At 68.2% G+C, this 227850-nt stretch carries 203 protein-coding genes, 4 pseudogenes and 1 riboswitch (1 of these 208 only partly in view); of the genes and pseudogenes, 123 read left to right on the top strand and 84 right to left on the bottom strand.

Annotation, left to right across the window (positions count from 1 at the left end; translation table 11 throughout):
* Positions 1-1466: the final stretch of a bifunctional nitrate reductase/sulfite reductase flavoprotein subunit alpha gene (locus tag ABIC51_RS22290; protein WP_226128421.1), read on the top strand. Its footprint begins 2722 nt before the window's first position; the window shows 1466 of its 4188 coding nt (coding positions 2723-4188); its start codon lies beyond the left edge, outside the window; the stop codon is at positions 1464-1466.
* 185 nt (positions 1467-1651) lie between these two features.
* Here the strand turns inward: ABIC51_RS22290 and ABIC51_RS22285 are convergent, their stop codons facing one another.
* Positions 1652-2428 carry an SDR family oxidoreductase gene (locus tag ABIC51_RS22285; RefSeq protein WP_060206691.1) on the bottom strand — a complete coding sequence of 259 codons (777 nt, stop codon included), beginning with the start codon at positions 2426-2428 and terminating at the stop codon, positions 1652-1654.
* A gap of 4 nt (positions 2429-2432) precedes the next feature.
* The gene (locus ABIC51_RS22280) at positions 2433-2870 is read right to left on the bottom strand and encodes a GlcG/HbpS family heme-binding protein (RefSeq protein ID WP_226128419.1); all 438 of its coding nucleotides are present in this window, start codon (positions 2868-2870) and stop codon (positions 2433-2435) included.
* 96 nt (positions 2871-2966) lie between these two features.
* Here ABIC51_RS22280 and ABIC51_RS22275 point away from each other — a divergent pair, with 96 nt between their 5' ends.
* The 4 genes from ABIC51_RS22275 (at position 2967) to ABIC51_RS22260 (ending at position 8695) form a co-directional block, all read left to right on the top strand.
* Entirely contained in the window at positions 2967-3881 is a 915-nt protein-coding gene (locus tag ABIC51_RS22275; RefSeq protein WP_081085508.1) for a LysR family transcriptional regulator, read from the top strand.
* A 79-nt stretch (positions 3882-3960) separates the two neighbouring features.
* Positions 3961-4395 (top strand): hypothetical protein, encoded by a 435-nt coding sequence (locus ABIC51_RS22270; protein ID WP_021162920.1) that lies wholly within the window; start codon positions 3961-3963, stop codon positions 4393-4395.
* 428 nt (positions 4396-4823) lie between these two features.
* The gene (mprF, locus tag ABIC51_RS22265; RefSeq protein WP_136469581.1) at positions 4824-7418 is read left to right on the top strand and encodes a bifunctional lysylphosphatidylglycerol flippase/synthetase MprF; all 2595 of its coding nucleotides are present in this window, start codon (positions 4824-4826) and stop codon (positions 7416-7418) included.
* A complete protein-coding gene (locus tag ABIC51_RS22260) occupies positions 7415-8695 on the top strand; it encodes a virulence factor family protein (protein ID WP_175897510.1) in 1281 nt (426 codons plus the stop codon). Before mprF ends, ABIC51_RS22260 begins: the two co-directional genes overlap by 4 nt.
* Before the next feature lie 78 nt (positions 8696-8773).
* On the opposite strand, the gene ABIC51_RS22255 is transcribed toward ABIC51_RS22260, so the two are convergent.
* From ABIC51_RS22255 to uxuA, 6 genes are all read right to left on the bottom strand, one after another.
* Positions 8774-9205 (bottom strand): DUF934 domain-containing protein, encoded by a 432-nt coding sequence (locus ABIC51_RS22255; protein WP_060085405.1) that lies wholly within the window; start codon positions 9203-9205, stop codon positions 8774-8776.
* Positions 9202-10986, bottom strand: coding sequence for a nitrite/sulfite reductase (locus ABIC51_RS22250; RefSeq protein ID WP_175897509.1), 1785 nt, complete (start codon positions 10984-10986; stop codon positions 9202-9204). Before ABIC51_RS22250 ends, ABIC51_RS22255 begins: the two co-directional genes overlap by 4 nt.
* A gap of 206 nt (positions 10987-11192) precedes the next feature.
* Positions 11193-11588 (bottom strand): hypothetical protein, encoded by a 396-nt coding sequence (locus ABIC51_RS22245; RefSeq protein ID WP_060319655.1) that lies wholly within the window; start codon positions 11586-11588, stop codon positions 11193-11195.
* 91 nt (positions 11589-11679) lie between these two features.
* On the bottom strand, positions 11680-13113 hold the full coding sequence (locus ABIC51_RS22240) for an aminotransferase-like domain-containing protein (RefSeq protein WP_354006639.1): 1434 nt from the start codon (positions 13111-13113) through the stop codon (positions 11680-11682).
* Between the two features lie 129 nt (positions 13114-13242).
* Complete coding sequence (locus ABIC51_RS22235) at positions 13243-14553, bottom strand: MFS transporter (RefSeq protein WP_027791793.1); 1311 nt, start codon at positions 14551-14553, stop codon at positions 13243-13245.
* 71 nt (positions 14554-14624) lie between these two features.
* Positions 14625-15689: a mannonate dehydratase gene (gene uxuA / locus ABIC51_RS22230; protein ID WP_027791792.1), complete on the bottom strand. Its 1065-nt coding sequence runs from the start codon at positions 15687-15689 to the stop codon at positions 14625-14627.
* Between the two features lie 267 nt (positions 15690-15956).
* Between uxuA and ABIC51_RS22225 the strand changes: the two genes are divergently transcribed.
* The 3 genes from ABIC51_RS22225 to ABIC51_RS22215 all read left to right on the top strand — a co-directional run bounded on the left by ABIC51_RS22225 (position 15957) and on the right by ABIC51_RS22215 (position 19762).
* Positions 15957-16679: a FadR/GntR family transcriptional regulator gene (locus tag ABIC51_RS22225; RefSeq protein ID WP_175862517.1), complete on the top strand. Its 723-nt coding sequence runs from the start codon at positions 15957-15959 to the stop codon at positions 16677-16679.
* A 159-nt stretch (positions 16680-16838) separates the two neighbouring features.
* Positions 16839-17969 (top strand): extracellular solute-binding protein, encoded by a 1131-nt coding sequence (locus ABIC51_RS22220; protein ID WP_027791790.1) that lies wholly within the window; start codon positions 16839-16841, stop codon positions 17967-17969.
* Entirely contained in the window at positions 17966-19762 is a 1797-nt protein-coding gene (locus tag ABIC51_RS22215) for a GGDEF domain-containing protein (protein WP_226128417.1), read from the top strand. The genes ABIC51_RS22220 and ABIC51_RS22215 overlap by 4 nt, the downstream gene beginning before the upstream one ends.
* 100 nt (positions 19763-19862) lie before the next feature.
* Here the strand turns inward: ABIC51_RS22215 and ABIC51_RS22210 are convergent, their stop codons facing one another.
* From ABIC51_RS22210 to dsdA, 3 genes are all read right to left on the bottom strand, one after another.
* Positions 19863-20162, bottom strand: coding sequence for a DUF4148 domain-containing protein (locus ABIC51_RS22210; RefSeq protein ID WP_027791788.1), 300 nt, complete (start codon positions 20160-20162; stop codon positions 19863-19865).
* 282 nt (positions 20163-20444) lie between these two features.
* Positions 20445-20699, bottom strand: coding sequence for a hypothetical protein (locus tag ABIC51_RS22205; protein ID WP_027791787.1), 255 nt, complete (start codon positions 20697-20699; stop codon positions 20445-20447).
* Positions 20700-20754: 55 nt separating this feature from the next.
* The gene (gene dsdA, locus ABIC51_RS22200; RefSeq protein ID WP_175897507.1) at positions 20755-22080 is read right to left on the bottom strand and encodes a D-serine ammonia-lyase; all 1326 of its coding nucleotides are present in this window, start codon (positions 22078-22080) and stop codon (positions 20755-20757) included.
* 109 nt (positions 22081-22189) lie between these two features.
* On the opposite strand from dsdA, the gene ABIC51_RS22195 reads away from it, so the two are divergent.
* Positions 22190-23140 (top strand): LysR substrate-binding domain-containing protein, encoded by a 951-nt coding sequence (locus ABIC51_RS22195; RefSeq protein ID WP_034196064.1) that lies wholly within the window; start codon positions 22190-22192, stop codon positions 23138-23140.
* 369 nt (positions 23141-23509) lie between these two features.
* Here ABIC51_RS22195 and ABIC51_RS22190 read toward each other — a convergent pair whose 3' ends face one another.
* A complete protein-coding gene (locus ABIC51_RS22190; protein WP_060207147.1) occupies positions 23510-24358 on the bottom strand; it encodes a sulfite exporter TauE/SafE family protein in 849 nt (282 codons plus the stop codon).
* Between ABIC51_RS22190 and ABIC51_RS22185 the strand changes: the two genes are divergently transcribed.
* The 3 genes from ABIC51_RS22185 to ABIC51_RS22175 all read left to right on the top strand — a co-directional run bounded on the left by ABIC51_RS22185 (position 24357) and on the right by ABIC51_RS22175 (position 26328).
* Positions 24357-24626, top strand: coding sequence for a hypothetical protein (locus tag ABIC51_RS22185; RefSeq protein WP_146254371.1), 270 nt, complete (start codon positions 24357-24359; stop codon positions 24624-24626). The genes ABIC51_RS22190 and ABIC51_RS22185 overlap by 2 nt on opposite strands.
* A 50-nt stretch (positions 24627-24676) precedes the next feature.
* The gene (locus ABIC51_RS22180) at positions 24677-25573 is read left to right on the top strand and encodes a LysR family transcriptional regulator (RefSeq protein WP_175897506.1); all 897 of its coding nucleotides are present in this window, start codon (positions 24677-24679) and stop codon (positions 25571-25573) included.
* A 122-nt stretch (positions 25574-25695) separates the two neighbouring features.
* Complete coding sequence (locus ABIC51_RS22175) at positions 25696-26328, top strand: LysE family translocator (RefSeq protein ID WP_059697771.1); 633 nt, start codon at positions 25696-25698, stop codon at positions 26326-26328.
* Positions 26329-26404: 76 nt separating this feature from the next.
* On the opposite strand, the gene yddG is transcribed toward ABIC51_RS22175, so the two are convergent.
* Complete coding sequence (gene yddG / locus ABIC51_RS22170; RefSeq protein ID WP_146254374.1) at positions 26405-27349, bottom strand: aromatic amino acid DMT transporter YddG; 945 nt, start codon at positions 27347-27349, stop codon at positions 26405-26407.
* On the bottom strand, positions 27333-27572 hold the full coding sequence (locus tag ABIC51_RS22165) for a hypothetical protein (RefSeq protein ID WP_146254375.1): 240 nt from the start codon (positions 27570-27572) through the stop codon (positions 27333-27335). Before ABIC51_RS22165 ends, yddG begins: the two co-directional genes overlap by 17 nt.
* A gap of 175 nt (positions 27573-27747) precedes the next feature.
* On the opposite strand from ABIC51_RS22165, the gene ABIC51_RS22160 reads away from it, so the two are divergent.
* Positions 27748-28359, top strand: a complete 612-nt coding sequence (locus tag ABIC51_RS22160; RefSeq protein WP_027791781.1) for a cysteine peptidase family C39 domain-containing protein — start codon at positions 27748-27750, stop codon at positions 28357-28359.
* 66 nt (positions 28360-28425) lie between these two features.
* Here the strand turns inward: ABIC51_RS22160 and ABIC51_RS22155 are convergent, their stop codons facing one another.
* On the bottom strand, positions 28426-30111 hold the full coding sequence (locus ABIC51_RS22155; RefSeq protein ID WP_146254376.1) for a purple acid phosphatase family protein: 1686 nt from the start codon (positions 30109-30111) through the stop codon (positions 28426-28428).
* Between the two features lie 321 nt (positions 30112-30432).
* Between ABIC51_RS22155 and ABIC51_RS22150 the strand changes: the two genes are divergently transcribed.
* From ABIC51_RS22150 to ABIC51_RS22135, 4 genes are all read left to right on the top strand, one after another.
* Positions 30433-30732: a YXWGXW repeat-containing protein gene (locus ABIC51_RS22150; RefSeq protein WP_027791779.1), complete on the top strand. Its 300-nt coding sequence runs from the start codon at positions 30433-30435 to the stop codon at positions 30730-30732.
* A 250-nt stretch (positions 30733-30982) separates the two neighbouring features.
* Positions 30983-31747 (top strand): RNA polymerase sigma factor, encoded by a 765-nt coding sequence (locus ABIC51_RS22145; RefSeq protein ID WP_080981954.1) that lies wholly within the window; start codon positions 30983-30985, stop codon positions 31745-31747.
* Complete coding sequence (locus ABIC51_RS22140) at positions 31744-32160, top strand: hypothetical protein (protein WP_027791777.1); 417 nt, start codon at positions 31744-31746, stop codon at positions 32158-32160. Before ABIC51_RS22145 ends, ABIC51_RS22140 begins: the two co-directional genes overlap by 4 nt.
* Complete coding sequence (locus ABIC51_RS22135) at positions 32157-32660, top strand: periplasmic heavy metal sensor (RefSeq protein WP_060371900.1); 504 nt, start codon at positions 32157-32159, stop codon at positions 32658-32660. The genes ABIC51_RS22140 and ABIC51_RS22135 overlap by 4 nt, the downstream gene beginning before the upstream one ends.
* 144 nt (positions 32661-32804) lie before the next feature.
* Here ABIC51_RS22135 and ABIC51_RS22130 read toward each other — a convergent pair whose 3' ends face one another.
* Complete coding sequence (locus tag ABIC51_RS22130) at positions 32805-33662, bottom strand: alpha/beta hydrolase (RefSeq protein ID WP_319000664.1); 858 nt, start codon at positions 33660-33662, stop codon at positions 32805-32807.
* A gap of 711 nt (positions 33663-34373) precedes the next feature.
* Here ABIC51_RS22130 and ABIC51_RS22125 point away from each other — a divergent pair.
* From ABIC51_RS22125 to ABIC51_RS22110, 4 genes are all read left to right on the top strand, one after another.
* Positions 34374-35768 carry a DUF1800 domain-containing protein gene (locus ABIC51_RS22125; RefSeq protein ID WP_027791774.1) on the top strand — a complete coding sequence of 465 codons (1395 nt, stop codon included), beginning with the start codon at positions 34374-34376 and terminating at the stop codon, positions 35766-35768.
* Between the two features lie 2 nt (positions 35769-35770).
* A complete protein-coding gene (locus tag ABIC51_RS22120) occupies positions 35771-36928 on the top strand; it encodes a DUF1501 domain-containing protein (RefSeq protein WP_059487968.1) in 1158 nt (385 codons plus the stop codon).
* Positions 36929-36989: 61 nt separating this feature from the next.
* Positions 36990-37208, top strand: coding sequence for a YXWGXW repeat-containing protein (locus ABIC51_RS22115; protein ID WP_059697769.1), 219 nt, complete (start codon positions 36990-36992; stop codon positions 37206-37208).
* Positions 37209-37392: 184 nt separating this feature from the next.
* Positions 37393-37791 (top strand): lysozyme inhibitor LprI family protein, encoded by a 399-nt coding sequence (locus ABIC51_RS22110; RefSeq protein WP_060207162.1) that lies wholly within the window; start codon positions 37393-37395, stop codon positions 37789-37791.
* Positions 37792-37837: 46 nt separating this feature from the next.
* Here ABIC51_RS22110 and ABIC51_RS22105 read toward each other — a convergent pair whose 3' ends face one another.
* Complete coding sequence (locus ABIC51_RS22105) at positions 37838-39031, bottom strand: tyrosine-type recombinase/integrase (RefSeq protein ID WP_175852908.1); 1194 nt, start codon at positions 39029-39031, stop codon at positions 37838-37840.
* A 61-nt stretch (positions 39032-39092) separates the two neighbouring features.
* Positions 39093-39443, bottom strand: a complete 351-nt coding sequence (locus ABIC51_RS22100; RefSeq protein WP_226159782.1) for an SDR family oxidoreductase — start codon at positions 39441-39443, stop codon at positions 39093-39095.
* A gap of 214 nt (positions 39444-39657) precedes the next feature.
* Here ABIC51_RS22100 and ABIC51_RS22095 point away from each other — a divergent pair, with 214 nt between their 5' ends.
* Positions 39658-40038: a DUF4377 domain-containing protein gene (locus ABIC51_RS22095; protein ID WP_060195556.1), complete on the top strand. Its 381-nt coding sequence runs from the start codon at positions 39658-39660 to the stop codon at positions 40036-40038.
* Positions 40039-40047: 9 nt separating this feature from the next.
* On the opposite strand, the gene ABIC51_RS22090 is transcribed toward ABIC51_RS22095, so the two are convergent.
* Positions 40048-41436 carry a DHA2 family efflux MFS transporter permease subunit gene (locus ABIC51_RS22090; RefSeq protein ID WP_226159686.1) on the bottom strand — a complete coding sequence of 463 codons (1389 nt, stop codon included), beginning with the start codon at positions 41434-41436 and terminating at the stop codon, positions 40048-40050.
* Positions 41437-41577: 141 nt separating this feature from the next.
* On the opposite strand from ABIC51_RS22090, the gene ABIC51_RS22085 reads away from it, so the two are divergent.
* The gene (locus ABIC51_RS22085; protein ID WP_027791767.1) at positions 41578-42438 is read left to right on the top strand and encodes a LysR family transcriptional regulator; all 861 of its coding nucleotides are present in this window, start codon (positions 41578-41580) and stop codon (positions 42436-42438) included.
* An 85-nt stretch (positions 42439-42523) separates the two neighbouring features.
* Here ABIC51_RS22085 and ABIC51_RS22080 read toward each other — a convergent pair whose 3' ends face one another.
* Positions 42524-42874, bottom strand: coding sequence for a VOC family protein (locus tag ABIC51_RS22080; RefSeq protein WP_011355015.1), 351 nt, complete (start codon positions 42872-42874; stop codon positions 42524-42526).
* 260 nt (positions 42875-43134) lie between these two features.
* On the opposite strand from ABIC51_RS22080, the gene ABIC51_RS22075 reads away from it, so the two are divergent.
* From ABIC51_RS22075 to infA, 30 genes are all read left to right on the top strand, one after another.
* Positions 43135-44274: an LLM class flavin-dependent oxidoreductase gene (locus tag ABIC51_RS22075; RefSeq protein ID WP_011355016.1), complete on the top strand. Its 1140-nt coding sequence runs from the start codon at positions 43135-43137 to the stop codon at positions 44272-44274.
* 170 nt (positions 44275-44444) lie between these two features.
* The gene (locus ABIC51_RS22070) at positions 44445-45638 is read left to right on the top strand and encodes an acyl-CoA dehydrogenase family protein (RefSeq protein WP_175897503.1); all 1194 of its coding nucleotides are present in this window, start codon (positions 44445-44447) and stop codon (positions 45636-45638) included.
* A 10-nt stretch (positions 45639-45648) separates the two neighbouring features.
* Positions 45649-47406: an FAD-dependent oxidoreductase gene (locus ABIC51_RS22065; protein ID WP_354006638.1), complete on the top strand. Its 1758-nt coding sequence runs from the start codon at positions 45649-45651 to the stop codon at positions 47404-47406.
* Positions 47406-47924, top strand: a complete 519-nt coding sequence (locus ABIC51_RS22060) for a flavin reductase family protein (RefSeq protein WP_021159417.1) — start codon at positions 47406-47408, stop codon at positions 47922-47924. Before ABIC51_RS22065 ends, ABIC51_RS22060 begins: the two co-directional genes overlap by 1 nt.
* A gap of 15 nt (positions 47925-47939) precedes the next feature.
* The gene (locus ABIC51_RS22055) at positions 47940-49001 is read left to right on the top strand and encodes a 2Fe-2S iron-sulfur cluster-binding protein (protein WP_354006637.1); all 1062 of its coding nucleotides are present in this window, start codon (positions 47940-47942) and stop codon (positions 48999-49001) included.
* Positions 49002-49040: 39 nt separating this feature from the next.
* Entirely contained in the window at positions 49041-50627 is a 1587-nt protein-coding gene (locus ABIC51_RS22050) for a FadD3 family acyl-CoA ligase (RefSeq protein WP_354006636.1), read from the top strand.
* Between the two features lie 32 nt (positions 50628-50659).
* On the top strand, positions 50660-51433 hold the full coding sequence (locus ABIC51_RS22045; RefSeq protein ID WP_060085383.1) for an SDR family NAD(P)-dependent oxidoreductase: 774 nt from the start codon (positions 50660-50662) through the stop codon (positions 51431-51433).
* A 772-nt stretch (positions 51434-52205) separates the two neighbouring features.
* Positions 52206-52883, top strand: a complete 678-nt coding sequence (locus tag ABIC51_RS22040) for a hypothetical protein (RefSeq protein ID WP_027791761.1) — start codon at positions 52206-52208, stop codon at positions 52881-52883.
* Between the two features lie 396 nt (positions 52884-53279).
* Complete coding sequence (locus ABIC51_RS22035; RefSeq protein ID WP_021159426.1) at positions 53280-53516, top strand: FitA-like ribbon-helix-helix domain-containing protein; 237 nt, start codon at positions 53280-53282, stop codon at positions 53514-53516.
* Positions 53449-53919, top strand: coding sequence for a type II toxin-antitoxin system VapC family toxin (locus tag ABIC51_RS22030; protein ID WP_175755016.1), 471 nt, complete (start codon positions 53449-53451; stop codon positions 53917-53919). Before ABIC51_RS22035 ends, ABIC51_RS22030 begins: the two co-directional genes overlap by 68 nt.
* A gap of 199 nt (positions 53920-54118) precedes the next feature.
* Positions 54119-55015: a VOC family protein gene (locus tag ABIC51_RS22025; RefSeq protein ID WP_146254386.1), complete on the top strand. Its 897-nt coding sequence runs from the start codon at positions 54119-54121 to the stop codon at positions 55013-55015.
* Between the two features lie 9 nt (positions 55016-55024).
* Positions 55025-55918 (top strand): CoA transferase subunit A, encoded by an 894-nt coding sequence (locus ABIC51_RS22020; protein WP_124917626.1) that lies wholly within the window; start codon positions 55025-55027, stop codon positions 55916-55918.
* A 10-nt stretch (positions 55919-55928) separates the two neighbouring features.
* Positions 55929-56726 (top strand): CoA-transferase subunit beta, encoded by a 798-nt coding sequence (locus ABIC51_RS22015; protein WP_354006635.1) that lies wholly within the window; start codon positions 55929-55931, stop codon positions 56724-56726.
* An 8-nt stretch (positions 56727-56734) separates the two neighbouring features.
* On the top strand, positions 56735-57655 hold the full coding sequence (locus ABIC51_RS22010; RefSeq protein ID WP_354006634.1) for an enoyl-CoA hydratase: 921 nt from the start codon (positions 56735-56737) through the stop codon (positions 57653-57655).
* Positions 57652-58761 carry an NAD(P)H-dependent flavin oxidoreductase gene (locus ABIC51_RS22005; RefSeq protein ID WP_354006633.1) on the top strand — a complete coding sequence of 370 codons (1110 nt, stop codon included), beginning with the start codon at positions 57652-57654 and terminating at the stop codon, positions 58759-58761. The genes ABIC51_RS22010 and ABIC51_RS22005 overlap by 4 nt, the downstream gene beginning before the upstream one ends.
* Before the next feature lie 19 nt (positions 58762-58780).
* Positions 58781-59596 carry an enoyl-CoA hydratase family protein gene (locus tag ABIC51_RS22000; RefSeq protein WP_034196055.1) on the top strand — a complete coding sequence of 272 codons (816 nt, stop codon included), beginning with the start codon at positions 58781-58783 and terminating at the stop codon, positions 59594-59596.
* Positions 59593-60762 (top strand): acyl-CoA dehydrogenase family protein, encoded by a 1170-nt coding sequence (locus ABIC51_RS21995; protein WP_354006632.1) that lies wholly within the window; start codon positions 59593-59595, stop codon positions 60760-60762. The genes ABIC51_RS22000 and ABIC51_RS21995 overlap by 4 nt, the downstream gene beginning before the upstream one ends.
* A 35-nt stretch (positions 60763-60797) precedes the next feature.
* Positions 60798-61868, top strand: a complete 1071-nt coding sequence (locus ABIC51_RS21990) for an acyl-CoA dehydrogenase family protein (protein ID WP_060319680.1) — start codon at positions 60798-60800, stop codon at positions 61866-61868.
* Positions 61865-63016 (top strand): acetyl-CoA C-acetyltransferase, encoded by a 1152-nt coding sequence (locus tag ABIC51_RS21985; protein WP_175897498.1) that lies wholly within the window; start codon positions 61865-61867, stop codon positions 63014-63016. Before ABIC51_RS21990 ends, ABIC51_RS21985 begins: the two co-directional genes overlap by 4 nt.
* 41 nt (positions 63017-63057) lie before the next feature.
* Complete coding sequence (locus ABIC51_RS21980) at positions 63058-63936, top strand: SDR family oxidoreductase (protein ID WP_175852884.1); 879 nt, start codon at positions 63058-63060, stop codon at positions 63934-63936.
* A 2-nt stretch (positions 63937-63938) separates the two neighbouring features.
* A complete protein-coding gene (locus ABIC51_RS21975; RefSeq protein ID WP_175897497.1) occupies positions 63939-65273 on the top strand; it encodes an acyl-CoA dehydrogenase family protein in 1335 nt (444 codons plus the stop codon).
* On the top strand, positions 65270-66472 hold the full coding sequence (locus ABIC51_RS21970; protein WP_059650534.1) for an acyl-CoA dehydrogenase family protein: 1203 nt from the start codon (positions 65270-65272) through the stop codon (positions 66470-66472). Before ABIC51_RS21975 ends, ABIC51_RS21970 begins: the two co-directional genes overlap by 4 nt.
* Positions 66469-67269, top strand: coding sequence for an SDR family oxidoreductase (locus ABIC51_RS21965; protein ID WP_059697333.1), 801 nt, complete (start codon positions 66469-66471; stop codon positions 67267-67269). Before ABIC51_RS21970 ends, ABIC51_RS21965 begins: the two co-directional genes overlap by 4 nt.
* On the top strand, positions 67269-67754 hold the full coding sequence (locus ABIC51_RS21960; RefSeq protein WP_146254448.1) for a MaoC family dehydratase: 486 nt from the start codon (positions 67269-67271) through the stop codon (positions 67752-67754). The genes ABIC51_RS21965 and ABIC51_RS21960 overlap by 1 nt, the downstream gene beginning before the upstream one ends.
* Before the next feature lie 17 nt (positions 67755-67771).
* Positions 67772-68977, top strand: a complete 1206-nt coding sequence (locus ABIC51_RS21955) for an acetyl-CoA C-acyltransferase (RefSeq protein ID WP_146254394.1) — start codon at positions 67772-67774, stop codon at positions 68975-68977.
* 191 nt (positions 68978-69168) lie between these two features.
* Complete coding sequence (locus ABIC51_RS21950; RefSeq protein ID WP_060195606.1) at positions 69169-70146, top strand: WD40/YVTN/BNR-like repeat-containing protein; 978 nt, start codon at positions 69169-69171, stop codon at positions 70144-70146.
* Positions 70147-70210: 64 nt separating this feature from the next.
* On the top strand, positions 70211-72676 hold the full coding sequence (locus ABIC51_RS21945) for an efflux RND transporter permease subunit (protein ID WP_146254395.1): 2466 nt from the start codon (positions 70211-70213) through the stop codon (positions 72674-72676).
* A gap of 67 nt (positions 72677-72743) precedes the next feature.
* Positions 72744-73823: a 3-ketosteroid-9-alpha-monooxygenase, oxygenase component gene (locus ABIC51_RS21940; protein ID WP_027791718.1), complete on the top strand. Its 1080-nt coding sequence runs from the start codon at positions 72744-72746 to the stop codon at positions 73821-73823.
* A 290-nt stretch (positions 73824-74113) separates the two neighbouring features.
* Positions 74114-74317 carry a cold-shock protein gene (locus tag ABIC51_RS21935; RefSeq protein ID WP_006483056.1) on the top strand — a complete coding sequence of 68 codons (204 nt, stop codon included), beginning with the start codon at positions 74114-74116 and terminating at the stop codon, positions 74315-74317.
* Positions 74318-74785: 468 nt separating this feature from the next.
* Positions 74786-75049: a translation initiation factor IF-1 gene (gene infA, locus ABIC51_RS21930; RefSeq protein ID WP_027791717.1), complete on the top strand. Its 264-nt coding sequence runs from the start codon at positions 74786-74788 to the stop codon at positions 75047-75049.
* Positions 75050-75216: 167 nt separating this feature from the next.
* Here the strand turns inward: infA and ABIC51_RS21925 are convergent, their stop codons facing one another.
* Positions 75217-76023, bottom strand: coding sequence for an alpha/beta fold hydrolase (locus ABIC51_RS21925; RefSeq protein WP_175862540.1), 807 nt, complete (start codon positions 76021-76023; stop codon positions 75217-75219).
* Between the two features lie 424 nt (positions 76024-76447).
* On the opposite strand from ABIC51_RS21925, the gene ABIC51_RS21920 reads away from it, so the two are divergent.
* Together ABIC51_RS21920 and ABIC51_RS21915 are read left to right on the top strand one after the other, a co-directional pair.
* The gene (locus tag ABIC51_RS21920; protein ID WP_354006631.1) at positions 76448-77695 is read left to right on the top strand and encodes an alkaline phosphatase family protein; all 1248 of its coding nucleotides are present in this window, start codon (positions 76448-76450) and stop codon (positions 77693-77695) included.
* Positions 77692-77934, top strand: coding sequence for a hypothetical protein (locus ABIC51_RS21915; protein ID WP_146254399.1), 243 nt, complete (start codon positions 77692-77694; stop codon positions 77932-77934). Before ABIC51_RS21920 ends, ABIC51_RS21915 begins: the two co-directional genes overlap by 4 nt.
* On the opposite strand, the pseudogene ABIC51_RS40855 reads toward ABIC51_RS21915, so the two are convergent.
* The 7 genes and pseudogenes from ABIC51_RS40855 to ABIC51_RS21885 form a co-directional block, all read right to left on the bottom strand.
* Positions 77905-78120: pseudogene (locus tag ABIC51_RS40855) on the bottom strand (MFS transporter); the annotation flags it as partial. The gene ABIC51_RS21915 and the pseudogene ABIC51_RS40855 sit on opposite strands and share 30 nt — an antisense overlap.
* 3 nt (positions 78121-78123) lie before the next feature.
* Positions 78124-79155 carry a 4-hydroxy-2-oxovalerate aldolase gene (gene dmpG / locus ABIC51_RS21910; RefSeq protein ID WP_175897495.1) on the bottom strand — a complete coding sequence of 344 codons (1032 nt, stop codon included), beginning with the start codon at positions 79153-79155 and terminating at the stop codon, positions 78124-78126.
* Between the two features lie 16 nt (positions 79156-79171).
* On the bottom strand, positions 79172-80071 hold the full coding sequence (locus ABIC51_RS21905) for an acetaldehyde dehydrogenase (acetylating) (protein ID WP_175897494.1): 900 nt from the start codon (positions 80069-80071) through the stop codon (positions 79172-79174).
* A 13-nt stretch (positions 80072-80084) separates the two neighbouring features.
* On the bottom strand, positions 80085-80867 hold the full coding sequence (gene dmpE / locus ABIC51_RS21900; protein ID WP_021159451.1) for a 2-oxopent-4-enoate hydratase: 783 nt from the start codon (positions 80865-80867) through the stop codon (positions 80085-80087).
* Between the two features lie 102 nt (positions 80868-80969).
* Positions 80970-82352: a DUF1329 domain-containing protein gene (locus ABIC51_RS21895; protein ID WP_027791710.1), complete on the bottom strand. Its 1383-nt coding sequence runs from the start codon at positions 82350-82352 to the stop codon at positions 80970-80972.
* 38 nt (positions 82353-82390) lie between these two features.
* Entirely contained in the window at positions 82391-83956 is a 1566-nt protein-coding gene (locus ABIC51_RS21890) for a DUF1302 domain-containing protein (protein WP_175897493.1), read from the bottom strand.
* 153 nt (positions 83957-84109) lie between these two features.
* The gene (locus tag ABIC51_RS21885; protein WP_175897492.1) at positions 84110-84889 is read right to left on the bottom strand and encodes an SDR family oxidoreductase; all 780 of its coding nucleotides are present in this window, start codon (positions 84887-84889) and stop codon (positions 84110-84112) included.
* A gap of 139 nt (positions 84890-85028) precedes the next feature.
* On the opposite strand from ABIC51_RS21885, the gene ABIC51_RS21880 reads away from it, so the two are divergent.
* The 12 genes from ABIC51_RS21880 to ABIC51_RS21825 all read left to right on the top strand — a co-directional run bounded on the left by ABIC51_RS21880 (position 85029) and on the right by ABIC51_RS21825 (position 93854).
* Positions 85029-85865 carry an alpha/beta fold hydrolase gene (locus ABIC51_RS21880; protein ID WP_059683683.1) on the top strand — a complete coding sequence of 279 codons (837 nt, stop codon included), beginning with the start codon at positions 85029-85031 and terminating at the stop codon, positions 85863-85865.
* A gap of 66 nt (positions 85866-85931) precedes the next feature.
* Complete coding sequence (locus tag ABIC51_RS21875) at positions 85932-86720, top strand: SDR family NAD(P)-dependent oxidoreductase (RefSeq protein ID WP_027791706.1); 789 nt, start codon at positions 85932-85934, stop codon at positions 86718-86720.
* Between the two features lie 32 nt (positions 86721-86752).
* Positions 86753-87502, top strand: a complete 750-nt coding sequence (locus ABIC51_RS21870) for an electron transfer flavoprotein subunit beta/FixA family protein (protein WP_175897491.1) — start codon at positions 86753-86755, stop codon at positions 87500-87502.
* Positions 87503-87518: 16 nt separating this feature from the next.
* A complete protein-coding gene (locus ABIC51_RS21865) occupies positions 87519-88463 on the top strand; it encodes an electron transfer flavoprotein subunit alpha/FixB family protein (protein ID WP_175897490.1) in 945 nt (314 codons plus the stop codon).
* Between the two features lie 2 nt (positions 88464-88465).
* Entirely contained in the window at positions 88466-88993 is a 528-nt protein-coding gene (locus ABIC51_RS21860) for an acyltransferase (RefSeq protein ID WP_146254404.1), read from the top strand.
* 94 nt (positions 88994-89087) lie between these two features.
* Complete coding sequence (locus ABIC51_RS21855) at positions 89088-89336, top strand: hypothetical protein (RefSeq protein WP_027791702.1); 249 nt, start codon at positions 89088-89090, stop codon at positions 89334-89336.
* 42 nt (positions 89337-89378) lie between these two features.
* Positions 89379-89588: a LysR family transcriptional regulator gene (locus ABIC51_RS21850; RefSeq protein ID WP_354006630.1), complete on the top strand. Its 210-nt coding sequence runs from the start codon at positions 89379-89381 to the stop codon at positions 89586-89588.
* Positions 89589-89823: 235 nt separating this feature from the next.
* A complete protein-coding gene (locus tag ABIC51_RS21845; protein ID WP_021164379.1) occupies positions 89824-90123 on the top strand; it encodes a hypothetical protein in 300 nt (99 codons plus the stop codon).
* Between the two features lie 180 nt (positions 90124-90303).
* Complete coding sequence (locus ABIC51_RS21840; RefSeq protein WP_027791701.1) at positions 90304-90948, top strand: DUF1326 domain-containing protein; 645 nt, start codon at positions 90304-90306, stop codon at positions 90946-90948.
* Positions 90945-91736: a DUF2182 domain-containing protein gene (locus ABIC51_RS21835; RefSeq protein WP_060195631.1), complete on the top strand. Its 792-nt coding sequence runs from the start codon at positions 90945-90947 to the stop codon at positions 91734-91736. Before ABIC51_RS21840 ends, ABIC51_RS21835 begins: the two co-directional genes overlap by 4 nt.
* A 65-nt stretch (positions 91737-91801) precedes the next feature.
* The gene (locus ABIC51_RS21830; protein ID WP_060371928.1) at positions 91802-92149 is read left to right on the top strand and encodes a copper-binding protein; all 348 of its coding nucleotides are present in this window, start codon (positions 91802-91804) and stop codon (positions 92147-92149) included.
* Positions 92150-92432: 283 nt separating this feature from the next.
* Positions 92433-93854 (top strand): collagen-like triple helix repeat-containing protein, encoded by a 1422-nt coding sequence (locus tag ABIC51_RS21825; RefSeq protein ID WP_354006629.1) that lies wholly within the window; start codon positions 92433-92435, stop codon positions 93852-93854.
* A gap of 121 nt (positions 93855-93975) precedes the next feature.
* Here ABIC51_RS21825 and ABIC51_RS21820 read toward each other — a convergent pair whose 3' ends face one another.
* Positions 93976-94437 carry an Lrp/AsnC family transcriptional regulator gene (locus tag ABIC51_RS21820; protein WP_027791696.1) on the bottom strand — a complete coding sequence of 154 codons (462 nt, stop codon included), beginning with the start codon at positions 94435-94437 and terminating at the stop codon, positions 93976-93978.
* A gap of 116 nt (positions 94438-94553) precedes the next feature.
* Here ABIC51_RS21820 and ABIC51_RS21815 point away from each other — a divergent pair, with 116 nt between their 5' ends.
* Positions 94554-95186, top strand: coding sequence for a LysE family translocator (locus ABIC51_RS21815; protein ID WP_146254406.1), 633 nt, complete (start codon positions 94554-94556; stop codon positions 95184-95186).
* Here ABIC51_RS21815 and ABIC51_RS21810 read toward each other — a convergent pair.
* The 7 genes from ABIC51_RS21810 to ABIC51_RS21780 all read right to left on the bottom strand — a co-directional run bounded on the left by ABIC51_RS21810 (position 95183) and on the right by ABIC51_RS21780 (position 103087).
* Entirely contained in the window at positions 95183-95608 is a 426-nt protein-coding gene (locus ABIC51_RS21810; RefSeq protein ID WP_146254407.1) for a DUF6331 family protein, read from the bottom strand. The genes ABIC51_RS21815 and ABIC51_RS21810 overlap by 4 nt on opposite strands.
* Before the next feature lie 19 nt (positions 95609-95627).
* Positions 95628-96623 (bottom strand): alpha/beta hydrolase, encoded by a 996-nt coding sequence (locus tag ABIC51_RS21805; protein WP_027791693.1) that lies wholly within the window; start codon positions 96621-96623, stop codon positions 95628-95630.
* A 22-nt stretch (positions 96624-96645) separates the two neighbouring features.
* Positions 96646-97218 (bottom strand): TetR/AcrR family transcriptional regulator, encoded by a 573-nt coding sequence (locus ABIC51_RS21800; RefSeq protein WP_027791692.1) that lies wholly within the window; start codon positions 97216-97218, stop codon positions 96646-96648.
* Between the two features lie 402 nt (positions 97219-97620).
* On the bottom strand, positions 97621-98466 hold the full coding sequence (locus ABIC51_RS21795) for a GNAT family N-acetyltransferase (protein WP_146254408.1): 846 nt from the start codon (positions 98464-98466) through the stop codon (positions 97621-97623).
* Positions 98467-98670: 204 nt separating this feature from the next.
* A complete protein-coding gene (locus ABIC51_RS21790) occupies positions 98671-99240 on the bottom strand; it encodes a YdeI/OmpD-associated family protein (protein ID WP_027791690.1) in 570 nt (189 codons plus the stop codon).
* Between the two features lie 235 nt (positions 99241-99475).
* Positions 99476-101404 carry a TonB-dependent receptor domain-containing protein gene (locus tag ABIC51_RS21785; RefSeq protein ID WP_146254409.1) on the bottom strand — a complete coding sequence of 643 codons (1929 nt, stop codon included), beginning with the start codon at positions 101402-101404 and terminating at the stop codon, positions 99476-99478.
* Positions 101405-101746: 342 nt separating this feature from the next.
* Positions 101747-101939: riboswitch (cobalamin riboswitch) on the bottom strand.
* An 89-nt stretch (positions 101940-102028) separates the two neighbouring features.
* Entirely contained in the window at positions 102029-103087 is a 1059-nt protein-coding gene (locus tag ABIC51_RS21780) for a helix-turn-helix transcriptional regulator (RefSeq protein WP_175897488.1), read from the bottom strand.
* 167 nt (positions 103088-103254) lie between these two features.
* On the opposite strand from ABIC51_RS21780, the gene ABIC51_RS21775 reads away from it, so the two are divergent.
* Genes ABIC51_RS21775 through ABIC51_RS21755 form a run of 5 tightly spaced genes read left to right on the top strand, consistent with a single transcriptional unit; the run spans position 103255 to position 107019 of the window.
* Entirely contained in the window at positions 103255-103599 is a 345-nt protein-coding gene (locus tag ABIC51_RS21775; protein ID WP_175897487.1) for a hypothetical protein, read from the top strand.
* Positions 103589-104245 (top strand): Dabb family protein, encoded by a 657-nt coding sequence (locus ABIC51_RS21770; RefSeq protein ID WP_175897486.1) that lies wholly within the window; start codon positions 103589-103591, stop codon positions 104243-104245. The genes ABIC51_RS21775 and ABIC51_RS21770 overlap by 11 nt, the downstream gene beginning before the upstream one ends.
* Before the next feature lie 44 nt (positions 104246-104289).
* Positions 104290-105282 carry an NADP-dependent oxidoreductase gene (locus ABIC51_RS21765; protein ID WP_175897485.1) on the top strand — a complete coding sequence of 331 codons (993 nt, stop codon included), beginning with the start codon at positions 104290-104292 and terminating at the stop codon, positions 105280-105282.
* Positions 105283-105313: 31 nt separating this feature from the next.
* Positions 105314-106189 carry an SDR family NAD(P)-dependent oxidoreductase gene (locus tag ABIC51_RS21760; RefSeq protein ID WP_175862556.1) on the top strand — a complete coding sequence of 292 codons (876 nt, stop codon included), beginning with the start codon at positions 105314-105316 and terminating at the stop codon, positions 106187-106189.
* Between the two features lie 5 nt (positions 106190-106194).
* Positions 106195-107019, top strand: a complete 825-nt coding sequence (locus tag ABIC51_RS21755; protein WP_175897484.1) for an SDR family NAD(P)-dependent oxidoreductase — start codon at positions 106195-106197, stop codon at positions 107017-107019.
* Positions 107020-107052: 33 nt separating this feature from the next.
* Here ABIC51_RS21755 and ABIC51_RS21750 read toward each other — a convergent pair whose 3' ends face one another.
* The 5 genes from ABIC51_RS21750 to ABIC51_RS21730 all read right to left on the bottom strand — a co-directional run bounded on the left by ABIC51_RS21750 (position 107053) and on the right by ABIC51_RS21730 (position 110196).
* Positions 107053-107301 (bottom strand): hypothetical protein, encoded by a 249-nt coding sequence (locus tag ABIC51_RS21750; RefSeq protein ID WP_175897483.1) that lies wholly within the window; start codon positions 107299-107301, stop codon positions 107053-107055.
* Between the two features lie 169 nt (positions 107302-107470).
* A complete protein-coding gene (locus ABIC51_RS21745) occupies positions 107471-108445 on the bottom strand; it encodes a threo-3-hydroxy-L-aspartate ammonia-lyase (RefSeq protein WP_124814674.1) in 975 nt (324 codons plus the stop codon).
* Between the two features lie 66 nt (positions 108446-108511).
* Positions 108512-109150: a helix-turn-helix transcriptional regulator gene (locus tag ABIC51_RS21740; protein WP_021162168.1), complete on the bottom strand. Its 639-nt coding sequence runs from the start codon at positions 109148-109150 to the stop codon at positions 108512-108514.
* 69 nt (positions 109151-109219) lie between these two features.
* Positions 109220-109723: a YbaK/prolyl-tRNA synthetase associated domain-containing protein gene (locus tag ABIC51_RS21735; RefSeq protein WP_175897482.1), complete on the bottom strand. Its 504-nt coding sequence runs from the start codon at positions 109721-109723 to the stop codon at positions 109220-109222.
* A gap of 338 nt (positions 109724-110061) precedes the next feature.
* The gene (locus tag ABIC51_RS21730) at positions 110062-110196 is read right to left on the bottom strand and encodes a hypothetical protein (protein WP_264165505.1); all 135 of its coding nucleotides are present in this window, start codon (positions 110194-110196) and stop codon (positions 110062-110064) included.
* Between the two features lie 187 nt (positions 110197-110383).
* Here ABIC51_RS21730 and ABIC51_RS21725 point away from each other — a divergent pair, with 187 nt between their 5' ends.
* The 3 genes from ABIC51_RS21725 (at position 110384) to ABIC51_RS21715 (ending at position 112853) form a co-directional block, all read left to right on the top strand.
* Positions 110384-110701, top strand: coding sequence for a TetR family transcriptional regulator C-terminal domain-containing protein (locus ABIC51_RS21725; protein ID WP_175897481.1), 318 nt, complete (start codon positions 110384-110386; stop codon positions 110699-110701).
* A 141-nt stretch (positions 110702-110842) separates the two neighbouring features.
* Positions 110843-111712: a hypothetical protein gene (locus ABIC51_RS21720; RefSeq protein ID WP_175897480.1), complete on the top strand. Its 870-nt coding sequence runs from the start codon at positions 110843-110845 to the stop codon at positions 111710-111712.
* Positions 111713-111887: 175 nt separating this feature from the next.
* Positions 111888-112853 carry an alpha/beta hydrolase gene (locus tag ABIC51_RS21715; RefSeq protein WP_226128413.1) on the top strand — a complete coding sequence of 322 codons (966 nt, stop codon included), beginning with the start codon at positions 111888-111890 and terminating at the stop codon, positions 112851-112853.
* Positions 112854-113201: 348 nt separating this feature from the next.
* On the opposite strand, the gene ABIC51_RS21710 is transcribed toward ABIC51_RS21715, so the two are convergent.
* Positions 113202-113465 carry an NUDIX domain-containing protein gene (locus ABIC51_RS21710; RefSeq protein ID WP_208451235.1) on the bottom strand — a complete coding sequence of 88 codons (264 nt, stop codon included), beginning with the start codon at positions 113463-113465 and terminating at the stop codon, positions 113202-113204.
* Positions 113466-113621: 156 nt separating this feature from the next.
* Here ABIC51_RS21710 and ABIC51_RS21705 point away from each other — a divergent pair, with 156 nt between their 5' ends.
* Complete coding sequence (locus tag ABIC51_RS21705) at positions 113622-114386, top strand: alpha/beta fold hydrolase (RefSeq protein ID WP_175852814.1); 765 nt, start codon at positions 113622-113624, stop codon at positions 114384-114386.
* A 124-nt stretch (positions 114387-114510) separates the two neighbouring features.
* On the top strand, positions 114511-114876 hold the full coding sequence (locus tag ABIC51_RS21700; RefSeq protein ID WP_124917661.1) for a hypothetical protein: 366 nt from the start codon (positions 114511-114513) through the stop codon (positions 114874-114876).
* 86 nt (positions 114877-114962) lie between these two features.
* Here the strand turns inward: ABIC51_RS21700 and ABIC51_RS21695 are convergent, their stop codons facing one another.
* Together ABIC51_RS21695 and ABIC51_RS21690 are read right to left on the bottom strand one after the other, a co-directional pair.
* Positions 114963-115679, bottom strand: coding sequence for an EthD domain-containing protein (locus ABIC51_RS21695; RefSeq protein WP_027791672.1), 717 nt, complete (start codon positions 115677-115679; stop codon positions 114963-114965).
* 51 nt (positions 115680-115730) lie between these two features.
* Positions 115731-116243 (bottom strand): nuclear transport factor 2 family protein, encoded by a 513-nt coding sequence (locus ABIC51_RS21690; RefSeq protein ID WP_146254422.1) that lies wholly within the window; start codon positions 116241-116243, stop codon positions 115731-115733.
* Between the two features lie 212 nt (positions 116244-116455).
* Here ABIC51_RS21690 and ABIC51_RS21685 point away from each other — a divergent pair, with 212 nt between their 5' ends.
* The 5 genes from ABIC51_RS21685 (at position 116456) to ABIC51_RS21665 (ending at position 121935) form a co-directional block, all read left to right on the top strand.
* Positions 116456-116956: a nuclear transport factor 2 family protein gene (locus ABIC51_RS21685; protein ID WP_175852809.1), complete on the top strand. Its 501-nt coding sequence runs from the start codon at positions 116456-116458 to the stop codon at positions 116954-116956.
* 50 nt (positions 116957-117006) lie between these two features.
* Complete coding sequence (locus ABIC51_RS21680; RefSeq protein ID WP_175852806.1) at positions 117007-117873, top strand: SDR family NAD(P)-dependent oxidoreductase; 867 nt, start codon at positions 117007-117009, stop codon at positions 117871-117873.
* Between the two features lie 9 nt (positions 117874-117882).
* Positions 117883-118638 carry an SDR family NAD(P)-dependent oxidoreductase gene (locus tag ABIC51_RS21675; protein ID WP_146254424.1) on the top strand — a complete coding sequence of 252 codons (756 nt, stop codon included), beginning with the start codon at positions 117883-117885 and terminating at the stop codon, positions 118636-118638.
* A gap of 128 nt (positions 118639-118766) precedes the next feature.
* On the top strand, positions 118767-119543 hold the full coding sequence (locus tag ABIC51_RS21670) for a glucose 1-dehydrogenase (protein WP_175897479.1): 777 nt from the start codon (positions 118767-118769) through the stop codon (positions 119541-119543).
* 526 nt (positions 119544-120069) lie between these two features.
* Positions 120070-121935: a phosphoenolpyruvate carboxykinase (GTP) gene (locus ABIC51_RS21665; RefSeq protein ID WP_175897478.1), complete on the top strand. Its 1866-nt coding sequence runs from the start codon at positions 120070-120072 to the stop codon at positions 121933-121935.
* A 97-nt stretch (positions 121936-122032) separates the two neighbouring features.
* Here ABIC51_RS21665 and ABIC51_RS21660 read toward each other — a convergent pair whose 3' ends face one another.
* From ABIC51_RS21660 to ABIC51_RS21640, 5 genes are read right to left on the bottom strand one after another with little or no spacing between them, the layout of a single operon-like run.
* Entirely contained in the window at positions 122033-122941 is a 909-nt protein-coding gene (locus tag ABIC51_RS21660; protein ID WP_226128411.1) for an NAD-dependent epimerase/dehydratase family protein, read from the bottom strand.
* A 58-nt stretch (positions 122942-122999) separates the two neighbouring features.
* Positions 123000-123836 carry an SDR family NAD(P)-dependent oxidoreductase gene (locus ABIC51_RS21655; protein ID WP_175897476.1) on the bottom strand — a complete coding sequence of 279 codons (837 nt, stop codon included), beginning with the start codon at positions 123834-123836 and terminating at the stop codon, positions 123000-123002.
* A 37-nt stretch (positions 123837-123873) separates the two neighbouring features.
* Positions 123874-124632 carry an SDR family oxidoreductase gene (locus ABIC51_RS21650; RefSeq protein WP_027791663.1) on the bottom strand — a complete coding sequence of 253 codons (759 nt, stop codon included), beginning with the start codon at positions 124630-124632 and terminating at the stop codon, positions 123874-123876.
* Between the two features lie 40 nt (positions 124633-124672).
* Positions 124673-125530: an SDR family NAD(P)-dependent oxidoreductase gene (locus tag ABIC51_RS21645; protein ID WP_175897475.1), complete on the bottom strand. Its 858-nt coding sequence runs from the start codon at positions 125528-125530 to the stop codon at positions 124673-124675.
* Between the two features lie 3 nt (positions 125531-125533).
* Positions 125534-125950 carry a nuclear transport factor 2 family protein gene (locus tag ABIC51_RS21640; RefSeq protein ID WP_059552194.1) on the bottom strand — a complete coding sequence of 139 codons (417 nt, stop codon included), beginning with the start codon at positions 125948-125950 and terminating at the stop codon, positions 125534-125536.
* A gap of 460 nt (positions 125951-126410) precedes the next feature.
* Here ABIC51_RS21640 and ABIC51_RS21635 point away from each other — a divergent pair, with 460 nt between their 5' ends.
* Together ABIC51_RS21635 and ABIC51_RS21630 are read left to right on the top strand one after the other, a co-directional pair.
* Positions 126411-126620, top strand: coding sequence for a hypothetical protein (locus tag ABIC51_RS21635; protein ID WP_027791660.1), 210 nt, complete (start codon positions 126411-126413; stop codon positions 126618-126620).
* A 281-nt stretch (positions 126621-126901) separates the two neighbouring features.
* The gene (locus ABIC51_RS21630) at positions 126902-128398 is read left to right on the top strand and encodes an FAD-dependent oxidoreductase (RefSeq protein ID WP_175897474.1); all 1497 of its coding nucleotides are present in this window, start codon (positions 126902-126904) and stop codon (positions 128396-128398) included.
* Between the two features lie 146 nt (positions 128399-128544).
* Here the strand turns inward: ABIC51_RS21630 and ABIC51_RS21625 are convergent, their stop codons facing one another.
* Positions 128545-130203, bottom strand: coding sequence for an acid phosphatase (locus ABIC51_RS21625; protein WP_027791658.1), 1659 nt, complete (start codon positions 130201-130203; stop codon positions 128545-128547).
* Between the two features lie 472 nt (positions 130204-130675).
* Between ABIC51_RS21625 and ftsH the strand changes: the two genes are divergently transcribed.
* On the top strand, positions 130676-132658 hold the full coding sequence (gene ftsH / locus ABIC51_RS21620) for an ATP-dependent zinc metalloprotease FtsH (protein ID WP_175863237.1): 1983 nt from the start codon (positions 130676-130678) through the stop codon (positions 132656-132658).
* Positions 132659-132741: 83 nt separating this feature from the next.
* Positions 132742-133209: an OsmC family protein gene (locus ABIC51_RS21615; protein ID WP_060319416.1), complete on the top strand. Its 468-nt coding sequence runs from the start codon at positions 132742-132744 to the stop codon at positions 133207-133209.
* 7 nt (positions 133210-133216) lie between these two features.
* On the opposite strand, the gene otsA is transcribed toward ABIC51_RS21615, so the two are convergent.
* The 3 genes from otsA to ABIC51_RS21600 all read right to left on the bottom strand — a co-directional run bounded on the left by otsA (position 133217) and on the right by ABIC51_RS21600 (position 139389).
* Positions 133217-134623, bottom strand: coding sequence for an alpha,alpha-trehalose-phosphate synthase (UDP-forming) (gene otsA / locus ABIC51_RS21610; RefSeq protein WP_146254432.1), 1407 nt, complete (start codon positions 134621-134623; stop codon positions 133217-133219).
* Between the two features lie 598 nt (positions 134624-135221).
* Positions 135222-136841, bottom strand: coding sequence for a methyl-accepting chemotaxis protein (locus ABIC51_RS21605; RefSeq protein ID WP_081066214.1), 1620 nt, complete (start codon positions 136839-136841; stop codon positions 135222-135224).
* A gap of 469 nt (positions 136842-137310) precedes the next feature.
* The gene (locus tag ABIC51_RS21600; protein ID WP_226128410.1) at positions 137311-139389 is read right to left on the bottom strand and encodes a TonB-dependent receptor; all 2079 of its coding nucleotides are present in this window, start codon (positions 139387-139389) and stop codon (positions 137311-137313) included.
* A gap of 431 nt (positions 139390-139820) precedes the next feature.
* Between ABIC51_RS21600 and adhP the strand changes: the two genes are divergently transcribed.
* Positions 139821-140849: an alcohol dehydrogenase AdhP gene (gene adhP / locus ABIC51_RS21595; RefSeq protein ID WP_175897472.1), complete on the top strand. Its 1029-nt coding sequence runs from the start codon at positions 139821-139823 to the stop codon at positions 140847-140849.
* A 64-nt stretch (positions 140850-140913) separates the two neighbouring features.
* On the opposite strand, the gene ABIC51_RS21590 is transcribed toward adhP, so the two are convergent.
* The 3 genes from ABIC51_RS21590 to ABIC51_RS21580 all read right to left on the bottom strand — a co-directional run bounded on the left by ABIC51_RS21590 (position 140914) and on the right by ABIC51_RS21580 (position 144185).
* Complete coding sequence (locus ABIC51_RS21590) at positions 140914-142383, bottom strand: sialidase family protein (protein WP_226128408.1); 1470 nt, start codon at positions 142381-142383, stop codon at positions 140914-140916.
* A 456-nt stretch (positions 142384-142839) separates the two neighbouring features.
* Positions 142840-143271: a MarR family winged helix-turn-helix transcriptional regulator gene (locus tag ABIC51_RS21585; RefSeq protein ID WP_027791650.1), complete on the bottom strand. Its 432-nt coding sequence runs from the start codon at positions 143269-143271 to the stop codon at positions 142840-142842.
* The gene (locus ABIC51_RS21580; protein WP_175897470.1) at positions 143268-144185 is read right to left on the bottom strand and encodes an alpha/beta hydrolase family protein; all 918 of its coding nucleotides are present in this window, start codon (positions 144183-144185) and stop codon (positions 143268-143270) included. The genes ABIC51_RS21585 and ABIC51_RS21580 overlap by 4 nt, the downstream gene beginning before the upstream one ends.
* A 355-nt stretch (positions 144186-144540) precedes the next feature.
* On the opposite strand from ABIC51_RS21580, the gene ABIC51_RS21575 reads away from it, so the two are divergent.
* Together ABIC51_RS21575 and ABIC51_RS21570 are read left to right on the top strand one after the other, a co-directional pair.
* Positions 144541-145452, top strand: coding sequence for an ABC transporter substrate-binding protein (locus ABIC51_RS21575; protein ID WP_226128406.1), 912 nt, complete (start codon positions 144541-144543; stop codon positions 145450-145452).
* Positions 145453-145504: 52 nt separating this feature from the next.
* Entirely contained in the window at positions 145505-146599 is a 1095-nt protein-coding gene (locus ABIC51_RS21570; protein WP_226128404.1) for an LLM class flavin-dependent oxidoreductase, read from the top strand.
* A gap of 104 nt (positions 146600-146703) precedes the next feature.
* On the opposite strand, the gene ABIC51_RS21565 is transcribed toward ABIC51_RS21570, so the two are convergent.
* The 11 genes from ABIC51_RS21565 to ABIC51_RS21515 all read right to left on the bottom strand — a co-directional run bounded on the left by ABIC51_RS21565 (position 146704) and on the right by ABIC51_RS21515 (position 158052).
* A complete protein-coding gene (locus ABIC51_RS21565) occupies positions 146704-147636 on the bottom strand; it encodes an ABC transporter substrate-binding protein (RefSeq protein ID WP_175897467.1) in 933 nt (310 codons plus the stop codon).
* 34 nt (positions 147637-147670) lie between these two features.
* Entirely contained in the window at positions 147671-149458 is a 1788-nt protein-coding gene (locus ABIC51_RS21560) for an amino acid ABC transporter permease/ATP-binding protein (protein WP_081040837.1), read from the bottom strand.
* 64 nt (positions 149459-149522) lie between these two features.
* Positions 149523-150875: an LLM class flavin-dependent oxidoreductase gene (locus ABIC51_RS21555; RefSeq protein ID WP_059697275.1), complete on the bottom strand. Its 1353-nt coding sequence runs from the start codon at positions 150873-150875 to the stop codon at positions 149523-149525.
* Between the two features lie 7 nt (positions 150876-150882).
* Complete coding sequence (locus ABIC51_RS21550) at positions 150883-151932, bottom strand: LLM class flavin-dependent oxidoreductase (protein WP_175897466.1); 1050 nt, start codon at positions 151930-151932, stop codon at positions 150883-150885.
* A 63-nt stretch (positions 151933-151995) separates the two neighbouring features.
* Positions 151996-152949 (bottom strand): ABC transporter substrate-binding protein, encoded by a 954-nt coding sequence (locus ABIC51_RS21545; RefSeq protein ID WP_060359088.1) that lies wholly within the window; start codon positions 152947-152949, stop codon positions 151996-151998.
* Between the two features lie 56 nt (positions 152950-153005).
* On the bottom strand, positions 153006-153566 hold the full coding sequence (locus tag ABIC51_RS21540; RefSeq protein ID WP_027791642.1) for a GNAT family N-acetyltransferase: 561 nt from the start codon (positions 153564-153566) through the stop codon (positions 153006-153008).
* 317 nt (positions 153567-153883) lie between these two features.
* Positions 153884-154285: a type II toxin-antitoxin system MqsA family antitoxin gene (locus tag ABIC51_RS21535; RefSeq protein ID WP_027791641.1), complete on the bottom strand. Its 402-nt coding sequence runs from the start codon at positions 154283-154285 to the stop codon at positions 153884-153886.
* A 2-nt stretch (positions 154286-154287) separates the two neighbouring features.
* Positions 154288-154584 carry a type II toxin-antitoxin system MqsR family toxin gene (locus ABIC51_RS21530; protein ID WP_027791640.1) on the bottom strand — a complete coding sequence of 99 codons (297 nt, stop codon included), beginning with the start codon at positions 154582-154584 and terminating at the stop codon, positions 154288-154290.
* A gap of 103 nt (positions 154585-154687) precedes the next feature.
* The gene (locus tag ABIC51_RS21525) at positions 154688-155728 is read right to left on the bottom strand and encodes a succinylglutamate desuccinylase/aspartoacylase family protein (RefSeq protein ID WP_226128402.1); all 1041 of its coding nucleotides are present in this window, start codon (positions 155726-155728) and stop codon (positions 154688-154690) included.
* Between the two features lie 254 nt (positions 155729-155982).
* The gene (locus ABIC51_RS21520) at positions 155983-156258 is read right to left on the bottom strand and encodes a hypothetical protein (RefSeq protein WP_060207255.1); all 276 of its coding nucleotides are present in this window, start codon (positions 156256-156258) and stop codon (positions 155983-155985) included.
* A 243-nt stretch (positions 156259-156501) separates the two neighbouring features.
* Positions 156502-158052, bottom strand: coding sequence for a sensor domain-containing diguanylate cyclase (locus ABIC51_RS21515; RefSeq protein WP_027791637.1), 1551 nt, complete (start codon positions 158050-158052; stop codon positions 156502-156504).
* A gap of 504 nt (positions 158053-158556) precedes the next feature.
* On the opposite strand from ABIC51_RS21515, the gene ABIC51_RS21510 reads away from it, so the two are divergent.
* The 3 genes from ABIC51_RS21510 to ABIC51_RS21500 are packed head-to-tail and all read left to right on the top strand — an operon-like array spanning position 158557 to position 163399.
* Entirely contained in the window at positions 158557-161433 is a 2877-nt protein-coding gene (locus ABIC51_RS21510; RefSeq protein WP_124838492.1) for a xanthine dehydrogenase family protein molybdopterin-binding subunit, read from the top strand.
* Positions 161430-162143 (top strand): (2Fe-2S)-binding protein, encoded by a 714-nt coding sequence (locus tag ABIC51_RS21505; RefSeq protein WP_175852768.1) that lies wholly within the window; start codon positions 161430-161432, stop codon positions 162141-162143. The genes ABIC51_RS21510 and ABIC51_RS21505 overlap by 4 nt, the downstream gene beginning before the upstream one ends.
* Entirely contained in the window at positions 162140-163399 is a 1260-nt protein-coding gene (locus ABIC51_RS21500; RefSeq protein WP_060170818.1) for a cytochrome c, read from the top strand. Before ABIC51_RS21505 ends, ABIC51_RS21500 begins: the two co-directional genes overlap by 4 nt.
* 89 nt (positions 163400-163488) lie before the next feature.
* On the opposite strand, the gene ABIC51_RS21495 is transcribed toward ABIC51_RS21500, so the two are convergent.
* Positions 163489-163653, bottom strand: a complete 165-nt coding sequence (locus ABIC51_RS21495) for a hypothetical protein (RefSeq protein WP_166741936.1) — start codon at positions 163651-163653, stop codon at positions 163489-163491.
* Positions 163654-163856: 203 nt separating this feature from the next.
* Here ABIC51_RS21495 and ABIC51_RS21490 point away from each other — a divergent pair, with 203 nt between their 5' ends.
* Positions 163857-164321: a hypothetical protein gene (locus tag ABIC51_RS21490; RefSeq protein WP_060170820.1), complete on the top strand. Its 465-nt coding sequence runs from the start codon at positions 163857-163859 to the stop codon at positions 164319-164321.
* Between the two features lie 142 nt (positions 164322-164463).
* Here ABIC51_RS21490 and pal read toward each other — a convergent pair whose 3' ends face one another.
* The 4 genes from pal to ABIC51_RS21465 form a co-directional block, all read right to left on the bottom strand.
* Entirely contained in the window at positions 164464-164955 is a 492-nt protein-coding gene (pal, locus tag ABIC51_RS21485; RefSeq protein ID WP_027791632.1) for a peptidoglycan-associated lipoprotein Pal, read from the bottom strand.
* Between the two features lie 390 nt (positions 164956-165345).
* On the bottom strand, positions 165346-166542 hold the full coding sequence (locus ABIC51_RS21480) for a porin (protein WP_027791631.1): 1197 nt from the start codon (positions 166540-166542) through the stop codon (positions 165346-165348).
* A gap of 279 nt (positions 166543-166821) precedes the next feature.
* Positions 166822-167400: a hypothetical protein gene (locus tag ABIC51_RS21475; protein ID WP_354006628.1), complete on the bottom strand. Its 579-nt coding sequence runs from the start codon at positions 167398-167400 to the stop codon at positions 166822-166824.
* A 186-nt stretch (positions 167401-167586) separates the two neighbouring features.
* Positions 167587-168579: a GlxA family transcriptional regulator gene (locus tag ABIC51_RS21465; protein ID WP_027791629.1), complete on the bottom strand. Its 993-nt coding sequence runs from the start codon at positions 168577-168579 to the stop codon at positions 167587-167589.
* Between the two features lie 336 nt (positions 168580-168915).
* Between ABIC51_RS21465 and ABIC51_RS21460 the strand changes: the two genes are divergently transcribed.
* The 6 genes from ABIC51_RS21460 to ABIC51_RS21435 all read left to right on the top strand — a co-directional run bounded on the left by ABIC51_RS21460 (position 168916) and on the right by ABIC51_RS21435 (position 182084).
* Complete coding sequence (locus tag ABIC51_RS21460; protein WP_027791628.1) at positions 168916-169890, top strand: NAD(P)H-dependent flavin oxidoreductase; 975 nt, start codon at positions 168916-168918, stop codon at positions 169888-169890.
* Positions 169891-170429: 539 nt separating this feature from the next.
* Positions 170430-171536 carry an ATP-binding protein gene (locus ABIC51_RS21455; RefSeq protein ID WP_021158777.1) on the top strand — a complete coding sequence of 369 codons (1107 nt, stop codon included), beginning with the start codon at positions 170430-170432 and terminating at the stop codon, positions 171534-171536.
* 159 nt (positions 171537-171695) lie between these two features.
* Complete coding sequence (locus ABIC51_RS21450) at positions 171696-174182, top strand: DUF5682 family protein (RefSeq protein WP_175897461.1); 2487 nt, start codon at positions 171696-171698, stop codon at positions 174180-174182.
* Positions 174183-174282: 100 nt separating this feature from the next.
* The gene (locus ABIC51_RS21445; RefSeq protein ID WP_060170830.1) at positions 174283-175407 is read left to right on the top strand and encodes a vWA domain-containing protein; all 1125 of its coding nucleotides are present in this window, start codon (positions 174283-174285) and stop codon (positions 175405-175407) included.
* Complete coding sequence (locus ABIC51_RS21440; RefSeq protein WP_354006627.1) at positions 175404-177641, top strand: YehQ family protein; 2238 nt, start codon at positions 175404-175406, stop codon at positions 177639-177641. Before ABIC51_RS21445 ends, ABIC51_RS21440 begins: the two co-directional genes overlap by 4 nt.
* A gap of 168 nt (positions 177642-177809) precedes the next feature.
* The gene (locus tag ABIC51_RS21435; protein WP_354006626.1) at positions 177810-182084 is read left to right on the top strand and encodes a WGR and DUF4132 domain-containing protein; all 4275 of its coding nucleotides are present in this window, start codon (positions 177810-177812) and stop codon (positions 182082-182084) included.
* 149 nt (positions 182085-182233) lie between these two features.
* Here the strand turns inward: ABIC51_RS21435 and ABIC51_RS21430 are convergent, their stop codons facing one another.
* Positions 182234-182449: a hypothetical protein gene (locus ABIC51_RS21430; RefSeq protein WP_175897458.1), complete on the bottom strand. Its 216-nt coding sequence runs from the start codon at positions 182447-182449 to the stop codon at positions 182234-182236.
* Positions 182450-182565: 116 nt separating this feature from the next.
* Between ABIC51_RS21430 and ABIC51_RS21425 the strand changes: the two genes are divergently transcribed.
* The 21 genes from ABIC51_RS21425 to arsN2 all read left to right on the top strand — a co-directional run bounded on the left by ABIC51_RS21425 (position 182566) and on the right by arsN2 (position 215945).
* Positions 182566-183615: a hypothetical protein gene (locus tag ABIC51_RS21425; protein ID WP_226128398.1), complete on the top strand. Its 1050-nt coding sequence runs from the start codon at positions 182566-182568 to the stop codon at positions 183613-183615.
* Positions 183616-184506: 891 nt separating this feature from the next.
* Positions 184507-184749, top strand: coding sequence for a hypothetical protein (locus ABIC51_RS21420; RefSeq protein WP_059522764.1), 243 nt, complete (start codon positions 184507-184509; stop codon positions 184747-184749).
* Between the two features lie 179 nt (positions 184750-184928).
* Complete coding sequence (locus ABIC51_RS21415) at positions 184929-186200, top strand: HlyD family secretion protein (protein ID WP_354006625.1); 1272 nt, start codon at positions 184929-184931, stop codon at positions 186198-186200.
* 11 nt (positions 186201-186211) lie between these two features.
* The gene (locus tag ABIC51_RS21410) at positions 186212-188434 is read left to right on the top strand and encodes a peptidase domain-containing ABC transporter (RefSeq protein ID WP_060207265.1); all 2223 of its coding nucleotides are present in this window, start codon (positions 186212-186214) and stop codon (positions 188432-188434) included.
* A 3-nt stretch (positions 188435-188437) separates the two neighbouring features.
* Positions 188438-189862: a TolC family protein gene (locus ABIC51_RS21405; RefSeq protein ID WP_124544014.1), complete on the top strand. Its 1425-nt coding sequence runs from the start codon at positions 188438-188440 to the stop codon at positions 189860-189862.
* A complete protein-coding gene (locus ABIC51_RS21400; protein WP_354006624.1) occupies positions 189844-191445 on the top strand; it encodes an acyltransferase domain-containing protein in 1602 nt (533 codons plus the stop codon). The genes ABIC51_RS21405 and ABIC51_RS21400 overlap by 19 nt, the downstream gene beginning before the upstream one ends.
* Positions 191446-191520: 75 nt before the next feature.
* A complete protein-coding gene (locus ABIC51_RS21395) occupies positions 191521-197502 on the top strand; it encodes an SDR family oxidoreductase (protein WP_354006623.1) in 5982 nt (1993 codons plus the stop codon).
* A complete protein-coding gene (locus ABIC51_RS21390; RefSeq protein WP_175897453.1) occupies positions 197499-201524 on the top strand; it encodes a cytochrome P450 in 4026 nt (1341 codons plus the stop codon). Before ABIC51_RS21395 ends, ABIC51_RS21390 begins: the two co-directional genes overlap by 4 nt.
* A 20-nt stretch (positions 201525-201544) precedes the next feature.
* The gene (locus ABIC51_RS21385) at positions 201545-202936 is read left to right on the top strand and encodes a flavin-containing monooxygenase (protein WP_226128394.1); all 1392 of its coding nucleotides are present in this window, start codon (positions 201545-201547) and stop codon (positions 202934-202936) included.
* Entirely contained in the window at positions 202933-203649 is a 717-nt protein-coding gene (locus ABIC51_RS21380; protein WP_124544009.1) for an ABC transporter ATP-binding protein, read from the top strand. Before ABIC51_RS21385 ends, ABIC51_RS21380 begins: the two co-directional genes overlap by 4 nt.
* Positions 203649-205055, top strand: coding sequence for an ABC transporter permease (locus tag ABIC51_RS21375; protein ID WP_226128445.1), 1407 nt, complete (start codon positions 203649-203651; stop codon positions 205053-205055). Before ABIC51_RS21380 ends, ABIC51_RS21375 begins: the two co-directional genes overlap by 1 nt.
* Positions 205056-205107: 52 nt before the next feature.
* Positions 205108-205887: an outer membrane lipoprotein-sorting protein gene (locus tag ABIC51_RS21370; protein ID WP_226128392.1), complete on the top strand. Its 780-nt coding sequence runs from the start codon at positions 205108-205110 to the stop codon at positions 205885-205887.
* Positions 205884-207209, top strand: a complete 1326-nt coding sequence (locus tag ABIC51_RS21365; RefSeq protein WP_175897451.1) for a hypothetical protein — start codon at positions 205884-205886, stop codon at positions 207207-207209. The genes ABIC51_RS21370 and ABIC51_RS21365 overlap by 4 nt, the downstream gene beginning before the upstream one ends.
* 16 nt (positions 207210-207225) lie before the next feature.
* Positions 207226-207642, top strand: coding sequence for a DUF4345 domain-containing protein (locus tag ABIC51_RS21360; protein ID WP_354006622.1), 417 nt, complete (start codon positions 207226-207228; stop codon positions 207640-207642).
* The gene (locus ABIC51_RS21355) at positions 207635-208747 is read left to right on the top strand and encodes an esterase/lipase family protein (protein WP_354006621.1); all 1113 of its coding nucleotides are present in this window, start codon (positions 207635-207637) and stop codon (positions 208745-208747) included. Before ABIC51_RS21360 ends, ABIC51_RS21355 begins: the two co-directional genes overlap by 8 nt.
* A 3-nt stretch (positions 208748-208750) precedes the next feature.
* Positions 208751-209776 (top strand): lipase secretion chaperone, encoded by a 1026-nt coding sequence (locus tag ABIC51_RS21350; protein WP_354006620.1) that lies wholly within the window; start codon positions 208751-208753, stop codon positions 209774-209776.
* A 431-nt stretch (positions 209777-210207) separates the two neighbouring features.
* Positions 210208-210984, top strand: a complete 777-nt coding sequence (locus ABIC51_RS21345) for a Crp/Fnr family transcriptional regulator (protein WP_175897447.1) — start codon at positions 210208-210210, stop codon at positions 210982-210984.
* A gap of 162 nt (positions 210985-211146) precedes the next feature.
* Positions 211147-213546 (top strand): putative bifunctional diguanylate cyclase/phosphodiesterase, encoded by a 2400-nt coding sequence (locus ABIC51_RS21340; protein WP_175897446.1) that lies wholly within the window; start codon positions 211147-211149, stop codon positions 213544-213546.
* Positions 213547-213566: 20 nt separating this feature from the next.
* A complete protein-coding gene (locus tag ABIC51_RS21335; RefSeq protein ID WP_175897445.1) occupies positions 213567-214304 on the top strand; it encodes an iron-containing redox enzyme family protein in 738 nt (245 codons plus the stop codon).
* A gap of 117 nt (positions 214305-214421) precedes the next feature.
* Entirely contained in the window at positions 214422-215168 is a 747-nt protein-coding gene (locus ABIC51_RS21330) for a winged helix-turn-helix domain-containing protein (RefSeq protein ID WP_059694783.1), read from the top strand.
* Positions 215169-215510: 342 nt separating this feature from the next.
* Positions 215511-215945 carry an arsenic resistance N-acetyltransferase ArsN2 gene (arsN2, locus tag ABIC51_RS21325; RefSeq protein WP_226128388.1) on the top strand — a complete coding sequence of 145 codons (435 nt, stop codon included), beginning with the start codon at positions 215511-215513 and terminating at the stop codon, positions 215943-215945.
* A gap of 30 nt (positions 215946-215975) precedes the next feature.
* Here arsN2 and ABIC51_RS21320 read toward each other — a convergent pair.
* Positions 215976-216164 (bottom strand): annotated as a pseudogene (locus tag ABIC51_RS21320) (IS5/IS1182 family transposase); the annotation flags it as partial.
* Between the two features lie 127 nt (positions 216165-216291).
* Here ABIC51_RS21320 and ABIC51_RS21315 point away from each other — a divergent pair.
* Both ABIC51_RS21315 and ABIC51_RS21310 read left to right on the top strand, forming a co-directional pair.
* Positions 216292-217233 (top strand): hypothetical protein, encoded by a 942-nt coding sequence (locus tag ABIC51_RS21315; RefSeq protein WP_124532092.1) that lies wholly within the window; start codon positions 216292-216294, stop codon positions 217231-217233.
* Positions 217230-217919 carry a hypothetical protein gene (locus ABIC51_RS21310; RefSeq protein WP_175897444.1) on the top strand — a complete coding sequence of 230 codons (690 nt, stop codon included), beginning with the start codon at positions 217230-217232 and terminating at the stop codon, positions 217917-217919. The genes ABIC51_RS21315 and ABIC51_RS21310 overlap by 4 nt, the downstream gene beginning before the upstream one ends.
* A gap of 488 nt (positions 217920-218407) precedes the next feature.
* Here the strand turns inward: ABIC51_RS21310 and ABIC51_RS21305 are convergent.
* From ABIC51_RS21305 to ABIC51_RS21260, 10 genes and pseudogenes are all read right to left on the bottom strand, one after another.
* Positions 218408-218613 (bottom strand): annotated as a pseudogene (locus tag ABIC51_RS21305) (conjugal transfer protein TraG N-terminal domain-containing protein); the annotation flags it as partial.
* A 102-nt stretch (positions 218614-218715) separates the two neighbouring features.
* Positions 218716-220383 carry an alkaline phosphatase D family protein gene (locus ABIC51_RS21300; RefSeq protein ID WP_319001476.1) on the bottom strand — a complete coding sequence of 556 codons (1668 nt, stop codon included), beginning with the start codon at positions 220381-220383 and terminating at the stop codon, positions 218716-218718.
* 312 nt (positions 220384-220695) lie between these two features.
* Positions 220696-221961 (bottom strand): dienelactone hydrolase family protein, encoded by a 1266-nt coding sequence (locus ABIC51_RS21295; RefSeq protein WP_175897443.1) that lies wholly within the window; start codon positions 221959-221961, stop codon positions 220696-220698.
* A gap of 49 nt (positions 221962-222010) precedes the next feature.
* Entirely contained in the window at positions 222011-222859 is an 849-nt protein-coding gene (locus ABIC51_RS21290; RefSeq protein ID WP_354006619.1) for an SDR family oxidoreductase, read from the bottom strand.
* A complete protein-coding gene (locus tag ABIC51_RS21285) occupies positions 222856-223494 on the bottom strand; it encodes a cysteine hydrolase family protein (protein ID WP_175897441.1) in 639 nt (212 codons plus the stop codon). Before ABIC51_RS21285 ends, ABIC51_RS21290 begins: the two co-directional genes overlap by 4 nt.
* A complete protein-coding gene (locus tag ABIC51_RS21280) occupies positions 223491-224027 on the bottom strand; it encodes an aromatic-ring-hydroxylating dioxygenase subunit beta (RefSeq protein ID WP_059694795.1) in 537 nt (178 codons plus the stop codon). Before ABIC51_RS21280 ends, ABIC51_RS21285 begins: the two co-directional genes overlap by 4 nt.
* Positions 224027-225364: an aromatic ring-hydroxylating dioxygenase subunit alpha gene (locus ABIC51_RS21275; RefSeq protein WP_175897440.1), complete on the bottom strand. Its 1338-nt coding sequence runs from the start codon at positions 225362-225364 to the stop codon at positions 224027-224029. Before ABIC51_RS21275 ends, ABIC51_RS21280 begins: the two co-directional genes overlap by 1 nt.
* Before the next feature lie 22 nt (positions 225365-225386).
* The gene (locus ABIC51_RS21270) at positions 225387-226346 is read right to left on the bottom strand and encodes a PDR/VanB family oxidoreductase (protein ID WP_175897439.1); all 960 of its coding nucleotides are present in this window, start codon (positions 226344-226346) and stop codon (positions 225387-225389) included.
* A 102-nt stretch (positions 226347-226448) separates the two neighbouring features.
* Complete coding sequence (gene andR / locus ABIC51_RS21265; RefSeq protein WP_226128386.1) at positions 226449-227432, bottom strand: anthranilate 1,2-dioxygenase regulatory protein AndR; 984 nt, start codon at positions 227430-227432, stop codon at positions 226449-226451.
* 258 nt (positions 227433-227690) lie between these two features.
* Positions 227691-227850: pseudogene (locus ABIC51_RS21260) on the bottom strand (ISNCY family transposase); the annotation flags it as partial.

The raw sequence follows: 227850 nt of genomic DNA, 5'->3' as shown, positions 1-227850 counted from the left end.
AATACGTGCTGTTGATGACGAGCACGTTCGGCGACGGCGACGCGCCCGACAACGGCAGCGAGTTCTGGGAAGCGCTGCAGGCCGGCGGCGCTGCGCGCCTCGACGGCGTGCACTTCGCGGTGCTCGCGTTCGGCGACCGCAACTACGACCAGTTCTGCGGCCATGGCCGCCGGCTCGACGCGCGGCTCGCGGAACTCGGCGCGGCACGCCTGTGCGCGCGCGTCGATTGCGACGTCGAATTCCAGCGCGACGCCGACCAGTGGCTCGAACGCGTCGTCGCGCGGATCAAGGAGGCCGATGCCGCGCTGCACGCGGTGCCGTCCGGCGGCCTGGGCCCGTCGGGGCTGCTGCCGACGAAGGCGCATCCGGCGCCGTCGAAGCTCGTCGCGAACCTGCGGCTCAACCGTCCGGGCGCGGCGAAGGACACGCGCTACGTGTCGCTGTCGACCGAAGGCGCGAACCTCGAATACGAAACCGGCGACGCGCTCGGCGTGTGGCCGACCAACTGCCCGGAACTGGTCGACGAGCTGCTGTCCGTCACCGCGCTGAAGGCCGATGCACCCGTGTCGGTGGCGGGTGTCGGCGACGTGCGCCTCGGCGACGCACTCGCGCGTCATTTCGACATCACGCGCCCGCATCCGGACACGCTCGCGTTCATCGCGTCGCGCAGCGCGAACGGCGCGCTGAAGTCGCTGCTCGGCGACGACCGCAAGGGCGACCTGAAGCAATGGTTGTGGGGGCAACAACTCGCGGACGTGCTGCACGAGTTTCCGGTCGAGCTGTCGGGCAACGAACTCGTCGGGATGCTGAAGCGCATGCAGCCGCGTCTTTATTCGATCGCGTCGAGCCCGAGCGCGCACCCGGGCGAGATCCACCTGACCGTGTCGGCCGTGCGCTATCACAACGGCCGGCGCGCGCGCAAAGGTGTCGCGTCGACGTTCCTCGCCGATCGCGCGGACGACGGCCGCGTGCCCGTGTTCGTGCAGAAATCCGCGCATTTCCGGCCGCCGGTGAACGGCGACGTGCCGATCGTGATGGTCGGCCCGGGCACCGGCGTCGCGCCGTTCCGCGGTTTCCTGCACGAACGGCAGGCGCGCGGCGCGCGCGGGCGCAACTGGCTGTTCTTCGGCGAACAGCATGCGCGGACGGACTTCTACTACGGCGACGAGCTGGGCGCGATGCGCGACAGCGGTTTTCTGACGCGGCTCGATCTCGCGTTCTCGCGCGACCAGGCCGACAAGATCTACGTGCAGGACCGGATGCGCGAGCAGGGCGCCGAGCTGTTCGCGTGGCTGGAGGAGGGCGCGCACTTCTACGTGTGCGGCGACGCCGCGCGGATGGCGAAGGACGTCGATGCCGCGCTGAGGGCCGTCGTCGCCGAGCACGGCGGCATGTCGGACGAAGCCGCGAACGACTACGTCGCGCGGCTCGCGAAGGCGCGCCGCTACATGCGGGACGTGTACTGACCGCGAGCGGTGTGGCGCGACGCGGCCCGCCGGTTTGCGGGCCCGGCGCCGGGCGACGCGTCGGCCTGCGACGAGCCGCGCCGGGCCGTCCGTCGGGAAGGCCGTCGACGGCGAACGTCGCACGCGACAGGCCGGGCGGCGGGCACGGCGTTCCTGCATGAACCGCCGGCCGCCGCCGGTTTGCGTTACTGCTGACGCTCCCACGCGCGCGCCTGTTCGGCACGGACGAACGTTTCCGACGACCGCGGCAGCAGGTTGCGGAACGCGCCGCCGTCGCCGTCGATCACGTCGACCATCTTCGCGATCATCTCTTCCGGATCGTGCTGTTCGAGCGGGAACGTCAGCCGCTCGGGCGTCACCGTGTGGACGGCCGGATCGTGCCAGCGCCGCGTCGTTTCCATCATCCGGTCGTTGAAACCCGTGCTGTACGGGCCGGGGTTCACGACCGCGACACGGATTCCGTGCGGCGCCAGCTCCGCGTGCATCGCCTCCGCGATCGATTCGACCGCGTGCTTCGACGCGCAATAGGCGCCCGTGAACGGCCCGGTGATCAGGCCCGCGATCGACGACACGAACACGATCTTGCCGTGCCGGCGCGCGAGCATCCCGCGCGCGATGTGCTGCGTGAGTTCGAGCGGCCCGAACACGTTGACGTCGAACAGGTCGCGGACGATCCCGACCGGCAGGTCGACGAGCGCGCCGGCTTCGCCGACGCCCGCGTTGTTCACGAGCACGTCGACGTCCAGCTCGGCCGCGCGGGCGCGATCGTCGGCCGACGTGACATCGAGCTTGATGGCGCGCAGCGTGGTGCCGCGTTGCGCGGCGGCGTCCGTCAGTGCGTCGATCTCGACGGTGACGCGCACGCCGGCCGTCACGTCGTGGCCGCGTTCGGCGAGCCGCAGCGCCACTTCCCGGCCGAAGCCGGTGCCTGCGCCGGTAATGAGGATGCGTTTCCGTGCCATGTGCTTACCTTGTGGTGGGAAGGGTTGCCTGAAAGCGGTCGCGGCCGTGCCGGGCGATCGCGGTGTCTTCGTCGACGCTGCCGCCCGAAACGCCGATGGCGCCGACGCAGCGTCCGCTGTCGTCGACGAGCGGTTCGCCGCCGCCGAACGTGACGAGCCCGCCGTGGCTGTGCTCGATCCCGCGCAGCGGCCCGTCGCCCGACATCGCACCGAGCGCGCCGGTCGATATGCGGAAACGGACCGCCGTCAGCGCCTTGCGCTGCGCGAGATCGATCGCGCCGAGGAAACAGTCGTCGGTGCGCTCGAACGCGAGCAGGTTCGCGCCGGCATCGACGATTGCGATGGCGACGCCGGCGACCTGCAGCGACGCGGCATGCGCGAGTGCTGCGTCGATCGTACGGCGGGCGGCTGCGAGCGGCAGCGCGGCGGTGAGCGGGTCCATGCGAGGTTCCGGTGGGACGACAGGCCCCAGTGTAGGCAGGTGCGGTATATGGGAGAATCCGCATTCCGCTCGAAAGAGTTTCAAGTTTTTCTAATGATGAGCCGACGCGATCCGATGGCCGGGCTGCACGTGTTCATGACGGTCGCGACGGCCGGCAACTTCACGCGGGCGGCTGCCGCGCTCGGCCTGACGCCGGCTGCCGTCAGCCTCGCGATCGGGCAACTCGAGGGCGAGCTGAACGTGAAGCTGTTCAATCGCAGCACGCGCGGCGTGAGCCTGACGGAGGCCGGGCAGCACTACTGGCGGCAGACCGAGCCCGCGTACCGGCAGGTCGTGCACGCGCGCGACGCGCTGAGGGACGCGCGCAGCGAGCCGAGCGGCGTGTTGCGCGTCACCGCGCTGCCGCTGGCGCGCACGCTCGTGATCGCGCCGGTGCTGGCTGCATTCCGCGAGCGTTATCCGAAAGTGCGGCTCGAGATCCGCTACGAGAACGAACTCGTCGACATCGCGAAGGACGGGTTCGATGCGGGGATTCGCCTCGCCGACCGGCTGCAGCCGGGGACGATCGGCGTGCGGATCGCGCCGGCGCTTTCGTGCGCGCTGGTCGCGTCGCCCGGTTATCTGGCGCGGTACGGCACGCCGGCGTCGATCGCGGCGCTCGAACGTCATGCATGTATCCGCTTCCGGTTTTCGGAGAGCGGGCGGCTGCACAAATGGCTGCTGCACGACGGGCGCCGCGATGTCGATCTCGATCCGGAAGGCGTATTCGTGACGAACGATGCCGATGCGGTGATCGACGCGGCGCGTGCCGGTGTCGGGATCGCGTTTGCGTTCATGCGCGAGCGCATCGAACAGGACTTGCGCGACGGCACGCTCGTCGAGGTGTTGCCGGGCGCGTGCCGGACGCTGCCGCCGATGTGGCTGTATTACGTGAATCGCAAGCACGTGCCGGCGAAGCTGCGCGCATTCATCGACGTGCTGCGGGAGCGCGACGGCGCAAGCGCGGCGTAAGCGTTGCGCCGGCTGCCTGCGGCGATTTGCCCGGCAGCGCATGATGGCGGCTCCAGCCACGAAACGATGGAGTCGCGTCATGACGGTATCTCTTCATTTTCCGGTTCGTACTTTGGCCATTGCCGCGGCGCTGGTGGCGGCCGTGACCTGCAGCGCGCCGGCCATCGGCCAGACATCGACCGTACCCGCTGGTTCGGCTGCGGCGACGCCCGACAATGCGGTGCTGCTCACCGTCTTCCTGAAACACGATCAGTCGCGCCCGCTCGCCGAGCTGAACGCGCAATTGGCGAAGCAGGGGTTCTACAAGGCGTTTCCGCCGCCGGGCGTCGAAGTGGTGAGCTGGACCGTGACGATGGGGATCGGGCAGATCGTCGTGCTGCGGTTGCCGGCATCGCGGGTGCGCGAGGTCAATCGGGTGCTCGAAGATACGGCGTGGGGCGCGTATCGGACGGAGTTCTACCCGACTTACGACTACAAGGCGATCGGGTTGGGTGAGCATGAGCGGGCGAAGTGACCGTACGCCGTACGATTCCGTAACGGCGCAAAGCGGGTGCGAGCGCACCGAATCAACCTGTCCCCATTCCTGAAACGCCCCGCGCCATCATGTTTTCGTCCTCGCCTTTTGCGCTCCGCCCGGCAGATTTCTCCCAAATGCATCACAAGTCATTCATCCGATGAAAAATCCCCGCCGGTTCCCGGTATGATGCGCACCTTGCGTTTGTCGGACGCACTATTTTTGATGCAATTTTGATGGGCGAGGCCCCACAAAACCGCACAATCCGAAGCTGAAAGATTCTGTAATATAAATTCCGTATACTCGTAAGTTCTGATCCAGGCGCCGCCTGCCATTTCCTTCGGCCGACCGCCCACGCAGAACAACCAGATACGTCGCCGCCTGGCCGTCTTGCGCCGCGACACGCTATGCACCACCACTGAACATCTATGTCTTCCCGCCACTCTGGTTCGCCCGGCCGCGCCGCGGCGGTGATCGCCCGTGTCCGGGCGCTGATCCGCAACGAGCGTGTGCTGTCGCCGCTGCTCGCGCTCGGCATCGGCCTGCTGCTGATCGTGGTTTTCCAGCACCTGTCGGAATCCGTCGACTACCGGTCGGTGATCCGCGAGTTGCGTCACATGTCCGTCGGCGAGTGGGGCGCATCGCTGGCCGCGACGGCCCTCAGTTATCTCGCGCTCGTCGCCCGCGATGCGGTCGGCCTGCGTTATGTCGCCGCGAAGGTGCCGCGCGTCGCGTTGTGGATCGGCGCGATCGCCGGGTCCGCGCTCGGTAACGCGACCGGCTTCGGCGCACTGACGGGCGGCGCGGTCCGCGCACGCGTGTACGGCGTGTCGGGCGTCACGCCCGCGCAGATCGGCCGGATGACGGTGTTCACGAGCGGCACGCTGGCGCTCGCCATGGTGTTGATGACGGCGGTCGGCATGGTCTGCGTGCCGGAGGCGCTCGCCGCGATGCTGCACGTCGCGCCCGGCGTGCTGACGTGGACCGGCGCCGCGCTGCTCGTGGTGCTGGCCGCGATGGTCGCGATGTGCGGCAGCACGGCGCGCCCGGTCGTCACGCGCTTCAAGTGGCTGTCGTTCGACGTGCCGGCGCGGCGCGATCTCGTCGCGCAGGTCGTCTATGCGATCCTCGACGTCGCCGCCGCGGGCCTGACGCTGTGGGTGCTGCTGCCGGCCGCGCCGGTCGGTTTCCCGACCTTCATCACGGTGTATGCGGCCGCGCTGCTGCTCGGGATGATCGGCCATACGCCGGGCGGGATCGGCGTGTTCGAAGCCGCGATGGTCTTCACGCTCGGTCGCGAAGTGCCCCCGCACGCGATGGTCGCCGCGCTCATCGCGTATCGCGCAATCTATTTCGGCGTGCCGCTCGTGCTGTCGGCCGGCCTGCTGGCCGGTTTCGAGGGCCGCGCGCTGCGCCGCCGGCTCGTCACGCGGCAGGCCGTGCGCGTGTCGCAGCTCGCGCCGGTGTTCCTGAGCCTCGTGACGTTCGCGGTCGGTAGCATGCTGGTGATCTCGAGCGCAACGCCCGCGTTCTGGCACCGGATCGCGATCCTGCGCCACCTCGTGCCGCTGTGGGTGCTCGAAGGCTCGCAGGTGATCTGCAGCGTGCTCGGCGTCGCGCTGCTGTTCGTCGCGCGCGGGCTGCTGCGCCGCCTCGACGGTGCTTGGTGGATGACCTTCGCGCTGACGCTCGCAAGCCTCGCGCTGTCGCTCGCGAAAGGCCTCGCGTTCGTCGAGGCCGGCGTGCTCGGCACGCTGCTGGTGCTGCTGCTCGTCAGCCGCCGCCGCTTCAACCGCCATTCGTCGCTGCTCGCGGAGCGCTTCACGGTGAGCTGGTTCGTGTCGGTGGCGATGGTGCTGATGCTGGCCGTGTGGGTGCTGTTCTTCGCGTTCCGCGACGTGCCGTACACGCGCGAGCTGTGGTCGCACTTCTCGTTCGACGCGCGTGCGCCGCGTGCGCTGCGCGCGACGCTCGCAGCCGGCGTGTTCGTCGCGCTGTTCGCGCTGTGGCAACTGCTGCGCCCGGCGCCCGGCCGTTTCGTGAAGCCCGCGGCGCAGGACCTGTCGGATGCCGAACGGATCATCCGCGCGCAGGAATGCAGCGATGCGGGCCTCGCGCTGATGGGCGACAAGTCGTTCCTGTTCTCCGAATCGCGCCAGGCGTTCCTGATGTACGCGAAGTACGGCCGCACGTGGGCCGCGCTGCACGACCCGGTCGGGCCGCGCGAGGAATGGCCTGCGCTGATCGGCAAGTTCATCGCGCTCGCGCACGCGCACAGCGGTCGTGCGGCGTTCTACCAGGTGCGCGCCAACGCGCTGCCGCTGTATCTCGACGCGGGGCTCACGCTGATGAAGCTCGGCGAGGAAGCGCATATCGCGCTCGACCAGTTCGACCTGAAGGGTTCGAACCGGTCGCACCTGCGCTACGCGCTGCGCCGCGGCGACAAGGATGCGCTGACGGTCGAGGTGATCGCACCGCCGGACGTGCCGGCCACGCTGCCGGCCTTGCGCGACATCTCCGACGGCTGGCTCGACAGCCGCGACGCGCGTGAGAAGAGCTTCTCGGTGGCGGCGTTCCACGACGGCTATCTGGCGACGCAGTCGGTGATGCTCGTGCGGCAGGCCGACAAGCCGATCGCATTCGTCACGTTCATGACGACCGACCTCAACACCGAGGCGACGGTCGGCGTGATGCGGCACCTGCCGGACGCATCGCCGTACGCGATGGAATATCTGTTTACGCAGCTCGCGCTGCATCTGAAGGAAGCGGGCTTCCGCAAGCTGAGCCTGGGCATCGCGCCGTTCTCGGGGATGGGGGCGGCGAAGATGCCGTCGCCGTGGCACCGGGTCGGCCTGATGGTCTGGCGCTTCGGCGGCCGCTTCTACAACTTCCGCGGCTTGCGCGCATTCAAGAGCAAGTTCGAACCGCACTGGGAGCCGCGTTATCTCGCGGCCTCGGGCTCGGTCGGCGTGTTCGTCACGCTCGCGGACCTGTCATTGCTGGCTGGAGGTCGGCGTTCATGATGTTGAAGAAGGGAATCGCGCGGGCGGCAGCCGCCTGCGCGGGAATGATGCTGGCCGGCGCCGCGTGCGCCACGCAGCCGGCCGCGGTGAAAGCCGAAACCGTATCGGGCGGCCGCTACGGGCCCGTGACCGTGACCAAGCCCGGCGGGCCGCTGCGCGGCTTCGTCGTGCTGTTCTCGCGCGAGGCCGGCTGGAGTGCGGCCGACCAGCAGGCCGCCGATGCGCTCGCGAAAGCCGGTGCGATGACGGTCGGCGTCGATTCGGAGCGTTACGCGACGAATCTCGCCGCGAAGCAGGAGACCTGCCACCACCTCGACGGCGACGCCGAAGCGGTCAGTCACCAGCTCGAACGCCTCGCGCAATCGTCGCGCTATTTCACGCCGATCGTCGCGGGCGTGGGCCAGGGCGGTGCGATCGCGAAGCAGATCCTGTCGATGGCGCCGGAGAACACGATCGCCGGCGTCGTATCGGTCGGTCCGGCGGCCAGGCTCGATCCGCGCTTCAAGCCGTGCCCGCCCGATCCGACGATCGTGCGCCGCGCGATGCCGGGTTTCGTCGAAACGGCGGCCGCGGGCGATTCCGCGAAGCTCGTGTCGCTCGTCACGTCGCACCTGCGGGACACCGCCAGCAGCGACGAACTCGACGTGTCGGATCTGCCGCTCGTCGAGCTGCCGGCCAAGGGCGGCAACGGCCAGCTCGCGATCGTGATCTCGGGCGACGGCGGCTGGCGGGATCTCGACAAGACGATCGCCGAGGCGCTGCAGCGCGACGGCGTGTCGGTGGTCGGCATCGACAGCCTGCGCTATTTCTGGAGCGAGAAGCCGCCGGCGCAGGTGAGCCGCGATCTCGCGCGCGTGATGCGCACCTACATGGCGCGCTGGCATGCGAATCGCGTGGCGCTGGTCGGCTACTCGTTCGGTGCCGACGTGATGCCGTTCGCGTACAACCGGCTGCCTGCCGACCTGCGCGACAAGGTCGCCGTGATGTCGCTGCTCGGCTTCGCGCCGGCCGCCGATTTCCAGATCCGCGTGACGGGCTGGCTCGGCATGCCCGCGAGCGACAAGGCGCTGAAGGTCGCGCCGGAAATCGCGAAGGTGCCGCCGCAGCTCGTGCAGTGCTTCTATGGCGCGGAGGAGAAGGACACGATGTGTCCGGCGCTCGTGAACACGGGCGCTGACGTGATCAAGACGCAGGGCGATCACCACTTCGGCCGCGACTACATCGCGCTCGAGAAGAAGATTCTCGGCGCGTTCGGCAAGCCGGTGGCGGCGCGCTGAACGCCGGCGCCCGCTTCGCGGCGGGCGCCGGCCGGACCTTTCCGGTTCTTCGTACGGGCGGCCAGCGTGCCGCCCGTTTCATTTTGCGGCGGGCGTTGCCGCGTTCTGCTGCGGCGCGACCGTTCTCGCATCGCGCTGATAGAAGCCCGGGAACCGGTCGAGCTGCCGCCGCGCGGCCGTGATGTCCGTGCCGTCGCCGAGCACCGCGCTCGAAAACCCGGTGCGCTCCATCAGCAGCAACTGGTCGACCAGCACGTCGCCGGTCGCGCGCAGGTCGCCGGCGAAGCCGTAGCGCTTGCGCAGCAGGTACGCCTGGCTGTATGCGCGGCCGTCGGTGAACGACGGGAACTGCAGGTCGATGCGCGCGGCCTGCGCGATTTGCGCGGCAAGCGGCGGCAGTTCCTCGTCGTTGCCGATCGTCAGCGTCGCGGCGTCGTGCCGCTGCGTATCGGCGGCATGTTCGACCGGCGTCAGCAGCCGGATGCGTTCGGTCGGGTGTTCTGGCTTCATGCGGGCTCCACCTGATGGCGCGCGTTGTTCGCCGCGGCCTTGAAGGGTTCCGTGCCGATGCGGCGTACGGTGTCGATGAACCGTTCGCTGCGGCCGTCGCTGTCGATCCGCGCGTCGAGGTACGCGTTGACGATCGCTTCGACGACATCGACGATCTCGTCCGCCGAAAACGACGGGCCGATCACCTTGCCCGGCCGCGCCGGGCCGCTCGCGGTCGAGCCGTCCGAGCCGCCGAGCGTGACCTGGTACCACTCGGCGCCGTCCTTGTCGACGCCGAGGATGCCGAGGTGGCCGCTGTGATGATGGCCGCACGAGTTGATGCAGCCGCTGATGTGCAGGTCGATGTCGCCGACGTCGTGCAGCATGTCGAGATCCTGGAAGCGCTCGGCGATCGCGTCGGCGATCGGGATCGAGCGTGCATTCGCCAGCGCGCAGAAGTCACCGCCGGGGCACGCGATCATGTCCGTCAGGAGTCCGACGTTCGCGCTGGCAAGCCCGATCGCGCGGGCGTTTTCCCACAGCGGGAACAGGTCGTCGACATGCACCCATGGCAGCACGACGTTCTGCGTGTGCGTGACGCGCGCCTCGCCGGCCGAGAAGCGGTCGGCGAGATCGGCGAGCGCATCGAGCTGGTCCGGCGATGCGTCGCCCGGTGCCTGCAGGCGGCGCTTGAACGACAGCGTGACGATGCGCAGCGCCGGGTCGCGGTGATCGGCGACATTGCGTGCGAGCCAGCGCGCGAAGGCCGGATGGTGTGCCGCCTGGGCCGACACGCGCAGGTTCGCGTCGCGCAGGCTGACCGTGCGCGGCTTGAGGCGCGGCGCGACGAACGACGCGGCGACGCGGTCGAACTCGACCTGGGCGATCGTGTGCAGCCCGCCGTCGTGTTCGACGATCTGACGGAACTCTTCCTCGACGTCGTCGATGTAGCGTTGCCCCTCGGTCTTGACGAGGATCTTGATGCGCGCCTTGTACTTGTTGTCGCGCCGTCCGTAGCGGTTGTACACGCGGACGATCGCCTCGATGTAGTTCATCACGTGCTGCCACGGCAGGAACGCGCGCAGCAGCGTCGCGATCGTCGGCGTACGGCCCATCCCGCCGCCCACGTTCACGCGAAAGCCGAGTGCGCCCGTATCGTCGCGCACGAGCTTGAGGCCGACGTCGTGCCAGTCGGTCGCGGCACGATCCTCGGCCGCCCCGGTGATCGCGATCTTGAACTTGCGCGGCAGGAACGCGAATTCGGGGTGCAGCGTCGTCCACTGGCGCATCACCTCGGCGAACGGGCGCGGATCTGCGATCTCGTCCGGCGCGACGCCGGCGCGCTCGTCGCACGAAATATTGCGGATGCAGTTGCCACTCGTCTGGATGCCGTGCATGTCGACGGTCGCGAGCAGGTCTATTACGTCGGCGGCCCTGGCGAGCGGAATCCAGTTGAACTGCACGTTGGTGCGTGTCGTGAAATGCGCGCTGCGGGTCGGCAGGCGCAGCGTGCCGAGCAGGGCCTGCGCGTCGCATGCGGCGCGGTAGGTGGCGTCGTCGGGCACATCGTAGTCGCGCGCGATCCGCGCGAGCACGCGCAGCTGCGCGCTGGACAGTTCGCCATAGGGCACGGCCACGCGCAGCATCGGCGCGTGGCGCTGCACGTACCAGCCGTTCTGCAGGCGCAGCGGCCGGAACGCGTCTTCGCTCAGCGTGCCGAGCTGCCAGCGCTCGAGCTGGTCGCGAAACTGGGCGGCGCGGCTGTGCACGAGCGCCCGGTCGAAAACGGTATATCGATACATGACGTGATACGCGAGAGGAGCCACGGCACGATGCGCACGGCTCGGGAGGGCGTTGCGACGGGTGTCAGGCAACCGGAGACAGCGTAGGGAACGCGGGGCGGCGGGACAAGCAGCAGATCGGGACGAAAAGGGCGCAGCAGATGGCCGGCGAAAGGCCGGTGCGGGCCGGCGCGGGCCGGGCATGCGTGCATGCCCGTGACAGGGGCTTACGCGTCGGCGTCGACGACGAGCGCCGGATCGAGCGCGCGGATGCGCTGGTCGATGAAGTAGCCGCCGCCTTCCTGGTAGCGCAGGAACAGCCGGCCGCACGTGCGGCAGCGGCTCACGGTGCAGCGGTTGTACGGGAAATGGCGCAGTGCGATCGGTGCGTCGTCCGACGCGTAGCGCGTGCCGGCCGGATGATATTCGGCGTAGGTCGGCTCAGCCTCGCCGGGCGGCGTGAGCGTGGCGACTTCGGTCAGTTGCGCGTCCTGCAGCGATAGCGGCAAGGTCGTCCATCCGGCGAGCGGCGTTTTCGTGCAGGTGCACGGCTGCGTGACGTGCGCTGCTTCGGTGGCCAGTTTCAACAGCGCGTCGTGATCGAGGTAGGGCAGTTGACTCATGGGAAGTCATGAAGGGGCGGCGGGATCAGCACTGTAACCCGCGCACGGGTTGCGTGCAGGGTCGTGACGCAGGCGGCGCACCGTGCGCGCTTCAATCGCCCTTGCGGACCGACGGCTGCGCGACCAGTTCGCCGAGCACGCGGATCGCGCGTTCGATGTCGCGGCTCCACGGATGACCGAAGTTCACGCGCACGCAACGTTCGAAGCCGTGCGCGGCCGAAAACAGCGGCCCCGGCGCGAAACTGATCCCGCGTGCGATCGCCTGGCGATGCAGCTCCATCGCGTCGATCGCGTCGGGAAACGCGAGCCACAGAAAATAGCCGCCTTCGGGCCGCACCCACTCGACGCCGGCCGGCAGCCAGCGGCGCAGCGCGTCGTCCATCCGGTCGAGCTGCGTGTGCAGCGCGCCGCGCAGCTTGCGCAAGTGCCGGTCGTAGCCGCCGTGCTCGAGATAGTTCGCGATGCCGGCCTGCGCGGGAATGCTGGCCGACAGCGTCGTCATCAGCTTGAGCCGCTGCACCTTCTCCGCGAACCGGCCGGCGGCGGCCCAGCCGATCCGGTAGCCGGGCGCGAGCGTCTTCGAGAACGAGCTGCAGTGCATCACGAGTCCGTGCCGATCGAACGCGCGCGCGGGCAGCGGGTAGTCGGGGCCGAAATGCAGCTCGCCGTATACGTCGTCCTCGATCAGCGGCACGTCGCGCGCGGCGAGCAATTCGACGAGCGCACGCTTTTTTTCGGTGGACAGCGTGACCCCGGTCGGATTCTGGAAATTGGTCATGAACCAGCACGCGCGAATGTCGTGCCGGTCGAGCGCGTTCGCGAGCGCATCGAGATCGAGGCCCGTGCGCGGATCGACGGGAATCTCGACCGCGCGCAGGTCGAGCCGTTCGATCGCCTGCAGCGCCGCATAGAAGCCGGGCGCTTCGACGGCCACGACGTCGCCGGGCCGCGTGACGGCCATCAGGCACAGGTTCAGCGCTTCGAGCGCGCCGTTCGTGACGACGATCTCGTCGATGGGCTGCGAGATGCCCGTCGCGAGATAGCGCCGGGCGATCTGCTGGCGCAGCGCCTCGTTGCCGGGCGGCAGGTCGACGACCGTGCTCCACGGGCTGACGAGCCGCGTGGCCTGCGCGAGCGATTTCGCGAGGCGCGGCAACGGAAACAGTTGCGGCGACGGGAATGCGGAGCCGAGCGGCATGATGCCGGGCTGCGTGGCCGCGTCGAGGACGGAGAATACGAGGCTGCTGATGTCGACCTTGCGCGTGGCGCCGGCCCGTTTCGCGCGGCGTGTGGGCGCCGGGCCCGCCTCCGGCGTTGCGCCCGGCGCGACGTAGTAGCCCGAGCGTTCGCGCGCACGGATCAGCCCCCACTGTTCGAGCAGGTAGTACGCGCGAAACACCGTCGACTGGCTCACGCCGTGCTGCGCGATGATCTGCCGCAGCGACGGCAGGCGCGTGCCGACGGCGAGGTTGCCGTTGCGGATGTCGTCGGCGATCGTATGGGCGAGGGTTTCGTAGCGTTTCATCGGCGAGGGTGGTGCGCGCCGTAGCCACGCGCGGGCCGGACTGGCGCCGCGCCGGCGGGCGCGGCTCATTGTCCGATGCGCGGCCCGAAAAGGAAAGTGCACGCGTGTCGGCCGCACGTTCCTGCCGCGTCAGGCCGCGTTCGGCTCCACGTTCCGCCGGTTCGCACCGCCGCGCAGCGGCGGCAGCGGCTCGACCTTGCCGACGATGAACAGGTACGACAGCGCGCCGACCACGCACAACGCACCGGCCACCGCGAGCGGCACGACAAACGAGCCCTTCGTGATCGACAGCATCACGCCCGTGAACGTCGTGATGAAGATCCCCGCGAGATTGCCCGCGAAATTCTGGATGCCGCCGAGCGACGCGACATGCGCCGGCGTCGGCGCGACTTCGCCGACGAGCGTCCACACGTTGGCGCCCGCGAACGACAGGCTGGCATACGCGAGCGCGAACAGCGCAAGGCACGCCCAGACGTTCTCGACAAAGGCCGACAGCGCGATCGACGAAGACAGCAGCATCCCGAGCACGAGGCAGGTCTTGCGCGCGGCGGTCGCGCTCCAGCCGCGGCGGAACAGGCTGTCCGACACGTAGCCGCCGAGCCAGCCGCCTGGAATCGCGAGCAGCGCGGGCAGCATGCCCCACGTGCCGAGCGACGCGAGCGAGAAGCCGCGCGACTGCAGCAGGTAGCTCGGGAACCACGTGATGAAGAAGTAGATCGCGAAGTTCAGGCAGAACAGGCCGATCATCATGCCCCACACGGTGCGATAGCGGAACAGGTCGAGCCACGACACCTTCGGGCCGTCGGTTGCGGCCGCAACGGCCGGTGCGCCGCGCTGCGCGAGCAGTGCATCGACGGCATCGGGGGCGATCGCGCGATAGCGTTCCGGGTCGCGATAGACGAACCACCATGCCAGCGCCCACACGATGCCGATGCCGCCCGTGATCACGAACGACCCGCGCCAGCCGACGATCGAGATCAGCCACGCGACGAGCGGCAGCGACAGCGCGGAGCCGACGCGCGAGCCGCTGTCGAAGATGCTGCTCGCGAGCCCGCGTTCGCTGCGCGGGAACCAGTTGAACGCGACCTTCGCGAACGACGGGATCGCGGCCGCTTCGCCGACGCCGAGCATCAGCCGCACGCCGACAAGCTGCGCGAGGCCGCGCGCGGCGCCCGTCGCGACGGTGAACACCGACCACCAGCCGACCGCGAGCGCGAGGCTCACGCGCACGCCGACCTTGTCGATGAACCAGCCGGCCGGCAACTGCAGGAACGCGTAGGTCCAGAAGAACGCGCTCAGCACGAGCCCCATGCCGACCGCGTCGAGGCCGAGGTCGGCGCGGATGCTGGGCGCCGCGATCGCGAGGTTCGCGCGATCGATGAAGTTGATGACGTTGGCCAGGAAGCACATCAGGATCATGGCCCATCGGATGCGTGGCATGGGGTGTCTCCGTGCGGAATGTCGTGACGGGCGGCCGGCGATCCGCTGCGCCGGCCACCGCGATGGGCGGGTTATCGGGTGACTGGCGACGGCGTGCGGTCGAACTTCGCGAGCGCTTCCCACAGGCCGTTCAGGTAGACCGCGCCGAGCGCGCGGTCGTAGAGGCCGTAGCCGGGCTTGCCCGTCTCGCCCCAGATCATGCGGCCGTGGTCGGGGCGCACGTAGCCGGTGAAGCCGGTGTCGTGGTACGCCTTCACGATCGCGGCGATGTCGAGCGAGCCGCAGCTCGACAGGTGCGCCGTTTCCTCGAAATCGCCGTTCGCGTCGACCTTCACGTTGCGGATATGCGCGAAGTGGATGCGGCCCATCGCGCCGAATTCACGCACGAGCGCCTCGACGTCGTTCTGCGGGCCCGCGCCGAGCGAGCCCGAGCACAGCGTCAGCCCGTTCGCGGGCGTGTCGACGATGCGCACGATCCGTGCGAGATCGTCGCGGTTCTTCACGATGCGCGGCAGCCCGAAGATCGGGCGCGGCGGATCGTCGGGGTGGATCGCCATCTTCACGCCGGCTTCCTCGGCGACCGGGACGATCGCCTTCAGGAAGTATTCGAGGTTCGCCCACAGCGCCGCCTCGTCGACATCGCGATACTCGGCGAGCAGCGCCCGCAACTGTTCGGGCTGGTAGCTCGAATCCCAGCCCGGCAGCGCGATGCCGTCGTCCGGATCGATCCGGTCGACCGCGTCGGTGCTGAACGCGAGGCAGGTCGAGCCGTCGTCGAGCGTCTTCGACAGCTCGGTGCGCGTCCAGTCGAAGACGGGCATGAAGTTGTAGCAGATGACGCGGACACCGGCCGCGCCGAGATGGCGAATCGTCTGACGGTAGTTGTCGATCAGGCGGTCGCGGCCCGGCTTGCCGAGCTTGATGTCCTCGTGCACCGGCACCGATTCGACGACTTCGAACTGCAGGCCGGCGCGTTCGATCGTCGCCTTCAGCGCGTCGATCTTGTGCGCGGGCCAGACTTCGCCCACCGGTTCGTCGTAGATCGCCGACACGATGTGCGTGACGCCCGGGATCTGGCGGATGTATTGCAGCGAGACCGGATCGGACTCGCCGTACCAACGGAAAGACATCTTCACTGGAGCGGCTCCTGGCTGGCGGTTGATGCATCGGGCGGACGGGCGGCGGCGTGCCGGCCCGTCTCCGGTGTGCGGATTATGATTGGTATGCCAGTTGTGAGGGATAGTGGTTTACCAGTTGTCGGAATCGCAACCGGCGGCATGACGCTTCGGCGCGAACCCCGGCGCGTTGGCCAATACGTCGAACCGGACGCGGGCCGAAATTGGTGTACCATTTTGCCGATCCGGCGCCGCGACGGTGCCGGCCAGCCTGTTGCGAGCCTTTCGATGACCGATCTTTCCAGCCAGCCAGCCAGCCGCGATGCCGATGCCGCGGACCGCTCCTATATCGGCCTCGCGCGGCAGATTCACGCGATGGTGGCTGCCGGTGCGTTCGAGGCCGGCGCGCGGCTGCCGTCCGAGCGCAGCCTGGCCGACCAGTTCGGCGTGAGCCGCACGCAGGTGCGCGAGGCGATCATCGCGCTCGAGGTGCAGGGGATCGTCGAGGTGCGGATCGGTTCGGGCATCTACGTATCGGCGGCCGATGCGGCGCGGCCGGTGACGTTCGAGGTGCCGCGCGGCCCCGGGCCGATCGAGACGCTGCGCGCACGCGGGTTGATCGAGGCGGAAGTCGCCGCGCTCGCGGCGACCGAACGCAAGGATGCGGATCTCGACCGGCTGTTCTTCTCGCTGACGACGATGCGCGAACAGATGGACGACAAGGCCGCGTACGACGCGGCCGATCGCCAGTTCCACCTGCGCATCGCGGAGTCGACCGGCAACACGGTACTGCTGCACATGGTCACCGCGATGTGGGACTGCGCGCGCAGCGATCCGCTGTGGGACAAGATCGAGGAGCACTTTCACTCGACCGCACTGCGCGAGGCATCGCAGGAGGATCACCAGCGGATCTTCGCGGCGATCATGGCGCGCGACGCGGCGGCTGCACGCGAGGCGATGAGCGCGCACCTGTCGCGCGTGATCGCGGAATTCACGCAGGCGTGGCGCTGACGTTCGTTCCGGTCGACGGAAGCGGGCCGCCGTAACGGCACCGGCATGCGGCGTCGCTGATGGCGCGCGTGCGCCGTATACGGCTTCTTCCGATTGCGCGACCGTGGGTTTTATGGTCTTGTTGCGTGATATCGCATCGACTCGAAAAAGGACAGTCGAATGCAGCGGGGCGATTCACGCGGGGTCCGATTGATCAGGGGAATCGGCGCACGTACGCGCGTACGTATCGCCGTGCGCAGGCTGCTCATTATTTTGACGGCAGGCTTACTTGCCGCTGCGCTGCCGGTGCCCGCCGCCTCTCCCGAAGCCGTCAACGACAACGTGCTGCGCGTGCTCGCATGGCCCGGTTATGCGGACAGCGATGTCGTCAGCGCATTCGAGGCGCAATTTCACGTACGCGTCGAAGTGACGTTCGTCGACTCCGACGAAGCGTTGTGGACGCGGATGCACAGCGCGGCGCCGCCGCCGTACGACGTGCTGGCCGCAAACACGGCCGAGATCCAGCGCTACGCGCACGAACGTCTGCTCGCGCCGATCGACCTGTCGCGCATCCCGAACCGGCGGCGGCAGTTGCCGAACTTCCAGCAGCTCGCGACGATCGACGGGCTCGTGGAAGAGGGGGCTGCCCATGCGATCCCGTTTACGTATTCGTCGATGGGGCTGATCTACGACCGCAGGCAGGTTTCCGCCGCACCGCGCTCGATGCGGGAGCTGTGGAATCCGCGCTACCGCGGCAAGGTGCTCGACTTCAACAGCGCGCAGCACAATTTTTCGTTCACGGCGCTGGCGCTCGGCTATCCCGATCCGTTCCGCCTGTCGCCCGCGCAGACGCTCGCCGTCGCGCACAAGCTGATCGACCTGCGCCGCAACCTGCTGACGTACTACACGCTTCCTGAAGAGGCGACCGCGCTGTTCGTCGAGCATCGCGCGGCGCTGATGTTCGGCAATTACGGCACGCAGCAGGTGGAACTGCTGCGGCGCGCCGGCGCGGACGTCGGCTACGTGATCCCGGACGAAGGCGCGCTCGCGTGGCTCGACTGCTGGGCCGTCACGCGCGGCGCGCAGCATCCCGAGCTCGCGTTCGCATGGATCAACTACATGCTGGAACCGGCGATCGGCGCGCTGCTGACCGAACGCCAGGGCCTCGCGAACACGCTCGCGCCGCCGCCGGGCCTCGACACCGGGCACCAGCATCTCGTCTGGCTCCAGCCCGTCGAGGACATCGCGCGACGCGAATCGCTGTGGAGCCGCATCGTGTCGGGCGACCGTCCGGAGCGGTTCGGAAAATGATCCGGCTCGGGCTCACATCGAAACTGTCGGTGCTGTTCGCATGCATCGGCGTGATCGCGTCCGGCACGACCGGCTATTACGCATATCGCGCGAACCGCGCGATGCTCGTGCAGGAGGCACAGCACAGTCTGCTGATGTCGACGCAACTGCTCGGGCAACGCTTCACCACCGCGCTGTCCGACGTCGCGGACGATGCGCTCGTGCTCGCGCAGATGCCGTCGTGCGCGCTGGTCTCGGGCGGCGACAACCGGGAAGGCGCGTCACGCGCGCGGCTCGAGCTCGAGCAGGTGTTCTACAGCTTCATGAGAAATCACCCGGAATACCTGCAGGTTCGCCTGATCGCGCGCGGGGATTTCGGGATCGAACGCATTCGCGTCGATCGCGATGCGCACGGCATCGTCGTGCTGCCGGACAGCGCGTTCCAGGAGAAAGGACAGTTTTCCTACGTATTCGATACGCTCGCGACGGCACCGGGTCATATCTACCTGTCGCCGATCGTGATCAACCACGAGACGGGAACGCACGCGGCCGAGGGGCTGCCGATCCTGCGCGTGGGCACGCCGGTCGTCGATGCGTCGGGCCAGACGGTCGGCGCACTCGTCGTCGATGTCGAACTGTCGCGCGTGTTCGACCGGCTCGAGCGCGATCTGCCGGAAGACTACGCGGTGTATCTCGCGAACGAGTGGGGCGATTTCCTCGTGCACCCCGATCCGTCGCAGACGTTCGGCTTCGATCGCGGGCGGCGCGTGCTGATGCAGGACCGCTTCGCCGTCACGCGCGCGCTGTTCGACAGCGCCCGCACGAACGTTACCCTCAATGGCCTGACCGATCCCGCCGATGCGCCGGGGCAGATGTTCGCGTTCGCGCGCACGCCGTTCGGGCACGACGAGGGCAACCGCTTCGTCGTGCTCGGGATGGGACGCCCGCTGGCCGACGTGCTGGCGCCGGCCGGCGTGCTCGGCGAACGGATCATCCGGATGGTGCTCGTGTCGAGCCTGATGGCGGTCATCCTCGCGATCCTGTTCGCGCGTGCGATCACGCGGCCGCTGCAGACGCTCGCGCGCGCGGCGACGCACGTGTTCGACGATCCGGCCGCCGAGCAGCTGCCGGTCGGGCGCGCCGACGAGATCGGCGTGCTCGCGCGCTGTTTCGACAGCATGCGCGTCGAGATCCGCACGCAGGTCGCGATGCTGCGCGCGAAGCAGCTGGAGCTCACGCACCTCGCCGGCCACGATGCGCTGACCGCGCTGCCGAACCGCCTGCTGTTCATGGAGCAGCTCGATGCCGCGATCCGGCGTGCGGCCGCGATGCATGAGGGGCTGGCCGTGATGTTCGTCGATCTCGACCGCTTCAAGCAGATCAACGACCAGCACGGGCACTCGGCCGGCGACCGCGCGCTCGTCGCGGTCGCCAAGCGGTTGAGCCTCGTGCTGCGCGGCGGCGACATGGTCGCGCGGCTCGGCGGCGACGAATTCATCGTGCTGATTGCGGATGTGCGCTCACCGGCGGTGATCGGCGACGTCGCGTCGCGCATCCAGCTCGTGATGGCTGAAGAACTGGAGTTCGGCGACCGGCGCATGGCCGTCGGCGCGAGCATCGGCGTCAGCGAGTTTCCGGCCGACGGCGCGTCCGCCGAGGAACTGCTCGTCAAGGCCGACGCGGCGATGTACGCGGCGAAGGCGTCTGCGCAATGCGCATACGTGCGCTACCAGGAACTGGTCGGCAGCGGGAATGCCGCCGGCGGCGGCGCGGACGAAGCGGCCGGCCGCGTCGCGTCGGGCGAAAGCCGGTGACGGCCGGCCGCACGATACGTGCGATGCAAACGCAACGAGCCCGTCGCGGGACGGGCTCGTTGATGGTGCAGGCTGCGCGCGAAGGCGCGCGGCGGCAGGCTTAGTGGCCGAAGTAGACCGAGTCGCGGGGGTTCTGCACCTTGACGACCGGTGCGCCACCCTGGACGGTCGCGGCCGGTTGCGCACCGTAGCCGCTGTTGTCGGCGCCGCGCACGCGGGCTTGCGCGGCTTCGATGTCGGCCGGGTAATGCGGGCTCGCCTGGCTCGGCTTGTAGCCGGCTTGTTCGAGCTGAACCAGTTCGTTCTTCACTTGCGCGCGGGTCACGGTGCTTTGGGCGAATGCGCCGAACGAAGCGGACAGGGCGACAGCGGCAACGACTGCGGAAACGAGCGATTTCATGATGACCTCCGATGTTTATTGGCTTTCCGCGTTCGACACCATGTCGTAAGCGGTTGATTACATCGTAGGCGCCGGTCGACCTAGGGTAAACGTGAGTTTTGGTGAAAGATCGTTGTCGCAGGAGTAATAATTCCGGGATATGCGCGTTCCGTCCCTATTCGATGTTGCCGGATTTGCAAGGGAGCGGAGCGAATGCGCGCGACGCGGATGGCGTACACGGACGGGTGCCCGACGGCGAATGCGCGGGTGGAGAGGCGGCCGACGGGTGGTGTTGCCGACGGGTCAGACGTCGTCGTCGATTTCCTTGCGTTCCCGGCGTTCCTCGTTGCCGCGCCGCGCGCGCAGGCGCTGGCGCGACAGCACGGCGATCACCTGCTGGGTCGGCGCGCCGGACGGCAGTTCGTTGCGGATGCGATCGGGCACCATGGGCAGGCCCGCGCGCTGCCGGCGCAGCGCCTTGGCGATTGCCCGGCGGCATTCGTCACCGTGGCAATCCCATTCATCGCGGATTCTCTGGCAATAACGGCATTGTTCCATCCGGACAGTCTAACGCGTCTTCGGGAACGGGGCTGGACGCACCGGCCTGAGTGGATCACGCGCCGGGCGCGGCATCGGCGAGCGCGTTTGCATGCGACTGGAAGCGGCGATGTTCTTCCGGCGGCACGAGCGAGCCACCTGTCGCCCAGATGACGTGCGTCGCCCGGCGCAGGTCGATCGCGTGGCGATGCACGTAGTCCTTTCCGGCCGGGGAGTGCGTCAGCCAGCCGGGGCCGCCGACGGCAGCGGCGGCCGACGGCTCGAGTTCCACGCCCGTCGCGCGCCGGACCGCGAGCAACTGCGCGTAAAGCTGCGCGTCGCTGACGGTGAAGACGCCCGACAGCTGGGACGCCATCAGCGGGCTGACGAGGTGCGACGCCTGCGCGACTGCCAGGCCATCGGCCTCGGTCCGGTTGTCGAGCCCCGCGTCATAGACGGATACGGGCTTCCCGGGGCCGGCGGCCAGCTGGACCAGCATGCATGGCGAAGCGACGGGTTCCGCGAAAAAGCAATGCACGTGCTCGCCGAACAGCGCCTTGAGACCATAGGCGATGCCGCCCGGTGCGCCGCCGACGCCGCACGGGATATGGACGAAGAGCGGATGCGCCGCATCCACGCCGCGGCCCGCCCCAGCGAGCTGTGCGGCGAGATGCCGGGCACCGGCCGCGTAGCCGAGGAACAGCATCAGCGAGCCTTCGTCGTCGACGAAGTGGCTGCGCGGCTGATGGCGTGCCTGCGAGCGTCCCGCCGCGACGGCTTGCGCGTAGTCGCCGTCATGTTCGATCACGCGAACGCCGCGTGCTCTCAGGCGCGCCTTCTTCCACGGCTTCGCGTCGGTCGACATGTGAACGACCGACTCGAACCCCAGCGCGGCGGCCATCACGCCGATGCTCAGGCCGAGATTGCCGGTGCTGCCCACGATGACGGTGTGCGCGGCAAACAGTTCGCGTGCGGCGGTCGAGGCGAGGAGCCGACGGTCGCCCGCGGGTTCGAGCAGGCCGTGTTCGAGCGCGATCGACTCCGCGAGCGCGAGCACTTCGTGAAAGCCGCCGCGCGCCTTGATCGAGCCGGCGACCGGCAGTGCGTCGTCGCGCTTGATGAACCACGCGCCGTGTTCGACTGCCGGGAGCGACAAGCTGCGCTGCAGGCTGTCTGCCGGCATCAGCGGCGATTCGATTTTTCCCGCGCTCGCCGCGAGTTCGGGAAACAGCTCGGCCATCAGCGGTTCGCAGCGCGCCAGCCGCGCTTCGGCCATCGCAATGGCGTCGATCGTCGGTGCGTCGTGCGGCAGCGGGCTGCCGGCGTGGGGGTTCAGCCACAGCAGCGGGTGGCGGGATTGCAGCTTGGCTAATAGATCGGAAGGCTGGAGCGTGAAGGTCATGGATCGGTCTTGCGTCGGATGAACGGCGAATCAGGCTTGAATGCTACGATTCGAACCGGTTGCGCGAAAGCGCCGATTTCTAATGAATGCATTAGCCCGACTTATAACGATGCGACTCGATGGTTCGATCCTTGGTGCGTTGCTGTGCTTTGAAACGGCCGGCCGGTTGCTGAGCTTCACGAAGACGGCGCAGGCGTTCAACCTGACGCAAAGCGCCGTGAGCCAGCAGATCCGGAACCTGGAGGACCGGCTGGGTTACCCGCTGTTCGTGCGTCAGGCGCGCGGGCTGAAGTTGACCGAGAAGGGCGCGACCCTGCTCGGAACGATGTCGAGCGCGTTCGGCGACATCCATCGCACGCTTCAGGCACTCGGCATGCCGGACGCGCCACTGCAGGTGAGTTGTCTGCCGTCGCTCGCGCTGCAATGGCTGATGCCGCGCCTGTCCGAATTTCATCGGCTGCAACCGGACGTGCCGGTTCGCGTGAGGGCCGAGTTTCAGGTGCTGGATCGTCAGGCCATGGAGACCGACGACATCGACGTGGCGGTGCGCTACGACCCGGTGCAATACGGGCGGCTGCATGCCGAGGCCATCCTCGACGAAATCCTGTTTCCGGTCGCCACGCCCGCGTATCTGGCGCAGCATCCGTCCTTTGCCGGCGGGGAGTCGCTGGATGGCGTCGTCCTGCTGCACGACGCGGCTCCGTGGGGCGGCGCACCCGAGTTCGTGGAGTGGCGCACGTGGCTGGAGGCAGTTCGTCCCGCGTGGACGGCGCATCTTGACGGCCCGCAGTTCAATTTCTCCAGCCTGGCAATCACGGCCGCGCTGAACCATCAGGGCGTCGCGATGGGGCGCGCCGCGCTGGTACATGACGAGATTGCGAGCGGACGGCTCGTGGATGTTTTCGGCAGGCATGTGCGTGCGCCGGCGCGCTACATGCTGTTGTCACGCAATCCCGACGATCCGCGCACCACGGTTTTTTCGGACTGGCTCAAGGCCGAGTGCGCACGCTTCGATGCGGCTCGGTCACGCTTGCTTTCGAACGGAAGCCGGCACGGGTAGCCGAAGCTGCCGGATGGCCGGGTCGGAGTGCGAAGTAGTTGAGAAACGAGTGCCGCCGCACACTACGATTTCCCGTCCGTCTCCATACGGAATGCTTGCGCACGGACGCGGCTGGCGAGCGTTACTTGAGTTGCCAGATACCCCAGACGGCGATCAACAGGCCAAGGCCGAATCCGCAGCCGAGCAACACGTAGGTTTCCATTGCAGGTCTCTGAAAGCGTGGCAGCGCCGATGCGGACATCGGCGTGCGAGCAGGACAGTCGGTGACGTATCGTTCGCATCGTCGGGCGCGGCGATACGCCGGGTCCGCGAATACTACGCTCGGCAGCTTTCAGAACGCATGCGGGATCGATGGCAATCCGCCGCCCGTCAGTGCGTGCCCGCGTGCGTGTTGTCCACCTGGGTAACGTGCGATCCGCCGTGCCGGAACACGCCCGATTTCCAGATCATCTGCGATGCCGCGACGAGCACGAAGAGCAGCACGACCATCCTGAAGCTGCGGGGCGACATCTTGTCCCGTAGCGGGCGAACGAGCCACATGCCGGCAATGGCCGGCAGGCTGGCCGCCGCCGAGATCGCGAGGTCGGCGGCGCTCGCGTGCGCGGCGCCGCTGAACGTCGTGAGCAGCGTGACGATCGACACCACGAGGATGATCGCGATCTGCTTCGTGAAGGCGCGCCCGGTCGCGCCGGACGAAATCAGGTACGTGGCGAGCAGCGGGCCGGGAACCGACGCGATGCTTTCCATCAGCGCGGCGCCGAAGCCGAGTGCGAAGCCGACGGGTTTCTGCCACGCGGGAGGCAGGTTGAGCTTCGGCGCGGCGAGCATCAGCGTCGCGGCGACGATCAGCAGCGCGCCGGACGCCGCCTGCGCATGACCCGGATTGAGCGAGAGCAGGATCGCGACACCGACGATGTTGCCGATCACGGTGCCCGCGATCGGTGCGGCGATCTTGCGTGCCGTCGCCAGCACCTGGCCGCCTTCCAGCGCCTGCGGAATGTTGCCGAGGATGATCGGCATCGACAGCAGCAGCACCGCATGCCGGATCGGCAAGAACTGGCTGAGTATCGGCATCGCGATCAGCGGCACGCCTATGCCGGTGATCCCCTTGGCCATGCCGCCCAGCAGCAGCGCGACGGCGATGCCGGCCAGATCGAACGCGCCGAGCCCCTGCAGGCTGGAAACCAGCACACCTTCAGTCAGATTGAAATGCATCATGGAATGGCTTGTCGCGGCGTATCCGGCAGCGAGCGCTGTCGAAGGAGCCCGTTGCGGCGCGTGCGTGTTGCACGCATGTGTTCTGGATCGGCTTGGCCGGGCGTCGATCGCATGGCGCCGCATCGTTGCGCGGCCGGGTCCGCAGGCAATCGACGCGCGGTTCGAGGATGCATCTTACCCGAGCGTTGCGGAGGGCATTCGGCGCGGGGCGCGGCGTGCCGCCGGTATCGTCGGCGCGATCATGTACGCGGTTCAATATAATTCATGACCATGCATCGCCTCATGCGCGATATGCATCTACTGGAACAAGGAGACCCGATGACCCTTGCGCAGTTGCAGGCCCTGGCGGCCGTGGTCGAACTCGGCTCGCTCACGGCCGCGGCCGACCGGTTGAGCCGCAGTCAATCCGCGATCAGTCATGCGCTGACCGAGCTGGAAGACATCACGGAGGTCAAGCTGCTCTGGCGCGACCGGCAGCCGGTCGTCCTGACGGCGGCGGGCGAACGCCTGTGGCCGTACATCCAGAACGTGGTGCGCGAAGCGCAGTTGCTGCGCCAGCAGTTCAGCCTGTCGCGCGGCAAGCTCGAAGGGAAGCTGGTGGTCGCGTCGCTGCCAAGCGTGTCGCTGGCATTCGTCGTGCCGGCACTCGAGGCGCTGAAGGAGATGCACCAGGGCGTGTCGGCGGTGCTGCTCGAAGGCACGGACAGCGAAGTCGAAGGGTGGATCGAGGACGGTACCGCCGACGTCGGCGTGGTGGCCGGCACGAAGACCTTCGCGCACACGCTGCCGCTGCTCGACGAGGACTTCGTCGCGGTGGCGGCGGATGGCATGTTCACGGCCCGCAAGAGCGTGTCGGCGAAGCAGTTGTCCGCGGCCCCGTTCATTTTCTCGAAGGCAGGATGCGGGCCCGTGATCGCGGATTACTTCGCGCGCAGCGGCACGCCGCTGCACGCTGCGTTCAACGTGGTCGAGATGCGCACCATCCTGTCGATGGCGGAGGCCGGCATGGGCGTGTCGATCGTTCCGCGCATCACGCTCACGTACACCCCGTTCGGCGGCCGCGTGCTGGCGCTTTCGCCACGGCTGCATCGTTCCGTCCGGCTGTCGTGGAACACGTCCGGCAATGCGATCGCCGATGCGTTCGTGCGGCTCGTCGACGCGCAACGCGCGAAGGCGGCGAAGGCGATTCACGCGCGCGCGAAAAGGAGCCGGTAACGAACGGCCGGTGCGATGAAAAGCGCTCATGGGCGGCTTGCAGTTTATTCATGCCGGTGTGATCGAGATGCAATACATTGATCAAACTCGCCCCTGACCGCTTTGCCCCGAAGGAGATTGCCGTGCCGGCCTTGCCTACCTTGCTTGCATTCGGACTCGTGTCGCTCGGCATGGTGCTGACACCCGGGCCGAACATGATCTACCTGGTGTCGCGCTCGATCTGCCAGGGCCGCCGTGCCGGGCTGGTGTCGCTCGGCGGCGTTGCGCTGGGGTTCGTCTTCTACATGGTGTGCGCGGCGCTGGGCATCACAGCGCTGGTGTTGGCCGTGCCGTATGCGTACGACGTGCTGCGCTTTGCCGGTGCGCTTTATCTGGCGTACCTGGCGTGGCAGGCGCTGAAGCCGGGCGGCCGCTCGGCGTTCCAGGTCAGGCAGCTGCCGCACGATAGCCGCGCCAGGCTCTTCACGATGGGCTTCGTCACGAACCTCGCGAATCCGAAGATCGCGGTGATGTATCTGTCGCTGCTGCCGCAGTTCATTTCGCCGGGGCACGGCAGCGTGCTCGCGCAATCGCTGGCGCTCGGCAGCGTGCAGATCGCGGTGAGCGTCAGCGTGAATGCGCTGATTGCCTGCATGGCCGGCGCCATCGCGGGTTTCCTGGCGGGGCGGCCGGTCTGGGCGTCGGTTCAGCGCTGGTTGATGGGCACCGTGCTGGCGGGACTCGCCGTGCGTATCGCACTGGAGTCGCGCAGCTGACGCGAGTGAGTGGCCGACGGGTTGCGGGATCGCGGGGGGCTTCCGAGTTGCATCGTGACGAACGCGCCCGGTTTCGTCAGCCCTGTCTGTTGCCCTGCGCTTCGTTGCCGACCCGCACGGGCGCGGCTTTTGCGTTGCGCCGGCCGCGCGTCGCGAGCCAGCACAGGATCGACCCGCCGCATACCATCGACGCGCCTTGCCAGAATTCGATCGACAGCGGCGCATGCAGCAGCGTCGCGGCGAGCATGGCGGCGAGTACCGGGGTGAAATACGATGCGCCGACGATGATCGTCACGTTGCCGTGCATGATGCCGGTGTTCCAGGCCGCATAGCCGAACCCCAGCGCCGATGCCGCCAGCACGATGTAGATGGCCGCTTGCAGGCTGAACGTCATGCCCCCGCCGCCTTCGACCGCGAACTTGATCCAGAGCGCCAGCGCAACCAGCATGAAGAACGGCGTGACGCCGTTCTTGCCGTCCGCGATGCGCGCCGTCACCGTGCAATAGCCGGCCCAGATCAGCGCACCGAAGAACGCGAGGCCGTAGCTCAGCGGATTGTCCGTGACGTTGCGCAGCATGCCGGCCGGATCGAGCCCCTGGTCGCCGCCGAGGACCCGGCAGATCCCGAGCATCGACAGCAGGACGCCGGGCACGACCAGCAGGTTGGCGCGCTGCTTGTTGAACACGATTGCCGCGACCAGCGTGAAGCTCGGCCACAGATAGTTGACCATCGCGACTTCGATCGCCTGCCGGCCGTTGCTGGCATAGCCGATCGACAGCGACAGGCACACCTCGTACGAGACGAACAGCAGCCCGCCCCAGAGCAGATAGTTTTTCGGGAACCGGCTCAGGTCGGGGAAACCGACCGAGAACAGCAGAAGCACGGACGCCACCGTATAGATCATCGCGGCGCCACCGGTCGCGCCGAGGCTTTCGCTGACTCCACGAACGAGGGCGACCACGGAGGCCCACAACAACACCGCGCCGAGCCCGGCGAGCGTTGCCTTATTCTTGTGCTTCATGCGTCCTGCCTGTTTCAACATTCAAATTCGCTATCGGATGATTCGGTTCCGCCTGCACGGGATCCACGGGTACGTCGATCCGGATGGTCTCGATCTCGGTGTGCTGGTCGCGCACCGGGATCGACATGTCACGGCCGCCGACCCCGGATGCGTCGTCGTCGCCGAACGGCGTCGTCCCGTCGTCTTCGCTGAAGCAGTTGACGGTCGCGAACGTCCCGCTCATGGCGGAGTACGAGGCGCGCAGTCTACCGCGTGTCGTCGCGCAATGGCTTGTGATGGGCGTACAACAAGTCCCCGTGCGCCATCGCGGTATAGTCGCGTGGCAGATTCGCATCGAGCAGTTGGTCCGGTTTTCGTTGAAGCCCGTCGCCCGTATCGCGCTTTCAGGGAGGGAAGCCATGAAAGAAGTGCCGTATTTCTCGCAGTGGGAATCGATGCACCTGGTTTCGCGGTTCGTGTCCCGCGAATTGCGCGCGGAGGACGACCCGTTGTGGCATCGCTCCGGCGCAAGCACGCCGGAAGAATACGCTCAGTGGAGCCCGAACATCTGCGGTATCGCGTGCCTGAAGATGCTGCTCGCATACCGCTCGAACACGATCGTGCCGCTGCTCGAACTGGTACGCGAGGCCGTCGGGTTCGGCGTCTACCGGCCCGAACTCGGCGACACGGGCAAGCGTCTGCATTACCGGCCCTTCGTGCACTGGGTGCGCGAGCGCTACGGGATCGACGGCGATGTGGTGGAAGGGATCGATTCGGCCGCGCTCGAACCGAAGCTGCATGACGGGCACATGCTGATGGCGTCGGTGCATCCCGGCATCCGGCACGACGGCTTCGAGCCGCCGTCGCGGGGCGGGCATCTGGTGCTCGTGTTCGGCGCGAACCGCGACACCGGCGACTGGCTGTTCCACAACCCGTCCGGGTTCGACGTGCGCACGCAGCGCAATGTGGCGATGCCGCGCGCCACGTTCGACCGCTACTTCGCGAACCGCGGCATCCTGATTGCCCCATGACGTTGCGCATGCAACGAATCCCGCGCGCACGGCGTCAGGCGCCCGTCGCAACGGGCGCCTGACCGATCACCGGTCGTTGCGCTTCTTGCTCAGCTCGATCGTCTCGAACAGCGTGTAGTCAGCGGTCGGGTGCTGGTCGGCGCCCGGTGCGTGGTAGTAGCGCATCGTGATCGTCGTATGCCCGCCCGGCTTGCCCGGGTCGTGGTCGAACACGGCAATCCCGTAGCCGGTGCCGGTATCGCGACGCGCGGACCAGATCGCATCCTCGAGCGCATCGGCCGGCTGGCGCACGAACGTATTCGGCGCCGTGCCCGGCACCGGCCGGTTGGGCTTCGTGAACACCTTTGCCCGCGCAAAGCCGGTCGCCGGGTTCTCGCCGTATACGTCCAGCGGCGCGCTGGTGCCGCCGCCGCCCAGGATCAGGTGGATCGTGCCGTGGCTCGTGTCGAACGTCGTGCGGTCCGGGTCGTTCGATCCGACCGGGCGCGGCTGCAGCGTCTCGACCACTTCGCCGGTCGTCGCATCGACGCCCGCGCGGTGATTGCAGCCGCGTACCGGGTAGCTGCGCTCGTAGTCGTGATCGTGGCCGCACAGCACGAGGTCGACGCCGTAACGGTCGAACAGCGGCAGCCACGCTTCGCGAATGCCCTTGTCGGAACCGTTGCCCGTCTTCGACGAACTGAGCGCGTCCTGGTGCATCTGCACGACGATCCAGTCGATGTCGTCGTCGTGCGCGGCATGACGCAGCGTGTGTTCGAGCCAGCGCGTCTGCTCGCCGTTGCTGTAGCCGCGCACGTAGAACGACGTGCCGGGCTCGATCGGCGGGCGGCCCGTGCTCGCGGCCGGCACGAGCGGCGCGGGGCCGCCGACGAACGCGGCGGCATCCTGGTACACGACGTCGTCGGCGTCGAGCGACACGAACAGCACCGAGCTCACGCGGAAGCTGTACCAGCGGCCCGGGAAGCGCGTGCCGTTTTCCGGCAGCGTATAGCGCGCGAGATACGAGTCGAGCCCCTGCGGACCATTGTTGAACTCGATCTCATGGTTGCCGGGGCAGGGCATCCACGGACGATTCGCGGCCGACGTCTGGTTGTTGTTGCCGAAATCGCGCCACACCTCGGGCTGGTGCGCGGGGTTCAGGTTCGCGTAGCAAAGGTCGCCGTTCAGCAGGTGGAACAGCGGCTGGAACTGCTCGACGGCCTGCACCGCGAAGCGGCTCTGCGGCGACGACAGCACCCAGGCACCGTTCGGCGTCGCAAGGTCGCCGTAGCTCGTGAAGCGGAACGGCGCGCGGCCGCGCGGTGCGGTCGAAAAATTCGCGGAGAACGGCTGCGCGGCATTGCTGTCGTTGTCGGCCGTGATCTCGTAGCGGTAACGCGTATTCGGCTTCAGCCCGTGCACGCGCGCGTGGTACGTGAATACGGTCTCGCCGTTCAGGCCGTCGGTGTACAGGCGCTGGACGCCATGCACGGTGCGCGGCGGCTCGCCGTCGGCGACGATGCGCGCGCGCGGATTGACGGCCGACGCGAGCGACGCCCACGAGATCACGACTTCCGACGTCGGGTCGTTGCCCCACGTCAGGTGGACCTGTTCGGGCGTGCCGTCCGGGGTCGACGCGGCGGCCCGGGCTGCCGCGAGGCCACCGGCGGCGGTGGCGAGGCCGGATACGCCGGCGAGTTTCAGGAAGCCGCGGCGCGAGACGGACGCGGCGGGCTCGTTCGGCTGGATCGGGGAGTTGTCCTGGTTCGACATGGTCGGTGTTTTCGTGGATGGAGACGCGAGATGCGGAACCGCCCGGCCGTGCGTAAGCGTGGCCGGGGCGTGGGCCGGAAACGAGCGGGATCCCGGTGCCGGACATTGTCGAAGCGCAGTTTTGCCGGGTTGTGACAGCACGGCAACCCGCGGGAGCGCCGGCGCCTGCCGAGCTTGCGGATCGGGGCATCCGGCCCGCGGCGACGCGCGTCCGCTTCGGCCGATATTTATTTGCCGACATCGCGACGGATTCTGACCACCTGCACCGTTTAACGCATGAACGGCCGCTTCCGGTCGATATCTGCTACGTCGGAGTCTTTCATGAAGCTTTCCATTCCGTTGCGGTTTGCCACGGCATGCGTGGCCGCGCTGGCTGCGTCCGCTGCGTTCGCGCAGGCCGTCATCGTCGCGCCTTACGCGCCGCCGCCGCCTCGCGTCGAAGTGATGCCGGCGCCGCGCGCGGGCTACGTGTGGGACCAGGGCCACTGGCACTGGCGCCAGGGCCGCTATGTCTGGATTCCAGGCCACTGGCAAGTGGTTCGCGTCGGTTATCACTGGGTGCCGGGCCACTGGGCCGCGCGCGGTCCGGCGTGGCGCTGGGTTCCGGGTCACTGGGCCTGATGCGCATGCCGCCGCACGGCACGCGGTGCCGGCGCGGCGGCGCCTTCCCGCAACGTCATGAGTCGCAGCCATGCCCTTTCGAACCGTGGTGATACTGGCAGCCGCAGCCATCGTGCTGGCCGGCTGTGTCGTGGTGCCGGCGCGTCCGGTCTATTACCGGCCCGCGCCGGTCGTCGTATATTGAGCGCGCCGGCCGCCGCTCGCGCGACCGGGCGGCCGGCATCCGATCGAACCGATCGACACGATCGCCATGCGGCCTGAAACCGATGCCGATGAAACGGACCTTGCCGATGCCGTACGCGATGCGTGCGGCGATCCCGAACCGCCGGTGTGGCGGGGCCGGGTAATGGCGCGGCGCATGCAAGGAGAGCACGACGATGAGCTTCGGTCTGCCGACAGGCGCATTCACGAGCGCGCCGCGGCACAGACGCGCGATGCGCTGGAGCGCCCCGCGTTGAGCGACGGCGATCCGGACGCCGCGCTGGTGGCACGGGTCGGCGCGCGCGACGCGTCGGCCGTGCGCGTGCTCGTCGCGCGCAAGCTGCCGCGGCTGCTCGCACTCGCGACGCGCATGCTCGGCGACCGCACGGAAGCCGAGGACGTCGCACAGGAGACGTTCTTGCGGATCTGGAAACAGGCGCCGGGCTGGCGCGAGGGCGAGGCACGGTTCGACACGTGGCTGCATCGTGTGGTGCTGAACCTGTGCTACGACCGCTTGCGCGGCCGCCGCGAGGAACCGGTCGACGTGTTGCCCGACGTGCCCGATCCGCAACCGGAGCCGGCCACCCGCGCGGAGACCCGCTCGCGCGACGCGCGCGTGCGGCAGGCGCTCGCGGCGTTGCCGGCGCGGCAGCGCGAAGCGCTCGTGCTCCAGTACTATCAGGACATGTCGAACATGGAGGCGGCCGACCTGATGGGCATTACCGTCGACGCGCTGGAAAGCCTGCTCGCGCGCGCGCGGCGAAACTTGCGCGCGCAACTGGCCGGCGATTCACCTAGCGAGGACATCCGATGACACCCGAACGATTTCGTACCATCGTCGCCGCGTACGGCTCGGATGCGCGGCGCTGGCCGGACGGCGAGCGCGCGGCCGCCGAGGCATGGGCGCGCGCGCATCCGGGCGACGCGTTGGCGGCGCTGGACGATGCCGCCGAACTCGACGCGTGGCTCGCCAGCGATACGGTCGCACCGCCCGCGCCGGCGCTCGTCGAGCGCATCGTCGCGACGGCGCCCGCTCCGCGGCGCACGCGGCGGCGGGGCACCGTGTGGTGGTCGGGCGCGGCATTCGCGGGCGTGGGCCTGGCCGGCGCGCTCGCGGGCGCGGTGGCCGTGTCGATGCTGATGCTCGGGAGCGTGCCGCCTGCGCACGAGCAGGGCTATCTGACAACGACGTTCGGCGGACCGAGCGTGGACTGGAGTGATGAATGAGTGAGCGTGGCTGGAAATTCGTCCTCGTCGGTTCGGTCGTGCTGAACGTATTCATGCTCGGCGCGATCGGCGGCGGCGCGTATCAGTGGTTCTCGACGCATCGCGACCTGCGGGCCGCGGGCGCGCCTGCGTCGCGCACCGCATTGCGTTTCGCCGCGGACGAGTTGCCGGACACGCGCCGGCAGGAATTCGCCGCCGCGCTGAAGGCGGCACGCAAGGACGGTCGCGATTTCGCGCGGGAAGGGCGCGACGACCGGATCACCGTGCTGGATCTGCTCGCCGCGCCGCAACTCGATCGCACGGCGATTGACGCCGCGCTCGACCGCACGCGTGCGGCCGATACCGCGCTGCGTGCGCAGGTGGAGCGCAGCGTCGTCGATTTCGCGGCGACGCTGACGCCGGACGAGCGCGCGAAGTTCGTCGACGGGTTGCGGCGTAGCGGCAACTGGCGGTTGCCGCCGAAGTTGCAGAAGAAGCAGGGCGAGGCGGGGAGTCAGTAAGGAAACGCGGCGCGGGAGACGTGCGGCGGCGCGCCTTTCCTGCGCTGTGCAACGCGTACGCGGAACACCGGTCGGCAATGCTTTCAGGCACGCTTTCGCGAACGATCGCAACGCGACCACGGCCACGTAACGCGACGGATACGTTCAACGTGCCAGCATCCACGCGGAGATCGCGTCGACCACGCTGCTCTCCAGGCCGTTGAAGCCGTGATAGGCGAACGCTTCGCACGGATCGCCCCGGGACGTGCCGCCCGACACGATCATCCGTTCGGCCTTCGGCGATGCATCCAGTTTCTTCAACAGCGTATCCGTTTCGGACACGGGGCAATGCTTGCAGCCGTCGTTCTGGTGATGAACGACGAGCACCGGAATCCTGAGGCTGGCCAGGTTCATGTCGGTGACCGCGGTACCGCCTCGATCTTCACGGAGGATCGTGGACGTCAGCACGATACCGTCCGGCCCGCCGCCACCGGCCAGCGCGATCGCAACGGCAGCGGCGGACTGGGTGCCGCGGCTCGTCCCGACCAGCCAGACCGGCACGTGCAGTTGCTCCCTCAACCACGCGATCACGGCACGCGCGTCGTCGGCGTGTTCCTTCGAGAGTCGAAAGCCGTTGAGGTAGGGCGCGGATTGCCGGTCGCTCGGTGCATCGATGACCGCGACAGCGATACCGTCATTCACGAACAGCTGCCTGGAGCGCACGAGAAAGTTGCCTGCGCCCCATCCGAACCGGCCGGACGGGTCCAGTTGCAGCCCGCCGTGTCCGCCGGCGTAAAGGATGGCCGCGGCTTTCGGCGCATCCGGCGCGATGAAGAGAAACCGCTGGGTGACTCCGGGACGGGTCGGGACGTCAACGACCCTCGGCTGACCCTGCGCGTGAGCGGGATAACCGTGCAGCGCCAACGCTATGGCGAGCAGCCACGCGCGTGCCCGGCGCATGGCCGGACGCTTCGCACCGAAGCAACGAAACCGCGCGTGCAAGCTGACGGGAAGTGGGTTCATCGTAGCGGTGGCCGGCGCATTCCGCCGTGGCCGGCCGGAGTGCGGCAGCTTCTCCTGTTCAATGTAGCGGCGCCACGTCGACGCGAGTGTGCCGGGCCGTGGCTGCCCGAACCGTCGTGTTCCACCGGACGCGCGGCGTTCAAGGCGATTCGGCAACCTGAACGATTTCGCCGATGTAGCGCCTGAGGTCGCGCGCGTCGTCCTTCATGCGAATCGATTGGCAAAGGCGACAACGGGAGCCGGCAGCAGGATGGCGAGCAGCGTGGTCACGGCCGATCTCCGGTTGCGTCGAATTCTTGCTCCGGGGCGGGACGACGATACCTCCGTGACCCGGAGCGATACATTCCATTGAGTCTAGGCTGGTTTCCGGGAACGGCAAGCGCCGGGCGGATATCCGCGACAAGGCGGCATTCGACCCGTCCAGGGTTTCGGCCGACGCACCATCCGGCCGGGTTCATGCCGGTCAGCGGGCGAAAGCCTGTCGGCCGAATGTCGAAGCGTGCCCGTCCCTCGGCGGGGCACGGGGTCGCGTTGCGGCGGCTGAGCGATCCGTCGATGCGCGGCCACCGTCGGTCGAATCCGCGCTGGAAACTCGAACGGCGACACACACGCTTTCAAGTCCGCGCGACAAACCCGAAATATTCGTCTACCCGGCGACGGATTTCCCGCCGGCCGACGTTTAACACGGGTACGCATCGCAAGAGCCCCGCCATGGACCACCCGAACGACATCACCCCGGCTGCCATCGCGCTGAACCGCTTCGGTCTCGGCGCGCGGGCCGACGAAGCGCCGCCGGCCGACCCGAAGGCGGCGCTCGTCGCGCAATTCGACCGTTACGAAGCGCGGCCGGCCGCGTGGGCCGGCGAGCCCGACGCGGTGGCGCTCGCCACGCGCTTCGCGAACGCGCGCAATGCGATGACCGGCGACGATCCCGCAACGAAGCGCGCGACCGAGCAGTCGATCCGGCGTGACGGCAACGACACGTATCGCAGCGCCGTCGTCGCGCGGGTCAACAGCGCGTTGAACACGCCCGCGCCGTTCGTCGAGCGTCTCGTGCATTTCTGGGCGAACCATTTCGCGGTGTCGGTCGACAAGGGGCCGGTGGCGGCCTACGCGGGCGCGTTCGAACGCGACGCGATCCGCCCGCACGTGCTCGGCCGTTTCGAGGACATGCTGGTTGCCGTCGAGCAGCATCCCGCGATGCAGCTGTTCCTCGACCAGGCGCGCTCGGTCGGCCCCGACAGCCCGGCCGCGCTGCGTGCCGAAGCGCGCAATCCGTCGGGCAGGCGCGGGCTCAACGAGAATCTCGCGCGCGAAATCATGGAACTGCACACGCTTGGCGTACGCACGGGTTATACGCAAGCCGACGTGACGGAATTCGCGCGCGCGTTGACCGGCTGGAGCATCGCCGGCGGGCGCGGCCCGCAGCCCGGCGATGCGGCGCCCGGCGCGTTCGTGTTTCGCCCGAAACTGCACGAGCCCGGCGTGCGGACCGTGATGGGGCGCAGCTACGACCAGCCCGGCGAATCGCAGGCCCGCGCGATCCTGCACGACCTCGCGCATTCGGAGGCGACCGGTCGGCATATCGCGTTCCAGCTCGCCCGTCATTTCGTCGCCGACAATCCGCCGCCCGCGCTGACCGACCGGCTGGCCCGCGCGTTCGACGCGAGCGGCGGCGATTTGCCGACCGTCTATCGCGCGCTCGTCGACGCGCCCGATGCGTGGTCGCCGGTCAACCGCAAGTTCAAGACGCCGTGGGAGTGGGCCGTATCGTCGCTGCGCGGGCTCGGCTGGCACGACACGGGCGACCTGAAGGCCGCGCCGCTGCTCGCGCAGCTCGGCCAGCCGGTGTGGCGGCCGGGCTCGCCGGCCGGCTACGACGACGTGGCCGCGAGCTGGGCCGCGCCCGACGCGCTCGTGCGCCGCGTCGAGCTGGCGCAGCGGCTGGCCGCGCGCACGGGCGACCGGCTCGATCCGCGCACGCTCGGCAACACGCTGCTCGCTGGTTCGTTGAGCGCACCGACGGCGACCGCGTTGTCGCGTGCCGAAAGCGCGACCACGTCGCTCGCCTTGCTGCTCGTATCGCCCGATTTCCAACGGAGATGACCATGGCACTGTCCCGCCGACAATTCCTGCGCGTGGCGGCCGCCGGCGCCGGCGCGATGCTCGTCGCGCCGCGAATCGTGTTCGCGAACGTCGAGACCGACCGGCGCTTCGTGTTCGTGATCCAGCGCGGCGCGGCCGACGGCCTGAACACGCTGGTGCCATATGCCGAACCCGCGTATGCGTCGCTGCGCGGCCCGCTGGCGATCGACACGGCGGCCGCGACGCGGCTCGACGGCACGTTCGCGTTGCATCCGTCGCTCGTGCAGACCGCGCAGTTGTACCGCGACGGGCAGGCGCTGTTCGTTCATGCGATCGCGTCGCCGTATCGCGACCGCTCGCATTTCGACGGCCAGAACGTGCTCGAGACGGGCGGCCGCGCGCCGTACCAGGTGAAGGACGGGTGGCTGAACCGGCTCGCCGCGCTGCTGCCGGCGACACGCGAAAGCGCGATCGCGTTCGCACCGACCGTGCCGCTCGCGCTGCGCGGCACCGTGCAGGCGGCGTCGTACGCGCCGTCCGGTTTGCCGGCCGCGCCGGACGACCTGCTCGCGCGCGTGTCGGCGCTCTATGAGGCCGACGCGCAGCTCGGCCCGTTGTGGCAATCGGCGATGGATGCGCGCGGCCTCGCCGGCGATGCGCATGCGCGCCAGGATCCGGCGGGTGTCGGCAAGCTCGCCGCGACGTTTCTCGCGCGCGACGACGGCCCGCGCATCGCGATGATCGAAACGGGCGGCTGGGACACGCACAGTGCGCAGAACGCGCGGCTCGCGAATCAGCTGAAAGCGCTCGACACGATGCTCGCCGCGCTGCGCGACGGCCTCGGGCCCGCATGGCAGCAGACCACGGTGCTGGTGGCGACCGAGTTCGGCCGCACGGCCGCCGCGAACGGCACGGGCGGCACCGATCACGGGCAGGCGTCGGTCGCGATGCTCGCGGGCGGCGCGGTCGCGGGCGGCCGCGTGATCGCCGACTGGCCGGGGTTGCGGCCGGGCGACCTGTACGAAGGGCGCGACCTGAAGCCGACCGCGTCGCTCGACGCGCTGATCTCGGGCGCCGCCGCCGAAAGCCTGCGGCTCGATCCGCACCGCACCGCGTCCGCGCTGTTCGCCGAAAGCGGCGCGATGCGGCCGATGAGCGGGCTGATTCGCGGCACGGCGTGATGCGCGATGTTGCCGCTTCCGCGCCGATTCATTCACGACACAAAAGGGAGAATGCAAGATGATGAAGATCCGCTCCGTTTCGCTCACCGTGCTGGTAGCGGCCAGTGCGACGCTGATGTCCGCCTGCGTGGTCGAGCCCGTACGGCCGCCGCAGCCGGCGCCGATCGTCGAGACGCCGCCGCCGATGCCCGCGCCGGGCTATCGCTGGGCGAAGGGGCATTACCGGTGGGCCGGCAATCACTGGGCGTGGGTGCCCGGGCACTGGGTGGGCGTGTACTGATCGGGCGTGACGTGCCGCGCGGCGTGCGGCGAGGGTGTGGGGAAGCGGCATCGTGTATTGAACTGCGATGCACGTTGCCCTAAGCTGCCGGATCCCGGCGACGGGCATCCGGCGACGGGCATTCCCGTTCGTCCGCCACGGCGAGCCGATCCGCGGCCGCCGATTTCTTCGTTACGGCACCCACATGAAAGCATGGCTCGTTGCGCTGGCCGTCGTCGCCGGCATGACCGGCGCGCACGCCGCGTCGTTCAACTGCACGAAGGCGTCCACGTTCGTGGAGCGTGAAATCTGCGCCAATCCGACGTTGTCGCGTCTCGACGATGCGCTCAACGCGGATTTCCAGCACATGCTCTACGACTTCAGCAACTATCCGGTCGAGGATCCGCCCGAGTACGAGCAGTTCATGGCGACGCAGAGGGCGTGGCTGAAGACGCGTAACCGCTGCACGACGACGCAGTGCCTGATCGACAGCTACCGCAAGCGCATCGACGTGCTGTGCGGCCAGATCGACGTGCCGGCGAAAAGCGACCGCGCGAAATGCCGCAGCAACGGCGGCCTGGGCGGGCTCGAACTCGATCACTGAGCGCCGACGCGGCGTGCGAGCCGGGAGCCGTCAGGCCGGTGCGCGCCTACCACCCGATCCGGTGCTTCTCCTCCGTCTCGCGATGCCGCCAGTCGTCGTCCGCATGCAGGTACTGGCTCGTCGTCGTGAGCGACACGTGGCCGAGGTTGTCGCGCACGAGCCGCAGGTCGACGCGGCCGTCGGCCATGTGCGAGCCCGCGCTGTGGCGCAGCCAGTGCGCGGATGCCTGTTCGAGCACGCGTGCCTGCTGCTCGCCGGCTTCGCCGTTCGCGCGCAGCCGTTCGGCCGCGTGCCGGAACACCTGCTTCACGATCCGGTGCAGCGCCGCGCGCGTGAGCGGCTTGCGTGCTTGGCCGACCGGCAGCACGAGCGGCGTGGACTCGCCGTCGGACGGCAACGCGGGCAGGCCGTGCGCGCGCCGGTAGCGCGACAGCTCGGCCATCATTTCGTCGGTGGCCGGCACGAGCCGTTGCCGGCCGCCTTTGCCCGTCACGTCGAGCCACCAGCGGTCGCGTCCGTCCGCGTCGCGCCGGCAGAAGAACTGGCCCATCGTCGTGTCGGCCGCTTCGGTGATGCGCAGCCCGCCGAGATACAGCAGCGTGAAGAGCCACCGCGCGCGGTCCGCATGGAAGCCCGCCCGCGCGTCGTCGCGCGGCATCGCGGCGATCGCCTCCTTGACCGACTGCCACAGCGGTTGCCCGAGATGGCGCGTGACACGCGGTGCGGGCCGGCGCTGCCGCTGGCGCGACAACGCGAGCGGATTGCCGGCCAGGTAACCGGCCTGCACGAGCCACGAGAACATCACGTTCAGGATCACCAGCGCCTGCCGCTGGCTGGCCGCCGACAGCGGCCCGTAGAACGGCCGCCAGCGCGGATCGTCGCGCGGATGCTTGCGTCCGCCGTTCGCGCACCACAGCTCGGCCGGCGCGGGCGCGAGCAGGAACTGCCGGTAGACGATCAGATCTTCGTGCGTGAGCGACGACAGCGGCTTGCCGCACGCGATCACGGCCCACAGCAGCAGGCGCTCGGCTTCCTTGCGGTAATTCTGGAACGTGGTCGGTGTGTCGACGAAGCGCGCGAGCCAGGCGCGCACCGCGTCGAGGTCGTTGGTCGCGGCAATCTGCGGATGCGTGCCGGTCGAGCGGTTGGTGCCCGTGCGTCCGTCGAGCGCGGCCGGCACGGTCAGCGCATCGATCGGCAGCGGGCGCAGCGCGGCGTCGGACGGAACGGGTGAGGTCATGCGAAGCGGGGTGTGCTGAGCGGATCGTACGCGTGGAGGCGGGCGGACGAACGCGGCGCGATCAAGCCAGTCGGGAAGCGTCGATGGTACACGATCGTCTCACGATGAACCCGCCGTCGACGGCGATCGCCTGACCGGTAATGAAGCGCGCGGCGGGCGAGCACAGCCGCGTCATCGTTTTCGCGATGTGGCGGTGACTCGCCGCGCCGCGCCATCCGCGTGGTCTAGGTGCGTTGCGCCTTGTCGTCGCGGTTTTCCGGGCGGCCGGTGCTCGTCGAACCGGCGCTGCCGCCGGGGCACACGCGGAAACGGCACTCGATTCCGTCGGGCGTGCGCAGGTCCGCGCTGGGAGAGATACGGCGGCAGGGCCGCGGGCGCCGTGGTCATTCGGGTTGTCTCCTGTTGCGGGCACCGGGTCGGCAGGGCTGAACAAGCCCCGCCGCCCGGCGTGCACGTGCGAGCCGCCGGCGGCGATGCGCGCAGCTGAACCGGATCACGGTAACGGACCGGCGCGCGCGCGACATCCCACGAATGAAGGTGGCGGCCCTGTTTCTGTAAGGTGTTTGTGAACTTTCCCGCGGCGAGGATTTCTAATCGGCCCTCCAACGCTTCCTGAGGAACATCAGATGATTCGCCAATCCAGAACGCTGCTCGGCGCGGCCGTCATTGCCGGCAGCACGCTCCTCGCCGGATGTCAGACCGATGCGGTCGCCACGGCGCCGAACGCGGCGCGCCCGGCCGACGGCAAGCCGGTGACCAGGACCGTCCAGGTCGCGCCGCAATCCGCGCGATGCACGGGCGTCGCGCCGATGGAGTGCCTGCAGGTGCGAAACAGCCCGAACGAGCCGTGGAGCCTGTGGTACGCGGGCATCGAAGGCTTCGCTTACCAGCCCGGATACCAGTACACGCTTGAAATCGACGAATACCGCGTGGCTCGGCCGCCGGCCGACGGCTCGTCGATTCGCTGGGTGCTCAAGCGCGTTGTCGAGCGCCGTCAGGTGAACTGACGGCCGCGCTCACGCGGACGGGCGCGCCGCGGCACCGGCCGGCGGCGCGGCCGTATCGATCCGCCGGAACACGACGGACGACAGCAGCGTCACCCCACCCATGCACGCGAACGACAGCATGAATCCGTGCGCCATCGAGCCCCGATAGGCGGCAAACAGGTTGACGAGGCCGCCGCCGATCGACACGCCGAGCCCCATCGCCAGCATCTGCATCATCGTGAACAGGCTGTTGCCGCTGCCGGCGTCGGCATGCGACAGCCCCTTGAGCGTCACGCCGTTCATCGCCGCGAACTGCATCGAGTTCGCGGTGCCGAACACGATCAGCAGCACGCTTTCCAGTACCGGCGCGGGCCGCACCGACACCAGCGCGAACCCCGCGATCGCGCACCCGACGATCCCCGTATTCACGACCAGGAACGCCGCATAGCCGAAGCGCTTCACGAGCGGCGCGATCCAGCGTTTCGCGATGACCCCCGCGATCGCGGCCGGGAGCATCATCAGCCCCGATTGCAGCGGCGTATAGCCGAGCTGCACCTGCATCAGCAGCGGCAGCATGAACGGCACCGAGCTCGTGCCGATCCGGCACAGCAGGTTGCCGAGCAGCCCCGAACCGAAATTCGGCTCGCGGAACAGCCCGAGCCGAAACAGCGGCTGCGCGCGGCGCCGCGCGTACGGCAGGTACGCGAGCGCGCTCGCCAGCCCGAGCGCCGCGAGCCCGGCCGCCCATGCGGCGCGATGCGCGGGCATCGGCGGGTCGATCGCGAGCGACAGCGCGATCATCGCGACCGACAGCAGCGCACAGCCGACGAAATCGAAGGGCGGCGGTTGTGTCGCCTGGTCGTGCGGCAGGTAGCGCTGCACGGCGAGGAAGCCGACCACGCCGACCGGCACGTTGACGATGAACACCCAGTGCCACGAAATCGCCTGCGTGAGCCAGCCGCCGAGCGTCGGCCCGACGATCGGGCCGAGCTGGCCGGCGGTCGACACGAACGCGATCGCCGCGACGTACTGTTCGCCCGGCACGCGGCGCAGCACGGCGAGCCGCCCGATCGGCAGCAGCATCGAGCCGCCGATGCCCTGCAGCGCGCGCGCGGCGACGAGCTGGCCGAGCGTATGCGACGCCGCGCAGCCGATCGATGCGAGCACGAACACGAGAATCGCAATCGAGAACACGCGGCGCGTGCCGAACCGGTCGGCCAGCCAGCCGGACGCCGGCGTGAGCATCGCCATCGTCAGCGTATAGACGACCACGACGGGCTGCATCGCGAGCGGCGACGCGTTTAGGCTTTGCGCGATCGAAGGCAGGGCGGTGTTGACGATCGTCGTGTCGAGCGACTGCATGAAGAACGCAGCGGCGACGATCCAGAGCAGCGCGGAGTGTGCGGGTTCCCGGGACATGGCGGATTCGATGGTGCGAAGGCCGGCGCGTCGGCACGGCGCCAGCCGGTCTTCAAGCGCACGATGGTACCGATTCCGATGGTCATCGGGAAGCTGCCTGATGACGTTGACTGTCATCGGAAACAACGATGACAATGCGGGATGCTCAATCCCGTCTGGCTCAAGACGTTCGCGACTGTCACGAACTGCCGCAGCTTCACCGAAGCGGGCCGGCAGCTCGGGCTCAACCAGTCGAGCGTCAGCGAACACATCCGTCGTCTCGAAGAAAGCGTCGGGCGGCGGCTGTTCGTGCGCGACACCCATTCGATCGCGATGACGGCCGACGGCGAGGCGCTGCTCGTGCATGCGAACGTGATCCTGCAGGCGCTGAACCGCGCGGAATCGCAATTCCGCAAGCCGAGGCTGCAGGGCCTGGTGCGGCTCGGCGCGCCGGACGATCTCGCGCTCGTCGCGTTGCCGGACGTGCTGGCCGGGTTTCGCGCCGCGCACCCGGACGTCGCGCTGGAGATCACCACCGGCATGACGAGCCGGCTCTACGAAGGGCTGGACGCGGGGGCGCTCGACCTGATGATCGGCAAGCGGCGGCTCGGCGAGCGGCGCGGCACGCCGCTCCTGCGCACGCGGCTCGAGTGGGTCGCGCGGCCCGGCACCGTCGTCGATCCGGAGCGGCCGCTGCCGCTCGTGCTGGTCGCCGAGCCGAGCGTGACGCGCGCGATCGTCCTGAACGCGCTCGCCGAGAAGGGCATCGGCTGGGAAGTCGTGTGTTCGAGCAGCAGCCAGCCGGGCTGCATCGCGGCCGCGCGCGCGGGGCTCGGCTTGACCGCGACGTCGCACTATTTGTCGACGGGCGGGCTGGCGCCGCTGGTCAACGGCGGCGCGCTGCCCGAGCTGCCCGACATCGAATTCATCGCACTGGCCGCGAAGCGGCTCAGCCAGCCGGCGCGCACGCTGCTCGAATTGCTGGAAGCGAGCGACCTGAGCACACCGGGCGCGAACGCGTAACGGGCTCGCCACGCGCGACGCGCCCGGCTCCGGCGCCCGCGCAACGCGATGTGACGCGCTCCGTCATGCGACCGTCATGCGGCCGTCACGCAGCCCGCTTCTGCGAAATCACCAGCAGCGCGCCGTTCTTGTCCTCCAGCACCGCGCGGTATTCGTGCGGCCCGGCCTGCACGGGCACGCGCACCGACGCGCCGGCCTTCACGACCCGCGCCATCGCCGCATACAGGTCGTCGTCCTCGTCGACGCGCAGCGTGAGCGCCGCGCGCTCGACGATCTGCTCGTCGCCAGCGACCAGCGCGATCGTCAGCGGGCCGCCGTCGAGCGCGCAATAACGATCGCCGTCGCGGAACTTCACGTTCAGGCCCAGCCCGTCGACGAACAGCGGCAGCGCCGTGTCGATGTCGTCGACGGGATACAGCAGCATCGATACCTTCATCCCGGATCTCCCTTGTCTTGATGTGGACGGCGTGCAACGTGCCGCCGTTCGATGCTAGCGCGCCGTTCGCGCGCTCACGCAGTCCGATCGGATGACCGTGAAACCCCTCTGTCCCCGCATGCGTGCCGATACTCCGAACAGACGATGCCCGCGCCCGGCCGCGCGCCGACACTCCCATCCGTGGACCGTCGCTATTCGTCCGTATCGTGCGGGCGGGCTGCGCGACCCCGACTCGTCCAACATACATGGAGACGCACGCAATGAAGTTTTCCCTCATCTACGAAGCCCAGACCACCGACGCATCGCGCGAGGGCGACCACCGGGTGTTCAAGGAGACGGTCGAACAGGCGCTGCTCGCCGAGCAGGTCGGCTTCGACACGATCTGGTGCGTCGAGCACACGTCGCTGACCAACTATGCGCACATGAGCGCGCCGGAAACCTTCCTTGCGTACCTGGCCGGCCGCACGACGCGCATCGGCCTCGGCCACGGCGTCGTGTGCCTGCCGCCCGCGATGAACCACCCGATCAAGGTCGCCGAGCGCGTCGCGCTGCTCGACATCCTGTCGGGCGGCCGCGTGCACTTCGGCGTCGGCAAGGGCGGGAGCCAGCAGGAAGCCGGCGCGTTCGGCTACGACCTCAACGAGCTGCAGCCGATGATCGACGAATCGATGTACCTCGTGCCGAAGATGTTCGTGCAGGACGAGATCGAGCATGACGGCAAGTACATCAAGATCCCGAAGCGTCCGATCCACCCGAAGCCGTTCCAGGACCCGCACCCGCCGATGTACCTCGCGTGCACCAACACCGACGCGCTGCTGCGCGCCGGCCAGCGCGGGATGGGCGCGCTGGTGCTCGGTTTCGGCGGCCCCGATGAAGTCGCGAAGAAGAACGCCGTGTATCGCGAAGCGTGGGCGAACCGCAAGCCGGAAGACCAGGTCGGCTTCCGCCCGACCCAGCACCTTGCGGCGCTGTGCCCGACGGTCGTGATGGCCGACGGCCAGGCCGCCCGCAAGATCGGCATCCGCGGCCAGCGCTACTTCATGGAATCGCTCGCGTACTGGTACACGGGCGGCGAGCGTCCGGACCCGGCGAAGTGGGGCGACGACCTCGTGCAGGCCGACACCGGCGAGATGGTGATCCGCTCGCGCTTCGCGTCGGAGGAAGTCGTCGTGAACTTCGCCGATCCGGCGCTCGCGATGATGAACCCGAACCACGCGTACGGCACGGTGGACGACTGCATCGGTTATGTCGGCCGCCTGCAGGAAGCCGGCGTCGACGAAGTGCTGTTCCTGTGCCAGATGGGGACGGTGCCGCACGAAGCGCAGATGGAGACGATCCGTAATATCGGCGAGCACGTGATCCCGTTCTTCAACAAGGAGAAGGAGCGTGCCTGCGCGTAAGGCGGGTCGGGCCGCGCCCGTCGTCCCGTCCGGTCGGACGATGCGGCGCGGTCGCGCGAAGCCGACCATCGGTGGTGGCGAGCATCGCCCGCGGCCAGGCCGCGCCGGACAACTTTGAACGAGAGCGGGGCGGGCGCCGCGGCGCAGCGCCCGTTCCACAGGAGACATTCGTGCATCGCGACAACGATTCGAACGCATTGGCCGCCACGCTGATCGCCCGGGCCGAGGCGCTGGCGCCGACGCTGGCCGGCCGCGCCGCGCAGGCGGAAGCGCAGGGCCGCATCCCGGCCGAGACGATCGCCGACATGCAGGCCGCCGGTTTCTTCAAGGTGCTGCAGCCGAAGCGCTACGGCGGCTACGAGCTCGATCCGCAGGCGTTCTTCGACATCCAGATGGCACTCGCGCGCGGCTGCATGTCGACCGCGTGGGTGTACGGCGTCGTCGGCGTGCACAACTGGCAGCTCGCGCTGTTCGACGAGCGCGCGCAGCAGGACGTGTGGGGCAACGACCCGGCGACGCTGATCGCGTCGACCTACATGCCGGTCGGCCGCGTCACGCCGGTCGACGGCGGCTTCCGCCTGTCGGGCCACTGGAAGTTCTCGAGCGGCAGCGAACTGTGCGAATGGGTGTTCCTCGGCGCGCTGGTGCCGCCGGCCGAGGCCGGCCAGCCGCCCGAATACCGCACCTTCCTGCTGCCGAAATCCGATTACCGGATCCAGCAGGACTGGGACGTGCTCGGCCTGCGCGCGACGGGCAGCCACGACATCGTCGTCGACGACGTGTTCGTGCCCGCGTACCGCACGCACAAGGCCATCGACGGAATGATGGGCACGAGCCCGGGCCTCGCCGTCAACGACGCGCCGCTGTTCAGGCTGCCGTTCGCGCAGATCTTCGTGCGCGCCGTGTGCACGTCGTGCATCGGCGCGCTGCAGGGCGCGCTCGACGATTTCACCGGTTATGCGGCCACGCGCGTGTCGGCCAACAGCGGCGCGAAGACGACCGACGATCCGGGTGCGCAGAACGCGTGCGCGAACGCGGCCGTCGCGATCGACGAGATGAAGGTGCTGCTCAAGCGCAATTTCGCGGAACTGATGGCGTCGGTGACGGGCGGGCCGGCCGTGTCGATCGAGCGCCGCGTGCATTTCCGCTACCAGTCCGCGCAGGTCGCCGAGCGCTGCGCGCAGGCGGCGAACGCGCTGCTGCGCTACGCGGGCGGCAACGGCATCTATCACCGCAATCCGCTGGTGCGCCGCTTCCTCGACCTGCATGCGGCCCGCGCGCATTACGCGAACAACGTCGACCGTTTCGGCCAGAACCTCGGCGCCGTGATGCTCGGCCGCGAGAACACCGACTTCTTCATCTGACGGAGACGCGATGAACGACCCGCAAGCACAGCAATACGTGTTCGACGTGGTGGTCGTCGGTTCGGGCGCGGGCGCGCTGCTCGCCGCGTGCCGCGCGGCCGACCGCGGCCTGTCCGTCGTCGTGATCGAGAAGACGGCGCTGTACGGCGGCACGTCGGCCGTGTCGGGCGGCGGGATCTGGGTGCCGTGCAACCACCATATCGCCGAGCTGGGCGCGACCGATTCGCGCGAGGCCGCGCGCGGCTATATCGAAGCCTGCGTGGCCGGCGCGTCGACGCCCGAGAAGCTCGACGCGTATCTCGACCGCGCGCCGGAGATGCTGCGCTACCTGGAATCGAAGACCCCGGTGCGCTACCAGTCGCTGCCGAAGTACGCGGACTATTTCCAGAAGGTGCCGGGCGCGATGCCGGGTTATCGCGCGCTCGATCCGCTGCCGTTCGACGGCGGCCTGCTCGGCGACGAGCTCGACCGGCTGCGTCCGCCGTCGCCCGGCACGCTGATCGGCGGGCGCGTGGCGGTGACGTCGAAGGAAGCGCACACGCTGTTCTCGCGCGGGCCCGGCTTCATGACGCTCGCGATCGCACAGTTCGGCCGCTATTGGCTCGATATCGGGATGCGCCGCCGCACGCGGCGCGACCGGCGCCTGACGCTCGGCAATGCGCTGATCGGCGGGCTGCGCCGCGCGCTGCTCGAGCGCAACGTGCCCGTGTGGCTCGACACGCCGATGCGCGACCTGCTCGACGTGGACGGCCGCGTGACGGGCGTGCGCGCGCAGCGCTTCGGGCAGCCCGTGACAATCGCCGCGCGACGCGGCGTGATCCTCGGCGCGGGCGGTTTCGAGCGTAACCAGCCGATGCGCGAACGCTACCTGCCGCAGCCGACGCAGGCGCAGTGGAGCGCGACGCCGCCTGCCAACACCGGCGATGCGATCGCCGAAGGCCATCGGCTCGGCGGCGCGCTGGCGCTGATGGAGCACGTGTGGGGCGCACCGACGGTCGGGGTCGCCGGCGAGGAGAAACACCGCGCGTTGTTCGTCGAACGCAACCTGCCGGGCTGCGTGATCGTCAACGGCCTCGGCAAGCGCTTCGTCAACGAAGCCGCGCCGTATTCCGAATTCGTGCCGGCGATGTATCGCGACCATGCGCGCACCGGTGCGAGCGTGCCCGCATGGATGGTGTTCGACGCGCGGTTTCGCCGCAAGTATCCGTGCGGGCCGATCATGCCGGCGTCGATGATGCCCGATGCGCGGATTCCGGCGGCGTTTCGCGACGTGCTCGTGAAGGCCGACACGATCGACGCGCTTGCGGCGCGCATCGGCGTCGACGCGGCCGGGCTGCACGACACGCTGCGTGACATGGCGCGCTACGCGGCGACCGGAATCGACGAGGCGTTCGGCAAGGGCGACAACGCGTTCGATACGTACTACGGCGATCCGCGGAACGAGCCCAACCCGTGCCTCGGGCCGGTCGACCAGGCGCCGTTCTACGCGGTGCGGATCGACGCGGGCGACATCGGCACGAAGGGCGGGCTCGTCACCGACGCGCTGGCCCGCGTGCTGCGCGCCGACGGCGAGCCGATCGCCGGCCTTTACGCGATCGGCAACACCAGCGCGTCGATGATGGGCGCGAGTTACCCCGGCGCGGGCTCGACGCTCGGCCCGGCGATGACCTTCGGGTATATCGCCGCCGATCACCTGGCCGCGCACGCGGCCGACGCCGGCGGCCGGCCGGCCCGGCCATCCACGACTGAACTTGACGGAGTCCAATGATGAGCGATCTCACCCCCCATCCGCTGCGCACCGACATGCTGCTCGCGATGCGCCGCCTCGCGCGCTCCGTCACGGTCATCAGCAGCGCGCACGACGGCCGGCGCTACTCGATGTCCGCGACGGCGGTCGATTCGCTGTCGACCGATCCGCCTTCGCTGCTGATCTGCATCAACCGCACCGCGTCGCTGTATCCGCCGCTCGATGCGGGCGCCCCGTTCTGCGTGAACGTGCTGTCGGCCCGCCACGAAGGCATCGCGATCGACTGCAGCGGCCGGCTGAAGGGCGAAGCGCGCTTCACGACCGGCGACTGGCACACGTCGCCGCACGGCGTGCCCTATCTGCGCGATTCGCAGGCGAGCCTCGTTTGCGAGCAGGACGGCCGCTTCGAATACGGCACGCATACGGTGTTCATCGGGCGCATTCGCGAGGTGCTGATGTGCGGCGACGTCGATCCGCTCGTCTATCTCGACGGCGCCTACACGACGCCCGGCGCGCCGGTGGCCCGTGCGGCCGCGTGACGTGAGGAGCCGGCGATGAGCGATTCGCGCTTCCATCGGCTGACCGTCGCCGAAGTGATTGCCGAAAGCGACGACGCGTGCTCGTTCGTGTTCGACGTGCCGGCCGCGTTGCGCGACGCATTCGCGTACCGGCCCGGGCAGTTCCTGACGCTGAACGTGCCGTGCGCGGACGCGGCCGTTGCGCGCTGCTATTCGCTGTCGAGCGCGCCCGGCATCGACGCCGCGCCGAAGATCACCGTCAAGCGCGTGCGCGACGGCCGGGCGTCGAACTGGCTGTGCGACCGCGTGCGGGCGGGCGACACGCTCGAGGTGCTGCCGCCGGCCGGCGTGTTCACGCCGCGCGCGCTCGACGGCGACCTGCTGCTGTTCGCGGGCGGCAGCGGAATCACGCCCGTGCTGTCGATCCTGAAATCGGCGCTCGTGCACGGGCGCGGGATGCTGACGCTGATCTACGCGAACCGCGACGAACGCTCGGTGATTTTCCGCGACGAACTTCAGCAGCTCGCGCAGCGCCATCCCGGGCGCGTGCGCGTGATCCACTGGCTCGACAGCGTGCAGGGCATTCCGCAGCAGCGCCATCTCGAGGAACTCGCGCGGCCGTTCAGCCGGCAGGAGACGTTCATCTGCGGGCCCGCGCTGTTCATGGAGAACGCGCTGGCCGCGATGCTCGGCCTCGGGCTGCCGCGTGCGCGCGTGCATGTCGAGCGGTTCGCGTCGTTGCCCGATGCGCCGGTGCAGGCCGCGGCAACGGCGGCAACGGCGGCAACGGCGGCAACGGCGGCAGCGTCGGCGCCCGGCGACGGTGCGGCGATCGAGACGGTGCTCGATGGCGACGCGTTCGCGTTCGACAGCGCGCCCGGCGAAACGCTGCTCGACGCGATGCTGCGCGCCGGCGTGCCGGCGCCGAATTCCTGCCGGATGGGGCAATGCGGCGCGTGCATGTGCCGGATCGAGCGCGGCGAGGTCGCGCTCGACAGCAACCACGTGCTCGACGACGACGAGATCGCGGCCGGCTGGACGCTCGCCTGTTGCGCACGGCCCGCGAGCGACGCACTGCGCGTCGTGTTTCCCGATTGAGCCGACGCGCGCCGGCGGCGCGCGCGGCCACCCTGATCTATGACGATGGACAACGAAATCCTGACCACGCCCGCGCTGATCGCACGGGCAGCCGCGCGCCACGGCGCGCATCCGGCGATCGAGTCGGAGCACGGCCGGCTGACCTACGCGGAACTCGACACGGCCCGCCTCGACGCGGCCCGCGCGCTGCTCGCGAGCGGTATCGCGGCCGGCGACCGCATCGCGGTGTGGGCGCCGAACCTGCCGCAATGGATCGTCGCGGCGCTGGCGATCCACACCGTCGGCGCGATCCTCGTGCCGGTCAATACGCGGATGAAGGGGATGGAGGTCGGCGGCATCCTGCACGACGGCGGCGCGCGGCTGCTGTTCTGCTGCGGCACGTTCCTCGGCGAATCCTATCCGGCGATGCTCGCGCCGCACCGGCCCGCGACGCTCGAGCGCGTCGTCGTGTTCGATGGCGAACCGCCGCCCGGCGCGCACGACGAGACCTGGAACGCGTTCCTCGCGCGCGGCGCCGAAGTGCCGCTGGACGCGGTGCGCGAACGCGAGGCACTGGTGACGCCCGACACCGTGATGGACCTGATGTTCACGTCCGGCACGACGGGCCGCCCGAAGGGCGTGATGACCGCGCACGGCCAGAACCTGCGCGCCGCGCAAGCGTGGGCGGCGATCGCCGGCGTGCGACCTGACGACCGCTACCTGATCGTCAATCCGTTCTTCCACACGTTCGGCTACAAGGCGGGCTGGCTCGCCGCGCTGTCGAGCGGCGCGACCGTGCTGCCGCATCTCGTGTTCCAGCCGGCCGACGTGCTGCGGCGCGTTGCCGACGACCGCATATCGGTGCTGCCCGGCCCGCCGACGCTGTACTACGCGCTGCTCGACGCGCCCGATCGCGCGACGCGCGACCTGTCGTCGCTGCGGATCGCGGTCACGGGCGCGGCGGCGATCGCCCCGAGCCTGATCGAACGGATGCGCGCCGAGCTCGGCTTCGAGACGGTGCTGACCGGCTACGGGCTGACCGAATCGTGCGGCTTCGCGACGCTGTGCCGCCAAGGCGACGATGCGCAGACGGTCGCCTGTACGTCCGGCCGGCCGATGCCGGATGTCGAATTGCGCATCGCGGGGCCGGGCGGCGCGCCGCTCGGGCCGGACGAGACCGGCGAGATCTGGGTGCGCGGCTACAACGTGATGCGCGGCTATTTCAACCAGCCGGACGCGACGCGCGAAACCGTCGATCCCGATGGCTGGCTGCGTACGGGCGATCTCGGCTGCGTCGACGCGAACGGCAACCTGAAGATCACCGACCGCATCAAGGACATGTTCATCGTCGGCGGCTTCAACTGCTATCCGGCCGAGATCGAGCGGCTGCTCGCCGCGCATCCGGCGATTGCGCAGGTCGCGCTGGTCGGCGTGCCCGATACGCGGCTCGGCGAGGTCGGGCACGCGTATGTCGTGCTGCGGCCGGGCGCGCATGCCGACGCCGACGAACTGAACGACTGGGCGCGCCGCAACATGGCGAACTACAAGGTGCCGCGTTATTTCACGTTCGTCGAGCAACTGCCGACGAGTGCGGCCGGGAAGGTGCTGAAGTACCGCCTGCGGGCGGGGACCGAGGCGGCGGCCTGAGCGCCGCCGCCGTACACGAACGGGATGAACGCATGAACGACAACGGGTTTCCGCAGGGTGCGGTGCTGGTGTTCGGCGGCAGCGGCGGGATCGGGCAGGGTGTCGCGCTCGAGTTCGCGCGGGCCGGCGTGCCGGTCGCGGTGGGCTACCGCAGCAAGGCCGACGTGGCCGAACGTGTCGCGCGCGACATTCGCGGCGAGGGTGTCGCGGCCACCACGCACTGCGTGGACGTGACCGATCCCGCACAGGTCGACGCCGCGCTCGCGGCCGCGATCGGCGCGCATGGCCGCGTGCACACGGTGGTCTGGGCGGCCGGGCCGTTCGTGAACCAGCGTCATATCGGCGACATGACGCACGACGACTGGCGCCGCGCGATCGACGTCGAGACGATCGGCTTTTTCGTCGCGGCGAAGGCCGCGCTGCCGCACTTCCGTGCGTCGGGCGGCGGATCGTTCGTGACGCTCGGGTCGGCCGGGCATCTGCGCTGGCCCGAGCGCGACGGGCTGTCGGTCGCACCGAAGGCTGCGAACGAGGCGCTGGTGAAAGGGCTGGCGCGCGAGGAAGGGCGCTACGACATTCGCGCGAATTCGATCCTGGTCGGCGTGATCGAGGCCGGGATGTTTCCGGTGCTGCTCGAACAGGGGCAGTTCGACCAGGCGTGGATCGACGAGACGCAGAAGATGCTCGCGCTCAAGCGCTGGGGGAAGGCGCACGATGTCGGGCGGGCGGCGGTGTTTCTGGCGTCGGATCGGGCTGGTTACATTACCGGGCAGCAGTTGAATGTTTCCGGTGGGTATGGGTTGTAGCGGCACGCCGAAGTGGCAAATTCATTCGGACAACCGTATCTGAACGGTCGGTAGTTTTGCGCGCGGATATCACGCGCCATCCCTTCCGAAAATTATCGACGACGCGGGCCGATATACCGATCGGCTCGCGTATCGCATCTGTGCCGGGCTCGGACGGATGGATGCGCACGCATCGGTATTCACCCTGCCTCGTCACGCACGATCGCGCATCGGCATCGCGTGCGCCCGGCCAAAGGTCACACTTTTGCAACGCTTTTCCGACGTATTCCTCTGCACACGATTGATCTTCGTGGCGACGCGCGTGCGCTGACGGCCGTCCGGCCTCGATCCACAGGCGCTGCGCGATCGACGCGCAATTCCGCCAATCGCGCCTTTCGGCTCGGCGCGTCGGATACGGATACGTTCCTGAAACATTTCCCCACCATTGCGCCCCGCGTTGCCGCCCGTGCGACGCGGACACGCTTTTCCCGCTTCGATTTGCGCCGCATGGCACGTGCCTTGCGGTTGACCCGGTGCCGCCGGCGCAAACGAATTTCGCGAGAACGACGAACGCGTCGGCGGCATGCAACGACATCGAAACAAACGGGGAATCGGATCGGGCCGCGGGCGTCGCCTGTCGCGACGTACCTGCCGCGCATGTCGTATCGGTCATGCGCATGGGCAACGTGTTCCCGATCCGTCGAACAGCAAGCGTGCTTGCAAGGTGTCGTGCCGGGGTTCGCACCACGCATGGCGACGCAGGCCGCATGCGTTGGCGAGGCGCGCCCGGCACATGTCGGGGGAGGCGCCCGTGAAAACGACGGTGAACCAATGGGCATTCGTCGCGGTGGTGTTCGCCGCGAGTGCGCATGCGCAGGAAATCTACCTGCAGGGCGGCACGCAGGGCGTGGGCATCGGCGCGGCCGTGAGCTTCAATTCGATGCTCGGTGCGCATGCGGATTTCAATGCGATCGATCTTTCGCATGACTTCACGGTGGCCGGCAATCGCTACCAGGACGACCTGAAGCTGCGCCAGGGCGGCTTGTATGCGGACATCTTTCCGTGGCGAGGCAGCGGCTTCCGCGCGACGCTCGGGCTACGCTTCAACGACGACGAGCTTCGCGGCGTATCGGTGCCGACCAATGGCACTTACGTGTTCGGCGGCAAGCGTTATCCGGCGCGGCCGGGGATGTACGCGGTGGCCGAAGCGCGCTATCCGACCGTGATGCCGTACTTCGGGATCGGCTACGGGCACCGGCCGGCGTCGAAAGGGCTGGGATTCGTCGCCGACCTCGGCGTTGCGTACGGGATACCGAAATGCTCGTACACGCTGTCGCCGGAGCTGGCGGCCGCGGCCGGGCCCGTGAAGAGCCAGATCCTGGCCGCGAGCGGGCTGGATTCGCTGCGGCAGGTGATGTCGCGCTACCGGTGGTATCCGGTGTTGCAGATCGGGATTTCGTATCGGTTCTGAGCGGCGGGGCGTCGTTGCGCGTGCCGGGCGGGGAATGGCCGGCATCGCCGGTACGGGCGGGCCAACGGATGTCGGCACGGGAGGGCCGACGACCCTCGCGAGCACCGCACACGGAATCGGTGAATGCAGCCGTCCCGCATCGATCGGCGCGCGCCCGCGCAGGCCGTTCAGCCGTGACTAGCCGATCGGCTGTCTTTCCCGCCGTTTCGATCCGGCTTACCTTTCAAACAGCAGTTCGACGTGTCGGGCGAGCGGCGCATGCCGAAAGGGTTCATGCGGCCCGTTGCCGTTCGCTGATGCCGATCACCGTCCTCCTTCCGTTGCTGGCGATGATAGCAATGATTGCAATTCCCGGTCATGGCGCTATCATTGATATCAATCTGGATGGAGGGAACCATGGCAAATCTACTGGTGCGTAACGTGGATGACAATATCGTTCAGAGCCTGCGCGAGCGGGCTGCGGCAAATGGCCGGAGTGCCGAGGCCGAACATCGGGCCATTCTGGCCGATGCGCTCGGCCGGCCGAAGCGAAAGACATTTGCGCAAGTGCTGATGAGCATGCCCGATGTCGGCGAAGACGCGGATTTTCAACGTATTCAGGATTCCGGCGAGGCCAGGCGTGTATTTGATTGATACCAACGTCATCAGTGAAATCAGGAAGGGCAAGCGAACCAACCGTGGCGTGCGGGCGTTCTTCAGGCAGGCCGCGGCGGACGCCAGCCCGCTTTACCTGTCCGTCGTGACAGTTGCTGAACTTCGCCGCGGCGTCGACCTGATCCGTCATCGCGGCGATCACCCCCAGGCGTCGGCGCTCGAGGCGTGGGTGGCAACCATCCTGGCCGGCTATGCACCGAACATCCTGCCGGTCGACATCGAGATCAGCCAGACGTGGGGGCATTTGCGCGTGCCCGATCCGACGCACGAACTCGACAAGCTGATCGCGGCCACCGCGCTGATCAACGATCTCACCGTGGTGACGCGCAACGTCGCGGATTTCGCCCGCACCGGCGTCAGGTTGCTGAACCCGTTCGACTGATCCGGGTTGCCGCGTCGCGGCAACCTGTACCGGCTCTCCGTCTCCTTCCGCAGGCATGGCCCGTTCCGCCGGGCTGCCGCGCGCGTCCGCGCCGCTCCGATTCCCCGCCGCCCCTCGTCCCAACAGACGATGTAACACCACCCCCGACCGGCCAGAATCCTTTCACGAACAACGGATTCTGAACCAGGAGGAGGCCGACATGATCGATGTCCGTGCGCTTGGCTATGTCGTCGTCGAGGCGACGCGCGTCGATGCGTGGCGCCGCTACGCGGAAGACGTGCTGGGCATGCAGGCGCTCGACGCGCCCGACGGCGCGTTGTACCTGAAGATGGACGAGCGCGATTTCCGCTACGTGATCGTCCCCGGCGCGGCCGATCGCTATTTCGCGTCGGGCTGGGAGCTGCCCGACGGCGCCGCGTTCGACGCCGCGCTGGCGGTGCTGCAGCGGGCAGGCGTCGAGCCGATCCGCGCGACGTTCGCCGAAGCCGCGCTGCGCCGCGTGCAGGCGATGGCGTGGTGCACCGACCCGTCCGGCAACCGTCACGAGCTGTATTGGGGGGCGCGCTGCGATTTCCGCCGTTTCGTGTCGCCGCTGGGCGTCGCGCACTTCGTCACCGGCGACATGGGGCTCGGCCACGCGGTGCTGCCCGCGCCGCAGTTCGACGCGACCGACGCGTTCGTGCGCGGCGTGCTCGGCTTCGAGCTGTCCGACATCTATCGCGTGAAATTCACGCCCGATCCCGCCGAACCCGAAAAGCGCATCCACTTCATGCACTGCCGCAACGCGCGCCATCACAGCCTCGCGCTGTTCGAGATGGCCGTGCCGTCGGGCTGTGTGCACGTGATGGCCGAAGTCGACTCGATGGACGAAGTGGGCCGCGCGCTGGACCGCGTGGCCGCGCACGACGTGAAGATGTCCGCGACGCTCGGGCGCCACTGCAACGACCAGATGATCTCTTTCTACATGAAGACCCCCGGCGGCTTCGATCTCGAATACGGCTTCGGCGGCCTCACGGTCGACTGGTCGAAGCACGCGGTGTTCGAGGCCACGAAGGTGAGCCAGTGGGGCCACGATTTCAGCATCGGATACCGGTGAGCCAGCACGATGACGATGAAACCTCTCGACAAGACGATGTCCGCGCGCGACGTGGTCGCGCAACTCGCCGACGGCATGACGATCGGCATCGGCGGATGGGGGCCGCGGCGCAAGCCGATGGCACTGGTGCGCGAAATCGCGCGCTCGAACCTGAAGGACCTGACGATCGTCGCGTACGGCGGCGCCGATGTCGGGCTGCTGTGCGCGGCCGGCAAGGTACGCAAGGTGGTGTTCGGCTTCGTGTCGCTCGACGTGATCCCGCTCGAACCGCAATTCCGTCGTGCGCGTGAACAGGGCCGCATCGACGTGCTGGAACTCGACGAAGGGATGCTGCAGCTCGGCCTGCGCGCGGCCGCCGCCCGGCTGCCGTTCCTGCCGACGCGTGCCGGGCTCGGCACCGCGCTGCTCGATCACGCGCCGCAACTGCGCACGGTGCAGTCGCCGTACGACGACGGCGAAACGCTGCTCGCGATGCCGGCGATCGACCTCGACGCCGCGCTGCTGCACGTGAACGCGGCCGACCGGATGGGCAACACGCGCATCGACGGCCCCGATCCGTTCTTCGACGCGTGGATGGCACGCGCCGCGCAGCGTTGCTACGTGTCGGCGGAAACGGTCGACGCGTCGCTCGCGAGCGAAGACCTCGACGCAGCGAAACGCAATCCGTTCGAGCGCTCGCTCGTCACCGGCGTCGTGCACGCGCCGGGCGGCGCACACCCGACGTCGTGCGGGCCGGCCTACGGCTGGGACCTGCCGCACCTGCGCGCGTACTGCGCCAGTGCGGAAGACGACGCGAAGACGGCGGCGTACCTGCGCGACGTGGTCGGCCAGGACGAACGCCAGTACCTCGAAGGCGTCGGCGGGCTGTCGCACGTGACGACGCTGCCGTTGCCGATTCTGTAAAGGAGCGCCTGTGAGCGAATCTCTCGACCATTCCCTCGCGGAACTGATGATCGTCGCGTCCGCGCGACTCTGGCGCGACGACGGCGAAGTGCTGGCGACCGGCATCGGCACGGGCCCGCGGCTCGCGGCCGGCCTCGCGCGGCTTGCGTACAACAACGGGCTGATGCTGACCGACGGCGAAGCGTATCTCGTCGAGGAGCCGGTGCCGCTCGGCCCGCGCCCCGACGGTTACCGCGTGAAGGCGAGCGGCTGGATGACCTACGAACGCGTGTTCGACTGCCTGTGGCACGGCTGCCGCCATGCGCTCGTGATGCCGACGCAGATCGACCGTTTCGGCCAAGCCAACATCTCGTGGCTCGGCGACGACTACGCGCGCCCGAAAACCCAGCTGCTCGGCGCGCGCGGCTTCCCCGGCAATACGACGAACCATGCGAACTCGTTCTTCGTCAGCGGCCACGGCAAGCGAACGTTCGTCGCGGGCGAAGTCGACATGGTGTGCACGGTCGGCTACAACCCGGCGCGCCGGTTGCCCGGCATGAAAACCTTCGTCGACCTGCGCAGCATCGTCACCGACCTGTGCGTGATGGATTTCGGCGGACCCGACCACGCGATCCGCGTGCGCTCGCTGCATCCGGGCGTGAGCTTCGACGAGGTGCAGGACGCGACGGGCTTCCCGTTGATCGCGCATCCGGAGCTCGGCACGACGGCCGCGCCGAACGCGGAAGACCTGCGCATCGTGCGTGCGCTCGATCCGCACAACCTGCGCGCGACGATCGTGCGCAACAATCCGGCGCCGCGCCGGGGATGAGGTCCGACATGGAAGCGACCCAGATGACGTTCGGCGACGGTGTCGTCGACTACGCGGTCGACGCCGGCATCGCGACGATCACGATGAACCGCCCCGAGTATCGCAACGCGCAGAACTCGAAGATGACGTATGCGCTCGACGCGGCGTTCCGGCGCGCGGCGCACGACGACGCGGTGAAGGCGATCGTGCTCGCGGGCGCCGGCAAGCATTTCTCGGCGGGCCACGATATCGGCACGCCGGGCCGCGACATCCACGAGTCGTTCGATCGCACGTCGCTGTGGTACGACCACGTCGACAAGGACGGCGGCGAATTCCTCTATGCACGCGAGCAGGAGGTCTACCTCGGGATGTGCCGGCGCTGGCGCGACCTGCCGAAGCCGACGATCGCGATGGTGCAGGGCGCATGCATCGCGGGCGGGCTGATGCTCGCGTGGGTGTGCGACCTGATCGTCGCGTCCGAGGATGCGTTCTTCGCCGATCCGGTCGTGCGGATGGGGATTCCGGGCGTCGAGTATTTCGCGCACGCCTACGAACTGAACCCGCGCATCGCGAAGGAATTCCTGTTCCTCGGCGAACGGATGCCGGCCGAGCGTGCGTACCAGATGGGGATGGTCAACCGCGTCGTGCCGCGCGAACGGCTGCACGACGCGACCTATGCGATCGCCGCGAAGATCGCGACGATGCCGCGCCTCGGGCTCGCGCTGACCAAGCAGGCGCTGAATCACGTCGAGGAACTGCAGGGCAAGCGCGCGGCGATGGATGCGGCTTTCGCATGGCATCACTTCGCGCATGCGCATAACGAGCTCGTGAGCGGCGACCGTCTCGGCGGCTACGACGCGCGCAGCATGGCCAGTTCGCAGCGTCAGCCGAACGGCGTTGATCGCGGCGACGCGCCCGCACCGGTCGCCGTCAACGGAGCGGCCGCATGAGCACGACGCTTCAGACGCTTCAAAGCCCGCTGCATACGCCTCTGTGCGACCTGCTCGGCTGCCGCTATCCGATCGTGCAGACCGCGATGGGCTGGGTGGCCGACGCGCGGCTCGTCGCGGCGACCGCCAACGCCGGCGGCTTCGGCTTCCTGGCCGGCGCGACGCTCGAACCCGAGCAGGTCGAGGCCGAGATCCTGAAAGTGAAGTCGCTGACGGACAAGCCGTTCGGCATCAATTTCCACATGTTCCAGAAGAACGCGCAGCAGGTCGTCGAGCTGGCGATCCGGCACCGGCTGCGCGCGGTGAGCTACGGCCGCGGGCCGGATGCAAAGACGATCCGCCGCTTCAAGGACGCCGGCATCGTCTGCATGCCGACCGTCGGCGCACCGAAGCATGCGGTGAAGGCGGTCGAGCTCGGCGCGGACATCGTGACGGTGCAGGGCGCGGAAGGCGGCGGCCACACGGGCTCGGTGCCGACCACGCTGCTGCTGCCGAAGGTGCTCGACGCGGTGCGGGTGCCGGTGGTCGCGGCCGGCGGGTTCTTCGACGGGCGCGGGCTGGCTGCCGCGCTCGCGTACGGCGCGGCCGGCATCGCGATGGGCACGCGCTTCCTGATGAGCGCCGAATCGCCGGTGCCGCGCGAGACGCTCGAACGCTACGTCGCGGTCGGCGACCCGGCGCGCATCCGCGTGTCGGACGCGCTCGACGGGCTGCCGCAACGGATGATCGACAACCCGTACCTGCTGAAGCTCGAACGCTTCGGCCCGCTGCGCCGCACGCTGTTCGCGCTGAAGACGGCCGACGCATGGCGGCGCCAGAACGGCCTGAGCACGGGCGACATGCTCGGCCTCGCGATCAAGGCGCTGCGCTCGCACGACTACACGGCGAGCCAGACGCTGATGGCGGCGAACGCGCCGTTCCTGATCCAGCGCGCGATCGTCGAAGGCCGCCCCGATGAAGGCGTGCTGCCGAGCGGCCAGGCGGCCGCGATGATCGGCGCGATCGATCCGTGCGACGCGCTGATCGCACGGATCGTCGCGGAAGCCGGCGAGCGACTCGACGCACTGGCCACGCTGCGCGGCGCGGCGGCAGCGCGGGCCGCATGAACAACATCACAGGGAGGCAATGGAGATGACAGGATCCAACCAACCGGCCGGCGCGATGCCGTTCCGGATCGATCGCGCCGACGGCATCGCCGAGCTGGTGATCGCCCATCCGCCCGTGAACGCGCTCGACGCGCAGGGCTGGCATGCGCTCTCCCGCGCGCTCGATGCGCTCGGCGAGGACGACGAGGTCCGCGTGATCGTCGTGCGCGGCGAAGGCCGCGGCTTCTGCGCGGGCGTCGACATCAAGGAGCTGGCCGCGCATCCGGAGCGGATCGTGGCGGTCAACGCGGGCAATTACGAGACGTTCCGCGCCGTGCACCGCAACCCGAAGCCGGTGATCGCGGCCGTGCACGGTTTCGTGCTCGGCGGCGGGATCGGCATCTGCGGCGCGGCGGACATCGTCGTCGCGGCCGACTGCGCGCGCTTCGGCGTGCCCGAGATCGACCGTGGCGCGATGGGCGGCGGCGCGCACCTGCAGCGGCTGTTCGGCGTGCAGAAGGTGCGCGCGATGTACTTCACGGGCGAGATGATCGACGCGGCCGAAGCGTACCGGCTCGGTGCGGTCGAGCAGGTCGTGACGCGCGACACGCTGCGCGACGCGGCGCTCGCGCTCGCCCGCAAGATCGCGGACAAGAGCCCGGCGATGGTGCGGCTCGCGAAGGAGGCGCTGAACGGCGTCGAGGACGGCGACCTCGAGGACAAGTACCGCTGGGAGCAGGGCTTCACGCTGCAGGCGTACATGACGAACGATTCGACCGAAGCGCGCGCCGCGTTCGTCGAGAAGCGCGACGCGCGTTTCGATGCGCAGGCCACCGTCGAGGAGGCACGCGCATGAACCTGACCTACACGCCGCAGCAACAGGCGTTTCGCGCCGAGATCCGCGAATGGCTCGCCGCGCACGTGCCGCGCGAGCGGCTGCCGAGCTTCGACACCGAGGAAGGCTTCGCCGCGCACCGCGAATGGGAGCGCACGCTGCACTCGGGCCGCTGGAGCATGGTCACGTGGCCGCGCGAGCTGGGCGGGCGCGGCTGCGACCTGATCGAGTGGCTGATCTTCGAGGAAGAGTACTGGCGTGCCGACGCGCCGATGCGCGTGAACCAGAACGGCATCTTCCTGCTCGGCCCGACGCTGATGGATTTCGGCACCACGGAGCAGAAGGCGCGTTTCCTGCCCGCGATGGCGGCCGGCGAGCACGTATGGGCGCAGGGCTGGTCGGAGCCGAATGCAGGGTCCGACATGGCCGCGATCCGCACGACGGCCGCCCGGATCGGCGACGAATACGTATTGAACGGCCAGAAGATCTGGTCGACGCGCGCGGTGTGGGCCGACTGGCTGTTCGGGCTGTTCCGCAGCGACCCGGAATCGTCACGCCACCACGGGCTCACGTTCCTGATGGTGCCGCTGTCCGCGCCGGGCATCACGGTGCGGCCGATCCGCCAGCTGAACGGGCAGACGGGCTTCGCGGAAATCTTCTTCGACGACGTGCGCGTGCCGGTCGAGAACCGGCTCGCGGCCGAAGGCGCGGGCTGGCAGGTCGCGATGGCGACGGCCGGCTTCGAGCGCGGGCTGATGCTGCGTTCGCCCGCGCGCTTCCAGTGCACCGCGCAGGCCCTGCGCGACCTGTATCTCGCCCACCGCGACAGCGCGGATCGCGATCCGACGCTGCGCGAGCGCGTGGTGCAGGCGTGGATGGATGCGCAGGCGTATGCGCTGTCGACCTACGCGACCGCGAGCCGGCTGCTGAAGGGCGGCCATATCGGCGCCGAGTCGAGCACCAACAAGGTGTTCTGGTCGGAACTCGACCTGCGCATGCACCAGACCGCGCTCGACATTCTCGGCGCGCACGGCGAGGTCGTCCCGCAGACGGCCGCGCAGCACGCGACGCTCGGCCACTGGCTCGACGGCTTCCTGTTCGCGCAGGCCGGCACGATCTACGCGGGCACCAACGAGATCCAGCGCAACATCGTCGCCGAACGGATGCTCGGCATGCCGCGCGCATGACGGCGCCGGCGCCCCCCTCACTGAACGGACATCGTATGGATTTCGTATTCGATGAAGACCAGGAAGCGCTCGCGGACAGCGTGAAGCGCCTGCTGATGACCGAGATGACGCCCGAGCTGATCCGCGAGCTCTGGGCCACGCCGACCGGGCGTTCGGACGACCTGTGGGCGCTGTTCGCGTCGCAGGGGCTGACCGCCGTGTCGGTGCCCGAGGCGCACGGCGGCCTCGGCCTGAGCGAAGCGGAATGGGCGCTGCTCGCGCAGACCTATGGTTACTTCGGCAGCCCCGAGCCGCTGCTCGACACGGCGCTCGTCTCGGCCGGCGTGCTCGCGCGGCTGCCGGCGAGCGACTGGCGCGACGCGCTGCTGCGCGACATCGCCGAAGGGCGCGCGCGCGTCGCGCTCGTGCATCCGGTGAACCCGTATGCGGCCGACGTGCACGTCGCGCAAACGCTCCTTTGCGAGCACCGTGGCGAGCTGCACCGCGTCGATCCCGCGCAGTGTGCGTGGCGCGCGGTGGACAGCGTCGACCCGTCGCGGCGGCTGTTCACGCTCGACTGGGAGCCGTCGGCGGCTACGCGCATCGCAGGCGCCGACGAAGCCGCGCCGCTGCTGGACCGTGCGCTCGACCACGGCGCGTTCGCGGTCGCCGCGCAACTGCTCGGCCTCACGCAGCGCGTGCTCGACGTCGCGATCGACTACAGCGCGCAGCGCAAGCAGTTCGGCAAGGCGATCGGGTCGTACCAGGCGCTCAAGCATCTGCTTGCCGATGTCGCGATCCGCTACGAGTTCGCACGGCCGGTGGTCGCGCGCGCCGCGCAGGCGATCGCCGACGATCACCCGCAGCGTGCGGTGTTCGTGTCCCACGCGAAGCTCGCGGCGACGTCGGCCGCGCAGCTCGCCGCGCGTCACTCGATGCAGGTGCACGGGGCGATCGGCTACACGTGGGAGCTCGACCTGCAGATCTTCATGAAGCGCATCTGGGCGCTCTCCGGCAGCTGGGGCGACAGCGCATTCCACAAGGCCCGCGTGGCCGACGCGATCCTCGGCGACGCATTGCCGATCGGCCCCGCGCAGACCTTCGACCTCGAGGAAACCCGTCAATGAAACAAGCCTATATCGTCGACGCGCTGCGCACGCCGACCGGCCGCCGCAAGGGCGGGCTTGCGCACGTGCATGCGGCCGACCTCGGCGGCTTCGTGCTGAAGACGCTCGTCGAGCGCAATGCGATTCCCGCCGACGAATACGACGACGTGGTGTTCGGCTGCGTCGACACGATCGGCCCGCTCGCGGGCAACATCGCGCGCACCTGCTGGCTCGCGGCCGGGTTGCCGCTGCAGGTGCCGGGCGTGACGGTCGACCGCCAGTGCGGCTCGTCGCAGCAGGCCGTGCATTTCGCCGCACAGGCCGTGATGAGCGGCGTGCAGGACGTGGTGGTCGCGGGCGGCGTGCAGACGATGACGCAGATCCCGATTTCGTCCGCGATGACCTGCGCGGCGCCGCTCGGCTTCGACGACCCGTTCTCGGGCAGCACCGGCTGGCGCGCACGATTCGGCGATGCGCCGGTGTCGCAGTTCGTCGCCGCGCAGCGGATCGCCGATCACTGGAACCTGTCGCGCGACGCGATGGAGCGCTATGCACTCGAAAGCCACCGCCGTGCGGTTGCCGCGATCGAGGCCGGGCATTTCAAGCGGGAAATCGTGCCGCTCGAAGGCGTGCTGCACGACGAGACGCCGCGCCCCGACACGTCGCTGGAAAAGATGGCGACGCTCGAACCGCTGACGCCGGGCGGCTCGCTGACGGCCGCCGTCGCGAGCCAGACCTGCGACGCGGCCGCGGCGCTGCTGATCGTGTCGGAGGACGCGTTGAAGCGCTACGGCCTCACGCCGCGCGTGCGCATCCATCACTTGAGCGTGCTGGGCGACGATCCGCTGTGGATGCTCACCGCGCCGATCCCGGCGACGAAGGCCGCGTTGAAGAAGAGCGGGCTCGACTGGTCGCAGATCGACGTCGTCGAGATGAACGAGGCGTTCGCGTCGGTCGCGCAGGCGTGGCTGGCCGATACGCGTTTCCCGCATGAAAGGACCAACCCGAACGGCGGCGGCATCGCGCTCGGCCATCCGCTCGGCGCGACCGGTGCGCGGCTGATGACGACGCTGCTGCACGAACTGGAACGCACCGGCGGCCGGTACGGATTGCAGACGATGTGCGAAGGCGGCGGCCTCGCGAACGTCACGATCATCGAGCGCCTGTGAGCGCGTCACTTTCACGATCTCACGATCCAAGAGGCACCAGCATGGGAATCTGTAACGGACGCACCGTCATCATCACCGGCGCGGGCGGCGGGCTCGGGCGCGAATATGCGCTCGCGTTCGCGGCCGAAGGCGCGGCGGTTGTCGTCAACGACATCCGGCACGAGGCCGCGCAGGCCGTGTGCGACGAGATCGCACGACACGGCGGCAACGCGCTTGCGAATGCGGACGACATCACGCGCGTCGAAACGGCGCAGCGGATCGTCGACGCGGCCCGCGAAGCGTTCGGCGATGTGCACGTGCTCGTCAACAACGCGGGCATCTGCCGCGACAAGATGTTCACGAGCATGACCGAAACCGACTGGGACGACGTGATGCGCGTGCACCTGCGCGGCCACTTCTGCCTGTCGAGCGTGCTGGCGCGCGTGTGGCGCGATGCCGCGAAGGCCCGCCACGCGGTCGACGCGCGGATCGTCAACACGAGTTCCGGCGCCGGCCTGCAAGGCTCGATCGGCCAGTCGAACTACGGCGCGGCGAAGGCCGGCATCGCCGCGCTCACGCTGATGCAGGCGGCCGAGCTGCAGCGCTACGGCGTGCGCGTGAACGCACTCGCGCCGGCCGCGCGGACGTCGATGACCGAAGGCGTGTTCGCCGACATGATGAAGAAGCCCGAGGACGGCGGCTTCGACTATTTCGACCCGGCCAACGTCGCGCCGCTCGTCGTGTGGCTCGGCAGCGAGCTGTCGGCCGACGTGACGGGCCAGGTGTTCGAGGTCGCGGGCGGGATGATCGCGGTCGCGGAAGGCTGGCGCACGGGCCCGAGCGTCGACCGCGGCGCGCGCTGGGCGGCGGCCGAGGTCGGCCCGGCGGTCGCGCGGCTGCTCGCCGAGACGCGGCCCGCGCAGCGCGTGTACGGGAGCTGAGCATGGATCTGGCGCTCACCGACGAACAGGCGATGATCCGCGACGCGGCGGCCGACGTACTCGCCGAACGCAGCGCGTCCGCCGACGTGCGCCGCGCACTCGAGCAATCGGCCGGCCGCGACGATGCGCTGTGGGCTGCATTGGCTGGCGAACTCGGCTGGAACGCGCTCGCGCTGCCGGAGGCAGCGGGCGGGCTCGGGCTCGGCGCGGTCGAGCAGGCGGTGCTGATGGAACAGCTTGGCCGGCGCATCGCGTGCGTGCCGTATTTTTCGACCGCGTGCCTGGCGGCGACCGCGCTCGCGGGCTGCACTGACAATCCGCTGGCGATGGACTGGCTCGCGAAGATCTCCGAAGGCGCGTGCAGCGCGACGCTGGCGCTGCCGTTCGACTGGCCGTTCGGCGAGCCAGGTGGGGCGCGGGTCGGCCGGCCATATGGCCGGCCGGGTGCCAATGCGTTCGGCGCATCTTTCGGCGAGTCGTTCGACGAACCGGCCAGTGCGCGACCGCTTCCGTTCATCGCGGAAGAAACCGCGGCCGGCTTTGCATTGTCCGGCGTCGCAGCACAAGTGCTCGACGGTGCGCGCGCCGACCTGCTGCTGGTTCCGGCGCGGATCGCGAACGAAGGGCAGTCGGTCGGCCTGTTCGCGATCGACATGACTGCCGGCGCAGCCGGCGTTGCGGTGACGCCGCTCGATACGCTCGACGCGACGAGGCCGCTCGCACGGATTGCGCTCGACGACGTGCGCGTGAGCCGCGACGCGCTGATTGCGGGCCGCGACGCGGCGCAGGTGCTCGAACGCGCCGCATGGTTCGCGGCGCTCGCGCTGGCCGCCGAACAACTCGGCGGCGCACAGCAATGCCTCGATCTGACGCTCGACTACACGAGCCAGCGCGTGCAGTTCGGCCGCGCGATCGCGTCGTTCCAGGCCGTCAAGCACCGTTGCGCGCAGATGATGGTGCTGATCGAATCGGCGCGCTCGGCCGTGCTCGGCGCCGCGCATGCATGGGACGCGGAAGCCGGCAGCGTGGTGCCGGGCAACGCATTGCGTGCCGACATCGCCGCGGCGAAATCCGCCGCGAACGACGCGTATGCGTTCTGCGCCCAGGAAGCGATCCAGTTGCACGGCGGCGTCGGCTTTACGTGGGAATACGACCCGCATCTCTACTTCAAGCGCGCGCAGGCGTCGGGCGCGCAGTTCGGCAGCACGCCGCAACTGCTCGAATGGATCGCGTCCCATGCGATCGAAGGCGGCGACGCGCACCGCGACGACGCGCCCGACGCCGCGGTTGCGGCGCCCGCCCGCCCGTCCGCCGCACGCGCAGGAGCCCTTCAATGAACAGCGAAACGCGCGAACAGCAATTGCGGCACGAAGTGGCCGACTGGGTGCAATCGCACCTGACCGGCGAATTCGCGTGCCTGAAATATCGCGGCGGCCCCGGCGACGAGGAAGCGTTTCCCGACCTGCGCAAGGCATGGGAGCGGGAACTGGCGCAGGGCGGCTGGACCGGCCTCGGCTGGCCGACCGCCGCCGGCGGGCGCGGCTTCTCGGTGGCCGAACAGGTGATCTTCCACGAGGAATACGCGCGCGCCGGAGGCCCGGGAAGGATGGGCCACATCGGCGAAGGGCTGCTCGGGCCGACGCTCGTCGCATGCGGCACCGACGACCAGCGCGCGCGCTTCCTGCCCGGCATTCTCGCCGGCACGCAGTTCTGGTGCCAGGGCTATTCGGAGCCGGGCGCGGGTTCGGATCTGGCGAATGTCCGCACGCGTGCCGAACAGGATGCGGACGGTACGTGGCGCGTCCACGGCCAGAAGGTCTGGACGTCGCTCGCACACGATTCCGACTGGATCTTCGTGCTCGCGCGCACCGATCCCGCGTCGAAGGGCAACAAGGGGCTGTCGTTCCTGCTGATGCCGCTCGACCAGCCAGGCATCGAGATCCGGCCGATCAGGCAGCTCAACGGCGGCGCGGAATTCAACGAAGTGTTCTTCGACGGCGCGCGCGCGGAAGCACGCGACCTCGTCGGCGCGCCCGGCGACGGCTGGCGGATCGCGATGACGCTGCTCGGCTTCGAGCGCGGGATGTCGACGCTCGGCCAGCAGATGCAGTTCGTCCGCGAACTCGAATGGGTGATCGACGCCGCGCGCGAATCGGGCGCGGACCGCGACCCGGTGCTGCGGCAGCGGATCGGCCGCGCATGGGCCGGGCTGCGCGTGATGCGCTACAACGCGCTGCGCATGCTGTCCGGCGCCGACGACGCAGATGGCGGTGCCACCGCGCCGCTGCGCCGCGAGGCATTGATCTACAAGTATTTCTGGTCGAACTGGCACCGCGACCTCGGCCAGCTCGCGATGGACGCGCTCGGGCCTCGCGCGAACGTGATCGATCCGGCCGACGAAAAGCTCACCCATCTGCAGCGCGTATTCCTGTTCTCCCGTGCGGACACGATCTACGCGGGTACCAACGAAATCCAGCTCAACATCATGGCCGAGCGCGGGCTCGGCATGCCCAGGGAACCACGAGGCACCGCATGACCGAACCCCAGATCCAGAAAGCGCCGGCCTACGTGCCGGGCCACCAACTGCTCGCAGGCAAATCGGTGCTGATCACGGCCGCCGCCGGCGCCGGCATCGGCTTCGCGGCCGCGCGCCGCTGCGCGGAGGAAGGCTGCCGCGCGCTGTTCATCTCCGACATCCACGAAAAGCGCCTCGAACAGGCCGTCGAAACGCTGCGTGCCGAAACGGGGCTGCAACAGGTCTACGGCCGCCTGTGCAACGTCGCGGTCGAGGCCGACGTACAGGCACTCGTTGCCGACGCCCAGGACAAGCTCGACGGCGTCGACGTGCTGATCAACAACGCGGGGCTCGGCGGGTCGACCCGCATCGTCGATATGGACGATGCCGAATGGTCGCGCGTGATCGACATTAGCCTCACCGGGACGTTCCGGATGACGCGCGCGATGCTGCCGCACATGCAGGCCCGCGGCCGCGGCGCGATCGTCAACAACGCATCGGTGCTCGGCTGGCGCGCGCAGGCGGAACAGGCGCACTACGCGGCCGCGAAGGCGGGCGTGATGGCGCTCACGCGCTGCGCGGCGCTCGAGGCGTCGCCGTACGGCGTGCGCATCAACGCGGTCGCGCCGAGCATTGCGATGCACGATTTTCTGAAGAAGTCGGCCCCGGCCGACCTGCTGAATCAACTGGCGTCGCGCGAAGCCTTCGGGCGCGCCGCCGAAGTCTGGGAGGTCGCGAACGTGATGGTGTTCCTTGCAAGCGATTACGCGTCGTACATGACGGGCGAAGTGCTGTCGGTCAGCAGCCAGCACGCATGATGAGCGCGACCCTCGACCCCGTGCGCGCGACGCCCCGCGTGTTCGCGCATCCCGGCGAACTCGCGGCGGCCGTCGGCAACACGCTCGGCGCGAGCGCGTGGCTCGCGATCGACCAGATCCGCATCGACGGCTTCGCCGACGCGACCGGCGATCACCAGTGGGTGCACGTCGACCCGGTGCGCGCGAAGGACGGCCCGTTCGGCGCGTGCATCGCGCACGGCTACCTGACGCTGTCGCTCGTCAATCATTTCCTGCCGCAGATCGTGCGTATCGACGGCGTGCGGCTCGGCGTCAACTACGGCTGCGACAGGATCCGTTTCCCCGCGCCGGTGAAGGTCGGCGCGCGCGTGCGCGGCGTCGGCGAGCTGCTGCGCGTCGAGCCGCTCGACGGCGGCGTGCAGGCATGGATTCGCGTGACCGTCGAGATCGAAGGCGAAGCGAAACCCGGCTGCGTGGCCGACACGATCAGCCGTTACTACTTCTAGATTCAGAGAGCCAGCCCATGGAAGACGCAGTCATCGTTTCCGTCGCACGCACGCCGATCGGCAAGGCGTTTCGCGGCATGTTCAACGACACCGAGGCACCCGCGCTGGGCGGCCACGTGGTGCGCACCGCGCTCGGGCGCGCGGGCGTCGCGCCGGCCGACGTCGACGACGTGCTGATCGGCTGCGCCGCGCAGCAGGGCACGCAGGGCTACAACATCGGCCGCCTGTCGGCGGCGGCGGCCGGGCTGCCGGCATCGGTGCCCGGCATGGCGATCGACCGCATGTGCTCGTCGGGCCTGATGTCGATCGCGAGCGCCGCGCGCAGCATCGGCGCGGGCGATGCGCGGATCGTCGTCGCGGGCGGCGTCGAGTCGATCTCGCTCACGCAGAACAAGCACAAGAACGCGTATCGCGCGCGTTCGCAGGCCGTGCTCGACCACCAGCCGGCCGCCTACATGGCGATGATGGAAACGGCCGAGATCGTGTCGCGCCGCTACGGAATCTCGCGTGCGGCGCAGGATGAATTCGCGCTGCAGAGCCACCAGCGCACGGCCGACGCCCAGGCGGCCGGCCGCTTCGATGCGGAAATCGCGCCGCTCGACGTGCGGCGCGCGCTGTTCGACAAGGAAGGCAACCCGGCCGGCCACGAGGATCTGCGTGCGGCGCGCGACGAAGGCGTGCGCGCCGACACGACGGCCGAACGGCTCGCGGGGCTGAAGCCGTCGTGGAGCGGCGGCAAGGTCGTCGAGCAGGGCGAGTTCGTGACGGCCGGCAATGCGTCGCAACTGTCGGACGGCGCGGCGGCCGTGGTCGTGATGTCGCGCAGCGAGGCGCTACGCCGCGGGCTGACGCCGCTCGGCGCGTTCCGCGGCCTCGCGGTGGCCGGCTGCGAGCCCGACGAGATGGGCATCGGCCCGGTGTTCGCGATTCCGAAGCTGCTGGCGCGCTTCGGGATGACCGTCGGCGACATCGGGCTGTGGGAGCTGAACGAGGCGTTCGCGTGCCAGGTGTTGTACTGCCGCGACACGCTCGGCATTCCCGACACGCGGCTGAACGTCGACGGCGGTGCGATCGCGCTCGGCCATCCGTTCGGGATGTCGGGTACGCGGATGACGATGCACGCACTGCTCGAAGGCGCGCGGCGCGGCATACGGCACGCGGTCGTGACGATGTGCATCGGCGGCGGGATGGGTGCCGCCGCGCTGTTCGAGGTCGGCGCATAGGGCACGTCGCGGACATAGCGGCACGTAGCGGACGTAGCGGCACGCGGATGGGCCGCGCCGCACACGCGGCGAACCATTCACGAACGACGATTCGAGGCCGCGGCCATGACCGGCGGCCCGGAGACTTGCAGGCGACGGTCGTCGGCGCGCCTGCGCCAACGGCCGTCGAACGCAGAAACAGGAGACAAGCCATGAAACGAACCTTGCCCGGACTCGCGATGTCGGCGCTCGTGCTCGGCGCCGCGCTGTTCGCGTTTTCACCGCGCCCGCTGCCGGCGTTCCCGGTCACCGCGATCCATGCGGACCGGCTGCAGATCAACGGGCTCGCCCGGGCCGGCGCGCGCATCGTCGCGGTCGGCGAACGCGGCGTGATCCTGCTGAGCGACGATTCGGGCGCCCGCTGGCGGCCGGCGTCGGTCACGCCCGACCAGGCATCGACGCTCACGCAGGTGCGTTTCATCACGCCGACGCTCGGGATCGCGGTCGGCCACGACGGCCGGATCGTGCGCAGCGACGACGCCGGCATGCACTGGCGTGAAGTGCACATCGACCATGAGCATTCCGATCCGCTGCTGTCCGTGTGGGGCGCGGCGGGCGGCCCGCTGTTCGCGGCCGGCAGCTTCGGCCAGCTGCTGCGCTCGGACGACGCGGGCCTCACGTGGCAGCCGCTGAAGACGCCGGCCGGCGACCGTCACCTCAACGCGATCGTCGGCGACGGCCACGGCAACCTGCTGGTCGCGGGCGAGAGCGGCACGCTGCTGCGCTCGACCGACAACGGTGCCACGTGGGACAAGCTGCCGTCGCCGTACGCCGGTTCGCTGTTCGGCGCGCTGATGCTCGCGAACGGCGACTGGGTCGCATACGGGATGCGCGGCAACGTGGTGCGCAGCACCGATCGCGGCGCGACCTGGACGCATGTGGACAGCCACGTGCCGGTGTCGTACTTCGGCGCGACCCAGCTCACCGGCGGCGAACTCGTGCTGGTGGGGCAGGGCGGCGCGATCGTCGCGTCGCGCGACGGCGGGCTGACCTTCGACGTGCGCAAGCTCGGCGGCGTGCAGAGCCTCGCGGCCGTGCTCGACATGGGCCACGGCGCGCTGCTGCTCGGCGGCGAGGCCGGCGTCGCGCCGCTGGCCGGCGCGCTTGCGTCGACGCCGTCGCCGTCCTGATGCCGGCCGCCCGCAGCGCCGCCTTCCGTTCGTTTCGCATCGTCCGTCCCGACCCGAGAATTCCATGAACGACCTGTCACGTCCTCCTGAAGCCGTTTCCGCGTCGCGTCTCGCCGCGTTCGTCGAGCGCTGCGCCGACACGATCATCCGCCGGCGCAAGCTGCTGATGCTGCTGTGCGTCGCGGTGACGCTCGCGCTCGGCTTGTCGGCCACGCGCCTGAAGCTCGATCCGGGCTTCAACAAGATGATCCCGATGCAGCACCCGTACATGCAGGTGTTCGAGCGCTATGCGGGTGCGTTCCCCGGCGCGAACACGATCCTCGTGAGCCTGCGCTGGAAGGGCGACGGCGACATCTACAACCAGACGTTCATGGACGCGCTGCGCCACGCGACCGACGACGTCTTCTTCATCCCCGGCGTGAACCGCTCGCGCGTGTTCTCGCTGTTCACGCCGAACGTCCACTACACGGAAGTGACCGAGGCCGGCTTTCGCGGCGACGTGGTCGTGCCCGGCCAGTTCTCGAGCGCGAACCCGGACGATCTCGCGAAGGTGCGCCGCAACGTCGCGCGTTCCGGGCAGATCGGCCGCCTCGTCGGCAACGACCTGAAATCGGCGCTGATCCGCGCGGAACTGCGCGAGACCGACCCGGCCACCGGCAAGCGGCTCGACTACAGCGCGGTCGCGCGCCAGCTCGAGGAAATCCGCGCGCGTTATGCGAAGCAGGGCATCGACGTGAACATCATCGGCTTCGCGAAGCTGGTGGGCGACGTCGAGAGCGGCATCGCGGGCGTGATGGCGTTCTTCGCGCTCGCGTTCCTCGTGACGGCCGCGCTGCTGTTTGCCTACACGCGCTCGCTGAAGACCACCGTGCTGGCGCTCGTCGTCGCGCTGCTGCCGGTCGTGTGGCTGCTCGGCGCGCTGCCGCTGCTCGGGCTCGGCATCGACCCGATGTCGATCCTCGTGCCGTTCCTGATCTTCTCGATCGGCGTGTCGCACGCGGTGCAGATGACCAACGCATGGAAGCAGGCGCTGGTGCGCGGCGCGTCGCCCGTCGACGCCGCGCGCGACGCGTTCCGCAAGCTGTTCGTGCCGGGCACCGTCGCGCTGCTGACCAACGCGCTCGGCTTCATGGTCATCATGCGGATCAGGATCGACATCGTGCGCGAGCTCGGCATTACCGCGTGCCTCGGCGTGCTGCTGATGATCGTGACGAACAAGGTGTTCCTGCCGATCCTGCTGTCGTACACGCGCCTCGAACGCGGCACGCTGGCGCGCGCGCAGCGCACGGCGGCGGCCGGCGGCAGCGGGAGGTGGTCGCGCTTCGCGGTGTTCGCGCGGCCGGCGCCCGCGCTCGGCGTGTTCGCGGTGGCGTTGGCGCTGCTCGCTTACGGCACGCTCGAATCGCGCAAGCTGGAGATCGGCGACATCGGCACCGGCGCGCCGGAGCTGCGCGCGAACTCGCGCTACAACATCGACAACGCGGCGATCACGCACCAGTACAACATCGGCGTGGACGTGCTGTCGGTGATCGTCGAGACGACCGGCTTCGACGACGCGTGCCTGCATTACCCGGTGATGAGCGCGATCGAGCAGTTCGAGATGAACATGCGCGGCGTGGCCGGCGTGCAGTCGGTGACGAGCGTGTCGTCGCAGGGCAAGGTGTTCATCGCCGCATTCAACGAGGGCAACCCGCGCTGGGCCGCGCTGCCGCGCTCGAGCGACGGGCTCACGCAAGGCTCCAACGCGTTCGATCCCGACAACGGGATGAACACCGCGAACTGCAAGGCGATCCAGGTCCTGATCTACACGAAGAACCACGAAGGCACGACCATCGCGCACATCGTCGACGAGATCAGGCGTTTCGCGGCCGAGAACCCGACGCCGAACGTCGCGTTCCGGCTCGCGGGCGGCAACGTCGGCGTGATGGCGGCGACCAACGAGGCGGTCGGCGACGCGGAGATCGCGATGCTGCTGTCGATCTTCGGCGCGATCGCGCTGCTCTGCGCGGTCACGTTCCGCTCGTGGCGCGCGGTGCTGTGCATCGTCGTGCCGCTCACGCTCGTGTCGATCCTGTGCAATGCGGTGATGGCGCTTCTCGGCATCGGGCTGAAGGTCGCGACGCTGCCGGTGATCACGCTCGGCGTGGGCGTGGGCGTCGACTACGGGATCTACCTGTACGAACGCCTGCAGCACGACCTCCGCCACGGCGCGACGCTGCCGGACGCATTCGCCGATGCGATGCGCCAGCGCGGCACGGCCGCGCTGTTCACGGCCGTCACGATGTTCATCGGCGTCGGTACGTGGGCGTTTTCCGCGCTGAAGTTCCAGGTCGACATGGGCGTGCTGCTCGCGTTCATGTTCCTCGTGAACCTGTTCGGCGCCGTGTTCCTGCTGCCCGCGCTCGCCGCGTGGCTCGGCGTCGAGCGTGCCGAGCGCCGCGTGCAGCACGCGCATGCGCAGCCGTCGCCGGCGGCTCCGGCAACGCTGAAACCGTCGCCTGCGCTCGAACCCGGCAACCCGGTGCGCTGACCGGCGCCCCCATTTCCCCCGCGCGCGGCCGGCCGCCGCGCGTTGTCCACAAGAGGAGTCAACCCACATGTCCGCACGCCCTTACAAGATCGAAGCCCAGCCGCTCGCGCAGCGCTATGCGCGCGGCTGGCACTGCCTCGGGCTCGCCCGCGACTACAAGGACGGCAAGCCGCACACGCTGAACGCCTTCGGCCGCAAGCTCGCCGTGTTCGCCGATTCGACCGGCAAGGTCAACGTCGTCGACGCGTACTGCCCGCACATGGGCGCCGACCTGAGCCTCGGCACGGTACAGGGCGACAACCTCGTGTGCCCGTTCCACGGCTGGGCGTGGAGCGGCGAAGGGCAGTGCGCATCGATTCCGTATTGCAAGCGGATCCCGCCGAAGGCGCGCATCGGCGCATGGCCGACCTGCGAGGAAAACAACCTGCTGTTCGTCTGGAACGACCCGGAAGGCAACGCACCGCCGCCGGAAGTCGCGATTCCGCGCCTCGACGTGTGCTTCTCCGACGAATGGTCGGACTGGGTCGTCGACAAGATGGTGATCCAGGCCAACTGCCGCGAGCTGGTCGACAACATCTCGGACGTCGCGCACTTCGCGACCGTGCACCGCGCGCCGATCGACTATTTCGCGAACCTGTTCGAGGACCACAAGGCGACGCAGCTGATGGTCGGCCGCAGCGAGAAGCTCGGCGGCGACGCCCTGACCGCGCTGTCGACGTATTTCGGGCCGGCCGTGCACATCACGCAGATGACGGGGCGGAGCGGCGGGCAGCCGATCCACTCGGTGCTGCTGAACTGCCATGTGCCGATCGACATGAACAGCTTCGAGCTGCGCTACGGCGTGATCGTGAAGAAGGTGGCCGGGCTGTCCGACGAGCAGAACACGGAGATCGCGAACGCGTACGTGAAGGAAGCGCAGCGCGCGTTCTACGAGGACGTCGACATCTGGCACAGCAAGACGCGGATCGACAACCCGCTGCTGTGCGAGGGCGACGGGCCGCTATACCAGATGCGCGACTGGTATTCGCAGTTCTACCTGGACGTGGCGGACGTGCGGCCGACGAGCGTCGCGCGCAAGGCGTTCGAGATGCGGATTCGCGAAGGCGATGCGCCGCCGGCGCTGCATCATGTGTTCGAGCCGCGGTAAGAACCGGCGGGCCGTCCGCCGGCCGGAAAGCGGGGGCGCATCGAAATGCGTCCCGTCGGCCGGCAACACCCGCCGCGCAAGGCGCACGCGGCGGGTGTGCTTGTGCGCCGCATCAAAATGTCTTGACGAAACGGCCGCTACCGCGTAGTGTCCATGGCCGAAGTGTTCAAGAAGTTCGATTGCTCATCATTGGCCGCACTCCGTGCGGCGGTCGTTGGTCTCTCCCTCTTTTGAGTCTTTCTGTGCCCGTTGCGGGCGCATGTTCAATTATTCGTATTAAGGAAGTATTTGTGGATACCGGTACCGTCAAGTGGTTCAACGAAACCAAGGGCTTTGGTTTCATCTCCCCGGACAACGGCGGCGACGATCTGTTCGCCCATTTCTCTGAAATTCGCGGCACGGGCTTCAAGACCCTGGCCGAAGGCCAGAAGGTCAGCTTCGAAGTGAAGCGCGGCCCGAAGGGTCTGCAAGCGTCGAACATCACGCCGCAGTAAGCCGCATCGGCAGCGGCCGCCAAACGGTGGCCGCCGTCGGACGGATTGGCGCGCACGGCGCCGCTTCGGCGGCAGCCGGCGCGTTTCCGATGCGCACGACCGATGCATCGCGACATTCACGATGCATCGGTCGTGTCGCCTCCCTCATCGCATGCCTGTATGGCGTGCGACGCAACGCCCTCGCGAAGCGCCCGCCGCTTCGCCAGCGCATCACCGCTTCAACGCATCAACCCGAGCAGACCGCCGCCATGCCTTGCCGGCGCGGTCCCGACTTGCGCGGCGCTTTATGCGCCGCCGCCACCGACCGCCTGAACGCCGCAACGCGCCGGGCTCCGATCGCAAGACAGGCCCATGGCCCGTCTGAACGAACCGATCCCCGGCAGCCTGCCGGCCGCCGTCCGGTTGCGGGACACGGCGCCGGGCAGATCGCCGCGGCTGCGGTCAATTACCTTGTCTGGAGGAATTGGTTTGGCAAAAGAAGAACTGCTGGAACTGGACGGAATCGTCGACGAAGTGCTGCCGGACAGCAAATACCGTGTCACGCTGGAAAACGGCGTCGTGGTGGGCGCGTACGCGTCGGGCCGCATGCGCAAGAACCACATCCGCATTCTCGCGGGCGACCGCGTGACGCTGGAACTGTCGGTCTATGACCTCACCAAGGGCCGCATCAACTTCCGGCACAAGGACGCGAATTCGCCGCGTCCGCAGCGAACCGGTGGGCCGCGTCGTTAAGCGGCAACGATCGGCGCGCAACCGCGTGCCGATCGAATCCCGTCCGGCCTCCACGGCCGGACGAACCGGATGAACGGCCCGTTGCTTGCCGTTTACCGGCCGCCGGCGGCGTCGTCATGCCGCAGCGGCCCACATCGCCTTCGCCGGCCGCTGCTTGTGCGCAACGCTCAGGCAGCCGCGTCCCGCAGGAAATCCTCGATGACCATCGCGAAATACGGCGGGCACTCCTGCATCGGGTAATGCCCGCAATTCGGTATCGTCGCGAGCCGCGCGTTCGGGTGCCACGCGAGGAACGTCGCCTGCATCGCCGCTTCGTCGAGCCCCGGATCCTTGTCGCCGACGATCACCAGGAAGCGCGTGTCGAGCCCGCGGACATCGTCGACGAAATCCGTTCCGGTCAGCATGTCGAGATACGCGAGCCGGCAGGCTGGGGCCACGCGCTCGCGGTTCTGCCGCAGCTTCAGGTCGGCCCAGCGCGCCGACAATCCACCCGTCACGAATCGCATGAGCCGGCGAAACGCATCGTCATCGACGGCCGTGCTCGCGAAGAACGCGCGTGCGTCGTCGTTCAGGCGGTTGCCGGCGGCCGACACCGGGCACACGGCGATCGCGCTCTTGATGCGGGAGGGCGCATCGGCGGCGAGCCGTTGTGTCGCCATGCCCGTCATCGAATGGCCGATCACGTGAAAGCGCGGCCAGCCGAGACGGTCCGCGAGCGCGAGGCAGTCGGCCGAGATCTCGTCGACGGTACAGGTGCCGCGCAGGTGGATGGATTCGCCGTAGCCGCGCAGGTCGACGAACACGTACGTGAATGCCGATTCGTCGAGATACGGGAGCAGCGCCGCGTAGTTCGTATGGTCGCCGAGCCAGTCGTGCAGGACCATCACGCATTCGGGGCCGGTACCGTGCCGCAGGTAGCCGAGGCCGTCGTGGTCGGCGTTCGGCCCGGAGGAGAGGGTGTCGATACGGTTCATTTCAAGGCGTTTCCTTTTGGTGGGTGAACCAAAACGAAACGCCCTCCCGGCGGACCGGGAGGGCGTCTTGAAAGTGCGTCGATCGTATCGGGCCAATCGGCGAAAGTCAACGTTCGACGTGCCATCCCGCCCGACACGTCGATGCGGCGCGCATTGACCGGCGGTTGTCGTCCGACAGCCGCAACGCGATCGTCAGACCGATGTCGTGACGCGGAAAACCGCGTCGGCCGGCGGCTGACCGCACGCGCGGCGACGCGGTTCGCGTGCGGTTCGCGTGCGGCTTTACGTGCGGGCCGGCGCGGTCGTACACTCGTCGGCAATTCGCGGCCCGCGCCGCGCGTGCGGCTTTCAATTCCTTCAGCGTCTTTCAGCGGGCCAACGGCCGTGCCAGCCGGACTTTCGTCGCGCGACGCCAGGAGGCGCCATGAGTGCAGACGCAGCCCCCGCATCCCCGTCGGTTCAGGACCGCATCCGGCACGTGTTCGTGCTGATGCTCGAGAACCGCTCCTTCGACCACCTGTTCGCGCTGTCGGGCTACCCCGGCATCGTCGCCGCGTCGCCGGGCAACAGCAACGCGTATGGCGGCTCGGTCTATCCGTTCGGCGACGGCGCGCCCGACCGGATGCCGACCGATCCGTGTCATGAATTCACCGACGTGCTCGAGCAGCTCTGCGGCGCGGGCGTGCCGTTCGTGAAAGGGCAGGCCTATCCGCCGGTTCGCAATACCGGATTCGTGTCGAACTACGCGACGTCGCGTTCCGAAGGCAAGCCGCCGCAGCCGGCCGACGCGGGCAAGATCATGCAGGGCGTCGACATCGCGACGCAGGCGCCGTCGCTGCACGCGCTCGCGAACGCGTTCGTGCTGTGCGACGCGTGGCACGCGTCGATGCCCGGGCCGACCTGGCCGAATCGCTTTTTCCTGCACGGTGCGTCGTCGGCCGGGCTCGACCATTCGCCGACCAGGGAGGAAATGGCCGGGTGGGACGCGTTCGACGGTTTCCCGTATCCGAAGGGTTCGATCTTCGCCGCGCTCGGCGACGACAACTGGCGCATCTACCAGGACCAGACGGGCAATCCGGTCGGCCACGTGCCGCAGGTGGCGTCGCTGAAGGGCATCAGCTTCTTCGACATCGACGACCTCGCGCATTTCGAGGCCGATCTCGCTACGGGCTATACGGCGCGCTATACGTTCATCGAGCCCGGTTACGGCGACATCGTGCACGGCACCTACCAGAACGGCAGCTCGCAGCATCCGATGGACGGCCTCGCCGGCGGCGACCAGCTCGTCGCGCGCGTATACAACGCGATCCGCAATTCGCCGGTGTGGAACAGCAGCCTGCTGGTGATCTGCTACGACGAGCACGGCGGCTTCTACGATTCGGTCGGGCCGGGCGCCGCGCTGCCGCCGAACGATGGCGCGGCGGCGACGCTGAACACGAGCGGCTTCGGGTTCGACGTGTACGGCGTGCGGGTGCCGGCGATCGTGATTTCGCCGTGGGTCGCGGCCGGGCAGGTCGACCATACGACGTACGACCATGCGTCGGTCGCCGCGACGCTCGAGCGGCTGTTCGGCCTGGCGCCGCTGACCGACCGCGACCGTCTCGCGAACGACCTGCTGGGGCTCGTGACGACTACGTGCCGGACGGATTGTCCGCAAAGGATCGGAACATGAGTACGACACCGGACCCGCGCGATGCGCTGCCCGTGCGCGACGGCACGAGCCTGATCGCATACCTGCACATCCTGAAGAAAGCGCATGCGGCGCTGGTCGGCCATGACAAGGCCCATCAGCGCTTCAGCGAGATCGTGACGCGAGGGCAGGCGCGGCAATACATCGAGGAACTGATGCCGTCGCTGCTGCGGGCGCGCGAAGCGCATCGGCAGCGCAGGCACGGCGGGAAGCATCGGTGATGCGGCGAGCGGCACCGATACCGAAGGCGCGAGCGCGCACAGCAGCGACGCAACGGTGAAGGGAGCCGTGCCCGCGATGAAGATGCGGCGCCGGCCGCGCAAATCGGCGAGCAGCCGGCCCGTCGGCAGCAGAAGCGAGGTTGCCGCGCCGCCGACGACCCCTTGCACTGCGCCGACGCCCGCGTTCGCTTACGCCGCCACCTCCCGCGACCGCACCATCGTCAGCGCCGCGTCCTCGATCATGTCCTCCTGCCCGCCGACGAGCCGCTGCCGGCCCAGTTCGACGAGGATGTCGCGCGCGGGAATCCCGTACTTCGCTTCCGCGCGCTTCGCGAACAGCAGGAACGACGAGTAGACGCCCGCATAGCCAAGCGTCAGCGCGTCGCGGTCGAGGCGGATCGGCGAATCCATGATCGGCACGACGAGATCCTCGGCGACGTCCGAGATCGCGAACACGTCGACGCCCGTCTCTATTCCCATCCGGTCGCATACCGCGACGAACACTTCCATCGGCGTGTTGCCCGCGCCGGCGCCGAGGCCGGCCGCGGCCGCATCGATCCGGTTCGCACCGGCCGCCACGGCCGCGACCGAGTTCGCGACGCCCATCGCGAGGTTGTGATGGCCGTGGAAACCCAGCTCCGTCTCCGGCTTCAGCGCGTCGCGCACCTGGCCGATCCGCGCGGTCACGTCGTCGGGCAGCATGTGGCCGGCCGAATCGGTGATGTAGATGCAGTTCGCGCCGTACGATTCCATCAGCTTCGCCTGCACGACGAGCTGCGCCGGCGACGACATGTGCGCCATCATCAGGAAGCCGACCGTATCGAGGCCGAGCGTGCGCGCGAGGCCGATGTGCTGTTCCGATACGTCCGCTTCGGTGCAGTGCGTCGCGACGCGGATCGTGCCGACGCCGAGTTCGTGCGCCATGCGCAGATGCTCGACGGTGCCGATGCCGGGCAGCAGCAGCGCCGATACCTTCGCCTGCTTCAGCTCCGGGATCACGGCGCCCAGGTACGCCTCGTCGGTGTGCGCGGGGAAACCGTAGTTGACCGAGGCGCCGCCGAGCCCGTCGCCGTGCGTGACCTCGATCAGCGGCACGCCGGCCGCGTCGAGCCCGCGCGCGATGTTGCGCATCTGGTCGAGCGTGATCTGGTGGCGCTTCGGGTGCATGCCGTCGCGCAACGACATGTCGTGGACGGTGATCTTCTTGCCTGCAAGTGACATCGTGTGACTCCTCGACTCAAGCGGTGGCGGCCGTCGCGGCCAGCATCTGTTCGGCGAAACGCTCGGCCGTGGCGGCCGCGGCGGCGGTCATGATGTCGAGGTTGCCCGCGTACTTCGGCAGGTAGTCGCCGAGCCCTTCGACCTCCATGAACACCGACACGCGATTGCCGTCGAACACCGGGCCGTTCTTCAGCGTGTAGCCGGGCACGTAGCGTTGCACTTCCTTGACCATCGCATGCACGGACGCGGTGATCGCGTCGACGTCGGGCGGGCCGTCGGTCAGGCAGTGGATCGTGTCGCGCATGATCAGCGGCGGCTCGGCCGGGTTGATCACGATGATTGCCTTGCCCTTGCGTGCGCCGCCGACCTGTTCGATCGCGCCGGACGTCGTGCGCGTGAATTCGTCGATGTTCTTGCGCGTGCCGGGGCCGACCGAGCGCGACGATACCGTTGCGACGATCTCGCCGTACGCGACCGGCTGCACGCGCGACACCGCGTACACCATCGGGATCGTCGCCTGGCCGCCGCACGTGACCATGTTCACGTTCGCCTGCGCGCTGTCGAGATGCGCGTCGAGGTTCACCGGCGGCACGCAGTACGGCCCGATCGCGGCGGGCGTCAGGTCGACCATCTTCACGCCGAGCGCGGTGAGCTTGTCGGAGTTGTCGCGGTGCACGTAGGCCGACGTCGCGTCGAACGCGATGCGGATCTCGTCGGCGGCGACGTGCGGCAGCAGCCCGTCGACGCCCTTGTCGGTGGTTTTCAGGCCGAACTCGCGTGCCCGCGCGAGGCCGTCGGAGGCCGGATCGATGCCGACCATCCACACCGGTTCGAGCACCGGCGAGCGGCGCAGCTTGACCAGCAGGTCGGTGCCGATGTTGCCGGGCCCGATCAGTGCGCATTTGATTTTCTTCATCAGGATGGTTCCTTTAGATAAAGCGGACGTCGCAACTGCCGATGCCGGAGATATGCATCGACAGTGCGTCGCCGGCCGTGACCGGAATCAGTTTCGCGAGCGAACCGGACAGCACGATCTCGCCGGCAAGCAGTGGCACGTCGTACGCGGCGAGCGTGTTCGCGAGCCACGCGACCGCGTCGGCGGGATGGCCGAGCGCCGCGTCGCCGCGGCCTTGCGCGACGGGCTCGCCGTTCTTCTCGATCGTCATCTCGCACGCGGCGAGATCGAGCGTGCGCGGGTCGACGCGCGTTTCGCCGAGCACGTATACGCCGCACGACGCGTTGTCGGCGACGGTGTCCTCGATGCGGATCGCCCAGTCGCGGATGCGCGAGTCGACGATCTCGAAGCAGGGCGCGACGGCGGCCGTCGCGGCGATTACGTCGGTGCGGTCGATGCCGGGGCCGCGCAGGTCGCGCGCGAGGATGAACGCGATCTCGCCCTCGGCGCGCGGCGCGATCAGCGAATCGGCGGCGATCGCTTCGCCGGCCGCGTAGTGCATGCCCGACAGCAGGATGCCGAAATCGGGCTGGCGCACGTTCAGCATGTCCTGCACGGCCTGGCTCGTCACGCCGATCTTCTTGCCGACGACCGCTTCGCCGTGTTCGACGCGGCGTTCGATGAAGCGCTGCTGGATGCGGTACGCGTCGTCGAGCGACAGGCGGCGCGCACGGCCCGACAGCGGCGCGACCGGTGCGCGCGCGTGCCATGCGGCGTACAGCTCGTCGCCGAGCGTCGTATGCAGGCGGGAAGACATGAAAGGGCCCTCGAATGGAAATGGCCGCCGTCACGGGCGGCGTCGTGCGCCGGAGCGGGGCTCCGGCGCGTGGGTCGCGGGCATGCCGCGTCGGTCGGTCGATCAGTTGCCCGAACTGCGGATCGCGTCAGGCGAGAAATACGCCTCGTTGAACTGCGGGCTGTTGTCGAGCTTCGGCATCGGGCCTTCGTTCGTCAGGCGGTCGGCCATGTACGCGCCGGAGATCAGGTCGTGGAAGAACACCGCGCTCGGGTAGAACACCTTCGCGTCGTATGCGTACAGCGACGTCGCGACGTTGGTACGCCACAGCTGGCCGCGCGCGTCGTAGTTGTCCGCGAGCAGCGATTGCCACGAATCCTCGTCGATGTACAGCACGCGCTTCGCGTACTGGTGACGGTAGCCGCTCTTCAGCGTGGCCTGCAGCACCCACACACGATGCAGTTCGTAGCGGATGTAGCTCGGGTTCTCGTGACCCTTGGTCAGCAGTTCGCCGTACTTCACCGCGCTGTCCATCACCTTGTAGTTGTTGTACGGCACGTAGATCTCGCGCTTGCCGACGATCTTCCAGTCGTAGCGATCACCGGGGCCGTTGTACAGGCGGTCGTCGTCGACCGTGCGGAAGCCGCCCGGGCCCTGCGGCTGGTCGTAGCCGTATTCAGGCGCCTGGCGCACGCGCCGCGTGCCGGGGTTGTACATCCACGTGCGCGACGAGTTGTCGGCGCCGGCCTTGTCCCAGTTCGTGAAGCCGACGATCAGCGAGCCGCGATCGGACAGCGGCAGCTCCGTCGCGTTGCGGTAGTACGTGCGGTTGTTCAGGTCGCTCTTCACGTCGTACTTGCCGACGTTGCGCGGCGAGTAGATGTCGTAGCGCACCTTGCCCCACGCGATGTTGCCGTCGGAGTAGACGACCGCCTGGTCGTAGGTGGCCTGCTCGGTGCCGATCGACGACGAGAAGCGCTGGTTCCACAGCAATTCGGCGGCGGTCTTCGGGATCGGATAGGGCACCGTCGGCGGCGCGTTCGTGAGGCCGTTCGCGTCGGACGTCATCGTCGAATCCGGCGCGTACGTGCGAATGTCCTTGTAGACGGAATCCGGATAGCGGAAGTCGCGGTGGGTCGGGTAGACGATGATCTTGAACGTGGCCGGATAGCGCTTGAACATCGCCTTCTGGCCGTCGGTCAGGTGCTCCGCGTACTGCGCCATGTTCTCCGCGGTGATCGTCGCGACCGGCTTCTCGCTCGCGTACGGATCGGGGTAACGGCTGCCGCGCTTGTACTGCACGTCCGGCGGCGTGCCGAGCCACTTGCCCGACCACTCGGGCACGCCGCTGTCCTTGCTCGCGGCGCGCACGGCGCCCATCGGGGTCAACTGGCCGTCGAGCGCCTTCAGGTCGTCCGGCGTGACCTTCGGGTACGACGCCGTCGCGGCGAGTGCGCACGCGGCGATCACCGACGCGCGCAGGAGGGGGAGACGAATTCGCTTCATGACAAATCCTCTTGCTGAGTGACGAGCGGCCGGGCCGCTCAGAAGTGGTAGGTCGCCGTGGCCAGCACGTAGTCGCGATCCGCGAGCGGGCGCGTGACCGGGTTCGGCGAGCCGAGGAACTTCGCATAGACGAGCGACAGCTGCAGGTTGCTCAGGCGCGTGAACGTCACGCCGGCCGTCACGCGGTGGTCGCCCTGGCCCGTCAGCGAGCCGAGCGCGCCGGCGAGCGGCGACGTGCCCGTCAGGTCGTGCGTGTAGGTCAGCGGGACGTCGAGATCCCAGCCGTTGAACACGTTCTTGTAGCTGAGCGTCCACGCGATCTCCATCGCGAGCGCGTTGCGCGAGTTGGCGAGCGTGGTCGACCCGTCGAGCTCGGAGATGCTGCCCGCATGCACGTACGTCAGTTCGCCGATCAGCGACTGCGAATTCGCGAGGAAGCTCGGCCCGATCGAGTAGATGCCGGACAGGTTGGTCTGCAGCACGTTCGCGCGGGTCGACTGCGGGCCCGTCGCGGTATTGACGAGCACCGCCGCGCCCTGGCGGTACGACACTTCGCCCGCGACGTTCACCGGGCCGACCTGCGTCGAGAAGCTCGCGCCGGTCAGCTTGATGTTGCTGAAGTAGGTCTGCTGGTACTGGAGCGTCGGGAAGTACGTGGTGACGACACTCGGGTTCATGTCGTTGTAGTGCAGGTGGTACAGGCCCAGCTCGGTGTCGCCGAGCACGCGAAAGCGCGCGCCGATCCCCCACTGGTTACGTGCGCTCGGCTTGTCGTCGGGGCCGCGCGGAATGATCATCCCGCCCGGGCCGATGATGAACTGCGCGCCCGGGCCGGTCACGTCGGAGTAGCTCCAGTACGTGCCGGGCGCGGTCAGCCGGTTCTGCTGGTACGAGAACTGGTAGTAGCCGAGCAGGCTGAAGTTCGGCGTGATCTGCCACTGCGTCGAGATCTGCGGCACCGGCAGCAGGATGTCCTTCACCTCGGCGCCGGCCATGTACGACTTGGTCGCGTCGGACGGCCCCTGTGCACCCGCGATGTTCGGGAAGAACAGGCTTTCGCCCCACGCGACCACTTGATCGCCGACCTTCACGTTCAGGCTCGTCGAACCGATGTGGAACGTGTTGTATGCATACGCGGCGAGCAGCGTCGTGTGGCCGCCCGACCAGTAGCGCGCGTCGCTCGTGAAATTGTTGTACTGGCCCGACTGGTTCACGGTGCCCGGCGCGTCGTTGTAGTTCGGGCGGTGGTACGCCTGGTCGTAGAACGTGTCGGCGCGCACGAACACACCCCAGTCGTCGTGCTTCAGGTTCACTTCGCCGAGCAGGCTGACCTGGTTCTCGATCAGCTTGTTCTTCGCGAAGTTGCGGTCGCCGTCGTCGCCGTTGATGTTCGCCGGCGTGAGGAGATTGCCGCTCGGTGCGCGGGTGCGCATGCCGAGGCCGTAACTGAGCGTGAACGTGTAGTCCAGCGTCGTGTCGGCGCCCAGCTCGATCGTGCTGCCGGCGTGCGCGCCGGGAACGGCGCACGTCAGCAGCGCGGCGGCCAGCGTCGACAGCGTGGCGGTGGCCCGCTTGTCGGTACGGCGCGAAATCCGTTGATGCATGGTGTCTCCTCTTGGGGGTATCGACGACGGTCGACTATGTGTTGTCGTGAGAGGCAGAGTAGGGAGATCGCGGTAGCAGGGAATCGTCAAAATGAACTAGATGACTTCCCTAGGACTGGCAACGATCGCGCGATGCCGCGTGCGCGACGCGTGTCATCGCGCGTTCGCCTGTGCCGCCGACAGGAACGCGGGCCGTTCGCCGCCGCCGTCGAGCCGCAGGTTCGCGCCCGACGTGTACGACGCGTCGGGCGACGCGAGAAAGAGGCACGCGGAGGCAACGTCGTCGGGTGTCGCGAGGCGGCCGGCGGGAATCGTCGCGCGGATCGCGTCGAGCGCATCGTCGTCGCCGTAGTGGCCTTCGGTGGCCGATTCCGTCTGCACGAGGCTCGGGCTGATCGCGCACACGCGCACCCGCGGCGCCCACTCGACCGCGAGCGACGTGACCGCGTTGACGAGGCCCGCTTTCGCGGCGCCGTACGCGGCCGTGCCGGGCGACGGCCGCGACGCGCTGACGCTCGCGATGAACAGCATCACGCCGCCTTCGGGCTGCGGCTGCATGATCGCGTTCACGCGCTGCGCGAGCTGCAGCGGCGCGATCAGGTTCAGCCGCACGATCGATTCGGTGAAGCGCGGCGACGCATCGGCCGCAAGCGCGAACGGCGAGCCGCCCGCGTTGCTGACGAGCACGTCGAGGCCGCCGGCCTCCGCGCGGAGGGTTGCGAGCATCGCGTCGACCTGCTCGATGTCGCGCAGGTCGGCCGCGACGAATGCCGCCTTGCGGCTGCCGGCCGCGGGCGGCGTGTCGGGCGCGCTGCGTCCGCAGACGAACACGCGCGCACCCGCCGCGAGAAACCGTTCGGCGATGCGCCGCCCGATGCCCTTGGTGCCGCCCGTCACGAGCACCGTCTTGCCGCTGTAGTCGAATCCGTTCATCGTCTGCCTCCGTTTCGGTGGGCCGATGATAGGAAGAAGCGCGCGCGGCTTCGTAGTCTGAAAGGATGATGCCGGCCGGCGCCGGCGGCGCAATCATCGTGGCCAGGCATCCATCGAACGACGAAGGAGACAACCCGCGATGACGATCCCCACGACGCCGCCGGCCGGCATCTTCACCGACGTGCCGGGCGGCCTGCGCCTGCACCACTACGAGGCGGGCGAAGGCCGGCCCGTGGTGTTCATCCACGGCAGCGGCCCGGGCGCCAGCGGTTTCAGCAACTTCAAGCACAACGTGCCCGCGTTCGCGGCGGCCGGCCATCGCGCGATCGTCGTCGACCTGCCGGGCTACGGGCAGTCGTCGAAGCCGTCCGACGTCGCCTATACGCTCGATTTTTTCGTCGGCGCGCTGCATGCGCAACTGGACGCGCTCGGGATCGGGCCGGCCGTGCTGCTCGGCAATTCGCTCGGCGGTGCGATCGCGCTCAAGTACGCGCTCGATTACCCGGACGAAGTCGACGGGCTGATCATGATGGCGCCGGGCGGCGTCGAGGATCGCGACACCTATTTCAGGATGGAAGGCATCCAGCGGATGGTGAAGCTGTTCACCAATCGCCAGATGAATGACGACACGATGCGCGAGCTGCTGACGCTGCTCGTGCACGATCCGGCGATCGTCACCGACGCGCTCGTGGCCGAGCGGATGAAGGTGTGCGTCGAGCAGCCGACCGAAGTGCTCTCGACGATGAGCGTGCCGAACCTGACCGGCGCGCTCGGCGACCTGCGCTGCCCGGTGCTGGGTTTCTGGGGAACGGACGATCGTTTCAATCCGGTCGGCGGCGCGCTGAAGTTCCTCGAACGCTGCCGCGACGCGCGTTTCGTGCTGATGAACCGGTGCGGCCACTGGGTGATGGTGGAACACGCCGACTATTTCAATCGGGAATGCCTCGATTTTCTTGCGGCGCGGAATACGCGATAACGCCGGATGCCCGCGAGGGCCTGCCCCGATGCGGGCGGGCCGTCTGAACACATACATGGAGACGACATGAAGCTCATCGAAGACCTGTTCGACCTGCGCGGCAAGGTGGCCGCGATCACCGGCGGCGCGCGCGGCATCGGCGCGGAGACCGCGCGCACACTGGCCGCGGCCGGTGCGAGCGTCGCGATTCTCGACGTGCTGTCGCAACCGGCGGAAGCGCTCGTCGAGGAGATCCGCGCGCAGGGCGGCCAGGCCGCGTTCTGGTCGCTCGACGTGACGCAGGAGGCCGACGTGGCGCGCGTGTTCGGCGAGATCGTCGCGCGCTTCGGGCGCCTCGACGTGCTCGTGAACAACGCGGGCATCGAAGGCCACAACGTGCCGACGCACGAGCTCACGCTCGCGCAGTGGCAGCGCGTGCAGGACGTGAACGTGAACGGCGTGTTCCTGTGCACGCGTGCCGCGATTCCGCATATCGACGCGGCCGGCGGCGGCTCGATCGTGAACCTGTCGTCGATGTACGGGATCGTCGGCGGGCCCGACGTGCCCGCGTATCACGCGTCGAAGGCCGCGGTGCGGATGATGGCGAAGGTCGACGCGATGCTGTACGCGGCGAAGAACATCCGCGCGAACTCGGTGCATCCCGGCTATATCCGTACGCCGATGCTCGAGGAAGCGTTCCGCCAGATGGGGCAGGATCCCGACAACGTGTTCGGCTACCTGCAGACGCACGTGCCGATGGCGAAGATCGGCAGCCCGCGTGACATCGCGGCCGGCATCCTGTATCTCGTGTCGCCGGCCGGCCGTTACGTGACCGGCGCGGAGCTCGTGATCGACGGCGGTTATACCGCGCGCTGACGCGGCGATCGCACCACAAGGGAGACGCGCAGTTGAAAGTGCTCGTGGCAGTGAAACGCGTGGTCGACGCGAACGTGAAGGTCGGCGTGAAATCCGACCGGACGGGCGTCGACATCGCGAACGTGAAGATGTCGATGAACCCGTTCGACGAGATTGCGGTGGAGGAGGCCGTGCGGTTGAAGGAGGCCGGTGTCGTGACCGAAGTGATAGCCGTGTCGGTCGGCGTCGCGCAGGCGCAGGAAACGCTGCGCACAGCGCTCGCGATCGGCGCGGATCGCGCGATCCTCGTCGAATCGAACGACAGCGTTGAACCGCTGGGCGTCGCGAAGGTGTTGAAGGCGCTGCTCGACAAGGAACAGCCGTCGCTCGTGATCCTCGGCAAGCAGGCGATCGACGACGATTCGAACCAGACCGGGCAGATGCTGGCCGCGCTGGCGGGTTTGCCGCAGGCGACGTTTGCATCGAAGGTGGGGGTGGCCGACGGGCGTGCGACGGTTGCGCGCGAAGTCGACGGCGGCGCGGAAACGCTGTCGCTTCAACTGCCGGCCGTGGTGACCACCGACCTGCGTTTGAACGAGCCGCGCTACGTGACCTTGCCGAACATCATGAAGGCGAAGAAGAAGCCGCTCGAGATCGTGCAGCCCGGCGACCTTGGCGTGGATGTGACGCCGCGTTTGAAAGTGCTCAACGTGAACGAGCCGCCGAAGCGCGCAGCCGGCATGAAGGTGCCGGACGTGCAGACGCTGGTCGCGAAGCTGAAGACCGAAGCCAGGGTGCTGTAACAGGGAACGCAACGAAATGACGATTCTGGTAATTGCGGAACACGACAACGCATCGATCAAGGCCGCGACACTCAATGCGGTGGCGGCTGCGCAGGCGCTCGGCGCGGCAGGCGGCGGTGACGTGCATGTTCTGGTCGCTGGCCACAACGCGCAAGCGGCGGCCGACGCGGCCGCGAAGATCGCCGGGGTATCGAAGGTGCTGCTGGCCGATGCGCCGCAACTCGAAGCGGGCCTCGCGGAAAACGTCGAAGCGACCGCGCTGAACATCGCGAAGGACTATTCGCACATCCTCGCGCCTGCGACTGCATACGGCAAGAACATCGCGCCGCGTATCGCCGCGAAGCTGGACGTCGCGCAGATCTCCGAGATCACGGCGGTCGTGTCGGTCGACACGTTCGAGCGCCCGATCTACGCGGGCAACGCGATCGCGACGGTGCAGTCGAGCGACCCGATCAAGGTCATCACGGTGCGTGCGACCGGTTTCGATCCGGTGGCGGCGGAAGGCGGCAGCGCGTCGGTCGAGAAGATCGAAGCGGCGGCAGACGCCGGCAAGTCGCAGTTCGTGAGCCGTGAAGTGACGAAGCTGGACCGTCCGGAGCTCACCAGCGCGAAGATCATCGTGTCGGGCGGCCGCGGTCTGGGCAGCGGCGAGAACTATACGAAGGTGCTGGAGCCGCTGGCCGACAAGCTGAACGCGGCACTCGGCGCATCGCGCGCGGCAGTCGACGCCGGCTACGTGCCGAACGACTACCAGGTCGGCCAGACCGGCAAGATCGTCGCACCGCAGCTGTACATCGCGGTGGGCATCTCGGGTGCGATCCAGCATCTGGCCGGCATGAAGGACTCGAAGGTGATCGTCGCGATCAACAAGGACCCGGAAGCGCCGATCTTCAGCGTGGCCGACTACGGCGTGGTCGGCGACCTGTTCGCGCTCGTGCCGGAAGCGGTCGCGGCGCTCTGACGATGCCGCTGTTCGAATTCAACGGAATGCGGCCGTGCGTCGATCCGTCCGCGTATGTCGACCCGAGCGCGGTCGTGATCGGCGACGTGACGATCGGCGCGCGCTGCTACATCGGTCCGCATGCGAGCCTGCGCGGCGACTTCGGCGCGATCGTCGTCGAAGACGGCAGCAACGTGCAGGATGGCTGCGTGCTGCATGTCGGGATCGGCGAGACGTGCCGGCTCGGCGTCAATAGCCACATCGGCCACGGTGCGATCGTGCATGGCGCGACGCTCGAACCCGACACGATGATCGGAATGAATGCGGTCGTGATGGACGGCGCGACCATCGGCGCCACGACGATCGTCGCCGCGTGCGCATTCGTGAAGGCCGGCTACGACGTGCCGCGCGGCGTGCTGCTCGCGGGCATGCCGGGGCGCGTCGTGCGTCGGCTGAGCGACGCGGAGATCGACGCGAAGGCGAACGGCACGCGGATTTATCAGCAGCTGGCGGCGGATTGCCTGAGGACGATCAGGCGGATCGACGCGTGAGCGAAGGGCATCCGGGGGCAGGATGCGACGGATTGCCGGGCAGGTTGCCGTTGCCGTAAGATCGGCACTGGCTTTCCACCGGCATTCGCGTCACATGAAAAAGAACGTCCGTTTGCGGCTCACGGTCATCGCGTCGGCTTTTGCTGTCTACAGCGTTTATATGCACATCCAGCAGTTCATCAGCGGCTGCGTGTGGGTCAGGGGCCATCAGCGCTGCAGCTTCGAAAACAGCGCGAATTTCGAAGGCTGGATGGATCTCGACCTGATGATCGCCTGTTGCTGGGTCGCCGCGGCGGTGGTGGGCTGGATTTCCGTCGTGCAGGCCACGAAGAAGCCGGGCTGAAGGCGGGCACTTCTGTCGCGCGAATCCGGGTTCTGTCAATCCGTGACAACGATCATCGGCGCCGCGCCGTCCGCGATCGACACGCATGTGCGGCTGCTCGAGGAGGCGATCGGCGTATCGTTGCTCGAGCGCGCGCCGCGGCTGACGCTGACGCCGGCCGGCAAGATCCCGCGGGCACCCCCCTGCGCAAGACGCCGCCGGAATGCCGGCAGGTCGACCCCGTGTTCCGCCCCCATTCTATCGGGACGATGAAGCGCGTTGCCGGCGCAAGCGAAAGCATCGCGATCCTGAGCAAGTTCGATATCACCGCGTAGTACCGTCAGAGATTCCGATTTTCCGGCCGATCTGCGATTCCGCGTTTCGCCGCGACGTGCTTGCGCTCGCGCGCCGCGAGCGGCACGGCCTGCTGCCGGCCGGCGTTGTGCTTTTCCCCTCCGCGCCGGGATAATGATCCGGCGTCGCGCGCGATGCGCGAGGGGAGGCTCCCATGCAATTTCCGACGGGATCGGTGGTCGCGCTCAGTTCGGCCGCCGCGACGATGTTTTCGATGGGCATGCTGTTTCTCGGCTACTGGGGATTGCACGAACCGTTGCCCTGGCGGTTCGGCGATTACGTCGTGATCGTGCTCGCGCTCGCGGGTTTCGCGTGCCTCGCCAGCGTGCCGTTCCTCGCGACTTCGCCGATGAAGACCGCCGGCGACGAGTCGCGGATGCTCGTCGCGCGGCGCGTGTTTCTGTGCGGCGCAAGTGCCGTGTGGTGTGCGATCGTCGCGTCGCTGGTCGTGTGACGTGCGGGCGTGACGTCTCGACCTGAGCGGCCGTCCGCGAGCCGGTCGACGCGCCATGCGCGACACCGGAATTCGCGGGTTTTCCCCGTCGTATCGGTCATCCGTTCCCGCTTTGATTTCCCCGATGCCGTGCACTAGATTCGAAGCATTCATGTGTGTTACAGCGCGCGAGGTGAAGCCATGACGCCGTGGGAGATTCAGGGCACCGAAATGATGAGCTGCAATTGCTCATACGGATGCCCTTGCCAGTTCAATGCACCGCCGACCCACGGCGGATGCGAAGCAATGGGTGCGATTTCGATCGACAGCGGCCACTACGGCGACGTGGTGCTCGACGGCGTCAGGATCGCGGTCGTGTTTCAGTGGCCGGGGGCGGTCCACGAAGGCCGTGGCAAGTGCCAGCCGATCGTCGACGAGCGCGCGAGTCCGGCGCAGCGCGAAGCGGTGCTGAAGATCATGACCGGTCAGGATACCGATCCGTTTGCGACGATGTTCGCGGTATTCGCGTCGACGCTTGAGCACGCGTTCGAGCCGATCTTCACGAAGATCGATTTCGACGTCGATGTCGATGCGCGGCACGGCCGGATTCATGTCGACGGCGTGTTCGACGTCGCGGGCGATCCGATCCGCAACCCGGTGACGGGCGCCGAGCATCGCGCGCGGATCGACCTGCCGAACGGCTTCGAGTACGAACTCGCCGAGATCGGTTCGGGCACCGGGCGCTCGCAAGGCAACATCGTGCTGAACCTCGACGGAACCTATGCGCAGTTCGCGCGGCTGCACCTGAACAACCACGGGCTGATCCGGCATCGCGCGGCGGCATGACTCCGTTCGACATCTGGCTCGGGCGCGAGCGCGTCGTCACGCTGCTCGGCATGGCCGCGCTCGTCGGCGTGTGCTGGTTCTACCTGTGGACCGGCGCGGGCACCGGCATGTCGGCGCTGCAGATGACGGCGATCGCGCTCTTTCCGCATCGGCTGACGGGCGACATGGGCAGCATGGATCCGTCGCTGCCGACCGTGATCGCGATGTGGTGGGTGATGATGATCGCGATGATGACGCCCAGCGCGGCGCCGCTCGTGATGCTGTACCGGCGCGTGCTCAGGCATCGCGGCGCGGACGGCGCGGCGGCTGCGTTGACGTCGATGTCGCTGCTGGCCGGCTATCTGGCCGCGTGGTTCGCGTTCTCGGTCGGCGCGGCGTTGCTCCAGGAACTGCTGCAGCCGGCCGGGCTGATCTCCGCGATGATGCTGTGGTCGAAGAGTGCGGTGCTTTCCGCGGCCGTGCTCGCGCTGGCCGGGCTCTATCAATTCTCGCCGCTGAAACGTGCATGCCTTCGGCAATGCCGCGCGCCGGCCGCTTTTCTGGTTGCGCACTGGCGTCCGGGCATCGCCGGCAGTTTCCTGCTCGGTGCGCGACACGGGATGTATTGCGTCGGGTGCTGCGGGTTGCTGATGGCGCTGCTGTTCGTCGGCGGCGTGATGAACGTCGTGTGGATCGCCGCGCTGTCGGTGTTCGTGTTCGCGGAAAAAATCCTGCCCGGCGGCGAGCGCGCCGGGCGCATGCTGGGCGTCGTGCTGATCGCATGGGCCGGTGCGACGTTGTTCGTTTGAGCCGGGCGTCCGCGTCGCGGCTTCGATGAACAACGGGAATGTCTTCGGGGCCGGGGGGGCGATCGATGAAGACCTGCTTTCACGCGTTCGCCGCGTGGGGCGCGGCGGCCGTCGTTGCGATGCCGGCGTTCGCGGGCAGCGACATGCCTGCGATGAGCATGGGGCGTTCGACGATGTCGGCGCCGGATGCGGCGCTGACCGATGCCGAGGTCAAGGAGATCGATGCCGGGCGCGGGCTGGTCATGTTGAAGCATGGCGCGCTCGACAACGTCGGGATGCCGCCGATGACGATGGCGTTCAAGGTCGGCGATGCGGCGATGCTGACGTCGCTTCATGTCGACGACAAGGTCAGGGTGCGCGTCGAAAGCGTGAACGGCACGCTTACGATTGTGAAGATCGTGAAGCGTCGCTGACGACGACGCGGGGCATGTGCAATGTGCCGGGACCGGCGGTGTGCGGTCCCGGCCGTTTTTTTGGAGTCGTGCTACGTAACGCCGGATCGGTGTTACGTCGGTGCTGCCGGAACGCACGGTCGGATCGAACGCCGCGGGTGGCGGCGCGGGCGATGTGCTGCGCGGGAGTATGGCGTCGGCAGGGGCGCTGCGGTGCGGCGGCGGGATCGTTACAGGAACCGACGGGCATGGCACGCTAGATGCTTGCAGGAAGGATCGCGCTGAATTGCGGACGGGGGCTTCCATGCAAAATCATTTCATCAAGGCGAACGTTGCGCTCGCCGCCATTGCCGCGGCGTGTGCGCTGGCGGCTTGTGGCGGCAGCGATGTCACGGCGCCGAAGCCGGGTGGCAACAACATCGGAACGAGTACGAGTGGAACGGGCGGGACTAGCGGCACGAGCGGAACCAGTGGCACGAGTGGAACCAGTGGCACGAGCGGAACCAGTGGCACGAGTGGAACCAGTGGCACGAGTGGAACCAGTGGCACGAGCGGAACTAGTGGCACGAGCGGAACCAGCGGCACGAGCGGAACCAGCGGCACGAGTGGAACCAGCGGCACGAGTGGAACCAGCGGCACGAGTGGGACGAGTGGGACGAGTGGGACGAGTGGGACGAGTGGGACGAGTGGGACGAGTGGGACGAGTGGGACGAGTGGGACCAGCGGCACGAGTGGGACCAGCGGAACGAGCGGGACGAGCGGAACCAGCGGCACGAGTGGAACCAGCGGAACGAGTGGCACCAGCGGAACGAGTGGCACCAGCGGCACGAACGGAACCGGCGGCACAAGCGGCACCAGCGGAACCCCCGGCACGAACGGCATCATCAGTTCCGTCGGCGTGGTCGTCATGGATGCCGGCGCCACGATCAGCGGCGTGAGCCCGCCGGGAGTCGGCAAGGGCGTGACCACCGGCCTCGGCAACACGGTCACGGGCGTGGGCACGATCATCAGCGACACGTCGAACGCCGTGAGCAACGGCATCGGCCAGACTGGCTTCACGGCGAACCCCGTCGGCACGACGGTCGCCGGGCTCGGCTCCATCGTCGGCTCGGTCGGCAATCCGGTCGCCGGCCTCGGCGACACGGTGAAGGCGCTCGGCACCGGCCCGCTGTCGCCATTGGCGCCGCTCACGACACCGGTCGGCGGCCTGCTCGACACCGTGTCCGGCGGCATCAAGGCGGGCGGCACCATGCTCGGCTCGGCCCTGTCGTCGGGCCCGGTCCAGCAGACGACGCAGGCGATCAGCACGGCGATCACGCCGCTCGTCACGACCGTCGGCCAGGTCACGCAGCAGGTCGGCACGGCGACCGGCCTCGGACAGCCGGTCGCGGGCCTGCTCGGACAGATCGGCGGCGCGATCACGTCGGCGGGATGGAAGGTGACGTCCACGTCGCCCCAGCCGCTGGTCGGCGGCGTCGGCGGGCTCGTTCGCGCGGTCGGCAACACCGTGACCAACGTGGGCGGCCTCGTGAACCCGAGCGGCGCGAACGGCGCGGTGCCGGTGGCGGGCCTGGTGACGAGCGTGGTCGGCGGCATGCCGGCGACCGTTCGCAACGGTTCCGCGACCGGCGCGGACGGCGGCTCGCCGCTGGGTGCGCTTGCCAATCCGCTCGCGCCCATTACGGGGCTGGTGGGCGGCCTGCTTGGCGGCGTGGCCGGCAAGTAGCCGATCGGTGCGGATCGTCACGGCGGTAACCGGCCAGATGAAGATTGGCCTCCGGTTACCGCCGGCCGGGTTTCTTGATGGTCTCCCGCGGAAAGCGGAGCGGGCGGGGCCGCTCGATGCGTCAATCGCGAACGATGTCGCGCGGCGACGGCGGCCGCGCCAATCCGCGTGCGGGCAGCGGTGTCGACATCACGATCGACGTGCGTGTTTCGCCGTACAGGTTGATGCGTTCGATCAGTTGTTCGAGATGGGTCATGCTGATCGCGACGAGTCGCATCACATACGAGTCCGCGCCCGTCACGTGATGGCATTCGACGACTTCGGGAATCGTCTCCAGCAACCGGAGGAATTTCGCTTTCGCCGGTTGCGGCACCGTGATGCCGATCAGCGCGCTGACCGGATAGCCGGCGGCGGCAGGATTGATCCGCGCGGTGTAGCCCTCGACGACGCCGGCCGCTTCGAGGCGCTTCACGCGCTCCGTCACCGCCGGCACCGACAGGTGCACCTGGCGCGCCAGCTCCGTGTAGCTGATGCGGCCGTTGGCCTGCAACAGCGCCAGTACCTTCCAGTCCAGATCGTCCATCGCGGTGGAATTTTTTAAGGTGGAGCCGCCATTTTTCCTTAAAAACCGCATTCAGCGATGACCGGACTTTCCCTACGATGCCTGTTCAACGCGTCACATGTCGCAAGGAGCAGGCGATGCTGTTCATCAAGTCCGTCGTAATGGGGCTGTCGATCGCGGTGCCGGTCGGCCCGATCGGCATGCTGTGCATCCAGCGCAGCCTGAGCCGCGGCTTTCAGGCGGGATTCGCGACGGGCGTCGGCGCCGCGTGCGCCGATGCGATCTATGGCCTGCTCGGTGCGCTCGGCATCGCGGGTATCGTCACGGCGTTCCCGATGCTGACCGTCGGGTTGAAAATCGCTGGGGGCGCATTCCTCGTGTGGCTGGCGTGGACCATCGCGCGCCAGGCGCCGGCCGCGTCGACGGCGCAACGCGACCTGCCGCGCACGACCGTCCTGCGCGATTTCCTGACGACGTTCGGCCTGACGCTGTCGAACCCGATGACGATCCTGTCGTTCGTCGGGATCTTCGCGGCGCTCGGCCCGCTGTCGGGGGCGCGGGAAGGCGCGATGTGGCCGGCCGTGGCGCTGATGGTCGCCGGTGTGTTCATCGGCTCCGCAACGTGGTGGCTGTGCCTGAGCGGTACGACCGCCGCGCTGCGCACGCGGATGTCGTTCGGGTTCATGCACGGGCTGTCGCGCGTGTCGGCCGCGGTCGTCGCGGGGTTCGGCGTGGTTCAGGTGGTCGCGGGCGTGCGCGGCGTCATTTAGGTCGATGCGTCGCGCGCATCGCGCTGCGACCGGATCGCGTCGATAGTCGTCCGGATATGCGCGAGCAACTCGAGTAACACCGCCTTCCTGAAAAACTGGTTCATCCGCGTGCTGACGACGAGATCGGACGGCAACGCGTCGATCGCACGCTGAACCGACAGCAGATCGTCGGCGAGCCGTGCCAGCGCAGCGCGATCGAGCGTGCTCACGGCAACCGCGATCTCGTCCGGCCAGAAACCGAATGCGTCGATGCCGCAGCATGCGGCGACACAGTCCGTCTCCAGTGCATCGATCAACGACATGACCCCGGCCAGACAGGGATCGATCGCGACCACCTGCGCCTGCCCGCCCGACAGATCGCCGAATTCGATCCAGCGATCCGGGCCGATGCCGATGTCGTCCTTGTGGGGTTTGCCGTTCATCGTCCGACGCTCGACGGATTCAATTCAATGCAGGCAAATGCGCACGCACGAAGCGCGCGATTTCCTGGCCCAGTTCCATGTCCTCGGGTGCGCCCATGAACCCGCCATGCGGCATGCCTTCGAACAGGTGAAGCTCGGTCGGCACCTGCGCACGCCGCAATGCGCGGTGCAGGCGGACCGCGTTCGACAGGAACAGGTCGCGTGTGCCGCTCTGGATGAAGGTCGGCGGGAAACCGGCAGCGAAATCGCCGAACAGCGGCGACAGATACGGATGCGCGAGATCGGCGCCGTTCGCGTAGAGCAGGTTGTTCGGCATCAGCGACGTCGGCAACACCACGTCGACGAGGCGGTTGGTTTCGAAGCTGTCGCCGGATTCGGTCAGGTCGACTTCCGGCGACAGCAGCACCAGCGCGGCCGGCAGCGGCAGCCCTTCGTCGCGGGCGCGCAGCACCATCGCGGCGGCGAGGTTGCCGCCCGCCGAGCGCCCGCCGATGACGATGTTTTTCGGTGCGTAGCGCTCCAGCACGTACGCATACGCGGCGATGCAATCGTCGAGTGCGGCCGGATACGGATGTTCGGGCGGCAGGCGATAGTCGACGCCGTAGCATCGAATGCCGAGCCGGTCGGCTTGCATCTGCGCGCCGGCGCGGCATGCGGCGCCGCCGCCGAGAATCAGCGCACCGCCATGCAGGTCGATGTACGCGCATTCGCCGGAAGCCACTGCCTCGGGCGTGGCGACGTGCACGTCCGCGGCGCCGGCCCGGATCGTCTCCACGCTTGAACGCAGATGACCGCCGAGCTGCTCGATGGCCGTCGCGTAGTGCGCGTCAGCGGCCGCCTTCACGCGCATCCATGCGTCGAAATCGTCCGGGGCAGGCATCACGTGCAGCGCGTTCAGCGGCACGCCGTCGCTGCCGACCAGCCGTTGCAACGCGGCTCGCGCCTCTTCGCTGATCGAGGCCGGGAAGGGGACGACACGGCTCGGCAGGACCACGCCGTCGGGTTGGTCTTTCATCGATTCAGCTCCGTTGGGCGAGTCATGCGGCGCAAGGCCAGTGGCGCAGCATCACGTCCAGCGCATCGAGACTGCGCAACCACGACGCGTCGGAAGCCGGTGCACTGTGCGAGAACCCGCCGGCGCTTTCGAGTGTGACGTAGCCCATGAAAAAGCCGCCGAGCAGGCGGATCGCATGCGGCTGCTCGGCTTCCGGCATGTCGTAGCCGCGCAGCACGGCCGAGGTCATCCTGACGAGCCGGCCGCCGGCGCTTTCAGTGGCGCGCTCGACGCTCAGCGGGTGGCGCGCGGCTGCAAAACGGCCGGGGTGCTCGCGCGCGTAGTCGCGATAGACGTTGGCGAGCGCTGTCAGCGCGTCCTTGGCGGTACGGCCGGCCAGTGCTTCGGTTGCGCGATCGGCGAGTTCCCTCAGCGCGAAGAGTGCGATCCGGCTCTTGAGGTCGTCGAAACTCGGGACATGGGAGTACAGGCTGGCGAGCTTGACGTCGAAGTGACGCGCGAGCGCTGCGCCGGTCAGGTGCTCGAAGCCGGTCTCATCGGCGAGCTGTGCGCCGGCTTCGACGAGTTTGTCCAGGGTGATGCCGGCGCGTGCCATGACGGATGCTATTCAAGTTAGTCGAGAGGCTAATTGTATTAGGTTTGGCGGGGTTGTCAATTTCCCGGGCGTGCCGGTTCTGCCTGTGCGTCATTGGGGTGACGTGTTCCGGTGCGTCGAAGCGCTATGGCTTCATGTGATCGGGGATGGCCGCTTGGGTCGGGTGTCGTGCGTCAGGAAGCGGAGACAAACATGTGCCGGGCATGTAAGCCATATCCACCCGGCTGTCGCGGCGATCGGGATCTGCGTCGTCTGCGCATCACCTGTTCCGACGGGTGGCCCGTTGATGCCCGCACGATGCCCGTACCTGCCGTACAAGGGCCGTAGAGGGCGGAATTACCCAGCCACGCTTGCTGACGTTGCATCGCGTAGCGACTTGGGCGTCCGCCCCGTTCGCGACGATTACCCCAGCTCGAACGACGTCACCCCGAACACGCGCTCGATTGCAATCGGCGGCGCGTCTTTCGTGTACATCCGCGCGGTTTCGAAGACGCTCGTCATGCCGTGCCGTTCCGCCAGCGCGACGGCTGCGGGGTTCGTTTCCGGCACGTCGAGCACGATGACCTCGCCGGGCATGCGCGCGGCCAGCGCGCGAAACAGCCCGGTGGCAACGCCTGCGTCGTCGGCGAACAGCGGGCCGACCTTGCAGCCCGCCTTGCAGCGGCGCACGACACCGTATCCGGCGATACGGCCGGCGTCGACGGTCACGAGCGCCACGGCATCCGGCTGCGCGATCCACGCGGAGACGAAACGCGCGCGTGCCGCTGGAAAGCACTGGCGGTCGTAGGCGAGCAACTGCTCGAACGGCACGTCGGCCGCGGCTGTCACGTGCGCGCACCCGATGCCGTCCACGCGCCCCTGATAGCGGATGTTGCGGTACGCGAGCGCGAATCCGGACTTCCGGTAGTTCGCCTGCTGGGCCACGACACCATCGAGCCCGATGTTGCGATCGGCGAGGTAACGCATGCCGTGCTGCCAGATTCGGATGCCGAAGCCCTTGCGGCGAAACCCGGGTTTCACGATGTAGAGGCCGATGAAACCAAAGCGTTCGTCGTAGGCGACGGCGGCGAGGCACGCGACGGGCTCGCCGCGCCAGACGCCGACGAAGAACCCGGCCGGGTCCGCTTCCCCGAAACAGGACGGATCATGCAGGCCGGGGTTCCAGCCTTCCGCCGCCGCCCATTCGATCGACATGGCCACCTCGTCGGCCGACATGGTGCGCACGATGAAGTCTTCGTGTTGATCCATGATTCACCCCGGTCGCTGCGCTCGGGAATGCGCGTTGCGTCACGTGAAATGCATCGAGGAAGCGTGGGCCGGCAGCCCCGTGGCTGCCGGCCGGATCATCATAGTCCGAAGAATGGAACGAGTGTGTGATGAAGGATGCCGAGCCGAAGCGGCCGTGATGGGTCATATACCCGACGTTCGGGAAAATCTCCGTCGGTGAAAAATTCATGGATGGAAGGTTTCGCCACGCAGCAGCATGTCGATGAACTCCCCGATTTTGCGCGCCCTTGTTTCGGGCCTTTTGGCATTCTGTATGCGATACAGAATCGCATAGCGGTTACGGCTGTTCAGGGTTGCGAAGAATTTCCTGGCGCCGGGATTGGCGTCCAAGGCCGCCTGCAGGTCGTCCGGCACGGTCGAGTTGCTGGCCGACGTATAAGCAGCGTTCCAGCGGCCGTCCCTCCGGGCCTTCTCGATTTCGCTCATGCCGCGCGGGCGCATTCTGCCTGCGGCGATCAGTGCTTCAGCCCGGTCCTTGTTGAGTTGCGACCACAGGCTTTTTGCGGAGCGTGGGGTGAAGCGTTGCAACCAGTATTGGTCGTTCCCGGCCCGCTTTTGACCATCGATCCAGCCGTGGCAGAGGGCGCTTTCCAGCGCCTGTTCGTAGGTGACGGTTCGCTGCCCGGTGCCTTTTTTCGCCAGACGCAGCCATGCGCCGGTTGAAGTGCTGCCGTTTTCCCCTAACCAGCTTTCCCATTCGATCTGACTGGAAAACGTGAGCGTGCATTCGGTCATGTCGATGTCCTGAATGGTGAGTACATCTACGGGGAAGGCGTCCGCAGTCTAACAGTGTTGATACGGACATAGACGCCCGTGGCGCGACCGAAAGACCGGCAGATCCGCAGTCACCAGCCCGTCGACGGGTTTGGGTCGCAATACCGTTTCCCATACCCGGTGACGGAAGCATCGAACACCGCCTCCCGACGGGAGACCTTGCCGCCAACCGCGCCAAGGTCTCCCCATTCACCCGTCAGAACGTGTAACTCACCTTCCCGAACGCCGTCCGCCCAAGCGTGTTGTATCCATACGCGGTCATGTACTGCCGGTCGAACAGGTTCGACACCGTCGCCGACACCGTCAGGTGCGAATTGACCCGGTACGACGCGCGCAGGCCCACCGTCAGGTACGACGGCAGATAGGTCGAGTTGGCCGGATCGTCGAACGTCGTGCCGCCGTAAAGCAGCGACGCCCCCGTGCTCAACGCATGCAGGTGGAGTTCATCCCACGTGTGATCGATGTTGACGCTGACCGTCTGGCGCGGGCGGCGGCTGAGCCAGGAGTCGTTGGTCTCGTCCTGCGGATTCAGGATCCCGACCGCGACGCTCACCGGCGTCGAGCGGCCGATCGTCCCCTTGTACGACAGGTCGATGCCGCGAATATGCGCGCGACCGATGTTCATCGGCGAGAACGTCGCCGGGTTGTACGCGATCAGGTTGGTGACCCGCGTGTCGTAGATCGCGGCCGTGAACGTGCCATACGACGTGTTCGCATCGACCGCGGCCTCGACCGACGTGTTGCGTTCCGGGCTGAGCCCCGGATTGCCGTAGCCGGGGTAGTACAGGTCGTTGAACGTCGGCAGCTTGAACGCATTGCCGTACGACACGCGCGCCGTATACACCGGCGTGATCGCCCACGACAGCGCCGCGTTACCCGTATTCACCGACTGCCCGGCGATGATTTCATGGCGCCCCGCGAGGAACATCGTCACGCTGCCGAGCGTCGCCGACTGATGCAGCGAGAACGCGGAATCGTTGCGCGTCGGTATGCCGTCCGGAATATCGACCGGCAGGAACGCCTGCTCGCGCGTGAAGTCGTACGCGAGCTTGGTCTCGCCCGACAGCGGCAGCCCGAACAGGTGGAACCCGCGTTCCTGATGCGTCAACGACGTCGACGTGCTGATGCGCTGCGAATTGATCTGGTCGGTCGGGATGCCCGGATCGCTCGCGTAGAGGAACTGGCGATCGTTCGCATAACCGAACGACTGGTCGAACTGCGTGTCGGGCGTGATGTCGAGATGGAACGCGATACCGGTCGTCAGCTGATGATCGAGCTGGCGGTTCGCATAACCGCTGTTGTCGTAGGACAGATCGGACCGGTGATACAGCGCGAACGTCGAGATCGACCAATTGTCGCGCGCGTAGCCGAGGCGCGCATCGAGATCCTGCGCGTGGTACGGGTTGCGGCCGGCCTCATGGTACGGCAGCACGGGCCGCGTCGAGTCGATGCCGGCCGTGTTGTACGAGCGCAGGCCGAGCGAGTAGGTGAGCCCGCCGAGCGCGGCGAGCGGCCCGGTCGACGGCACCGTGCCCGACGTGCGGAGCTGCGTGTCGAACGTCTTGTTCGACCCGCCGCCGAACGACACGGTCGTCTGGTTCGGCTGGTTGGCGGCGCGGCGCGTGAAGAGCTGCACGACGCCGCCCATCGCATTGGCGCCGAACGACGCGGCAGCCGGCCCCGAAATCACTTCCACGCGTTCGAACGCTTCGGTCGGCAAGTCGGCCCACGGCGCGATGCCGGTGGTCGGCGAACCGATCCGGATGCCGTCGATGAACACGGCGACCTGGTTGGCCGACGAGCCGCGGATGCTGACCGACGCGGACGAACCGGGGCCGCCGCTCTGCGAGACGGTCACGCCGGGCAGCGTCGCAAGCGCCTGCGTGATGCTCGGGTCGCTCGGCGACAGCCGGTCGAGATCGGTGCGCGTGAGCACCTGGGTCGTCGCATAACGCTGGTCGAACGACTCGGGCAGGCGCCGCGTGTCGGTCACGTTGATCGTCGGCAGGTCGGTGCCTTCGGCGGCCGGGGCCGGTTGCGAAACCGCGGTGTCGCCGGCGGCGTGGGCGAGGGGCGAGAGAAGCGCGGTCGCGGCGGACGTGGCAAGGAGGTGTCGAATCTTCATGAGGCTGTCGTTGTCGTCGGGCTGCGCCGGCGTCGATCGTGAGCGGGCGGCGCGCAGCACCGGTCTTGTTATCGGTGATCGGGTTATCGCGCGACCGGGCCGGGCAGGCCGGTGTCGCGGGCGTCGGCGCGGTGCACGCCGGCGGACGCAGTCGATAGGGAACGGCACGCGCGTGCGGGCGGGCCGTGCAGGCCGGCGGCGTGCCGGCGCGGCGCTTCCGGTGCGGAAGCGGATGCGGTAACAATGGACATCGGGCGGATCCTGAGGTCGGGCCGTCCATGCAGCGGGCGACCGCCAACGGCGGTGCCTGGCGCGCCGGGACACCCCGCCCGGTGCGGCTGCCTGGACCTCGGGTCGATGGCAGGTCTCCTGGCTCGCGGGTCGTCATTCGTGCGGGCCTTCCCGGTTTCCCAGTGGCGCGCAGTGGCACGAATTCACCGCTCACAGTTGCGGGGGCAGCCGCAGATTCGAGGCATGGCCTCTCCTGCGTTCCCTTTTGATCCCGTCTCCGGGCACCATCAGCGCGCAAGGGTAATGGCGGGCGCGCCGCCGCGTCAAATATCCGGCGACGCAGGGATGCGAAAAAACGTCATTGCCGGGCAAGACCTTTCGAAATCCTTTCTTTCAGGCGTCGGCGCCGCGTTTCATGTCTGATGAAACGGGGTGGTTCGAAGCCGTGCGATCGCGCCTGAACCGGCTCGGCGCGACCCCTGTCCACCGGACGAACGCGCGGCGAAACGCCTCCTCGCCGCCGAACCCGAGATGCGCGGCGACCCGCGCGACCGGCCAGTCCGATTCGCGCAGGCAGCGTTGCGCGACTTCGGCGAGACACTGCTCCTTCAGCGCGTGATAACCGGTGTGCTCGGCCGCCAGCCGCCGCCGCAACGTCGCCTCGCTGACGCCGAGCCACGCGGCCAGTTCGGCGAGTGCCGGCAACGCCTGTTCGTGCGCGAGCGCCGCATCGAGGAAACCGCGCACCTGCTGCGTCCACGACACGACGGCCGGTGCCGCATCGATCAGGCGAAACGGAAAATCGACGAGAAACGCGTCGAGCTCGGCCGGCTGCCGGATCACGCGGCACGCGAGCCGCGCCGCATCGAACGCGAAACCGTAGGTCTTGCGGCCCACTTCAACCGGCGCATTGAACAGTCCGAGCAGTGGCATCGCGTCGTCGCGGCGCGGATGGCCGAGCCACACGTCGGTCGGCCGCAACGGCTGCCCGATCAGCCAGCCGAACAGCTGCAGGTAGCAGAACAGCCCGGTCAGGTCGACCAGGCACGCGGCCGGGCTGCGCGTACGCCGCAGCGAATCCATCCGGAACAGCGCACGCCCGTCGCGCACCGCAAGCGTCAGGTGACCGGCGCGCGGCTGCAGCATTTCGCAGAACTCGGCCGCACAGCGGATCGCGTCGGCGAGCGTCGCGCAACTCAGCAGGCAGCGGCACATCAGGTCGACTTCGCGCTTGCGCATCGGCGGGTGACCGTCGCCGCGCGCGACCCGCGCCTCGAGCCGCTCGATCGCGTCGCGGTACAGCGCGACGAAATCGCCCGGTGTCGCCGCCGGGCGAGGCTGCTGCGCCTCGCGGTCGGCCGGCGGCGCGCCGCTGCGCGTGAGTTCGCTCAGCAGGCGCGCGCCGAGGCCCGGCAGGATGCGGCCGCGGGCCGGCATGGCGCGCTGTTTCATGAGTTTCCCGATCTGATCGTTGCAACAGGGGCTGGTGAGCGGGCCGGTAGGGGCCCGCTCATCGCCGCCACGCAAGAATGCTATCCACGCCGGCCGCCCGCGGCCTCGCCGGAACGGCGTAGGCCGGCCGCCGATCCCTGTCACGAACGACCACGGACGACACGCGAATGATCCAGATCGTAGACGAAATCACGCTCGCGCCCGAGCGCATTCCCGACGTGCTTGCGCTGCTGCGCGACCGCTACCTGCCGGGCCATGCGGCACGCGGGCTGACGGCGGCTGGCCACTGGGTGTCGCCGCCCGTCGCGGTGCCGGGGCAGCCGAGCACGCTGTGGCTGACCTGGCACGTGGCCGATGCGCCGGCCTACTACCGGATGCGCGCGCTGACGGATGCCGGTGTGGTCGGTTTCTGGATGGCGGTCGACGCGCGGTGCGACGTGCGCCGCCGCCATGTGATGACGGACGCCGATGCGCCGCTGCCCGCGCTGACGGAGGTCGATCATGCGGCATGACACGGCACAGGTGTTCGTGTCGGGGGATCGCGACGCCGGTGGCATCGAACGCGCGTTGCACGAAGCGGCACACGCGCTGGCCGGGGCGAAACGTGTGGCGCTGGCGCGCAACCAGGACGGCAGTTGGGGCGCGGGCGACTACACGCTCGACGTGCTGCGAGCCGATTCGGCGGCCAACTGCACAGCCAACGGCGCGGCCGACGGCACGGCGGATTTCGCCGCGCTCGCGCAACTGCCCGGCATCGTACGCATCGACGGCGCCGTGTGCCGCGCGATCGGCGGCGGCCTGCGCGAACCCGCGCTGCGCGACGGCGTGTGGCGCACGCTGATGTTGCGCGTGCGGCCGCAGGCCGGCGCCGAGCAGGTCGCCGCGCTCGAACGCGAACTGCTGCGCATGCCCGCGTACATGCCCGGCATCCGCAACTGGCGCCTGAGCCGGATCGCGACCCCCGGCGCATGGACACACGTGTGGCAGCAGGAATTCGCGCACGTCGGCGATCTGCTCGGCGAATACCTGATGCATCCGTATCACTGGGGCTGGGTCGACCGCCGGTTCGATGCCGAAAGCCCCGACTGGACCGTCGATGCGATCTCGCATGCGTTCTGTCCGCTCGCGTCGAGCCTGCTGGCCGATACGGCGGCGTGATGCGGCGCGCCCGCCAAGCTGACACCACCCCTGGAGACACGAAGATGCGAGCCCTGTTGATCGATCGCGCCGGTCATTCCGACGCGTTGCGGATGGCCGACGTGCCGGCACCGACGCCGGGCCCCGGCGACGTGCTGATCCGCGTTGCCTTTGCGGGCGTCAATCCCGCCGACTGGAAATGCCGCGAAGGCTACCTCGGCGCATTCATGCAGTACACGTTTCCGTTCGTGATCGGCTTCGACGCGGCGGGCGTGGTCGAAGCGGTCGGCGACGGCGTCGACGGTTTCGCGCCCGGCATGCGGGTGTTCGCGCAGACCGACGTCGGCGCGGGGCGCTGGGGAGCGTATGCGGAATACGTGGCGGTGCGCCACGACTCGGTCGTGCGCGTGCCCGACACGGTGAGCCTCGCGGAAGCCGCCACGGTGCCGACACCCGCGCTCGCCGCGTGGGCCGGCCTGTTCGACGACGGCGGGCTGAAGGCCGGACAGACCGTGCTGGTGCACGGCGGCGCGGGCGCGGTCGGCACGTTCGCGATCCAGCTCGCGGTGCAGGCCGGCGCGCGGGTCGCGGCGACGTGTTCCGCGCGCAACCGCGAGACGGTCGAATCGCTGGGCGCCGCTGCAAGCATCGACTATCGCGCACAGGACATCGCGGCGGCGCTGCGCACATGGGCGCCCGGCGGGGTCGACCTCGTGCTCGACGCGGTCGGCGGCGACACGCTGCCCGACGCGCTCGACCTGCCGGCACCGGGCGGCACGCTGGTGAACATCATGACGCTCGCACCAGGCGATGCGCAGCGGCTGGCCGCGACGGCCGCCGAAGCCGCCCGGCGCGGCCTGCGCACCGAGATGACCTACAGCCGGATGCCGAGCGGCGCCACGCTCGGCCGGATCGCGGCGCAACTCGAGCGGCGCGCACTGCGCGTGCCGCGCTTCGACCGATTTCCCCTCGAACAGGCGGCCCATGCCCTCGATCTCGTTCAAACGGGCGAGGCGAAAACGAAGCTGGTGCTTCATGTTGCGGATATCGCCGGTTGAGCGGCCCGCACGCCCATCACAGGAGACAACGATGACCGATACCCGAACCGGCGTGCTGGCCGGCAAGTGCGCGCTCGTGACCGGTGCAAGCCGCGGCATTGGCCGTGCGATCGCACAGCGCCTGGCATCCGAAGGCGCGACCGTCGTCGTGACGGCGCGCAGCCTCGCGCGATCGGCCACGACCGCCGGCACGCTCGCCGAAACGGTCGCGCTGATCGAGCAGGCGGGCGGTCGCGCGATCGCGCTCGCGGCCGACCTGTCGAACGCGGCCGAGCGCGACGCGCTCGTCGGGCGCGCGGCGCAGGCGGCCGGCGGCCTCGACATCCTCGTCAACAACGCGGGCGTGGCCGACTATGCGTGCGTCGACGCGATGCCGATGACGATGTTCGACACGACGATCGAACACTATCTGCGGATTCCGTTCGCGCTGGCGCAGGCCGCGATCCCGCTGATGCGTGCGCGCGGCGCCGGCTGGATCGTGAACGTCGGCTCGGTGACGGCGCTGCCGCCGCTGCGCCCGTTCGACGATTTCTCGCGTGCGGGCGGCGCGACCGTCTACGCGGCGGCGAAGGCGGCGCTGTCGCGCTTCACGCAGGGGCTTGCGGCCGAACTCGAAGCCGGCGGCATCGCGGTGAATCTCGTCGCGCCGAGCACGGCGATCCGCACGCCGGGCGCCGCGCGCTACATCCCCGAAGGCTATCCGACCGAGGATGTCGCGTATCTCGCGGAAACCGCGCTCGCGCTGTGCCGCCTGCCGGCGCGCGAACGCACCGGCCTCGTCACGCACAGCCTGCATTTCCCGCTCGCGCAGCGGCTCGCGGTGCATTCGCTCGACGGCCGCACGGTGCTGCCGCCGCCGGTCATTCCCGCGTGTGCGCATCCCCACATCGACCCCACAGGACTCTGATCGACATGACGAACCCGATTCGCTTCGACGGCGGTACCGCCGTGATCACCGGCGCGGCCAGCGGCATCGGCAGCGGGCTAGCACGCCATGCTGCGGGGCTCGGCATGCGCGTCGTGCTGGCCGATCTCGACCCGGCGAAGCTCGACGCATTCGCCGCGACGCTCGACACCGACGTGCTGTGCGTGCCGACCGACGTCAGCCGGCCGAAAGCTGTCGATGCGCTGGCGGAAGCAGCGTGGCAGCGCTTCGGCGGCGTCGACCTGCTGTTCAACAACGCGGGCGTGATGGCGACCGGCTTCAGCTGGGAAATCACGCCGGAGCGCTTCGAGCGCAGCTTCGCGATCAACGTGCACGGCGTGCTGAACGGGATCCGCAGCTTCGTGCCGCGGATGCTCGAACGCAATGCGCCGGCGCGCATCGTGAATACCGCGTCGGTGGGCGGGTTCCTGCCGAGCCCACTGATGTCGCCTTATTCGGCGACGAAATTCGCGGTGGTCGCGCTGACCGAATCGCTGTACGGAGAACTGAAGATGCTCGGTGCGCCGGTCGGCGTGTCGTTGCTTGCGCCTGGCCCCGTGCAATCGGGCATCTTCAACGACCCGTTCGGCGCGGTGCACGACCGGCCCGAAGTACGCGGCTTCGTCGACACGATGCGCTCGATGCTGAACGCGCACGGGCTCACGCCCGACGCGTTCGCCGAGCGGGTGTTCGACGGCATCCGTGCCGGGCGCTACTGGCTGATTCCGCAACCGGAGACGATCGACGGCGCGCTGCAGCGGCGCACCGACGACATTCTGGCCGCGCGCGATCCGACGTTGCCGTCGTTCTGAGGGCCGGGCGGCAGCGGCGCCCGGCGCGGGCCGTCACATGTGCGTGCCGGAATGCGTGCGGCCGCTCGGGTCGCCGCCGCGATCGGGGGGCGTATTGTTCTGGTCGATCTTCGCGAGCACGAAGCCGGCGTGCGGCAACGCGGCGGGCGAGCGGTGCGTCGCTTGGCCGATGGTGTCGTGCGGCGACGCGGCGGGAAAACCGGATGACGTCACGCCCGGTTGAGCGAACGCCGAAAGGGAAGCGGCCGCCAGGGCGGCGGCGACGATCGCGTGCGTTTTCATGGTGGCTCCTTCACGACTGACTGCGCGACGGATTGCGGGACAACGTAATCAGTCTAGGGCGCGAAACTTAACGCGGCGTGAAGGCGTGAAGGCGTGAAGGCGTGAAGGCGTGAAGGCGTGAAGGCGTGATGCGGCGCGGATGACGGAATGGTCATGCGCGCCGCGATGGTCAGGCCGACGCCGACACCAGCGTGCAGAAGTTCTCGAGATCGACGTTGCCGCCGCTGATCACCACGCCGACGCGCTTGCCTTGCAGCGCGTCCTTCATCCGTCGCACGGCGGCGAACGACAGGCAGCCGGTCGGCTCGACCACAATCTTCATACGCGTGGCGAAGAAGCGCATGCAGTCGACCAGTTCCGCGTCCGTCGCGGTGAGGATGTCGTCGACGTCGCGGCGGATGATCGGGAACGTCAGGTTGCCGAGGTGCTGCGTCTGCGCGCCGTCCGCGATCGTGCGCGGCGTGTCGATATGCACGATCGCGCCGGAGCGGAACGATTGCTGGCCGTCGTTGCCGGCTTCCGGCTCGACGCCGTACAGCGTCGCGTGCGGCGACAGCGCGCGCGTGGCGAGCGCGGTGCCCGACAGCAACCCGCCGCCGCCGAGCGGCGTGAATACGGCGTCGAGCGGGCCCACTTCGTCGAACAGTTCCTTGGCCGCCGTGCCCTGGCCGGCGATCACGTCCGGGTGGTCGTAGGGCGGGATCAGCGTGAGCCCGTGCCGCGCCGCGAGATCGCGCCCGATCTGCTCGCGATCCTCGGTGTAGCGGTCGTAGGTCACGACCTTGCCGCCGTAGCCGCGCGTCGCGGCGATCTTCGCGGCCGGCGCGTCCTGCGGCATCACGATCGTCGCGGGAATGCCGAGGATGCGCGCCGACAGCGCGATCGCCTGCGCATGGTTGCCGGACGAGAACGCGACGACGCCGTTGCGGCGCTGCTCCGCGTCGAAGCGCGACAGCGCGTTGAACGCGCCGCGGAACTTGAACGCGCCCATGCGCTGCAGGTTCTCGCACTTGAAGAACACCTGCGCGCCGAGCGCTTCGTTGATCGTCCGCGACGTCATCACCGGCGTGCGGTGCGCATGGCCTTCGAGCCGGGCCGCGGCGGCGGCAACGTCGTCGTACGTGGGGAGAGTCGGAGCGTTCATGGTCGTTTGGGGTCGGAAAGGTCAGTCAACAGGGACGCCGCGCGCACGGCGCGCCGGAATCCGGAATCATTTCGCATCGTTGTAGACGGTCGCGCGCGAGACGCCGAGATGCTGCGACACGATTTCCATCGCGCGGCGCACTTCGAGGAAACCGTCGGCCTTCAGCGCCTGCATCAGCTCGCGGCGCTGGTCGGTCTTCAGTTCGCGCGGCGTCGTCGCGAGGCGCATCGCGAATGCGTCGATGCGTTGCCGGATCGCGTCCGCGCCGGCCGGGTCGAGCGTTTCGGCGACGGCTTCGCCGTCCGTGCTGCAGAACTGGTTCAGCATGCCCTGGAAGCCGCGGAACAGCGTGGTGTCGGCGTTCAGGCACAGCGCGGCCACGTAGCGGCCGGTCGAATCCTTGATGCCGATCGACGTGCTTTTCGCGGTGCGGCCGTCGGCGAAGCGGTTCGGGTAGTTCGCGAGCACTTGCGGGAAATCGTCGTCCGCGATGCGGGCGAGGCCGAGCTCGGTCGCGGGATCGCCGACTGCGCGTCCCGACAGGTTGTTGTGGATCGCGAGAATCGCGTGCTTCGGCGTGCGCAGGTCGTGAACCACGACTTCGGTGAACGGCGCGAACATCGCGCCGAGCCCTTCGGCAATGCGCTGCACCTGTTCGATCAGCGATGCCTGCTCGGACGGCGCCTTGTTCCGGGTGGTGGTCATGGTGGTTTCGCGTTCGGAGTTCGGATCGATTTGACGGCGTCGGGAAACGGGCGACCGGCGGCGGGCGGGTTACTCGCCGTCCGCCGCTTGCGACCGCGTGATGTCGGCGAGCAGCGGCTGCGCGATCCGCACGTAGTCGGCCGCGTCGAGTACGACGGAGCGGTCGAGGCGGCCCGCGTTGAATGCAATCTCGGTGTTGTGTTCGACCAGTGCGGGATCGACGACGAGCGTCACGCCGGCGTCGAACACGAAGGGTGGCACGGCGCCCATCACGCAGCGCGTGACGGCGGCCGCGAGATCGGGCGGTGCGAGTGTCGCCTTGCGACGGCCGACCGCATCGGCGACCTTGCGGAAATCGATCTTCAGGTGGCCGGGAATCACCGCGAGCGCAGCGGCGTCGCCGCCGTCCTTGAACGTGCACAGCATTGCCTTCGCGCCCTGTTCGGGGCGTGTGCCGCGCAGCGCGGCGATCGCGTCGCATTTTCCTTCGGCCGGATGTTCCAGCACGCGGAATCGTGCGCCGGACGTGTTCAGCAGATCGCAAAGCGTGTCGAAAACGGGGTAGTCGCTCATGTCGCTCCGGGCAGGCGGGGCCGGGGAATCGAGGCGCGCCAGGGCGAATGCTTCAGCGTGCCAGTCGATGGATTGTCCAATTATAGACGTTTTGTCATGAGCGTGGCAAAGATGCGTGTGGGCGAGGCGTGGAGGGCGCTACGGGTGGGAAGGGGATCGACAAACAGTTGCGTTGCGCAATGTTGATGAGCGTCGGGGAATTGCCGGCGCGCGGCCGGTTGAAGGATGAGGACTTCGGGCGAGGGGAATCGCGACGGGATTCCGGCGCCAGCGTCATGCCGCCGGCCAGGACGGGAGCGCGCGATCCCCCGCCGTTACTTCGTCAATCCTCGCTCCTCTCATCGGTCCCAGGTCTTCAGCGCTTGACGCGCCGCCCTGCCGAACAGGAACGACAGCGTGTCGCTTTTCATCGACATCGATTTGCGGTTCACGATCCGGAAGTCCGTCAAGGCCGTTTGCTTCCCGCTCAGCATGTCTGCGATCGTCAGGCCGTTGAGGTGCGTCAGGGCGACGCCGTGACCGAAACATCCACCCGAGTAGATGATGCGTTCGTCGTCGATGAAACCGATTTTCCGCGACGATGGAAGCCTACGCCAATACGTACGACAGTGTCAGCGCGGACACGTCGCTGACAGCCGAGGGCCGCCTAAAGTGGTCAGGTTGTTGCTCGAGGACGGCAAGCAGCCCCGGACGCAAAGCCTGTTCGTGAACTTCTGGGCACTGGCGCAGACTCAGGAGTTCGCGCGGAAAATGCTCGAAGAGGGATACGGGTTTCAACGGCGCGTGATCGCCGGATTCATCGAGGCCGTGAACCCGGCGCTGTCGCAAGCTGCGCTCGCGAGGCGAGCCGCGCTGGTTACCGCACAGATCGAGGGGCTCATCGTGTTGATACCGCAAAGAAACCGGTTCCAGTCGGATATCAAGGGAATCGAGGACGATGCGGTGATGGCCGTTCTGGCTTTGGCCAAGGCGCCATGAATTGAATCGCTGCGATGCGGTTCGACGTCTCCGGCATCGGCTCGAGTGGTCGAAGCCCGTCGAGTCGGGCGCAGAGACGTTGACGCGACGAAACTTGCTTGCAACTGGCTGGAAACAGGATCTACGAGGAGAACACGGGCAATGTTGATCGACATGCAGGAAGCGCGCGGAGGTGATTCATCCTTTGGGCGGCGAGACTCACGCGCCCGAAGAAGCAGGAAACTCGACTTTTGCATGCAAACGGTGCTGACGCTCGTCCTGGCGCTGGTCGCGCACTGCGCGTTTGCGTCGAGCAACGTGACCGACGACGAGCAGCAACAAGCCGCGTTGCATACCCTGATGGGCACGGACCCGGCCCCGGCAGACAGTGTCAAGGGTGTCGCGCTGTCACCATGGGCGCATGGGCCGTCGGCTTCAGGGCCGCTTTGGGTCGTGGCCGCATTGGTCCAGCGCCCGACCGAGACCGTCGACGCGGAGTTGTGGACAGGTGTGCTGATCCGCGACGGGCAAGGGTTCCGCCTGCTCGCGAGCGATCGGAGCGAGCGCGTCGATACGTCACCGATGTTATGGAGTGCCTTCCTGGCCATGGACGTCATTCCCTACCGGATCAGCGCGCAGGAAACTGCCTTTGGCGTGCTCTTCGGCAATAACTACACGTCGACCGCACATAGCGATTCGACCGGGATACTGAGCCTGTACCGTTATCGCGATGGTCGCGTGACGCCCGTCTTCTCCGCGCTAACCGACTGGTCGACCTATGACAAGGACGGGGCTGCGGAATGTGAGGAGAAGAACGACGGAAAACGCGGGAAGCCGGGCGATGCCCGGCGGGATTCCTGTGATGCGGAAAATACGACGGAGACGCATTACGTGCTGTCGTTCAGTCCTCACATGACGAACGGACACTACGACCTCCTTGTGCGTCCCAAGGGAAAGGCCGGGGCGGGCAAGTCCGCGCGTTTTACCTGGAACGGGAATACGTATCAGCCGCGCCGGTTCACGGGTGACTGACGGGCAAGAGCGGGGCGGCCTCGGTCAATTGCATCGGACGGGTGTCGGCCAGGTACGACGGCTTGAACGAGCCGCTTCCGTCGCTGGCAATTGATCGCGGTGTTGCCAGGACGTCGTGGCCATCCCAGGAAGACGTCGAGGGTTTCATGCGCGGCCAGGGCCGATGGCGACGGCGATGTTCGCGAGCATCACAATGGCTTTCGCCCTTCATTCGAGAGATCCTTTACAAACCATGCAGACGGAAATCGAAGCACCGGGCCCGGCCGGCCCGTTGAAAGGCACGCTGTTGTCCCCGGGTTCCGACGACGCCCCGGTGGTGCTGATCGTGCCGGGCTCGGGCCCGACCGACAGGAACGGTAACGCGCCGAACGGGGTTCAGGCGTCGACCTATCGATTGCTCGCGGAGGGATTGCGCGATGAAGGAATCGCGTCGGTTCGAATCGACAAGCGCGGCATGTACGGCAGCGCGTCGGCGATACCGGATGCCGATGACGTCACGATCGACGAGTACGCGGCCGACGTCCGTTCTTGGGTCGCCGCCATTCGCGCGCGGACGGGCGCTTCCCGGGTGTGGCTGTTGGGCCATAGTGAGGGCGGATGGGTGGCGTTGTCGGCTGCCCGGCAAATGGACGACATCGGCGGCCTGATCCTGGTATCGACGGCAGGGCGCCCGCTAGGGCCTGTGTTGAGGCAACAACTGCAATCGAACCCGGCAAATGCTCCGATTCTTGCCAATGCAATGTCGATCCTCGAATCCCTGGAGGCAGGTGAACGGGTAGACGCAGCCAGGATCGACCCGGCACTCATGCCGTTGTTCAGGCCGCAAGTCCAGCGCTTCCTGATGAGCGAGTTGATCCTCGATCCGGCAGCGCTGCTGGCCGGTTACATGAAGCCCGTGCTCATCGTGCAGGGGGCGCGGGATATCCAGGTCGCCGTACAGGACGCGGAACTGCTGAAGCACGCCTATCCGCGGGCCGAAATGGCGCTGATCGCCGACGCCAATCATGTGCTCAAGACGGTTCGCACGTCGGCGCTGCAGGAAAACCTCGCCGCTTATTCGAACCCGGGTCTGCCGCTGGCGGACGGCGTGGTGGAGGCAATTTCGGCGTTCGTGCATGCGGCGACAGCGAATCGGCGCTAGTTCCGGTCGAATCCGGTTGATCCGTCAGGGCGGCCTTTATCGAAGCAGGCACCGGTCAAATGACGTCGAGTGTCTGCTGTCGGGAAGCGGGCGTGGTCACTTCAACCAGCTTCAGTCGAACGCATCGATCAGGCGTCGGCGCAGTACGCGACATTCGAAGGACAAACGTCAATCGCCGGCAATCGTGCGCCGTCAACGATTCAGATAATCCGTCACGCGCGCCTGCAAATGCGTGATCGCATCAGTGAGTTGCAGATACGTGTCGACATCCATCAGCGTCCATTCCTGGCCTTCATTGCCGAAACGGATCGCGGCGATTTCCGCAGCGCTCAGCCAACCGGCGAAGAATCAGTGTGGCAGGCGATCGGGTCGGCTCGACGGATAGACCCTGGACCAACCTATCCGGCTGCCCGGTATCGTCAGTCCGAATTCCTCATGGAGTTCGCGCAACACGCACGCTTCGGGCGTCTCGTTACCTTCCCTGCCTCCGCCCGGCAGGTCCCACAGGCCGGGAAACGGGATGTCGGGCTTGTCGTCACGTCGATAGACGAGGATGTCCCGGTCCTTGAAGAGCGCAATCTTCGAACCACTGAAGGGGGCAGGCGATTCCATGCATGATCCATATCGTGGAAGCGGGGCTGTCAGTGTAGATTCACGGGTATCGACGCGTACGCTCGATTTGATATAAGCATCCGCGTGGCACGACAGCGATGTCAGGGTGCGGTACAGCCGATACCGCCGTTGAACGTTGAAAGCTGGAAATCGAACATGAAGACTTTTGCTGTAAGGACCGGCCAATGGGGAATCCGGTATCACGATCTCCCCGGGCAAGGGATACCGACATTCTTCGTTCACGGATTGGGGTGCGCGTCCTCCTGCGATTATCCGGGCGTCATGGCACAGCCTGCTTTGTCGGGGCATCGGGCGGTGCTGGTCGATCTGCCTGGATTCGGGTTCAGCGATCGGCCCGTGGACTTTTCCTACACCATTCAAGAGCATGCCGGAACGATCGTGGCACTCGCCGATCATCTGGCGCTGTCGTCGCTCAACCTGTTCGGTCACAGCATGGGGGGCGCAGTGGCGATCGCTGCATCGATGCAGCTCGGTGAGCGGGTGCGACATCTCGTGCTGGGCGAGCCCAATCTGGAGCCTGGAGGCGGCTTTTTCAGCAGAAAAATCGCGGCGATGACGGAGGTGGAATATGTGCAAGCCGGGCACGCCGCGCTGATCGCCGAATCCGCTGCCGGCGGCAGCGATATCTGGGCGGCTTCGATGTCGGCCAGTGCTCCGTACGCCGTTCATCGAAGTGCCGTGTCGCTCATCGAGGGCAGTCATCCAAGCTGGCGCGAGCAGCTCTATTCGATGAAGATGCCGAGAACCGTTTTGTTTGGAGCACGCTCGCTGCCCGATGTCGACACCGAACGTCTTCCCGCGGAAGGGGTGAACGTCGGCATCGTGGAAAACGCGGGCCATTCGATGGCCTGGGAGAATCCGGCCGGGCTCGCCTTGGCGATCAGGCAGGCGCTCGAGTAACCGGAAATCCGGCGTCGGCAAGTGTGCCGTCATCGCCGCGACCAATGCCCGTTCGGTGTGTCCGCTTTCGTAACCGGCTGCGAGCCGTCGTTCGATACCGGGCCACGACAACAGAAAACGAGCCATGACAAACCTGATTCGATTCCGTGTTCGACCGGTATTTCACGGCAGTGATCTGCTGGTCGAGGTACTCGATGATCATCGTGCAGCGGATTTCCCGAGCATCGCCGCGATCCTGCAGGATGCGCTGCACGCTGTCGAGGTTCCGCATCCGGACGGCGTTGATGAACCCGTGGTCGCATTGTTTCACGACCGCTACTTCAGCTATTGGGCCTACGCCCGGGGCCACTATGAAATTGACGACGATATCTGGGGACTGTTCGTGACGGCGTCGATCGACAACTCATCCGTTATCGCGGACATCGAAAGCGCACTCCTGTCGACGGGGAAGTTCGTCAAGGAATACGTGGATTTCCGCAAGTTCGAGTGAGCTGAAGGGGCCGGGAAAGCCTGTGCGGCAATCTCGAACGACAACTCCCGGCGCCGGCAAGGATCGCCCCACGCGATCCCCCGAACTCACCCCCGCACCGCCTTCACCACATACTGGCTCGTCGGTAGCACGTCGATCTTGTCGAAGTCGATGAAGCGCCCACAGCTGTCCATCATCTCGGCCACATTGCGCTGGAATTTTTCGTCATCGCCCACCGCATCGAAAAACGCATGCGGATCGGTCATCGCCGCTGCGGGAAAGCACTCCTCGACGATCGCGTCATAACCGGGCGCCGCATGCGTGAGCGCGCGCACGACGACGTTCTGCACGTACAGGAAATTGTCCTGCGTATCGATCGCGACGCGCGTGTGATGCCCGTGCCACACGTCGAGCCATGCTTCGTGCGTGAGGCGCGGCGGCCGCTTCAGGAACGCGAGCTGCGAGAAGCCCGTGGTGCGCTCGCCCGGCCGTGCCGGAAAGCGCGTATTCGGAATCGGTTGCGACTCGGTGACGAGATACGCAGCCATGTGCGGGACGATTGCACGCACCGCGTCGTCGAACGGCTGGCGGAACATCGCGTTTGCGCTATCGACCCACACCGCGACGATCCCGTCGATGCCCGGGTGCGTGTTGGTCTGCTTCAGGCCGGCGGCCGGCGCGACGTCCGCATCCGCGACGTTCACCTGCACGCCGTGCGCACCGAGCGACAGCAGCTTGTCGGCGAGTTGCGCGCGCACCGTGCGGCTCCACTGATCGGGCGCAGCCTGCGCGTCGCGCCACAACACGTAAATGACTTTCTCCATTGCTCCGGCTCCAGAGGGGAATGACGGGATCGGCGGCGTTGCCGCCGGGGTTCAGGAAGCGGTTTCGGGCGATCCGGCCGACGGGTATGCGTCCGGCGCGAACCGGTTCGCGGTCAGCGTGAGCGACGGCGGAATCGGCGACGTGACGGTTTCGAACAGGCGCTCGTGGCGCGTCGCGTGAATGCGCCACGCGCCGTTGCGTTTCACGTACTGGTCGTCGTAGAACGCAGTGCCGTGCAGCAGGTAGTTGTCCTCGAGATTGATCGCGTGGTCCTCGAGAAACCACACGCCGCACGCATGATCGGCCGAGACCAGCGTGAGCTCGGGGTGATGGCCGTGATGCATCGTCAGGAAGGTCGGCTTGCCGATCAGCTCGCGCAGGCTCGACACGAATGCGTCGCGGCCCTCGTACACGTAGCGGCCGCCATACAGGCGGGCCTCGCAGTCTTCGGTCAGGCAATCCGCGAGCAGCGCCCAGTCGTGCGTGTCGACCGCGCGGAAATACCGGTACTTCAACTGTCGGATCTGCTCGTACTCGTGGAGCGTGCGGGTCGTGTCGTCCATCGCCGGGCCTCGTGGTGGTGTCGTTCGATGGTAGGAACGAAGCCGCCTGCATCACATCGTCTGTTCGGACGAACGCGCCGTACGCATGCGCCCGGCGCTGCGAGGACGAATCGCCGGTTTCATCCGAACGGGTGATGGCCGACGCATCGCGCGGCGGTAACGTGGCATCGACGCGGCCATCGAACCGCGCCGGCACCGAACAAGGAGACAGGATGACCCTCATCGAATCGCTGGAAGCGCGTGTGCGCCGGCTCGAGGATGCCGACGCGATCCGCCGACTGAAGGCGCGCTACTTCACGTGCTGCGACCGCAAGGATCCGCAGGGGATGCGCGACTGCTTCGCGCCCGGCCACGTGCACATCAACTACGGCCGCATCGGCACGTTCGACACGCGCGACGCGCTCGTCGACGTATTCGTGCAACTCGGCTGCCATCCGCACATCGTCGAGATGCATCACGGCGTGAATCCCGAGATCGACGTGCTCGACGACGTGCATGCGCGCGGCACGTGGGGCCTGCACTACCAGGTGATCGACACGAACGCGCGAACGCTCACGCAGCTCGGCGCGTACTACGACGACGAATACCGGAAGGTCGACGGCGAATGGAAGATCGCGGGCACGCGCTGCGTCGTCACGTCGACGCTGTCGGCCCGTTACGAAGGCGATGCGCCGGGCGTGCTGTTCGCCGGTGCGCAGCCGCCGGCCGCCTGACGCACGTTAGCGCCGTGCACATGGCGCACATTCCACAGGAGACATCGAACATGACACAGAACCACGATGCGCCGGTCGCCGTCGTGACGGGCGCATCGCGCGGCGCGGGCAAGGGCATCGCGCGCGCGCTCGGCGCGGCCGGCATGACCGTCTACGTCACGGGCCGCTCGCAGAACGAAGGCGATGCGCCGCTGCCCGGCACGATCCACGAGACCGCACGCGAGATCGATGCGCTCGGCGGCCGCGGGATCGCGGTGGCGTGCGACCACGCGGACGACGCGCAGGTGAAGGCGCTGTTCGAGCGCGTCGAACGCGAAAGCGGGCGGCTCGACATTCTCGTCAACAACGCGACCTACCTGCACGATCAACTGATCCTGCCGGGCCCGTTCTGGGAGAAGTCGCTCGACCTCGTCAACATCCTCGATGTCGGCCTGCGCTCCGCCTATGTCGCGAGCTGGCACGCGGCGGCGCTGATGGTGAAGCGTCGCAGCGGGCTGATCGCGTTCACGTCGTCGTTCGGCGCGAGCTGTTACATGCACGGGGCGGCCTACGGCGCGCAGAAATCCGGTGTCGACAAGTTCGCGAAGGACATGGCCGTCGACCTGAAGCCGTTCGACGTCGCGGCCGTGTCGATCTGGATGGGCCCGCTGCGCACCGAGCGCACGACGCGCGTGTGGGAAGAACACCCGGATCTGTACAAGGAATTCTCGCTCGCCGCGGAAAGCCCGGAATTCACGGGCCGCGTGATTCACGCGATCCATGGCGATCCGCAGCGCATGGCGTGGTCGGGGCAGGTGCTCGTCGGCGCGGAAGCCGCGCTGGGGTACGGCATCGCCGATCTCGACGGCAAGCAGCCGCCGTCGTATCGCGAACTGCTCGGCGGGCCCGTGCAGGCCCATCCGGCGATCGTCGCCTGAGGAGCGCACATGGGCATCCTGAAAGGCAAGGTCGCGCTCGTGACGGGCGCGGGGCAGGGCGTTGGCCAGGGCGTCGCGCAGGCGCTCGCGGCGGAAGGCGCGCACGTCGCGGTGGTCGGTCGTACCCGCGACAAGCTGCTCGCGACCTGCGAGGCGATTCGCGCGCGTGGCGGCGTGGCCGAGCCGTTCGTGTGCGACGTGATGAACGCCGCGCAGATCGTGGCGTGCGTCGACAGCGTCGTTGCGCGCTTCGGCGGCGTGCAGATCCTGATCAACAACGCGCAGGTCGTGCCGCTCGGCCGCCTGCTTGACCTAACCGATGCGGATTTCCTCGCGGGGCTCGAGTCGGGGCCGATCGCGACGCTGCGCATGATGCGCGCGTGCCATCCGCATCTGAAGGGCGACGGTGTGATCGTCAATTTCGCTTCGTCGGCCGCGGTGCGCTGGGATGCGTCCGGCTACGGCGCGTACGCGGCGACCAAGGAGGCGATTCGTGCCCTGACGCGCGCGGCTGCCTGCGAGTGGGGCGTGGACGGGATCCGCGTGAACGCGGTCGCACCGCACGCGTTGTCGCCGGGCCTGAAAGGCTGGGTCGAGGCGAACCCGCAGGAAGCCGCCGCGTTTTTCCGCACGATTCCGCTCGGCCGCGTAGGCGACTGCGAGCAGGACATCGGCCGCGCGATCGTGTTTCTGGCGAGCCGCGACGCTGCGTATCTGACGGGCGCGACGCTGCCGCTCGACGGCGGGCAGGCGTACTGGGGCTGACGGCGGCGGCTAACGACGGCGGCTGACGGCGGAGGCGCGCGGCACCGGCCGCGTGCCGATCATGATCCGGCAAGTGCGTGCACGCCTGCGCGCGGCGGCCGGCAAACCGGAATCGAAGAGAGGACGACATGGGTCGACTGGAAGGAAAGGTAGCGATCGTCACGGGCGGTGCGCGTGGCATGGGCGCGGCGACGTGCCGGCTGTTCGTCGCGGAGGGCGCGCGCGTCGTGATCGGCGACGTGCTCGATGCGGAAGGCGAAGCGCTCGCGCGCGAGCTCGGCGACGCGGCGCGCTTCATGCGGCTCGACGTCGCCGACGAAGCGAACTGGGTGCGCGTGACCGACGCGACGGTCGAGCAGTTCGGCCGTATCGACGTGCTGGTCAACAATGCAGCCGTGCTGACGTTCGGCGGCATCACCGAGCTGTCGAAACGCGATTTCGAGCGTGCGGTGTCGATCAACCTCGTCGGCACGTTCGTCGGGATCCGGACGATCGCGCCGCGCATGATCGCGCAGAAGCTCGGGTCGATCGTCAACATCTCGTCGGTGGACGGGCTGCGCGGCGTGAACGCACTGGCCGCGTACGTGTCGAGCAAGTGGGGCGTACGCGGGCTGACGAAGGTCGCGGCGCTCGAACTCGGCCATCAGGGCGTGCGCGTGAATTCGATCCATCCGGGCGGCGTGAACACCGCGATGTCGAACCCGACCGGCGCGCCGCTCGAGGAAATCAACAAGCACTATGCGAACGTGCCGCTGCAACGCGTCGGCCTGCCCGACGAAATCGCGCGCGCGACGCTGTTCCTCGCGAGCGACGAAGCGTCGTACTGCAACGGCGCCGAACTGGCCGTCGACGGCGGGATGGCGGCAGGCGCGTATTACCCCGGATTGCCGGGCGCGCCGTTTTGAGCGGGTGGGCCCGCCGCACGTTCTCGTCGGATGTTTGTGTACGCAACCTAATTCAGGGTTTGCCTGACTAGCGAAAACGTGAATTCGCACGGCCCGCGCGCTCGCTGGCTAAACGCGGGCGCGGCGGGCCGGATTTGCCGCTTCCGCGAAACCCTTGTTGGACGGCCGTCCTGGCGCGTTTCGCCCCCGAAACGCGCGCAATGGCGTTGTAAAAATAATTCACAGGCAACCGGCGTGCCGGATCGCCGACATGATTGTTTCTTGTTGCAACGCAACGTTTGCCAAATAACGGCGATGGTATGCTGGTCGCCATGGAGTTGTACGGCAGGTTGCTTGCATGGCGAAACTCGCGTTCGCACCTTCTAACGAGACGTCACCTTCTCTCGCACGCATCGCGGCATCGACACGCGCTCCGCTCGCGTGTCCCGTCCTGCGCGCCGCCGCACTCTGCGCTCCAATCGCATCCCCCATCTCGCGGGCTCGCCCCGCATCCCCCATCCTCGCCCAATAATCTGGAGACACCCTCATGTCGCAAAACAATCTGGCCGAAGCGACACACGGCCCGCTGATCGCTCCGCCGGCTTTCGTCAAACATCGCAAGCTGATCGACTGGGTGTCGCGCATCGCGGCGCTCACGGAGCCCGAGCGTGTCGTGTGGTGTGACGGTTCGCAGGAAGAGTACGACGCGCTGTGCCAGGAGATGGTCGACCAGGGCACGCTCAAGCGGCTGAACCCGGCGAAGCGCCCGAACTCGTATCTCGCGCAATCCGATCCGTCGGACGTCGCGCGCGTCGAGGATCGCACGTTCATCTGCGCGGCATCGCGCGACGACGTCGGCCCGACCAACAACTGGATCGCGCCCGCCGAAATGCGCGAGACGCTCAACGGCCTGTTCCGCGGCTCGATGCGCGGCCGCACGCTGTACGTCGTGCCGTTTTCGATGGGCCCGCTCGGCTCGCCGATCGCGCACGTCGGCGTTGAGCTGTCCGACAGCCCGTACGTCGCCGTGAACATGCGGATCATGACGCGCATGGGCCGCGAGGTGTATGACGTGCTGGGCGATGACGGCGATTTCGTGCCGTGCGTGCACAGCGTCGGCCATCCGCTCGAAGCCGGCCAGCAAGACGTTCCGTGGCCGTGCAATCCGGTCAAGTACATCGTGCATTTTCCCGAGACGCGCGAGATCTGGAGTTTCGGTTCGGGCTACGGCGGCAACGCGCTGCTCGGCAAGAAGTGTTTCGCGCTGCGTATCGCATCGACGATGGGGCGCGACCAGGGCTGGCTCGCCGAACACATGCTGATCCTCGGCGTGACGTCGCCGGCCGGCAAGAAGTATCACGTCGCCGCCGCATTCCCGTCCGCGTGCGGCAAGACGAACTTCGCGATGCTGATTCCGCCGCAGGGCTTCGATGGCTGGAAGGTCACGACGATCGGCGACGACATCGCGTGGCTGAAGCCGGGCCGCGACGGCCGGCTGTATGCGATCAACCCGGAAGCCGGCTTCTTCGGTGTCGCGCCGGGCACGGGCGTGAAGACCAACCCGAACGCAATCTCGACGCTCACGGAAAACGTGATCTTCACGAACGTCGCGCTGACGGAAGACGGCGACGTGTGGTGGGAAGGGCTGACCGACACGCCGCCCGCGAAGCTGACCGACTGGCAGGGCAACCCGTGGACGCCGGAGATCGGCAAGGAGACTGGCCGCAAGGCGGCGCATCCGAATTCGCGCTTCACGGCGCCGGCCGCGCAGTGCCCGTCGATCGACGACGACTGGGAGAACCCGGCCGGCGTGCCGATCGACGCGTTCATCTTCGGCGGCCGCCGTTCGACGACCGTGCCGCTCGTGACCGAGGCGCGCGACTGGGTCGAAGGCGTGTACATGGCCGCGACGATGGGCTCGGAGACGACCGCCGCGGCGGTCGGCCAGCAGGGCATCGTGCGCCGCGATCCGTTCGCGATGCTGCCGTTCTGTGGCTACAACGTCAGCGATTATTTCGCGCACTGGCTGAAGCTCGGCAAGCAGCTCGAAGGCGCCGGCGCGAAACTGCCGAAGATCTACTGCGTGAACTGGTTCCGCAAGGATGCGAACGGCAAGTTCGTGTGGCCGGGCTTCGGCGAGAACATGCGCGTGCTGAAGTGGATGCTCGACCGTCTCGAAGGCACGGGTGGCGGCGGTGAGCATGCGTTCGGCGTGTCGCCGGCATACGAGGACCTGCACTGGGACGGCCTCGATTTCACGCGCGAGCAGTTCGACGCGGTGACGTCGATGAACGCCGACGAATGGCGTGAGGAATTGAAGCTGCATGCGGCGCTGTTCGACATGCTGAAGCTGCGCCTGCCGGCCGAAATGACCGACACGATGAAGAAGATCGAGCAGCGTATCGGCGCCTGACGGCCCGCATCGACGTTGTCGCCCTGACGTCTCGCCGCCGGCATTCGTTGCCGGCGGCGGGACGTTTTTGCATCCGCGCCGCACACGCGCCGTTTGCCTACTGCGCGCGGCAATGCGCAACGACTTCATCGACCGCACGCTGCACATCGCCTCGCCGGTAGCGCAGCAGCGCGCTGTCGGCGGGATCGGGTTCGTACGACACGACGTTGCCGCGCCCCGTGTAGATCGCGATGTCGGGCAACAGCGGATGCTCCTGGTCGAGCGACGGGACGTCCCGCGGATTGCCCGCCGCGCGGAAGAAGGCCGCGAAGTAGTCGGCGAAGCTGAGGTTCTCGTCGCCGACGAGGTAGGCCTTGCCTGCTTCGCCGCGCTGCAGCGCGCCCCAGATCGCTTCCGACAGCGATTGCGTCGAGATGAAGTTGCTGCCGCCGGCCGGCCCGAACACGGGCAGCCCCGCGAACTGGCCTTGCGCATAGCCCGTGTAGGCAGCGAACATCTCGTTGCGCAGCCCCGGCACTGACCCGACGACGAACGGCGCGTTGACGCTGCAGACGGCGAACGACTGCGTCGCGAGCGCGCGCACACGTTCGTCGGCGAGATGGCGCGAGCGCACGTACGGCACCGTGTCGACGAGCGCCGGCGCGACCTGCGGATAGAAGCTGCCGACCAGCACCGCGCGCTGCACGCCCGCGTCGCGCGCGAGCGCGAAGAAGCGCGGCACCGCATCGACGTTCGCGCGCTCCCAGTGCGCGGCTTCGTCGGTGCCGGGCGGCAGGTGGCGAATGTCGTTGCCGGCCGCGAACACCACCGCGTCGAACGGCGCGAGATCGTCGCGCGTGAAGTTGCCGGCCACGTAGTCGCGCAGCAATACGTCGAACTGCGCGAGTGCGCTGCCGGCGGCGGGTGGCTTGCGTGCGGCGAGCGTGACGGGGTTGCCCTGCGCGTGCAGGTGCAGCGCGGCATGGCCGCCGATGAGGCCGGTGCCGCCGACGATCAGGATCTTCATGGTGTCTCCGGTAGCGGCGCATCCGCGCCGCGTGAAATGAACAGGCGGGCGGTGCCGCTCAGAAATTGAAGCCGTTGCCCGTGACGACGGGCATGTTGGTCCAGAAGCCGTTCGGGTCGCGATACCAGCCGGCCGCCGCGAGCGCGCCGCCGTCGACATGCAGCGTCGTGCCGGTGACCCATGCGGCGAGCGGGCTCGCCAGGAACAGCGCGGCACCCGCGATATCGCCGGTCGCGCCGAAGCGCCCGAGCGGGATCCAGCGCGGGATGTGCCCGCGATGCTCGGCCGCGACCATCGCGCTGACGGGCACCTGCGGCGTCTCGGTGGTTTCGGGGGCGATCTGGTTCACGCGAATGCCGGCCGGCCCGAGTTCGAGCGCGAGGCTTTTCGTGAAGCCGGTCAGCGCGGCCTTGAACGACGCGTACACGGTGCAGTTCGGAATGGCGCGAAAGCCTTCGATCGACGACACGCCGACGATGCAGCCGCCCGCGCCGCGCTTGCGCAGCAACGGCAGCATCGCGCGCGTGACGACGAACACCTGGCGCAGGTTCGCGTCGAACAGCCGCGCGATGTCGTCGTCGGTGCAGTCGTCGAACGGTTTCGCGATCTGCAGGAAGTCGCCCACATTGTTGACGAGCACGTCGAGGCCGCCGAAGCGCGCGTCGACGGTTCGTGCGAATGCATCGACCTGATCGCGACGCGTGACGTCCACGGTGCCGACGAGCGCGTCGACGCCCGCCGCTTCGAGCGCCTGGCGCACGTCCTGCGCGCGGGCCGGGTCGATCTCGGCGACCGCGACGCGCGCGCCGGCCGCGCCGAACGCTTCCGCACACGCACGGCCGATGCCCGCACCGCCGCCGGTGACCAGCACGGTCTTGCCGTTGAATGAAATCATCGATGAACTCCTTTGAACGGGAGGGCAGTGCGTCGCGTCACAGCGACGACACCAGTTGCGCGTTGTCGATCCGCAGCTCCGCACCGTTCACGAAACGCGATTCGTCGGACGCGAGGAACAGCACGAGATTCGCGACGTCCCGCGGGTCGCACATGCGTGCCATCGGATCGCTGCCGATGCCGAGCGCGGCCGGGTCGAGATCGGGCATCAGCGCCTGCGTCATCGGCGTCCAGATCCCGTCCGGATGGATCGAGTTGCAGCGGATGCGGTAACCGCTGCGCTTGCAATGCACGGCGACGCTGCGCGCGAGCGCCGTCACCGCGCCTTTCGACCCGGTGTATGCGCACATCATCGGCAGCCCGCCGAGCGCGGCGACCGACGACATCATCACGATCGAGCCCGGCGTGTCGTTGCCCTTCATCGCGCCGATCGCATATTTGCAGCCGAGGAAATAGCCGTCGGCGTTGGTGCGCATCACGCGGCGCCACGTGTCGAGGCTCGTGTCCTCGATCGAGCCGACCGGACAGATCGCCGCGTTGTTGACGAGCACGTCGAGGCGGCCGAAGCGGTCGAGCGTCGATGCGATCGCCTGTCGCCAGCCGTCCTCGTCGGCGATGTCGTGGCGGACGAACAGTGCGGCGTCGCCGATCTCGCGTGCGAGCGCGCGGCCTGCGTCCTCGTCGATGTCGGTCAGCACGACACGCGCGCCTTCGGCGGCGAGCAGCAGCGCATCCGCGCGGCCGACGCCGCTTGCCGCACCGGTGACCAGCGCGACCTTGTTTGCGACTCGATTCATGGTCGGTCGTATTCCCTTGACGTTGAAAGAAGGCGGGCGCTCATGCGGCGCCCGGTGCGCGGCCGGCCCTGATCGCGTCGAGCGCGGCCGTGCCGTAGATCTGCGCGATCGTGTCGTCGACGCGCGGGTTGGTGCGCAGTTCGTGGCCGCCGTCGACCGCGAAACTCTGGCCGGTCACCCAGCCCGACTCGGGGCCTGCGAGATAGCGCACCGCATGCGCGATCGCTTCCGGTTCGCCGAGCGTGCCGAGCGGGATCTGCTCGAGAAAGCTATCGACGAGCGCGCGGTTGTCGAACATCGGCGCCGTTGCTTCGGAGCGCGTGAGGCCCGGGCGCACCGCGTTCACGCGGATCTTCGCGCCGGCCAGTTCCTCGGCCGCGCCGCGCACGAGCGCTTCGAGCGCAGCCTTCGCGGTGCAGTACGCGGACAGCCAGCGGAAATTGATCTGCGCGGCCGTCGACGAGATGCAGACGATCGCGCCGCCGCCGCTGTCGGCGAGCCGCGGCGCGGCGTGACGGATCGCGGCGAATGCGCTGTGCAGGTTCAGGTCGATTTCGGCGCGGAAGGTGTCGGCGTCGTGCAGCAGCTGCGGCCGGAAACCCGCACCGCCAACCGTCGGCACGACGATGTCGAGGCGACGGTCGAGCGCCCACGCGCAGTCGAGCGCGGCCTGCAGGTCGCCTTCGTCGCAGGCGTCGCCCGCATGGATCGCGACGCGGCTGCCGGGCACCGCGTCGGTCAGTTGCCGTTGCGTGCGTTCGAGCGCGTCGCGGCGGCGGCCCATCAGCACGACGGCCGCGCCGTCGGCGACGAGCGCGTGCGCGCAGGCCGCGCCGATGCCGCCGGCGCCGCCCGTGACGAGTGCGGTGCGGCCGTCGAGGGGAGCAGCGGTGCGCATCGTTCAGCCCTCCAGCGGCAGGTCTTGCGACCAGTCGACGTGCAGCGTGCGCGCGGCGAAACGCCACGTGCCGCCGTCGAACACGCAGCGGTCGCGATAGCGCAGCCCCCAGTCGAGCTTGCGCTTCACGCCGTCGCGCACGTAGACGTGGCAGGCGACGCCATAGGTCTCGACGTCGGCCGCGCCGCCGTCGAGCGTCACGAGCTGGTTGTGCACGTGATGCTGGGTCGCTTCGTAGCGCTCGATCACGCGCATGCCCGTCACGATCGCGTCGCGGTCGTCGAAGCGGAAGCCGGGGCCGGCGAGCTGCGCATCGGGCGTGAAGAGGGCGGTGAGTCGCGGCCAGTCGCGCCGGTCGACGGCTTGCGCATAGCGGCACGCCAGTTCGTACAGCGCGTGGCGGGGATTCGAATCGGTCATGCAGTGCTCCCGTGGAAGAACGGAAAGAGTCGGCCGCGCCGCGAGTGCGGACGCGGCGGCATTGCGACGTCGAGGCGAAGGTTCGCATCGGACCGATGGCGACTCATCATCCATACGGAGCAGGGCGAGGGTCGGGGAAAACACCGGGGCCGGGCGCGGCGTGCCGCACGATCGCGCAAGGTTGGTGCGGCGCAGCGACCGGCGTGCGACAGGCGTCTGACGATTGGCGCGGCCGGCCGCGACAGGCGCGCAACGCGCCGCGCCTCCGCTGCGTGTGCGAAGCCATCGCGCACGATGCTGCGATGCGACACGCGGTGCGCCCGCCGCTCAGCGTTTGCCCCTAGTCGAAATGGACGATGGCCGGCGGCCGGGCGCTGGCTACCGTGCAGTCATCCGGTGCCGCATGCGATGCACGCCGGACACGAACCGCACCAGCGGACAACCGGAGGGGACGACGATCATGAGACTGACGACTCGCAAGCTGTGCGTACTGGCGATGGGCACGTTTGCTGCCATGGCGATGGCGCGATACGGCGCCGATCAGGTTCCGTCGCCGCCGTATGCGGCCGGCATCCTGCAATGCCGCTCGGTCGACGCGAACGGGCTGCCGGCCGGCTGCGTGCCGATCGATCCGTCGCACTTCGGTTTCGCCGCGCTGCGCGGCATGTGACGTCGGCGCGGCTGCGCGCCGCGCAGGCCGGAAGCCGTGGCGGCGCGATGGCGTACCGATGCCCTTCGCCGCGACCACGTCGGAATCATCGCGCGCGCCGATCCGTTTGACGCGCATCGCGGCTTCAACCGGGCGCGGGACGCGTGCGTCGCGCACACGCACCGTCGCATGCCCGTCCCGGCATCGCGGCGACGTCGGCAACGGGCCGCCTGTTCGGCCCTCGCCGCATCCGCCGCTTTCCATCGCTTCCCTCAGGTTTCCTACACGCTGACCCATTCCTCATGTCATCCGACTATTCCCTGACTCACCCCCTGAACATTCGCGACGTGCATCGCTGGGATGCCGAACACGATGTCGTGATCGTCGGCTTCGGCGCGGCCGGCGCCTGTGCGGCGATCGAAGCCGCGCGTGCCGGTGCCGACACGCTGATCGTCGAGCGCGCATCGAGCTACGGCGGCACGAGCGCGCTGTCGGGCGGCGAGATCTATCTCGGCGGCAGCGGCGGCACGCCCGCACAGCGGCAGGCCGGCTTTACCGACGACACCGAGGATCTGTACCGCTACCTGATGCTGGCCGGCGGGCGCGACGCCGACGAGGCGAAGGTGCGGCTCTACGCGAACGAAAGCCTGGCGCACCACGACTGGCTCGTCGCGCAGGGCCTCACATACAAGAACACGTTCATTGCCGAGCGGATCGTCGAACCGGAGACCGACGATTGCCTGATCTGGTCGGGCAGCGAGGAAGCCTGGCCGTTCAGCGAGGCCGCGAAGCCGTGCCCGCGCGGGCACACGCCGCAATGGCCGGGCTGGGGCGGCGGGCAGATGCTGATGCGCGTGCTGGCCGAACGCGTGGCGGCGCTCGGCGTCGCCACGCGTTACGACACGCGCGCGCTCGCCTTGATCGTCGACGACGACGGCGCGGTGCGCGGCGTCGTGCTGCGCGCGTATGGCGAGACGGCATGCGTGCGTGCGCGTCGCGCGGTGATCCTGTGCGCGGGCGGTTTCGCGATGAATCGCGACATGGTGCGCCGGCATGCGCCGCAGTTCCTGCGCTCGGATGAACCGATCGGCAGCCCCGGCGACGACGGCTCGGGCATCCTGCTCGGCCAGAGCGCGGGCGGCGCGGCGATCCACATGGACCAGGGCTTCGTCAGCCTGCCGTTCTACGCACCCGAATCGCTGATCCGGGGAATCTTCGTGAACGCGCGCGGCCAGCGCTTCGTCAACGAGGACGGTTATCACGGCCGCACGGGCCATCACGCGTTCCACCAAGGCGGCGACCGCATCTACCTGCTCGTCGACCAGGCGACGTACCGGGAGCCGCCCGCGATTGCGCGGATCGGCATCGCGGCGGCCGGCGAAACGTGGGAGGAAGTCGAACGCGACCTGCGGATGCCGGCCGGCACGCTGACGGCGACTGTCGACGTCTACAACCGCCATGCTGCCGAAGGCGCCGATCCGCTGTTCCACAAGGCGGAGAAATGGCTGCAGCCGCTGATCGAGCCGCCGTTCGTCGCGCTCGATTGCCGGATCGACTACGCGTTCTATCCGCACTTCACGCTCGGCGGCCTCGACACGCTGCCGACCGGGCAGGTGGTCGACGCGGCGCGCGCGCCGGTGCCGGGGCTCTATGCGGCCGGCCGCACGACCTGCGGGCTGCCGCGCTGGGGCGCTGGGTACAGCTCGGGGCTGTCGCTGGCCGACGCGACGTTCTTTGGCCGGCAGGCCGGCCGTCACGCCGCGCAGGCGGGGTGCGACGCGCTGCGCGACGCCGCGTAGCGTTGGCAGGGTGGAAATGAACGACGCCCCGGGCAATCGTATTGCCCGGGGCGTCGTCGTTTCGGGCACCGAAGTGCCCAAGTGCTTGAGCGGCCCAGCGGCTCAGCCGCTAAGCGGCCAACCAGGCCAACCAGACCAACCCGCCGTCAGCCGAGGTCGAGCGCGTTCGTGAGATCGCCCGGCGGCGTCGCGCCGCGCGCGGCGAACGCCTTGTTGCGCGCGACCACGCCGTCGAGCGGCGCGAGTCCGTGCACGCGGCTGATGAAGCGCAGGATCGAGTTCGTGTCGTACAGCGTGTGATCGACGAAACCCTTCTTCGCGAACGGCGAGATCACGAGCGCCGGAATCCGCGAACCGGGGCCCCAGCGGTCGCCCACCGGCGGCGCGACGTGATCCCACCAGCCGCCGTTCTCGTCGTGCGTCATCACGATCACGGTGTTGTCCCATTGCGGCCCGCGCCGGATATGGTCGATCACCGTCGCGATGTGACGGTCGCCCGATTCGATGTCCGCGTAGCCCGCATGCATGTTCAGGTTGCCCTGCGGCTTGTAGAACGTGACGGCCGGCAGGCGGCCCGCGTCGATGTCGGCGATGAAGTGGTTGGTCGACGGCTCGTCGCCGAGCCCGGCGTCGCGCAGGTGCTTGCTGCGCGCGTCGGTGCCGGGCGCGTAGTTCGCGAAATAGTTGAACGGCTGGTGGTGGTACTGGAAATCGGGCACGGCGCCCGTGTCGCGATGCTCGAGCGCGTACTGCCACGCGCCGCTGTACCACGCCCAGTCGATGTTCTTTTCCGACAGGCGGTCGCCGATCGTCGCATAGCCCTGCGGCGGCATCACGCGATGGTCGGCCGGGTCCGCATACGCGGCGTTGCCCGGGTCCGGCGGCGGCACGTAGCTCGGCTGGTACGGCGGAGCCATCGTGTTCACGCCATAGCCGTCCGGCGTCAGCGGGCCGTCGCCCGCGAACTTCGGCGGGCCGTCGAGCGCGGACGCGGGCGAATCGTCGGCGAGCTTCAGGCGCGTGCCGGCCGGATCGTCGCCTTCGACCTTCGACAGCAGTTTCGCCGCGTGCGGATGCTTGTGCGCGTCCGGGTACAGCGGCGGCTGCGCGGAGATCAGGAACATGTGGTTCATCCACGAACCGCCGAAGGCCGCCATGAAGAAGTTGTCGCACAGCGTGTACTGCCGCGCGAGGTTCCACAGCCGCAGCGTGTCGGCCGAATTGCGGTAATGGCCCATCACGAGGCCGCCCGAATCGGCCCACGCGGCGAACTGGTCGTTGCGGCCGCCCGCGATCTGCATCTGGTTCTGGTAGAAGCGGTGCCACAGGTCGCGCGTGATCACGCCGTTCGGCAGCGGCTTGCCCTGCGCGTCCGCGATCCGGAACGGCGCGTTCGGCAGCTTGTCGATGTCGCGCTCGGCGATCGCGTAGCGCTTGCCGTCCACTTCCTGCGCCTGCGGCACGAGCCCGCCCCATATCTTCGGCAGCACGGGCAACGGCGTCTTGCCGTCGCGATCGAGCTGCTGCGCGTGCTCGGGCCGCACCTCGCTCAGCGGATGGCTTACGCCCGGGAAATCGCCGTAGAGGTTCGCGAAGCTGCGGTTTTCCGCATAGATCACCACGATGTGCCGCACGCGCTGGCGCAACGCCTCGTCGACGCGCAGGTCGGCGGCGGAACGCGGCGCGCCGGTGGTTTCGCAGCCGCTGAGCGCAACACCCGCACCGAGCGCGGCAAGGCCGCCGAGCACGCGGCGGCGGTCGGGATCGGCGGGAAGGTCGTCGGGGCGATCGGGGGTGTCGTTCACGTCGTGGGTTCCTCGAATGGGCGGGTGGACGGGGCGTGATGCACGGCGGTGCCGCACAGGCTGCCGTGCCGCAGGATGGAAGGCAACGGCCCGTGTGGGGTATCGGCGCGTGTGATGTGTTTGTCACAAAAGTGTCACGAACGCGACTATAACGCGGCAACGGGGGCGGATGAAAGGTGTTTGTCGGACGATTCCCGTCGCGCCGCGGGCAATGCGCGACGCACTCGCGCGAACTAGACTTGATTCAGGGGCGGCGCGTCGCGGCGTGCCGCCCGGGCGAGGATTGCCCGGCGATGCCGGCCGACGGCGTTGTCGCGGCATCGTTGATGCGCAGGAGCGAGGCGAGATGGCACGCATGTATACCGCTGCCGCATGGCCGCCGATGCTGCGCGCGGGCTGCGCGCGTAGCCACGCACGTCCGCCGTGCCGCGGCAGCGCAGCGTAGCGTCGCGCGCACGTCCGGCCGGATGCCATGGACAGGAAATTCGACTACCCGGGATTGCTGATCGCCGCGGGCTTCTTCGTGCTGTTCGCCGCGCAGTTGCTGATGCTGCGTCCGTCGTCGGCGTCGATCGCGTACAGCGATTTCCACCGGCTCGTCGCCGCACGGCTCGTCGACGATCTCGAAGTCAGCCCCGCATCGATCTCGGGCACGCTGAAGATGCCGCAGGCCGGCGCGATGCTGCCGGCGTCCGACGCCTCGGCCGTGCAGCAGGCCGGTGCGCCGTGGCGGTTCACGACCAACCGCGTGAGCGACGAACACCTGACCGACACGCTGACCGCGGCCGGCATCCGCTATCACGGCGCGCCCGACACGAGCTGGATGGCATCGCTTGCCTCGTGGCTGCTGCCGCTCGTGCTGTTCGTGTTCATCTGGAACATGATGCTGCGCAAGCGCGGCGGGCTGCAGGATTTCACCGGGATGGGCAAGAGCCGCGCGCGCGTGTACGTGCAGCAGGAAACCGGCATCACGTTCGACGATATCGCGGGCATCGACGAAGCCAAGGCCGAGCTGCAGCAGCTCGTCGCGTTCCTGCGCAACCCCGACCGCTACCAGCGGCTCGGCGGCAAGATTCCGAAGGGCGTGCTCGTGGTCGGCGCGCCGGGCACCGGCAAGACGCTGCTCGCGCGCGCGGTGGCCGGCGAGGCGGCCGTGCCGTTCTTCTCGATCAGCGGCTCGGCGTTCGTCGAGATGTTCGTCGGCGTCGGCGCGGCGCGCGTGCGTGACCTGTTCGAGCAGGCGCAGCAGAAGGCGCCGTGCATCGTGTTCGTCGACGAACTCGACGCGCTCGGCAAGGTGCGCGGCGTCGGCCCGATGTCGGGCAACGACGAACGCGAGCAGACGCTCAACCAGTTGCTCGTCGAGATGGACGGCTTCCAGGCCGGCTCCGGCGTGATCATCATGGCCGCGACGAACCGGCCGGAGATCCTCGATCCCGCGCTGCTGCGGCCGGGCCGCTTCGATCGCCACATCGCGATCGACCGGCCCGACGTGAACGGCCGCCGGCAGATTCTCGGCGTGCATGTGAAGCGCGTGAAGCTCGCGGCCGACGTCGATCTCGGCGAGCTGGCATCGCGCACGCCGGGCTTCGTCGGTGCCGATCTCGCGAACGTCGTCAACGAGGCCGCGCTGCATGCGGCCGAACTCGGCAAGCCGGCGATCGGGATGGCCGACTTCGACGAGGCGATCGATCGCGCGCTGACGGGCCTCGAACGCAAGAGCCGCGTGATGAACGCGCAGGAGAAGCTGACCATCGCGTATCACGAGGCCGGCCATGCGCTCGTCGCGGAAAGCCGCGCGCATTGCGATCCGGTGAAGAAGGTGTCGATCATTCCGCGCGGCGTGGCGGCGCTCGGCTATACGCAGCAGGTGCCGACGGAGGATCGCTACGTGTTGCGCAGGAGCGAACTGCTCGACCGGATCGATGCCTTGCTCGGCGGGCGCGTTGCGGAGGAACTCGTGTTCGGCGACGTGTCGACGGGCGCGCAGAACGATCTCGAACGCGCGACCGCGATGGCGCGCCACATGGTCATGCAGTACGGGATGAGCGAGAAGATCGGGCTCGCGACGTTCGACGACGGCGATGTGCGCCAGGGCATGCCCGGCGCGTGGCATGCGGGCGACGGGCGCTGCAGCGAGCACACCGCGCGGATGATCGACGACGAGGTGCGCACGCTGCTCGCCGATGCGCATGCGCGGGTCGCGATGACGCTCGGCGAACGCCGCGATGCGCTCGAACGCATCGCGCGACGGCTGCTGCAGTCCGAGGTGCTCGAGCGCGAAGCGCTGCAGGCGCTGATCGACGGGCGCGTCGAACCGTCGTCCGCGACGCCGGCTGCACCGGCACCGGACGACGAAGCCGGCGCACGCGGCGGCGCGATCGAAACGGAGCACGCGTCCGCGGTCGAGCGCGATTTCGTCGCATACGGGCCGCCACGCGAACCCGAGCGCTGAAGGTGCCGCGAACCTGCGGGCGGCACGCATCGATGCGACTGCGTGCCGGCATTCCTTTCCCAGTTGATCTGCGCGGAGTCGCCATGAGCGAGGCGCACATATCGGTCGATGTCGCGCAGCAGGCGCGCTTCTGTTTCGAAGTGGTGTTTGCCGGCACGACGCTGTCGCCGGTCCTCACCGACGAACCGCCGCCGCTCGGCGAAGGACGCGGGCCGAACCCGATCCGGTTGCTGGCCGCGGCGGTCGCGACCTGTCTCGCGGCGAGCCTGCTGTTCGCGCTGGAAAAGCAGCACGTCGATCCGCAGCCGATTGCCGCACGCATCGATGTCGACATGGTGCAGAACGAAGCGGGCAGGGTGCGCGTGGGCGCGATGTCGGTACGGCTGTCGATCGGCAGGACGTGGGCCGATCTCGCGGCGGCGACGCGCGTGCTCGATCAGTTCGATGCGTATTGCGTGCTGACGGAGAGCCTGCGAGAAGGCATTCCGGTGTCGGTCGACCTGTGCGATGTGAGCGGCGCGGTGCTCGGATACGCGGCGACGGACGCGTGAGCGCGCGTCAGGGTTCGGTCGCGGCCGCGACTTCGGCCGCTTCGGCGAGCGCGTCGAGAAAGCGCGTGCGCCACCAGTGCACGTCGCTCTTGCGCAAGATCGCCATCAGCGACGCATGACGCTGGCGGCGCTCCTCGAGCGGCATCGCGAGCGCACGCTGGATCGCCTGCGCGGTGCCTTGCGTGTCGTACGGATTGACGAGCAGCGCCGACTTCAGCTGCTCGGCCGCGCCGGCAAAACGCGACAGCACGAGCACGCCCGGATCGGCCGCGTCCTGCGCGGCGAGAAATTCTTTCGCGACGAGGTTCATCCCGTCGCGCAGCGGCGTGACGAGCGCGACGCGGCTCGCGCGATAGAGGCCCGGCAAGCGCTTGCGCGCGACGGTGCGGTGAATGTAGCGCATCGGCATCCATTCGAGTTCGCCGTAGTCGCCGTTGATCGCGCCGCACAGGCTGTCCATCTCGCGCCGCAGGTCGTCGTACGCGCCGAGATTCTCGCGGCTCGGCGCGGCGATCTGGATCAGCGTCGCGCGGTCGCGGTTCTCCGGATACTGTTCGAGCAACTCGCGGAACGCATGCACGCGCTGCGGCAGCCCTTTCGTGTAATCGAGCCGGTCGACGCCCACCAGCAACTGGCGCCGCGAATATTCGTCGCGCATCCGCTCGAACATGTCGAGGCCGTCGCGGTCGCGCGCGAGCGCCTCGAACTCGTCGACGTTGATGCCGATCGGGAACGCGCCCGCCGACAGCGTGCGGCCGAATGCACGCAGCCGGCCGTCCGGCAGCCGCGCGGCGCCGGCTTCCGCTTCGACGTAATGCTCGAAGTGGAGCAGATCCGACTCGGTCTGGAAGCCGACGAGATCGTATGCGAACAGCGAGCGCATCAGCCATTCGTGTTCCGGGATCGCGGCCATGATCGGCGGCGGCGGCATCGGGATGTGCAGGAAGAAACCGATCGGATTCGTACAGCCCATCGCGCGCAGCTCGGCGGCGAGCGGAATCAGCTGGTAGTCGTGGACCCAGATGGTGTCGTCGGGACGCAGCAGCGTGCGCAGCTTGCGCGCGAACAACTGGTTCACGCGCCGGTAGCCGTCGGCGAAGCGGCGGTCGAACTGAGCGAGATCGAGCCGGTAGTGAAACACCGGCCACAGCACGTTGTTCGAATAACCGAGGTAGTAGGCGTCGTAGTCCTGCGGGTCGAGATCGATCGTCGCGAGCTGGATGCCGCCGACGTTCTGGATCTGCACGTCGTCGCCATGCGCGGGCTGGTCGTCGCTGCCGCGCAGCCTTCCGCTCCAGCCGAACCAGACGCCGCCGGATTCCTGCAGGCTGTCTTTCACGGCAACGGCGAGCCCGCCGGCCGCGGCTTTACGGGGATCTGCAATGCGATTGGATACGACGACGAGTCGGCTCACCAGCTCTCCTGACGATTGTTGGGGGAAGGTTCGTGCGGCCGTGGCGCGAGAAGCGGACGCCGCCATCGGCACGCGGTGTGCGAAGCGATGGGGCCGCAATACGATCGGACGGGAGTCAGGGCACGCGATTCGCCGTCCGAACGCGGAGTGCTTTTTTAAGCATACTCGTCATTCGTTCGTTTTAAAAGTCTGCGTCGGCGAGCGATGCGCGAGCGAACGCTGCGTTATCTCCATGTCGCCGGTGTGGCAACGCGCGATACATGGCCGGGATCGAAACTTGCGCAACGCTGCAAACGCGGCGTGCGCGATGGCATGCGGAGGACGGGCATCGCGCGCGATCGTCCGTGACGATGCGCATTGCCGGACACGCGCACGATGCCGCGCCGGTCGGTACAAACGACCGGCGACGATGCGGCTACGCCGACGGGCGAGCTACACGCACGCGTGCCGCGAATCGGAGAGGAGACGCGCGACGGCGCGCGTGCGAACCGTTCGAGCCGAACGGTGACGATGCACAGCGCATCGCGCGGTATGCGCAAGCGTGACGCAGGCGGGCCGGCGAAACCGCGTGCGCATCGTCGTCTCCTTTCGGTATCCGTTACGCGGCGGCCGGTTGCCAGTGATGCGCGGCGGGTTCCTGCGCGTGCGCGCCCGACGACGTCACGTGCGTGCCGGACGGCATCCGGAACGCGGCGACCGTTTCGGACAGCTCGCGACCTTGCGCCTCGAGCGACTTCGATGCGGCCGCGGCCTGCTCGACGAGCGCCGCGTTCTGCTGGGTCGTCTCGTCCATCTGCGTGATCGTCAGGTTCACCTGGTCGATGCCGCGGCTCTGCTCGGCCGACGCGGCCGCGATCTCGCCCATGATGTCGGTCACGCGCGCGACAGCCTGCGTGACGTCCGACATCGTCTTGCCGGCTTCGCCGGCGAGCGCCGAGCCGTCGCGGATCGTCTGTACCGACGCGTTGATCAGTTCCTTGATCTCCTTTGCCGCCGTCGACGAGCGTTGCGCGAGACTGCGCACCTCGCTCGCCACGACCGCGAAGCCGCGGCCCTGTTCGCCCGCCCGAGCCGCTTCGACGGCCGCATTCAGCGCGAGGATGTTGGTCTGGAACGCGATGCCTTCGATGATGCCCGTGATGTCGGCGATCTTCGACGAGCTATGGCCGATTTCCGTCATCGTGTCGACCACGCGGCCGACCACCGAGCTGCCGCGATGCGCGACATCCGACGCATTCGCGGCGAGCGCGCTCGCCTGTTGCGCGTTCTCGGCATTCAGCCGCACCGTCGACGTGAATTCCTCCATCGTCGCGGCGGTTTCCTGCAGCGACGCGGCCTGTTCCTCGGTGCGCTGGCTCAGGTCGAGGTTGCCCGACGCGATCTCGCTCACGGCATGCGCGATGCTGTTCGATGAATCGCGCACGCGGCCGACGATGCCGATCAACCGCTCGTTCATCGTCCGCAGCGCTTCGAGCAGGTCGCGGGTCTCGTCGTTGCCGCTGACGTGGATGCGGCTGCCGAGATCGCCGTTCGCGACCGTGCGCGCGACGTCCACGGCCGAGCCGATCGGCACCGTGATCTTGCGTGTCAGCCACAGGCCGCCGCAGGCCGCGACCGCGACCGCGATCAGGCAGATGCCGGCCAGCAGGTTGCGCTCCATCGCATAGCGATCCGCGAATTGCTGGGCGATCGCGAGTTCGCGTTCATGCGTATAGGTCGCGTAGGCATCGGTCGCGCGCACGAGCTGCGCGAGCAGCGGGCGGCAGTTGTCGTCGATGTCGGCGGTCGCCTCTTCTTTCTTGCCGGCTTGCGCGAGCCCGACGATACGCAGCGCGACGGGCCCGTAGCTCGATTCGATGCGGGCGATGTTGCCCACCAGTTCGCGCGCGCGATCGGAGGTGTCGGTCGCGTTCGCCATCATCTCCTTGAGCTTCGCGAGATGTTCCTGCACGTCCTTGTGCGCCTGGTTCACCTCGGCCAGTTCGAGCTCGAGATCGGACGGTTTGGTCACGAGCACGATGTTGCGCGCCGCGATCGCGCGCCGGTCGACCGCAGTTCGGATTTGCGCGGACTGGTTCGCCCGCGCGTTGATGCCGTTCATGTAGCGGGAAAACTCGGCGTTCGTATCGGATAGCGCCTTGAGTGCCACGCCCGACACGATCACGACGACCGCGGCGAGCAGGCCGAAGCCGCCAAGGAGTTTTGTCTTGATGCTCATTCTGGCGATATTCACGTTGTGCCCCTGCGCGTGTGGTTGGCAAATTGAATTTATTGTTCGACCAGATACGGGCTCGTGCCGGCATTAACGGGTATACCGAATGATTCTTTACCCTTCGAAAACCCTGATATTAGTTTTTTTAGCGCTGGAATCCTTTTCGGATGGGTTTGCTCGAACCCGGGCAGAAAGAACCGAGGCGCCCGTGATTCAAAGGTTTATACGTGGAATTTGAAACCGGTTTTATCAGGCGAGGCAAAAGAGATCTTTTTGCTAATAATCGTCTGATGAATTTGTTTTTATTTATGGGTGAATAAAGTGGAATTCCCTTGCGCCCTAATTGGGGAGGGAATCGGTGCGCGTCGTCGGTATGTGTCGCGCGATGGGCGGTAAAGTCCGGAAAGCGGAAATTCGCGACGGAGCGGGGGCGCCGCAAAGCGGCCCGCGGCGGGCGCCGCGGGCCGTGAGAGGGTCAGAACGTGGTGCGCAACCCGGCCATCACGCTGCGGCCGCCTTCCGGCGCGAGGCCGCGCACGACCGAGGTCGAGTAGCGGATTTCCTGGTTCGTCAGGTTGTCGCCGCGCAGGTACGCGAGCCAGTGCGTCGCACCGACGCGGAACTTGTAGGTCAGCATCACGCCGAGCGACGTGTAGCCGTCCGTCGAAAAGTCGTTGTCGGGCACGCGATGCTGCGACCACGCATGCGTGACCTGCGCGCGCGCACCGAACGGGCCGTAGCCGTAGTCGGCCGCGAGCGTCGCGCGCAGCGGCGCGATGCGCGGCAGCGGCTGGCCCGTATCGACGTTGCGTGCGTGCGTGTAGTCGGCCGTCAGCTCCAGGTCGACCGTATGGCCGCGCCGCGCGAAGGCGCGCCACTTGCCGTCCAGCTCGATGCCGTAGAACTCGGCGCGCACGCCACGGTAGATCGCCTCGTTGAGCGAACCGTCGGTACCGGGTGCGACGGGTTCGCCGTCGTCGTCCACGACGCGGCCCGTGTTGTACTCGGTCAGGTAGTTCGAGAAGCGGTTGTAGAACACGCCGACGCTGCCGCGATTCGGCCCGCTCGCGTAGCGCAGCGACAGGTCGGTCGACACGGCCTTTTCCTTCGACGCGTTCGGGTTGCCGATCAGGAACTGGCCGGTCGCATCGTGCGGGCCGTTCGAATACAACTCGTAGAAGGTCGGCGCACGTTCGGTGTATGCGACGTTGGCCGCCACCGACCACACGGGCGTCAGCGAGAACAGCGCGCCGGCCGAGACGCTGCCGGCATTGAAGTCGCGCGGCTGCGCTCCCGCGAATTTCTCGACGCCGGCCGGATCGGGATCGACCTTCACGTGCTCGAAGCGCCCGCCGAGGCTCAGCTTGAGCGCCGGGACGACCTGCCATTCCTCGAGGCCGAACAGTGCGACGCTGTTCGTGCGCGTGGACGGCACGAGCAATTCGTCACCGAGCGCGGAGAACGTGTTCTGGCCGAACTGCACGCCGATCGCGCCTTCGAACGGGCCGATCCTGCGATGCCGCGCCTCGATGCGCGCCTCGTAGCCTCGGTTGCGGAAGGTGGTGGCCGTTTCGCCGTTGTCGACTTCCTTGTGGCGATAGTCGGTGTACGCGAAGTCGAATTTCAGCTTCGTGAACGGCCCGCTCAGGTTGCGTATCTCGGAGGCGAGCGCGAGCCGTTCCTGGCGCATCCGCAGGCGCACGTCGTCCTCGGCGACGGAGCCGTAGTTCGACTCGTAGCCGCTGTACGACAGGCCCGCGAAACCGTCGGCCCACGTGTACGACGCGCCGACCGCGCCGCCATGCACGCGGCCGTCGCTGTTCGGCACGTTGCCGTACGGTTGCGGCGTGTCGGGGCCGTCGATCGCGCGTTGCTGGCTGCTGCGCGCATAGCCGGGAATCCGCAGCTTGCTCGTTTCGCGGTCGAACGCGTCGACATGGAACGCGAAGCGGCCGTTGCCGCCTTCGACCTGCGCGGCGCCCGCGCGCACCGAATTCGCGCCGCCGTAGCGCGCGTCGAGCGCGCCCGTCACGCCTTCGATCGCCTCGCGCGGAATCCGGTTGTCGATCGTGTTGACGACGCCGCCCACAGCATTGCCGCCGTACAGCAGCGCGGCCGGCCCGCGCACGATTTCGACGCGCTCGATCGACAGCGGATCCTGCGGCACCGCGTGGTCGTACGACAGCGACGACGCGTCGTAGGCCGCGACGCCGTTCTGCAGCAGCCGGATCCGGTCGCCGTCCATCCCGCGGATGATCGGGCGGCCGACCATCGGCCCGTAGGTGGTGGTCGACACGCCGGGCAACCCGTTCAGCGTCTCGCCGAGCGAATCGGCCTGGCGGCGCGTCAGCGCGTCGCCGGACAGTTGCGCGGTCGGCGAGATCAGGTCGGTGTCGCCGAGCGGGTTCGCGGTCACGAAGATCGGCGCGAGTGAAGTGGTTTGCGTCGGTGTCGGCGAGGCGGGCGTATCGGCCTGCGCGTGCGCGACGGCGGCGAACAGCATCAGCGAGACGGGCGAGAGCGGGCGAAGCGGTAGACGAGGGAGGTCGCGCATGGTCGGTGAATCAATTGGAATGGGTTGGAATCCGATCGGAAGGCGAGCCATGCGGGTCACGGCTGGATACGATATATTGTTGCGTCTGCGGCGCGCAGTGACCCGTCTGGATATGACTCGGCGTAACCCGGCCACCGGGATGAAGCGGCTTCAAAGCGGCTTCAGGTGGGCGAGAACGCAAAATGATATGTTATATCATTTCAAATTCCAAGCAAAACGGCGGCCGGCCTCAGGGTTTCCGACAAACGGCTGAAATGGCTGCGAAAGCAGAGGCGGGCCGTCGATCCGGCGGCGCAGCGGCGGCTTGCGCGACACGTCCTGCCATGAATCCGCCGCCGGCGCGCACGATTCCTGCCCCGTTGACGCGTATCAATGCGTTCCGGTTTCGAGCCCGGATACTGGTGCGCTCATCGACCAGACAGGAGCGACGCATGACTCAAACCATGAAAGCGGCCGTGGTGCACGCGTTCGGCGAGCCGTTGCGCATCGAGGAAGTGCCGATCCCGACGCCGGGCCCTGGCCAGATCCTCGTCAACATCAAGGCGTCGGGCGTCTGCCATACCGACCTGCACGCAGCCGACGGCGACTGGCCCGTGAAGCCGACGCTGCCGTTCATTCCCGGACACGAAGGTGTGGGCGTCGTCGCGGCGGTCGGCGCGGGCGTCACGCACGTGCGCGAGGGCGACCGCGTCGGCGTGCCCTGGCTCTACACGGCATGCGGCCACTGCGAGTACTGTCACACCGGCTGGGAAACCCTCTGCCACGGGCAGCAGAACACCGGCTATTCGGTCAACGGCAGCTATGCGGAATACGTGCTGGCCGATCCCGATTACGTCGGCCATCTGCCGGCGCAGGTCGCGTTCGACGAGATCGCGCCGATCCTGTGCGCGGGCGTGACCGTCTACAAGGGCATTCGCGTCACCGATACGCGTCCGGGCCAGTGGCTCGCGATCTCCGGCATCGGCGGGCTCGGCCACGTGGCCGTGCAATACGCGCGCGCGATGGGCCTGCACGTCGCGGCCGTCGACATCTCGCCCGACAAGCTCGCACTCGCGCGCGAGCTGGGCGCGCAGCTGACGATCGATGCGTCGATCGACGATCCCGCGAAAGTGATCCAGAAGGAAATCGGCGGCGCGCACGGCGTGCTCGTCACGGCCGTGTCGCGCAGCGCGTTCGCGCAGGCGCTCGGGATGGTGCGGCGCGGCGGCACAGTGGCGCTCAACGGTTTGCCGCCGGGCGATTTCCCGCTGCCGATCTTCTCGAGCGTGCTGAACGGCATCACGGTGCGCGGGTCGATCGTCGGCACGCGGCGCGACCTGCAGGAGTCGCTCGATTTCGCGGCGGACGGGCTGGTGCGCGCGCATATCCATCGCGACAGGCTCGGCAACATCAACGACATATTCACGCGGCTGCGCGAAGGGAAAGTCGACGGTCGCATCGTGCTCACCGACATGCACTGACGCGCATTCGGGCCCGCTGCCGCGACGCGACGGACGTCGCGGCAGCGCTGCGCTCACGCCTGCATCACGGCGCGAAGAACACGTCGGTGCGGTTCGTCAGGTTGCCCGCGCTGGTCTGCACGAAGAACGGGTGGAACGACGACGAAGGCATCACGTCGAGCCCCTGGTAGTCGCCGATGAAGAAGCCTTCCGCGTTCGGCGCGAGCTTCATGTCGAACGGGCCGCCGACGCGCCGCTCGTCGGCGAACGTCGTGCCGCCGTCATGCGAGATCTTGCGCCAGAAACCGGTCGGCAGCGTCGTCGTGTTGCCGGCCTGCAGGTCGCGGAAGTCGTAGTAGGTGACCATCACGGCGCCCGTGTTGTCGACGCGCACCGACGGATTGAACGCGGGGCGCCCGGTCGGCGTGTTCAACTGCTGCGGCGTGCTCCACGTCGCGCCGCCGTCCTTCGACGTCGATACGGCGATCTCGTCGTACGTGCCGCCGTTGAAGCGGCTGTCCTGCCACACCACGTAGAGCTGCCCCGAGGCCGGATCGATCGCGGGTTCCGGAATGATGTCGCCGGTGCGCACGGGCTCGCCGGTGTTCGGATCGGTGACGCCGACCGTCTGCAGCCCCGCGATCACCTGCGGCTTCGTCCACGTCGCGCCGTCGTCGGTCGACTTGATGAACGCGACCTTGCCGGCTGCCTTGCTGAACGGCGGCTGGATCAGGTCGAAGAAGTCGTAGAGCGTGCCGCTTTTCGGATCGACGACGATCTGGTTGCCGATCGTCTGCTGACGCGACGGCACGTTGACGATCACCTTCGGGGCGCTCCATGTCTTGCCACCGTCGGTCGTCTTCGAGAACAGCGTCGGCCCGCGGTATGCGTGCGTATGCAGGTTCGCGTACGGGTTGCCGTTCGGCAATTCGAGGCGGTCCCATACCGCATAGGCCGTGCCGGCCTTCACGGGGTTCGCCGTCACGGATTCCTTGTCGTTGAAGAACTGCGTCGTCGGTTCGTCGTTCGCGATCAGCACGGCCGGGCTGCTCCAGGTCTGCCCGCCGTCGGTCGACACCGACGCGGCCACCGCGTTGGCATTGTTCGACTGGTTGAACGAGATCGATACCGAATACGCGGTGCCGTCCGGCCCGAACGATACCCACGGATCGGACGCGCGCTCGTACTTCAGCCCGCCCGGCGCGCATGCGCTGAACGGCTGCGGCGTGCGCGCCCAGGTCGCGCCCGCATCGAACGTGTAGCCCGCGACGAGCCCGTGGGCGCCGCCGTTCGACCAGCGGTCCTGCTGCCACACGCCGATCATGTTCATCGGGTTCGCCGGGTTGACCGACAGCCATGGTTCGACCTCGGCGTTCACGTAGTTCGTGCCGGGGCCGCCGATGGTACAGGCGGCAAACGGGCTCGGGCCGGACACGACCACGGGGTCGGCATGCGCGGCCGCGGCGGCGGCCATTGCCACGGTTGCCGCGGCGGACAGGCGGGTGAGGCGGGTCAGGCCGGTGATAAGCGAGTGGGATACGGTCGAACGTCGCATGGACTGCTCCTCGTTGACGTGCGGCGGCGATGGCGCGGAGCGGCACGTCGCGTACCGGTACGCGGCGGCAACGGATGCCGTGCCGCGCGTCGGATCGTGTCGTTCAGGAAGCCGTTTCGGTCATCGCAATCCGCGTGTGCTGGATGCCGCCAGCACGTCGGTCAAGACACCTCTTGGTTTTCATTGCTTGTCGGGTGCGTCCAGGGAGGCGGACGCGACGGGAAGGCCAGTCCGTGCATACGGCGAATGCGTCGAAGTGGATTGAATGTAGGCGATCGGTATGCGGCGCGGGAGGCAATTTTTTGTAACAGTACGTAGCCGGAAAGCGTTGCCGAAACAGCGCTTCCGGGACGCAAGATTTTCCGCCGGAAAGTTCGGAAACCGAATCGAAAGCACGAATCGGAATCGCTATCGATTATGCGGATTCGTGCCGATGCGGTGCGCCGTCGGCGCGGTTCAGCGTTCGGCCGGAAATCGATCCTGCAACGCATGCAGCCAGCGCGCGACGACGTCGAGTTCGGCGTCGGAAAACCCGTCGCACAGCTTGCCGTTCAGCTCGCGCAGCAGCACGCGCGCGCGCTTGAGCGCCGCTTGGCCGTCGTCGGTCAGGTACAGCCGCGTTGCGCGGCCGTCGTCCGAATCGGCGTGACGCGTGATGAGGCCGGCCTTTGCCATGCGGTCGGCGAGGCCCGTCATCGCGGACGGCGCGAGCTGCAGCGCGGCGCCGACTTCGCCGATCAGCGCGCCGTCCTGCTTCGCGAGACAGAACAGTGCACCGGCCTGCGCGGCGCTCGCGCGCGTCTCGGTTTCGGCCTTGCGGTCGATCCAGCGCTGCACGCGCCGCTGGCCGATGTTCAACATGAAAAACAGTCGTCGGTCTTCGCTCAAGCTGGGTTCCCGGCTGCAATGGAAAGGGAGGGACGGCCCGCGGTGCGTGGCGCGTCGAGTGCCCGCGCGAGCCAGTCGGCCACGTCGGGCCACAGCACGGTGCCGGGGCGACTGCGAAAGAAGCCCATGTGCCCGACCGGGCCGCTGCCCGCCGCGCGCGGATCGATCTGGCGGCGTTCGACCGGCGCGCGGGTCAGATAGCTTACCAGCAGGCCGATCGCGGCCGGGTTCGCCCACGGGTCGTCGTCGAAGCCGAGCGCGAGAATCGGCAACCGTTGCTTCGCGAAGCGCTCGGCCGCGCCGAGCGTCGGATCGTCGAAGAAATAATGCGGCAGCGTCGTCCAGCGGCTCCATTCGCGGAACACGCCGGCCGGCATGTCTTCGCCGAGCCCGAGCCGCTTGCCGGGCACGTAGCCGAGCAGCGCCGACATCAGCGGGCCGAGCACACGCAGGATCAGCCGCACCTTCAGGCGTTCGGCCGCCTGCGTGATCAGTCGCGTGCTGCCCGCATGCGCGGCGACGAGCACGGCCGCGCGCAGGTGCGGCGTGGCGGCGGACAGCCCGATCGCGTGCCCGCCGACGCTGTGCCCGACCGCCAGCAGCGGCACCCCTTCATAGGCCTGCCGCGCCCACGCGGTCGCGGCACCCACGTCGAGCTCCATCCAGTCGCGCATTCGGGCCTGCAGCGCACCCAGGCGCGCGGGCCGCGATGCACCGATGCCGCGATAGTTGTAGGTAAGCGCGGCGAAACCGCGCTCGGTCAGGAAGCGCGCGAAGCCCGCATACAGCCGCTCCGGCACGGCCGTCGCCGGATGGATCAGCACCAGCGCGCGCGGCGCCGCGTCCGGCGCCCACAGCGTGCCGTGCAACGCGTAGCCGTCGGCGGCGGAAAACTCGATGGGTTGGGAGGTCATGGCCGTCCTCGTTCCGGATGGTTATTTCGTATGCGAAATATAGTCCGGGATTTATTTCGCGCACGAAATATCTATCGAGGATTCATTCGAACCGGGTTCCCGGACGGGCGGCGGGCGGCATCTGGCGATACGGGCCACGTCATAAAACATTTGCATCTTTGCATAGAAGAATATTGCGTTTGTTTCATGGTGCGGATCGACGTATCTTCACCGGTTCCATCCGTTCCGCCGGCCGCCGGGCATGGCGGAACACGTGGCGCCGCCATCGCGCGGGCGCCCGCCAACCTTCAGGGAGATCACGTTGCTGAGCCGAATCGTCACGGCACTCTTGCTGGCGCTTGCCGCGCAGCCAGGCATGGCCAAAGACACCGTCACGCTGCGCGTCGGTGAACAGAACTACTTCAACATCCAGGCGTCGATGGAGGCGTCCGGCGTGCTGAAGGACCTGCCTTACACGATCGAGTGGAAGCACTTCCAGGCCGCCGCGCCCGTCGCCGAGAGCCTGAACGGCAATGCGATCGACGTCGGCTTCCTCGGCGATTCCGCGCTGCTCACGCTGGCCGCGCGCGGCGCGCCGGTGAAAGTCGTCGCGGTATCGCGGCAGAGCCTCGACGGCGTTGCGATCCTCGTGCCGAAGAACTCGCCGGTGCGCACCGTCGCCGACCTGCAGGGCAAGACCATTGCCGTCTGGCGCGGCGCGTGGAGCCAGCAGCTCGTGCTGCGCGCGCTCGAACACGCCGGCCTGCGCGCGGATTCCGTCAAGTACGCGTACCTGATGCCGATCGATGCGACCAACGCGCTCGCGAACGGCTCGGTCGACGCCGTGTCGCTGTGGGAGCCGTTCGTCAGCACGCTCGCGCTGCGGCAGGGCGCACGGCCCGTGACGACCGCGCAGGGGCTGATGCCGGCGCTGAGCTTCGTCGCCGCGAACGAGCAGGCCGCAACGGGCAAGCGCACCGAGATCACCGATTTCCTGAAGCGCGTGGTGGCCGCCCGCCAATGGGTCGACAGCCATCCGCGCGAGTATGCCGACCTGTGGGCGAAGCGCGCGAAGCTCGAGCCGGACGTCGCGTACCGCTGGCTCAACAATGCGCACCAGCGCGTGGGCCCGGTCGACGACACGGCCGCGAAGGATGCGCAGAACACCGCCGACTTCCTGCACAAGGCCGGCGTGATTCCGACCGCGTACGACACGGCGAAGCTGCTCGACCGCTCGTATGCGGGCGCGTTCGCCGCGCCCGCGCAGAAGACGGCCGCCGCGCAGTGAGCGTGCCGCAACGCGCAGCCATTTCCGATCGACAACGAGAAGGACCATCGACATGCCCGTCGACATCATCGGCATGATCACCGCGACGCCCGGCGCGGAGGTCGACGTACCGGGCGGCGCCGCCGTCCAGCCCGACTACGTGCGCCGCTTCGCGCAGGCGCACGAGGCCGCCGGCTTCGACCAGATCCTGGTCGGCCATTTCAGCAACGCGGCGGACGGCTTCATCGTCGCGTCGTTCGCGGCCGCCGCGACCGAACGCATCCGCATCCTGCTCGCGCACCGGCCGGGCGTGATCGTGCCGTCGGCCGCCGCGCGGCAGATCGCGACGCTCGACGTGTTCAGCGGCGGCCGGCTCGCGCTGAACGTCGTGTCGGGCGGCGACGATGCCGATCTTCAGCGCGACGGCGATTTCGTGCCGCACGACGCGCGCTATCGCCGCACCGGCGAGTATCTCGACGTGCTGAAACGGATCTGGCAGGCCGACGCGCCGGTCGACCACGATGGCCCGTTCTACCGGCTGCGCGGCGCGTCGCCGCTCGTGAAGGGCGCGCAACGGCCGCATGTGCCGATCTATTTCGGCGGCTCGTCGCCGGCCGCGCTGGCGGTGGCGGGCGAGCATGCCGATGTCTACATGACGTGGGGCGAGCCGCTCGCGTCGGTGCGCGAGCAGATCGCGCGCGTGCATACGGCCGCCGCGCCGTTCGGGCGTGCGCCGCGCATCAGCGTGTCGTTCCGGCCGATCGTCGCCGATACCGAGGCGGCCGCGTGGGAGAAGGCCGAGGCGATCCGCGAGCGCGTGCGCGCGGCGCGGCTCGCGAACGGCCAGCCGATCGACGGCCATGCGCCGCAAAACGCGGGCTCGCAACGGCTGATGGCCGCCGCCGCGCAGGGCGACGTGCTCGACGAGCGGTTGTGGATGGGCGTTGCGAACCTGACCGGCGCGCGCTGGAATTCGACCGCGCTGGTCGGCACGCCCGAGCAGGTCGCGCGTGCGCTCGGGGCGTATTACCGGCTCGGCGTATCGACGTTCCTGATTCGCGGGTTCGATCCGCTCGACGATGCGCTCGATTACGGGCGCCACCTGATTCCGGCGATTCATGCGCAGGTCGCGGAGCTCGACCGCTATCACGCGGCGGTGTCCGCGTAGGCGCATCGCGTCGTTACGACGCAAGGGCTGCTTCGATTCGCCCCGGCATTCCCGTTGCGGGATGCCGGGGCGATGTCGTTCGGGTGGTCGAGTATCGATGGCCTTCAGAACGACGGCAATCCCGGCGGATTGGTTTCCGCACGCGCGATCGCCTCGCTCTGCAAACCCCAGCGCGCGAGCGCCTGTCCGTAGCGGCCGCTGCCGATCAGCGCGTTCGTCGCCAGCGTCAGCGCGGGCGCGAGCCCGCTGCCGCGCCGCGTCGCGATCGCCACGTCGGCGTTGGCCGGCCAGCCCGCATTGACGACGCCGACACGGCGGATCTTGCCGGTGCGCGCGGCCTCGTACGCGAGCGACGCGTTCGGGTTCAGCTCGGCATCGGCGCGGCCCGACAGCAGCGCGACGCGCGCCGCCGCGTCGTCGTCGAAATATTGCAGCTCGGCCGGCTTCAGCCCCTGCGCCACGTTGCGCTTGTTCCACTCGAGCAGGATGCGTTCCTGGCTCGTCCCCGCGCCCGTGATGATGCGCAGGCCGGCGATGTCCTTCGGCTCGGCGATCTTTGCGATCGGGCTGCCGGTGCGCACGTAGAAGCCGTGCAGCCCGAGCCGGTAGGTCGTGAAATCGTATTTCTCCTTGCGCTTCTCGGTCACGCCGACGTTCGAGATCACCGCGTCGTACTTGCCGGACGTCAGCCCGAGCGGCCAGTCGGCCCATGCGATCGGCACCAGCACGAGCGTGCGGCCGAGCGCATCGGCGACGAGCTGCGCATAGTCGGGATCGGCGCCGACCACGGTGCGCGCGTCGGTCGCGTAGGTCGACACGGGCGGCGCGTGCGGTGAAATCGCGACCGTGAATGCGCCGTCGCGCACCCAGCGGTAGCCGGCTGCCGCGCGGATCGCCGCGTCGTCGCGTTCGGCACGTACGCGGCCCGCCTGGCGCGGGTCGAGGTCGGCCGTCGCGGCGGCCGCATGCGCCGCGCGCCACGGCAAGCCCGCTGCCGCGACCAGCGCGGCGGTCATGAACTGGCGTCGGTTGGTCATCGTGCGGCCCCTCGGGAATCGGCAGCGGCGCGCATCACAGCACCCGCGACAGGAACGCGCGCGTGCGCGCGTGCGTCGGCGCGTCGAGCACGACGGCCGGCGGCCCGGATTCGACGATGCGCCCGCGCTCCATGAACAGCACGTTGTCCGCGACTTCGCGCGCGAAGCCGATCTCGTGCGTGACGATCACGAGCGTCGTGCCCGAGCGCGCGAGTTCCTTGATCACGTCGAGCACCTCGTTCACGAGTTCCGGGTCGAGCGCGGAAGTCGGTTCGTCGAACAGCAGCACCTTCGGGCGCAACGCGAGCGCCCGCGCGATCGCGACGCGCTGCTGCTGGCCGCCGGAGAGCTGGCGTGGATAGGCATCGGCCTTGTCCGCGAGACCGACGCGAGCGAGCAACGTGCGGGCGATTCGCTCGGCGGCGTCGCGCGTGACGCCGCCGACGGCGACCGGTGCCTCGATCAGGTTCTCGAGCACCGTCAGGTGCGGGAACAGGTTGAAGTTCTGGAACACCATCCCGACGGCCGTGCGCCGTGTCAGCACGTCGCGCTCCTTCAGCTCGTAGAGCACGTCGCCGTCGCGGCGATAGCCGATCAGTTCGCCGTCGATGTCGATGAAGCCGTCGTCGACGCGTTCGAGATGGTTGATCGTGCGCAGCAGCGTCGACTTGCCCGAGCCCGACGGCCCGACGATCACGGTCACGCTGCCGCGCGGCGCGACGAACGAGACGTTGTCGAGCACGCGCTGCATGCCGAACTGCTTCGATACGCCATGCACGGCCACTTCGCCGCCGGCGCGTGGCGCGACGGCCACCGTATCGGCCTCGCCTTCGGCGCGCACGAGCGAATCATCGCGGCGGGACCTGACACGCCGCCACAGCACGCCGAGGCGCGCGAGCGCGAACGTGACGACGGACGGCGGCGGGTTGCGCAGCGCGCCGCGTGCATAGTGGCGCTCGACCTGCACCTGGATCGCCGACAGCACGGTCAGGATGATCAGATACCAGACGGTCGCGACCATCAGCAGCGGAATCACTTCGAGATTGCGGCGATAGATCACCTGCACCGTATAGAACAGCTCAGGCATCGCGAGCACGTAGACCATCGACGTGCCTTTCGCGAGCGAGATCAGGTCGTTGAACGCGGTCGGCAGGATCGCGCGCATCGCCTGCGGCAGCACGATCCGCGTGGTCTGGCGGCCGCGCGGCAGGCCGAGCGCGGCCGCCGCTTCGAGCTGCCCTTGGTCGACCGCGAGAATGCCGCCGCGAATCACTTCCGCGGAAAATGCCGCGTGGTTCAGCGTGAGGCCGAGCACGGCCGCGAGGAACGGGCTGATCAGGTCGGTGGTCGGCGTGTCGAACCACACGATATTGGTGAACGGCACGCCGAGCCGCACATGCTCGTACAGGTAGCCGAGGTTGTTCAGGATCAGCAGCAGCACGATCAGCGGAATCGAGCGGAACAGCCACACGAAGGCCCACGCGCTCGCCGACAGCAGCCGCGAACGCGACAGCCGGGCCAGTGCGACGAACGCGCCGAGCACGAAGCCGAACACCGCGCCGAGCAGCGTCAGCACCAGCGTGCGTGCGAGCCCCGACAGCACCGGCGGCGACAGGAACCATTCGGCGAACACCGGCCAGCCCCATTGCGGGTTGCCGAGTATCGAATGCAGGACGATCGCGATCAGCGCGACGGCGAGCACGGTACCGGCCGTGCGCGACCGGTGGCGCGCGGGCACGATCCGGAAACGCGTGCCGGCGTCGCGCGCGCCGGGGGAAGAAAGCGGCGGCAGCGCGCCGCCGAGGTGGGTCGTGTCGCTCATGTCGGTGGAAATCCTCGAATCGGTCGGGCGGACGCGCCGCGCACGGGCGGCGCGGCGGCGGGTGTCAGGCGTGCGCTTCGGCCGCCGTTTCGGGCGACGCGTCAGGCACCGCGTGACGGCTTGCCTTGCGCGGCAGGCCGAGGTGGTCGCGCAGCGTCGCGCCGGGCAGGTCGCGGCTGTAGCGGCCGCGCGCCTCGAGCGCCGGGATCACGAGCTCGACGAAATCGTCGACGCCTTGCGCCTGCACCGCGAAGCCGAGGATGAAGCCGTCGCCGGCGCCCGCGTCGTGCCAGCGGATCAGCTCGTCGGCGACGTGCTCGGCCGTGCCGATGAAGTTCGGGCGCGGCGTGGCGACCGCGAGCGCCGTCTCGCGCAGCGACAGGCCTTTCTGTTTAGCGTCGGCCTTGATCCGGTCGGTGGTCGAGCGGAAGCTGTTGCGGCCGAGTTCGCCGAGTTCCGGGAACGGTGCGTCGAGCGGGTACTGCGTGAAATCGTGGTGATCGAAATAGCGGCCCAGATAGGCGAGCGCCTCGTCGATCGTCAGCAGGTCGCGGATCGCCTGGTATTTGTCCTCGGCCTCGGCGGCCGTGCGGCCGACGATCGGCCCGATGCCGGGGAAGACCTTCACGTCGCTGCCTTGCCGGCCGTGCTCGATCGCGCTCTGCTTCACGCGCCGCGTGAACGCGGCCGTCTCGTCGAGCGACGGCGAATGCGTGAACACGGCATCCGCGTACTTGCCGGCGAGCCCGATGCCGGTGTCGGAGGAGCCGGCCTGGAAGATCACCGGCTGCCCCTGCGGGGACCGCTGGATGTTCAGCGGGCCCGCGACCTGGAAGAAGCGGCCGTGGTGGTCGAGCGTGTGGAGCTTGTCGCGATCGAAGAAGCGGCCGGTCGCGCGGTCGCGCACGAATGCGTCGTCGTCCCAGCTGTCCCACAGGCCCTGCACGACGTCGAGGTATTCGTCGGCGATCTCGTAGCGCAGCTCATGATCGGGATGCACCTTGCCGAAGTTCTTCGCGGTGCCCTCGAGCGGCGTCGTCACGACGTTCCAGCCCGCGCGCCCGCCGCTGATCGCATCGAGCGACGCCAGCTGGCGGGCAACCGTGAACGGCTCGCTGTACGACGTCGAGATCGTGCCCGCGAGCCCGATCTTCTTCGTCGCGACCGCGAGCGCCGACAGCACGGTCAGCGGCTCGAAGCGGTTCAGGAAGTGCGGGATCGACTTCTCGTTGATGTAGAGGCCGTCCGCGACGAACGCGAAGGCGATGCCGGCGGCTTCCGCCTTGCGGGCGATGCCGATCGCGAAATCGAGGTTGATGCTCGCGTCCGGCGGGTTGCTCGGGTGCCGCCATGCGTTCATGTGGCTGCCTGCGCCTTGCAGCATCAGGCCGAAAGGAATCGATCGTCGGGTCGTCATGGGAGCGTCACGCGTTCTGGTCAGGGGAAAGGGAGCGGTCGGCCGCGAGGGCCGCCTGCAACGGTGTGCTCGACAGCGCGCCGCCGAGCCATTCGGCCGATGCGAGCCGCGCCGCGTAGTCGGTCACCGGCGAATCGATCACGAACGCGTCGACGTCGAGCCGCCGGCTCAGCGCGTCGAGCGCGTGGTGCACGCGCTCGGGGGTATCGGCCAGCACCGTCGGGCGCAGCTCGTCGATGCGGTAGTCGGACGCGCCGCTCTGCCGCGCGAATTCGGCGGCCGCCTGCGCACTGGGGAGGTTGAAGCTCTGGCCGCCCGCGAGCTGCAGCTTGAAGATCTTCAGCGGCCCGATCAGTTGCTCGGCCTCGTCGCGCGTCGGCGCGGCCACCGCATACAGCGCGACCAGCGGCCGTGTGCCGCCCGCGCTGCGATACGCGTCGAGCGAGCGTTCGATGTTCGCGTCGTCGCCGTTGAAATGCCCCGCGTAGCAGAAGCGCCAGCCGTTGCGCGCGGCGAGCGCGCCGCTGTCCGGCGAGCCGCCGAGCAGGATGCGTTCGGGCGCCTGCGGCGGCACGGGCAGCGCGACCGCGCCGGCGAGCGGGTGATCCTCTGCCACGCCCCAGCCGAGAAACGCGTCGAGTTCCGCGAGCTGGCCCGCGAAGTCCGGCTTGCGCGCCTTGTCGTGGAACCACTGCAGTGCGCGCGTGGTCAGCGGCAACCCGCCGGGCGCCTTGCCGATGCCGAGGTCGACGCGGCCCGGCGCGAGCGCGGCCAGTACCTTGAACGTCTCGGCGACCTTGAACGGGCTGTAGTGCTGCAGCATCACGCCGCCCGAGCCGACGCGGATGCGTGACGTGTGCGCGAGCAGGTGCGCGACGACGATCTCCGGCGCGGAGCTCGCGAAGGCCTGCGTGCCATGATGCTCGGCGACCCAGAAGCGCTCGTAGCCGAGCTGTTCGGCGCGCTGCGCGAGCGTCGTGGTGAAGCGCAGCGCGTCGGCGGCGTTCGCGCCGTCGGCGATCGGACTCTTGTCCAGCAACGAAAGCGAGTAAGACATGGTGGGCGGCGTTCCTGCGTGAGCGTGAAGTAAGCGTGACGGGACGAAGGGCGGGCGTGGCGCTCAGCTCTTCGGCAGCCCGGGCGGATTCGTGCGCGACTGGTCGATCGCCTCGGACGCGAGGTTCCAGCGGTCGAGCACCTGCTGGTAGCGGCCGTTCCTGATCAACCCGTTCAGCGCGACGGTCAGCGGATCGGCGAGCCCGCTGCCGCGGCGCGTCGCGATCGCGATGTCGGCCGTGCGCGGCCAGCCGCCGCTGATTGCGCCGACGAGCCGCGTCTTGCCTTGCTGCGCGCTCTGGTACGCGAGCACCGAGTTCACGCTGAAGACGGCATCGGCACGGCCCGACTGCACGGCGACGATGCGCATCGCCTGGTCGTCGTAGTACTGGATCTGCACGGGTTTCAGCCCGTGCGCGACGTTCTCGCGGTCCCACGCGAGCAGGATCTTTTCCTGGTTGGTGCCGGCATCGGTCACGACACGCAGCCCCGCGACGTCCTTCGGCTCGCGGATCGCCTGAATCTTGCTGTCGTTGCGCACGTAGAAGCCGACCTGGTCCTTGCGGTAGGTCGAGAAATCGAACTTCTGCTTGCGTTCCTCGGTGACGGTGACGTTCGAGATCACCGCGTCGACTTTTCCGGATTCGAGCGCGAGCGGCCAGTCGGCCCACGCGAGCGCGACGATCTTCAGCTTGCGGCCGAGGCTGTCGGACACGAGCTGGCCGACGTCGGCGTCGAAGCCGATCACCGTGCGAGCATCGGTTGCATACGAACTGATCGGCGGCAGGCTCGGTGCGATGCCGATCGTCAGCGTGCCGGGTTCGGCGAACTTGAACGACGCGGGCACCGCTCGCTCGACTGCCGCATCGGCCACGCCGCGCGGGCGCCCGCGCTGTTCGGGGCTCAAGTCGAACGTGGCGGCGGCCGCGACCGCGGCTGCGGCGAACGCGGTCAGGCCAATCAACGCGGTGGCCAGCGTGCGCGCGGCACGGGAAGAGAACGGTACGGCTCGTTGCATGAAAGCGTCCTGTGGTGGCAAGCGGTAATCGGAGGAGGGCGGGGGCGCGGCGGCGGTCAGCGCGGCAGCGCCGGTTCGGGCACGGGCGCCCACAGGTCGGCCAGCGTCGACGTGCGCGACGGATCGGCGAGATCCTTGCCGAACCGCAGGTGGTAATGCACCTCGGGGGCGATCGACGAATCGAACAGCCGCGTATAGCCGGTGCGGTCGTACAGCGCCCATGCCTCGGGCTGGCGAAAACCGGTAGTCAGGTAGATGCGGCGATAGCCCTGCTGCGCGGCGCGCAGTTCGAGTGCCTCCACGATGATGCGTGCGAGGCCCTGGCGGCGCAGGTCCGCGCGGGTCCAGATGCGTTTGAGCTCGGCGGTCTGCGCGTCGTAGCGCTTGAACGCGCCGCCGCCGATCGTCTCGCCGTCGCGCAGCAGCAGGACGAAAGCGCCTTCGGGCGGCGCGAACAGTTCGGCCGGGTAGCGCGCGAGCTCTTCGCGTGCGGACGCGTGGCTGTCGGGGCGATACGCGTTGTAACGGGTCGAATACTCGTCGATCAGTGCGTCGATCAGCGGTTGCGCGCGGACGTCGAGCGGCGTCGTGTCGATGATGCGGTCGGTCGTGGCCATGGGCATCGCGAAGGGCGCGCGATGCGGACGTTCCTGGCGGGGTGCGGGCACGCGGCCCGTCCGGTCTGTTCCGTTATCGCGACGCGGTTGTCGTGATGGCGGCGGCCGGTGCGTGTCCTGCTGGGATGCAGATGGCGGGCCGCCGCCGTTTTGAACACGTTAGCGGCGCGACCGGCAAAGGCGAACGAAGCAATTTCGATAAGGATTTCGCGGCGGACGTCAGAAGGCTCGCAGCGGGAGTGGGGTGGCGATGACGGGGTGCATGCGCGTGCATCGAAGCCGATGCACGCGCCGGTGCGATGCCGACATGCGAGCGCCTATGCGGCCCGGACTTCGGCGAGCAGATCGGGATGACGATCGAGGATCTTCAGCAGTTTCACGAGGGCAAGCGGCGGATTCGTCTTGCCTGTTTCGTAACGGGAGAACGCATTGACGCCGCCGCCGAAAAGCTCGGCCGCCTCGCGCTGGTCGAGCTTCAGCTTCTTGCGCACCTTCGCGATGTAATTCGGGTCGACGATGGTGGCGTTCACCTGCTTGTTGAACTCGCTGATCGCTTCGCCGAGACGGGTCGCTTCGTCGAGATCCAGCACCGATTCCCCGCAGGCCGGGCAGAACTCGCCGGTGACAGCGCGGACGACAGTCGACCGGCCCTTGTAGGTATAAGGGATGTCGCGCGTGTCGCGGACGAGCTTCGCAGCACCGCATGCAGGACACTTCATTTTCATCGCTCCTTGAAAGACACGATCAGCACATCGTCGATCACCGTCAGTTTCAGGTACACGTCGCCACGCACCGTCAACGGCCGGTAGACGTCCTGCCAGATCGTGTGGTCGGCGTACGTCGTCATGCTCTTGTGGAAGTCGAGGTCGGTCAGCGACATCACGACATCGAGCGCCTCCCGTTCCGTGAAACCCAGCTGCCGCGCGCCGAGTACCGCGCTCGCGGTCAACCGGACCTGGCCGGATTCGACCAGCGCCTTGACGAGGGGCAGCTTGCAATGAGGCCTTCTCTTTTCCATTCGCGATATTAACCAAGTAAGTTAATTTGTCAAGTTGGTTAATGGCGAGCGCATGCCGTCCGCCATGACTGGCAGACCGCATGGAAAGGAGATGGATCCGGTTTTAGGCCGTCTGGCCGATGCTCGGCGGGGCCGACAATTCCGCGAGCTGGAACAGGCAATCGCCGCGCTGCACCTGCGCGGGCACGCGCTTGCACACCACTTCGCCGTCGCCCTTGAAGCGGTGCAGCACCGGCTCGCGCAGCGGCGTATCGGGGAAGTGCACCCACGCGGCCGGCTGCCCGGCCTTCACCTGGTCGCCGAGTTCGACGAGCGGCTCGTACAGCCCGCGCTCGTACGCATAGACGAAGTGGCGATCGCCGTCGACACGCATGAAGCGCGTGACGGTGGGCGGCGCGTCGGGCACGAGCGCGCCGCGCAGCAGGCCGATGTAACCGAGGTAGTGCAGCAGCCCGTGGCGACCGAGCCGGATCAGCGACGGGTCGGCCATGCCGGCACCGCCGAGTTCGGTCACGATCGAGATCGCGCCCTGGCGGCGCGCGGCCGAGGCCGAGTGCACGGGATTCGGCGCGTGCAGCAGCGCGTTCTGCAACCCGAACGCGACCAGCAGCCCGTTGAGCTTCGCGGCTTCGTCGGCGTCGAGCGGGTCGATCGCTAGCATGTTGCCGCCCTGGTACAGCAGCGAGCTGCCGCCCGAGTGCAGGTCGACCAGATACTGCGAGCGCGCCAGCAGGACATGCTCGATGTAGTGGGCGATCATCTGCGTCGGCGTGCCGGCCGGGTCGCCGGGGAAGCTGCGGTTCAGGTTGCCCTGGTCGAGCGGCGACACGCGCAGGCCCGCGTCCGCCGCCGGGAAATTCGCCATCGGCAGCAGGATCAGCTGCCCGCTGACCATCCCGGGCTCGATCTCGCACATCAGTTGCGACACGATGATCTGGCCTTCGTACTCGTCGCCGTGGTTGCCGGCCATCACGAGCGCGACCGGGCCGTCGCCGTTGCGAATCGACGCGATCGGGATCGGCAGCCAGCCGTACGCCGAGCGGTGTACGGAATGCGGCAGCCGCAGGTAGCCCGCGTGCTTGCCTTGTGCGTCGAGATCGATTTCGCAGTGGATGGGATTGCGGTGTGAGGAGGAGGCGGTCATGGCGGCATCGTTCGATGAACGGAATCTGCCATCTTATCGGGAAACGACCGCCGCGCGCCGCGCCCGGCGCGAGCAGCGCCGAACGCCATCAGCCGGCAAGCGCATGGAGGCATGCGGGGGAGTTGCAAAGCCGATACGCGGAACCCGGTGCGATGTTGCAGCGGTGAACGCATGCCGGCATGCCGGCCGGCCGCATTCGGGCCTGGTGTTTCGCGCCGGCCCTTGCCGCGACGGGGCCGGCGTGCAAGGCCGGCTTACCGGCCCGATGTTTCAGCTTCGAGACGTCCTTCTTCCCACAGTGCCCAGAAACGGCTGCCGGCGCGATACGGATTCGCGCGGCGCGCGGCGTGATCGGCGATGCCCTGGCGAAACGCGCCGTACAGCGTCAGCGGCGGATTGTCGACGCATCGGGCTTCGCGCGCGGCCGGCATGCGGCTTTCGGAAACGAGCCGGCGGATCAGCGATGCGCCGTCGATCACATCCAGTTCGTCGATGGTTTCGCTGCGGCTGAGGACTTCGACGGTATTCATGTTGGGTCTCCCTGACCACCTGTTTCCCTGACAGGGAGCAATAAGAGTGCCAGGTTCGAAAAGCCCTGCGCTGCATCGATCGTGCAGGCTTCTGCAGCCAACGTGACGGGAGGCGGGCGCCGATGTTACGGAACACGTCACGTGACACGCGAGCGCGCGACACCACGTGCGGTCACGTAAAGCGTTTCGGAATTGAATCGCCGGGAGGCGTCGACGCGGGAGAAAGAGGGCTGCGCGGCCGGGTCAGCTCGCGGTGGCCGGGGTGACCCGGCTGCTGCCGCTCGAATAGAAGCGGTAGATGCCCTTGCCGGCCGATTTCGCGTCGTACAGCGCGCTGTCGGCCTGCCGGATCAGTTCGTCGGGGGAGCCGTGCCCGTCGTCGAGTGCGATGCCGATGCTGATCCCCAGGATCACGGTCTCGCCGATCGACAGCGTGTACGGCGCCGAGATCTGCCGGATGATGCGCGCCGCGAGGAGCGAGCACGCGTGCATCGTCACGTCGTCGATCGCGACGACGAATTCGTCGCCGCCGATGCGCGCGGCCAGCTCGCCGGGCGGCAGCGTCTTGCCGAGCCGCTCGGCGACCTGCGTCAGCACGTCGTCGCCGGCCTGGTGGCCGAACCGGTCGTTGATCGCCTTGAAGCCGTCGAGGTCGAGATACATGACGGCGAGCCCGGACTCCGGCGAGTGTGGCCGGCTCGCGAGCATCCGCTTGAGTTCCGCATGCAGTTCGTGGCGGTTCGGCAGACCCGTCAGCGCATCGTGCCGCGCGAGATGCCGGATGTGCTGTTCGGTCTGGCGGCGCGCGGTGACGTCCTCGACGATGATCACCGCGTTGCCGTCCGGCACGAGATGGCGCGTCAGTTCGAGCTGGCGGCCATCGGCGAGCACCAGGTCGAGCGGCGCGGGTTCGTCGCAGGCCAGCCAGATCTCGCACTGCGCGGCGAGACGGGCGCCGCCGGGATCGATCGCGTCGTTCGCGCCGAGCGCCGCGACGACGGCGGGCAGCGGCGTTTCGAGCATGATCTGGCGCGGCGAGCCGAACAGTTGCGCGGTGCGCCGGTTCGCGACGATCACGCGGCGCTCGCCGTCGATCATGCACAGGCCGTGCGGCATGTAGGTGAGCGCGGCGTCGAAGCGCGCAACGAGTTCGGCGTTGCGCTGGCGCGCGGCAATCAGCGCGACGAGCACGCGATAGTGACGCTGGACGACCGTGCGCATCGCGGCGAGGTAGATCACGAGCGGCGGCAGCAGCAGCCACGCCCCCGGCCGGTGGGCCAGCAACGCGCCGATGCCGATCGGCAGCACGCCGACCGTGACCTGCGACATCGCGAGCCGGGGCAGCGCCGAATTGCGCGACGCGATCCCGCCGAACACGCCGCCCGCGACCATCACCGACAGCGTGCCGAGCTCGACGTCGACGGCCTGCACGCAGCCCATCACGCCGAGACCGAGCACGAAGCACGCGACGAGCGACACGGGCGCATAGCGCATCGCCCAGTATTCGGCGCGGTCGTCGCCGCCGTCGCGTTGAACCGTGTACGCACGCACGATCGAGAGCCGCGCGATGAGCAGGCCGACGTCGACGATCAGCCACGCGAGGCACCAGAGCTGCTGCAGCCGGATCAGCGCGACGGCCGCGACGAAACCGCTCGCGAGCCCGGAGAGCGCCATCGGTCGGACGTCCTCGAACAGGGTAACGAGCATCGACGGGCGCAGCGCGGCCGTCACACGGTGGTTGCCGGAGGGGGGAGTGGCGAGAACGGAGTGCAGGAGAGATGCCCTGACTGCCATGGTTTTTGACCTCGACACGATGTCGCTTGATATCGCGATGGCTGGCGGCACCCGCACGGCACGTGGCGGAAGCCCGGCCCGGCCGGATGCGCACGACATTACCATGAAATACGGGCGGCGCGGGTCACCCGGATCGCCCGGCGGACCCGCGTGCCGCGTCGGCCACGAGTCGTCAACCGCGCCCACGAAAGTCTTGCGCATTCGCCGGCGCCGGGGCAGCATCGTCGCGAACCGAACGAGGCTCGGCGATCGACAGGAGACAGGCGCGTATCCGCCGGGCGCGGTCGACACGAACGAAACCGCCGCAAGCGGGCAGTCGATGCGACCGGATCGCCACCCGCGACCGTCTGTCGCAGCCCGGCTGAACACCGTTATAAGAAATTCAATAAGTATTTCATGCGGGAAATACTATAGGCGATATATCAAAAACAATGCCAGAATGCGCGCCGCTCCGAACGTCGCGACATCCGATCGCCGTCCGAGCCGCATCAGGAGGTTCCCCCAATGAAAAACCACGGCCTGTCACGGCGGGGTTTTCTGAAAGCCAGCGTGCTGGCGGGCGTCGCAGTGTATGTCGCGCCCCTGGGCAGCCGCGCGTTCGCGGCGCTCTTCGAAGAAAAACTCCTCACCCCCGTCAAATGGGATAGCGTCACCGGCATCCCCCAATTCCGCATCGACGGCATCGCGAAGGTCACGGGCTCGAAAGTGTTCGCCCGTGACGTGCGCGCAGCCGACATGCCGCACTGGCCGCAGCAGCAGTCTCATGCGCTGATCCTGCGCGTCACGCAGGCCGACCGCACGTACGAAGGCTTCGACCTTTCGCTGCTGGGCGACGAACTGAAACCGGACCGCGTGGTCACGGCCGACGATCTCGTGCGCGACGGCGTCGCGTTTCCGGCGTTCTACGGCGACGACATGCTGCTGCCCGCCGGCAAGACGCCCGCGTATCTCGGCCATGCGGTCGCGATCCTCATCTACCACGACTTCGCGCGCTTCCGCTTCGCGAAGAACGCGCTCAAGTTCCGCGACGACGTGATCCGCTACGGCGCGGTCACGGGCCCGCTCGAGCGCGATCCGTGGGGCACCTTCCGCTACGTGCGCGTGGGCGGCAAGACGGCCTACGACGACGATGTCTATTCGAGCCTGAAGGACGCGCCGATCTTTCCGAGCATGATGCGCAAGCACCTGCCGGTGTGGCCGGACGGCAAGGAGCACGGCAAGCTCGACGAGCAGGGCATGTTCCTGGCCGGGCGGATTGCCGACGAGCTCGACCATCCGTCGGCCGACTGGCTCGTGTTCGACCGCGAGTACAACACGCAGTCGGTCGACACCTCCGCGCTCGAACCGGACAACGCGAACTGCTGGTACGACGCCGCGACGCAGTCGCTGCACCTCGTCGTGCCGACCCAGTCGCCGCTCGAAGTGGCGGAGAACGCGGCCGCGATGGTCGCGAAGTGCCGCTTCCCGGTGAAGAAGCTGTTCGTGCATCCGTGCTACACGGTCGGCTACGGCTCGAAGGATCACTTCAACGTGCCGTTCTACGGCCTCGTCTGCGCGCTGTACGCGGACGGCCGCCCGGTGCGTTTCGCGAACGATCGCTACGAACAGTTCCAGACGTCGCTGAAGCGTCACGCGTTCAAGATGCATTACCGGATCGCGGTGGACCGCAACACCGGCCTGTTGCAGTCGTTCAAGGGCGACTTCGAGGCGAACGGCGGCGGGCGCTCGAACTTCTCGCCGTCGGTCGCGATGGTCGGCGCGACGGCCGCGCAATCGATCTACTACTTCCCGAAGAGCGACCTCGCGGCCGTGGCGATTGCATCGCGCGCGATCGATGCCGGCTCCGCGCGCGGCTACGGCACGCTGCAGAGCATGGCGGCGACCGAGATGGCGGTCGACGAGATCGCCGCGCAGCTGAACATCGACCCGATCGATTTCCGCCTGCGCAACGCGCTGCGTTCGGGGATGAAGAACACGCAAGGGGCGATTCCCGCCGGCGCGCTGCGCGTCGACGAGGTGCTCGAGCGCTCGAAGCAGCATCCGCTGTGGACGCGCCGCGCCGCGCGCAAGGCCGAATACGAGGCGGCGAACCCGGGCAAGCGCTACGGCGTCGGCTTCGCGTGCGTGCAGAAGGACTTCGGCACGGGCGCGGAAGCGTCGTTCGCGAAGGTCGAATTCGACGAGAACGGCAAGGTGTCGCTGCGCCACACGGCTGCCGAGATCGGCACCGGGATGTCGACGTCGCAGGCTGTGGCCGTCGTGAAGTGGCTCGGCCGTCCGGCGACGGACGTGCAGGTCGCCGTGACCGAATGGCCGGACCTGCCGGTCGAGACCAGCGGCGATCCGTACATCATGTCGCAGGCCGACCAGGATCGCCTGAGCGCGAATCCGCGCTGGTCGCCGAGCTATGCGTCGCCGTCGAGCGCGACGAACTCCGCGTACTACTTCACGCACAGCACGCGCGAAGCCGCGCGCGCGGTGTTCCGCTACGGCCTGTGGCCGGCGGCGATGTCGATCTGGACGCGCGGCCTCGGCGGCGGCCAGGCCGCGCCGTACACGATCCGCATCGAGGACGCGCGCTGGGTCGACGGCAAGCTGACCGCCGACGGCCTCGAGCCGCTGTCGTTCGAACAGCTCGCGAAGCAGGCGCATGCGCTCGGCCTGCCGACCGGCGCCGTCGTGCACGTGTTCAACCGCTGGCAGTGGACCGACGCCGAGTTCGAAGTGGGCGGCGTGGTCGATCGTTTGCCGATCGACGGGCTGTCGCTGCGCGTCGGCGCACCGAAGACGGGCGACAACGGCCCGGTGCCCGGCACCGCCGCGCCTGCCGGCGCGACCGCGATGCGCGGCACGCTGGCGCCGACCGCGAACGGCTACCGCGTGCTGGACCGCAAGCGCGTGTTCATCCCGCCGACGAGCCGCAACAACGCGGCCGTCACGTACTACACGGCGGTCGGCACGCTGGTCGAGCTGGCCGTGCACGAAGCGACCGGCAAGGTCGAGCTGCTCACGCATCACTCGATCATGGAATGCGGCAACCAGATTTCGCCGCAGCTCGTGTCGGGCCAGTTGCAGGGCGGTCTCGCGATGGGTATCGGCCACGCGTTGCACGAATACCTGCCGCTGTATGAAGACGGCCCCGGCAACGGCACGTGGAACTTCAACCGTTACCAGCTGCCGCGCGCGTCCGACGTCGCCGTCTGGACGCAGACGGGCGACGTGCTGCCGCCGCTGTCCGAGACCGATCCGCCGAAGGGCGTTGCCGAAGTGGTGATGATCCCCGTCGTCGGCGCGATCGTGAACGGCATCGCGCACGCGATCGGCCATCGTTTCACCGACCTGCCGGTGACCCCGCAAAAGATTCAGGAGGTGCTCGCATGACGACCGCCCAAACCGCGGCTTCGGCCGCGAGCGCCAGCGCCGCTGCGACCGGCGCTTCCGCACCGGCCCAGGCTTCGGCCGTCCCGGACTCTGCACCGGCCTCGGCCCCGGCTGTGCCGGCATCGGCACCGGCACCGGCCGCCGTCGAGCGTCCGCTCGTCCGGTTCCAGTCGAAACCGTTGTCGATCAACATCAACGGCAAGTCCGTCGGCCCGATGCAGGTGCCGGAAGGGCTGATGATGATCGAGTTCCTGCACGAATACGCGGGCCTCACCGGGTCGCGGCTCGGCTGCGGGCAGGGCATCTGCCACGCGTGCGTCGTGATCGTCGACAAGCCGGACGGCACGAGCGAGGAAATGCGCACCTGCATCACCGGCGCGCATTTCTTCCACGGCCGCACGATCCGCACGATCGAAGGCCACGCGAAGCGCAACGAAGCCGGCGAAGTGGTCGAGCTGTCGCCGATCCAGCAGAAGTTCCTCGAGCACTTCAGCTTCCAGTGCGGCTATTGCACGCCGGGTTTCGTCAACGCGGCGACGGTGCTGATCGAACGCCTGAAGCGCGAGCCGGTTGCGAAGGCCGACGTCGAGCGCACGATCACCGAGGCGCTCGATGCGCACCTCTGCCGCTGCACGGGCTATGTCCGCTACTACGAAGCCGTCAAGGACGTGGTGCTGACGACGCCGGGACTCGTGAAGGACGCCGCATGAAACGCACATTCGCTCATCGTGTCGCGCGGGCCGCGGGCCTCCCCGTGCTCGCGGCGGCTTGCGCGCTGCTGCTCGCCGCATGCGGCGGCCACGACGCACCGGCCTCGAACGCCGCTTCCGGCGCGCCCGGTGCCGACCCGGTCGCGCGCGGCCGCTATCTCGTCAAGGCCGCCGACTGCGCGGCGTGCCACACCGCGAAGGACGGCGCGCCGTTCGCCGGCGGCGCGCCCCTCGAATCGCCGTTCGGCACGTTCTACGGCTCGAACATCACGCCGGACAAGGATCACGGGATCGGCAACTGGAGCGCCGACGATTTCTACGCCGCGCTGCATGACGGCAAGGCGCCGGGCAAGCGCCTGTATCCGTCGATGCCGTACACGTCGTACCGGCAGCTCACGCGTGCCGATTCCGACGCGATGTACGCGTACCTGAAGACCGTCAGGCCGGTCGCGCAGGAAAACCGCGAGCACGAGCTGAAGTTCCCGTACAACCTGCGTTTCGGGATGGTTTTCTGGGACATGGTGTTCCTGAAGGACAGCCTGCCCGATGCCTCGACCGGCCAGTCCGCCGACTGGCAGCGCGGCCGCTATCTGGCGGGTGCGCTCGGCCACTGCGCGGAATGCCACACGCCGCGCGCGTTCACGGGCCAGCTCGACAGCGCGAAGCCGTTCGCGGGCGCGGCGCTCGGCCGCGTGGCCGCGCCCGACATCACGCCGGCCGGCCTTGCCGCGCGCGGCTGGACGGGCGCCGACCTGCAGACGTTCTTCGGCGTCGGCATCGCGCCGCAAGGCTCGGCATTCGGCGAGATGTACCCGGTCGTGCACCTGAGCACGCAGTACATGACGAAGGACGACCTGCGTGCGCTGTCCGTGTACCTGCTGGGCGATACGCCGCCCGCGCCGCAACCGGTGAAGCCGGTGTCGGCCGACGCCGCGCAGCTCGCGGCCGGCCGCTCGGTGTATCTCGCGGTCTGCGCGGGGTGTCACGGCTTCAACGGCGAAGGCAAGCCGCACGTGGCGGTGCCGATGAACGGCAATTCGACGGTGCGCCAGGGCGACCCGCGCAACCTGCTGGTCGCGATGCTCGACGGCATCGGCGAGCAGAAGTTCGCCGGGTTCGAGAACCTGCAGCCGATGCCCGGTTTCGCGCACACGCTGAGCGACGACGAACTCGCGCAGCTCGCGAACTACCTGCGTGCGACGTGGGGCGGCCAGCCGGCGAGCGTCACGCCGGCCGACGTGAAGGCCATGCGTTGAGTCGTGCCGCCGGGCGGGGCGTCGCGCGCGATTCAGCCGGTTTCCGGTGCTCGTGCGCGACGCGTCGCCCGACTGCTCGCAGCGGTTCTTCAGTAGCCGCTGCCTCCTCCGCCACCGCCCGTACCTCCCGCGCCACTGCCGCCGTACCGGCTCATGCCCGGCCCTTGCGGCGCGCCGCCACCCGACGTACAGCCTGCCGACAGCACGAGCACCAGCGCCGCGATCAGCGCCGCGGCCAACGTTGCGGATCTCATTTCCACCTCCTTGCAACGCGCAGGCCGCGGGAAAGGCCGGATCGCATGAACCGTGCGTCTGCGCGCTGAAGAAACGTTTCGGGCGGGCCGTTTATTCCATGCCTTTTGCGGATCGTCGAATGCGAGGGGGGCGGATCGGTGTCGTCGCACGGCGTGTTGATACACTGCGGCACGCCGCCATTCCGGTTCCGACCACGAAAAACATGAGTGCCGCCGCTGAACGTCCATCGTCGCGTCCGTTCCGTCCCGCCGTGCTCGGCTGCGTGTCGTTTGCCGTCGGCGGCCCGCTGGTCGCATCGCTCGTCTGGCCGGCCGTGATGCTGGTCGGGTGGTCGTTGATCGACGGCCCGTCGTGGGAGGAACTGAAAGTCAGCGCCGGCATGGTTCCGCTGATCTTCTTTGCGTCGTTCCTGTTCGGCTATTTCCTGCCGGCGGCCGTGACCGGCGGCATCATGGGCGCAATCGGCACGCGACTCCGGCGGCGCTGGTTCGTGCTGCTGGGGATGGTCGTCGGCGCCGGCGCGATGATCGGTTTCGTCGAACTCGAGGGTTACCTGATGAAAATCGACCAGTTCAGCGACATCGACGCGATCGCCACGCTCGATGCGATCGTGACGTCGGCCGTGATGTCGCACTGGCTGCATCGCCGGCTCGATCGCCGGCGTTGAGCACGCAGCGTTGCGCGATCGGTCGCCTTCGCGTCGATCGCGTGCATGCGGCGGGCAGGGGCGGCACCGCGCGGCCGCTTGCGCGACCAGCGGGCTGCCATGCCGTTCCTGAAGCGAATGCCGCCGTCACGGCGGCCCGGGATCAACGGTAGACGAGATCCGCGCGGCGGTTCTGTGCCCACGAATCCTCGTCGTGGCCGAGCGCGACCGGCTTTTCCTTGCCGAGGCTGACCGCCTCGAGTTGCGTGGCTTGCACACCGAGCGTTTCGAGCGCGCTCAGCACGGCCTGCGAACGGCGTTGGCCGAGCGCGAGGTTGTATTCGGACGTGCCGCGTTCGTCGGTGTTGCCCTGGATCAGCACGTGCCGCGCCGGATGGCTGCGCAGGTAGTCGGCGTGTGCCTGCAGCAGCGACTGGTATTCGGGCTTGACGGAGTACTGGTCGAAATCGAAGTAGATGCTGCGCTTCGCGAGCGGGCTGTTCGGATTGTTGAGCTCGTCGGCCGTCACCGTTGCGACGGCTTCGCTCGAGGGCGCGGGCTCCATGCCGGCATTCTCGGGTGTCTTGGCCGCATGGTGGCAACCGGCCAGCAGTACGACGGTTGTCAGGACCGCAAATCGGTTCGTTTTGCTCATCGTTCGTCTCCAGCGGTTGACTGCATTGAACGCGTGGGGCGTGCGATCGGCACGCCCGTATCCGGCCGAACGGCGCGAAAGATCCGGCATCTACGACGTGAATCGTGTTCGTAAGCCGGTGGTGCGCCATATGAAAGAGTGTTGCGGCCGGAACGCCAAATTTCGGCGTCGCTGCAAATAGATTAGGAAAAATGTCACAGCGTGACCAGTTTCTCCGCATTTATTTGCGTCGACGCGACAGACCGGGCGGCATTCGTGCCGTCACGCGGCGCGCTGCCATTTGTGCAAAGGCCGCGCACGGGCACGGCCTTTGCGGCTCGGGGCATGACGCTCGAGCGGTGCCGAAACGCATGCCTTGCGCGGATGGCGTAGCGACGCCGTGCTTCGTCTTCAGAACTTGTGCCGCAGCCCCAGTGCGACGACGACCTGGTTGCTGTTCGCCGACGGCGTCAGCGTCCAGACGGTCGCGTTGAACGCGGGGTTGCCGTTGCCGCCGCTCACGCTCTGGTAGACCCCCTCGAGATACGCGTCCGTGCGCTTCGACAGCGCATAGTCGGCTTGCGCGACGACCTGGTTCCATTTCGGCCGCGTCTGGCCGGTGCGCGTGTCGAAGCGGCCCATCGTGTACGTGTACGCGGCCGAGAGGCTCAACGCACGCGTGACGGCGAAGCGCCCGTCGATCGAGAAGTTGTCGAACACCAGCGATTCCCCCTTCAACGGCGCGATGCCGCTGCCCTGGAGCACGCCCGTCACGCCGTCGGTGGTCGAGTGCGACCACGCGGCGCCGACCGAATGCGGCCCGAACGCATAACGGCCGGCCGCGGCCCAGATCTGCTGGTTGCCGCCCGTGATCGTCGCCGAGCCGTCGACCGTGCTGAGCGCACCGTTCGGGTTCGGCGCATTGCGGTCGCGGCTGATCTTCAGGTAGCCGGCGCCGAGCTTCAGCGGCCCGTTCGCGTACGACACGCCCGCGCTCCACGCCGCGTTGTTGGCGAACTGGCCGGCCGTGTTCGAGAAGCCGTACATCGCGCCGAACCTCAGCCCGCGATACGTCGGGCTCGTGTACTTCACCGCCTGGTTGATGCGGAGGTTGCGGTTCGAATCGTCGTTGTCGTACGGATGAACCGCGAGGTTGCCGCCCCAGCCGGGGCCGGACGCGCCGAGCGGCGTCACGAAATCGAGGATCAGGTCGTACTGGCGGCCGAACGTGAGCTCGCCGGCCGTCTTCGAGCTGACGCCGACCCATGCCTGGCGGCCGAACATGTCGACGCCTTTCTGCGACAGCGCGCCGGTGGTGCCCGAGAAACCGTTCTCGAGCCCGAAGATCGCGGCCATTCCGCCGCCGAGATCCTCGCGGCCGCGCAAACCCCAGCGCGATGCGTTCAGGGCGCCGCTCGTCATCGCGACGGTGCCGCTGCCCGGCGAGCCGGCGCCGTGCGTGCGCTGGTTGGTCGCGTAGGTGATCGACGTGTCGATCAGGCCGTACAGCGTCACGCTGCTCTGCGCGTGTGCGCCGTCCGACGCGAAGGCGGTCAGGCAAGTGGCAATGGCGGTCCCCGCGAGTCGCGTGCTGGCGTGTTTATTCATCTTGTAGGAATGCAAAGAAGTTTTTTATCGTTTTACCGGCGCGGTGGCCGGCGGGTCGAGCGGCCATTATTGGAGATCGCGCGGCGATCGATTAAGGCGCTGCACAGGAAAGGTCCTCTGCGAAATCGCGTGGAATCGCGGCGGGACAAAGGCGGGGAGGGGGCGGTTCGGCAGGAAACCCGTCGCCGGGTTTGCGATGCGTTCGAGGGTTCGGCGGGAAGTCGGGTGATTCAGTTGGCCATCGCGTGATCGTCCGTCGGGCGATGGCCGGCGGGGAGCCTAGCGGCGGGCAACCGGCAGCGCGGCTTCGATGCCACCGCTGCGATACGCGGCACGAACGGCGACCGCCCTGGCTTCGAGTGCTTCCGGTGAGAGCCAGGGCCGCAAGCGGACCGCGACGCGCGGCAACGCGGCAAGCTGATCGCGCAGGCGCACGATCGCCCGGCAGCCACGGAATGCCGACGACCCGGCGTCGGGGCCGCACGCGGCTTCCGCAAGCTCGGCCGCCCACTCGACGCCGCGGTGGCGCCTGACTTCGTCGAGGTGCGGCAGATGGCGCGCATCGCCCGATAAAGCGATCAACAGCGCGGCCCAGTGCGCGCCGCGCCATCCAGCGTTCATGTCGGCCGTGAGGTCGGCCAGCAGCGTGTCGTCCAGCACGGACAGGCTTTGCTGGCACAGGTAGTGGAAGTCGAGCGGCTGGTAGCGGACCTGCGGGTAGTCGCGCAGCACATGGCCGAGTTCGGCGCCGGTCTCGACAGCCGCGGCCAGGAACCGTTCGGCCGGAGCCGGGCGGTTCAGCAGCAGCGTCGGCACGCTCCGGTAGAGCCGGTAGATGTCGTCGGGGTGATAGTGCATCGCGAATGTCGGGGTGATCGACCGGCGCGCGCGGCGCGCCGTTCAGGTTTTCTGCTGATCGCCGGGCAGCAGCGCCGCATGACGCCGCTGCATTTCATCGTGCTCGACCGCTTCGATCGTGGGCCCGATCGGCCAATCGTAACCGAACGGGTCGCGAATCTTGCCGGGGCGCTCACGTCGGGTTGTCTACGATTCCCCCGTGGGGCGAAAGCGATCGCGGTATGCGCCGGGGCTGAGGCCGACCTTGTCCTTGAACAGTCGGCAGAACGAGCTGGTATCGCTGTATCCCACCTGGGCCGTAATCCGCTCGAGGCTGAGATCGCCGGCCTCCAGCAAGCCGCGCGCGGCTTCGATGCGCAGGTTCTGCAAATACCGCAATGGCGGCTGATTCAGCGCCGCGCGGAATCGGCGGATGATCGTGCGCTCGCTCACGCCGAGCTCATGCGCCATCTCCGACATCTTCACGTCCTTCGTCATGTGCTTCTGCAGCCAATACTGCGCGCGGTGAACCAGCGAGTCGGCGTGTTCCTTGTCCGCCAGCAACGGGAGATACGGCAATTGCTTCGTCTGGCTGACGTCGATCAGCATCGTCTTCGCGCACTGCGCGGCGATGGCCGCGCCGCAGAAGCGCTCGATGACATGGATGGTCTGCAGCAGGTAGGACGCCGATGCCCCGGCACAGATCAGGCGGTCGGCTTCGGTGACGACGGGTTCCAGCTGAAGGTCGACGCGGGGAAACCGGCTGCGGAACTGATCGGCCAGCCACCATGTGGTCGTCGCGGGCCGTTCGTCCAGGAGGCCGGTTCTGGCCAGGACGAACGTGCCGGTGCAGTTCGCCGCAAGGTAGGCCCCCGCGTTCCATTGCGAAACCAGCCAGTCGCATGCGGCCGACTGTCGTGCCAGCAACCGGTCGAAGGCCTTGCCGCTTGCGTAATGCGCGCTGGGAATGAAAACCAGGTCGAACTTCTCGCGCGGCCGGATCGGCTCCGTGTTCAGTTGCAAGCCGTTGCTCGCCATGACCGGCTTCCCCGTCGGAGAAACGAATCGCCATTCGAACTGCGCATTGCCATCGCCCCTTTGCCGCCGCCAGTGCGCGTTCGCGATCTGCAGGATGTCGGCGAACCCGCCCAGGCTGGAAGCGTAGCAATCGTCATACGCAAGAATGGCGGCGCGGGGCATGGTGTGTCGGATATCGCATTCGATGTGTCAGTTTCGCCAATGTACGGCAGTTCGGCCCGCGAGGAAACTGGTCGTGTCAACCTGGCGCCGGTTGGTGGGCAGCGACAGAATCGCCATGCGGCCGGCAGCGAGGGGGAGGCGGCATCGTGTGCCGTCCGGGTCGCGAGAAGGCCAATGTGGCCGCCCCCGGGTACCGCCAGGCGCATTCGTTTCCCGGCAGCGTGGATTTCCGTCGGCTTCGCACTGCCGATTCAGCCGCGCAGTGACATGCGTCGGGGCCGCAACGCGTGCCCTGCATGCGAAGGCGCTTTCGTCTCAACCTGAACCGCAAACATCATGAAAACCAGGATCACCGAACTCTTCGGCATCGACTATCCGATCATCCAGGGCGGCATGCACCATGTCGGGTACGCGGAGCTGGCCGCAGCAGTCTCCAACGCCGGCGGACTCGGCATCATCACCGGCCTGACCCAGCGATCGCCGGCCGATCTGGCCGCTGAAATCCGGCGTTGCCGCGAAATGACCGACAAGCCGTTCGGCGTGAACCTCACGTTCCTGCCGACCGTCACGTCCCCCGACTATCCCGGCTATATCCGGGCCATCGTCGAAGGCGGGGTCAAAGTGGTCGAAACGGCCGGCAACAACCCGCAGCCCTACCTGGCCGCGCTCAAGGAAGCGGATATCAAGGTGATCCACAAGTGCACGTCGATTCGCCACGCGCTGAAGGCCGAGTCCATCGGCTGCGATGCGGTCAGCGTCGACGGATTCGAGTGCGGCGGCCATCCGGGCGAGGACGACATTCCGAACTTCATTCTGCTGCCACGCGCCGCCGAGGAACTCAGGATTCCGTTCGTGGCCTCCGGCGGCATGGCTGACGGCCGGTCGCTGGTTGCGGCACTTTCGCTCGGCGCGGACGGCGTCAACATGGGAACGCGCTTCGTCGCCACCCGCGAGGCGCCGGTGCACGAGAACGTGAAGCAGGCGCTGGTCGCGGCCTCCGAACTCGACACGCGCCTGGTCATGCGCCCGTTGCGCAATACCGAGCGCGTGCTGCGCAATGCCGCGGTCGATCGCATTCTCGAAAAGGAAAGCAGGCTCGGCGCCGGCATCCGGTTCGACGATATCGCCGAAGAGGTCGCCGGCGTGTATCCGCGCATCATGAAGGAGGGCGCGCTCGATGCGGGCGCGTGGTCGTGCGGGCTGGTCGTCGGCCTGATCCGCGATATCCCGACCGTGAAGGAGCTCGTCGAGCGCATCGTGAGCGAGGCGACGGAGATCATCCGCAGCCGCCTGGCACGTATCGCGGTTTGATCCGGATTGGCGACACGGGATGCCGCCGGCGCGATGCCGGCGAGGATTCGTGCGGGATGTGGTTGGCGAGGGTTAACCGGGCGACCGCGGCGATGACCGAACGCGTGCGGTTGGTGGCCGCTGTGTCGATGTAGAGTCCGTCGCGTCGTCGGTTCAAGTCGCCTCGCGGCGCGACCGGACTCGAGCACCCTGTCCGTCATGACCTGAATCACTTCACGACGGCCGGGTGCTCGTGTGTTCAATGACTTCCCGTTGTCGAATCGGGTAACCCGGGTTGCCTGATTCCGCTTTCCCCTCCGGCAGCGCCCCCCGAACATCATCCGGATTCCAGCCTGGCCGACGCCACCGCGTTGCGCCACGTGAGCCCGAGGCGGTCTCTCCCGGGCTCGACGCATCGCAAGCCGGCGCCCGCTCCGGCGATCGGCCCATGAGATGACAAATACCGTCATCGACGGATCGCGATCTTGCGTGCAGCGATATAATTCGCGCTCCGAGGGCCTTCGAGCCCGACCGCGAATACAAGACAAGAAGAAGCAGACATGGCTCCGTCTCAACCGCATGCATTGCAGCGCCCGCCCGCTGAAGTCCTGTATGCCGATCAGCTCGCGCAGCTGAAGGCGCAGGATGGCGCCCAACCACGCCCGCCGGGCTGGCAACTGAGTCTGACGGCCGCCCGCGCATTCATTGCCGGCGATCGCTCGCTCGGCATCGCGCCGAAGGTGGTCGCGCCGATCGCGAGCATCGAGCGCATGCTCGTCACGCTCGCCACCGGGCGCGGGCTGATGCTGGTCGGCGAGCCGGGCACCGCGAAATCGATGCTGTCCGAGCTGCTGGCGGCCGCGATCAGCGGCACGTCGACGCTGACGATCCAGGGTGGCGCATCGATCACCGAAGACCAGATCAAGTACGGCTGGAACTACGCGTTGCTGATCAACGAAGGGCCGAGCCCGCGCGCGCTCGTGCCCGCGCCGCTGTACCAGGGCATGCACGACGGCCGGATCGTGCGCTTCGAGGAAATCACGCGTGCGCCGCTGGAAGTGCAGGACTGCCTGCTCGGCATGCTGTCGGATCGCGTGATGGCCGTGCCCGAACTGCACGGCGAACACGGGATGCTGTACGCGCGCGAGGGCTTCAACATCATCGCGACCGCGAACACGCGCGACCGTGGCGTGAACGAGATGAGCGCGGCGCTCAAGCGGCGCTTCGATTTCGAAACCGTGTTTCCGATTCTCGACTTCGACAGCGAACTCGCGCTCGTGCGCGAAGCCAGCGCGCGCCTGCTGGCCGGCAGCGGCATTCCGGCGGCCGTGCCGCAGCCGGTGCTGGAGCTGCTGGTCACCACGTTTCGCGATTTGCGCGGCGGCGCCGGCGATGCGGCGGGCAGCGACGGCGCGATGGACCGGCTGACGGCGGTGATGTCGACGGCCGAAGCGGTGAACGTCGCGCATGCGGTCGGCGTGCGCGCATGGTTTCTCGAGCAGCGCGAAGGGTCGCCGCAGGATCTCGTCGACTGCATCGCCGGCACCGTGGTCAAGGACAACGCCGACGACCGCGCGAAGCTGCGCCGCTATTTCGAACAGAAGGCCGCCCGGCGCGAAGGGGCGCACTGGCGCGCGTACTACGCGGCACGCCACCGTCTGCCGTGACGCGCGACATGAGTACGACCGATCGCGGCGGCATGCACGGGCCGGGACGTCGTGCGCCCGATGCGCACGGCGAAAAAGGCGTAATGAGCGTAAAGGGCCGGTCGGGCGCCATCGCGTCCGGCGCCCCCGCACGCATCGTCTTCGACTGACAGGCGCCGCATGCAGACCGTGACGCCCGGCCAGCCGCACATCGTCGGCATCCGCCATCACAGCCCCGCGTGCGCGCGGCTGGTGGCCGAGCGCATCCGCGCCCGGCGGCCGCGCTACGTGCTGATCGAAGGGCCGGCCGATTTCAACGGCCGGCTCGACGAACTGTATCGTCCGCACCGCCTGCCGATCGCGATCTACAGCTATCTGTCCGGCGATACCGCGCATTACGGCTCGTGGACCCCGTTCGCCGAGCATTCGCCGGAATGGCAGGCATTGCAGGCGGGGCGCGAAGTCGGCGCGACGGTTCGGTTCATCGACCTGCCCGCGTGGCACGCGGCGTTCTCGCGGCTGGAGAACCGCTATGCCGATGTCGCGGACGCCGAACACGAGGCCCGCGCCGACGCATACGAGCGCGCGCTGGCGGACACGCTCGCGGTGCAAGGCCGCGATGCGCTGTGGGATCACCTGTTCGAGGACGTCGGCGATACGCCGGACGCGCTGGACGAACTCGCGGCGCGCCTGTCGACCTACTTCTCGCATCTGCGCGCCGACGATCCGGGCTCGCTCGGCAACCAGGCACGCGAACGGATGATGGCGCGCTGGATCGCGTGGGCCGTCGCCGAAGCCGACGGGCAGGCGGACGACGTGCTGGTCGTCTGCGGCGGCTATCACGCGCCGGCGCTGGCGACACTCTGGCGCACGCAGCCGGTTGCGTTGCCCGATACGCCCGAACCCGGTGCGATCGACGGCGATGCCGGTGCCGTGCCCGACGAACGGGACGATGACGCCGGCGCGTGCGAGACGGATTCGACGACCGCCGACGCGGCCGCGCGCAGCGTCCGCTACGGTTCCTATCTCGTGCCTTACACGTTCAAGCGTCTCGACGCGTTCGCGGGCTACGCATCGGGGATGCCTTCGCCGGCCTATTACCAGTGGGTCTGGGCTGACGGCGCGGAAGCGGCGGCGCGGCGCGTGCTCGAGAACGTGATGCAGCGGCTGCGCGCACGCAAGCTGCCGGTATCGACGGCCGACCTGATTGCCGTGCACGTGCGGGCCGAAGGGCTGGCACGCCTGCGCGGCCACGCGCGGCCGTTGCGTTGCGACTGGCTCGACGCGCTGGCCGGCGCGCTGGTGAAGGAGGCGCTCGACGCGCCGCTGCCGTGGACCTATCGCGGGCCGCTGCGGGCCGGCACCGATCCGGTGCTGGTCGAGGCGATGGATGCGCTGGCGGGCGACGCCGCCGGCGAGCTCGCGCCCGGCACGCCGCAACCGCCGCTCGTCGCCGCGGTGCGCGACGAGCTGGCCGCGCTCGGCATCGTGCTGCACGGCACGCTGACGCTCGACCTGCTGACCGACCAGGGGCGCGCGCGCAGCCGGGTGCTGCATCGGCTGGCGCTGCTGCGCGTACCGGGCATCGTGCGCCGCCAGGGCGCACGGCTTGCGATGTCGGGCGAACGCGACGAAGTCTGGCAGCTCGGCGAGCCGCTCGAGCAGCAGGCGGCGCTGATCGAAGCCGGCGCGTGGGGCGCGACGCTGTCCGACGCGGCACGCGCGCGGCTCGAGGATGAATTGCGTGAGGCGGGCGGCCGCATCGCGCCGCTCGCGGATGGCCTGAACCGCGCCGCGTGGGCCGGGCTGGCAGCGCTGAGCACCGCGCTGCTGGACACGCTGCACGATGCGGTCTCGCGCGAGCAGCGCTTCGAGTCGCTCGCCCCGGCGCTCGGCAACCTGCATACGCTGCTGCGTCACGGCCATCTGCTCGGCATGAACGATGCACCGGTGCTGCGGATCGTCGTCGAGGCCGGGTTCGATCGCGCGCTCTGGTTGCTGGAGCCGGCCGCCGCGCTGCCGCCGGCCGATCTCGACGCGCACGTGCAGGGGCACGTCGCGCTGCGCCGGATCGTGGCCGACGTACTGGCCGGTGCCGACGGTGTCACCCACACGCCGCTCGCGCTCGAGCCGTTGCGCGCGCTGGCCGTCTGGCGGCGCAAGGCGGCCGATACGGCGGCGGCGCCCGCGAGTCGCGGCGCGGCGCTCGGGGCGCTACTCGGCCTGGCGGGGCAGGCCGGCGTCGACGACGATCAACCCGTCGCCGGCATCGACGACGCGATGGCGCTGCTGCGGGCGATGCCGGCCGCCGCGCTCGGCGATGCGCTCGGCGGTTTGCTTGCGCTGGCGCGCGAGACGCTGGCGAGCGCACCGGCTTTCGTCGCGGGCATGGATGCGACCGTGCGCGCGCTCGACGACGCCGATTTCGTGCTCGCGTTGCCGGGCTTGCGCAGCGCATTCGCGTGGTTGCCGCCGCGGGAGCGCGGGCAGCTCGCGGACCAGGTGCTCGCGCTGCACGACGCGACGCACCTGTCACGCCGCGTGCTGACGGAGCGGCACGCGGACGATGCGTCGCCCGAGGAGGCCGCGCACGCCGCGCGCATCGAGGCGCAGGTGCTCGGCCGTCTGCGCCGCTGGGGGCTCACGCCCGATCCGGAGGCGTCATGAAGTGCCGACCGACAGGCCGCCGCGCGTCCGGCTTCTGCTTCCCTCACCACGATGTCGCGCCGTCACGGCACGGTGCGGCGCGTTTTCCGCGAGTCCTGCCATGCCGCTGAACATTCCCGGTCCGCTCGAACGCTGGCGCCTGCTGCTCGGCGAACCGGCCGAAGCCGCATGCGGCACGCCGGGTGCGGACGCGCGAGCCGCCGATGCGGCACTCGACTGGCTGTACGGTCGCGACGACGACCGCGCGCAGCGCGGCGAGCGCGGGGCCGGCCTCGGGCCGTCCGCGCTGAGCACGCCGGACTGGATCAACACGATCCACACGCTGTTTCCGAAGGAGGTGATCGACCGGCTCGAGCGCGACGCGGTCGAGCGTTTCGGCATCGACGAAGTCGTCACGAACCTCGAGGTGCTGGAGCGGATCGAGCCGTCCGAATCGTTGCTGCGCGCCGTGCTGCACACGAAGCACCTGATGAATCCCGAGGTGCTGGCAGCCGCGCGGCGGCTGGTTGCCGAGGTGGTCCGGCGAATCATGGAGCGGCTGGCGACCGACGTGCGGCAGGCCTTCAGCGGCACGCGCGACCGGCGCCGGCGCTCGCGGATGAAGATCGCGCGCAATTTCGACTACACGCGCACGCTGGCCGCGAACCTGCGTCACTGGCATCCCGAGCGGCGCAAGCTGTATCTCGACACGCCGGTCTTCAACAGTCGCACGCGTCGCCACGCCGAGCCGTGGGACATTGTGCTGCTCGTCGACCAGAGCGGGTCGATGGTCAACTCGGTGATTCACAGCGCGGTGATGGCCGCGTGCCTGTGGCAATTGCCCGGCATGCGCACGCGGCTCGTGGCCTTCGACACGTCGGTGGTCGACCTGACCGCCGACGTGTCCGACCCGGTCGAGCTGTTGATGAAGGTCCAGCTCGGCGGCGGCACGGACATCGCGAAGGCCGTCGCGTATGCGCAATCGTGCGTCGCGAATCCCGCCCGCACGATCGTCGTGCTGGTCAGCGATTTCTATGAAGGCGGCAGTGGCTATGAACTCGTGCGCCGCGTGAAGGCGCTGGCCGAGAGCGGCGCGCGCGTGCTCGGGCTGGCCGCGCTCGATTCGGCTGCCGAGCCCGCCTACGACCGCGAGATGGCCGCGCGGCTCGTGAACGCCGGCGCGCAAATCGGCGCGATGACGCCCGGCCAACTGGCCGCGTGGCTCGCCGAGAAGGTGCGGGGATGAGCGCGCCGATCCGCGACGACCTCCTCGAACTGACGCCCGAAGCGCTGACGGCGCTCGCCAACGCCGGGTTCGTCAAGCGCGCGCAGAAGGATGTCGCCGCCGGCGCGGTGCCGGCGCTGGCCGTCGACGGCGACGGTACGGTGCATGCGTCGTTCGCCGACGGCGTGCGTACCAGCCTGCCGCCGGGCCGGACCTTGCGCGACGCGGCGTGCAACTGCACCGCGAGCGGCATGTGCCGGCATCGCGTGATGCTGGTGTTCGCCTATCAGGCGAGCACGCAGGGGAACGAAGCGGCTGCCCCGGGCGAGGTGCGAGCAGGCGGAGACGACAAGACGGGGCAGGCCGATACGCGCGATGAATCGATCCGCAATCCGGACGATGCCGCGAGCGGCGCAACCGGCACCGGTTCGGACGATGCGCCGCCGGGCGACGACACGAACGGCACGTCGTCCGCGGATCGTGCATGGAGCCCCGCCGATTTCGACGATGCCGCGCTGGCGGCGAGTTTTGCGCCGTCGGTGCTCGAACAGGCCGCGCGCATGGCGGCCGCGCGGCCCGCCGTGACCGTGCAGCCGTGGTCCGGCGCACAGTCGTCGCCGGTTGCACGCCTGCCGATGTGCACCGTGCGGTTCTTCTCGCGACGTTCGCTCGCGCATGCGCGGTGTGACTGTCGGCAAGGCAGCGGCTGCGCGCACGTCGTGCTGGCCGTCTGGGCATTCCGACAGGCCGGGGCATCGGCCGACGGGGTATCGGAGACGATCGTCGAGGTGCGCCCGCCGGCCGGCGAAGCAGACGAGTGTGGCGACGACCGGTCGCCGTTGCGCGACGACGCGGCGCACGCGCTGATCGCCGACCTCGACAGGCTGGTACACGCGCTCTGGCTGGACGGTTCGAGCCAGCCGCCGATCGCGCTGGCCGCGCGCGTGGAGTCGCTGCGCGGCCGCCTGCGCGAGCGCGGCTGGCAGTGGGTCGACGACGCGCTCGACGAAGCCTGGCAGCTCGTGCACGCGCAGCATGCGCGCAGCAGCCGCTTCGAGCCGCTGCGGCTCGTACGCGTGCTGGCCGAACTGTGGGCGCGCCTGCGCGCGGCGCTGTCCGCCGCGACGCAGCGCGAGGGGGCCGCCGTGCCGGCCCGCCAGATGCTCGGCATCGGCGTGAAGGGCGAGGTGGAACTCGATCATCTGCGGCTGGTGTCGCTCGGCGTCGAGCTGTGGGCCGACGACGCGGAAGAGGGGGCGAGCGTGCTGTTCTCCGATCCCGATACGCAGACCGTGATGGTGCTGACGCGCAACTGGCCGCGTGCCGCCGACGTCGCGGCCGGCGGCCGTGCGCCGGATCTGGCCGGCCGTCGCGTCGCGGGTTTTCCGTTGCGGCAGATCGCCGCCGGGCAGGTCGTCACGAAGACCGCGAAGCGGCGCGCGAACGGTGCGGTCGACATCGCGGCCGGCATACGGCAGACAGGCGTGCTGCCGCTGTCGCCGACCTCCTGGGACGATCTCGTCGCGCCGATCCGCCAGCCGGGCATCGCGGCGCTCGTCGCGCACCTGCGTGACGCGCTGCCCGACTTCGTGCGGCCGAGACAGGCGGCGAACGGTGCGGCGGCCGGCGCGGCCGGGTCGCTGCACGTGGTCGCGTTCGAGCCGATGGTCGTGCGGTCGGTCCATTGGGATGCGGCCGCCCAGGTGCTGCACGCACGGCTCGCGCAAGGCGAAGGCGGGACGGCCGATGTGGAAGGCGACGATGTGCTGCACCTCGCGCTGCCGCATCGCGCCGTGGCACCCGGCGCGGTCGATGCGCTGGCGCGCGCGCTGTCCGGCGAATGGGGCGCGTTGCGCGCGCTGGCGGGCACCGTCCGGCTGCATGCGGGCACGGCCGTGATGCGGCCGCTGGCCGTGTTGACCGCGCAGCGCGCCGTCGTGCTGCAGACCGAGGCGACGGCGCCGCAACCGCTGCCGCTGGCCGGCGGGCGCGAGTCGTTGCCCGCGCTGGTCGCGCTCGCGGAGGACACGCTGGCGCTGCTGGCCGAGTGGCTGCGCCAGGGCATGCGCCATCAGGGCGGCGGCGCGATCGAGCGTGCGCTGGCGCAGGCCACGCGACTGGAGCGGGCCGGCCTCGCGCACGCGGGGCGGCTGCTGCGCACGCTGGCCGACGGCCTGCGCGGTGCGCAATCGGCGTCGATCCTGGCGCAACTGGGTTCGCTGACGTTGCTGCTGCTGGGCATCGTCGAGCAATGACGGCATGACCGTCGAACGGGCGAGCAGGCGGCGCCCGACACCGCGAGCCGTTGGGCAGGCCGCACGGCTCGCGGGATGAATGAACGAGAGGGCGTCATGGCTGCGTTGCGGCCATGGCATGCGGGCGCGGCATCGTGCCGCGTCGTCGATCCGAGTGAGAGGGAACGGATGCGTCGTTTTGAACTGATCGAAGGCAACTCCAGCAAGTTCTGGGAAGTGGAGCAGGAAGGCTCCGGGCTCAATATCCGCTGGGGCCGCATCGGCACCGCGGGCCAGAGCCAGACGAAGTCGTTCGCGGACGACGCGAAGGCGCGCGCCGCGCTCGACAAGCTCGTCAAGGAGAAGACCGGCAAGGGCTATGCCGAAGTCGCGGTAGCGGCCGGCGCCGGCATCGGCGCGACTGCCGCCAAGCTGCCGGCCACCGCGTCGTCGGCAACCCCGGCCGCGGTGCCGCAGGCGTCGACAGACGCGGAACCGGCCGCGAGCGCGCAACCCGCAGCGGCGAAGGCCGCGAAGGGTGCGCCGGCCACACCGTCGGCCCAGCCGGCGGCATCGACGCCGCCTTCAACGGTTTCCGCCGCCACCGCCGCCACCGCCGCCGCGCCCTTGCCGCCCGTCGCTGCCGAAGGTTTCGATGCGCAGTGCGAGCGTGTCTTCGAGACCGTGCGCGCGCAGATCGCGAACGGCGACCTGAAGCCCGGCGAGACGTTGACGGTTGCCGTGATCAAGCGCCGCTACGACGTCGGAGACCAGGGCGCCGCGATGGCGCTCGACCTGCTCAAGTCGCGCCGCCTGCTGCATGGCTGGGGAGCGTCGGCGAGCGTGCACGAGCACGGGCAGGCGACTGCCGTGGCGCTCGGCGAGTGGTTGACGTCCCAGGCGGCCGCCGTGCCGGCGCCTGCCGCACCCGCCGTCGCCGACGCCGGCGCACCGCCGTGGCTGATGCACGGCGATCCCGTGCGGCTGTCGCCGCAGATCCTGCGCGAAGCCTATGCGTCCCGCCGTTTTCCCGTCGAGGTGACCGTGCTCGACGTGCGCGCTGCGTGGCTGAAGATCGAAGGCAAGGACGGGTACTCGATCGACATCGGCGCGACCGACGCGGCGCTGCGCCCGGCCGTCCAGCGGATGCTCGACCGGCTGGCCGCGCGTACGCCGATCGCCGGGCCGGTGGCGGACGCGCAAGCCGACGCCGCGCTGTTCGCGCTGGCGATGACCGTGGGCGACTATCACGGCGAAACCGCGATCGGCCGCCCGGTCGCCGACTACCTGGTTGCGCAATACGGATTGACGGGCGCGATCGACGTGCTGCTCGACGCGTTGAAAATCCACGTGCACGCCGATTACGACCGTCAGGCGCAGCGCCGCCTCCATCGTTTCTCGACGAATGTCGAAGGCCCGGTGCGCGAGAGCTGGCGCGGGCCGATCGTCGGCGGCGAGGCGGCGCTGCGCGAGCATCTTGCCGCGGCGAGCGAGGCGGAATGGCAGGCCTGCGTCGACAGGATCGAGGCCGCGTTGCCGGCGCTGCACCCGACCCGCCAGCCGATACCCGCACTGTTGTTGCCCGATGCGCCGCAACTGTCGAATGCGCTGGTGCGCAGGCTGAGCGCCGAACGCGACGTGCCCGAGACGCTGCACTGGATGCTGCTGACCGCGACCGATCCCGATGCGATCGCGGTGGTCGGGAGAATCCGGCCGAACAGCTATGGCCGCGAGTTCTGGGGAATGTCGCGGATGGTCGCGACCGTGCTGCGCGAGCGCGGCACGGCCGCGTTCGACGTGCTCGAACGCGGCGCCGCCGCCGACGAGGCGGGCGACGCGCTCGCCGCGATCGGCACGCCCGACGCGGTGGCTGCGCTGGCGAGGGTCGCCAGCGGTTCGAAGGGCGCGCTCGCGCGCCTGTCGCTGTCGCTCGATCGCTGGCCGCTGGCGGGCATGGTTGCGCTGTCGCGGCTTGTGGCCGCCGGCGGCAAGGATGCCGGGCTGCTGACGCCGAGCCTCACGCGCCTGTTGCGTGCGCATACGGCGCACGTCGACGGGCTGCGGCCGTGGCTCGACGCACCGGCCCAGGCCGTGATCGACAAACTTCTCGCGCTGCTGGCCGGCCCGGCCGAGGTCGCATCGGCCGAGGAATTGCCGGGTGTGCTGGCCGCGCCGCCCTGGCTTGCCGCGCGGCAGAAGCGGGCGGCTGCGCTGACGCTGGAGCCGCTCGAACTGGCGGCGGTCGAATGCTGGGACGAAGCGAAGCGCAACCAGGCGAAAACGCTCGACCGGTGGGAAATGAGTCGGCTCGCCGCGGCGTCGAAGGACACGATGCTGCTGATCGCCGGCCTCGGCTTCGAAGCGAGCAAGAAATATTACGGGCCGCTCGGCGAGGCGGCGGCGAAGGCGATCCGGCAAGGCGACGCGCCGGCGTTCGTCGCCGCGTGGCGCGCGATGATCGACGCGCGCAAGCGCGAGCGTTACTTCTGGTACTGGCTGCGCGCCGAATTCCTGACGCTGTTGCCGGCCGCGGTGGCCGTCGACATCTGGAACGCGGTGGCCGGCGAACACAGCACGACAGGTGTGAACCCGCTGATGGCGACCTTCGGCCTGCCCGCGTTGCCCGGCCTCATCGCGACCGTGCGCAACAAGCCGACCGAGAATTTCGGCTACGCGCTGAATTACGGCGCCGTCGAATGCGCGCCGATCGCGGCCCGCGCGTTCGCAAAGCTGAAGACCTTGCGCGACGACGGCCGTGCGTGGCTGCTGAAGTTTCCGGAGCATGCAGCCTGCGGCCTGATCGCGCCGTCGCTCGGCAAGCCGGGCGAAGCGCGCGACTGCGCCGGCGCTGCGCTGCGTTTGCTGCAGGCGAACGGCCACGAGGCGTTGCTGATCGACGTCGCCTCGCGTTATGCCGACGACGCGGTGCCGCAAGCGGTGCGCGCCGTGCTCGACGAGAGCCCGCTCGACCGTTTCCCGACCAAGCGCAGCAAGCTGCCCGAATTCTGGCAGCCGCGCGGCTGGCGCCGGCCGGTGCTGAAGAACGGCAAGGCGCTGCCGGACGACGCGCTCGACTATCTCGGCCAGATGCTGACGTTCCCGACCGGTGAAGGCGTCTACGGCGGCATCGACGTCGTGAAGGACGCGTGCACGGCGGAATCGCTGGCCGATTTCGCGTGGGACTGCTTCAACGCATGGCTCGATGCCGGCGCGCCGGGCAAGGAGGGTTGGGCGCTCACCGCGCTGGGCCTGTTCGGCAACGACGACACCGCGCGCAAGCTGACGCCGCTTATCCGCACGTGGCCCGGTGAATCGGCGCATGCACGCGCGGCGACCGGCCTCGACGTGCTGGCGTCGATCGGCAGCGACGTCGCGCTGATGCTGCTCAACGGCATCGCGCAGAAGGTCAAGTTCCGCGCGCTGCAGGACCGCGCGCGCGAGAAGATCGATGCGATCGCGGAAGCGCGCGGGCTGTCGTCCGAGGAACTGGAGGACCGTCTCGCGCCGGATCTCGGGCTCGACGAACAGGGGACGATGCTGCTCGACTTCGGTCCGCGTGCGTTCCGGGTCGGCTTCGACGAGACGCTCAAGCCGTATGTGCGCGAGACCGGCGCCGACGGCGTGGCCGGCGCGCGGCTCGCGGATCTGCCGAAGCCGAAGAAGACCGACGATCCCGTGAAGGGCAAGGAAGCGGTCGAGCGCTTCAAGGTGCTGAAGAAGGATGCGCGCACCATCGCGAGCCAGCAGGTCGCGCGGCTCGAGGTGGCGATGTGCGGGCGCCGCCGCTGGACACCCGAGGTGTTTCGCGCGTTTCTCGCCGATCATCCGCTCGTGCGCCATCTTGTCCAGCGCCTCGTCTGGGGTGTGTACGAAGTCGACGACGGCGGCAACTTCGGCGGCACGCTGAAGGCCTGCTTCCGCGTGGCGGAAGACGGCACGGCGGCGACGGCCGACGACGACGCGTTTACGTTGCCGGAGGGCGCGACGATCCGCATCGGGGTGCCGCATGCGCTGGAAATCGCGCCGGCCGATGCCGCCGCATTCGGGCAGGTGTTCGCCGACTACGAGCTGCTGCAGCCGTTCGCGCAGCTCGGTCGCGACGTGTACCGTCTGACCGACGACGAGCGCAACGGGCGGCAGCTCGAACGCTGGAAGGGCGTCAAGGTGCCGACCGGCCGCGTGCTCGGGCTCGTCAACAAGGGCTGGCGGCGCGGCCAGGTCGAGGATGCCGGCTGCATCTGGTATTTCACGAAGCCGCTCGGCGCGGGCAAGGTGATCGAACTGTCGCTGGACCCGGGGATCTTCGTCGGGGCGGTCGACATGAATCCGGATCAGCAGCTCGGCGCGTTGCAGGCCGGTTCGCCGTCGAACTGGGGCAGCATTCGCGAGCCCGATGCGCTGTCGACGCTCGACGAAATCTCGGCGAGCGAGTTGATCCGCGATCTGGAGGGGATGCGGGAGTAACACGTGACCATTGCGTGACCATTCACCTTCATCCAGTTCGACATGAAGACGACGATTGCCCTCCGGACGCTGGCCCGCATTGCATTGCTGCCGGCGTCCTTCTGGTTCGCCGGCGCCGTACACGCTGCCTCCTTCAATTGTTCGACGCGTCATCGTGGAACGGTGAAAACAGCGGACGGGAATACAAGGCAGACGCCGTCGTGCGGGCCGACGGCAAGGCATTCCACGTTGGCGCCGACGGCTGCCAGCTCGATTTCGCCATTCATGGCGCGCAGATGGAAGTCGAACAGCGCGGTTAATGCGGGACCGTGCTCGGCCACGGCAGCGACGTGGATTTTCAGGGCACGTATATCGACGAGGAGCACGCTCCGAACAAAGGCTTCGAATTTGAATGACCGTCTGAAGCGCACGTCTGCAAACCGGCACGCCGACCGCCTCGGTCATGCCTGTCGCCCATTCGCCCGTTCCTGCAATGCCAACCATGACGCAGCTGACACCTGAACTCCTTGCCGTCCTGCACCGGCCCGTCCTCGACGAAAGCGATCTCTTCACGCTGGACGACTTCTTCGAACTGGCCGAAGTCGACGAATTGCGCGCGCAGGCGCAGGACAGTCGCCGCGCCGACGCGATCCTGCACGCGTGTGCGGCCGAGTTGCCGGCGCTGCATCCGAATCGCGCGGCGTTGCTGGCGTTGCTCGGTGGCGCGATCGTCGAGGGTGGGGCCGATCCGCGCATCCTGTTTCCGGCCGCGCTGGCGAGGCTTGGGGCGTGGCTGCCTGAACTCGCGCCATATTGCGCAAGGGCATTCGAGGATGATGACGACGGCGCCACCGACGACGAACGGCGCGACTGGCATGCCGCCCGGCAACGGCTCGATGCGCTCGACGGGCGACAGGGCCGGGAAATCGATGCGTTGCGGGACGCGGTCGATACGCTCGTCCTGCCGCTGATGGCGATGCTGATGCGCGATCGCGACAATCACGGCGATCTCGTGGCCGACACCGCGCTGCAGGCGTTGCTGGACCGGATGGCCGACAACGACAGTTTGCCGTTCGATCGGTTGCACTTTCTGTGTGCGGCGTCGGCGTTGAGCTACGAACCGGAGTGCGTCGTCGTGCTGCCGGCTTCCGGCACGGGCTTCGTCGCCAGCGCGCATGCGGTCAACAACACGTTCCACGCGTTCACGCTGCTGCAGCGCCTGATCGGCGAACATGCGCGGACGCTGCGCGTCGGCAAGCCGATCGCGCCGAGGAGCGGCGACGAAGATCAGGATTCGTCGGAGTTTCACTGGCTGCAGGCGCGTGCGTATGCGAACGGCGTGCTGGTCGACAACCTGGCGCTCGCATGGGGCGAGGCGTCGTTGCGCAGCCACCGCAAGCACGGTAAATGCGTGCTGATCGCGCTGGAGACGGAAGAGGGTATCAAGAGGAGCTGGAACGGCTTCAATGGCGTCTGCCATCCGGCGCAGAATCCGTCCGTGACGCTGGTGCGTTTCCTGACGCCGGAGGAAGTGGCCGCATATCTGGTTTGATGCGTCGGGGCGAATGCGTAAGCGGAGGAAGGCATCTCCCGCGCACGCAATGGCGTCCAAATCTCGAGTTCCGGAATGCGTTGCCGATCCGGCGTGATTGCCTTGCCCTGCGGCGTGACGCCCTGACGCTCCATTTGAAGCTGGCGCACCCAGCGGCTCAGTACCGTCGTTTGGCATCTGACGGCGCCTCCATCCGAGTCGGGCGACGGCGACCTCCGACCAGTCAAGGGGACCCGGGTCTACCGTGAAGACATGACCTTTCCAGAATCAACTGGGGGCATTCAATCACGGCATGCAAGCCTGGAATCGATAATAAAAATAAGTAAATATCCTCAAAATATCGGGTTTGCCCGATGGTGCGGTATCGTACAAATGGAGTCCGAAAAGTGACCGATCATTGGTTCGTCGGATTCGGCGCTGAAAAATCTCAGAGGTGAAATCTGATGTCGATCATCTAATCAACGACGTTTAGCTGATTAGATGAACGGAATTTAGCGCGCCATTATTCTCGGGCTCGGGCTCGATCAGGCAGTCGTTCTCGTTGAAATTTCGTACTCCGTGGCATGTGGGCACCGCGACATCCATGCACGGAAGCACTTGCACGTCCATTTCCTGGCGTCTTTCAGTGGGACGCCCGCCGAGGCGATGACTGCTCGCATATCGCCGCTGAATGGCCGACGTCGAAAGGTCGATCGATTCATCCCGGTCGACGGGGTTTTATGCGATTTTTGAGCAGGATTGAATGCATTGGTTTGATTTTGCTCGAGCGATGGATGCGCCGAGTCGTTAAAAGTTTAAATGTATTTAACGTGTTGATCTGCGCCGCAATTGCGGCGTTGTTCGATGCCCCGCTAGATGGATTATCTAGCATTTTGAAACTGGAGAAATGCAATGCAAGAACTGAATCAACAGCAAATCGCACAAGTTTCCGGCGGCTACTACAGCGGCCCGGGCATCCCGTCCGCGTTGGGCAACATCATCGAATGGGGCGGCAGCACCGCGGAGAGCATCGGCAATGCGCTGACGTTCGGCATCTTCGCCGCACCGGTCAAGCAGGCATACAACATCGGCGAGACGATCACGACCGCCGCGGTGAACCTGCTGGACGGCCTTTTCGGCGGCCCGCAGTACTGAGTTGCCTGCATTGAGGCGACGCGGTAGCCGCCGCGTCTCCCGATGATGGAACTGACGATCCGGTATGCACGGGTCTTCTTTGTATACCGGATCGCTTTTGCCTGTTCCGACGCGTGGAAGCGGAATGGACGCCGATACCGATATTGGGCGACATGTTGTTTGGCGACACGTTGGTGAAAATGGAGTTCGGTCTCTTTCGTTCTGAAGCGGCACAGGCTCGGCGCATGCGGGTGCTGGGCGACATCGTGCTGGTGCATCCGCTGTCCATGACGCTGCTGACGGTCGTCGCGATGGTCATGGCCACCTGCGTGGTGCTGTTCTTCGCGTTCGGTACGTATACGCGGCGCACGACGGTCTCCGGCGTGGTGATGCCGGATGCGGGGCTGGTCAAGGTCTATGCGTTGCAGCCTGGCATCGTCGTCGAGCGCGACGTGAAGGAAGGGCAGCGCGTGACGCGCGGACAGACGCTCTATACCGTATCGACCGACTTGCAAAGCGCCGCGCAAGGCGCGACGCAGGCCGCATTGATCGCGCAGGCGCGGCAGCGCAAGGCGTCACTGCTCGCGGAAATGGACAAGACCCGCAGCCTGCAGCAGGACGAGCGCGACACGCTGCGCGCGAAGATCGGGAACCTGAAGGGCACGCTCGCGCAAATCGACGACCAGCTCGCGGCCCAGCGGCTGCGTACCTCGATCGCGGCCGACGGCGCAACGCGCTATCGCGGCCTGCTCGCGCAGGATTACATCTCGAAGGACCAGGCGCAGCAGCGCGAGGCCGACCTGCTCGACCAGCAGTCGAAGCTGAACGGGTTGCTGCGCGACCGTGCATCGACGCTCCAGTCGCTCACCGAGGCGAGCAACGAACTGTTGGGGCTCGGCTTCAAGCAGCAGAACCAGCTCGCGCAGATCGACCGAAACGTGATCGACGTCGACCAGAACCTGATCGAAAGCGAGGCGAAGCGCCGGATCGTCGTCACCGCGCCGGAGGCGGGCATCGTCACGGCCGCGATCGCCGACGTCGGTCAGTCGGTCGATACGTCGCGGCCGCTCGCGAGTGTCGTGCCGGGCGGCGCGCGCTGGCAGGCGCACCTGTTCGTGCCGAGCACGGCGATCGGCTTCGTGCGGGTCGGCGAGCCGGTGCTGGTCCGCTATCAGGCATTTCCCTATCAGAAATTCGGCCAGTACGGGGCCACGGTCGTGTCGATCGCGCGCACGGCGCTGTCGGCGGCCGAACTCGCGAACGACGGTGGCCCGGCGGCGACGCCGGGAGAGGGGCGCAACGCGACCTTCTACCGCGTGATCGTCGCGCTCGACGCGCAGCACGTCACCGCGTACGGCGCGCAGCAACCGTTGCAGGCCGGCATGACGTTGCAGGCGGACATCCTGCAGGAACGCAGGCGCTTGTACGAATGGGTGCTCGAGCCGCTTTACAGCCTGACCGGCAAACTCTGACGGGCGCACGCATGCGATTACTCGATCGACTCTCGTTCGGCCTCGGCCGCAAGCTGCCGATGGTCCTGCAGACCGAAGCGGCCGAATGCGGCATCGCGTGTCTCGCGATGATTGCCGGCTATCACGGCCATCACGTGGATCTCGCGACGCTGCGCACACAGTTTCCGGTCTCGCTGAAGGGCGCGGGCCTCGGGCGCGTGATCGAGATCGCGCAGCGCCTGTCGCTCGGCACACGTGCGTTGAAGCTCGACATGGCGCAGCTCGGCCAGTTGCGCCTGCCGTGCCTGCTGCACTGGAATTTCAACCACTTCGTCGTGCTGGAGGCAGTGAACGGCAAGACCGCGACGATCCACGATCCGTCACACGGCATTCGCAAGGTGTCGCTCGCCGACGTCTCGCGCGGGTTCACCGGCGTCGCGCTGGAGCTGTGGCCGAACGCCGGCTTCGCGCCGCGCGCGGCGCGGCCGGCGGTCAGGCTGCGCGAACTGCTGGGCCCCGTGTCGGGGTTGTCGCGTTCGCTCGCGCAGATCCTGGTGCTGGCGATCGCGCTCGAGGTCTTCATGCTCGTGCAGCCGTTCTTCCTGCAATGGGTGATCGACGAAGTGATCGTCAGCGCCGATCGCGACCTGCTGACGGTGCTCGCGCTCGGCTTCGGCCTGCTGCTGCTGATGCAGCAGGCGACCGGCGCGATTCGCGCGTGGGCGCTGATGTATGTCGGCGTCACGCTCAACATCCAGTGGCGCGCGAACGTGTTCACGCATCTGCTGAGCCTGCCGGTGCGCTATTACGAACGCCGCCATCTCGGTGACGTCGTGTCGCGCTTCGGCTCGATCGACACGATCCAGCAGACGCTGACCACGTCGTTTCTCGGTGCGGTGATCGACGGACTGATGACGCTCGTCACGCTGGCGATGATGTTCGTGTACAGCCGCACGCTCGGCCTCGTCGCGCTGGCGACGATGGCGTTGTACGCGCTCGTCCGATGGATGTGGTACGGCCCGTTACGGCGCGCGACGGAGGATCAGATCGTGCACGCCGCCAAGCAGCAAAGCCATTTCCTCGAGACGGTGCGCGGCGTGAAGACGATCAAGCTGTTCAACCGCCAGACGGAGCGGCGCGCGAGCTGGATCACGCTGCTGGTCGAGCAGGTCAATGCGAGCCTGCACGTGCAGAAGCTGCAGATTTTCTATCAGCAGCTCAACGGGCTGCTGTTCGGCATCGAGAACGTGCTGGTCATCTGGCTCGGCGCGCGGATGGTGATGGACGGCCAGTTCACGGTCGGCGTGCTGATGGCGTTCAACGCGTACAAGAGTCAGTTCGACAGCCGGGTCGGCAGCCTGATCGACAAGTATTTCGAGGTCAGGATGCTGCAGTTGCAGGGCGAGCGGCTGGCCGACATCGTGTTCGCGGAAGCGGAACCCGACGCGAGCCTGCGCAGCGTGCCGGGCGAGGCGGACTCGCTCGACCCGAGCATCGAGATCGACGGGCTGTCGTTCCGCTACGCGGACGGCGAGCCGCTGGTGCTGGACGGCGTCAATGCGACGATCGCGGCCGGCGAATCGGTCGCGATCGTCGGGCAGTCCGGTTGCGGGAAGACGACGCTGATCAGCGTGCTGCTCGGGATTCACGAGCCGACGGGCGGCGCCGTGCGCATCGGCGGGCTCGACGTGGCCAGGCTCGGCATCGAGCGGCTGCGCGCGCTGGTCGGCACGGTGCTGCAGGACGACGTGCTGTTCGCGGGGTCGATCGCGGAGAACATCAGCTTCTTCGACCCGGAAGCGGACCCGGACTGGGTCGCCGAATGCGCGCGCATCGCGGCCGTGCACGACGACATCGCCGCGATGCCGATGGGCTACAACACGCTCGTCGGCGACATGGGCACCGTGCTGTCCGGCGGCCAGAAGCAGCGCGTGCTGCTGGCGCGCGCGCTGTACAAGCGGCCGCGCATCCTGGTGCTCGACGAAGCGACGAGCCATCTCGACATTCAGCGCGAGATGCAGGTCAATGCGGCTGTCACGCAGCTCGCGATGACGCGGCTCATCGTCGCGCACCGGCCGGAGACGATCGCGTCCGCGCAGCGCGTCATCATGCTGCAGGGCGGGAAGGTCGTGCTCGATCAATCGACCGCGGCGATGCGCGCGGCGGTCGCGGCGAAGTCGCGTGGCGGCGAGCCGGCCGCGACCCGGCCGGCGCCGCACGATGCCGGTCCGGTACAGCCGGTGGCGGGGCGCTAGACGATGAAGCGACCCTTCGCCGTCGTGCTGACCGCCGTTGCGCTGGCCGCCGCGCTGCCCGCGGGCGCGCAGATGCTCGACGTCTATCGCACGCGCGACGACGTCGCGGCGACGCAGGCCGGGTCGATGGCATCGGCCACCGCGTGCGGCGCACGGCGCCTCGACGACCGGCCGATCGCGCTCGAGGACGCGATCCTGCTCGCGATCTGCTCCCATCCGCAACTGAGCCGCACGTGGGCGGACGCGCGCGCGGCGACGGCCGAGGTCGGCGTGTCGAAGGCCGCATACCTGCCGACGCTGAACGCGACGGCCGGGATCCAGCGCGACAACGTGAACACGACCTATACGGGCGGCTTTTCCGGCGACCAGCGCAGCACCAGCCGCTACGGCATGCTCAACCTGAGTTGGGTGCTGTTCGATTTCGGCAAGCGCGGCGCGAACCTCGACCGCGCGCGTGCGTTGCTGCGCGCGGCCAATGCGGCGCACGACGACGCGTTGCAGAGCGTCTTCTACGACGCGGCGCAGGCGTTTTATGCGCTGCGCGACGCGCAGGCGGCGCTCGAGGCGGCCCAGGCGGTCGAACGTGCCGCGCAGGAGAGCCTGGCCGAAGCGAGCGCGCGACACGACGGCGGCGCAGGCACGCTCGGCGACGCGTTGCAGGCGCAGACGACCTATCGCAAGGCACTGCTCGATCGGGTGAGCGCGGAGGGCGACCTGCAGAACGCGATCGGCACGCTCGCGACGACGCTCGGCGCCGACGCCGACACGCCGCTGCGCATCGCCGATGCGGAACCGTCGCCCGATCGCGACGATTTCACGCGCGGCGTCGCGAACCTGATCGCCGAAGCGAAGCGCGATCACCCGAAGCTGATCGCCGCGCGCGAGCGGCTCGAAGCGGCGCGCGACCAGATCCGCGCGGTGCGCGCCCAGTCGCTGCCGACGATTTCGCTGATGGGCAGCCTCACGCGCAACAACCCGTCATACCAGCAGCAGCCGTCGCTGTTCCAGTTGCAGAGCAGTCACAGCAACTCGATCGGCATCCAGATTTCGATTCCGCTGTTCGAGGGATTCGCATCCGGGTATCGCATCGCGGAGGCGAAGGCACAGGCCGATGCGCAGGAAGCCGACGTGCGCAATACCGAACTCAAGGTGTCGCTCGACGTGTGGAAGAGCTACCAGAGCCTGCAGACCGACACGACGAACCTCGACAACTCGCAGCATCTGCTCGACACCGCGCTGCATTCGCTCGAGATCGCCCGCGGCCGCTACAAGGCCGGGGTCGGCACGTTCACGGAACTGCTGAATGCGCAGTCGGCGCTCGCGGATGCGCGCCGGCAGCGCGTGCTCGCGGTGTCGAGGTGGCGGACCGCGAGACTGAAGCTGGCCGAGAGCCTTGGGAGATTGGGATTATGGAACGACGCAGGTTGAACGGCACCGGGCCGAACGCGGGCGACGCGCAAGCGCACGGCTGCGCGTTCCTGTTCCCGGGACAAGGGGCGTTCTACGCGGGCGCGTTGCGGCAACTCGGGCACGAACACCGCAGCGTGCGGCAGACGCTCGACACGATCGACGCGGTCGCGAGCGAGCGGCTCGGCCATCCGCTGACCGGCGCGCTGTGGCGCGACGACGCGGGGCTCGATACGTGGCTGCGCGACGCGCCCGACTTGTTGCAGCTCGGGATCTTCGGCGCATCGGTCGGGATGTTCGGCGTGCTGCGCGAACGCGGCATCGTCCCCGACCTGCTGATCGGACACAGCTTCGGCGAAATCGCGGCGCTGGTATGCGGCGGCATGTATTCGATCGAGCAGGGCGCGCGGATCGTGTGCGACAGGATTGCATCGTTGCAGGCCGCGGCACCGGCCGACGGCATGATGGCCGCGATTTCGGCCGGCGCCGACGCGACACTCGCGCTGATCGACGCGAGCGCGCTCACGCACGGGGTGCGCAACGTCTGCATCGCGGTCGAGAACCATGCGTCGCAGACCGTCGTGTCCGGCCCGCGCGACGCGCTGGAAGATTTCGTCTCGGCCTGCGCGGCGCAAGGCGTGACCGCGCAGACGCTCCGGTCTCCGTATGGCTTTCATCACCCCGACCTGGCCGGCGCGCGCGCGCAGTTCGCCGCGCGGCTTGCCGCATATCGGCCCGGCGCGCTCGCGATTCCGGTGTATTCGCCGATCCTCGGCCGCCGCTATAGCGGCGCCGACGATCCCGGCATGCGGCTCGCGTCGCATTTCGTGATGCCGGTGCGCTTCGCGGACGCGATTCGCGCCGCGCGCGCGGACGGCATCGACCGCTACGTCGAGTGCGGCGGGCTCAATGCGCTGGCGCGCATCGTCGTGCGCATCGTGGGGCCGGGCGCGGTCAGGACGTTCGGCGGCCCGTCGAACGTGGCAGAGGAATCGAGCGTCGTCACGACGATCACCCGTTATTTCCAGGAGGACACCATCATGAAAGACGATATTCGCATCGGCAACGCCGGCTCCGGCTTCGACGCGTTCTGGCACGCCCGCGGACCGCACATCGTCGACTGGCTCAAGGGCGAACTGCGTCACGCGTTCGACGCGGCGGGCGCGGTGCCGGCAGGCGCCGCACCGACGGTGACGCCGTTCGCGCCGCAGCCGGAACCGATCCTCGCGCCCGCGCCGCGCCTCGCGGCAGTGGGCGGTGCCGCGCTGGCGCCGGCGGTGCCGCATGCGCCGGGTGAGCCGGTGACGGCGCCCGCGGCGGTTGCAGCGGCGCGGCCCGCGCACGTGCCGCGCGAGCGGCTGTTCTCGGAGCTCGTCGATATCTACGCGCAGGCGATGGAATATCCGGCCGAGGTGTTCTCCGAATCGATCGAGCTCGAAGCCGAACTCGGTATCGACTCGGTCAAGCAAACCGAGATCATCCAGCGCATCACGGCTCGCTACGCGTTGCCGCCGCTGCCCGCGAATTTCCGCAGCGGCGACTTCAAGGCGATGGGGCAGATCGTCGATTTCGTCTACGAGAACCAGGGAAAGGCGCACGCCTGACGGCCGTGGGCCGAAACGTTGGTCGGCAGGGGGGGCCCTGCCCGTAATGACAAGTTCTCGATAGGCAGGCGATCCATGTCGAATACCAGCATGCGCGGCAAGCTCGTTCTCGTGACGGGCGGTGCGAAAAACGTGGGCAAGGCAATCTGCAGGCGTTTCGCCGAGCAGGGCGCGCACGTGATCCTGAATTTCTTCCATTCGCTCGACGCGTCGAAGGAGACGGCCGAGGAACTGCGCGCGCTCGGCGCGACCGTCGACGTGATCCGTGCGTCGGTCGCGCAGCAGACGCAGGTCGACCGGATGTTCGACGAGATCGAACGGCGCTACGGCCGCCTCGACGTGCTCGTCAACAATGCGGCGTCCGGCGCGCTGCTCGGCGTCGACGAGATCGGCGCCGAGCATTTCGATCGCGCGCTCGACACCAACCTGAAAGGCGCGTTCTGGTGCGCACGCCGCGCCGCGGCGCTGATGGCGCGTTCGGGCGGCGGCGCGATCGTCAATGTGTCGTCGGTGGGCGCGACGCTCGTGCCCGCGAACTATCTCGTCGTCGGCACCGCGAAGGCGGCGCTCGAATCGTTGACGCGCTATCTCGCGGTCGAGTACGCGGGGCGCCAGATCCGGGTGAACGGCGCATCGTCGACGCTGATCGACGGCGACGTCGCCGCGCAGTTTCCGGACCCGGAGAACACGAAGCGCTCGAGCATCGCGGCGACGCCGCTGAAGCGGCTCGCGCGCGCGGAGGATCTCGCCGATCTCGTCGTGTTTCTCGCGTCGGATGCCGCACGCTGGATCACCGGACAGGTGGTCGTCGCGGATGGCGGGTTGTCGCTGTGCAGCGAGGGATTGTCGCCGCGCGCCGAATGGGCGAACGCCGGGCAGGATGCAGGCGCCGCCGCGGCCGTCGCGCAACCGGCCGCGCCTGCCGACGACGCATCGGAGCGCGACGCGCCGGACAGTGACGACATCGCCGTGGTCGGCATGGGTCTCGCATTGCCCGGTGCTAGCGATCCGGACGCATTCTGGCGCGCGCTGCTGGACGGCCCCGAGCTGTTCGGCAACGTGCCGCCGGATCGTTGGGACTACCGGTCGTTCTACTCGCCGGATACGTCGGCGGAAGACAAGAGCTACCAGTCGCGCTCGGTCTTCATCGAACAGTTCGAGCCGTGCTCGACGGTGCGCGCCGAACTCGACGCCGGCACCGCGCCGCGCGAACTCACGACGCTGTGGCTGCGCCACGCACTGTGCCAGGCGCTCGACGGCGTGACGCTGCGCGATGCCGACCGCGTCGCGTTCCTGGTCGGCTACACGGCGGACGGCAGCCAGCATCTCGAGGAGGGCATGGTGCTGGCCGCCGCGCGCGAGCGCCTGAACGCGGTGCTGGCCGACGCGGGCGTCGACGCGGCCGAGCGCGCGCGCCGCGTGGCCGCGATCGATGCGGTGCTGAGCGCGCGTTATGCGCGCGGCGCGGGCGATCTTGCGTCGTTCTTCCCGCATCGGGTCGGCCTGAATGCGATGAAAGGCGTGCTGCCGGACGATGCGGAGTACATGATGGTCGACACCGCGTGTTCGTCGTCGCTGTATTCGATCGATCTCGGGATCAAGGCGCTGCTGCTCGGCAAGCAGGACGTGGTCGCGTGCGGCGGCGCGTTCGCGCTCGCACCGCGCGGCTCGATCCTGTTTTCGAAGCTGCACGGGCTGTCGCGCAGCGGCGAGGTGCGGCCGCTCGATCGCAACTGCGACGGCGTGCTGTTCGCGGACGGCGCGGGCGTCGTGATCCTGAAGCGCCTGACGCGCGCGCGCGCGGACGGCGACCGCATTCTCGGCGTGCTGAAGTCGTTCGGCTCGTCGTCGGACGGGAAGGGCAAGGCGATCTACGCGCCGAATTCGGCCGGCCAGCGCATCGCGATCGACCGCGCGTATGCGCGCACCGCGACGGTGCCCGCCGACGTCGACTGGGTCGTGGCGCATGCCACCGGCACGCCGGCCGGCGATCTCGCCGAATTCCAGAGCCTGCGCGATGCGATCCGGCGCGATCGCCCGGTGCAGGTGACCTCCAACAAGTCGCTGGTCGGGCATACCGGCTGGGCGGCCGGCGTCGTATCGGTGATCCAGGTGCTGCTCGGTTTGCGCCATCAGGTGATTCCGCCCCAGCATCGCTTCAGCGAACCGCCGCCGGAATTCGATCTCGACGGCACGAACCTGCGGATCCCGGTGGCGCCGGTCGAATGGCCGGCCCGGCGCGATTCGGCACGCGTCGCGGCGGTGTCCGGGTTCGGCTTCGGCGGCACGAACGGCCACCTGATCGTGTCGGAGTACCGCGCCGATCTGCCGGCCGGCGGCGCGAGCGGCCGCTTCCAGCGCGAACCGCTGGCGATCGTCGGGTGGTCGGCGAAGTTTCCCGGTCTCGACGGCGACGCCGAGGTCGAGGCCTGGCTGCGCGGCGAAGGCCGCTCGCCGGACGCGAGCTTCGGGATCGGCTATCCGCTGCCGAGCTTCGCGCGCGTGAAGATGCCGCCGGCCGTGTTGCGCGCGCTCGATCGCTGCCAGCTGATGGCGCTCGATGCCGCGCACGACCTGCGCGAACGTCTCGGCACGTTCTGGGGCGAGCATGCGGACACGATCGGGCTCGTGATGGGGCACATGGGGCCCACGCGCAACGCGGCGCTGTATGCGAGCCGCTGCTATCTCGACGACATCGCGGCGGCGGTGCTCGACGCGACGCGGCCGGACGAGCGTGCGGCGACCGAACGCCTGCTGGACGGCCTGCGCGAGGCGACGCAGCGGTTCGTCGCGCCGACCACCGAAAACTCGTTTCCCGGGATGATGCCGAACGTGATCCCGGCGCGCGTCGCGAATTATCACGATCTGCACGGGATGAACATGACGGTGGACGCAGGCCACGCGTCGACGCTCGCCGCATTCGAGGCGGCCGAGCGTTTCCTGTGCAGCGGCGAGCTCGACATGGCGATCGTCGGCGGGATCAACGGCAACGCCGCGGAGGAGGTGGGTCCGGCATTCGGGCTGCCGCTCGCGGAGGGCATCGTGCTGTTCGCGGTGACGACCGTGCGGCACGCGCAGGCCGAAGGGCTGCCGGTGCTCGCGGTGGTCGGCGGCGGCGACGCGCGGGCCGCGGTCGAGCCGGCCGCGCCGTGCGATGCGACGGGCCGCGCGGTCACGTATGCGGGCGCCGATGCGGCGATCGACGTGCTGCGCGCGATCGTTGCGCGTACCCCCGACGTGACGCTGGCGCGCGACAGCGGCGGCGACCGGCTGCGCTATGCGCTGCATGTCGCCTGCGAGCCGGCCGACGCGCAGGCGGCCGCCCCGCGCGAACCGCAAGCCGGAGCCGGAGCCGTGCCGGTGCAGGCCGTGCAGCCGGTGCCTGCGCCGGTTGCCGCGCCCGTCGGGCCCGGTACGTTGCTGCCCGGCGCATTGCGCCGGACCGGCGTCGCGGCCGACGGCGAGCCGCTCGGCGTCGCACGATACCGGATCGAATGGCGCGATGCGCCGTGGCGGCCCGCGGGGCGGTCGACGCCGTTCGTCGCGCCGCGTTGCGTGATCGTCACCGACATGCCGGAAGCGCTCGCCGCGCAGGCCGATCCGGGCCCCGGCTGCGTGGTGCTGTCGACGCGTCCGTTCGCCGCGAGCCGGCCGGGCTGGCACTGGATCGAGCGAATCGACGAAACGGTGCTTGCCGGGCTGCCCGACGACATCGGCCACGTACGCGTGCTGACGTCGCTCGATGCCGGCACGCTCGCGCCGGGCGCCGCGGCGCCGGCCGCGCCCGCACGGCTCGCGCTGCACGATCTCGCGTTCCTCGCGATCAAGCATTGCCATGCGGCGCTCAAGCGCGACGGCAGCTTCGTCGTGCTGCTGCTCGATGCGCTCGCGGGCGAGGTGCCGCATCCGGATGCCGGACTCTACACCGGGCTCGTGAAGGCGCTTGCGATCGAGATGCCGGAAGCGCGCCCGGTGGCCGTGCTGACCGACGCCCGCTCGCTGCCCGACGCGCTGCGCGATGCCGAGCGCGAAAGCGGCGCGCAACACTGGCTGCCGGTCGTCGCGCTGGGCGGCGGGCGTCGCCGCACGCCGCGCGTGATCGAGGACGCGGGCGAGCTGCGCGCGGACGAGCGCCTGGCGCTCGGGCCCGACGCGGTCGTCGTCGCGGTCGGCGGCGCCCGCGGGATCACCGGTGAACTGATGAAGACGCTGGCCGCGTATGTGCGCCCGACGCTGTACCTGATCGGCAGCAGCGCGCTCGACGAGGTCGATGCGGACCTGCTCGCGATGGACGACGAGGCGTTCGCGAAGAGCCGCCCCGATTACATCCGCCAGCAGAAGGCACGGCATCCGGAGCGGCCGCTGCCGGCGATCATCCGCGCGTTCGAGCGGCGCGCGGACGCACGCACGGCGTGCATGAACATCGAGGCGATGCGCGCATTCAGCGGCGCGCATCGCGTGACGTACCTGCGCGCCGACGTGCTGGACCCCGACAGCCTGCGCACGGCCATCGACACGATTCTCGCGCGCGAGTCGCGCGTCGACCTGCTGGTCAACGCGGCCGGATTGAACCGTTCCGCGTCGGTGCTCGTGAAGTCGCTGGACGACTTCGTCGCGGTGCGCGACATCAAGGTGCGCGGCTACTGGAACCTGCGCGACGCGTTCGGCGCCCGGCAGCCGCGCCTGTGGTGCAACTTCGGGTCGTTCATCGGCCTGACGGGCCAGGCCGGCGAAACCGACTACGCGTCGGGCAACGACTTCCTGAACACGCAGGCGTCGTATCACCGCGCGGCGCTCGGTCACGACGAATTCACGATCGGCTGGACGCTGTGGCGCTCGGTGGGGCTCGGCTCGAATCCGGTCACGCGCGCGTTTCTCGAGAAGAGCGGCCTGTTTACGAGCATGCGCACCGCGGAAGGGCAGCATCATTTCATGCGCGAGCTCGGTCTCGGCGAGCGCGCGGCGATGTCCGTGCATCTGGGCGAGGCCGAGCGACGGGCGATCGAGACGCACCTGCCCGGCTACTTCGATCTCGACGAAGCTGAAGCGGTGCCCCGCGTCGCCACGCCGCGCGATCCGGATTTCTATCTCGGCCGCGAGCTGGCGCGCACGGACGACAGCGTGACCTTCGAGCGGGTGTTCGATCTCGAGCGCGACGCGTATCTGCGGCATCACGTCGTCAACGGCTTTCCGACGCTGCCGGGCACGTTCGTGCCCGAAGTGGCCGCCGAAGCCGCGCTGCGGCTCGTGCCGGGGCTCAAGGTCGTCGGATTCGCGGACGCGGCGTTCCTGCACTTCCTGCGCGTCTACGACGCGAAGCGGCCGAGCGTGAAGCGCATCCACGCGAGGATCGCCGCGCGCGACGGCGACGCCGTGCTCGTGCAAGTGCGGATCTCCGGCGACGTGCTGGCGCCCGGCGGCCAGGTTCTCGTGCGCGACAAGCCGCACTTCGAGATCACCGTGCGCCTGGCCGCGGCCTACGCGCCGGCACCGGTATGGAACGAACCGCCGGGCGGGACGTTTGTGCCCGTCGCCGATCCGTATCACTTCGACGCGGCGCCCGTGAGACTGACCGGCATGTTCGTGTCGACGACCGACACCGGCATGAGCGAAACGGGCAAGCAGGCGCGCTTCCGGCTGAACGTGCCGGACGGCGATCCGGTGTTCTCGCGCTTCGTGGTGCCGAGCATCCTGCTCGATGGGCTCGCGCGCGTGGCGGCGCTCGATCATGTCGCCGGCGATTACATCCCGCTCGCGGCGCCGATGTCGATCGGCCGCATCGACCTGTACGAAGCCGGCAACGACTGCGAGCTGGCCGCCCGCCACGCGTCGATCGCGCTGCGCGTGACGCCGCGCGCCTTCGGGCTCGAAGGGCCGGCGAGCAGCGGCAACCGGTTCGTCGCGGTGCGCCCGGACGGCCGCATCCTGATGCAGATGCGCGACGTCACGGGCATCGTGACCGGCTACGTGCACCGCGTGACCGGCGCGTTCGCCACGCGCGGCGAGATCGACGCGCGGCTCGCCGCGCACGCGGCTTCCGAGCTGGTGTCGGCATGAGCACGAAGCGTCTCGCGCCCGGCCCGCGCGGCAGCGTCGTGATGGGCAACCTCGCGGAATACAAGCGCAATCCCGTCACGATGCTGCTGAAGCTTCAGCAGCAGTACGGCGACATCGCCCGCAACCGGCTGGGCCCGTTCCTCACGCATGCGCTCGCGCATCCGGACGGTGTCCAGCACGTGCTGCAGGACAATCACCGCAACTACGTGCGCGGCCGCTTCTACGACAACTTCAAGATGTTCTTCGGCGACGGACTGCTGACGACGGACGGCGAGTTCTGGCGGCGTCACCGGCGGGTCGTGCAGCCGCTTTTTCACCGCAAGCAGGTGGAATCGCATACGGCGGCCGTCGGCGACGCGGCGCTCGCGCTCGTCGAGCGCTGGCTGAAGCGGCCCGCGCATGCGCCGTTCGACGCGGTCGAGGAGATGATGCGCGTGAGCCTGCGCATGCTCGGGCTGATGCTGTTCAACGCGGACATCTCGCGGCATGCGGACGAGGTCGGGCCGGCGGTGCGCTTCGGCATCGAGGCGATGATGCCGCAGGGCAACATGAACGATTTCGTGCCGCGCTGGATGCCGACGCCGTTCAACCGCCGGATCGCACGCGCGCGCCGCGGGATCGACACGATCGTCGATGCGATCGTCGCCGAGCATCGCGCGGGACGCTGCGAGACGAGCGACGTGATCGCGCTGCTGCTCGCCGCGCGCGACCCCGACACGGGCGCGCCGCTGACCGAGCGCGAGGTGCACGACGAGGTGATGACGGTGTTCCTGGCCGGCCACGAAACGACCGGCAGCGGGATGGCGTGGGGGCTCTATGCGCTCGCGCAGCATCCGGACGTGCTGCGCCGGCTGCGCGAGGAGCTCGATGCGGTGCTCGGCGGTCGCGCGCCCGCGGCCGACGACATCGCGCGCCTGCCGTATCTGGTGCAGACCGTCGACGAGATCCTGCGGCTCTATCCGCCGATCTGGGGCTTCACGCGCGACCTGGTCGACGACGACGAGATCGGCGGTTATCACGTGCCGGCCGGCTCGTCGGTATTCATGTCGCCGTACGTCACGCATCGTCATCCGGCGCTGTGGGCCAACCCGGACGCATTCGATCCGGAAAACTTCGGATCGCACGCGCCGACGCGGCACAAGTACGCGTACTTTCCGTTCGGCGGCGGGATGCGCAAGTGCATCGGCTATCAGACCGCGCTGCTGCAGATCCGCGTGCTGATCGCGGTGGTCGCGCAGCACGTCGATCTGAGCGCGGTGCCCGGTCGTTCGCTCGACACGGGCGCGACGATTTCGCTGCGCCCGCGCGACGGCATCCAGCTGGTCGCCCGGCCGAGATCGCGCGAGCGCACGAGCGCCGCGCCTGCCGGGCACGATGCGCGCGTGCCGGCTTCGCGCGGCGCGGCGTGTCCGTTCGCGGGTGCGCCGGCCGCGACGGCAGCGACGGCCGGCGGCGAGCGGGCGGCAAGCGTGGCGACGGCGGCCGCGCCCGGGCCTGCCGTCGGGCCGACGCTGGCGCCCGACGTGCTGGCGTTTCTGCAACGCGACGCGACGGCATCCGAAGCACCGCGTGACGCCGGCGTCGACATGGACGACGCACCGACCCACCGCTTCACGTGGCGGCCGGTCGAGATCGAACCGCTGCCGGAACGGCCGGCGGCCGAACTGAGCGGCAAGCGGATCGCGATCGTCAACGGCCTCGGCCGCACGGTCGAGCGCGTGGTGGCGGCGCTTGCGCGCGCCTGCGCGAAGCCGGCGGTGTTCGCCCCGGCCGACGGCGTCGATCCGGCGGCGGCCGCGAACACGTTCGTTGCACAGTCGGGCCCGTTCGACGGGATCGTCGATCTCGGCGTCGAGGCGCCGTTTTCGCTCGACGCACGCGATCAGTGGGAAGCGCCGCTGCGCCGCACGGTCGTGTTGCTGCAGGCGTGCTACGGCGACTGGGTGCAGGAGGAAGCGACGTCGCGGCTGTTCTATCTCGCGCTCACCTGGCAGGACGGGCTGATGGGATACGGCGACGATGCGCTCGTGCAGCCGCTCGGCGGATTGTGGGCGGGGCTCGCGAAGACGCTGCCGCAGGAACTGCCGAACTGCAACGTGCGCGTGCTCGACATCGCGCCGGACGAAACCGGTCGCGTCGACGGGTTGATCACACGCGAGCTGTATCGCTGGGGGCGCTTCGAGGTCGGCCATCGCGGCGGGCGCCGCCACACGCTCGTCGCGACCCGCGACGACCTGCCGGCGCAAGCGGCGCCCGACTGGGGGCCCGACGACGTCGTGCTGTTCTCGGGCGGCGCACGCGGCATCGGGTTCCTGGCCGCCTGCGAGATCGCGAAGCGGTATCGCTGCACGGTGATCGTCACCGGGCGCGACGCGCCGCCGGCCGGAGACGAGCCGTGGCTCGCGCTCGACGATGCGGGCTTCAGGCGCTACGGGCTCGACCTGCTGCGCCAGGCGACGCCGGAGCGGCCGCCCAAGGCGATCCGGCACACGCTGCAGCAACTCGAACGGCGCCGCGAGCTGAAGGCGTCGCTCGACGCCGCGGCCGCGCTCGGCCTGCCGGTGCGTTACCGGGTATGCGACGTGACCGATGCGAACGCCGTGCGTGCGCTGTGCGACGCGTTCGGCGCGCGGTTGCGCGGCGTGATCCATAACGCCGGCATCGACCAGCCGGTGCGGTTGCCGCGCAAGTCCGCGGACGAATTCGTCGGCACCGCGCGCGTGAAGGTGCTCGGCTTCATGAACCTGTACGCGGCGGTGCGCGAGCGGCCGCGTGTCGACTGCTTCGTCAACGTCGGCTCGCTGACCGGCCGCTGGGGCGGCATGACGGGCGAGACCGACTACGCGGCCGCGAACGAGGCGCTCGCGCGGCTCGGCTGGTGGGCGCGCCGCGATGCGCCCGGGCGCAACGTGAAGACGCTCGTGTGGCCGACGTGGGACGGCGTCGGCATGATCACGAACCTCGCCGTCACGCGGCGTTATGTGACGCCGATGCGCATCGCCGACGGCGTCAGGCACTGGCTTGCGGAACTCGCGCAGCCGGCCACGCCCGCGGCGTCCGGCGGCGGCGAACCGATGTACATGGGCGCCGTCGGCCGTGCGCTGACGCCGATCCAGCTGCGCGGCTTCGATGCGGTCGACGGCTTGCCGAATCTCGGCGAACTCGCGACACGCCGGCACCACGCGGGCGAGCCGCGGCGATTCCGGCCGTTCGCGTTTTTCTCGACGCGCTATCGTGCGGCCAACGCGCCCTATACGCGCGCATTCCGCTTCGGCGGCCGCGCGGCGGTGCCCGTGTCGCTGCTGCTCGAGCACGCGCGCGTCGTGGCCGACTGGGTGGCACCGCCCGATGGCGAGCGCGCGTACCTGCATGAAGCCGTCGACGTGACGATCGCGCTCGATGCGCTCGCCGACGCGCTCGATGCCCACGGCGATCTCGCGCTCGACACCGACGTGACCGGCCGCACGGCCGGCGACGGCTGGCACGTGACGGTGCGGTGCGCCTCGCTCGCCGGCCGCGTGCTGCTCGATGCGACGTTCGTGTACCGCAGTCATCCGCCCGCGGGTGCGACCGTGCCGCTGCCGCACGACGGGCAGGACGATGCGGTCCGGCCGGCCACGTGCGCGATCTGGCGCGGCGACCTGCTGCCCGACGCGGACTGGCGCGGCGGCATCGCACAGGTCAGGGCCGCCGACGCCGATGCGTTGTGGCGCGCGCCGGGCGAGGGCGACGCACGCGGCGCGGCGCCGTGCCCGCAGATCTGGCTGCCGGTCAATCATCTGGAGAACGTGTTGCGCGTGCTGCTCGGCGCGTGGCCCGCAGACGGCGAACCGCCGCGCACATGGCACATCGGCGGCATCGCATTCGGCGCCGCGCGTGCCGCCGACGCCGAATTGCTGCTGCGCTACCCGGACGGCCGCTTCGCGATCGCCGATCGCGGCGGCGCATCGATCGCCGATCTGCGCGATGCGCGGCTGGCCGGCGCGACCGGCACGCAGGCCGCGGCCGGGCCGGTTCTTTGAACGGAAAGGGGAAATCCACCATGACGGAGCGCAACGACGGCGCGCGGTACTGCATCATCGGCGCGGGCGCGGCGGGGATCACCGCCGCGAAGAACCTGCTCGCGGCCGGAATCGGCTTCGACGTGATCGAGCGCGAGGACGACGTCGGCGGCAACTGGTACTACGGCCGGCCGAGCGGCGCGGTGTATCGCTCGATTCACATGATCAGCTCGAAGCGGTTTTCGGAGTACACCGACTTTCCGATTCCCGACGACTACCCGACGTATGCGCGCGGCGACCAGGCGCTTGCGTACCTGCGGGCGTACGCGCGGCGCTTCGGCGTGTACGACCGGATCGAGTTCGGCCGCTCGGTGCTCGAGATCGCGCCGGTCGCCGGCGGCTCGGGGTGGCGCGTCGAGCTGGACCGCGGCGAAGTGCGCACCTATCGCGGCGTGATCGTCTGCAACGGGCATCTGTCGCATCCGCAACTGCCGGACTATCCGGGCCGTTTCGACGGGCTGCAGCTGCATTCGTCGCAATACCGCACGCCGGAGATCTTTCGCGACCGGCGCGTGCTCGTGGTCGGCGCGGGCAATTCGGGCTGCGACATCGCGGTCGAGGCGTCCCACCATGCGCGCGCGGTGTTCCACAGCACCCGGCGCGGCTACTACTACTGGCCGAAATTCCTGTTCGGGATACCGGCCGACCAGTGGGCCGAATGGCCGCTGCGGCTGCGCATGCCGCTGTGGGCGCGCCGCTTCTTCGGCGAGCGGCTGCTGCGGCTGACGACGGCCGGGCAGCCGGAGGACTACGGGCTGCGCAAGCCGGACCACAAGCTGTTCGAGTCGCATTTCATCATCAACTCGACGCTGTTCTACCACCTCGGCCACGGCGATCTCGATGCGCGGCCCGACGTGCGGGAACTGAAGGGCGATCGCGTCGTGTTCGCCGACGGCCGCGAGGAGCCGGTCGACGTGATCGTCTACGCGACCGGCTATCGACCGGGCTTTCCGTTCATCGACCAGGCGCATCTGCAATGGCGCAAGCAGCAGCCGTCGCTGTACCTCAACATGTTCGACGCACAGCATCGCGACCTGTTCTTCATCGGGCTGTTCCAGACGTCGACCGGCAACTGGCCGCTGATGGACTACCAGGCGCAGCTGCTCGCGCGCTATCTGCATGCCCGCGACGCGGCGCCGCGCAAGGCCGCGCACATCGACCGGCTGATCCGGCGCGGAAAGTCGGACTGGAGCGGCGGCATCGCGTTCCATCGCACGCCGCGGCACGTGATCGAGGTCGAGCATTTTGCCTACCGGCTGCAGCTGCAGCGGCTGATACGCGGCCTGCCGGCCGTGCCCGGCGCGGCAGGCGCGGATGCGCGCGCCGCGCAGGCAGCGCCGGCGGCGCCCGTGCGCGCGGGAGGTGCGTCATGAGCCTCGTGAACGTCGAACACCTGTCGAAGACCTACCTGCTCGACAGCGTGCGCGTGACCGGGCTCGCCGACGTGTCGGCGACGCTCGAGGCCGGGCGCTTCACCGTGTTGAGCGGGCCGTCGGGCAGCGGCAAGACGACGCTGCTGAACATGATCGGCTGCATCGACCGCCCCGACAGCGGGCGCGTGACGATCGCGGGCCACGATACCGCGTCGCTGTCCGACGATGCGTTGTCCGATTTCCGCGCGCGCCATGTCGGCCACGTGTTCCAGACCTTCAACCTGCTGCCGGTGCTGTCCGCGTACGAGAACGTCGAGTATCCGCTGCTGATGGCGGGCTGGCCGCCGGCGCGGCGCGCGGCGCGGGTGCGCGACCTGCTCGATGCGGTCGGGCTGGCCGACAAGGCGCGGCACCGGCCGAGCCAGCTGTCGGGCGGCCAGCGCCAGCGGGTCGCGATCGCGCGGGCGCTGGCGGCCGAGCCCGCGATGGTGCTGGCGGACGAACCCACCGCGAACCTCGACAGCGCGACCGGCCACGCGATCATCGCGCTGATGCGCACGATCCAGCGCGAGCGCGACGTGTCGTTCATCGTGTCGTCGCACGACCCGCAGGTGGTGAGCGTCGCCGACGAGGTGATCCGGATTCTCGACGGCCGCATCGTCGGCCGGGAACGGGCCGGCGAAGGTGCGGCGGCGCAGGAGGTGGGCCGATGATCCATACGCTGATGCTCGCGCTGCGCAACCTGCAGCGCAACCGCCGGCGCTCGCTGACCACGCTGCTCGCGATGATCGTCGGCGTCAGCGCGATCCTGCTGTTCGGCGGCTTCAGCCGCGACATCACGCTCGGGCTGCAAACCGACTTCGTGCAGCGCAGCGGTCATCTGCAGATCCAGCGGCAGGGCTATTACCTGTACGGCACGGGCGATCCGGCCGCGTACGGGATCCGCCGCTACGCGGCGCTGATCGACCTCCTGCGGCGCGACCCGCAGCTCGCGCCGATGCTGCAGGTCGTCACGCCGACGCTGCAGTTCGGCGGCATCGCCGGCAATTTCGCGGCCGGCGTGTCGCGCACCGTGATGGGATTCGGCGCGATTCCCGACGACCAGTACCGGATGCAGCAGTGGAACGCATACGGTTTTCCGCTGCGTCCGCGCGCGTTCGCGCTGCGCGGCAGCGCCGACGATGCGGCGGTGGTCGGTCTCGGCGTCGCACGCGTGCTGCACCTGTGCGGGCCGCTGAAGGTGCCGGATTGCCGCGATGCGCCGCCGGGGCCGGCCGCGCCCGCCGCCACCGGCCCGGACGCGAGTGCGCCGGCCGACGTGCTCGCGCTCGCGCAGGGCGAGGCCGGCTCGCAGCCGGCCAGCGACGGCGCGACCCACATCGAGGTGCTGACCGCGAGCGCGGGCGGCGCGCCGAACGTCGGCCGCTTCTCGGTCGTGAAGGCCGAGCAGCAGGGCGTGAAGGAGCTCGACGACGTGTATCTCGCGGTGCGTCTGCCGCAGGCGCAGCGGCTCGTGTACGGCGGCGCCGAGCCGCGCGCGACCGCCCTCGAGATCCAGCTCGCGCGCACGGCCGATCTGCCGGCGGCGCGCGCGCGCATCGAGCAGCTGCTGCGCGGCGGCTTCGACGGCCAGCCGCTCGACGTCGTCGATTTCGCGACGCTGAACCCGTTCTACGACCAGACCAACCGGATGTTCTCGGTGATCTTCGGTTTCGTGTTCGTGCTGATCAGCGCGATCGTGCTGTTCGTGATCAGCAACACGATGAGCACCGCGATCATCGAGCGCACGGTCGAGATCGGCACGCTGCGCGCAATGGGCATGCGGCGCGGCGGCATTCAGGCGCTGTTCGTCTGCGAGGGCGCGCTGCTCGGCGTGGCCGGCGCATCGCTCGGCGTGCTGGCGGCGCTCGCGATCGCGGCGGCCGTCAATCACAGCGGGCTGGCCTGGACGCCGCCCGCGCGCATCGACGCGGTCGCGCTGACGGTGCGCGTGTGGGGCGAGTGGCGAACCATCGCCGTCACGTTCGCGGGGCTCGCATGCGTGGCCGGGCTGTCCGCGTGGCTGCCGTCGCGGCACGCGGCGCGGCTGTCGATCGTCGATGCGCTGCGGCATGTATGACGCCGTGCGGATGCGGTCTTTTTCGTTCATTTCACTTTCCGGGAGATCGCACGTGCGTCGCCTGTTTGTTTCATGCTGTCTGAGTCTTTCATTCCTGGCCGGCGCCGCGCACGCGCAGCCGGCGCCCGATCCGCAGAAGGTGCTCGCGGCGAGCGACGCGATCCGCGCGCCGGCGAAATCGTTCGTGCTGACCGCGACGCTGATCGAGTATCGGTCGGGCAAGCAGGTGGACGGCAATACGCTATCGATCTATTCGAAGCCCGACGCACAGGGCGGCGCGTTCCGCACGCTGGTGCGCTTCGTCGCGCCGGCGCGCGACACGGGCAAGCTGATGCTGAAGAACGGCAACGACCTGTGGTTCTACGATCCCGCGAACCAGGCGAGCGTGCGGATCTCGCCCGACCAGCGGCTGCTCGGGCAGGCCGCGAACGGCGACGTCGTGACGGTCAATCTCGCGCACGACTACACGGCCGAGCTGAAGGGCGTCGAGGACATCGCCGACGGCGACCGGCAGACCCGCCGCGCATACCGGCTCGCGCTCACCGGCCACGGCGACGGGCTGACGTACCGCCGCATCGAGATCTGGATCGACGCGGCGAACAACCGGCCCCTGAAGGCGCGCTTCTATTCGGAGAGCGACCGGCTGCTGAAGACCGCGTTCTACCGGCGCTACACGATGCAGCTCGGCGTCGAGCGGCCGACGGAAACGGTCATCATCGACGGGCTCGACAGCAACTGGGTCACGGTCATGCGTTTCTCCGACTACGCGTGGCGCGACATTCCCGATGCATGGCTGCAGCGCGACTACCTGTCCCGCTTCCAGGCGCAATGACGGTGCGGCGTCGATGCCGGGTCGCCGCGCTCGCGTTCATGCTGCTGCCGGCGCTCGCGCGTGCGGCGTCGGCCGGCGCGGATACGACGAGCGGTGCAGGCGGTGCGGGCGGCGTGGATGCGGCCGATGCCGCGGCGCTCGATCTCGCCGACCGGTCCGCCGCGGCGCCGGCCGATACCGCGAAGCCGTGGAAGCTCGACGTGCAGGACGCGTTGCGCGCGAGCCGCTATCGCGACGGCGCGCACGCCGGGCGCAACCAGCTGTCGGTCGAATTCGAGTACGGGCAGTGGCTGACGCCGACGTTCGCCGCGCACTTCTCGATGCGCTTCGACCGCTTCGATCCGCTCGGGACGTCGCGCACGTCGTCGCGCGACGTGACGCTCGTGAAGGAGGCGTACGCGAGCTGGCGCGCGGCGCCGACGTTCGTCGTCGACGCGGGGCGCGTCAACGAGCGGCTCGGCGCGGCGATCGGCTACAACCCGACCGACTTCTTTCGCGCGGGCGCGGTGAGCCTCGACGTGCCGCCCGATCCGGACAGCCGCCACACGAACCGGCTCGGCACGGTCGCGCTGCGCGCGCAGCAGGTGTGGGACACGGGTTCGCTCGCGGCGCTGCTGTCGCCGCGGCTCGAGCGCCGCAGCCTGCCCGGCGATCCGGCCGCATCGTCCGACCTGCAGCGCACCAACGGCGTCGATCGCTGGATGCTCGTCGCGAGCCAGCGGCTCGCCGCGACGATCCAGCCGCAATGGATCGTCTACGGCGAAAGCGGGCAGGCGCCGCAGTTCGGCCAGAACCTGAGCGTGCTGCTCGGCAACTCGGTGGTCGCCTACGTCGAATGGGCGGGCGGCTACCGGCGCTCGCTGATCGCGCGCGCGACCGGCGCGGCCGGCGACAGCGCGTTTCGCACGAGTTCGTCGGTGGGCGCGACCTGGACGCTGCCGATCGACCTGTCGCTGAGTGCCGAATTCCAGAGCAACGGCGGCGGCGCGGATGCGTCGCAATGGCGCGCGCTGCAGCGCGCAAACCCGGCGGCCTGGGGCAGCGCGGTGCAGACGTCGATCGCCGCGCAGGAGCTGCAAACCCGTCACGGCGTGTTCCTGATGGCGACATGGCGCAATATCGGTGTGCGCCGTCTGGATCTGTCGGGTTTCGTGCAGGCCGATCTCGGCGGCGGCCGGCAATACTGGCTCGAGCTGCGGCGGCGCTTCGACCGGTTCGACATTGCGCTGCAGTGGCTGCATCAGGGCGGCCCGTCGTGGAGCCGCTTCGGTGCGATGCCGGAGTCGGCCAGCGTGCAGGTGCTGGGCATTTTCTATCGATGACGCAAGGAGAGTTCGAATGAGCAAACGCGCGCTTCAGGCGGCGACCGCCGTGCTTGCGCTGGTCCCGTCGATCACCGGGGTACTCGGCATGATGGGCATCCACGATCCGTTGTACGCGTCGCTCGGCATCGCGCTGCCGGCCGACGCGACGCTGGACGGCAACCTGCGCTTCTACGCGGGCGTCTGGCTCGGGCTCGGCCTCGCGGCGTTCTCGGTGATCCCGGGGATCGAGCGCCAGGGACGGCTGTTCGCGACGCTGTGGACGATGATTTTCCTCGGCGGCATCGGACGGCTGATTTCGCTCGCGACGCTCGGGCTGCCGTGGCCGCCGTTCGTCGGCTTCACGGTGCTCGAAGTCGTCGGCGCGCCGTTGTTCATCGCGTGGCAGCGGCGCGTGGCCGCGCACGCAATCTTGGAGAGCGCGCATGCATGACATCGACATCGATATCGCGAGACGCGCCGCGCCGGGGCGACGCCTTTGGCGCGCGTGCGCGCGCCTCCTGGCCGGTGCCGCGCTGCTTGCCTGCGTCGGCCTGGCCGCACCCGCGGCCGGCGCGCAGACGGCGGCCGGCACCGCGCTCGACGACTACGCGGCGACCCGCTATCCGATCATCCTCGTGCACGGCCTGACCGGCACCGACGACTATTTCGGCGTGGTGCCGTACTGGTACGGGATGCAGGCCGACCTGCAGCGGCATGGCGCGACGGTTTACGTCGCCGACCTGTCGGGGTTCCAGAGCGACCTCGGCCCGAACGGGCGCGGCGAGCAACTGCTCGCCTACGTGAAGCAGGTGCTGGCGGTCACGGGTGCGGCCAAGGTGAACCTGATCGGGCACAGCCAGGGCGGGCTGACGTCGCGCTACGTCGCATCGGTCGCGCCCGCGCTCGTCGCGTCGGTCACGACGATCGCGACGCCGCACCGCGGCTCGCAGTTCGCCGACTTCGTGCTCGCCGCGCTGAAGCTCGACCCGACGGGCATCTCGACGCCGGTGTTCGGCGCGCTCCTGAACCTGTTCGGCGTCTTGACCAGCGACACGCACAACACGAACCAGGATGCGATCGCCGCGCTCGATGCGCTCGGCACGGCGCGAACCACGCGGTTCAACCAGTTGTTCCCGAGCCCGGGCCTCGGCGCCGGCGCCTGTCGCACCGGCGCGCCCGCCGAGACGATCGGCGGCAACGTGCATCTGCTGTATTCGTGGAGCGGCGCCGCATACCAGCCGGTGTCGCTGCTCGGCATCGTGACGGGCGCTGCCGACACCAGCGTGATTCCGGTCATCGATCCGGCGAACCTGCTGGATCCGTCGACGCTCGTGTTCCTGACCGCCGGCAACGTGATGGCGCTGGCCGGTGCGGGGCCGAACGACGGCTTCACGTCGACCTGCAGTTCGATGTTCGGCACGGTGATCTCGACGCGTTACCACTGGAATCACTTCGACGCGATCAATCAGTTGCTCGGTATCCGCGGCGCGTACGCGGAAGACCCGGTCGCCGCGCTGCGCGTGCATGCGAACCGGCTGAAGCTGCAGGGCGTTTGAGCGATGACGGTCCGGACGATGCTGTCTCGCGCCGCGCTCCATGGCGCCGTCGGCACGCTCGCGGCCGCGGCGGTATGGCATGCGCTCGACCGGCCGGCGGCGTCGGCGCAGGCCGTCGCGCTGCCTGCCGCGCGCGCCGTGGTGCTCGACGCGGCGGTGCCGCGGCCCGTGCCTGCGTCCTCCGACGTCGCGCCGCCAGCGTCGCTGGCGGGGTCGCGCGCGCCGCGCCTGCCGGTCGGGCCGGACGGGCGTCTCGCGAAACGACGGGCGGTGCGGGATTTCTTCGATTACTTCCTGCTCGCGCAGCACGACCTGACGCCGGCCGCGCTCGACGCGCTGGTCGCGCGGGAGGTCGCCGCGCAGCCGATCGGCGCGCCGGCGCAGCGCGAAGCGCTCGACCTGTGGCCGCGCTATCGCGCGTGTCTCGCCGCGCTCGATGCGCATCCGGGCACCGTGCAGCCCGGCACGCGTATCGATCCGGATGCGATCGCGGGCGAGCTCGAACGACGGGCGGCACTCGCGAGCCGCTGGCTCGGCGATTGGAGCACACCGTTCTTCGCCGACGCGTTCCGGCAGCAGCATGGCGACCTCGACCGGATCCGGATTGCGCGCGATCCGGCATTGAGCGATGCGCAGAAGCGTGAACGCCTTGCGGCGCTCGACCAGGCGCTGCCGCCGGACATGCGCGACGCGCACGAGCAGCTCGCGCGGCAGCGCGAGGCGGTCGCGACAGTTGCACGGCTCGACGCGCGTCGCGCGACACCCGATGCGCTGCGTGCGCAGCTCGGCGCCGACGTCGCCGCGCGCGTCGTGCGGCAGCGGCAGGACGACGATGCGTGGCAGGCGCGCTATCGCGACTATGAGGCCGAACGCGAGCGGCTCGTCGCGCAGCAGCTTGCGCCCGATGCGCGCGATGCCCAGCTCGCGCAATTGCTGCAGCGCGATTTTCCGGATCCGGCGGACGCATTGCGTGCCGTGTCGTTGGGCGCGGACCGCGCGGACATCACCGCTCGCCAGCGCGCGCGGTAGCCGCCCGGCGCCGACTTCCCCGGCAAGCGCCGTCATGGATATTCCACGTTCGCCATTGGAGAAGTGTGGGATATGTCACTCAGTCCGCATTATTTCGATGGAGGAATGATTTTTATTTTCAGGATTAACTGCATTCCGTCGAATTGGCCGCTATTCGTAATTTTCAATGATTCACCGGGACGGCACCTTTGCAAGGGCAATATTTAAATCGTCGATAATTGATTGATCATGCAAATATCTCGGAGTAACGCCTGAAACTGTCAAATTACTTCATGTAACAAAGCCGGAGGGGCGCGCACGACGGGGCTGCGTGATATCTTTTTGTCCAATTAGACCGTAAGGAAAACGGCAAAACCGGAAAACCGGTTCGTTTCAACGCTGCATGAAGATTCGGTGGCCGAGGGGCAGGAATACAACGTACGAGGTGCACCGTGATACATCAGGCCGACAATGTCATCGAGTTGCCGCATGCGCTTGGTGCCAATCAATTCCTGGCTGCGCTCGACGGAATTAGCCGTGCGGAATTGGCGCCTCGTTTGATGCTTTCGAATCTCAAGACCGGCCAGGTGCTGTGCGATGCCGGCGAGAATCTGGAGGCCGTTTATTTTCCGGTGACGGCGGGTATTTCCCTCCAATACACGATAGGCAGCAAGACGACGCTCGGCGTGACGGAAATCGGCCGCGAAGGCATCGTGTGCGACGACGTCATCGGCAGCACGACGCAGCGCCGCGTCGTCGTCTATCACGGCGGATTCGCGTATCGGCTGTATGCGCGCCGTTTCGCCGACGCGTGCGACGCATCGCCGGCGATCAGGCGGCAGGTCTTCGTGCGGATGCAGCTGGTGCTGGCCCAGGCATCGCAGGTCATGTTCTGCAGCCGCCATCACGTGATGCGGCATCAAGTGAGCCGCTGGCTGCTGATTGCCTACGAGCGCTCGCGCAGCATCGAAATCCCGGTCACGCACGGCATGCTGGGCCAGATGCTCGGCGTGCGCCGCGAGACCATCACCGATACCGCGCGACAGCTCCATGAGCTTGGCGTGATCCATCAGCATCGCGGCGCCATCGTGCTGACGGATCTCGCCCGTCTCGCGGGGCAGGGCTGCGACTGCCATCGGGTCATCCGCGACGAAACGTGCCGCATTCTCGCGATCGATGCCGGTACCGAGGCCGGCGCCGGGTTGTCGCGACGCGTCCGGACGACCTAGTTGCCGGAGCATCCTGCCGCGCGGCCGGCACCGGCGTGCCGCCGCCGCTGAATGAGCGCCGGCGCGTCGCGCGCATGGAAGGGGAGAGGTCCGAACGCAAGACGCGTCGCGACGCGGCTGGCCGGCGGCATCGAGAAGAATCAGAAAAGCAGTCAATCGGGTATGGAAAACATTTCGAAGCTCCAGAGTCAGCGCAGCTCGTTTCACGTGTGGCCATGGAGTCCGGCGCTCGGCATCCTGCCGATCGTCGTCGTGATCGTCGCGCTGGCCGGGTTCGTCGCCGTCAGCCTGATCGTGATCATGTCGCTGCGCGTGTACGTTGGCGGCGAAAGCAGCTGGTCGAAGGCGCAGAAGGACGAGATCATCCTGCTGTCCCGCTACGGACAGACCGGCGACGAAAAACTGTTCGACGATTACCTGGCGGTTGACCGCACCCTCACGTTTCTCGGCGTTGCCCGCCGCGCGATGATCAGCGTGCCGCCGGATCACCGCGTGGCGCGCCAGGCGCTGATCGAGGCGGGCATCAATCCTGTCGATGCGGTGGCGGTGGTGTGGTTCTATCCGATCCTGAGCAGCTTCGCGCGCCTGAACGCAGCGTTGCAATACTGGGAGGACGCGGACCGGCAACTGGTCAACCTGCGCGCGATCGCCAACGCGTTGCGCGAGTCCGTGCAGGCGGGCGACGTCCGGCGCACGAGTCGCCTGAACCGCGCGATCTGGGACTTCAATTCGCACATCGAGCCGCTGCCGAAGCGCTTCTCCGACGAGCTGAGCGCCGAATTCCGTTCGGCCGTCATCCAGCTGTTCCTGTCGTACGTCGTGGCCTCGCTGCTGATCCTCCTGCTGTCGGTGCGCTGGGCGAGCCGCGCGCAGCGCCAGCAGGCGTCGATGCAGACCGAGCTGGACCGTAGCCAGGCGTTCGCGGAAGCGGCGCTGCGCTCGGTGGCCGACGCGATCGTCACGATCGGCCTCACGCGCAGCATCGAGACCGTCAATCCGGCGGCCGAGCAGCTGCTCGGCGCGCCGTCGCGTCTCAGCGTCGGCAAGCCGATCAACGACGTGCTCGACCTGATCGATACGTCGACCGGCATGTCGATCAAGCTGCTCGCGTCGCTCAGCAACAGCGGCGATCACACGTTCACCCGCGATCTCGACCTGATCCGCGTGTGCGGCTCGGCGGTGTCGGTGCGCGCGTCGCTGTCGAGAATGGACAACGCCGCGGGTCGCTGCGTCGGTTACGTGCTGATCCTGCGCGACATGACGCGCGAACACCAGTTGATCGAGAAGCTGACCTGGCAGGCGTCGCACGACGCGCTGACCGGCCTGATCAATCGCACGGCGTTCGAGCAGCGCCTGGGCGACGCGCTGACGCACCGCGGCGGCGGGACGTTGATGGTTCTCGACCTGGACGGATTCAAGGAAGTCAACGACGTGTGCGGGCACGCGGCCGGCGATGCGCTGCTGCGCGACGCGACCGCGGTGTTCGCGCGCTGTCTCGATGACGACGACGTGTTCGGCCGGCTGGGCGGCGACGAATTCGGCATCCTGCTGCCGGCCGGCCGCAACGGCGTGCCGGACGACGGCAAGGCGGAGCGCATCCGGGCGTGTCTCGAGGATTTCACGTTCCTGTGGGAAGGCGAGCCGTTCAAGATCAGCGTGAGCATCGGCGTGCTGGATCTCGCCTGTCGGCCCGAGAGCGTCGAGAAGGCGATGCAGCTGGCCGACATCGCGTGTTACATCGCGAAGGACCGCGGCCGCAACCGCGTGCATGTCGCCGATTCGCGCGACATGAACTCGGGACGCCAGGCGTATCACATGCAGTGGAGCCGCCGCGTGAAGACGGCGCTCGAAACGAATTCCTTCCAGTTGTATGCGCAACGGATCGTGCCGATCCAGCCGGCGCACGGCGCGCAGGAGCGCGCGGAGATCCTGCTGCGCATCCCGGACGCCGACGGCAAGCTGATCTCGCCGGTCTTTCTGCCGGCCGCCGAGCGCTACGGCCACATGACGATGATCGACCGCTGGGTCGTGCGTAACGTGATCCGGCGGCTCGCGCGGCTCGAACAACGCCAGTACGTCGAATACAACGTGAACCTGTCGGCGATGTCGATTACCGACGAGCGCTTCGTGGAGTTCGCGATCGCCGAGCTGTCGGCGTCGGGGCTGGACCCGGCGCTGCTGTGCTTCGAAATCACGGAGACGAGCGCGGTTCGCAACCTGGAGGTCGCGTCGCGTTTCATGTACGAGCTGCGCGACCTCGGCTGCCGCTTCGCGCTCGACGACTTCGGCGCCGGCATGTCGTCGTTCTCGTATCTGCGCCAGTTGCCGATCGACTACCTGAAGATCGACGGCGGCCTCGTGGCGACCATGACGTCCGACAGCATCAAGCGCGGCATCGCGTCCGCCATCAACGACATCGCACACGTGATGCAGTACCGCACCGTCGCCGAGCACGTCGAGGACGCGGCGACGGCCGAGATGCTTCGCGCGCTGGGCGTCGACTATTGCCAGGGCTATTACTTCAGCCACCCCGCGCCCTGGCAGGAAGGGGGATTCCATTGAACCAAGCGAGGAACGAACGCATGAGTGCTCCATTTGAACTGACCGGCGACCTGATGGACCTGGCGAGCTATCCGGCCTGGCTGCGCGACGTGGTCGGCGCGACCGACGAGCTGAAGGCGCGTGTCCGTGCACATCCGGTGTTCGCGGCGATGAGCGGCGGGACGCTGCGCGCGGCGCAACTGCGCGCGTTCTTCGTGACCGGCTGGGCGGTGGTCAGCCAGTTTCCGGAGTACATGGCGATGAACCTGGTGAAGACCGCTGCCTATCGGTCGCGCGGCGAAGAGAAGGCGCGGCGCTATCTGATCCGCAATATCCGCGTCGAGCAGAACCACGTCGATCACTGGGCCAACTGGGCTGCGGAATCGGGCGTGACGACCGACATGCTGCTGGACGGCGATGCGCCGCTGGCCGGATTCGCGCTGAGCCACTGGTGCTGGAAAAGCAGCAGCACCGACGCGCTCGCGCCGAGCATCGCCGCGACCAACTACGCGATCGAAGGCGTGACCGGCGAGTGGAGTGCGTTGCTGTGCGCATCGCCGTATGAACAGCAGTTCGACCCGGCCGTGCGGTATCGCGCGATGCGCTGGCTCAAGCTGCATGCCGACTACGACGACCGGCATCCGTGGGAGGCGCTCGACATCGTCGCGACGCTGCTCGGCCAGTCGCCCGCGGCCCGCGACGTGCGGGACGTCGAGACGTCGATCCGCAAGAGCCTGAGCTATTTCCTGACGAGTCTCGATTGCTGCATGCATGTGTAGTCGTTTGCGCCGCACGCTCGCGGGTTCGTGCAGGCCGCACCCGGCCGTTGCGGCCGGAAGGCGGGCCGGCGTGACGTCGCGATTCGCCGTGCGGGCCGTCGTGCTGGACGATTTTCCATGGCCACCCACGTTCTCGTCGTAGAGCCCGATCCGCGCATGCGTGACCGGATCCGCGCGCTCCTGCGCGGCTGCCAGATCGCCACGTCGGCGCTCGACGATGCGTCGCGGCTGCTGGCGCACGTGACGGCCACGCCGCCCACCCTGATCGTGATGCGGGTCGAACGGCCGGCCACGACGTTCTACATGGCGCTCGGGGCGCTGCGGCGCGCCGGTCACGACATGCCGGTGATCGTGATCAGCCGCGACGCGCAGGTGGTCGACAAGGTCGTTGCGCTCGAAATCGGCGCGGATGACTATCTGGTGGAGCCGTTCGACCCGATGGAACTGATCGCACGCGTGCGCAGCGCGGTGCGCCGCTACGCGCCGAACCGTCCCGCGCCGGTGCGCGAGCCGGTGAACCCCGAATCGTACGCATTTGGCGACATCGAGGTGAATTTCATCACGCGGCGCGCCACCCGCGCGGGACAGGACCTCGGGCTGCGTGCCAGCGAATTCGCGCTGCTCGCACTGTTCATCTCGCAGCCGATGCGCGTCCTGTCGCGTGCGGAGATTCTCGCGCTCCTGGGGCTGAGCGTGGCCGGGCGCTCCGAGCGCGGGCTCGACGTGCTGATCTTCCGGCTGCGCAACCTGGTCGAGCAGGCGGTCGGCGATTATCGCTACATCCGTACCGTGCGCGGGAAGGGCTACATTTTCGTGCCGCTCGGCACGCTGGCGGACGATGTGGATGGGTCCCGGCATGCTTGAGCCGTGTGCGGCCCTGCAGATCGCCATTCTTTTCGAATTCGTCACACCACGCCTTGAGAGAATGCTTCGCTGGGTAGCCCAACGGGCGAATGGTCGGCTTGATGCGCTTCCCGCGTTTCAAGTACAGATTTGACCGACCGCATGCGCTCTTCGCATGAATATATGGCCTACAGTATCGAGTACGGTATAGGCGAGGTCGGCTCGGGGTGTCAGGATGTCCGTGTTCAAGGCGGGTGGAGCCCCAGGTCAGCCCCTCTTCTTGGAGGCCAGTTCAAAACCCGGCGGGGAACCACTTACTTTTCCGGCAAGCTGTTACTTTTGGTTGCCTGAATCGATAAGGACATGAAGATGAATATTCGTGAAGCGCAACCAAACGACCTCGATTCGATTAGAAAGCTGCTCGAGGAGAACCAACTGCCGATCGCTGACGTTACCGCTCCGCTCCTGGACGATTTTCTCGTAGCGGTTGGCCCGGGTCTCGTGGGAGTGGTAGGACTTGAGCGATTTGGGAGCAATGCGTTGCTACGGTCGCTCGTTGTTGCCGGTGACGGTCGCTCTCGCGGACTAGGCCAAGAACTGGTCGAGAAAATGGAGAAGAGGGCGAGAGCGACGGGTGTCTCATCGCTGTGGCTGCTGACAAACTCTGCGATGGAGTTTTTTCAGGGTGCGGGATATACGACAGTTCACCGGAATGAGGTTCCGACAGTGGTCAAAGGAAGCAGAGAGTTCGCCGAACTTTGTCCAGCTAGTGCCGTTTGCATGTGCAAGCACCTGTGACACATGCCGCTTTTGCTGTAATAGGTTAGATCAAGCAGGTTGCGCCGTGCGCCTCAAAATGTTCCAGCAGACGAGAGCGCAGCTACATTTCAAGAACGCTTCGTGAATGTCGGCTCGGCGATCGAACCGAATGCGCAGACGCCGGAAGTTGTGGAGCCACGAGTGAGTCCGTTCCACTACCCAGCTGAATTTGCCCGGACCGCTGCCATGAAGCGATCGAATAACGACGCCCTGTGTAAAAATCGCTGCATCCTGCGCGGTGTGTGAATCGCGTCTCGCATCCGGGAGACCGATTTGTTTGAGTCAGGCCACCTTGACGACGTCTTCAAACCAGAATGATTTCTGAATGTCCCTCGTATCGATGACAAAAATTACCGAATGGGCTGCCGGACTGACGCTTTCCATTGCTCCGTGGTTGGCCTCCACCGCATTCGCTCAGGCGACAGACACCCAGGTACAGGAAGGCATCATTGGCGGTCAGGCTGTACAACTGATCCTGCGTCTCGACAATCACGGCCCCAGCCTGAGCGGCTACGTATTCGAACAGAACGGCGGCCTGCTGTTGCCTCTGGAGGAAACGCCGCTGGCGGATAGTCCGGAGGCGGCTCCCGATCTGTCGATTGACGTAACTGATGCGAAGGGTCAGCCGTTCGCGATGTTGATGCTGCGTTCTTTCCGCTGGACGGATCATAAGCTGGCCGGAGACTGGGTGGACCTGAGAAGCCGGGTCCGCACCGCGTTCCAGTTCAAGCAGACGGCCATGTTCGGGAGCGGCTATGCCGCCGTGGCCTACGATGGCGATCTGCTGCAGGTCGGGAAAAGTGGTCCGTATCTGTTCCGCGTACACGCACACAAGGCTCGTGGCGAATTTGGCGGCCTGGTGGATCGAATCGATGTCTACGATCGCGCCAGTGGCAGCAAGATTCAGACACTGGATCACCTGCAGCTGGACTTCAACTACACCGACACGCTGGAGTTCGACGATTACAACGGAGACGGGCATACGGACTTCCGTGCCTCCCGGCTCGCTATCGACGGCAGCGGCAATCGCTCCACGGGCAGCCGGAGCTACTTCCTGTTTCTGAACGGCCAGTTTCGCGACTTCACGCCGCTCGACAAGCTGGAAGAGGATGGAACGCCCTGGTTCCTGCCCCACGGCCGGATCGACGTCCGGCAGGAGTCCAACATCGACTATCGCAACCGTCTCGCGACCTGGAACCACTACCGGTTCACGTCGCCCGGGACACTGACATTTACCGGCAGCACCCAGGGGCCAATGAACCGATGATCAAGCACCTTAAAGCCGTCGTGGCATTGTCGGGCCTGACCTTGTCGGGACTCGGCGCACCGGCTGCACAAGCCGCTTCCCTGTTTCAAGGGACCATTGGAAAGCAACCCGTTACGTTGTACCTGTCCCTCGTCAATACCGTGACCACGGGGGTCTATTTCTACGACCGGCACCGTACCCCCATCCGGCTCAAGCCCACGATCTCCCATACGTCGGGGGACACCCACATCGATGAGCTCGACGCCGACGGGCTGCCGGCCGCCCGGCTCGCACTGCCGAGCGATATCAATCCGCCCAAGTCGTACGATGGCACTTGGGTCAGTTACCGCACCGGGCAGAAACTGCCCATCCATTTGAACCTCGTCGCCTACAGCGCATACGGCGCCGAGCCGGTTCCGATACTTCAGGCAGCATCCACGGATCGCTGGTATTTCGTCATTCCATCGATCGCCACGCTCGATCGCGTGATCGAGGTGCGGGACAAGAAAACCGGCGATCTCGTCCAGGCGCTGACCCCCGCTCATGGTGCGTTGTGCGATTGGGGCATCGATACGGTAAAGGTGAAAAAGGACGGACCTGCGCCGGAGTTGAGCGTGGCGGGGGTAACGGTCGAAAACGGCGCGTGTGTGGGGGCCGCATTTGCGTGGGATCCTCAAAAGCAGGTATTTCGGGAAGTGCGTCCGTAACTCGGGTCCGGGGAGCAAAGGAACAACCAACTCACCTAAGCGGGCATGTTGCCCGTCAGGCAAGCGATAGCGGGATTTGTCGGCGGAGGGCATTGCATTCCCACATGCGGAGCCTGTCCGTAAGAGGGCTGGGCAACGAACGCCACTCGATCGTGTGCGACCCATCAGCGACGCCCCTCGGCACAACTCGCGCCATATGCTGAGCATTCGGAGAGGTTGCGCAGAGCACTGCTCACGACAAGGCAGCTAGCGACGTCACATTGAAGGATCGGGACGTTTGATCATTGGCATGGCAAGCGCCGCACTTGCGCAGTTCGGCGTGCGGTCGAGCGGCCAGCGTAGCCATGCGCTTTTGCCGGCAGGCAGCGATGTCCTGATCTTGGGCTGGAGATGCCCCCGCGGCTAAAAGCACACTGGCGCCGAGTATCAGCCCGGAGGTGTGCATTGTGAATCCAGTGAGTCGTTTTCACGGAATTCCAGCTGCGCGTCGCCGCGACCGACGCACCGGTGACGGCGCACGAGAGCGCGTGCATGAAGGCCCACCAGACCGCCACCTTGGTGGCTGGTTGTTGAGCGTGGTGAAGGACTGGGACCAGCCCGTGTCGGTGGGTCGCGGTACCTTGACCTGGCATTGGGCCGAGCGCGAACGATCGTACTTGATGGTGTTGAGATCGACGTCAACGAACGAGACTCCTTGGCGAACTCAAGCCACGATCTTGCGATTGGCCGCGCCCGGCAGGACACGCAGGCGCTTGTCAGTGATGGCCCGGTAGTTCCGGCTGGTAATCGTGTCCACCTAGGTGAATTCGGCCACGCACTCATCGCGCGTCGCGGTCAGCACGACGTAGCCACGCCGCGAAGTGTCGCAATACTTCAGCGGTTCCACCAAGTTCGTCAGAGTGGCACTCAGCGCGGCTGGCTTCACGTTGGTTATGGATTGCTCCATACCGGGCGAGCTCACCGATGGGGTGGCGAACTCGACGCCAACCTGGCGGCCCTGTCCATCGAGCAGGTCGCTGGCCCAGGCATTGTGCGAATCGCCAGCCAGTACCACGAGGTTCTTATCCAGATTGCGCGCCATCTCCAGCACGGTTTCGCGCGCAGCCGGGTAGCCGTCCCACGAATCCAGGCTGGCGGGAATGGAGGGCGCCTTCAGCACGGCCAGCTCCTCTGGCGTCAGCGTCTGCGGCGCGGTCTGCGCCTTGGCCGCAATCTCCATGTACCTGGTCAACGACACACCTCCCACGCCCATCATTCCAAACAGCAACGGAGACGGTAACTCGAGGTGGCCCATCAGCACCTGTTGACCCAGCACCTGCCAGGTGGCGGTGGAGGCGGCCATCTGCTTGGCCAGCCAGTTGGTCTGAGTGGTTCCGAGCAGTTGGCGTGCCGGGTTGCCGATGGCGCTGGCGAAGCCGGCCGCGTCGAACCCGGCCTGGGTGACGTAGTTCGCGTAGGAGAGCTGCTTGTCGCGAGCAATCGCGCGAGTGTCCAACATGTGCAGGGCCAGCAGGCCGCCAAAGTCGAAGCTGCGGTAGATCTGCTCCGCATTGGCACCGCTGCGAATGGGCATCCATTCGTGGTAGGCCTGGATGGCAGCGGCCTTGCGCGCGGCGAAGTCGCCTTCTGCGGGCTGGTGATTCTGCGCGCCGTCGCGCCAGGTATCGTTGCTGAACTCGTGGTCGTCCCACACCGCAATCATGGGCAGGGCGGCGTGTAGCGCCTGCAGGTCCGCGTCACCGCGGTACTGTGCGTAGCGGCGACGATAGTCGTCCAGTTTCACGATCTCGTGGGCAGGTTCGAACAGGCGGCCGAGCTCAGCCGCCTGCGGGGCTACGGCACTGATGTCTTCACGCGAGTATTCATAGATGTAGTCGCCCAGGTGCAGAACGGCGTCCAGGTCGTTGCGCTTGGCCGCATCGGCATAGACATTGAAGAAGCCGGACGGGTAGTTGGAGCACGAGAGCACTGCCAATCGCACCTGAGAGATGCCTGCCTTCGGTAGCGTTCGAGTGCGGCCAACCGGAGAGAGCTGGTCGTAGGCCTTGAAGCGGTACCAATAGCTGCGCCCGGCCGACAGGCCCATGGCATCGATCTTGACCGTGTGGTCGCGCGCAGCCGAGGTGCGCACCTCCCCGCTGGCGACGATGTTCGTGAAGCCCGCGTCACTGGCGACCTCCCAGCGCAGGACGATCTCCTGGCTGGACTCGGTGCTCACGCGTGTCCACAGGATCACTCGGTCGGCCAATGGGTCACCGCTGGCCACGCCGTGCGCGAACGCGACCTTCGGGTTGCCACTGCCTCCGAGAGAGCCGCCGTCATCCCCGCCGCCGCAGCCGGCCAGCGCCACCCCGCTGATGGCAACCGCACCCAGTGCGACCTGGCGTACGAAGCGGCGGCGCTCAGGCTGCGGGGGCATGGCCTCGGCCAGTGGGTTGATCATTGGATTCTTGGTATTCGACATGCTTGAGCCTCCCTCACAAAGAAGCCCGCAAGCTTGCCGATGGCGAGTGACGCGATAATTACAATCGCATTACTTACAAATTACAAAAATGCTTCGCGCATTGGCGCGTTGCTGCGCTTTACGTGAAGGCTCCTGTGAGCATGCTTCCCATAGGGCACCGGGTTGTACGGAAGCCATGATCGAATCCGTTTTCCAGGTGCGCCGCCTTCCTTGGCGATATACGGGAGCCGTTTTCTCGAGCTTCGATCGGGCTGAAAATTCCAGGGCAGGTCAGGTCTTGTTCGGCCTTGGAGAGGGCCTGCCCATGGATGTTCAGACGGGGCGCTTCTTTCCGAGAACAATGTCATACCCGGATCGGGCCGGTTTGCTCTCGCGCCAGCGTGCCATCAGCGTATTCGACGGCAACGTCTCGTCGCGCAGCTTGCGTGCGACATCGACGCCGGCGACCGGTAACCCGCGTGGATCGAGCAACCCGAGCTGGACGAGCACGCTCGCCTGGTCCCAGTAGATGTGTTCGTTGTAGAGCTTGGGCCCGCGGAATGCGACGACGACGACCATCGGAATCTCCACACGCTTGCCGGTCGGCGCGACGCCGGGCAGCAACCAGTCGATCTCCCGGTCGTGCGTAAACGTCAGGATGAATTCGTCCACCATGCGATCGACGCCGACCACGCGCGAGATCGGCGCCATCGCCATGTCAGCCGGATTGTTGTGGACGAAATGGTGCGTGTAGAAGCGCTTCAGTTCCGTGTACCCGGTGCCGCCCGTCATGGTCGGTACGTGATTCACGTACGGCTCGGGCACCATCGTCCGCATCGTCTCCTCGGGATCGCGCGCGGCGAACTCCAGATGGAAGTGATGATCGGCGAGTGCACCCAGGTCGTAGTCGGGGCCGAGCACCTTGCGAAACACCGCGAGGCTGCGCGTATGCGCGGACATCGCCGCGGCCTTGACGAAGGTCGGGCCGTTACGGCTGAATGCGTGGCCGGCGCCCTCGTAGACGTAAAGCTTCGCGTTCGGTTTGCCGTCCAGCGCCGCGCGTATCGCCGTCACGGTCTCGGGCGGATTGAGCGGATCGTCGGCGCCGAAATGCAGCGCGAGCGGGCACGCGATGCGCTCGGCCAGTTCGAGCGACTGCTCGATGCCGACGCCGTAATAGCCGACCGCACAATCGACGTCGCCCTGGGCCGCGGCGAGCCAGGCGAGCTTGCCGCCGAGACAGAAGCCGAGCACGCCGACCCGGCCGGTCGATTCGGGCAACGTGCGCGCATGGGCAACGGTCGCGCGGATATCGTCGACGGCGCCGGCCACATCGAAGCGCGTGTAATAGTCGAATGCTTTGGCATGGTCGGCTTCGCCGTAACCGAGTTCGATGTTCGAGCCGAACGGGTGGAACAGGTCCGGTGCAATGACGACATAGCCCTCGGCCGCATAGAGATCCGCCACTTCGCGGATCTCGGCGTTCACGCCGAATATTTCTTGCAGCAATACGATGACCGGGCCACGGCCGGCTTCCGGCAGTGCGAGATAGGCGTCGAACGCCGTGTCGCCCCGAACTATTCTGATGTGCTTCGTCATGGATGAAGTCCCGATGGAGTAGGGGGAGGAATGCGAGCCGAACGGTTCGCTACTGCGCTGCGTGCCGCTCGAACCATTCGCGCGGCGAGCGGCCCTGATCCGGCCCCAGGATAGAAAAACCGCCGTCGACGGGTACGTCGATGCCGGTGAGCCACGATGCATCATCCGAGCAGAGAAACGCGACGATGCGCCCGATCTCGTCACCGCGACCGACGCGGCCCAGGACGTGCAGCGGCCGGCCGACGCGGTCCGCGACATCGACCGACCCGCCCGCGAGTCGTTCCAGCGATGGCGACCACGTCCAGGCCGGCGATACGCTGATTGCCCGCAGGTCGCGCGGCGCCAGATCCACGGCGAGGTTGCGCGTCAGTTGCAGCAACGCTGCCTTCGACGCCGGATACAGCGCGCGCCCGGCCGCGCCGAACTTGCCGCCCAAGCTGCCGAGGTTGACGATCACGCCGCGTCGCCGCAGATGCGGCGCGGCTTTTTGCGCCAGGATCGCCGCCGACACGAGATTGACGTCGAGCAGGCGCGACCATTGTTCGCGCGTCGATGCGAGGCCTGCGTCGTCGTAGCTGCACGCATTGTTCACGACGATGTCGAGGCCGCCGAAGACGGTAAGGGCGGTCGCGATCGCGCTGTCGAGTTGTGCGTCGTCGGTGACGTCGGTGCGTGCGAAGCGCGCCGATGCGCCGATCGAAGCGGCCAGCGCGTGTCCCGCATCGACATCGAGCCCGGCGATCAACACGCCAACGCCTTCGTTCGCGAGGGCGCGCGCAATGTCGGCGCCGAGCCCCTGCGTCGCGCCGGTGACGATCGCGACCTTGCCCGCGAGACGCGCGTGCGTGCTGGCCGGACTCGTCTGCGAGGACGATTCGGGAGAAGGCGAAACGCTCATGCGCCCTCCGTTTGCGGCGCGCGGCCGAACAACTCGGCCACACTGGAAATGCCCGCGATCAAGCGCATCGACTCTATCGATGCATCGTGCTGTCGACGATCCGCGCACGCGCAGGCATCAGCCGCGACGGTCACGCGATAGCCGAGATCGGCGGCATGGCGGACAGTCATTTCAACGGTCGAATGCGTGGCGACGCCTGCGACGATCAGGTGACGCACGTCGTGCGCCGCGAGGATCCGTTCCAGCGGCGTACCGATGAAGCCGCTCGTACACTGATGATGGATGACATGGTCGAGCGCGCGCGCCGGATCGGGTTCGAGCGTCGGGTAAAACTGCGCGCCCCAGCTGCCGTCGCGCAACGCACCGAGCTCGGCCGTGCGCACGAAAATCGGCGCATTGCGCGGTAAGTCCGCGTAATCCTCGCGGAAGGCAATGCGGACATGCGCGATCGGCAAGCCGAGCCCGCGCGCGCCGGCGATCAGCGCGCGGGCCGCGTCGAGCACCGCCGCGCGGCCGGGTTGATCCGCGTCGAAGCCGACGCGAATCTTGCCGCACGGGTCGAGCACGTCGTTCTGGTAATGCAGCGCGATCACGGCGGTGCGCGCAAGCGGTATCGGCAGCGATGCGGCGTTCACACGAATACCTCCAGGTTCGCGAGCGCATCGGTCGAGTTGATGAGATCGACGCGCTTCAGATAGATCTTCCAGTCCGGGCCGCTCGTATCGAGCTTGTGCGTGACGAGCCCGGCGAGCGTGCGCTGCCCGATCCGCCATTCGTTGACGATCTGTGTCGAGTGGACCACCAGCCGGCCGGCCGCATCGCGGCCGTCGACGATCACGTTGCCGACGACGCGCGCAGTGCGCGTCGACGGCTGTTGCGACCAGTTGCGCCGGTTCGTCACGCGGGCCGCGCGCACTTCGCGCAGCGTCGCATCCTCCCAGAAGAGCGAGATATGGTCGCGCGGATTGGCTTGGCCCGGCTCGTGTGGCAGCCAGTACATCCCGTCGGGCGTCCACGTGTCGAGCCAAGCGTCGAATGCGCGCGTGTCGAGCAGCCGCGCCTCGCGAAACAGGAACTGTGCCGCCTGCGCGTGCAGCGCGGCGTCGAAGGCGAGGGCAGGGGCGTCGACCACGACGGTCGACAGATCGAAAGCCGGATCGTGCAGCATCAGGCGTCTCCTTCGCGCGTGCGCGCCGTCGGGGCGGCCTCGTCGACCATGAAGTGTTTCCACGCGGCGAACTGGTTGCGCATTGGCAATTCGCTGGTGCCGTTGATCGACACGAAGCCGTCGTCCGTCGCGCGATCCGTGCCCGCGTAGCGATGCATGCTCACCCACTCGCCGCCGCGGGTCTGGTTGCCTTCCTGGCAGCGCGCGTAAACTTCGACGTCGTCGGGCATCACGTTCGACGACGGCGAATTGATCACGTTCGCGTAGGTCAACGCCCGGTCGAACACGGCATCGGGCGCGCCTTTCAGGCGAAACAGCTGGATTTCGACCAGCGTCCGGTCCACCGCAATCGGACGAATCACGCGGAACTGCTGAAACACCGTATGCGGGGAACCGCTGCCGTAGATCACGGTATTGTGGCGGTTCATGCCGAGAATCCGGCGTGCGCGTTCTTCGCCGTAAACCTCCGCGAGCACCGCGAAATGCGCGCTCGACACCGAATCGCGTTCGGCAGCCGCCGGGTCGAAAATACCTTCCATGTAGCCGTGGCCGTATGCGTACGCGCGCAATTCCAGTTTTTCCCAGAATTCGTACGGCTCGCCGTTCCCGTCCATGATGAGCAGCTCGAACGGCATCGCGCCCATCTCCGCGGCCTGCGCGCGGGCCGACACCACCGACGATTCGTGGGTGACCGGCGCATGCATCGTGTCATGCAGGTTCTCGTAGAACACTTTCCAGTTCGAGCGCTGCAGGACGCGGAACACACCCCCCGTGACTTCGACCTCGCCGACCGGGGAGCGGTCGCACAGATTGTCGATCGACGACACGACGCCGTTCAGGAAGGTTCGCAGATCCGGGCCATCGTTGCTCTGGCTGGCGAATACGAAGCCGCGATAGCTGTCCACGCGCGCGACGCGGCGCATCGAGAAATCCGGATGCTTCGGGTCGAAGCAGGTGTTCTGCAGGCCGTTGCGCAGCGGCGCCGACAGGTGCGTGCCGTCGTGCCTGAACGTCCATGCATGATATGGACACCGGAAGAACTTCCCGACCGAGCCGTCGCCGTCGGGTACGACTTTCGCCCCCTTGTGCGGACACCGGTTGTAGATCACGTGGATCGTGCCGTCGGATGCGCGCACCATCACGACGTCCTGGTCGCCGATACGCGTCGTGTGATAGTCGCCGGCCGTCTTGACCTGGCTCTCGTGGCCGACGTAGATCCACGCGCGGCCGTAGATCCGCTCCATTTCCAGCGCGAAGATCGCCGGATCGGTATAGAGGCGCTTGTGCACGCTGTCGGGCCGCACCAGCCCGGCCAGTGTCTCGTTGGTAACGCTCATGGGGGTACCTCGAAGGGAAGGGTCAAAGATCCAGCACGAGATGCGCGCCATGCGCGCGCGACACGCATGGACAGAACGCGCCGCTCGCGTGGTCGTCGTCGCTCAGGCAGATGTCGCGGTGATCGGGGTCGCCGTCGAGCAAGCGCACCGCGCACACGCCGCAATCGCCGCGCCGGCAGTCGTAGAGCGGATCGAGGCCGGCTTCGATCATCGCGTCGAGAATCGACGTGCCGGGTGGCACGTTCAGCACGTGCCCCGAACCGGCGAGACGCACTTCGACCGTGGCGTCTTCCACCGTCGCGACCGGCGCGGCAAAGCGTTCGCAATGCAGTGCGTCGTCGCGCCAGCCGAGATGCCGCGCGGCCGCGAGCGTCGCCTCGATGAGCCCGGCGGGGCCGCACACGTACAGATGCGTACCGCTCTCGGGCGCGCCGATCGCGTCGGCCAGCGGCAGGCCGCGCGACGGTTCGCCGTCGTCGAACCAGCATGTCGCACCCGGTAGCGCGGCGACCTCGTCGCGATAGGCCATCGACATCGCGTCGCGCGCGGCGTAGTGCAGCGTGAACCGCCGCCCGCTGCTCGTCAGTTCGCGCGCCATTGCGAGAATCGGCGTAATGCCGATGCCGCCGGCCACGAGCAAGTGCCGGCGTGCGTCCGCGACGAGCGGAAAATCGTTCCGGGGCGGATCGATGTCGAATTCGTCGCCGGGCGCACAGGCGTGCATCCACTGCGAACCGCCGCTTCCGGCCGCTTCTCGCAGCACCGCGATTTCGTAACGGTCAATCGAATCGGCGCTGCCGCCGGCGTTCACGAGCGAATACGCGCGCCGTCGCGAACGAGGGGAGAGCGGCACGTGCACGCCGATGTGCGCGCCGGCGGCGAACCCGGGTAGCGGGCCGCCATCGGCGGCGACGAGATGCAATCGGCGGATTGCGGGCGTCAGTGCATCGATGCGCTCGACGCGGATTCTGAGCAGGGACATCCAGCGGCTCCGTTGAATTCAGAGGAGTCCACTGTATGCGGGCGAATGTGCCGAGAATATCCGGCGATCGCAGCGCCTGTCCGGCGCGCGCAGAATTTCCGCTCAGGCGGCGGACTGGCGCGCGCGCCGCAACGTATCCGACGGCGATTCTCCGAACGTTTCGCGGTACAGGGCGGCGAATCGGCCCAGATTCGCGAAGCCGCAACAGAGCGCCACGTCGGCCACGCGATCGGTGTCGCGGCCTTGCCGCAATCGGTCGCGTGCGTGTTCGAGACGACGCTCGCGGACCAGCTGCATCGGGCTGCCGCGCGAAAAGCGTTGAAACCCGTCGAGCAGCGTGCGCACGGGCACGCCGGCCGCCAGCGCGATATCGGCCAGCGCGATCGGCTCGCACGCGTGCTCGGCGATATAGGCTTCCGCGCGCTTGACCGTGCGCGGCACGAGCGCCGTTCCGCCGGATCGCGCCTGGCAGTGATGCGGCTGGCCGGCGAGCAGGAGCGAGATCACGAGCCGCTCGAATTCGAGCGCGATGCGGCGGTCGCGCTGCGCGAGCGCGACGGTCTCCGGCGACGATGTCATGACGCGCAACTGCATCAGCCACGGCAAGAGTTCGGAGCGGGAAAGGTCGAGCACCGGCTCGATCTGCAGATGGTCGTAGCCGGTGTGAGACAGGATCGCGTGCTTGTCGACGCGCACGAAGAACTGCTCGCAGTCGCGAGAGAACGTGGCACCGAAATGACTGGCCGGGCTCACGATGACACCCTGCGCCGGCCCGACGATCATGCGCCGGCCGCCGACGCTCACGTCCGCATAGCCGCCGAGGCTGAGGATCGCGAGATAGTAATCCTCGATTTCGCCGGCATCGACGCCCATCGCGACGTCGTAACCGATCGTGCCGAACCCGACACTGTCGATCCGCACGTAGTCCATGTACGCGGAATAGCCGCCGCGCGAGCTGCCCGGGATGAGTCGATGCGGCTGCAGCACCGCGGCGATCCGTTCCCGCGTGTCGTCGATATCGACCGACTCGAAATAGCGGTATCGACGGAGCTGGGTCGGCTCGATCGGCAAGGAAGCATTGGACATGGCGAATCTTCTTTGCGTATGCGGGGAAACCCGGAGCGCGATGTCGGACGATCGCCGCGGTGTTCCGGGTCACGTCCACTGTACACGTTTGCAGCAAGGTCAATAAAACGGCCAGTAACGGCCTCTGGATACTTGCGGGAATTGGACAGGCGGCCGTGTGCGGTTGCGTTTACCGGCTGGATGGTGAGCGGAGGTCGAACAGCTTACGCGGCCTAAAAGCGGACATTTCAATCTAGCCGCTACAACACATGTCATACCCGGATTGCCGTGACGCTCCAGATACGCGCGCGTCGCCTCGAAGTAGCTGAAGGTCGACTCGGTCGCCGTGAAATGCAGCATCATCAACCGGCTCGTCGCATCGTCCACGTATACCAGCAGCGTGCAGGCTGGCGCCCGATCCTCGAACCAGCGGTGGTCG

The sequence above is a fragment of the Burkholderia sp. 572 genome, from assembly GCF_040545135.1.
GTDB classification, from domain to species: domain Bacteria; phylum Pseudomonadota; class Gammaproteobacteria; order Burkholderiales; family Burkholderiaceae; genus Burkholderia; species Burkholderia cepacia.
Note: the sequence above shows the minus strand (reverse complement) of the source record. Positions and strands in the feature narration are given on the sequence as shown.

Bases quoted from the DNA above. Each gene is read 5' to 3' on its own strand.
- ABIC51_RS22180 (WP_175897506.1), top strand. From the start codon at position 24,677: ATGACCCTTGCGCAGTTGCAGGCCCTGGCGGCCGTGGTCGAACTCGGC.
- ABIC51_RS22225 (WP_175862517.1), top strand. From the start codon at position 15,957: ATGACCGATCTTTCCAGCCAGCCAGCCAGCCGCGATGCCGATGCCGCG.
- ABIC51_RS21985 (WP_175897498.1), top strand. From the start codon at position 61,865: ATGAAACAAGCCTATATCGTCGACGCGCTGCGCACGCCGACCGGCCGC.
- ABIC51_RS21975 (WP_175897497.1), top strand. From the start codon at position 63,939: ATGGATCTGGCGCTCACCGACGAACAGGCGATGATCCGCGACGCGGCG.
- ABIC51_RS21675 (WP_146254424.1), top strand. From the start codon at position 117,883: ATGGGCATCCTGAAAGGCAAGGTCGCGCTCGTGACGGGCGCGGGGCAG.
- ABIC51_RS22280 (WP_226128419.1), bottom strand. From the start codon at position 2,870: ATGGACCCGCTCACCGCCGCGCTGCCGCTCGCAGCCGCCCGCCGTACG.
- ABIC51_RS21770 (WP_175897486.1), top strand. From the start codon at position 103,589: ATGCGGCATGACACGGCACAGGTGTTCGTGTCGGGGGATCGCGACGCC.
- ABIC51_RS21420 (WP_059522764.1), top strand. From the start codon at position 184,507: ATGCAAGAACTGAATCAACAGCAAATCGCACAAGTTTCCGGCGGCTAC.
- andR (WP_226128386.1), bottom strand. From the start codon at position 227,432: ATGTCCAATGCTTCCTTGCCGATCGAGCCGACCCAGCTCCGTCGATAC.
- ABIC51_RS21785 (WP_146254409.1), bottom strand. From the start codon at position 101,404: ATGAAGATTCGACACCTCCTTGCCACGTCCGCCGCGACCGCGCTTCTC.
- ABIC51_RS21710 (WP_208451235.1), bottom strand. From the start codon at position 113,465: ATGGAATCGCCTGCCCCCTTCAGTGGTTCGAAGATTGCGCTCTTCAAG.
- ABIC51_RS22215 (WP_226128417.1), top strand. From the start codon at position 17,966: ATGATCCGGCTCGGGCTCACATCGAAACTGTCGGTGCTGTTCGCATGC.
- ABIC51_RS21885 (WP_175897492.1), bottom strand. From the start codon at position 84,889: ATGAACGGATTCGACTACAGCGGCAAGACGGTGCTCGTGACGGGCGGC.
- pal (WP_027791632.1), bottom strand. From the start codon at position 164,955: ATGAGCAAAACGAACCGATTTGCGGTCCTGACAACCGTCGTACTGCTG.
- ABIC51_RS21655 (WP_175897476.1), bottom strand. From the start codon at position 123,836: ATGATTTCATTCAACGGCAAGACCGTGCTGGTCACCGGCGGCGGTGCG.
- ABIC51_RS21730 (WP_264165505.1), bottom strand. From the start codon at position 110,196: ATGCTGAGCGGGAAGCAAACGGCCTTGACGGACTTCCGGATCGTGAAC.
- ABIC51_RS21735 (WP_175897482.1), bottom strand. From the start codon at position 109,723: ATGAGCGACTACCCCGTTTTCGACACGCTTTGCGATCTGCTGAACACG.
- ABIC51_RS22005 (WP_354006633.1), top strand. From the start codon at position 57,652: ATGAGCACGACGCTTCAGACGCTTCAAAGCCCGCTGCATACGCCTCTG.
- ABIC51_RS21315 (WP_124532092.1), top strand. From the start codon at position 216,292: ATGTCCCTCGTATCGATGACAAAAATTACCGAATGGGCTGCCGGACTG.
- ABIC51_RS21605 (WP_081066214.1), bottom strand. From the start codon at position 136,841: ATGAGCATCAAGACAAAACTCCTTGGCGGCTTCGGCCTGCTCGCCGCG.
- ABIC51_RS21500 (WP_060170818.1), top strand. From the start codon at position 162,140: ATGAAACGCACATTCGCTCATCGTGTCGCGCGGGCCGCGGGCCTCCCC.
- ABIC51_RS22010 (WP_354006634.1), top strand. From the start codon at position 56,735: ATGGAAGCGACCCAGATGACGTTCGGCGACGGTGTCGTCGACTACGCG.
- ABIC51_RS21840 (WP_027791701.1), top strand. From the start codon at position 90,304: ATGACGCCGTGGGAGATTCAGGGCACCGAAATGATGAGCTGCAATTGC.
- ABIC51_RS22160 (WP_027791781.1), top strand. From the start codon at position 27,748: ATGAAAGAAGTGCCGTATTTCTCGCAGTGGGAATCGATGCACCTGGTT.
- ABIC51_RS21390 (WP_175897453.1), top strand. From the start codon at position 197,499: ATGAGCACGAAGCGTCTCGCGCCCGGCCCGCGCGGCAGCGTCGTGATG.
- ABIC51_RS21425 (WP_226128398.1), top strand. From the start codon at position 182,566: ATGACGCAGCTGACACCTGAACTCCTTGCCGTCCTGCACCGGCCCGTC.
- ABIC51_RS22125 (WP_027791774.1), top strand. From the start codon at position 34,374: ATGGACCACCCGAACGACATCACCCCGGCTGCCATCGCGCTGAACCGC.
- ABIC51_RS21530 (WP_027791640.1), bottom strand. From the start codon at position 154,584: ATGGAAAAGAGAAGGCCTCATTGCAAGCTGCCCCTCGTCAAGGCGCTG.
- ABIC51_RS22025 (WP_146254386.1), top strand. From the start codon at position 54,119: ATGATCGATGTCCGTGCGCTTGGCTATGTCGTCGTCGAGGCGACGCGC.
- ABIC51_RS21650 (WP_027791663.1), bottom strand. From the start codon at position 124,632: ATGAATCGAGTCGCAAACAAGGTCGCGCTGGTCACCGGTGCGGCAAGC.
- ABIC51_RS22190 (WP_060207147.1), bottom strand. From the start codon at position 24,358: ATGATGCATTTCAATCTGACTGAAGGTGTGCTGGTTTCCAGCCTGCAG.
- ABIC51_RS21600 (WP_226128410.1), bottom strand. From the start codon at position 139,389: ATGCGCGACCTCCCTCGTCTACCGCTTCGCCCGCTCTCGCCCGTCTCG.
- ABIC51_RS21960 (WP_146254448.1), top strand. From the start codon at position 67,269: ATGAGCGCGACCCTCGACCCCGTGCGCGCGACGCCCCGCGTGTTCGCG.
- ABIC51_RS22065 (WP_354006638.1), top strand. From the start codon at position 45,649: ATGAACGACCCGCAAGCACAGCAATACGTGTTCGACGTGGTGGTCGTC.
- ABIC51_RS21555 (WP_059697275.1), bottom strand. From the start codon at position 150,875: ATGACGACCCGACGATCGATTCCTTTCGGCCTGATGCTGCAAGGCGCA.
- ABIC51_RS21480 (WP_027791631.1), bottom strand. From the start codon at position 166,542: ATGAATAAACACGCCAGCACGCGACTCGCGGGGACCGCCATTGCCACT.
- ABIC51_RS21510 (WP_124838492.1), top strand. From the start codon at position 158,557: ATGAAAAACCACGGCCTGTCACGGCGGGGTTTTCTGAAAGCCAGCGTG.
- ABIC51_RS22095 (WP_060195556.1), top strand. From the start codon at position 39,658: ATGATTCGCCAATCCAGAACGCTGCTCGGCGCGGCCGTCATTGCCGGC.
- ABIC51_RS21665 (WP_175897478.1), top strand. From the start codon at position 120,070: ATGTCGCAAAACAATCTGGCCGAAGCGACACACGGCCCGCTGATCGCT.
- ABIC51_RS21495 (WP_166741936.1), bottom strand. From the start codon at position 163,653: ATGAGATCCGCAACGTTGGCCGCGGCGCTGATCGCGGCGCTGGTGCTC.
- ABIC51_RS21945 (WP_146254395.1), top strand. From the start codon at position 70,211: ATGAACGACCTGTCACGTCCTCCTGAAGCCGTTTCCGCGTCGCGTCTC.
- dmpE (WP_021159451.1), bottom strand. From the start codon at position 80,867: ATGTCTTCCCGCCTGCATACGACGCTCGGCGACGAGCTGTACGCCGCA.
- ABIC51_RS22055 (WP_354006637.1), top strand. From the start codon at position 47,940: ATGAGCGATTCGCGCTTCCATCGGCTGACCGTCGCCGAAGTGATTGCC.
- ABIC51_RS21410 (WP_060207265.1), top strand. From the start codon at position 186,212: ATGCGATTACTCGATCGACTCTCGTTCGGCCTCGGCCGCAAGCTGCCG.
- ABIC51_RS21690 (WP_146254422.1), bottom strand. From the start codon at position 116,243: ATGGACGACACGACCCGCACGCTCCACGAGTACGAGCAGATCCGACAG.
- ABIC51_RS21765 (WP_175897485.1), top strand. From the start codon at position 104,290: ATGCGAGCCCTGTTGATCGATCGCGCCGGTCATTCCGACGCGTTGCGG.
- ABIC51_RS21330 (WP_059694783.1), top strand. From the start codon at position 214,422: ATGGCCACCCACGTTCTCGTCGTAGAGCCCGATCCGCGCATGCGTGAC.
- ABIC51_RS22240 (WP_354006639.1), bottom strand. From the start codon at position 13,113: ATGAAACGCTACGAAACCCTCGCCCATACGATCGCCGACGACATCCGC.
- ABIC51_RS22260 (WP_175897510.1), top strand. From the start codon at position 7,415: ATGATGTTGAAGAAGGGAATCGCGCGGGCGGCAGCCGCCTGCGCGGGA.
- ABIC51_RS22205 (WP_027791787.1), bottom strand. From the start codon at position 20,699: ATGGAACAATGCCGTTATTGCCAGAGAATCCGCGATGAATGGGATTGC.
- ABIC51_RS21365 (WP_175897451.1), top strand. From the start codon at position 205,884: ATGACGGTGCGGCGTCGATGCCGGGTCGCCGCGCTCGCGTTCATGCTG.
- ABIC51_RS22120 (WP_059487968.1), top strand. From the start codon at position 35,771: ATGGCACTGTCCCGCCGACAATTCCTGCGCGTGGCGGCCGCCGGCGCC.
- ABIC51_RS21415 (WP_354006625.1), top strand. From the start codon at position 184,929: ATGGAGTTCGGTCTCTTTCGTTCTGAAGCGGCACAGGCTCGGCGCATG.
- ABIC51_RS21490 (WP_060170820.1), top strand. From the start codon at position 163,857: ATGAGTGCCGCCGCTGAACGTCCATCGTCGCGTCCGTTCCGTCCCGCC.
- ABIC51_RS21970 (WP_059650534.1), top strand. From the start codon at position 65,270: ATGAACAGCGAAACGCGCGAACAGCAATTGCGGCACGAAGTGGCCGAC.
- ABIC51_RS21270 (WP_175897439.1), bottom strand. From the start codon at position 226,346: ATGTCCCTGCTCAGAATCCGCGTCGAGCGCATCGATGCACTGACGCCC.
- ABIC51_RS21745 (WP_124814674.1), bottom strand. From the start codon at position 108,445: ATGAACGCTCCGACTCTCCCCACGTACGACGACGTTGCCGCCGCCGCG.
- ABIC51_RS21540 (WP_027791642.1), bottom strand. From the start codon at position 153,566: ATGGCCACGACCGACCGCATCATCGACACGACGCCGCTCGACGTCCGC.
- mprF (WP_136469581.1), top strand. From the start codon at position 4,824: ATGTCTTCCCGCCACTCTGGTTCGCCCGGCCGCGCCGCGGCGGTGATC.
- ABIC51_RS21380 (WP_124544009.1), top strand. From the start codon at position 202,933: ATGAGCCTCGTGAACGTCGAACACCTGTCGAAGACCTACCTGCTCGAC.
- ABIC51_RS21400 (WP_354006624.1), top strand. From the start codon at position 189,844: ATGGAACGACGCAGGTTGAACGGCACCGGGCCGAACGCGGGCGACGCG.
- ABIC51_RS22040 (WP_027791761.1), top strand. From the start codon at position 52,206: ATGTCGGGGGAGGCGCCCGTGAAAACGACGGTGAACCAATGGGCATTC.
- ABIC51_RS22000 (WP_034196055.1), top strand. From the start codon at position 58,781: ATGGAGATGACAGGATCCAACCAACCGGCCGGCGCGATGCCGTTCCGG.
- ABIC51_RS22270 (WP_021162920.1), top strand. From the start codon at position 3,961: ATGACGGTATCTCTTCATTTTCCGGTTCGTACTTTGGCCATTGCCGCG.
- ABIC51_RS21880 (WP_059683683.1), top strand. From the start codon at position 85,029: ATGACGATCCCCACGACGCCGCCGGCCGGCATCTTCACCGACGTGCCG.
- ABIC51_RS21505 (WP_175852768.1), top strand. From the start codon at position 161,430: ATGACGACCGCCCAAACCGCGGCTTCGGCCGCGAGCGCCAGCGCCGCT.
- ABIC51_RS21720 (WP_175897480.1), top strand. From the start codon at position 110,843: ATGTTGATCGACATGCAGGAAGCGCGCGGAGGTGATTCATCCTTTGGG.
- ABIC51_RS21815 (WP_146254406.1), top strand. From the start codon at position 94,554: ATGCTGTTCATCAAGTCCGTCGTAATGGGGCTGTCGATCGCGGTGCCG.
- ABIC51_RS22195 (WP_034196064.1), top strand. From the start codon at position 22,190: ATGCGACTCGATGGTTCGATCCTTGGTGCGTTGCTGTGCTTTGAAACG.
- ABIC51_RS21950 (WP_060195606.1), top strand. From the start codon at position 69,169: ATGAAACGAACCTTGCCCGGACTCGCGATGTCGGCGCTCGTGCTCGGC.
- ABIC51_RS21350 (WP_354006620.1), top strand. From the start codon at position 208,751: ATGACGGTCCGGACGATGCTGTCTCGCGCCGCGCTCCATGGCGCCGTC.
- ABIC51_RS21890 (WP_175897493.1), bottom strand. From the start codon at position 83,956: ATGCATCAACGGATTTCGCGCCGTACCGACAAGCGGGCCACCGCCACG.
- ABIC51_RS21275 (WP_175897440.1), bottom strand. From the start codon at position 225,364: ATGAGCGTTACCAACGAGACACTGGCCGGGCTGGTGCGGCCCGACAGC.
- ABIC51_RS21670 (WP_175897479.1), top strand. From the start codon at position 118,767: ATGGGTCGACTGGAAGGAAAGGTAGCGATCGTCACGGGCGGTGCGCGT.
- arsN2 (WP_226128388.1), top strand. From the start codon at position 215,511: ATGAAGATGAATATTCGTGAAGCGCAACCAAACGACCTCGATTCGATT.
- ABIC51_RS21915 (WP_146254399.1), top strand. From the start codon at position 77,692: ATGAGTACGACACCGGACCCGCGCGATGCGCTGCCCGTGCGCGACGGC.
- ABIC51_RS21825 (WP_354006629.1), top strand. From the start codon at position 92,433: ATGCAAAATCATTTCATCAAGGCGAACGTTGCGCTCGCCGCCATTGCC.
- ABIC51_RS21615 (WP_060319416.1), top strand. From the start codon at position 132,742: ATGAGCGAGGCGCACATATCGGTCGATGTCGCGCAGCAGGCGCGCTTC.
- ABIC51_RS21845 (WP_021164379.1), top strand. From the start codon at position 89,824: ATGCAATTTCCGACGGGATCGGTGGTCGCGCTCAGTTCGGCCGCCGCG.
- ABIC51_RS22090 (WP_226159686.1), bottom strand. From the start codon at position 41,436: ATGTCCCGGGAACCCGCACACTCCGCGCTGCTCTGGATCGTCGCCGCT.
- ABIC51_RS21435 (WP_354006626.1), top strand. From the start codon at position 177,810: ATGCGTCGTTTTGAACTGATCGAAGGCAACTCCAGCAAGTTCTGGGAA.
- ABIC51_RS21645 (WP_175897475.1), bottom strand. From the start codon at position 125,530: ATGCGCACCGCTGCTCCCCTCGACGGCCGCACCGCACTCGTCACGGGC.
- ABIC51_RS21560 (WP_081040837.1), bottom strand. From the start codon at position 149,458: ATGAGCGACACGACCCACCTCGGCGGCGCGCTGCCGCCGCTTTCTTCC.
- ftsH (WP_175863237.1), top strand. From the start codon at position 130,676: ATGGACAGGAAATTCGACTACCCGGGATTGCTGATCGCCGCGGGCTTC.
- ABIC51_RS21455 (WP_021158777.1), top strand. From the start codon at position 170,430: ATGGCTCCGTCTCAACCGCATGCATTGCAGCGCCCGCCCGCTGAAGTC.
- yddG (WP_146254374.1), bottom strand. From the start codon at position 27,349: ATGAAGCACAAGAATAAGGCAACGCTCGCCGGGCTCGGCGCGGTGTTG.
- ABIC51_RS22110 (WP_060207162.1), top strand. From the start codon at position 37,393: ATGAAAGCATGGCTCGTTGCGCTGGCCGTCGTCGCCGGCATGACCGGC.
- ABIC51_RS21385 (WP_226128394.1), top strand. From the start codon at position 201,545: ATGACGGAGCGCAACGACGGCGCGCGGTACTGCATCATCGGCGCGGGC.
- ABIC51_RS21855 (WP_027791702.1), top strand. From the start codon at position 89,088: ATGAAAAAGAACGTCCGTTTGCGGCTCACGGTCATCGCGTCGGCTTTT.
- ABIC51_RS22140 (WP_027791777.1), top strand. From the start codon at position 31,744: ATGACACCCGAACGATTTCGTACCATCGTCGCCGCGTACGGCTCGGAT.
- ABIC51_RS21790 (WP_027791690.1), bottom strand. From the start codon at position 99,240: ATGACCGAATGCACGCTCACGTTTTCCAGTCAGATCGAATGGGAAAGC.
- ABIC51_RS21335 (WP_175897445.1), top strand. From the start codon at position 213,567: ATGAGTGCTCCATTTGAACTGACCGGCGACCTGATGGACCTGGCGAGC.
- ABIC51_RS21460 (WP_027791628.1), top strand. From the start codon at position 168,916: ATGAAAACCAGGATCACCGAACTCTTCGGCATCGACTATCCGATCATC.
- ABIC51_RS21920 (WP_354006631.1), top strand. From the start codon at position 76,448: ATGAGTGCAGACGCAGCCCCCGCATCCCCGTCGGTTCAGGACCGCATC.
- ABIC51_RS21680 (WP_175852806.1), top strand. From the start codon at position 117,007: ATGACACAGAACCACGATGCGCCGGTCGCCGTCGTGACGGGCGCATCG.
- ABIC51_RS21340 (WP_175897446.1), top strand. From the start codon at position 211,147: ATGGAAAACATTTCGAAGCTCCAGAGTCAGCGCAGCTCGTTTCACGTG.
- ABIC51_RS22075 (WP_011355016.1), top strand. From the start codon at position 43,135: ATGAAGTTTTCCCTCATCTACGAAGCCCAGACCACCGACGCATCGCGC.
- ABIC51_RS21775 (WP_175897487.1), top strand. From the start codon at position 103,255: ATGATCCAGATCGTAGACGAAATCACGCTCGCGCCCGAGCGCATTCCC.
- ABIC51_RS22185 (WP_146254371.1), top strand. From the start codon at position 24,357: ATGGAATGGCTTGTCGCGGCGTATCCGGCAGCGAGCGCTGTCGAAGGA.
- ABIC51_RS21760 (WP_175862556.1), top strand. From the start codon at position 105,314: ATGACCGATACCCGAACCGGCGTGCTGGCCGGCAAGTGCGCGCTCGTG.
- ABIC51_RS22145 (WP_080981954.1), top strand. From the start codon at position 30,983: ATGCGGCCTGAAACCGATGCCGATGAAACGGACCTTGCCGATGCCGTA.
- ABIC51_RS21590 (WP_226128408.1), bottom strand. From the start codon at position 142,383: ATGCGACGTTCGACCGTATCCCACTCGCTTATCACCGGCCTGACCCGC.
- ABIC51_RS21515 (WP_027791637.1), bottom strand. From the start codon at position 158,052: ATGGCAGTCAGGGCATCTCTCCTGCACTCCGTTCTCGCCACTCCCCCC.
- ABIC51_RS22255 (WP_060085405.1), bottom strand. From the start codon at position 9,205: ATGAAGCCAGAACACCCGACCGAACGCATCCGGCTGCTGACGCCGGTC.
- ABIC51_RS21905 (WP_175897494.1), bottom strand. From the start codon at position 80,071: ATGAAGAAAATCAAATGCGCACTGATCGGGCCCGGCAACATCGGCACC.
- ABIC51_RS21660 (WP_226128411.1), bottom strand. From the start codon at position 122,941: ATGAAGATCCTGATCGTCGGCGGCACCGGCCTCATCGGCGGCCATGCC.
- ABIC51_RS21575 (WP_226128406.1), top strand. From the start codon at position 144,541: ATGGCCAAAGACACCGTCACGCTGCGCGTCGGTGAACAGAACTACTTC.
- ABIC51_RS21755 (WP_175897484.1), top strand. From the start codon at position 106,195: ATGACGAACCCGATTCGCTTCGACGGCGGTACCGCCGTGATCACCGGC.
- ABIC51_RS21830 (WP_060371928.1), top strand. From the start codon at position 91,802: ATGAAGACCTGCTTTCACGCGTTCGCCGCGTGGGGCGCGGCGGCCGTC.
- ABIC51_RS22220 (WP_027791790.1), top strand. From the start codon at position 16,839: ATGCAGCGGGGCGATTCACGCGGGGTCCGATTGATCAGGGGAATCGGC.
- ABIC51_RS21800 (WP_027791692.1), bottom strand. From the start codon at position 97,218: ATGGCACGCGCCGGCATCACCCTGGACAAACTCGTCGAAGCCGGCGCA.
- ABIC51_RS21475 (WP_354006628.1), bottom strand. From the start codon at position 167,400: ATGCACTATCACCCCGACGACATCTACCGGCTCTACCGGAGCGTGCCG.
- ABIC51_RS21545 (WP_060359088.1), bottom strand. From the start codon at position 152,949: ATGCAACGAGCCGTACCGTTCTCTTCCCGTGCCGCGCGCACGCTGGCC.
- ABIC51_RS21980 (WP_175852884.1), top strand. From the start codon at position 63,058: ATGGGAATCTGTAACGGACGCACCGTCATCATCACCGGCGCGGGCGGC.
- ABIC51_RS22035 (WP_021159426.1), top strand. From the start codon at position 53,280: ATGGCAAATCTACTGGTGCGTAACGTGGATGACAATATCGTTCAGAGC.
- dmpG (WP_175897495.1), bottom strand. From the start codon at position 79,155: ATGTCACTTGCAGGCAAGAAGATCACCGTCCACGACATGTCGTTGCGC.
- ABIC51_RS21395 (WP_354006623.1), top strand. From the start codon at position 191,521: ATGTCGAATACCAGCATGCGCGGCAAGCTCGTTCTCGTGACGGGCGGT.
- ABIC51_RS21310 (WP_175897444.1), top strand. From the start codon at position 217,230: ATGATCAAGCACCTTAAAGCCGTCGTGGCATTGTCGGGCCTGACCTTG.
- ABIC51_RS21875 (WP_027791706.1), top strand. From the start codon at position 85,932: ATGAAGCTCATCGAAGACCTGTTCGACCTGCGCGGCAAGGTGGCCGCG.
- ABIC51_RS21440 (WP_354006627.1), top strand. From the start codon at position 175,404: ATGAGCGCGCCGATCCGCGACGACCTCCTCGAACTGACGCCCGAAGCG.
- ABIC51_RS21565 (WP_175897467.1), bottom strand. From the start codon at position 147,636: ATGACCAACCGACGCCAGTTCATGACCGCCGCGCTGGTCGCGGCAGCG.
- ABIC51_RS22165 (WP_146254375.1), bottom strand. From the start codon at position 27,572: ATGAGCGGGACGTTCGCGACCGTCAACTGCTTCAGCGAAGACGACGGG.
- ABIC51_RS21465 (WP_027791629.1), bottom strand. From the start codon at position 168,579: ATGCCCCGCGCCGCCATTCTTGCGTATGACGATTGCTACGCTTCCAGC.
- ABIC51_RS21450 (WP_175897461.1), top strand. From the start codon at position 171,696: ATGCAGACCGTGACGCCCGGCCAGCCGCACATCGTCGGCATCCGCCAT.
- ABIC51_RS22275 (WP_081085508.1), top strand. From the start codon at position 2,967: ATGAGCCGACGCGATCCGATGGCCGGGCTGCACGTGTTCATGACGGTC.
- ABIC51_RS22285 (WP_060206691.1), bottom strand. From the start codon at position 2,428: ATGGCACGGAAACGCATCCTCATTACCGGCGCAGGCACCGGCTTCGGC.
- ABIC51_RS21295 (WP_175897443.1), bottom strand. From the start codon at position 221,961: ATGACGAAGCACATCAGAATAGTTCGGGGCGACACGGCGTTCGACGCC.
- ABIC51_RS21995 (WP_354006632.1), top strand. From the start codon at position 59,593: ATGAACCTGACCTACACGCCGCAGCAACAGGCGTTTCGCGCCGAGATC.
- ABIC51_RS22060 (WP_021159417.1), top strand. From the start codon at position 47,406: ATGAGCGATCTCACCCCCCATCCGCTGCGCACCGACATGCTGCTCGCG.
- ABIC51_RS21810 (WP_146254407.1), bottom strand. From the start codon at position 95,608: ATGAACGGCAAACCCCACAAGGACGACATCGGCATCGGCCCGGATCGC.
- ABIC51_RS21520 (WP_060207255.1), bottom strand. From the start codon at position 156,258: ATGAATACCGTCGAAGTCCTCAGCCGCAGCGAAACCATCGACGAACTG.
- ABIC51_RS22130 (WP_319000664.1), bottom strand. From the start codon at position 33,662: ATGAACCCACTTCCCGTCAGCTTGCACGCGCGGTTTCGTTGCTTCGGT.
- ABIC51_RS22105 (WP_175852908.1), bottom strand. From the start codon at position 39,031: ATGACCTCACCCGTTCCGTCCGACGCCGCGCTGCGCCCGCTGCCGATC.
- ABIC51_RS22085 (WP_027791767.1), top strand. From the start codon at position 41,578: ATGCTCAATCCCGTCTGGCTCAAGACGTTCGCGACTGTCACGAACTGC.
- ABIC51_RS22250 (WP_175897509.1), bottom strand. From the start codon at position 10,986: ATGTATCGATATACCGTTTTCGACCGGGCGCTCGTGCACAGCCGCGCC.
- ABIC51_RS21445 (WP_060170830.1), top strand. From the start codon at position 174,283: ATGCCGCTGAACATTCCCGGTCCGCTCGAACGCTGGCGCCTGCTGCTC.
- ABIC51_RS21360 (WP_354006622.1), top strand. From the start codon at position 207,226: ATGAGCAAACGCGCGCTTCAGGCGGCGACCGCCGTGCTTGCGCTGGTC.
- ABIC51_RS21280 (WP_059694795.1), bottom strand. From the start codon at position 224,027: ATGCTGCACGATCCGGCTTTCGATCTGTCGACCGTCGTGGTCGACGCC.
- ABIC51_RS21805 (WP_027791693.1), bottom strand. From the start codon at position 96,623: ATGAAAGACCAACCCGACGGCGTGGTCCTGCCGAGCCGTGTCGTCCCC.
- ABIC51_RS21895 (WP_027791710.1), bottom strand. From the start codon at position 82,352: ATGAAGCGAATTCGTCTCCCCCTCCTGCGCGCGTCGGTGATCGCCGCG.
- ABIC51_RS21835 (WP_060195631.1), top strand. From the start codon at position 90,945: ATGACTCCGTTCGACATCTGGCTCGGGCGCGAGCGCGTCGTCACGCTG.
- ABIC51_RS22115 (WP_059697769.1), top strand. From the start codon at position 36,990: ATGAAGATCCGCTCCGTTTCGCTCACCGTGCTGGTAGCGGCCAGTGCG.
- ABIC51_RS21795 (WP_146254408.1), bottom strand. From the start codon at position 98,466: ATGGATCAACACGAAGACTTCATCGTGCGCACCATGTCGGCCGACGAG.
- ABIC51_RS21990 (WP_060319680.1), top strand. From the start codon at position 60,798: ATGGATTTCGTATTCGATGAAGACCAGGAAGCGCTCGCGGACAGCGTG.
- ABIC51_RS21300 (WP_319001476.1), bottom strand. From the start codon at position 220,383: ATGTCGAATACCAAGAATCCAATGATCAACCCACTGGCCGAGGCCATG.
- ABIC51_RS21525 (WP_226128402.1), bottom strand. From the start codon at position 155,728: ATGACCGCCTCCTCCTCACACCGCAATCCCATCCACTGCGAAATCGAT.
- ABIC51_RS21640 (WP_059552194.1), bottom strand. From the start codon at position 125,950: ATGACCGATTCGAATCCCCGCCACGCGCTGTACGAACTGGCGTGCCGC.
- ABIC51_RS21780 (WP_175897488.1), bottom strand. From the start codon at position 103,087: ATGAAACAGCGCGCCATGCCGGCCCGCGGCCGCATCCTGCCGGGCCTC.
- ABIC51_RS21865 (WP_175897490.1), top strand. From the start codon at position 87,519: ATGACGATTCTGGTAATTGCGGAACACGACAACGCATCGATCAAGGCC.
- ABIC51_RS21355 (WP_354006621.1), top strand. From the start codon at position 207,635: ATGCATGACATCGACATCGATATCGCGAGACGCGCCGCGCCGGGGCGA.
- ABIC51_RS22150 (WP_027791779.1), top strand. From the start codon at position 30,433: ATGAAGCTTTCCATTCCGTTGCGGTTTGCCACGGCATGCGTGGCCGCG.
- ABIC51_RS21750 (WP_175897483.1), bottom strand. From the start codon at position 107,301: ATGAAAACGCACGCGATCGTCGCCGCCGCCCTGGCGGCCGCTTCCCTT.
- ABIC51_RS22235 (WP_027791793.1), bottom strand. From the start codon at position 14,553: ATGCCACGCATCCGATGGGCCATGATCCTGATGTGCTTCCTGGCCAAC.
- ABIC51_RS21685 (WP_175852809.1), top strand. From the start codon at position 116,456: ATGACCCTCATCGAATCGCTGGAAGCGCGTGTGCGCCGGCTCGAGGAT.
- ABIC51_RS21630 (WP_175897474.1), top strand. From the start codon at position 126,902: ATGTCATCCGACTATTCCCTGACTCACCCCCTGAACATTCGCGACGTG.
- ABIC51_RS21715 (WP_226128413.1), top strand. From the start codon at position 111,888: ATGTTCGCGAGCATCACAATGGCTTTCGCCCTTCATTCGAGAGATCCT.
- ABIC51_RS21925 (WP_175862540.1), bottom strand. From the start codon at position 76,023: ATGAACCGTATCGACACCCTCTCCTCCGGGCCGAACGCCGACCACGAC.
- ABIC51_RS21705 (WP_175852814.1), top strand. From the start codon at position 113,622: ATGAAGACTTTTGCTGTAAGGACCGGCCAATGGGGAATCCGGTATCAC.
- ABIC51_RS21955 (WP_146254394.1), top strand. From the start codon at position 67,772: ATGGAAGACGCAGTCATCGTTTCCGTCGCACGCACGCCGATCGGCAAG.
- ABIC51_RS21635 (WP_027791660.1), top strand. From the start codon at position 126,411: ATGAGACTGACGACTCGCAAGCTGTGCGTACTGGCGATGGGCACGTTT.
- ABIC51_RS21580 (WP_175897470.1), bottom strand. From the start codon at position 144,185: ATGACCTCCCAACCCATCGAGTTTTCCGCCGCCGACGGCTACGCGTTG.
- ABIC51_RS22045 (WP_060085383.1), top strand. From the start codon at position 50,660: ATGAACGACAACGGGTTTCCGCAGGGTGCGGTGCTGGTGTTCGGCGGC.
- ABIC51_RS22245 (WP_060319655.1), bottom strand. From the start codon at position 11,588: ATGAGTCAACTGCCCTACCTCGATCACGACGCGCTGTTGAAACTGGCC.
- ABIC51_RS22210 (WP_027791788.1), bottom strand. From the start codon at position 20,162: ATGAAATCGCTCGTTTCCGCAGTCGTTGCCGCTGTCGCCCTGTCCGCT.
- ABIC51_RS21965 (WP_059697333.1), top strand. From the start codon at position 66,469: ATGACCGAACCCCAGATCCAGAAAGCGCCGGCCTACGTGCCGGGCCAC.
- ABIC51_RS22155 (WP_146254376.1), bottom strand. From the start codon at position 30,111: ATGTCGAACCAGGACAACTCCCCGATCCAGCCGAACGAGCCCGCCGCG.
- ABIC51_RS21535 (WP_027791641.1), bottom strand. From the start codon at position 154,285: ATGAAGTGTCCTGCATGCGGTGCTGCGAAGCTCGTCCGCGACACGCGC.
- adhP (WP_175897472.1), top strand. From the start codon at position 139,821: ATGACTCAAACCATGAAAGCGGCCGTGGTGCACGCGTTCGGCGAGCCG.
- ABIC51_RS21290 (WP_354006619.1), bottom strand. From the start codon at position 222,859: ATGAGCGTTTCGCCTTCTCCCGAATCGTCCTCGCAGACGAGTCCGGCC.
- ABIC51_RS21695 (WP_027791672.1), bottom strand. From the start codon at position 115,679: ATGGAGAAAGTCATTTACGTGTTGTGGCGCGACGCGCAGGCTGCGCCC.
- ABIC51_RS22050 (WP_354006636.1), top strand. From the start codon at position 49,041: ATGACGATGGACAACGAAATCCTGACCACGCCCGCGCTGATCGCACGG.
- ABIC51_RS21940 (WP_027791718.1), top strand. From the start codon at position 72,744: ATGTCCGCACGCCCTTACAAGATCGAAGCCCAGCCGCTCGCGCAGCGC.
- ABIC51_RS21740 (WP_021162168.1), bottom strand. From the start codon at position 109,150: ATGACCACCACCCGGAACAAGGCGCCGTCCGAGCAGGCATCGCTGATC.
- ABIC51_RS22080 (WP_011355015.1), bottom strand. From the start codon at position 42,874: ATGAAGGTATCGATGCTGCTGTATCCCGTCGACGACATCGACACGGCG.
- dsdA (WP_175897507.1), bottom strand. From the start codon at position 22,080: ATGACCTTCACGCTCCAGCCTTCCGATCTATTAGCCAAGCTGCAATCC.
- ABIC51_RS22030 (WP_175755016.1), top strand. From the start codon at position 53,449: ATGTCGGCGAAGACGCGGATTTTCAACGTATTCAGGATTCCGGCGAGG.
- ABIC51_RS21405 (WP_124544014.1), top strand. From the start codon at position 188,438: ATGAAGCGACCCTTCGCCGTCGTGCTGACCGCCGTTGCGCTGGCCGCC.
- ABIC51_RS21860 (WP_146254404.1), top strand. From the start codon at position 88,466: ATGCCGCTGTTCGAATTCAACGGAATGCGGCCGTGCGTCGATCCGTCC.
- ABIC51_RS22020 (WP_124917626.1), top strand. From the start codon at position 55,025: ATGACGATGAAACCTCTCGACAAGACGATGTCCGCGCGCGACGTGGTC.
- ABIC51_RS22135 (WP_060371900.1), top strand. From the start codon at position 32,157: ATGAGTGAGCGTGGCTGGAAATTCGTCCTCGTCGGTTCGGTCGTGCTG.
- ABIC51_RS21700 (WP_124917661.1), top strand. From the start codon at position 114,511: ATGACAAACCTGATTCGATTCCGTGTTCGACCGGTATTTCACGGCAGT.
- ABIC51_RS21820 (WP_027791696.1), bottom strand. From the start codon at position 94,437: ATGGACGATCTGGACTGGAAGGTACTGGCGCTGTTGCAGGCCAACGGC.
- ABIC51_RS21570 (WP_226128404.1), top strand. From the start codon at position 145,505: ATGCCCGTCGACATCATCGGCATGATCACCGCGACGCCCGGCGCGGAG.
- ABIC51_RS21550 (WP_175897466.1), bottom strand. From the start codon at position 151,932: ATGTCTTACTCGCTTTCGTTGCTGGACAAGAGTCCGATCGCCGACGGC.